Below are 222,170 nucleotides of genomic sequence, written 5' to 3'. Positions count from 1 at the left end.
CGTGGCGAGGGCCAGCGCGTCCACCAGTGATTCCGGGCCGCCGGTGCGCGGGTCGGGCATCTCGTGCAGCGCCAGCACCCGCGCCTCCCGGTCCGCCAGGCGCCGTACGGCCAGCTCCAGCAGGGCCTGCCGGGTGCGCACCACGTTCGACGTCGAGCCCTGCGGGAGCCCCGCCGCCTCGTCCACCGCCCGGTGCGTCAGGCCCCGCATCCCGCGCTCGGCGAGCAGGGTGAGCGCGGTGTCGGCCACGAGTTCGGCGCGCGAGGCGCTCGGCTGAGGTGCGGGCATGGAGGTCAACCTACCCGGACGGCCAGGTCCCGGTGGGTCTGGCACTACAGCCGTAGTATGGTCGGGCGCGCACCTCACTACAGGTGTAGTCTCGAAGTCGGAGTCCAGGAGGAGTCATGGCCCGTCAGTCACGCGCCGTCGTCGTCGGCGGCGGCATCGGAGGCCTCACCGCCGCCGCGGCCCTGCACCAATCCGGCCGCGAGGTCACCGTGCTGGAGCGGGCCCCCTCCCTGGAACCGGTCGGCGCCGCCATCTCGCTCTCCCCGAACGCCCTGAGGGCCCTGGACGTCCTCGGCATCGGCGACGAGATCCGCGACCTCGCCGCGTGGCAGGGCGACGGCGGACTGCGCACCCCCGGCGGCCGCTGGCTCACCCGGACCAGTGCCGCCGCGGCCGCCGAACGCTTCGGCGGGCCCCTCGTCCTGCTGCACCGCGCCACCCTGATCGACCGCCTGGCCGCGCTCCTCCCGCCCGGCACCGTCCGCACCGGCGCGGCCGCCGCGCTCGCCGACCCCGGCGACGCCCACCGTCCGGCCCGCGTGAGAACGGACGACGGCGAGTGGGAGTCCGGCCTGGTGGTCGCGGCGGACGGCATCCACTCCGCCGTACGCACGGCGCTGTTCCCCGGTCACCCCGGCGCCGTCTACGCCGGATTCACCACCTGGCGGATGGTCGTCCCCGTCCCCGGCACGCGGTTCGCCTCGCACGAGACGTGGGGCGCGGACCGCCTGTGGGGCACGCACCCGCTCAAGGAAGGCCGGGTCTACGCCTACGCCGCCGCCCTCACGCCCGCCGGCGGACACGCGGCCGACGACGAACACGCCGAACTCCTGCGCCGCTTCGGCCACTGGCACGACCCGATCCCCGCCGTCCTCGCCGCCACCGGCCCCGAGGACGTGCTGCGCCACGACGTCCACCACCTCGCCCGCCCGCTGCCCGCCCTCCACCGCGGCCGGGTCGCGCTCCTCGGTGACGCCGCCCACGCCATGCCGCCCACCCTGGGCCAGGGCGGCAACCAGGCCGTCGAGGACGCCGTCGTCCTCGCCCACCACGCCGGCGACCTGCCCGCCTACACCGCCGCCCGCCTGCCCCGCACCACCGCGATCGCCCGCCGGGCCGTGCGCTCGGCGCGCGTCGCCATGCCGGGCAACCGGGCCGCCGTCACCGTGCGGGATCTCGCCGTCGCCGCGCTGTCCAGGACCGCCCCCGCGCTCCTCCTGCGCGGCTTCGACGACATCGCCGACTGGCGGCCCCCGCAGCCGCCGTATGCTGCCGTGCGGGCGGGGGACACGGAACAGCGGTGAGGGAGTGCACGTGAAGGTCGGCTGCATCGGACTGGGCGACATCGCGCAGAAGGCGTACCTGCCGGTGCTCGGCACACAGCCCGGCGTCGACCTGCATCTGCAGACCCGCACGCCCGCCACCCTGGAACGCGTCGCCGACAGCCTGCACCTGCCGCAGGACCGGCGCCACACCACCCTGGACGGACTCCTCGCCCAGGACCTCGACGCCGCCTTCGTGCACGCACCCACCGCCGCCCACCCGGAGATCGTCACCCGGCTGCTGGAGGCCGGCGTGCCCACGTACGTGGACAAGCCGCTCGCCTACCGGCTCGCCGACTCCGCCCGCCTGGTGGAACTCGCCGAGGAGCGCGGGGTCACGCTGATGGTCGGCTTCAACCGGCGTCACGCGCCCGGGTACGTGCAGTGCGCCGACCACCCGCGCGAGCTGATCCTCATGCAGAAGAACCGCGCCGGGCTGCCCGAGGAACCCCGCACGATGATCCTCGACGACTTCATCCACGTCGTGGACACACTGCGGTTCCTGGTGCCCGGCCCGGTCGACGACGTCACCGTGCGCGCGCGTGTGCGGGACGGGCTGCTGCACCACGTCGTGCTCCAGCTCGCCGGGGACGGGTTCACCGCGCTCGGCGTGATGAACCGGCTCAGCGGCTCGGCCGAGGAGATCCTCGAGGTCTCCGGGCAGGACACCAAGCGCCAGGTCGTCAACCTCGCCGAGACCATCGACCACAAGGGCCAGCCGACCGTGCGCCGGCGCGGCGACTGGGTGCCGGTCGCCCGGCAGCGCGGCATCGAACAGGCCGTGCTGGCCTTCCTCGACGCCGTGCGCGCCGGGAAGGTCCTCAGTGCCCGTGACGCGCTGGAGACCCATGAACTGTGCGAGCGGGTGGTGCGCTCGGTTCTGGAGCACGCCCGCGCAGCCTGACCGCCCGCACGCCCTCCACCGCGCACAGGACCGCGAGGACCAGCAGCGCGCCGTTCGCCGGCCAGTCGCCGAAGCGGACGTACGGCGTGAGGCCGTGCGAGGTCGGCACCTCGTACACCCGCGCGGTGCTCGCGTCCGTGCCGAGCCACGAGCCGATGCGCTGCCCGGCCGGCCCGTACACGGCGGATACGCCGGTCAGCGTGGCGTGCACCATGGGCCGCCCGGTCTCGGCGGCGCGCAGCGCGGCCAGCGAGGCGTGCTGCTCGGGGGCCCAGCTCTGCTGGAAGGTCGACGTCGAGGACTGGGCGAGCAGCACGCCCGCGCCGTCCTGCGCGAGGTGCCGGCTCATGTCCGGGAACGCCGTCTCGAAGCAGACCATCGGGCCGATCCGCAGCCCGTGCCCGACGTTCATCACCACCTGCTCCGTGCCCCGCCGCCGGTCCTCGCCCGCGGCCTTGCCCACCGAGGTCGCCCAGCCGAGCAGGGAGCGCGCCGGGATGTACTCGCCGAAGGGAACCAGCCGCATCTTGTCGTAGCGGTCGCCGGTCGGGCCACCGGGGCCGATGAGCACCGAACTCTTGTAGATGCCGGGCCGGTCGGACCGGCGCGCGTCCACGTTGACCAGGACGTCGGCGCCCAGGGCACGCGAGAGGGCCGCGACCCTCCGCGCCAGGTCCGGCCGGTCCTTCAGGTCGAAGCCCACGCTGGACTCGCCCCAGACCACCAAGTCCAGGCGCTGTCCCACCAGGCGGCGGGTCAGCCGCTCCTCGAGGTCGAAGCGGCGCTGCCCGCTGTCCGCCCCGGCGACGATCCCCGGCTGCACGACGGCGATGCGGACGTGTCCGTCCACGGCGGGACGCGGCGCCCAGACCCAGGCCGCGGACGTCGCCACGGCCGTCGCGAGCAGGCCGGCCACCGCGGGTATCCGGCAGCCGCGCACCGCGACCAGCAGGGCGACCGCCACGTTGACGGCCACCACCAGGAAGCTCAGCAGCCACACCCCGCCGACCGAGGCCAGCCGCAGGGCCGGCGCCACCTGCCACTGGCTGGCGCCCAGCATGCCCCAGGGGCCGCCCAGCCCCTGCCAGGAGCGGACCAGCTCCACCGCCAGCCAGCCCGAGGGCAGCACGACGAGCGCGACCACGCCCCGGCCCGCCGAGGGCACTTCGCCCAGGAACCGCCGCACCAGCCATCCCCACGGCGCCCACAGCAGGCCGAGCAGCGCGGCGATGACGACCGTGAACACGTGCAGGCTCGGCAGCAGCCAGTGGTGCACGGCCAGCATGAAACCCAGTCCGCCGTACCAGCCGTCGTACGCGGCCCGCCGCCCGGACGGGGCGGAGCGGGCCAGCAGCAGCCACGGCACGAGCGCCACGTAGGCGAACCACCACAGGGAGGGCGCGGGGAAGGCGAGCATCGGCAGGGCGCCGGCGAGCGCGGCGAGCACCGAGCGGCGCCATGGAGAGGCGAGCCACCGACCGAACGTGTTCATAGGCCGCCCTCCTACCCGTGGATGGCTCCGGCTACCCGCGGCTCACTCCAGTCTGCGCGCCGCCGGGGATCATGCCCAGAGGGCCTTCCGGCCTCAACGCGGCGCCGGCCGGGCGGTCTCCCGGGGGAGGGAGCGCCACTTCTCGGTCACGGTCACCTCGCGCAGGCGCCAGCCCTCGTCCGTGCGGGACAGCGCGAAGGCGTAGCGGCCGCCGCACACGAAGTCGGGCGCGGCCGCCCCGTCACCGCCGTCGTCCTCGCGGGCCAGCCGCATGGGGTTGACGTAGTCGGCCCGCATCCGGGCGGTGTCGCCGGTGTCCTGCCGCAGCTCCCCGAACGTCAGCCGCCGGTTGACGATCAGATGCTGCCGCACGGGGAACAGCCGCATCGTCCCGGCCAGCCATCCCGCGACGTGCCCGGCGTCGCCCTCGATGCCGCCCGCCGAGCGGTAGTCGGCTCGCCCGTCGGGCGTGAACAGCCCCCGGTACGCCGCCCAGTCGCCGTCGTCCACCGCCACGGCGTACGCGGTGATCAGGTCGTCCAGGGCCAGCCGGTCCAGCACGGTCGCGAGCTCGGTCCGCTGTGTCATCGGCACAGTGTCGACGAGTCGGCGTGCGGAGCCAAGAGGCGTGCGCTGGGCCGGACGGGTGATGCGGGTCGCGGGGGCCCCGCTTCCCCGGCCCGACCGGCCCGCACCGGGCCTCGCCGACGAGGTGCGGGGAACCGCCGCGGGCCTAGGATGATCACACGGGTGGACGGTCGGTCGGTGGAACGGAGGTCGTCATGAAGCGTCTCGTCACCGTCGTCACCGGCGGCGGCCGGGGCATCGGCGCCGCGATCTGCCGGCGGCTCGCGCACGACGGGCACGACGTGGTCGTGGGCTACGTCAACGACACCGCGGCCGCCGAGGCGGTGGCCGACGAGGTGCTGGAAGCCGGCGCGCGCGGCGTCACCGTACGGCTGGACACGTCCGTGGAGGCCGACGTGGAGCGGCTGTTCGCCACGGCCGAGGAGCGGCTCGGACCGGTCACGGGCCTGGTGAACAACGCCGGGGTGAGCGGACCGCTGGGGCGCCTCGCCGACACGGACGCCGCCGACCTGCGGCGGGTCGTGGAGGTCAACCTCCTTGGCACGCTGCTGTGTTCGCGCCGCGCGGCCCAGCTCATGGTGCCCCGGCGCAACGGTGTGATCGTCAACGTGTCGTCCGCGGCCGCCACACTGGGCAGCCCGGGAGACTTCGTGCACTACGCCGCGACGAAGGCGGCCGTCGACACCCTCACCCTGGGGCTGGCCAAGGAACTGGGCCCGGACGGCATCCGCGTCAACGCGGTCGCTCCCGGCATGATCGACACCGACATGCACGCGGAGATGGGCGACCCGGACCGGGTGCGGCGCGCCGCCGAGACGATCCCGCTGCGCCGCCCGGGCACGGCCGAGGAGATCGCCGCAGCCGTGGCGTGGCTGATGTCGCCGGAGGCGTCGTACACGACGGGAGCGGTGCTGCGGGTGTCGGGCGGGCGCTGAGCGCCGGCTGCCCGCTCACGCGGCGGCGGTGGCGGTGGGCGGACCGGCCGCGCGGGCTCAGGCGGCTTCGATGACCTCGCCCCTGATGGCGGCGGCCCACTCGACCACCAGTAACTCGTACTCCGCGCGCTCCTGTGCGGTCAGGGAGCCGCCCGCGCGCATCCACAGGGCACGGATCCGGTCGTTCAGCTCGGAGGCGGAGCGCACGGAACCAAGGGCCACGGAATCGGGGGACATGGCCCAAGCCTAGGGGCAAGCACTGACACTGCGCTACCGGACGGCTACGGCGACGCGAACACGCCCGGCGCACGGGCGGCGCCTGCGCCGGGGACCGGCCGGAGTCCTCACGCCGCCCCGGGGACCGGCCGGAGCCCTCAGGCCGCCGCCGGTCCCGTCACCGTCCAGCCCGGCGCCTGCGGATGGGCCGTCAGGTCCTCGTGGCGGACCGGGCGGTCGCAGGCGGCGCAGGTGACGACCGGGACGAGTGCCTCGCCGCAGCTGTGCTCGATCACCATGGGGCGCTCACCCTCCCGGCGCAGATGGCGGTCGCCCCAGGCCATGAGGGTCATCAGCACCGGCTCGAGCTCGAGGCCGGCCCGCGTGGGCCGGTACTCGAAGCGCTGCGGGCGTTCGCTGTAGGCGCGCTTGGTGAGGATCCCGGCGTCGACGAGTCGCCGCAGCCGGGCGGCCAGGACGTCGCGCGGGGCGCCGGTGTTGCGCACCAGCTGGTCGAAGCGGCCGTTGCCCAGGCACACCTCCCGCAGGACGAGCAGGGAGTACTTCTCGCCGACGAGCGCGAGGGCGTCGGCGATGGAACAGGGACGCGGGTCCTTCGAGGCGGCCATGACGCCAGTCTACGAGCACTCCGCCGAGTGGGTTTGTTTTTCCAACTCACCCGGCTATGGTGGGTCCAGATTTCCTACTGACCGGTAATCGCCTGGGCGGGTCCGGTCGTCCGCCCAGCGGCCAAGGAGGCCCGCACCATGCGCGACGCAGTCATCGTCGAAGCCGTACGCACCCCGATGGGCAAGGGCAAGCCGAACGGCGCCCTGGCCCACGTGCACCCCGTCGAACTCCTCGCCCACACCCTGCGCTCGCTCGTCGAACGCTCCGGCGTCGACCCCGCGCTCGTCGACGACGTGATCGGAGGCACCGTCGACCAGGTCGGCGAGCAGGCCATGAACACCACCCGCTACGCCGTGCTGTCGGCGGGCTTCCCCGAGACGGTCCCGGCGACGACCGTGGACCGCCAGTGCGGCTCCTCGCAGCAGGCCGTGCACTTCGCGGCCCAGGGTGTGATGGCGGGGGCGTACGACGTCGTCGTCGCCTGCGGTGTGGAGTCCATGAGCCGGGTGCCGATGTGGTCCAACGTGCCCGAGGGGGCGGACCCCTTCGGGCCGGGCGTCGCCGCGCGCTTCCCCGAGGGCCTGGTCCCGCAGGGCATCAGTGCCGAACTCATCGCCGCCAAGTGGTCGCTGGGGCGCGAGCGGATGGACGCCTTCGCCGTCTCCTCGCACCACAAGGCGGCCGGGGCCTGGGCGGGCGGCCTGTTCGACGCCGAGGTCGCGCCCCTGGAGGGCGTCACCCGCGACGAGTGCGTACGGCCCGGCAGCACCACCGAGATCCTCGGTGGTCTCAAGCCCGCCTACCACGACCCGGTGTTCGCCGAGCGCTTCCCGCAGATCGAGTGGAACGTGACGGCGGGCAACGCGAGTCCGGTCAACGACGGCGCCTCCGCCGTGCTGATCACCTCCGGGGAGACCGCCGCGCGTCTCGGCCTGCGTCCGCTGGCCCGGCTGCACAGCTTCGCCGTCACCGGCTCCGACCCGCTGCTGATGCTCACCGGCGTGATCCCGGCCACCGAGAAGGTGCTGCGCAGGGCCGGTCTCGCCCTCGGTGACATCGACCTGTTCGAGGTCAACGAGGCGTTCTCCAGTGTGGTGCTGGCCTGGCAGCAGGAGACGGGCGCCGACCTCGCCAAGGTCAACGTGCACGGCGGTGCGATCGCCCTCGGGCACCCCCTCGGCGCGAGCGGCACCCGGCTGACGACCACCCTCGTGCACGCGATGCGCGAACGCGGCGCCCGCTACGGCCTCCAGACGATGTGCGAGGCGGGCGGCCTCGCCAACGCGATGATCCTGGAAGCGGTGTGACGGAAGCCGTATGACAAGAGGTCCGGCACACGAGGTCCGGCACACGAGGTCCGCCGGGGACGGACCCTGGCGGAGGGTCAACGCGGGCGCAGGTGGTGGCGTTTGCGCCAGGCCACCGCCGCGGCCGCCAGGGCCGGCACGGCGATGACGGCCATGGCGATCAGGAAGGCCGGCGAGGTCGGCGCGGAGGCGCGGGCGCCGGCGACCACGTAGGCGGCGGTGTTCGGGACGGAACCGAGCGCCGTCGCGGTCAGGAAGGCCGGCCAGCCCATCCGGGAGACCGCCGCGCAGTAGTTCGCGGCCCAGAACGGCACCCCGGGGAAGAGCCGGGTCAGCAGCATCGAACGGAACCCGTGCCGGCTCAGCTGCCCGTCCGCCGCCCTCAGCAGCCGCCCGCGCAGCAGCGGCCGCAGCGCGTCCTGGCCCAGCACCCGGCCCAGGCCGAAGGAGACCCCGGCGCCGAGCACCGTACCGGCGAGCGCGGACGCGAGCCCCAACTGCGAGCCGAACAGGGCGCCCGCGGCGAGGTTCAGCAGCGGACGCGGCACGAACGCCACCGTGCACAGGCCGTACGCCACCGCGAACACCGCGGCCGCGGCCGCGCCGCCGAGCTGGGGCGGCCAGCCCTGCGCCAGCAGTCTCTGCGGCTGGAACAGCAGCACCGACGAGCCGGCCCCGGCGAGCAGCACGAGGAGCAGGGACAGCCGGGACCAGGGGGAGAGCAGCACGCGTGAGCAGCGGGTGAGAACGCCCGCCGGCGCGGCGGACGCAGGGGACCCGGGGCGGGCGACGGCGAACTCGGCGGCTGCGGCCCGGGGAGAGGCCGTGGCGGTGCCCCCAGAGCGGGTGGTGGCATCGAGCATTCGGTGACACTAACCGACGGGTATGTGTGATCGCCGTATGGTTCGTCTCATGAGCGTCACAGGTGCGGCTGTCCCCGAAGCGCCGGCCGGCGGTCTCGCCGACACCGTGCTGGAGCGGCTCACCACCGCCTACGCCGGCGCGGCCGACCCCGAGCGGGCCGCTGCCATGCGGGCGTACATGAAGGACGTGGCCCCCTTCCTCGGGCTGACCACCCCCGTGCGCCGCGCCCTGTCCCGCACGGTCGTCGCCGGGCTGCCCCGCCCCGGCGAGGCCGACTGCACGGCCGTCGCCCTGCGCTGCTGGGAGCTGCCCGAGCGCGAGTACCACTACTTCGCCGTCGACTACCTGCGCCGGCACGTGGGCCGCTGCTCCTCCGGCCTCCTCCCCGTGACCCGCCACCTGATCTCCACCACCTCCTGGTGGGACACCGTGGACCTGCTCGCCGCGCACGTCGTCGGTCCCCTGGTCGCGGCCGATCCCGCGCTCACCGCCGAGATGGACGCCTGGATCGCCGACGACGACCCGTGGATCGCCCGCGCGGCCCTGCTGCACCAGCTCCGCTACAAGGAACGCACCGACACCGGGCGCCTGTTCGCCTACTGCGTGCGCCAGTCGGGGCACCCCGACTTCTTCGTCCGCAAGGCCATCGGCTGGTGCCTGCGCGAGTACGCCAGGACGGACCCCGACGCGGTAGGCGACTTCGTCGCGCGCGAGCGGGGACGCCTCGCGCCCCTGTCGGTGCGCGAGGCGCTGAAGAACATCGGTCCCTGACCCGCTGACCGCCCCTCACCACCCGCCCCGCCTGCCGGAAAACCGTTGGACGGCCGGTGGGGCGTCGGCGATGATCGGCGTCATGTTCCGGCACGCCTTCCTCCTCGCAGCATCCGCCGTCGCGGATGCGCCGAAGGCTGCCGTCGTGATCCTCCTGGCCGCAGTCGACGGCGCCCGAAGCTGACCCTCCCCGGATCGTCCGGCGGACCCCGCAGGGGGAGGGTCGGTGACTTCCCGGGGTCCGGCGCACACTTCACGAGGCTTCGAGGTACAGCCATGCCCAAGACGGCGTACGTACGCACCAAACCGCATCTGAACATCGGCACGATGGGCCATGTCGACCACGGCAAGACCACCCTGACCGCCGCCATCACCAAGGTCCTCGCCGAGCGCGGCACCGGCACCTTCGTGCCCTTCGACCGCATCGACCGGGCCCCCGAGGAGGCCGCGCGCGGCATCACCATCAACATCGCGCACGTCGAGTACGAGACCGACACCCGGCACTACGCGCACGTGGACATGCCGGGCCACGCCGACTACGTCAAGAACATGGTCACCGGGGCCGCGCAGCTGGACGGGGCGATCCTCGTCGTCTCCGCGCTCGACGGGATCATGCCGCAGACCGCCGAACACGTGCTGCTCGCCCGGCAGGTGGGCGTCGACCACATCGTGGTCGCGCTCAACAAGGCCGACGCGGGCGACGAGGAGCTCATCGACCTCGTCGAGCTCGAGGTCCGCGACCTGCTCACCCGCCAGGGCTACCCGGGCGACTCCGTGCCCGTCGTACGGGTCTCCGGACTGAGGGCGCTGGAGGGCGACCCGCGCTGGACGGCGTCGGTCGAGGCGCTGCTCGACGCGGTGGACACCTATGTGCCCATGCCCGAGCGGTACCTGGACGCGCCCTTCCTGCTGCCGGTGGAGAACGTGCTCACCATCACCGGGCGCGGGACCGTCGTCACGGGCGCGGTCGAGCGCGGCACCGTCCGGGTCGGCGACCGCGTGGAGGTGCTCGGCGCGGACGTGGAGACCGTGGTCACCGGCCTGGAGACCTTCGGCAAGCCCATGGAGGAGGCGCAGGCCGGGGACAACGTGGCGCTGCTGCTGCGCGGCGTCCCGCGCGACGCGGTCCGGCGCGGCCACGTCGTCGCCGCGCCGGGCAGCGTGCGGCCCCGCCGGCGCTTCACCGCGCGGGTGTACGTCCTCTCGGCGCGGGAGGGCGGTCGTACGACGCCGGTGTCCACCGGTTACCGGCCGCAGTTCTACATCCGCACCGCGGACGTCGTCGGCGACGTCGACCTCGGGCAGACGGCGGTCGCGCGGCCCGGCGACACGGTCACCATGACCGTGGAGCTGGGGCGCGAGGTGCCGCTGGAGACCGGGCTGGGCTTCGCCGTCCGCGAGGGCGGACGGACGGTCGGCGCGGGGACCGTGACCGCGGTGGAGTGAGAGCGCACGAGGCCGCCGGGACACGCGGGCGCGCGAGCCGGGCGCGCGGGCGCCGGGGGTGAAGGGACGGTGCGACCGGTCGTGGCCGGTCGCGCCGTCACGTCGGCGGGGCCGGTCGCGGCCGGTCCCGCGGTCACCCCGGCGGGGCCGGTCGTGGCCGGTCCCGCGGTCACCCCGGCGTGGGCCTGCCCGGCACAATGGACCCGTGACCGAGCCGATACCCGTGACCCGAGCCGTCGATCACGGGACCGCCAAGCTGATGCCCGACGTCGACCGCGCCCGGGCCTGGCTGCTGACGGTGGACGGAGCGCCGCAGTCGTACGTCGACCTGGACGAGCCCACCCACCTGGAGTTCGAGTACGCCCGCCGGCTCGGGCACGTGCTGGACACCGTCGCCGAACCGGGCAACCCGCTGGACGTGCTGCACCTCGGCGGCGGCGCGCTCACCCTGCCCCGCTACGTGGCCGCCACCCGGCCCGGTTCCCGGCAGCACGTCGTCGAGGCCGACCGCGGCCTGCTGGACCTGGTGGTCACGCATCTGCCGCTGCCCAAGGACGCGGGCATCGCGCTGCACACCGCCGACGCGCGCTCCTGGCTGGAAGCCGCCCCCGCCGGCTCGGCCGACGTGCTCATCGCCGACGTCTTCGGCGGCTCGCGCGTGCCCGCCCACCTCACGTCCCTCGCCTACGCCCGCGAGGCCCGGCGCGTGCTGCGACCCGGCGGCGTCTACCTCGCCAACCTCGCCGACGCCGCGCCGTTCGCCTTCCTGCGCTCCCAACTGGCGACCTTCGCCGCACTCTTCGAGGAACTCGCGCTGATCGCGGAACCGGCGGTGCTGCGGGGGCGCCGCTTCGGCAACGCGGTCCTCGTCGCCTCGCACGACCCCGTCGACACGGCCACGCTGGCACGCCTGACCGCGTCCGACGCCTTCCCCGCCCGCGTGGAACACGGGGCGGGGCTACGGCGGTTCACCGGGACCGCCGCTCCGGTGCGCGACGAGGACGCGGTGCCGTCCCCGCGGCCTCCCGAGGGGGCGTTCGGCATCGGCTGAGGCCGGCCGGTACGGTCTCAGTCGGCCGTGGGGGTGCCGTGCAGGCGGACGGTGCTGAGGATCTTCATGACAGTCGCCTCGGGGACCTCGCCCTTCACGCCCTTCGCGCCGAAGAAATTCCAGGAGACGAAGTCGCCGGCGGAGTTCTTGAAGCCGAAGCTGAGCGCCTTGCCGTCGCTCGCGCACTTGCCCTTCTGCGGCGTGTTCGTGGACCTGGCCCAGGCGATGCTGCCCTCGATGCCGGAGGCGGTCTTGTATGGCTTGGCCTTGTGGTCGTAACTCAGGCTCTTCTTGTCGGGCTGTGTGTACCCGCCGTAGATCCACCAGCCCACGGTGTTGACGGCCACCTCGTCGGTGTTCTTCGCCCCGTCGGCGCCCTTCGTGCCCACCTGGGCCAGGGACGTGTCCTCCGTCCGCCCGTCCTTGTCGTCGTCGGACGTGCACCACTTGGACTTGTACTCGGCGACTCCCGACATGATGGCCACGGGCTTGCCCGTCTTGTCGTCCTCGAAGCCGGTGGACAGTCCCGGCGACTGGACCTCCCAGTCCGCGGGCACGTCGAAGGCGACGCCGCGCTTCGGGTTCACCACGACCTTCCAGCCTGCGATGGTCGGCTTCTCCGTCTGCGTCCCGCGCGGGTCCTCGTCCGTCGCGGACGCGGAGTCGGACGGTTTCGCCGACGCGGACACGGCCGGGCTCGGCTTGCCGTCCTCGCCCGCCTTGTCGTCCTTCTTCCCCCCGAGGACCAGGAAACCGGTCACGCCGGCGGCGACCACGACCGCAGTGGCCGCGATGACCGCGATGAGCTTGGTCCGGTTGCCGCCACCGCCGCCCGGGCCCTGGGGCGCCTGCGGTGTGCCCACGGGGGGCGTGGGGGCGCCCCACTGCGGCTGCTGCTGCGCGTAGGGGCCGGGCTGCTGGTAGCCGGGCTGCTGGTACGGATTCGGCTGCTGGTACCCCGGCTGCTGGTAGGGGTTGTTCTGCGGGTTCTGCTCGCCCCCGGGCGGCTGCTGTCCTGGCCACATGGGCAGTAACCCTAGTGGCGCCGGGGACACGATTCGGTCACCGGGCCTTGTCAGGGACGTACCAGAAACGCGGGGCCGCGCCGGGGCGGTGCCGTCACATCTGGTCCGCCGCGTCTGTTCAGTATCGGCTACCCGTGAGTAACATGCCGCCATGAGCGCAGACCAGATGTCCGTCGGCGAGATGCTCGCCGCCACCGTGCCGATGGCCCGGACCCTGAACCTCGAGTTCCTCGAGACCGCCCGGGACAAGGCCGTGGTCGCCCTGCCCGACCAGGGCGAGTACCACAACCACGTGGGCGGCCCGCACGCCGGCGCGATGTTCACGCTGGGGGAGTCCGCCAGCGGCGCCATCGTGCTGGCCGCGTTCGGGGACCAGCTCTCCCGCGCCGTGCCGCTGGCCGTGCGCGCCGAGATCGCCTACCGGAAGCTCGCGATGGGCCGCGTGACCGCCACCGCCACCCTGGGCCGCCCGGCCGCGGAGGTCGTGGCCGAACTGGACGCGGGGCAGCGGCCCGAGTTCCCGGTGTCGGTCGAGATCCGCCGCGAGGACGGGGCCGTGACCGGCGAGATGACGGTCCTGTGGACCCTGCGTCCCAACGGCTGAGCGGAACCGGACCCCGGCGCGCGCGGCCCACGGCGGCCCGCGCCGGCGGTTCGGATCCGGCTCGCTCTCTTGGCGCTCGTCACGAACTCCCGTGGCCAGGACAGGAACTGCGGTCCCGGATCGGGGGACCGGGGCGGTCGCAGGCCGGCCGGACGACCGTGCGCAAGTGGTGCGCCTTGTCGCCGGTGTCGTGGCGAGGGCCGTCGAAGGCGGCCCCGTGGACCGTGCCGTCCGACGCCGGCCCGCGGGGGGCGTCGGTGAGCCGGACCTCGCCGCCGCGCCCGGGTGGGATGCGCTCCGGCACGCCGGACACCGCCGGGCCGAGGGCGTAGCACAGCACGGCATTGCAGGAGCGGGCCGGATCGCGGGTCGCGTCGAGCCGCACGGTGTCGTCCGGTGAACCCGGAGCGGCACAGGAGCGCGCTGTGGGAACGCGGTTGGAGATTGCGTGTGCCATCCGGGCGTTTTCGCACACAAGTTGACCACCCTGCGACGCGTTCTTCGCACACCGAGACCGATACCAGCGGTAACCCCCTGGGAATTCCCGGTAGTTGAAACATCGTCTATTCGAACTGCTTGTTTCCTGTCAGTCGCGTGTGCGAAAGTGAGCCTCCCTGTGGGAAAGGCGGAACCGGTCACGCTTTTCCGGCCGGCGCACGCACCCACCAGGCACGCGTTCCCGTGGACGTGCGTTCCGTATGCCGTCCTGCGGCTCGGAAGGAAATGATTCCGTGCAATCCCCCCACCCCCCGCATCCCCCGCATCCCCCACACCCCCCTCGTCCTCCCTACCCGCCCCACCCCGGACCGCCCCCGGGGGAGTCCGACCGCAGCCTCGTCGCCCGGCTGCGCGACCCCGACGGCGGCCACCACGCCGTCGCGCTGCTGCTCGCCCGGCACTGGCGGGCGACGTACGACTACGCCGTCATCTGCCTTGCCGGGCCCGGGAGTTCGGCGGCCATGGTGGCCACCGCCGCGTTCCGCCAGGTGCTGCGGCGGCTTACCGGGGGAGCGGTCGGCGGCGCCCTGCGCCCCCAACTGCTCGCCGCCGCCCGCGAAACCGTACGGCAGTGGGCCGCCGACGAGGCGGCCTGCGTGGTGCTGCCGGAACTGCGCAGGCCCGGCGGCGGCCGCGCGCTGCGCGCGGTCAGGTCCATCACCCCCGAAAAGCGGCAACTCGCCGAGCGGGCTTTCCAGGCACTTCCCGCGGCCTTCCAATGCCTGTTGTGGCACACGGAGGTGGAGGCCGAACCCATAACCATACCGGCCGGTCTGCTGGCCCTCGGCACCGAGACCGCGGAGGGCGCGCTGCGGCAGGCGCGCGAGCAATTCCGGGCGGGCTGCGTACGCGCCCACCGGGAACTCGCGCCGACCAGTGAATGCCGCTTCCACAACCGCCTGCTCGACGTTCCCATGCGGCGCGGCGGGGCACTCCTGCCGGATGTCCGACGTCATCTGCGTGAGTGCGGACACTGCCGCTCCGCGGCCGAACAGCTCGCGCATTTCGACGACGCGCTGGACGTGCTCCTCGCGGAGAGCGTGCTGGGATGGGGAGCCCGCCGCTATCTCGACTCCCGCCCGATGCGCGGCGGCACGGTGACGGCGTCCGCGCCCGGCGGCCGGCCCGGGCCGCTCGGGCGGCCGGGATCACCCGGGCTGCCCGGACCGTCCGGGGCGTCCGGACCAACCGGGCCCTCCGGGGTTTCCGGACCGTCCCGGGTGCCCGGACCGTCCCGGGCGTCCGGGGTCATCGGCTCCGTGGGTGCCGGACGTCATCGTGGCGGCTCCGCCGGCCGGGAGCCGCTCTCGCGCCGGCACCGCAAGGCCGTGGCCCTGGGCATCGGACTCACCTCGCTGGTGCTGCTCGCCACCGTGCTGGTGGCCAAGGGCTGGACGGACGACGGCGCCGTCCGCGGCCCGCGCGTCCCCTGGGGAGCGCCCACCACCGGCGCCGCGCACCCGAGCAGGGCCGGCGCGCCCGCGGGGGCCGTGCTCGGGTTGCCCTGAGAGGCCGGGACGCCGTCCGGATTGTGCCGGGGCGTCCCGTGCGGGTACCGGTAGGCTTTCACGGGGCGCCTTTCGCGGGCGCCCCGTGGAACATCAGGACGCGAAACGGGGAGGAACCGTCGGTGCACGTCCAGGAGTGGCTCGACACGGTACCCGCGGCCGCCGTCTACGCCGCGGTGGCGCTGGTCATCGGTCTGGAGAGCCTGGGCATCCCCCTGCCCGGCGAGATCGTCCTCGTCTCCGCGGCCCTGCTGTCCTCCCAGCACTCCGGAATCAACCCGGTGGTGCTCGGCGCGTGCGCCACGGTGGGCGCGGTCGTCGGCGACTCCATCGGCTACGCCATCGGCCGCAAGGGCGGACGGCCGCTGCTGGCCTGGCTCGGGAAGAAGTTCCCCAAGCACTTCGGCGAAGGGCACATCGCCACCGCCGAGCGCTCCTTCCAGAAGTGGGGCATGTGGGCCGTGTTCTTCGGCCGCTTCGTCGCCCTGCTGCGCATCTTCGCCGGCCCGCTCGCGGGCGTACTGCGGATGCCGTACTGGAAGTTCCTGATCGCCAACGTCCTCGGCGGCATCTGCTGGGCCGGCGGCACCACCGCGGTCATCTACTACGTCGGTGTCGTCGCCGAGTCCTGGCTGAAGAAGTTCTCCTGGCTGGGCCTGGTGGTGGCCGTGCTGATCGGCCTCGGCTCCATGCTGGTGCTCAAGCGCAAGGCCAAGAAGGCGAACGCCGCCCCCGAACAGGCCGAGGAGCCGGAGCCGGTGCCGGCCGGGGAGTGAGGCCGGGGAACGCCCAGGCACCGGCCGGTCCGAGGCTCACCCCGCCGACCGGCCCGAGGCACACCCGGCGCGGGCCGGCCCTGAGGCTCACCCGCCGGCCGGCCCGGGGAACGCCCCGCCGGAGTCTCAGGAGTGCGCCTCGCGGTGCGCCCCGGCCAGCGAGGCGTACATCGTCCCGTTGAGGCTGATGCCCTGCCGCTCCTCCTCCGTCAGCTCGCGCCGCACCTTGGCCGGCACGCCCGCGACCAGCGACCCCGGCGGCACCCGCATCCCCTGCGGCACCAGCGCCTGCGCGGCCACCAGCGACCCGGCGCCGATCACCGCGCCGTTCAGCACGGTCGCGCCCATGCCGATCAGGCAGTCGTCCTCGACCGTGGAGCCGTGCACCACCGCGTTGTGCCCGATCGAGACCCGCTCGCCCACACTCACCGGGAAACCCGGGTCGGCGTGCAGCGTGCAGTTGTCCTGAACGTTGCTGTCCGCGCCCACCGCGATCGACTCGACGTCGCCGCGCAGCACCGCGCCGTACCAGACGCTCGCGCCCGCGCTCAGCGCGACGTCGCCGACCACCGTGGCCGTGGGCGCCACGAACGCCCGCTCGTCCACCCGCGGCTCCCGGCCGCCGATGCCCGTGATCAGCGCCTTGCGCGTCATCCTCGTCCTGCCTTTCACTGCCCTCGACGGCGTGGGTGCTCACGGCACCGTACGTCATCCGGTGGGGCGAAGATCACAGGCGTCCCGCACCGTGGGCGCGGGCGCGGCTGAGTACCGTGAGCGGGTGCCCAAGCGCAAGAACACGTTCTCATCATGGCGGCGCCGCCTCGCCCAGCGCGCCGTCCACGCGGGCTGGGCCTGGGTGCAGCGCACTGGCTCCGTCACGGCCGAGCACCCCGGACGGCTGCGCTTCGGCGCGATGGGAACAGGTACCAGACTCGCCTTCCCGCTGGGCACGGTCTTCGGCGAGCCGTGGATCCACCTGGGCTCCCACTGCATCGTCGGCGAGCAGGTCACGCTGACCGCCGGCCTGATGCCCGACCTCGACCTCGGCCCCGAGCCGATCCTGCGCATCGGTGACGGAGTCGTCCTCGGGCGGGGCAGCCACGTGATCGCGGACACCACGGTCACCATCGGCAGCGACTGCTACTTCGGGCCGTACGTCTACGTCACCTCCACCAACCACTCCTACGACGACCCCAACGAGCCCATCGGCAGGCAGTGGCCCCGGATGGAGCCGGTGGAGATCGGCCCCGGCTGCTGGATCGGCACCGGCGCGGTGATCCTGCCGGGCGCCCGGATCGGGCGGAACGTCGTGGTCGCGGCCGGTGCGGTGGTCCGGGGCGAGGTGCCCGACCACTCGGTGGTCGCCGGCGCGCCCGCCCGCGTGGTGCGCCGCTGGACGCCGGCGGAGGGCTGGCAGCCGCCGCTGCGGACGCCGGCCCCGGTGCCGATACCGGACGGTGTCACACCGGATCAGCTGCTCGCGCTGGCGGGCCTGGACGAGGAAGCCGTGGCCCGCCTCGCCGAACTGGACGCGGCGGGCGACCCCGCCGGGCCGGGGTGCGGGGCGGAGACGGCCGGGACCCCCGCGGCCTCCGGGAAGACCGGTCAGCGGCTCGCGGAGCTTGAGCCGGGGAGCTGAGCCGGCGCGGGCGGCTCAGCGGGCCGGTACGTCGGCCGGCGCCAGGAGCGGTCCGGCCACCGGCCACCGCCCCCGTCACCCCGTGGCGAGCAGCAAGGTGCCCACCAGTGCCAGGCCGGCGCCGGCCGCCTGGATGATGCGCAGCCGTTCGCTGAGAAAGCCGCGGGCGGCCAGCGCGGTCACCACCGGGTAGAGCGATGCGAGCACCGCGGCCACCGTGACCGGACCGTGCTGGGCGGCGATGGCGTAGGTGCCGTTGGCGGCGACGTCCGCGAGGCCGACGAAGCCGAGGGCGGGCAGCGCGCCCCAGGGGAAGCCGCCCTCGGGCAGCACGGCGCCGCCCCGCCGCGCCGAGGCGTACAGGGCCGCGCCACCAGCGGCCACGTTGGTCACCCGCTGCACGAAGAGGGCGAGGAAGAGTCCCTTCACGCCGGTGGACGCCTCGGCGATCAGCACGAACACCGTGCCGAAGCCCGCCGCGGCGACCAGGGTCAGCCAGATCGTCCGCCGCTGCACCGGGGCGCCCTTCAACTGCGGTCCGCCCGCGAGCACCACCCCGCCCACGGCGACCGCGATCCCCGCCACCTGTGTCAGTCCCGGCCGCTCCCCGAGGAAGAGCCCCACGGTGACCGGGACGGCCACGCTGAGGGTGGCCAGCGGCGAGACCACGCCCATCGGGCCCATCGCCAGCGCCTTGTAGAAGGACAGCATGGCCACCGGACCGACCAGCCCCGCGGCGAACGCGAACCACAGCCGGGGCCCCGCCTCGCTCCAGCCGCCGGTGGCGACCACGATCGCGCCGAGCACCGCCGCCGCGATGGTCTGCGAGACCACGACCACGGTCAGCGCCGGATTGCGCCGTGTGAGCAGCCCGCCGCCGAAGTCGGCCAGGCCCCACAGGAGGCTGGTGGCCAGGGCGAAGAATGCTGTCACGGCGCGCCTCGCAGTACAGTTCGGTGAACGATCAGGTGCAACCCACCGTAGTTCAAGCAAATGAACGCTGTCATCCAGAATATTGGACGGAATGTGTCGGACCTCGACCTCCTGACCCAGTCACTGGCGCGCAACGTCAAGCGCTGGCGCACCGAGCGCGGCTTCACCCTCGACACGCTCGCCGGCCGTGCCGGGGTCAGTCGCGGCATGCTCATCCAGATCGAGCAGGCCCGCACGAACCCCAGTCTGGGCACCGTCGTCAAGATCGGTGACGCGCTCGGCGTCAGCATCACGACGCTGCTCGACTACGAGCAGGGACCGAAGGTCCGCATCGTGCCGGCCGAGCAGGCCGTACGGCTCTGGCACACCGACGCCGGCAGCTACAACCGGCTGCTCGCGGGCACCGAGGCGCCCGGCCCGCTGGAGATGTGGGAGTGGCGCCTGATGCCGGATGAGGGCAGCCCGTCCGACCCGCACCCGACGGGCACGGTGGAACTGGTCCACGTCACGGCGGGGGAGCTCTCGCTGACCGTCGACGGCGTCGAGTACCGCGTGCCCGAGGGCGCGAGCGCCTCCTTCGAGGCCAACACACCGCACACGTACGCCAATCACGGCGCCGTCCCGATGGAGATGGTCATGGCGGTCTCGGTGCCGCCGGTGCGCTGAGGGGCCCGTGCGCGGGGGCGACCGCCTCCTGAGACGCCCGGCCGGTGGGCGCGGTACGGCTGTTAGCGTGCGGGAATGCGCGCACCCATCGGAAACTTCGATCAGGCCACTCCCGCACCCGACTGCCTGGACGAGCTGACCGGCCCGGTCGCCGACGCCCTGCGCGACTGGCGCGGCGACGTCCCGGCCGACCAGATCGTCTACGTCGAGACCGATCCGCAGTGGGCCGACACGGCGGTCTTCGTCGAGCGCTATGGGCGCGAACTGCTCGAGCAGTCCGCGAACTGCGTGGTGGTGGCGGGCAGGCGCGGCGGCGAGACCCGCCTGGCCGCGTGTGTAGTGCTGTCCACCACCCGCGTCGACGTCAACGGTGTGGTGCGCCGCCGACTCGACGCCCGCAAGGCCTCGTTCGCGCCGATGGACGTGGCCACGGGGGAGACCGGCATGGAGTACGGCGGCATCACGCCGATCGGCCTCCCGGAGAGCTGGCCGATCCTCGTCGACCGGGCCGTCGTCGACCTGCCCTACGTCCTGGTCGGCAGTGGCCGGCGGCGCGGCAAGCTGCTCGTCCCCGGCAAGGCCTTCGCGGGGCTGCCGGGAGCCGTGGTCCTGGACGGCCTGGGGGTCTGACGGTCCGGGAGTCCGGCGGTCCGGGAGTCCGGCGGCGGCGGGAAGGGCCCGGTTCAGGCGCGGGTGTGGTGGGCCAGGGCCAGGTGCGGATCGGTCTCGCCGGGCGCGGGGGCCGGGTCGGCGTGGACCAGGGCCGCGGTGAGGCGGGGCACGGCGTGCAGGAGGGCGTGCTCGGCGTCCACGGCCACGGCGTGCGCCTGGCGTACCGTCGCCTCGCCGTCGACCACCACCGCCACCTCGGCGCGCAGCCGGTGCCCGATCCAGCGCAGCCGCAGCTCGCCCACCGCCCGCACCCCGGCCACCTCGCGCAGCGCCCGCTCGGCCCGGTCCACCAGGGCGGGGTCGACCGCGTCCATGATCCGCCGGAACACCTCGCGCGCGGCGTCGCGCAGCACCAGCACGACGGCCGCCGTGATCGCCAGCCCGACGACCGGGTCGGCCGCCTGCCAGCCGAGCGCCGACCCGGCGGCCCCCAGGAGTACGGCGAGCGAGGCGTACGCGTCCGTACGGGCGTGCAGTCCGTCGGCGACCAGGGCCGCCGAGCCGATCGCGCGGCCCACGCGGATCCGGTACCGCGCCACCCACTCGTTGCCCGCGAACCCGGCGAGCGCCGCCACCGCCACCGCGGGCAGGTGCTGCACGGGCCGCGGTTCGAGCAGCCGCTCCACGGCCGCCCACGCGGTGAACACCGCCGACGCGGCGATCGTCAGCACGATCGCCAGACCCGCGAGATCCTCGGCGCGGCCGTAGCCGTAGGTGAAGCGGCGGTTCGCGGCGCGGCGGCCCAGGACGAAGGCGATGCCGAGCGGTACGGCGGTCAGCGCGTCCGCCGCGTTGTGGACCGTGTCGCCGAGCAGCGCGACCGAGCCGGAGACCAGCACCACCAGCGCCTGGAGCAGCGCGGTCGCCCCCAGCGCGGCGAGCGACACCCACAGGGCCCGCGTTCCGCGCGCGGAGGACTCCAGCGCGGGGTCGGTCCTGTCGGCGCTGTCGTGGGAGTGCGGGGTGAGCAGGTGCGCGAGCCGGTGACGTGGGGAGGCCGGGACGTGGTCCCGCGCGGGGCCGTGGTCGTGGTGGTGGTGCGGGGCGTGGTCCCGCGCGGGGTCGTGGTGGTGGTGCGGGGTATGGTCCCGCGCGGGGTCGTGGCCGTGGTCGTGGTGCGGGTGCCGGTCGCTCACGTGGTTCCCCTTCCGCCGCCGGAGTGGACGCTCGGCATCCACGTCGCCATTATGTGCGTATGAGCGCACGCATGCACCTGTCATCTGCGCACGATGCGCACCCGCGTGATGCGGGCGAGGAGCAACTGGCGCTCGCCGCCGAACTCCTCGCCCTGCTCGGCGACCGCACCCGGCTCGCCCTGCTGCACGCGCTGACGCGGGGCGAGGCGGACGTCGGCACGCTCACCGAGACCTGTGGCGCGGCCCGTCCCGCCGTGAGCCAGCACCTGGCGCGGCTGCGGCTGGCCGGCCTGGTCGGCACCCGCAAGGAGGGCCGCCGGGTGATCTACTCCCTGCGCGACGGCCATCTGCGCCGCCTCGTCGACGAGGCGCTGAACGTGGCGGACCACCGGCTTGCCGACCGGCCGACGCACGACTGAGCACCGGCCGCCGTCCGGCGGCGGCCGGTGCCGGAAACGACGGTGTCCCGCCGGCCGCCACGGGGGTGGCGGCCGGCGGGACACCGTACGGGAAGCCGGGTCAGTGCGCGGGGGCGTCGGTGACCACGACCTCCTCGATGCTCCGCTCGATCTCCTCGGGCGCCGACGCGGTGGCCTTCGCCCAGTAGTAGATGACCACCGAGAAGGCGGCGACGACCAGCATGTCCCACCACAGTGCGATGTGGCCCTGGCCGCCGAAGCCGCCCTGCCAGGAGATCAGGCCCATGCCCAGCAGGTAGCCGGGCAGCCACTGCGCGGCCTTCCAGTCCAGCCGGGGCGCGTCCGGCAGTCCCTTGCTCTTGGCGTACAGGGCGTAGCCGCCGAGCAGCACGTAGCCGAGGACGATGGCGATGCCGAGGCGCCACAGGGTGTCCCAGCCGGCCCAGTAGATGATCAGGTTGGCGACCACGAAGGACAGCGGCGCGATCACCTTGCCGGCGGGCAGGCGGTACGGACGCTCGTGGTGCGGCAGCCGGTCGGAGAAGACGCCGTAGGCCAGCGGGGCGCCGGCGTACATCAGGACGCTCGCCGAGGTGATGAAGCCGACCAGTTCCTGCCAGCTCGGGAACGGCAGGAAGCAGACGATGCCGGTCACGAAGGAGAGGATCAGACCGAACCACGGCACGCCACGGGAGTCGATCTTCTCGAAGATCTTGGGCGCGTAGCCGTTCTTGGCCAGGCCGTAGGAGACGCGGGAGGTGGCCGTGGTGTAGATCAGGCCGGTGCCGCCGGGGGAGATGACGGCGTCGACGTAGAGCACCACGCCCAGCCAGCCGAGGCCGACCAGCGTCGCCACGCCCGCCCACGGGCCGCTGATGCCGGGGAAGTCGAGCTTGGCCCAGCCGTGCGCGAAGGAGCTCACCGGCAGGGCGCCGATGAACACCACCTGGAGCAGGACGTAGATGGTCGCGCCGATGGCGACCGAGCCCAGCGTGGCGCGCGGCAGGTCGCGCTTGGGGTCGCGGCTCTCGCCCGCCAGCTGGATCGCCTGCTCGAAGCCCAGCAGGGCGAAGATGATGCCGCTGGAGCTGATCGCGCCGAGCACGCCCTTCGCGCCGAACGGGGCGAAACCGTGCACGGTGAAGTTGTGCGGGTGGAAGTTGCCGATGGCGATGATGAAGATCGTGGCCAGCGGCACGGCGATCTTCCACCAGGTGGCCGCGCTGTTGGTGTGGGCCAGTACGCGCACACCGAGGAAGTTGACGGCCACGAATACGGCCATCAGGACCACGGCGACGACGAAACCGCTGGTCGTCAGGGTGCCGTCGGTGTGCTGGAAGCCCTTGGCGAAGTTCCAGTGCGCGGCGTAGCCGATCATGGCCTCGACCTCGATCGGGGCCACGGTCGCCGCCTGGAGCCAGGAGAACCAGCCGAACGACATGCCCGCCAGTCCGCCGAAGGCGTAGTGCGGGTACCGGGCCGTACCGCCGGCCACCGGGAACATGCCGCCGAGTTCGGCGTGCACGAGGGCCAGCAGGACGATGGCCACCGTGCCGATCAGCCACGAGATGATCGCCGCGGGGCCTGCCATCACGACGGCCTTCTCGGCGCCGTAGAGCCAGCCGGAGCCGATGATGGAACCCACCGAGGCCCACATCAGTCCGATCAGACCGACGTCGCGCCGCAGACCGGTCCGGTCCCGTGTGACGTCGGGGGCTGCATGGTCGACTTTCACCATGTCAAGGGGCCTCTCAGTTTCTGAACAAGGGGATTAACGCCCAATGGCGGCTCAGAGTAGGAATGGAGGCCCCTTGAACAGAAGCCCGATCCCGGAAATTTGACTCTTCCAGGGGGGCTACCTTTGCGTGGACTTTGCACAGGTCAAGGCGGGTCGCGGAATGTCTCTATTCAGTTGCGAAATGTTAGAAGAGCGTGACACAGGTTACACAAGCCGGGGGATTTCGATGGCGGGGCAGCGGTCCATGACCATCTCCAGGCCCGCGGCGCGGGTCCGGGCGTAGGCCGACTCGTCGACGACGCCGAGCTGGAACCAGACGCCCTTCGCGCCCTTGGCCACCGCCTCGTCGGCCACGGCGCCGGCCAGGTCGCTGTTGACGAAGACGTCCACCACGTCCACGTCGAAGGGGATGTCCGCGAGGGAGGCGTAGCCCCGCTCGCCGTGCACCGTCTCCGCCTTCGGGTGCACGGGGACGACGCGCTTGCCGAAGCGCTGGAGCACCTGCGCCACGCCGTACGCGGCGCGGCCGCGGTTGGAGGACAGCCCCACCACTGCCCAGGTGTCACCGAGCTCGGTCAGGATCTTCCGGATCGTCGCCGCGTCGCCGTACACCACTGATCTCCTCGAGTCCGGGGAACTGACGGAAGGACCCGGCCAGGGGTCCCGCACAGCGCAACAGCGGCCGGGGCACGCCGATTCCCCGCCGGGGTGCGGAGATCCCCGCGGTGAGGTGGGCCGATCCCGCCGGTGGCGTGCGCCATCCTGTCCGGAATGTGTGCGACCTACCTGCGCGCGGCTCTCCGGCCGCCTACGCTCGGGCCGTGCTGCGCATCATCGACGCCCGAACCGGCGAGACCGCCGACGCCGCCCCCGCCCGCCGCGGGCTGACCCGCGTCGAGGCGCGCGCGTCCGGTTACGACGCATCGGGCCTGCGGGTGCTCCTCGTCGCCGACCTGCTGGTACGCGCCCTGGAACTGGGCGGCACCCCCGTGTGGTCCCTGCTGACCGGCGACCGCGAACAGGCCGAACTGCGGGCGGGCGCCGAGGCCCTCGGCATCCGCCCCTTCGAGGACAGCCGAGACCTCGGCGCGGCCCTGGGTGAGGCGCAGGTCGTCCGAGTGGCGGGCATGGGCGAGGCCGCCCGCCTGGCGGACACGGAGCCGGGCGGTGGCGGTGGCAGCGGTGCCGGTGGCGGGGGAGCGGGCGCCGGTGAGGCGGCCCGGGGCGGCCCGGGCGGTGGTGCCCTGGTCGCCGTGGCCCCCGTGGAAGCGACGGTGACCTTCTCCCCCTCCCCGTCGCCTGCCGACGCGGACGACGGCGGCCCGGAGGCGCGGGCGGATGGCGGTGACGGCCCGGCCGGGCGCGTGGACGCCGGCGGCTGCGCGGCTGCGCGGGCGGATGCCGGTGACGGCCCGGTTGTGTCCGGCGGCCCCGGCCGCGTCCCTGCTGCGTCCGCCGACGCCGCCCACGGCCCGGCCGGGTCCGCCGACGCCGCCCACGCCTCTGTTGCGCCCGGCGGCACCCGCCCCGGCGCGTCCCTCGCCACCGGCGATCCCGCCGTGTGGCGGCTGGCGTTGCTGGGCCGGCGGTACGGGCAGCCTCTGCGGCTGGACGAGCGGGGGCTCGAGGAGGCCCGTCGCACCCTCGTGGGTTGGCGGCGCGCGGTCGCGGGCTGGGCCCGGCAGCCCTCCCGGCCGATCCCCGACGACGTACGCGGCCGGTTGCGCGGGGCCTGGGAGGACGATCTGGACGTCCCGGCGGTGCTCCGGGTGCTGGAGTGGGTCGCCACCCGGCCCGACCTCGCGGACGGTGCCCGCTTCGAGACGTACGCCTACGCCGACCGCCTGCTGGGCCTCGACCTGACCCGCGACATCGGACACGCGCTGTGAGAGCCGCGCGGACCGCCCGAGCGGGCCGGACGGGCCGGACCGGCCGGACGGGAGCCGTGAGGTGACCCGCCGTGCCCGGTCGGGGCCCCTGCGGCGGCTGGTGGTGCTGCGGCACGCCAAGTCCGCCTGGCCCGAGGGGGTCGCCGACCACGAGCGGCCGCTCGCGAACCGGGGACGGCGGGACGCGCCCGCGGCCGGCCGGGCGCTCGCCGAGGCGGACTGCCTGCCCGACCTCGCGCTGTGCTCCACCGCGCGCCGGGCGCGCCAGACCTGGGACCTGGCCTCCGCCCAGTGGGGCACCCCGCCGCCGGTGCGCTACGACCGGCGGCTGTACGCGGCCGACGCCGCCACTTTGCTGACGGTGGTGCGCGAAACACCGCCCGAGGTGGAGACGCTGCTGCTCCTCGGGCACAACCCGGGCCTGGAGGAGCTGGTCCTCGACCTGGCCGGCGACGGCCTGGACGACACCCTGGACCGGCTCCGGACGAAGTTCCCCACCTCCGCGATCGCCGTCCTGGCCTGGTACGGCGCCTCCTGGCGAACCCTCGCCCCCGCCGCCGCCCTCCTCACCGCCCTGACCGTCCCGAGGGGCGCCAAAGCCTCCTGATCCGCCCGCCGCCCGCCTGCGACGAGCCGCTGCGCCCGGTCCGCATAGGCTGGCCGCATGCAGGACGAGTACCGGACAGTGGCCCGCGCGGGAGTGCATGAGACCGAGGTCAACCGGTCGCGGTTCCTGTGTTCCCTCGCGCCGGCGGGCAGCGAGAGGGAGGCGCAGGAGTTCGTCGCCGCCGTGCGCAAGGAGCACGCGGACGCCACCCACAACTGCTGGGCCTATGTGATCGGCGCCGACGCCGGCGTGCAGAAGGCGAGCGACGACGGGGAACCCGGCGGCACCGCGGGCGTCCCCATGCTCCAGATGCTGCTGCGCCGCGACATGCGCTACGTCGTCGCCGTCGTCACCCGCTACTACGGCGGGGTCAAGCTCGGCGCCGGCGGGCTCATCCGCGCCTACGGCGGAGCGGTGGGCGAGGCCCTGGACGCGGTCGGCGCCCGCACGCGCCGGCGTTTCAGGCTCGCCACGGTGACCGTCGACCACCAGCGGGCCGGCAAGCTGCAGAACGACCTCAGGGCGACCGGACGCGACGTCCGGGACGTGCGTTACGCGGACGCGGTGACCCTCGAGGTCGGCCTGCCCGACGCCGACGTGGACGCGTTCCGCGCCTGGCTCGCGGACGCCACCCAGGGCACAGCCGCACTCGAACTGGGCGGCGAGGCGTACGGGGACGCGTGACGGCACCCGGGACGGAACAGGTAAAAGCGGCAAATGCCGCTTCCCGCACCCTTGATCGCGGGTGAAACGGGAGTAACCGGCCGTGATGTCGGACCCGCCCGATAGTCTGCGGGGATCATGAGGCTGCTGCACACTTCCGACTGGCATCTGGGCCGCGCGTTCCACCGCGTGAACATGCTGGACGCCCAGGCCGAGTTCATCGGCCACCTGGTGGCGACCGCGCGCGAGCGCGCCGTCGACGCGGTGGTCGTCTCGGGAGACGTGTACGACCGCGCGGTGCCCCCGCTCGCCGCCGTCGAGCTGTTCGACGACGCCCTGCACCGCCTCGCCGCCCTGGGCGTGCCCACGGTGATGATCTCCGGCAACCACGACTCCGGCCGCCGGCTCGGCGTCGGAGCCGGGCTGATCGACCGCGCGGGCATCCACCTGCGGACCGAACCGTCCGCCTGCGGTACGCCGGTGGTGCTCGCCGACGCCCACGGAGACGTGGCGTTCTACGGCCTGCCGTACCTCGAACCCGCCCTGGTGAGGGATGAGTTCGGCATCGACAAGGCCGCCCACGAGACCGTCCTCGCCGCCGCCATGGACCGCGTCCGCGCCGACCTCGCCACCCGCGCGCGGGGCACCCGCTCCGTCGTCCTCGCGCACGCCTTCGTCACCGGCGGCCAGGCCAGCGACAGCGAACGGGACATCACCGTCGGCGGTGTCGCCGCCGTGCCCGCCTCCGTCTTCGACGGCGTCGACTACGTGGCGCTCGGCCACCTCCACGGCTGCCAGACCATCACCGGGCGCGTCCGCTACTCCGGCTCCCCGCTGCCGTACTCCTTCTCCGAGGCCGAGCACCGCAAGAGCATGTGGCTCGTCGACCTGGACGCCACCGGCGCGGTCACCGCCGAGCGGGTCGACTGCCCCGTCCCGCGCGCGCTGGCCCGGATCCGGGGCACGCTCGAGGGACTGCTCGCCGATCCCGGCCTGGACCGCCACCGGGAGGCCTGGGTGGAGGCCACGCTCACCGACCCCGTCCGCCCCGCCGACCCCATGGCCCGCCTCAGCGAGCGCTTCCCGCACACCCTCAGCCTCGTCTTCGACCCCGACCGCGCCCCCGGCGGCCCGGACGTGTCCTACGCCCGCCGTCTCGCCGGCCGTGACGACCAGCGGATCGCCGAGGACTTCGTGGCGCACGTGCGCGGCGCGGGACCGGACGCGTACGAACAGGCCGTGCTGCGCGAGGCGTTCGACGCGGTCCGGGCGGACGACACGGTCCGGGAGGTGGCCCGGTGACGCGGCACGCGCGCGAGGAGACGGCGCCGCACGGCCCGGCCGCGCACCGGGCACCGTACGACCCCGGGGAGGCGCGGTGAGGCTGCACCGGCTCGACATCACCGCCTTCGGCCCCTTCGGCGGCTCGCAGCGCGTCGACTTCGACGCGCTGTCCGCCGCGGGACTCTTCCTGCTGCACGGCCCGACCGGCGCCGGCAAGACCTCCGTGCTCGACGCCGTGTGCTACGCGCTGTACGGCGCGGTGCCCGGCGCCCGTCAGGGCCAGGGGACCGCCCTGCGCAGCGACCACGCCGCCGCGGGCACCCGCACCGAGGTCACCCTCGACCTCACCGTCGCCGGACGCCGGCTGGAGATCACCCGGCAGCCCCCCTGGGAGCGCCCCAAGCGCCGCGGCACCGGCACCACCGTCGACAAGGCGCAGACCTGGCTGCGCGAGTACGACGCGGCGGCCGGTGCCTGGAAGGACCTCAGCCGCTCCCACCAGGAGGTCGGCGAGGAGATCACCCAACTGCTCGGCATGAGCCGCGAGCAGTTCTGCCAGGTCGTGCTGTTGCCGCAGGGCGACTTCGCCCGCTTCCTGCGCGCCGACGCCGAGGCCCGCGGCAGACTCCTTGGCCGCCTGTTCGACACCCGCCGCTTCGCCGAGGTCGAGAAGCGCCTCGCCGAGCGCCGGCGCACCACCGAGGCGCGGGTGCGCGAGGGCGATGCCGAGCTGCTCGCCGACGCCCACCGTATGCAGCAGGCGGCGGGCGACGCGATGGAACCGCCCGCCCTCGCGCCCGGCGAACCGGGCCTGGCCGAGGCCGTCCTGACCGCCGCCGCGGTGGCCCGCGCGACCGCACGCGAGCAACTGACCGTCGCCCAGTGCCGCCTGAACGCGGCCGAATCCGCCCACACCTCCGCCGAGCGCGCCCTGGACGACACCCGCGAACTGGCCCGGCTGCAAAGCCGGTTCACTCAGGCACGGGAACGTGCCGCCCGCCTCGCGGAGCATGCCGACGAGCACCGCGAGGCCCAGCGGCGGATGGAGCGCGGCCGCAAGGCGGAGTCCGTGGCCCCCGCGCTCGAACTGCGCGAGGCCGCCGACGCAGAGCACGCTCGCGCGGCCGCCGCCGAGGCACGCGCGCGTGCCCTGCTGCCGGACGGCCTCGCCGGTGCCGGCGCCGCCGGCCTCGCCGCGGCCGCCCGCCGGGCCGCCGAGGAGCTCGGCGCCCTGGAGTCGGCCCGCCGCGCGGAGCGCCGCCTGGCCGAACTCGTCGCCGAGCGCGCGGACGTGGACCGCGAGGAGCGCGCCGACACCGAGGCGCTCCAGGAGGCCGAGGACTGGCTCGCCGGGTGGGAGAGCGCCCGCGCGGGACTCCAGGACCGTATCGAGACCGCCCAGGAGACGGCCGGACAGGCGCAACAGCTGGCCGTGCTGCGGGAGAGCGCCGAGGCGCGGCTGACGGCCGCCCGCACCCGCGACCGGCTGGCCGGACAGACCGAGGAGGCCCGGCGCAGGGCCCTCGCCTCCGCCGAACACGCGGTCCGGGCCAAGGGCCACTGGCTCGAGCTGAAGGAACAGCGCCTGAACGGCATCGCGGCGGAACTCGCCGCGCACCTCACCGACGGCGAGCCCTGCGCCGTGTGCGGCGCCACCGAGCACCCCGCGCCCGCCCGCCGGGTCGCGGGCCACGTCGACCGCGACGCGGAGGAGCGTGCCCTGGCCGCCCACCAGGACGCCGAGGAGCGGCGCGCCGAGGACGAGCGCCGCCACGCGGACCTGCGCGCGGCCCTGGCCGCCGCCACCGCCGAGGCCGGGGACGCGCCGGTGGCGCGTCTCGCCGAGGAGGCCGCCGATCTGGAGCGCCGGCTGGCGCGTGCGCACCGGGAGGCCTCGGCGCTGCACGCGGCGCGGGAGGAGCTGCGGGGCGCGGAGGAGGAGTACGAGCGCCGGCTGGCCGACCGCCGCCGGGCTGAGGTGAGGGCCGCGGCACGCCAGACCCGCCGGGAGCACCTGGACCGCGAACAGTCCGGCCTGGAGGCGGAGTTGGCGACAGCGCGGGGCAGCGCCCGTACGGTGGGCGAGCGCGCCGCGGAACTGGAGCGGCGGGCCGCGGTGCTCACCGGCGCCGCCGACGCCGTGCGCGCCGCCGAGGAGAGCGCCGTACGGCTCAAGGACGCCGACGGCCGGCTCGCCGAGGCCGCTTTCCGCGCGGGCTTCGACACCCCGCGGGCCGCGGCCGCCGCGCTGCTCGACGACGCCGCCCACCGCGAGCTGCAACGGCGCCTAGACGCCTGGCAGTCGGAGGAGGCCGCCGTGCGCGCGGTCCTCGCCGAGGCCGGGACCACGGCCGCCGCCGAGCGCCCGGCCGCCGACCTCGCCGCCGCACAGGCCGCGGCGGACGCCGCGGAGCGGCGCCTGCGCGAGGCGGCCTCCGCGCGGGACGCCGCCGCCCGCCGCTGCGCCGAGCTCGACCGGCTCTCCGCCCGCGCGGCCAGAGGCATACGGCAACTGGCGCCCCTGCGCGAGGAGTACGACCGCGTGGCCCGCCTCGCCGCCCTCGCCGCGGGCACCTCCGCGGACAACGAGCGCAAGATGCGCCTGGAGTCCTACGTTCTCGCCGCCCGCCTGGAACAGGTGGCCGCCGCCGCGACCGTACGGCTGCTGCGCATGTCGTCCGGCCGGTACACCCTGGTCCACTCCGACGACCGCAGCGGACGCGGGCGCAGCGGGCTCGGGCTGCACGTCGTCGACGCCTGGACCGGGCGGGAGCGCGACACGGCCACCCTGTCGGGCGGCGAGACGTTCTTCGCCTCGCTCGCCCTCGCCCTCGGGCTCGCCGACGTGGTCACCGACGAGGCGGGCGGGGTGCGCCTGGACACCCTCTTCATCGACGAGGGCTTCGGCAGCCTCGACGACCAGACCCTCGACGAGGTCCTCGACGTCCTCGACTCCCTGCGCGAACGCGACCGGAGCGTAGGCATCGTCAGCCACGTCCCCGACCTGCGCCGCCGCATCCACGCCCAGCTGGAAGTCACCAAGACCAGGACGGGCTCGACGGTACGGCAGCGGGGAGTGCGCTGACCCGGCGGCGCCCTGCCCGCGCGGCTCAGCGGCCCAGGGGGCGGCGGGGCAGGGGCGAGGAGTACACCACGCTCGTCGTCACCGAGCCGAGGGCGCCGATCCGGCCGGAGACCTCCTCCAGGTGACGCATCGAGCGGGCGGCGACCTTGATGACGAAGCAGTCGTCGCCCGTCACATGGTGCGCCTCGAGGATCTCCGGCGTGGCGGCGACCAGGTCGTGGAACGGCTTGTAGTTGCCGTTGGGGTAGCGCAGGCGTACGAACGCCAGGATCGGCAGGCCGATCCGCTGCGGGTCGACCACCGCCGCGTAGCCCTCGATGACGCCCGCCTCCTCCATCCGCCGCACCCGTTCGGTGACCGCGCTCGGGGACATCGAGACGGCGCGCGCCAGCTCGGCGAAGCTGGCCCGCCCCTCGCGCTGGAGGACGTCGAGTATGCGCCAGTCGGTGGCGTCCGGGGAAAACGCGGTCATGGGCGATGAATAGCAGCAGATTCCCCGGCCCATCAAGAGGTGCGCCGTGGATCACCGCTTCAGCGCGGCGCTCCACGACCGTAGGTTCTGGGTCATGGAAAACGACAACCCCGTGCTGCGCGTCGCCCCCGCGCCCCCGGCCGAGGCCGCCGCCCACTTCCGCGCGAGCCTCGCCTTCCACGCGGACGTCTCCGACGTCGCCGCCGCGCTCGGCGCCGGTGGCGACCCCGGATTCGTGCTGCTCGACTCCCGCTCCACCGAGGCGTGGGACCAGGGGCACATCCCGGGCGCGCTCCACCTGCCCACCGCGCTGATCCGCGAGCAGGCCGAGAACCTTGTCGACAAGTCGATCCCGGTCGTCACCTACTGCTGGGGCCCCGGCTGCAACGGCGCCACCCGAGCAGCCCTCGCCCTCGCCGGACTCGGCTACCGGGTCAAGGAGATGCTCGGCGGATTCGAGTACTGGGTGCGCGAGGGCCTAGCCTACGAGACCTGGCAGGGCACCGAGACCCGCCCGGCCGATCCGCTGACGGCGCCGGCGCCCGGCGCCCCCTGCGGCTGCTGAGACGCCCCTTCGGCGGGCGGTCCGGGTGGGCCGCCCGCCCGGGGGTCAGCGCCTCACAGCTGCGACAGCTCGTCCAGCAGGTCGTCCAGGCCCAGGGAGCCCTGGGAGAGGGCGGCCATGTGCCAGGACTTCGCGTCGAAGGCGTCGCCGCGGCGCTCGCGGGCCTTCTCGCGGCCCAGGAGCCAGGCGCGTTCGCCCAGCTTGTAGCCGATCGCCTGGCCCGGCATCGACAGGTAGCGGATCAGTTCGCTGGCAACGAAGTCCCGGGGACGGCTGCTGTGCGCGCCGAAGAACTCCTGCGCCAGCTCCGGCGTCCACCGCTCACCCGGGTGGAACGGCGAGTCCGCCGGGATGTCCAGCTCCAGGTGCATGCCGATGTCGATGATGACGCGGACCGCGCGCATCATCTGGGCGTCCAGGTACCCCAGCCGCCGCTCCGGGTCGGTGAGGAAGCCCAGCTCGTCCATCAGGCGTTCCGCGTACAGGGCCCAGCCCTCCGCGTTGGCGCTGACGATGCCGACCGTCGCCTGGTAGCGCGAGAGGTTCTCCGCCACGTGCGCCCACTGGGCGAGCTGGAGGTGGTGGCCCGGGACGCCCTCGTGGTACCAGGTCGACACCAGGTCGTACACCGGGAAGCGGGTCTGGCCCATGGTGGGCAGCCAGGTGCGGCCGGGGCGCGAGAAGTCGGCGGACGGCGCCGTGTAGTACGGCGCGGCGGCGCCCCCGGGCGGCGCGATCCGGGACTCCACCTTCCGCACCCGCTCGGCGAGTTCGAAGTGCGTCCCGTCCAGCGCGTCGATCGCCTCGTCCATCAGCCCCTGGAGCCAGTCGCGCACCTCGTCCACGCCCTCGATGTGCGTGCCGTGCTCGTCGAGGTGCGCGAGCGCCACCCACGGCGTCGCCGCGCCGGGCAGCACCTTCTCGGCCTCCTGCTTCATCTCGCCGAGCAGGCGGTGGAACTCCGACCAGCCGTACGCGTACGCCTCGTCCAGGTCCAGGTCCGTACCGTTGAAGTACCGCGAGAAGCGGGCGTAGCGCTCGCGGCCCACGGTGTCCGGGGAGCCCTCGACGGTCGGCGCGTACACGTCGCGCATCCAGTCCCGCAGCTCCACCACGGCCGCGGTCGCCGCCCGGGCGGCCTCGTCCAGCTCCGCGCGCAGCGCCTCGGGCCCGGCGGAGGCGAAGTCCTCGAACCAGCCGCGGCCCCGGCCGTCGGTGTCCGACCACTCGGTGAGCTGCTCGACGAAGGTGGCCGTCGGGCGCGGGCCCCCGTACAGCTTGCGGTCCAGGCCGAGGGCCAGGGACTCGCGGTAGCCGCGCAGCGCGGCCGGCACCGCGCGCAGCCGCTCCGCGACCGCGGTCCAGTCCTCGTCGGTGTCCGTGGGCGTGAGGGTGAAGACGTCGCGCACGGAGTGCACGGGGCTGTGGATGTTGCTGACCGCGCGCAGGCCCTCGTCGGCCTCGTGCACGGCGAGCTCCGCGGTGAGCCGCTCGCGCAGCAGGCGCGCGCACCGGCGCTCGATGTCACTGTCCGCGCCGGGCCGGCGCTCGGCCTCGTCGAGCCGGGCCAGCGTGGTGCGGGCGAGTTCCGCGAGCGCCTCCTGGCCCGCGGGTGAGGTGTCGGGCAGCCTGCTCGAACTCTCCTTCACACCGAGGTAGGTACCGGTGATCGGGTCGAGGGCGATGAGTTCGTCGACGTAGGCGTCGGCGACCTGACGGGGAAGCGGGCTCTTGGTCTCAGACATGCGCACCATCCTCATACGAGGACACGGCCCGCGTCAGCCCCGTTCACGCCGCTCAGTGCCGCGCCGCGTCCGCCTTCGCCGGGTGCGTGCCCGCCGGGGCGCCCAGCGGCAGCAGCGGACCGCAGTCCCACTGCTGGAAGATCAGCCGGGTCTCGACCCGCGCGACCTCCTTGCGTGACGTGAACTCGTCCAGCACCAGCCGCTGCAGATCCGCCATGTCCGCGACCGCCACATGCACCAGGTAGTCGTCCGGCCCGGTCAGATGGAACACCGTCCGAGACTCCGGCAGCGCCCGGATCCGCTCCACGAACGGCCCCACCAGCTCCCTGCGGTGCGGCCTGACCTGCACCGACAGCAGCGCCTCCAGACCGCGGCCCAGCTTGGCGGGGTCAAGGCGCAACTGGTGGCCGAGGATCACGCCGGAGCGGCGCAGCCTCGTCACCCGGTCCAGACAGGTCGACGGCGCCACCCCGACCTGCGCGGCGAGGTCGCGGTAGGTGGTCCGGGCGTCGTTCTGCAGCAGCCGCAGCAGATGCAGATCGACCGGATCCAGTACGACGGATTCGGCCATGGCTCGAACGTAGCACGGACTTCCACCCCGGTGACCCGGCCGCTGTTCACCCTTCCGCCATGGACACGCCCTTGGACGCAGTGAGCCCGTCCGCGTACGACGACGTACGCACCGCCCCCCGAGCACTGGCCACCGAGGCCGTGCACGCCGGCCGCGACGACCTCGCCCGGCAGGGACTGCACGCCCCGCCGATCGACCTGTCCACCACCTACCCCTCCTACGACAGCCGCGCCGAGGCCGCCCGCATCGACGCCTTCGCCGCCGACGGCGCGGAACTGGAGGGCACCCCGGTCTACGCCCGGCTCGGCAACCCCACCGTCGCCCGCTTCGAGACCGCCCTGGCCCGGCTGGAGGGCACCGAGTCCGCGGTCGCGTTCGCCAGCGGCATGGCCGCGCTCAGCGCGGTCCTCCTCGCCCGCGCCGCCACCGGCCTGCGCCACGTCGTCGCCGTACGCCCCCTCTACGGCTGCAGCGACCACCTGCTGACCGCGGGACTGCTCGGCACCGAGGTGACCTGGACCGACCCGGCCGGGATCGCGGACGCGCTGCGCCCGGACACCGGACTGGTCATGGTGGAGTCCCCGGCCAACCCGACCCTCGCCGAGGTCGACCTGCGGGCCGTCGCCCACGCCTGCGGCTCCGTGCCGCTGCTCGCGGACAACACCTTCGCGACCCCGGTGCTCCAGCGCCCGGCCGAGCAGGGGGCGCGGCTGGTGCTGCACAGCGCCACCAAGTACCTGGGCGGGCACGGGGACGTGATGGCGGGCGTGGTCGCCTGCGACGAGGAGTTCGCCGGGAAGCTGCGGCAGGTGCGGTTCGCCACCGGCGGCGTGCTCCACCCGCTGGCCGGCTACCTGCTGCTGCGCGGCCTGTCCACGCTTCCGGTGCGGGTGCGGGCCGCCTCCGCCACCGCCGCGGAACTGGCCGCCCGGCTCGCGGCCGACCCGCGCGTCGCCCGCGTGCACTACCCGCGCATCGGCGGGGCGATGGTCGCCTTCGAGGTGCACGGCGACCCGCACGAGGTCATCGGCGGAGTGCGGCTGATCACCCCGGCGGTGAGCCTCGGCAGCGTCGACACGCTGATACAGCACCCTGCCTCCATCAGCCACCGCATCGTCGACGCGGACGACCGGCGCGGCGCCGGCGTCAGCGACCGGCTGCTGCGGATGTCGGTGGGCCTGGAGGACGTCGAGGACCTGTGGGCGGACCTCGACCAGGCGCTCGCGGGGCGGCCCCGGGCGGCCGAGGTGAAGGGGCTGCACGAGGCGATGATCTGACCGCCGGCCCGGGCAACAGGCCGCACACGGCCTACGGCCCGGGCAACACGCCGCACACGGACTGCGGCCCGGCCTACCGCGCCGGGCCGCAGGTCGTGCGTCCGGTTCAGTCCCGCAGGCCGGCCGCGCGGTGGTGCGCCTCCTGGCGGGCGTCGTACGGCGCACGCGCGGGCGCCGGGGCCGCGTCCAGCCGGGCCGTGATCACCAGGGTGCCCTCCTCGATCTGGTAGTCGAGCGGGAGGCCGAGGCCGCGCATCGCGGCGACCATCCCGGTGTTCGACGCCCGCGTCACCGCGTACACGCTCGCGCAGCCCGCCTCCGCGGCCATCGCGACCAGCCGTCCCAGCAGCTCCCCGCCGATGCCCCGGTGCTGCCACTCGTCCTCGACGAGCAGGGCGACCTCGGTCTCGTCGCCGTCCCACAGCAGGTGGCCGAGGCCGATGATCCGTCCCGAGGCGGACTGCGCGGCCAGCGTCCGGCCGAACCGCGGGCTGAGCAGGTGGTTCAGATAGCGGTCGGCGTCACCGACCGGCCCGTGGTAGCGCATGCTCAGCGTGCGCGCCGAGCACCGCTCGTGCATCCGCCGGGCCGCCGCGAGGTCACCGGTGTCGGCCCTGCGCACGGTGATCGCGTTGCCCTCGGGCAGGGTCAGTACGTCCTGGCCGCGCGGGATGCGCGGGCCCAGCCGGGCGTCCAGTTCCACCAGCGCGCGGGCCCGCGCGAACTCGGTGGGCGTGAACGGCAGATACGGCCGCTCCACCGTGATCACCCCGCCCTCGGGCGCCCGCAGCCGCATCACCGTGTCCTCGAGCACCCCGTCGGAGGGCACCGGCTGCGGACCGGGGCCGCCGCCGGCCGGCCGGGCGGGCAGCGAACGGATCGTGCACCGGCCCAGCAACTGCCGCAGGGCCAGAGGCAGTTCCGCCGCGTCCACCGCCGTGCGCGCGGCCAGGCCCAGCACCCGGGTCGGCACGTCCACCAGGTCGTGCGCGTCCGCCCGCTCGATCCAGGTGCCGTCCCCGCCCGCCAGCGACACCGCCCGGGTGATCGCGGACGCCTCCAGCTCGGCGGGGGCCCGCAGCAGGAACTCGTCCACCGTCCCCTCGGCCAGCGGATGCGTCTGGAGGCTCAGGATGTCGACGTGCCGGCCGGCCAGCGCCGCGCACAGCGAGGCCAGCGAGCCCGGTTCGTCGCGCACCGTCGTCCGCATCCGCCACAGCGTGCCCGTCCCGGCCGGCCGGGCGCCGGTATCGTCCGCGGGCGGTGGTGCGTGACCGTGGCGCCGTGCCCACCAGGTGTGGAACGCCGCCGTGGCCACCAGCGCCAGCGCCGAGATCACCAGCAGGGCCGGACCGTCGGGCCCGTGCCCGATCAGATTGGCCACCCCGTCCGCCACCGCGACGGCCGTGAACAGCGCGGCCAGTTCCACCGCGTCCCGGCGCCAGTGGTGCACCGGGCGTCCGTGCTTCGCACGGGTCACATCAGACATGTCTGGAGTCATGCAGCCACTGTGAAGGAAGCGTGTTGCGTGATCACGAACGGTTTGTGACCGATCGTAAAGCGTGGATCCATCCCTTTTGTTGCTTTTTCAAAGGGGGACCGTCAGTCGCGCGCTCAGTCGCGCGCCGCCTCGGCCATCAGCCGCACCCCCGCGCGGATCCGCGCGGGCGGCAGATGCGCGTACCCCAGCACCAGCCGTACGCCGCCGTCCCCGCCCGCAGTGCCGCCGCCTGCCGCGCCGCCGTCCCCGTCGGCGGTACGCGCGTGCCGGTACGCGTTCAGGGTGCGCACCGCGACTCCCGCGCCGGTCATGCGGGCGAGGAACCGCTCCTCGGGCCCGTACCGCGCGGGCAGGTGCGCGATCAGGTGCAGGCCGGCCGCGATGCCCGAGAGGCGGGCGCCGGGGAAGTGCTCCTCCAGGGCGGCGGCGAGCACGTCACGGCGTTCCCGGTAGGCACGCTGGCAGCGGCGCAACTGGCGGTCGTAGTCGCCCCGTTCGACGAAGCGGGCGAACAGCGCCTGGTCGAGGGCGGGATGGCCGAGGTCCATGGTCCGCTTGCGCTCGACCACCTCGCCGGCCAGCGAGTCCGGCACGAGCAGCCAGCCCAGCCGCAGTCCGGGGGCCAGCGACTTGCTGACGGAGCCGGCGTAGACGACGCGTTCCGGGTCGAGCCCCTGGAGAGCGCCGACCGGGGCACGGTCGTAGCGGAAGTCTCCGTCGTAGTCGTCCTCGAAGACGAAGCCGTCCACCTGCCGCGCCCAGTCGAGCAGTTCGGCGCGGCGGCGCGCGGAACAGGCCATGCCGGTGGGGAACTGGTGGGCCGGGGTCGTCACCAGGGCGCGTACGCCCGAGCGGCGCAGCGGGCCGATGGCCGGGCCCTCGTCGTCCAGGGGGAGCGGGACGGTGCCGACGCCCGCCGCGCCGTACAACTCGCCGTGCTGTGGGCTGCCGGGGTCCTCGACGCCCACGGCGCGTATCCCGCGCGCGTGCAGCACGGAGCCGAGCAGGGTACTGGCCTGGGCCACCCCGGAGACGACGACGATCCGCTCCGGGTCGGCCACCACGCCCCGGCGCCGTGCGAGCAGTGCGGCGAGCGCGGTGCGCAGCCGGGGCAGCCCGCGCGGGTCGGGGTAGCCGAGGTCGTGGTGTGCCAGGTCCGCCAGGACGGACCGGTGCGCCGCGCCCCAGGCGGCCCGCGGGAACAGCGACAGGTCGGGCGTGCCGGGCACGAAGTCCGCGCGGGAGTCGAGGGAGCGCGGGGCGAGGTCACGCGCGCGCGTGCGTGCGGCCCGGACCGCACCGCCCACCCACGTGCCCGCACCCCGGCCGGTGCGCAGATAGCCCTCCGCCGTCAACTGCTCGTAGGCCTCGGTGACCAGCCCGCGCGAGACGCCGAGGTCCGCCGCGAGGTCCCGGCTGGAGGGCAGCCGTGTGCCCGGCGCGAGCCGCCCCGAGCGGACCGCCTCACGCAGGGCCGCCTGCAGCGCGCGCCCGCGCGCGCGGGCCGGCGCCGAGGCGGCAGGCAGCAGCAGTTCCCAGGCGGCGGCGCCGGTCGTTCCGGCCGGACGGGCCGCCGGCTCGCCCCGATTGGTCCCCGATGACGTCATGAAAGTGGACCTTAAACCGGGCCGCCGCGCTCCCTAGCGTCGCCACCATGAACGCGACCACCTCGCGCGGGGCCCTGCTCGCCGCGCTCGCCTGCGTCCTCGTCGGAGGATCCTTCACCGCCAACAGCGTCCTCGGCCACTACCCGTACGCCGGCGGCCAGTTCCTGCGCTACGGCCTCGCCTGGCTGCTGCTCCTGCCGCTCGTGGCGCGGAACCCGTCGGCCCGGCGGGACGCCGCCGCCCGGCTGCGGCGGCTCACGCCCCGCCTGTGGGCCCGCGTCGCGCTGCTCGCGGCGGTCGGCATGGTCGGCTTCAACCTGGCGGTCCTGGCCGCCGAGCGCACCGCCGAGCCCGCCGTGCCGGGGGTCCTCGTGGGCTGCGCCCCCGTGGTGGTCGCGGTCCTCGTGCCCCTCGCTCAGGGCCGGCGTCCGCAGCGGACCGTCCTGTACGGGGCGCTCCTGGTGGCGGCGGGGGCCTGCGCCGTGCAGGGCTGGGGCCGCACCGACGGCGCCGGACTCGCCTTCTCCGTCTGCGCGCTGGCCGGCGAGGTCGGCTTCGCGGTCCTCGCCGTTCCCGTACTGCGCCCGCTGGGGCCGCGGCTGCTGGCGACGGTGGTGTGCGGGGCGGCGGCGCTGGAGGCGGCACTCACCGGCATGGTCCTCGACGGCGCCGGCTGGCTGCGGTGGCCCGCCGCCGGTGAGGCCGCCGCGCTGCTGTGGCAGGCGGCCGTCGTCACCGTGATCGGCTTCGTGTGCTGGTACATGGGCATGCAGCGGATCGGCGCCGAGCGCGCCACCTTGTTCTCGGGACTGATCCCGGTCGCGGCCGCCTGCACCGCCCCCCTGACCGGCACGGGTTCCTACGGCACCGCCCAGGCCCTGGGCAGCGCCCTGGTCTGCGCCGGAGTCGCCACAGGCTCCGGCACCCTCACCCGCCCCGGCCGCCGACCGACGGCTGCCCTCAACCCGGTCACCTTTGACGCACCCGCGCGGGCCGAAGGGCGGTCATCGGCCACCATCGACACACCCGCGCGGGGCGGATCGCGATCAGTGGCTGCCGTCGACGCGCCCGCGCGGGACGACGGGTGGTCGTCGGCCGCCGTCAATGCGCCCGCGCGGGGCGAGCGGCGGCCGGTGGCCACCTTCGACCTCCCCGCGCGGGGAGAAGGGGAAGGCGGCTGCCCCCCATCAACGCGCCCGCGCGGGGCAAAGGGCGGTCATGGGCCGCCATCAGCGCGCCCGCATGGGGCGGAAGGGCACGGCGGCTGCCATCGACGCATGCGAGCGGGCCATCCGGCAGTCGGCGGCTGGCGGGTCACCTACGACCACCCGCGCGGGGCGAGTGGCGGCCTGTGGTCACCCTTTGACCCACCCGTGCGGGCCATCCGTTCGTCGGCGGCTGCCGTCAGCGGGCCCGCGCGGGCCGAAGGGGGGTCGGCGGCCGCCATGAGCGCGCCCGCGCGGGGGCACGGCAATCAGTGGTTGCCGTCAGCGGGCCCGCGCGGGCCATCCGGTCGTCGGTGGCCGCAGTCGCCCAACCCGCGTGGGTCGGCGGGTGGTCAGCGGCTGCCGTCGAGGATGACGCGTGCGACGAGGGCCGGGTCGTCGTTCATCGGGACGTGCCCGCAGCCGGGCAGCCGCACGAGACGCGCGTGAGGGATGATCTGCTTGGCCCTGACCCCCTGCCTGCGCACCAGCAGCCGGTCCTGGGTGCCCCAGGCCACCGTGACGGGGATGCCGGAGACGTCGTCGGTGAACAGCACGTCGATGCCCGCGCGGAGCGTCTCCTCGAACCCGGTGGCCTGCGCGAGGGCGAGCGTCTCGGCGACCACGGCCTCGGGTGGGCGTCGGCCCGGGCGGGCGTAGATGGTGCTGGTCAGCACGGTCCGGCCGGCCGCGGAGCGCGACAGCCGCTCGACCAGCGGCAGCGGCGTGCGCCGGGCGATCGCCCGCATCGCCTGGAGCACCCCGAAGGCGTACCGCCGCTCGGCCTGCGACCAGAACCCGGCGGGGGACAGGGCCGTGACGGACCGTACGAGCTTCTCCCGGCCCAGCTCCAGGGCCAGCAGTCCGCCCAGGGAGTTGCCCGCCACGTGCGGCCGCTCGATCCCCACGGCCTCGCACAGCGCGCCGAGCGCCGCGTTCATCGTGGGCAGGTCGTGGCGAAGCCCGTCGGGCAGCGCGGGCGAGTCGCCGAAGCCCGGCAGGTCGACGGCGATCACGTCCCGCTCGGCCGCCAGCAGATGGACCACCGGGTCCCAGGCCTGGCGGTGGTGACCGATGCCGTGCAGCAGGAGCAGCGGTTCACCGCTGCCCACGCGCGCGTAGGACAGGGTCACGGTCCGCGGGCCGTGCGGGGTGGGGACCTTGAAGGAGACGGTGGCGGACATGGTGCTCCTCGTCGGGGGATCGCTGACGGACGCCGGGTAGACAGCTTGTCAGCAATTACTACCCACCGGTAGCCCCCGGTGTGACGTTCCGTCTGGACACCTCCCGGGTCCGTGGGCTGGGATGGACCGGTGACCACCGGGATGAAGACCGACCTCTTCGAGGAGCACCGACCCGTCCTCATGGGCGTCGCCTACCGCATGCTGGGGCGGGTGGCGGACGCGGAGGACGTGGTGCAGGACGCCTGGCTGCGCTGGTCGCGCGCCGACCACGACGCCGTCCGCGAGCCGCGGGCGTACCTGGTGCGCATCACCACCCGGCTGGCCATCGACAGGCTGCGCCAGATCAAGGCGCGCGGAGAGTCCTACGTCGGCCCGTGGCTGCCCGAACCCCTGGTCACCGATGTCGCCGGCACCGTCGCGGACGCGGCGGAGCAGGCCGTGCTCGCCGACTCGGTGTCCCTGGCGGTGCTCGTCGTCCTGGAGTCGCTCTCCCCGCTGGAGCGCGCCGTGTTCGTGCTCAGGGAGGCCTTCGGCTACCCGTACGCCGAGATCGCCGCCATGCTGGAGCGGGGCGAACCGGCGGTGCGCCAGCTGGCCGGACGCGCCCGCCGGCACGTCGAGGAGCGGCGGCCGCGCTACGAGGTCGACCCCGCCCAGCGGCGCGACCTGACCGAGCGGTTCCTCGCCGCCGCCGCGAACGGCGACCTGGAGGGCCTGATGGCACTGCTGGCGCCCGACGTCCGCCTGGTGGGCGACAGCGGCGGCAAGGCCAAGGCGCCGCTGCGGATCCTGAGCACCGCCGACAAGGTGGGCCGCTTCCTCGTGGGCGCGGTGCGCAAGGGCGTCGCGGACCCCTCCGTCCGCATCCTGGAACTCAACGGCGGCCCCGCCCTGCTGGTCCTCTCCGCGGGCCTGCCCGACAGCGTCTTCCAGCTCGACGTCGCCGACGGGCGCGTCCAGGCCGTCTACATCATCCGCAACCCGGACAAGCTGACGTCCCTCGCCGCGTCCTGAGCCGCGCGCTCCACGCCCCGCCGCACAACCTCCGCACACCGCCTGCCCGACCGCCTGCCTCACCGCGCGGCCCGCCTCGTGCGAACGCCTCGTGAACGCCGCGTGGCAGGCGCCTGTGGAGTGACCGGGCATTCGAGGATTGGTCTTGACCAAGGGTGGGGGCCGCCCTATGGTCGCTGATAAGTACAACAACCTTTAATAAACAAGGGCGCTAAAACGCCGCCGGACCAGGGCGATCGCGGAGGACAGGGTGGGGACCACGCAGCTGGAAACGGTGCCGGAGCCCAAGTACTGGCATCTGAAGACCGTGCTCAGTGAGGCACTGGACTCCGAGTTCTCGGTGGGCGAGATCCTGCCCAACGAGCGGGAGCTGGCCGCCCGGTTCGGCGTGGCCCGCGCCACGCTCCGCCAGGCCCTGGAGCAGCTGGAGCTGGAAGGCAGGCTCCAGCGCCGCCGCGGCGTCGGCACCACCGTCGCGCCGCCCCGCGTGGGTGTGGCCGTGGGCACCGAGCAGCATGCCTGGCCGGGCGCCGCCGGCGACGCCTGGCAGCCCGTGGACTGCGCGCTGGACGTACCGCCCGCGAGCGTCGCCGACGCCCTGGGTACGGGCCGCGACGAGCCCGTGCACACCGTGCGCCGTTCCCGCGTCAGCCACGGCCAGCCGGTCGCGGCGGAGCTGCTCTACATCCCGGCCTCGTCCGTTCCCGAACTCAGCGCGATCGACGCCCCCTCCGGACCGGCACGCGCGCGTGCCGTGCTGCGCGAACTCCAGCGACTCGAACTCGACGGCCAGGAGCGCGCCGTCGAACTGGGCTCCGCCCGCGCGGACGACGCCAAGGAGCTGGACCGGCTGCCCGGCGCCCCCGTCCTGGTCGTCACCACCCGCTTCACCGCCGGGTCGTGCATCGCCGCCCTGTCCGTCGCCACCTACCGCGCGGACACCTGCCGGCTCACCTTCGGCGACTCGGGCGGCGTGGAAATCCACCACGGACCCGAGCGCCAGGCCTCCTGAGGGCGGCCCGGCCCGGCCCGAGCGTCAGGCGTCCTGACGGCGGCCCAACGCCCCCGGCCCGGCGCGCTCAGCGCCGGGCCGTCACCGTGCCCTCCACCGCGAACAACTGCTCCTCGACGTGGTCGAGAGCCAGCCGCAGCGCACCCGTCGCCACGGCCGCCTCACCGAGCATCGAGAGGGTCACCTGCGGAGGCCGCAGGCAGTAGCGGGCCAGTTCGCGCCGCAGCGGCTCGAGGACGCCGTCCAGACCGGCCGCCCAGCCGCCGATCACCACCAGCTCCGGGTCCAGCGCCAGTGCCAGCGCCGCCACGTCGTGCACGAGCCGCTGGATGAAGCGGTCCTCCGCCGCGCGGGCACGCCGGTCGCCCTTCCGGGCCAGCGCGAAGACCTCGGCCACCGCCTGCTCGTCCAGCGGGTGCAGCGGCTGGTCCGTGGTCGACAGCAGTGTCTCGGGCGTCGCCTCCCGGCCCAGCAGGTGCAGCGCCCCGATCTCTCCGGCGGCCCCGCCGAACCCGCGGTGCAGCCGCCCGCCGATCAGCGAACCGGCGCCCGGACTCAGCCCGGCCAGCACGAAGACCACGTCGTCCGACTCGGTGGCGGCGCCCTTCCAGTGCTCGGCGACCGCGGCGGCGTTGGCGTCGTTCTCCACCAGCACAGGGCACTTGAAGGAACGGCTCAGCCGCTCGCCCAGATGCAGCCCGGTCCACCCCGGCAGCGCGGTGCCCAGCCGTACGACGCCGTCCGCCTGCACGATCCCCGGCGTACCCACGCCCACGGCCCGCAGTGAGCCGCGCGCGACACCGGCCCTGCGCAGCAGCTCGGCCACCGCGGAGCGCAGCCGCTCCAGGCGCTCGTCCGCGCCGGCCGTCTCGTCGACCTCCCTGGCCTGCGCCCCGAGCACCTTGCCGTCGAGGTCGGCCAGCAGCGCGGCGACCCGGTGCGCGCCGATCTCCAGCCCGAGCAGGTGCCCCGCCTCGGCCCGGAACCGGAACCGCCGCGCCGGGCGTCCCTGGCGGCGGGCGGCGCCCTCCTCGGCGGCCTGTTCGACGACGAGGCCGGCTTCGATGAGGTCCTCGACGACTCCCTCGACGGTCGGCCGGGACAGTCCGGTGACCCGGGTGATCTCCGTGAGCGTCGCGCAGTCCGTGGCACGCAGCGCGTGCAGCACCACCGCGGAATTGATCCTTCGCAGCAGCGAGGGATCCCCGCCGGTCAGCCGCCCCACCGTCCGTCCTCCCAGCTCGTGCGCGTGTTGGGCGGATCGTACTCGGCCCGGCCCACCACAGCGAGCGCCGGGACCGCGAGCCGGGGGCGCCGGTTCTGACGCACCGCCAATTGTCAGTGGCAGCCGGTTTACTGGAACGCATGGACATCGCCGAGTACCTCGCCGTGATCGACCGGCTGCGCGCCCGGGAGTTCCCGGCGGAGCGCGGCCGGTCGGACCTCGTGGTGGGCGGACCCCGCTATTTCCTGGCCGAGTTGGAGGCGAGCCACGGTCTGCGGCTGGACTGCGCGGAGCGGCGCGCGGGAGCCGCGGACGACTTCCACGCCCTGAAGGAGGCCCTTTCCCAGGCGCTGGACGCCCGCATGGGCGAGCGGCAGGAGCCCTGGGGCATGCTCACGCTCAGAGTCCGCCGTGCGCGCGGCGAGGCGATACCCGAGCCCTGGTCGGACCTCAGCCTGCGCACGGACGAGCTGAACCTGTGGGGGCCGGACGAGACGGGCCGCTGGCTGGCGGTCGGCGTGGCCGACCGCGACCGCGCCGACGAGATACAACTCCTCGCGGTCGTCACCGACATGGACCCGCCGTGACCCGGACCCCCCGTGACCCGGACCCCCCGTGACCCGGCCCCCCGTGACCCGGACCCCCCGTGACCCGGACCCGCCGTGACCCGGACCCGCCGTGACCCGGACCCGCCGTGACCCGGACCCCCCGTGACCCGGACCCGCCGTGACCAGTGGCGGCCCGTGTCAGCCGGCCTCCGCCGCGGCCCGCAGCCGCGCGAACTCCTCCGCCATCGTCTCGGCCGTCCAATGGGCGTTCAGCCCGCTCGGGTTGGGCAGCACCCACACCCGCGTGGCGCCGATCGTCCGCTCCTGCGGCCCGACCTGAGCCTTGCGGTCGTCGAAGGCCGCGCGGTACGCGGTCACTCCGACCACGGCCAGCCACCGGGGCCGCCAGTGCGCCACCTTCAGGGCCAGCGCCCGGCCGCCCTCCCGGTACTCCTCGGGCGTCAGCTCGTCGGCCCGGGCGGTGGGCCGCGCCACGACGTTCGTGATGCCGAGCCCGTACGACACGAGCTCGTCCTGCTCCGCCGGCCTGAGCAGCCTGGGCGTGAACCCCGACCGGTGCAGCACCGGCCAGAAGCGGTTGCCGGGGCGGGCGAAGTGGTGGCCGGTGGCGGCCGACATCAGACCGGGGTTGATGCCGCAGAACAGCACGCGCAGGCCGGCCGCGACCACGTCCGGTATCGGGCGGTCGCGGGCGGCCTCGAGTTCCGCGCGGGTGAAGCGGGTCAGAGGATCGCCCCGGGAGCGTAGGCGGCGGCCTCCGGGTGCTGCTTCACGATCTCCTCGACGCGCGCGACGACCGCGCCGACCTGGTCGGCGGCCGCGCCGGTGAAGGACAGCTTGTCCGCCATCAGCGCCTGGAGCTGCGCGCCGTCGAGGGGGAGGCGATCGTCGGCGGCGAGCTTGTCGAGCAGGTCGTTGCGCTCGGCGCCCCGCTCCCGCATCGCCAGCGCGGTGGCGACGGCGTTCTCCTTGATCGCCTCGTGGGCGACCTCGCGGCCGACCCCTGCCCGCACCGCGCCCATCAGCACCTTGGTGGTGGCGAGGAACGGAAGGTAGCGGTCCAGCTCACGGGCGATGACGGCCGGGAAGGCGCCGAACTCGTCGAGAACGGTCAGGAACGTCTCCAGCAGGCCGTCCAGCGCGAAGAACGCGTCCGGCAGCGCGACCCGGCGCACCACCGAGCAGGACACGTCGCCCTCGTTCCACTGGTCGCCCGCCAGCTCGCCGGTCATGGAGGCGTAGCCGCGCAGGATGACCATCAGGCCGTTGACGCGCTCGCAGGAGCGGGTGTTCATCTTGTGCGGCATGGCCGAGGAGCCGACCTGGCCGGGCTTGAAGCCCTCGGTGACCAGCTCGTGCCCGGCCATCAGGCGGATCGTCTTCGCCAGCGAGGAGGGAGCGGCCGCCAGCTGCACCAGCGCGGTGACGACCTCGTAGTCCAGGGAGCGCGGGTAGACCTGGCCGACCGAGGTGAACGCCTGCGAGAAGCCCAGGTGACCGGCGATGCGCCGCTCCAGCTCGGCGAGCTTCGCGGCGTCGCCGCCCAGCAGGTCCAGCATGTCCTGCGCGGTGCCGACCGGGCCCTTGATGCCGCGCAGCGGGTAGCGGCCCAGCAGCTCCTCCACCCGGCCGTGGGCGACGAGCAGTTCGTCGGCCGCGGTGGCGAAGCGCTTGCCGAGGGTGGTGGCCTGCGCGGCCACGTTGTGCGAGCGGCCGGCCATGACCAGCTCGCCGTACTCGGCGGCGAGCCTGCCCAGGCGGGCCAGTACGGCCACCGTGCGGTCGCGCACCAGCTCCAGCGAGAGCCGGATCTGCAGCTGCTCGACGTTCTCCGTCAGGTCGCGGGAGGTCATGCCCTTGTGCACGTGCTCGTGCCCGGCGAGGTCGTTGAACTCCTCGATCCGCGCCTTCACGTCGTGCCGCGTGACCTTCTCGCGCTCGGCGATGGAGGCCAGGTCGACGGTGTCGAGGACGCGCTCGTAGTCGGCGATCGCCGCGTCCGGCACCTCGATCCCGAGATCCTTCTGGGCGCGCAGCACGGCGAGCCAGAGCTGCCGCTCCAGCCTCACCTTCTGCTCGGGCGACCAGAGCGTGGCGAGTTCGGCGGAGGCGTAGCGTCCGGCGAGGACGTTCGGGATACGGGGCTTTGCGGGCGCAGCAGTCACGTGCACCGAGTTTACTGGCGATTCGTGCAGGCCAGCGCCGCGGGGTTGTTCGTCGGAACCTACGAGAGCCCGGAGAGCTCACCGGCGTCGCCGTACGGCAGCAGTTCGGGCCGCTTGGCCGGGCGGCCGTCGCCGGAGGAGCGTCCGGTCAGCCGCCTGCCTATCCACGGCAGCAGGTGCTGCCGGGCGAAGCGGGCGTCCGCGACACGGCGGCTGACCCAGTTCGGCGGCGCGGTCGCGGCCATGGGCGTACGCCACTCGGTGTCCTCGGGCTCGTACCCGAGGGCCTGCCACACCGCCTCCGCGACCCTGCGGTGGCCCTCCGCCGTCAGGTGCAGGCGGTCCACGTCCCACAGGCGGGGGTCGGCCAGCGACGGGGCGCCGTACAGGTCGACGACGGTCGCCCCGTGCCGCCCGGCCAGCTCGTCGACGTAGGCGAACAGCTGCTCCATACGCGGCCGGAAGCGCTCCAGCACGGGCCCCTGCCGGCCCGGGCTGCGCATGAGCACGAGCCGTTCGCACGACGGCGCCAGCCGTTCCACCGCCTCGGTCAGCAGGTCCCTGACCCGGCCCATGTCGCACTTGGGCCGCAGGGTGTCGTTGAGCCCGCCCACCAGCGTGACCACGTCGGCCCGCATGGCCGCCGCCACGTCGACCTGCTCGTCGACGATCTGCCCGATCAGCTTGCCGCGCACGGCCAGGTTGGCGTACCGGAAGCCGGGCTCACGGGCGGCCATCCGCGCCGCGAGGAGGTCGGCCCAGCCGCGGTAGGAGCCGTCGGGCAGCAGGTCCGACATGCCCTCGGTGAAGGAGTCGCCGACCGCGACCAGGCTGGAATATGCGGGATTCGTCTGCATGGCGAGAGCGATGGTATCCCGCCCGGCCGCTCGCATACCAAGCGGTCGGTTCTTCCCGGGCGACGGGTCAGACGGGCTGGCCGAACAGCTCTCGCAGCACGTCCTCCATGGTGACCAGGCCCGACAGCCGGCCGTCCGCGCCGAGGACGGCCGCGAGGTGGGTGCGGCTGCCGCGCATGGCGGTGAGCACGTCGTCCAGCGGTGTGCCTTCGCGGACCCGCGCGATGGGCCGCATGTCGCGCAGCCGGAACGGCTCGTTGCGCGGGGAGGCGTCCAGCGCGTCCTTCACGTGCAGGTAGCCGATGATCCGGCGGCCCTCGTCGACCACGGGGAAGCGGGAGAAGCCGGAGTCGGCCGACAGCCGCTCCAGCTGCTCCGGGGTGACCCCGAGACGTGCGTAGACGACCCGCTCCAGCGGGAGCACCACGTCGCGCACGGGCCGGCTGCCGAGCTCCAGCGCGTCGTGCAGCCGCTCCTGCGCCCTGTCGTCGATGAGCCCGGCCTCGCTGGCGTCCTTGACGATCTCGGCCAGCTCCGTGTCGGTGAAGGTCGCGGACACCTCGTTCTTGGCCTCCACCCGCAACAGCTTCAGCAGCCCGTTCGCGAACGCGTTGACCGTGAAGATCACCGGGCGCAGGGCGCGGGACAGCCCGACCAGCGGCGGGCCGAGCAGCAGCGCGCTGCGCACCGGTTCCGCCAGCGAGATGTTCTTCGGCACCATCTCGCCGAGCAGCATGTGCAGATACGTCGCCAGCGCCAGCGCGATCACGAACGACACCGCGTGCCCGGCGCTCGCCGGCATGCCGACCGCGTGGAACACCGGCTCCAGCAGGTGCGCGATCGCGGGTTCGGCGACCACGCCGAGCACCAGCGTGCACAGGGTGATGCCGAGCTGGGCGGCGGCGAGCAGCGCGGAGACGTGCTCCAGGCCCCACAGCACGCTTTTCGCACGCCGGTCGCCCGCCTCCGCGTAGGGTTCGATCTGGCTGCGGCGCACGGAGATCAGGGCGAACTCCGCGCCCACGAAGAAGCCGTTGACGACGAGGGTCGCCAGGCCGATCAGGATCTGTACCGCGGTCACCGGCCGGCCTTCCTCTCCTCGTCGGCATGCCTGCCGCGTCGTCCGTCGCGCCGATCGGCTCGGGACGGCTCGTCGTCGAGCGGCGCGTGCAGCAGCACGCGCGCGGCCCGGCGGCCGCCCGCGTCCACCACGTCCAGCCGCCAGCCGCCCACCTGGAGCACGTCACCGGCCGCGGGTATCCGGCCCAGCTCGGTGGCGACCAGGCCCGCGAGCGTCTCGTACGGACCCTCCGGGACCCGCAGTCCGACGCGCGCGAGCTGGTCGATGCGCGCGGAGCCGTCGGCCGAGTACAGGGCACGGCCCTCGGTGTCGGCCCCGGCCGGGGCGAGGTCGGGTGTCTCGTGCGGGTCGTGCTCGTCGCGCACCTCGCCGACGACCTCCTCGACGATGTCCTCCAGTGTGGCGACCCCCGCCGTGCCGCCGTACTCGTCGATCACGACGGCCATCGTGCGGCGGCCGGACAGCCGGTCCAGCAGCCGGTCGACCGTGAGCGACTCCGGCACGAGCAGCGGCTCGCGCATGATCTCGGAGACCCGGACCCGTGGACGCCGCTCGGCGGACAGGGCCAGCACGTCCTTGACGTGGGCGGTGCCGACCACCGCGTCGAGGCTGCCGCGGTAGACGGGGAACCGGGACAGGCCCGTCGCCCGGGTCGCGTTCGCCACGTCCTCGCAGGTGGCCTGCGCCTCAAGGGCGACCACCTGGACGCGCGGGGTCATCACGTTCTCCGCGGTCAGGTCGGCGAGGTTCAGCGTCCGCACGAACAGCTCGGCGGTGTCCGCCTCCAGGGCGCCCTTCTTCGCCGAGTGCCGGGCGAGCGCCGCCAGCTCCTGGGGGCCGCGGGCGGAGGCCAGCTCCTCGGCGGGCTCCACACCGAGCCGGCGCACCACGCGGTTGGCCGTGTTGTTGAGATGGGTGATGAAGGGGCGGAAGGCCGCGCTGAACCACCGCTGCGGGGTGGCGACCCGCCGGGCCACAGCGAGCGGCGAGGAGATCGCCCAGTTCTTCGGGACCAGTTCGCCGACCACCATCAGGAACACCGTGGACAGCGCCGTGCCGAGGACGAGCGCCACCGAGGTCGCGGTGGACCCGGACAGTCCGAGCGCCTGGAGGGGCCCCGCGATCAGCTTGGCGATCGAGGGCTCGGCGAGCATGCCGACCACCAGGTTGGTGACGGTGATGCCGAGCTGGGCGCCGGAGAGCTGGAACGTCAGGTTCCGTGCGGCTTTCAGGGCGCCGGCCGCGCCCCGCTCGCCGCGCTCGGCCGCCCGCTCGAGGGAGCCGCGGTCCACGGTGGTCAGCGAGAACTCGGCCGCGACGAACGCGCCGCAGGTCACGGACAGCAGGACGGCCACCAGCAGCAGGAGCACTTCGGTCATCGGGTCACCCCCATCCCATGGTTGGCCCGGACGGGGGAGTTCGCGCGATGTCGCGCACTGGGAGGCTCGCCCATGGGCGGACGCTCACAACCTTTCATGCAGAACCGAGTGATCCTTCAATGGTAAAGGATGGGCAAAGGAATTGGGAAATGCCGGCCGATCCGGTACCGGCCGGCCCCCCGGGCTCACCGCGCCAGCGGCTTCACCCAGCGCCTCCAGTGCTCCTCGGACCCGTATCCCGCGGCCCGCCAGGCGTGGTGCGCGCGCTCGTTGCGGGTCAGCACCATGGCGTCCGCCCGCCGTCCGCCCAGCCGCACGAAACGCTCCTCGGCCGCGGCGAGCAGCGCCGAGCCGATGCCCAGCCGCCGGCGGTCCGGACGCACCGCCAGCCGGTACAGATGGCACCGCCAGCCGTCGAAGCCCGCGATCACCGTGCCGACCGGCTCACCGGCCTCCTCGGCCAGCAGCAGCGCCCCCGGGTCGCGGGCGACCAGCCGCTCCACGCCCTCCCGGTCGTCACTGATGCTCGTGCCTTCGGCGGCCGTCTTCCAGAAGGCCAGTACACCGTCGACGTCTTCGCAGGTGGCAGCCCGTATCCGCAGATCGATCATGCGGCGATCCCACCAGGAAACGGCGGCCGGCGGGCGGGATTCCGGCATCCGGAACGGGCCGCGCGCCGCGGCCCGGGCGCGGCAGGCGGTCACTCGTGGGCGATGGCCGCCAGGACGTTCATCCGGGAGGCTCTCAGGGCGGGCAGCAGGGCCGCGACGATGCCGACCACCGCGGCGCCGACGACGACCGCCACGATCGTGCCCCACGGGATCGCCAGCGCCGTCATGCCCTGGAGGGCCAGGACCTGCTGCATGCTCACGCCCCAGACCAGGCCGAGCGCCAGGCCCAGGACCGCGCCGAAGACCGCGATCACCACCGACTCCAGCCGGATCATCCGCCGCAGCTGCCGCCTGGCCAGCCCGATGGCCCGCAGCAGGCCGATCTCGCGGGTGCGCTCCACCACCGACAGGGCCAGGGTGTTCACCACGCCGAGGACGGCGATGACGATCGCCAGCCCCAGCAGGGCGTAGACGAGGTACAGCAGCACCGCGATCTGATCGTGCACCAGCTTCTTGTAGTCGGCCTGGTCGCGCACCTGCACGTTCGGATACGGGGCGAGGGACCGCTCCAGGCGGGAGCGCAGCTCGCCGGCGCCCGTGCCCGGGGCCGCGTTGACGTACAGCGCGGCGTCCTCGGTGCCGGGCACGTACTTGTCGACCGTGCCGATGCCGAAGAAGAGGCCGCCCTGCACGCCGAACCCCTCGGCCGCCTCCTGGTCGGTCAGGGCGCCGACCCTCAGCGCGGCCCGGCGGCCGCCCTGGAACTCGGCGGGCACCACGGTGCCCACGCGCACCCCGTGCTTGCGCGCGAAGCCGGCGTCCATGGCGAGATGCCCGTCGGCCAGTGCCGCCGCCGTGTTCCCTGCCGCGTACTTGATGTGCGCGACCGAGTCGAGTCGCGGGTCGTATCCGGAGGCCGCCGTCTCGACGCGCTTGCCGTCCGGCAGCCGTACGGCGATCGCGGCGAGCCGCTGCCGTACGACGAGCCCCGCGCCCGGGGTGCCGCGCACCTTGCCGGTGACCTCCGCCGGGAAGGGCACGAAGTTGCGGTTCTGCACCACGAAGTCGGCGCCCAGCGTCTTGTCGATCTGCCGGTCGAAGGAACGGGTCATCGAGGCGCTGGCCACCGACATGCCGCCCACCAGGGCCAGCCCCACCATCAGGGCGGCCGCGGTGGCGCCGGTCCGGCGGGGATTGCGCAGGGCGTTGCGCTGGCTCATCCGCCCGATGGGGCCGAACAGCGCGGGGAAGGCGCCGCCCAGCACCCGGATCAGCGGGCGCACCAGCAGCGGCCCGGCCACGACGGTCGCGACCAGGGTGAGGACCACGCCGACGCCCAGCAGGGAGGCGGCCGTCGCGGTCCTGGTCGCCGCGGCGCAGCCCCCGAGCGCGGCCAGGCCCACGGCCCCGAGGGCCGCGCCCGCCACCGCGCGCACCCGCAACGGGCGCCCCGCACCGGCGACTTCCGCGTCCGCGAGGGCCGCCATCGGCGACACACCGGCGGCGCGGCGGGCCGGCAGATAGGCCGCCACGAAGGTGACCCCGACACCGACGACGTACGCCGCGACCGGTGTGCTCCAGCCGATGACCATCTCGGTGGCCGTCAGATTCATGCCGAAGGCGCTCAGCAGCCTGATCAGCCCGGCCGCCAGGCCGATGCCCGCCGCCAGGCCCAGCGTGGACCCGACCAGGCCGAGCAGGACCGCCTCGGTCAGCACCGACCGCCGCACCTGACGCCGGTCCGCGCCCAGGGCGCGCAGCAGGCCCAGCTCACGGGTGCGCTGGGCGATCAGCATGGAGAAGGTGTTGACGATGAGGAAGACGCCGACGAGGACGGCGATCCCGGCGAAGCCGAGCATCACGTACTTGATGACCTTGAGGAAGCCGCCGAGGTCGGCGGCGGCCGACTTGGCCTGCTCGCCCGCCGTCCTCAGGTCGTAGCCGCCGGTGCCGATCGCCGCGCCCACGCGGCGCTTGAGTGCGGCGTCGCTGACGCCCTTCACCGCGTCGAGGGAGATGCTCGTCGCGCGGTCCGCGGAGCCGAGCAGGCGGCTCTGCGCGGTCGGGGTGTCGAGGAAGATCCGTGCCGAGCCCGGGTTGGTGGTGGTGAAGGTCGCGATGCCGCTGACGCGCACCGGGAACGTCCCGGTCGGCGCCTGCACGGCCAGCCGGTCGCCGATCCGCACGCCCTTGTGCCGGGCCGTGTCGGCGTCCAGGACCGCCTCGCCGTCGCCGTGCGGGGCGTGGCCCGAGGTCAGCCGGACCGGGCTGCGGGCGGTGGCCTGCCAGTTGGACGCGATGGTCGGGGCCCCGGTGGTCGGTCCGACCGGCTGGTTCCTGTCGTCGACCACCGTGACGTTCTCCACGAGGACGTTCACCCGGCTCGCGGCGACGCCGTCCACCTTGGCCAGGCGGGCGGCCAGCGAGGCCGGCAGGGTCTGCACCGCGCCCGTGCGGATGGGGGACTTGAGGTCCTGCCGGGGCGCCACGGTGACATCGGCGGCGGTCGAGGCGAAGAGGCGGTCGAAGGTGCGGGCGACGGTGTCCGAGAAGATCAGGCTGCCCGCGACGAACGCCACGGACAGCACGACCGCCAGGGCGGAGAGCAGCAGACGCCCCTTGTGGGCGAGGAAGCTGCGCAGCGTCGCCCTGAGCACCGGCTCAGGCCTCCTCTACGGCGGCGCCGTCGCCGTCGGTGCCGCGCGGCCCGTCCTCCACGAACCGGTCACCGGCCGCGCCGGGACGCGAGGGCCGTGTGCTGCCGGGGATGCGGGGGGTGCGGGGAGCGCCGTCGACCCGTCGGACAGGGGCGGTTCGGCCGGAACCGGCCGGCCCCCCGGCGTGCCCCGGCCCCCCGGCGTTCCCCGGACCGCCGTCGTCGCCGCCGGCCGGGGTCTGCGCGCCCGCGAACAGGCGCATCCGCTCCAGTACGGCCTCGGCCGTCGGGTGTTCCATCTCGTCCACGATCCGGCCGTCCGCGAGGTAGAGCACCAGGTCGGAGTGGGCGGCGGCGCCCGGGTCGTGGGTGACCATGACGACCGTCTGGCCGAGGGAGTCGACGGCCTCGCGCAGGAAGCCGAGCACCTCGAGACCGGACCGCGAGTCGAGGTTTCCGGTCGGCTCGTCGGCGAAGATCAGCTCGGGCCGGGAGGCGAGCGCCCGCGCGCAGGCCACGCGTTGCTGCTGGCCGCCGGACAGCTGGGACGGCCGGTGCTTGAGCCGGTCGCGCAGCCCGAGCGTGTCGATCACCCGGTCCAGCCACTCCTCGTCGGGCTTCCTGCCGGCGATGTCCATCGGCAGGGTGATGTTCTCCAGCGCGTTGAGCGTCGGAATGAGGTTGAACGACTGGAACATGAAGCCGATCCGGTCCCGGCGCAGCCGGGTCAGCTCACGGTCCTTCAGCCCCGTGATCTCCGTGTCGCCGATCCACACCTGTCCGGCCGAGACCGTGTCGAGCCCCGCCAGGCAGTGCATCAGGGTGGACTTGCCGGAACCGGACGGGCCCATGACCGTCGTGAAGCGGCCGCGCGCGATGTCGACGTCCACCGAGTCCAGTGCGAGCACGGTGGTCTCGCCCGACCCGTACGCCTTGGTCAGCCCGCGGGCGCGGGCCGCGGTGCCCTCGGCCAGCGGCCTGCCCGGCGTCGCAGCAGCAGGTGTGGACACGACGGCCTCCTCGATGGTCCTGCGTCCCTGTACGTCCTGGCACATGACTGCCTTGTCCCCGGCCGAGCCTAGTGTGACCAGGTCCACAGCCGGTATCCCCCGTTGGGCCGAGCCGCGTCTCCACCCCCGGGCAGGCACTTCGCGGTCCGTGTAAGGGGCACCCTCCACCCGGGGGGCGGCACGCCGGGACAGCCCTTGCCCATGCTAGCGGTCACGCGCTAGCGTCGAGGCATGGCGAAGACCCAGCTGAACGTGAGAGTCGACGAGGGCACCGCCCGCGCCGCCCGCGAACGCGCCCTGGCCCGGGGCATGAGCGTCAACCGCTACATCGAGGAGCTGGTCCGCCAGGACACCGGCGAGGCGGGCCGCACCTTCGTGGAGGCCGCCGCCGACTTCATGAAGAGCTACGAGGCGGTCTTCGCCGAGGAGTTCGGCACCCACCGCGAGGGTAGCCGCGGACACCGGGGCGAAGGCCGGCGCTGATCCCTTGAACGATCTCAGGATCGACCTCGCCTGGCTGCTCATGCTCGCCGAACGGATGACGCCCGGGGACCCGCAGGTCACCGACTGGGGCGCGCTGGTCGCGGCGGTGGCACGGCACCGGGCCGAGATCTTCGACGTCCCCGTCTACGACACCCCGCACGCGCGCGCCGCCGCGCTGCTGCAACTCCTCGTCCACGTGCCCGCGCTGGAGCGTTCCAACGCCCTGTTCGCCTCCGCGGTCGCCTACGCCTACCTGGTCGCCAGCGGCCTGAAGGTGGTCACCTCGCCCGAGCAGGTCCGCGACCTGGCCCGGCTGGTCAAGAGCGGTGAGGCCTCGGTGCACGACATCGCGGAGGAACTCCGGCAGTGGAGCCTGTGAAGTCACCGGGTCAGCCACTCACCGGCTCTCCGGCTCCTCGGTCACCGGGTCATCGAGTCACCGGACTCCGGCCGCCACGCCGTACCCACTGAGCAGTACGAGCTGGGCAGGGCCGGCCCCTTCTCCGGCAGGAGCACCCGCCGGTAGGGCCCGAGCGCGAAGCCGGCCTCCCGCAGCGCGGCCACCGGATCGCGGGCCAGATGGCAGCCGCCGCTCAGCAGCGGCCACACCGTGCGGTCCAGGGCGCGCTGGGTCAGCCCCATCGCCCGGCCGCCGCCCCTGCCGTGCTCGAGGAACCGCGCCTCGCCGCCCGGCCGCAGCACCCGGCGGACCTCGCCGAGCGCCCGGGGCACATCGCGCACGCTGCACAGCACCAGGCAGAGCACCACGGCGTCGAAGGCCTCGCTCTTGACCGGCAGCGCCTCCGCGCACCCCGGCACCACGTCCACCGGGACCTCGGCGCGCAGGGCCGCCTCCACCGCCCGCTGCCGCAGCAGCCGCTCCGGCTCGATGGCGACGACCTCCGCGACCGTGCCCGGGTAGCGGGCGAAGTTCAGCCCGTTGCCCGCGCCGATCTCCAGGACCCGCCCGGAGAGCCCGGTCAGCAGCCGCTCCCGCACCCCCGCCATGCCCAGCCTGGTCTCCGCGGCCACCGCGGCGCGGGCGTAGCAGCGCGCGAACAGCGGATGGTGGACGGGGTCCGGCGCGACCTTGCCGGCGCCCTCGGACCGTATCGGCATGGCGACCTCCCGGGCGGACGGGCCTACCGGGAGTGTCCCCCGTCCGGCCTCAGCGCACGCCCGCCGGAGCGAACGGCGCCGGGCACTCGCGCACCGTGAACGCCTCCGCGTCCCACCTGCCGTTGAGGCGGGGCGCCAGCCAGTCCGGGGCCGCAGCGCGGAATCCGCCGGGCGCGAGCGACCCCGCGCCCTCCGGCAGCGCGCCGAGCAGGGGAGCGCCGGCCACCTGCGGCAGATCGGCCACATTGCAGCGGGCGGCGAGGTCGGGTTCGGCGGGCCAGCTGCCGATCACCACGCCGAGCGGGTCCAGCTCGCGGCGCCGCAGTTCCCGTACGGTCAGCTCGGTCGTGTTGAGCGTGCCGAGCCCCGCCTGGGCGACCACCAGCACCGGGGCGCGCAGCAGTTCCGCCACGTCCGCGAGTGTGCCGCCCTCCTCGTCGAACCGTACGAGCAGCCCGCCCGCGCCCTCCACCAGCACCAGGTCGTGCCCGGCGGCCAGCCCGGTGGCGGCCTCGGCCACCTGCTGCGGGCGCACCGGGGCGCGCCCGGCCCGCAGGGCCGCCGTGCCGGGCGCCAACGGTTCGGGATAGCGGGCCACTTCGGCCGTCGTCACCGGTCCGGCGAGCCGCGCGACCTCGTCGGCGTCGCCGCGCTCGTCCGGCCCGACCCCGGTCTGCGCGGCCTTGAGCACGGCCACCGACCGCCCGGCCGCGAGGGCAGCGGCGGCGACCGCGGCCGTCGTGACCGTCTTGCCGACCTCCGTGCCCGTTCCCGTGATCACCAGTACCGGCATCTCAGCCCTCCCGTGCTGCCGCGCACACCGCGCGCGCGATCCGTGCCACGTCCGCGTCGCCCGTGACGTACGGCGGCATCGTGTAGACCAGGTCCCGGAACGGGCGCAGCCAGACGCCCTCGTGCACGGCGGCCCGGGTCGCCGCCGTCATGTCCACCTCGTGGTCGAGCTGGACCACGCCGATGGCGCCCAGGACGCGCACGTCCCGCACCCCGTCGAGTCCGGCCGCCGGGGCGAGCCCGTCGCGCAGGCCCGCCTCGATCCGCTTCACCTCGGTGCGCCAGTCCTGGCCCAGCAGCAGTTCGACCGAGGCGCACGCCACCGCGGCCGCCAGCGGGTTGCCCATGAACGTGGGACCGTGCGCCAGCACCGGCACCTCGCCGCGCGAGATGCCGTCGGCCACCCGCGCGGTGCACAGCGTCGCCGCCATCGTCAGATAGCCACCGGTCAGCGCCTTGCCCACGCACATCACGTCCGGAGTCACGGACGCGTGCCCGGCGGCGAACAGCTCACCGGTGCGGCCGAAACCGGTGGCGATCTCGTCGAACACCAGCAGCACGCCGTGCGCGTCGCACGCCTCGCGCAGCGTCCGCAGATACGCGGGGGAGTGGAAGCGCATCCCGCCCGCGCCCTGCACCACCGGCTCGACGATCACGGCGGCCAGTTCGCCGGCGTGCCGTTCGATCAGGTCGTGCAGATGGGCGGCGTACGACTCCTCGTACGCGGCCGGCGGCGCATCGGCGAAGACCTGGCGGGGCAGGACGCCCGACCACAGCTCGTGCATCCCGCCCTCGGGATCGCACACGGACATCGGCTGCCAGGTGTCGCCGTGGTAGCCGCCGCGCCAGGTCAGCAGGCGCCGCTTCTCCGGGCGGCCCAGCGAACGCCAGTACTGCAGGCACATCTTGACCGCCACCTCGACCGACACCGAGCCGGAGTCGGCGAGGAACACGTGCTCCAGGCCGTCGGGTGACATGTCGACAAGGAGCTTCGCGAGGCGGACGGCGGGCTCGTGGGTGAGCCCGCCGAACATGACGTGGCTCATCCGCGAAAGCTGCTCGCGGACGGCCTCGTCGAGCACCGGGTGGCGGTAGCCGTGGATCGCGGCCCACCAGGACGACATGCCGTCCACGAGCTCGCCCGAGCCGTCCGCAAGCCTGAGCCGCACCCCGCTCGCCGATTCCACGACGAGCGGTTCCGTACGGCCCGGCATCGGGCCGTACGGGTGCCACACGTGCCGGCGGTCGAGGTCCAGCAGTTCGGGCACGGACAGGGCGGGCACCTCAGGCATTGGGCGCGAGATCCGTGCCGGCGCCCCGGCGGCGTACGGCCACGAGGTCCGTGCGGGGCTCGCCCGCCGCCTTCGTCTCCGCGACGGGAGCCGCGGCGGAACCGCACACTCCGGCGCCCTCGTGCGACCCGCACCCCGCGCTCTCCGCCGACCCGCACCCGGCGCCCTCGTGCGACCCGCACCCGGCGTCCTCGTGCGAGCCGCACACCCCGGCCCCGGTCCCGGCCGTCACGCGGTGCTCCGGAAGCGTCACCTCGCCGGCGCCCTCCACCTCGAAGCCGGCGTCCGCGATCATCTCCAGGTCGGCCTTGCCGGCCTGGCCCTCGCTGGTCAGGTAGTCGCCGAGGAAGATGGAGTTGGCCAAGTGCAGGGCCAGGGGCTGCATGGTGCGCAGGTGCACCTCGCGGCCGCCCGCGATCCGGACCTCCACGTCGGGGCAGACGAACCGCACCATCGCGAGGATCCGCAGACAGCGCTGCGGGGTCAGGTTCCACTCCTTGGCGAGCGGGGTGCCCTCGAACGGGATCAGGAAGTTCACCGGAACGGAGTCCGGATCCAGCTCGCGCAGCGAGTACACGACGTCGACGAGGTCCTCGTCGCTCTCGCCCATGCCGGCGATCAGACCGGAGCACGCGGACAGACCGGCCGCGTGCGCCTTGTTCACCGTGTCCACCCGGTCGGCGTAGGTGTGGGTGGTGGTGATGTCGCCGTAGGTCGACTCGGAGGTGTTCAGGTTGTGGTTGTAGGCGTCGGCGCCGGCCTCGCGCAGCCGCTCGGCCTGGCCGTCGGAGAGCAGGCCGAGGCAGGCGCACACCTCGACGCCCTCGTTCTGCTCCTTGATCGCCTTGATGGTGTCCGAGACCCGGTCCACGTCACGGTCCGTCGGACCGCGCCCGCTGGCCACCAGGCACACCCGCTTGGCGCCGCCCGCCAGCCCGGCCGCGGCCGCCTTCGAGGCGTCGTCGGGCTTGAGCCAGGTGTACTTGAGGATGTCGGCCTTCGAGCCGAGGCGCTGCGAGCAGTAGGAGCAGTCCTCGGGGCACAAGCCCGACTTGAGGTTGACGAGGTAGTTCAGTTTCACCCGCCGTCCGAACCAGTGGCGGCGCACCTTCCCGGCCGCGGCCACCACGTCGAGCAGGTCGTCGTCGGAGGTGGCCAGCACGGCCAGAGCTTCCTCGCGGGTCGGCAGCTCGCGCCGAAGCCCCTTGTCCACCAGCGTGTTCAGCAGGTCCATGGAAGCCGATCCTGTCCTACGGGGCCGCCCCGGGCCAAGGAGACTTTGCACAACAGAGACGCATCGACGTGTGGGTATTGCCACACCATGGGCGCCCGGTCCGCCCGCTAGTGTCTGTCCACTGCCTACAAAAGCCCCGGAGGAGCCATGGCGTTCGGCTGGATCGACGAGCAGGCGGACGCGCGCCGCCGGGCCGGACTCGTACGGACGCTGCGCCCCCGCCCGGCCGACTCGCCGCTGCTGGACCTGGCGAGCAACGACTACCTGGGACTGGCCCGCCATCCGGAGGTCACCGAGGCGGCCGCGGCCGCGGCGCGCACCTGGGGCGGCGGCTCCACCGGCTCCCGGCTGGTGACCGGGACGACCGAGCTGCACACCGAACTGGAGCGCGAGCTGGCCGAGTTCTGCGGCTTCGAGGCGGCGCTCGTCTTCTCCTCCGGTTACGCCGCGAACCTCGCCGCGGTCACCGCGCTGGCCCCGCACGGCACGCTGGTCGTGTCCGACGGGGGCAACCACGCCTCGCTGATCGACGGCTGCCGGCTGGCCCGGGGCGTCACGCAGGTCGTGCCGCACGCCGACCCGGAGGCCGTGCGCAAGGCGCTCGGGACGCACGAGGGGCCCGCGGTCCTGGTGTCCGACACCGTGTTCTCGGTGGACGGCGACGCGGCCCCGCTCGGCGAGTTCGCGGCGGTGTGCCGGGAGCGCGGCGCGGGCCTGGTCGTCGACGACGCCCACGGTCTCGGCGTCCTCGGCGACGGGGGCCGGGGGGCCGCGCTGGCTACGGGCCTCGCGGGCGCGGCGGACGTGGTCGTGACGGTCACGCTGTCCAAGTCGCTGGGCAGCCAGGGCGGGGCGGTGCTCGGTCCCGCGCGGGTCGTCGACCACCTGGTCAACGCGGCCCGTACGTTCATCTTCGACACGGGCCTCGCACCGGCGGCCGCGGGCGCGGCCCTGGCGGCGCTGCGGCTGCTGCGCCGCGAGCCGCAACGGGCGGCACGCGCGCGTGAGGTGGCGGGTGAGCTCCACGCGCGGCTGACCGCCGCGGGCCTGGAGGCGGTGCGTCCGGACGCCGCGGTGGTCTCCGTGCGGGCTCCGTCCCCGGAGGGGGCCGTGCGGTGGGCGGCCGACTGCCGGGCCGCCGGGCTCGCCGTGGGCTGCTTCCGTCCTCCTTCCGTGCCCGACGGTGTCTCACGGCTGAGGCTGACCGCCCGCGCGGACCTCTCCGGGGATCAGATCGAACGCGCTGTACGGGTCATCGGCGAGACACGGCCATGAGTCGGCGTGACACGGCCGGGCGTCGCCGGACTGAGAGGTATCAGGTCCTGGGTTCTAGAGGTGCGGCACGCGGTGCACCGCGGCCGTGAAGTCCGCCCAGCTCGCGGGGGAGAAGAGCAGCGCGGGCCCGGCCGGGTCCTTGGAGTCGCGCACGGCGAGCAGTCCGGCGCCCGGCCCCGAGGCCGGCCGGGCCGTCTCGACGCAGTTGTTGGCCCCGGTGCTGTAGCTGCTGCGCAGCCATCGCACGCCGTGCAGATCGGTAGTGGACGGTACGTTCCGAGGCAGAGCGGTCATGGTGCCTCCTTAGCGCGGTGACGCGCCGCCACTGATGTCGGCGCATCCGGCGATGAAATCCGACGAGTCCTCGGGCGAGAGGGCATGGCTCCGAAGAGTGTCGAAGGCCTCCGTATAGGCCTCCAGGTCTTCTTTCCGTTCGAGGTAGAGGCTACTCGTCAAGTGGTCGAGAACCACCACATCCAGATCAGAAGTGTTCGAAAATGAGAAGATAACGAAAGGCCCGGTGAGGCCGATGTGCGCACCCGAGCCGAACGGCAGTACCTGCAACCGCACTTGGGGCAGCCGGGCCGCCTCCGCCAGCCGCCGGAGCTGACGCGCCATCACCTCGGGGCCGCCGATCTGCCGGCGCAGCACCGCCTCGTCCAGCACCGCGCTCAGCCGCAGCGGCGGGTCGGCCCGCAGTACGTCCTGCCGGGCCAGCCGCACCTCCACCAGCGCGTCCAGCCGCTCGTCGTCGAGCCCCTCCACGGCGGCCCGGGTGACCGCGCGGGCGTACTCGGGGGTCTGCAGCAGCCCCGGCACGACCGAGGTCTCCAGGGTGCGCATCGCGCTCGCCTGCGACTCCAGGCTGATGAAGTCGCGGTAGGCGGGCGGCAGCACGCCCCGGTAGGCGTGCCACCAGTGGTCCCGGCCGCCGCCGTCCTCGGAGCCCGCCAGCACCAGCAGCAACTCGCGCAACTGGGCGTCCCGTACCGCGTAGGCGTCCAGCAGTAACCGCACATCGGCCGGTTTCACCCCGCTGGCGCCGGTCTCGATCCGGCTGACCTTCGACTGGTGCCAGCCCACCAGCCGGGCCGCCTGCCCACTGGTGAGACCGGCGGCGGCGCGCAGCGCGCGCAGTTCGGCGCCCAGCTTCCGGCGGCGGACCGCGGGGCCGTGCTGCATGGGCTACTCCTTACTCCTCCCGGGCCGCCCCAGTACGGTTTGCCCTCGCAGAGTTCACCGCTTCGAGCGACAGATATATGCATATCTTGGTGGATCGCCGCCCAGGACCGGTTCGTGATGGCAGTCTGACGACGAAGCACCAGTCCGGGACCGTACTCGAACCATCCGCTCCGTGTCGGACTCACGGTCCCGCGGGAAAGGGACGACGTCGCCATGGCAGACCATCTGGAAGCATCCGTCACTCTGCCGAGCGATCCCGCCTCGGTCTCCGCTGCCCGGGCCTACGCCCTGGGCACGCTGGCGGAGTGGGGCATGCCACCGGAGGCGGACACCTGCGACACGGTCCGGCTCATCGTCTCCGAGCTCGCCACCAACGCCGTGCAGCACACGTTCGGGCAGTCGCCCACCTTCACGGTGGACCTCGCCCTGGAGCGTGACGAACAGTTGCGCATCGGGGTCACCGACAGCCATCCGCGGTTCCCCAAACGCCTGCCGGCCGCTGTCCAGCAGGACAACGGCCGGGGCATGGTGATCATCCGGTGGCTCACCGCGGAGTGCGGCGGCCGGCTGACCGTGCGGCCCACCCGCGAGGGCGGCAAGACGGTCAGCATCGAACTTCCGTGGTGCGTCCCCGCCCACCCGGTCACGGCAGCGGGCCGGCAGGAGCCGTAGCGCGGCCGGGCGGCGGCCGTGACGGTGCGTCGGGCGCCGTCACCGTGTCCGCGCGCGGGTCAGTTGACCCGGCCGTACCAGACGCTCCTCGTCCAGATCTTCTGCAACCGCACCACGTCCCCGGTCTTCGGGGCGTGCCAGATCTTGCCGCCGCCGGCGTAGATGCCGACGTGGTAGACGTACGAGCCCGAGTGGAAGAACACCAGGTCCCCGGCCCGGCGGCTGCTCGCGGAGATGTGGTGGGTCTTGTTGTACTGCTGGGCCGCCGTGCGGGGCAGCTTCTTGCCCGCCTTCTTGAACGAGTACAGCGTCAGCCCGGAGCAGTCGAACCGGCGGGGCCCTGTCGCTCCCCACTGGTAGGGCGAGCCCTTCTTGGACGCCGCGACCTGCAGCGCCTTCGTCCCCAGGGTGGCTGCCGAGGCCTCCGAGGCCACGCCGGGAACCACGATGGAGCCACCCACGGCGGCGATGGTCAGGGCGGAGGCCGTGCCGGCCCGGGCCATCAGTGACGGGACACGATTGAGCGCAGTCATGCGCAACCCTTCGTCAGCCGCCTGTGAAGGATGACCTGTCGGATTCGGGCTGGCGAAGTTGCCCGGCCGCGTTGCCGCGGCTTCACCCCAAGGGCTGCTCGGTCCGGTCATGGCGTGACCGTTCCGGCGACCCGTCGTGCTTGGGTCCTCCACTCCTGCCGATCCACTTCCGTCGACCGGTCATCCGCGCGGCGGCAGGACTCGGCGTCCGCGCGGACCGCCCCGCCGCTGTGGCGGGGGCTTGTCGTCAGACACGGATCTTCACCCACGGATGTCCGAAAATCCCAACGCAACCGGGGATTTGTGTTGTTACTCACCACTCACCCGTTCGGGTGGACACCCGTGCGTTCGAACGGTCGTCGCTCTTGGCGGCGAGCCCCGGACCAGCACCGGAACGCCCCATTCCGCCATCCGGGCACGCGCGTTGCGCAACCCGGACGGTGCCGAAAAAGGACGCGTTCCTACGCTGAAAGGGGGTACGTCATTTGGTCCGTTTCGACTCGGCGGCCCGCGCTTCGTCGTCGCCGGGTGCGGCGCTCGCCGGAGGGTGCGTCAACTGCCCTGGCCTGGCGGGACGGTGACACGGGCGGTGCGCCGCTCCCCGTCCAGCGCGCGCAGCGCCCGCGCGAAGGTGGCCGCGTGCGACTCCGTCCCGCCGCGTTGGTGCATCAGGGTGAGCGCGTCGCGCAGTTGGCCCGCCCGAGCCGCGAGCGCCTGCGTGGCCCTCAGGCCCCGTCATCCTGGTCGACGTCGGGCTCGACGTCGGGCTCGTACCGGCGACGGGTGTCCGGATCGTGTCCGGGGAGCTCTGACCGACCGGCGGCCAAGTGGTCCGTGAGTCCATGGGCCGGCCGAAGGCCACCCGCGCCGAAGACGCGCCGGGCACGCCGGTCGCCGGAGGCCGCGACACCGTCTCCCGGGAGGCGGTGCTCCGCCGGACCGTCGCGGCGGTGGCCTGGGCCCGCGGTGCCGGGCGGACGCCGGGGTACGGGAGGCCCCGGGGGAGCAGTCGTTTCTCCGCTCAGCGGAACTCACCGTGCCGGTTATCGGATTGGCAAAGAAGGTCAACAACCCCTGTTCTCAGAGACCTCACAGCCGGAAGGATCCCCGTATCCCATTCGCAACGATGTACGGGGAGGTCCCACTTGAGGGACATGAGACCGAAGAGCCGTGTGGCGGCGTTCGGTTCGGCCGGTGCGCTGCTCACCGCGGCCCTGATAGCCGGTGCCGTCTCGGCTCCCGCCGCCAGCGCGGACAGCCGGCACGGCCAGGACCGCGAGGCCAAGGGCGCCGCGATCGCCGCGGCCCGCGCCGCGAAGGCCGGCATCCACTGGCAGGACTGCCCCGCCGACTGGGGGCTGGCCAAGCCGATCCAGTGCGGTTACGTGTCGGTGCCGCTCGACTACGCCCATCCGTACGGCAAGCAGATCAAGCTCGCCGTCGACCGGATCGGCAACACGGGCACCAAGGAGGAGCGCCAGGGCGCCCTGGTCTACAACCCGGGTGGACCGGGCGGCTCGGGCCTGCGCTTCCCGGCCCGCGTCACCTCCAAGAACCCCGTCTGGGCGAACGTGGCCAAGGCCTACGACTTCGTCGGGTTCGACCCGCGCGGTGTCGGCCACTCCGCGGCCATCTCCTGCATGGACCCGCAAGAGTTCGTCAAGGCGCCCAAGATGGACCCGGTGCCCGGCTCCGAGGCGGACAAGCTGGCCCAGCGCAAGCTGGCCCGCGAGTACGCCGAGGGCTGCCTGGACCGCACCGGCCGCGCCATGCTCCAGCAGATGACCACGCCGAACACCGCGCGCGACCTCGACGTCATCCGCGCCGCGCTCGGCGAGAAGAAGATCAACTACCTGGGCGTCTCCTACGGCACCTACCTCGGCGCCGTCTACGGCACCCTGTTCCCGGGCCACATCCGCCGGATGATCGTCGACAGCGTCGTCAACCCGGCGCGGGAGAACATCTGGTACGAGGCCAACCTGGGCCAGGACGTCGCCTTCGAGGGCCGCTGGAAGGACTGGCAGGACTGGGTCGCCAAGAACGACGCGACCTTCCACCTCGGCACCACCCGCGACGCCGTCCAGGCCAAGTGGCTCGAGCTGCGCGCCACCGCCAAGAAGAACCCGATCGGCGGCGTGGTCGGCCCGGCCGAGCTGCTCGCCTTCTTCCAGAGCGCCCCGTACTACGACTCCGCGTGGATCCCGGTGGCGACGGTGTTCAGCAAGTACTACGCCGGCGACACCCAGGCGCTCGTCGACGCGGCCGCGCCCAACATGTCGGACACCGCGGGCAACATCTCCGCGGAGAACGGCAACGCCGTCTACACGGCCGTGGAGTGCACCGACGCCAAGTGGCCCACCAGCTGGAAGAAGTGGGACGCGGACAACACGCGGCTGAACAAGAAGTACCCCTTCCTGACCTGGTCCAACGCATGGATGAACCTGCCGTGCGCCACCTGGCCGGTCAAGCAGCAGACCCCGGTGAACGTCAAGACCGGCAAGGGCCTGCCGCAGGTGCTCATCGTGCAGTCCACGCGTGACGCCGCCACCCCGTACCAGGGCGCCGTCGAACTGCACAAGCGGTTCAAGGGCTCCCGCCTGATCACCGAGAAGGACGCCGGCTCCCACGGCGTCACCGGCCTGGTCAACCCGTGCATCAACGACCGGGTGAACGCCTACCTGCTCACCGGCAAGGTGGACAAGGCGGACGTGACCTGCGGTCCGCACGCGACCCCGAAGCCGTAACACCGGGACGCGACGCACGAGGGGCGGCCGGGGTTCGACCCCGGCCGCCCCTTCGCCGTACCGCCCCTTCGCCGTACCACGCCCTTCGCCGGTGGCGCGCAGGTCATCCCAGCGGCGCCCGCGGGAACTTGCGCTCCCTCTCGCCCTTGGCCGCCGCCTCCTCCGCCTTGGCCACGGCCGCGTACTGGTCGACGTACTCCTGCTCGGACAGCGACAGGATGGCGTACATGATCTCGTCGGTGACGGCGCGCAGCACCGCCTTCTCGTTCTCCATGCCCGCGTAGCGCGAGAAGTCCAGGGGCTTGCCGAAGCGGATGACCACCGGGTGGACGCGCGGCACCACCTTGCCCGGCGGCTGCGCCTCGAACGTGCCGATCATGGCGCAGGGAATCACCGGCACCTGCGCCCTCAGCGCCATCACCGCGACGCCCACCTTGCCCTTGTAGAGGCGGCCGTCGTGCGAACGGGTGCCCTCCGGGTAGATCCCGAGCAGCTCTCCCTCGCGCAGCACCCCGAGCCCCTCGCGGATCGCGGCCTGGCCGGCCTCCTTGCCGGAGCGGTCGACCGGGATCTGCCCCGCGCTGCGGAAGAAGGCAGCGGTGAGGCGGCCCTTGACGCCCGGACCGGTGAAGTACTCCGCCTTGGCGAGGAAGGTGATGCGCCGTTTGAGCATGGCCGGCATCAGGAAGTGGTCCGAGAACGACAGGTGGTTGCCCGCGACGATGGCCGCACCGGACGCCGGTACGTTCTCGAGCCCCTCGATCCGCGGGCGGAAGACCAGCCGCAGCAGTGGTCCCAGCAGGACGTATTTGAGCAGGTAGTAGAACAAGGGGTCGCTCCTCACTCGTGCGGATCTGCTCAACCGCCGCGTTCTCGCAGGTCAACGTGTCTGTCGAATGGGGTGTCAGTGTAAGTGCAGGCACAGTGACGCGGAACCGGTCGCGGCACGGTCAGCCTGGTACTACTGAGCGGTAGGTATCAACCCGATCGCTGAGAGTGACGTGATCACAGGGGTCAGTGGCGCACGTGTGGCCCCTGGAACCGCCGTCGCCGGCGCGGCACGTCGTACGGTGGGGGAATGGCCCCTCCGCTTCCGGGTCCCCTCGCGCACCTGGCACCGCTGCTCAGCCACTACGGCTACTGGGCCGTGGGGGGCGTGGTCTTCGTGGAGGACTTCGGCATCCCGGCCCCCGGCGAGACGATCCTGATCGCCGCGGGCGTGTACGCCGGTGCCGGCGAGCTCAACGTGATCGTCGTGGGCGCGATCGCGTTCGCGGCCGCCGTCGCCGGGGACAACATCGGGTATCTCATCGGGCACTACGGCGGGCGCGCCTTCGTGCACCGCTGGGGGAAGTACGTCTTCCTGACTCCGGAGAGGTTCGAGAAGGCCGAGCGGTTCTTCGCCAGACACGGCGGCAAGATCGTCACGGTGGCGCGCTTCATCGAGGGCCTGCGCCAGGCCAACGGCATCATCGCCGGCACCTCCGGCATGCCCTGGCGCCGCTTCGTCGCCTTCAACGCGCTCGGCGCGGCCCTGTGGGTGGGTCTGTGGCTGACGATCGCCTACTTCGCGGGCAGCCACATCAACACCGTCTACGAAGAGATCGTCAAGTACGAGCGGTACGTCCTCATCGCGCTGGGCCTCGTCGTCGTCGGGTTCGTCGTCCGCCATGTGCTGCGGCGCCGCAAGCAGCGCGCGGACACCGGCGAGTGAGGACACGTCACCCGGTCGGCGCAAGACGGGTGGAATACCCCCAGGGGGTATGTGGTTGAGGTGTGCGGAAACCTCGTCGACAAGGGGGAACGGCATGAACCACTCGGCGCACGTCCACCACCACGGCCACGAACCGCGGCACTCCGCGGTCTCCTGGCGCATGGCCTCCCAGGCGACCCTGCACTGCCTGACCGGATGCGCCATCGGCGAGGTGCTCGGCATGGTCGTCGGCACCGCCGCGGGTCTGCACAACGCGGCCACCGTCGTCGTCTCCATCGCGCTGGCCTTCGTCTTCGGCTACGCGCTCACCATGCGCGGCGTCCTGCGGTCGGGCCTGCCGCCACGCGAGGCGCTGAAGGTCGCCCTCGCCGCCGACACCGTGTCCATCGCGGTGATGGAACTCATCGACAACACCGTCATGGTCGGGGTGCCCGGGGCGATGGACGCCGGTCTGGCCGACGCCGTGTTCTGGGTGTCGCTCGTCCTCTCCCTCGCCCTGGCCTTCCTGCTGACCACCCCGGTCAACCGGTGGATGATCGGCCGGGGCAAGGGGCACGCGGTCGTGCACGCCTACCACTGACCGCCCCCGCCGGGCCCGTTCAGGGGCGCGGACCGCGGCTCGTGGTCCCGTCCAGCGGGCCCGGCTCCGTGCGGCCGTAGTGCCGGGCGGCCCGGTGCGTGCCCCGGCGGTGTGTCGCGGCGCCGGCCAGGAGCGTCAGGCCCAGGCAGAAGATCAGCGCGAGCGCCAGCCCGGCGCTGAAGACCTCCAGGGTGTCCATCCTGGCGATGTCGTTGCCGAGCATCGACACCGTGTACTCCGGGCCCCCGGACATGTTGCCGGCGATGGCCAGGGCGGTGAAGGCGCCGGTCGCCGCGAGGAGGAGCAGTCCGATGAGCAGCATGGGAGTCATCTCCTCAAAGAGTCCCGTCACCGCGGCGGGTACCCGGCATCCCGCCGGGCAGGCACGCGTTCGGTGACGGAACACGCCGGACCCGGCATGCCGGGTGCGGCACCGCACGCGCCGGGTACCCGGCGGGCACAGCGCGGTGAACGGCACCGCAGGACCCGACGAGAGGAGGCGTCATGGCTCAGCACGTACGCGACATCATGACCAGCCACCTGGTGACGGTGGAACCGCAGACCTCGGTGACCACGGTGGCGCAGAAGATGCGCGACGAGGACATCGGAGTGGTCCTGGTGACCGAGGGCGAGGAGTTGCGCGGCCTGGTCAGCGACCGCGACCTGGTGGTGCGGGCGCTGGCGGAGGGCGGCGACCCGGAGCAGCGGACCGTCGCCTCCGCGTGCAGCGGCGACCTGCTCACCGTGACCCCCGACGAGGACCTGGACCAGGCGGTGCGGCTGATGCGCGAGCACTCCGTGCGCCGGGTGCCGGTCGTCGACCAGGGGCACGCCGTGGGCATCGTCTCGCTCGGCGACCTCGCCATCGAGCGCGACCCGGGCTCGGCCCTGGGCGACATCAGCGCCGCCAAGCCCAACCAGTAGACGGCAGGCCGGGGGCGCCGGCGACAGCCGCCGGCGCCCCCGGGTGTCCGACGGGCGTCAGCCCGCCAGCGCCTTCTCCAGGGAGCCGAGGGCCGAGCGCAGCTCGTCCTCGGTGATCGTCAGCGGCGGCGCCAGCCGGATCGTGGAGCCGTGGGTGTCCTTGGCCAGGACGCCCTCCCGCATCAGCCGCTCGCTGATCTCGCGGCCGGTGCCGATGGCCGGGTCCACGTCCACGCCGGCCCACAGACCACGGGCGCGGAAGCCCACCACGCCCTTGCCGACGAGCTCCGTGAGCCCCTCGCCCAGGACCGCGCCCAGCTCCTCGGCCCGGCGCTGGAACTCGCCGGTCTCCAGCAGTTCGACCACCGCCGTGCCGACCGCGGCGGCCAGCGGGTTGCCGCCGAACGTCGACCCGTGCTCGCCCGGCCGCAGCACGCCGAGCACGTCCCGGCTGCCGACGACCGCCGACACCGGCACGATGCCGCCGCCCAGCGCCTTGCCCAGCAGCAGTACGTCCGGCACCACGCCCTCGTGCTCGACGGCGAGGGTGCGGCCGGTGCGGCCGAGACCGGACTGGATCTCGTCGGCCACGAACAGGCAGCCGGCCCGGCGGGTCAGCTCGCGCACCCCGGCCAGGTAGCCGTCGTCCGGGATGATCACGCCGGCCTCGCCCTGGATCGGCTCGATCAGCACGGCCGCCGTGGTCTCGTCGACCGCCGCCTCCAGCGCCGCCAGGTCGTTGTACGGCACGACCTTGAAGCCCGGGGTGAAGGGCCCGAAGCCCGACCGCGCCGTCTCGTCGGTGGAGAAGCTGACGATCGTCGTCGTACGGCCGTGGAAGTTGTCCGCCGCGACCACGATCGTGGCCCGGTCGGCCGGGACGCCCTTGACCTCGTACGCCCACTTGCGGGCCACCTTGATGCCGCTCTCCACCGCCTCGGCGCCGGTGTTCATCGGCAGCACCATGTCCTGCCCGGTCAGCGCCGCCAGCCGCTCGGCGAAGCCGGCCAGCTTGTCGTTGTGGAAGGCGCGCGAGGTGAGGGTGAGCCGGTCGAGCTGGCGGTGGGCGGCCTCGATCAGCGCGGGGTGGCGGTGGCCGAAGTTGAGGGCCGAGTAGCCGGCCAGCATGTCGAGGTAGCGGCGGCCCTCGACGTCCTCCACCCAGGTGCCCTCGGCGCCGGAGACGACCACGGGCAGCGGGTGGTAGTTGTGGGCGAGGACCGGCTCCTCGGCCTCGATCAGCTCGGCGGAGGTGCGGGTGCGGGCGGGTGCGGTCATCAGCGGATCTCCTGGGTGCAGCACTTGATACCGCCGCCGGCCTTGTGGAACTCCGACAGGTCGACGGGGACGGGGACGTAACCGTGGCGGGTGAGCTCTTCCGCGAGGGCCGTGGCCCCGGGCGAGATGAACACGTGGTGGCCGTCGGACACGGAGTTGAGGCCGAAGGTCATCGCGTCCTCCCGGGTGGCGATCACCGCGTCCGGGTAGAGCCGGGCCAGCACCTCGCGGCTGCCGGGGGAGAACGCCTCCGGGTAGTAGGCGATGTTGTGGTCGTCCAGGACGAACAGCGCCGTGTCCAGGTGGTAGAAGTACGGGTCCACCAGGGTCAGGCCGATGACCGGGACGCCGAAGAACTCCTGCGCCTCGCGGTGTGCCTCGCGCGTGGTGCGGAAGCCGGTCCCGGCGAGCACCCAGCGCCCGGCCGGCACGAAGTCGCCCTCGCCCTCGGAGACCGACTCCGGGCGGTAGACGTCGTAGCCCGCCGACTTGAACCAGGTGTCGTAGGGGTGGGACTCGGGCCGGCGTTCCGGCGAGTGGAAGAGGGAGCCGAAGACGCGGCCGTCGACGACGACCGCGGCGTTCGCCGCGAACACCATGTCCGGCAGGCCGGGCACGGGCTCCACGGTCTCGACGGTGTGGCCGTGGGCGCGGTAGGCGCTGATCAGCGTCTGCCACTGCGTCTGGGCCAGGGACACGTCGACGTGCTGGTCGGGTCGCATCCAGGGGTTGATCGCGTACTGCACGGCGAAGTGTCTGGGTTCGCAGACGAGATACCGCCGCCGGCGCGGCACACGGGATTCGGGCACGAAGGGGTTCCTCCGCTTCCTGCGGTGTCGACTGTGGGTTGACACAAAGGTAGGAAGGAGGGGATACGGGCGACAAGAAAGAAAAGCTGCGCGTTCAAGCAGCAATGCTGCGTGTTCCCGTCGCTCAGCGCACGTCCGCTGCGTCCTGCGGCGCGGCATGGCTGGCGGCGGCCTCCGGGCTGTCCGGCAGCAGGTGGGAGAGCACCATGACGCTGATCGTCTTGCGGATGAACGGCTCCGTGCGGATCCGCTCCAGCACCTCCTCGAAGTGCTCCACGTCCCGCGCCCGCACGTGCAGCAGCGCGTCCGCGCCGCCGGTCACCGTCATCGCCGCCGTGATCTCCGGATGGTTGCGCACCACCTCCGCCAGCCGCCGCGGCGGCGCCGCGCCCTCGCAGTACACCTCCACATAGGCCTCCGTGCGCCAGCCCAGCGCGGACGGCCGCACCGTGGCCGTGAACCCGGTGATCACCCCCGTCTCGCGCAGCCGGTCCACCCGGCGCTTGACGGCGGTCGCGGACAGGCCGATGGCCGCGCCGATCTCGGCGAAACTGGTGCGGGCGTTCGCCGTCAAGGCGGTGAGGATCTTCCGGTCGAGCTCGTCGAACGGGGCCGTCCTGCTGTTCATGCCCGCACTGTATCCAGCCCTGTCCAGCGAGAACGCCCACGTCCCGGACATGTCCAGGCGCGCCCATCGCCCCTACACTCCACGTTCATGCTGCGCGCCCTCGCCGTCGACGACGAACGCCCCTCGCTGGAGGAACTGCTCTACCTTCTCAACGCCGACCCGAGGATCGCCGGCGCGGAGGGCGCGGGCGACGCCACGGAGGCGCTGCGCCGCATCAACCGGGCGCTGCAGTCCGGGCCGCACGGACCCGACGCCATCGACGTCGTGTTCCTCGACATCCACATGCCCGGCCTCGACGGTCTCGACCTGGCCCGGCTGCTCACCGGGTTCGCCGAGCCGCCACTGATCGTGTTCGTCACCGCGCACGAGGACTTCGCCGTCCAGGCCTTCGACCTCAAGGCCGTCGACTACGTCCTCAAACCCGTGCGCACCGAACGGCTCGCCGAGGCCGTCCGCCGCGCCGCCCAGTTGCGCGACGCCGCCCCCCGCATACCCGTCAGCGAACCCGACCCGGACCACATACCCGTCGAGCTCGGCGGCGTGACCCGCTTCGTCGCGGTGGAGGACATCACCCACGTCGAGGCGCGCGGCGACTACGCCCGGCTGCACACCGCCAGGGGCAGCCACCTCGTGCGCATCCCGCTGTCCACCCTGGAGGAGCGCTGGCGCTCCCGCGGCTTCGTCCGCATCCACCGCCGCCACCTGGTCGCGCTGCGCCACATCGGCGAACTCCGCCTGGACGCCGGCACGGTGAGCGTGCTCGTGGGCGGCGAGGAACTCCAGGTCAGCCGCCGCCACGCGCGCGAGCTGCGGGAGATGCTGATGCGCCGGACCGCGGGCTGAGGGGGCGTACGTCATGCCGCAGGACCCCGCCGAGCGCCGCGTCGTCGTCACCGGACCGCCCCGCCGCACCCGCACGGCCCCGGTGCACTACCGCCCGCGCACCGAGATCGACGAGCAGACCACCCTCGGGCACACCTACGTGCGCTCCCTGATGCGCTCCCAACTGCGCGCCGCGCTCGCCGTGTTCGCCGTGCTCGTACTGCTGGTCGGCCCGCTGCCGCTGGTCTTCGCGGCGGCCCCCGAGGCCCGCCGCCTCACCTGGACGGTGCTCGGCTTCGGCCTCTACGCCCCGCTGGTCCTGCTCGCCCGCTGGTACGTGCGCCGCGCCGAGCGCAACGAACGCGACTTCGTCCGCCTCGTCGAGGACCGCTGAGGCCGGCAGCACACCCGTGAACTCCGCCTACACCGTCCCCGCCATCACCCTCGTCGTCGTGGCCACCGTCCTGGTCGGCGCGTTCGGGCTGCGCATCTCCCGCACCACCTCCGACTTCTACGTCGCCTCCCGCACCGTCGGCCCCCGCCTGAACGCGGCCGCCATCAGCGGCGAGTACCTCTCCGCCGCCTCCTTCCTGGGCATCGCGGGCCTGGTCCTGGTGCAGGGCCCCGACATGCTCTGGTACCCGGTCGGCTACACGGCCGGATATCTGGTGCTGCTGCTCTTCGTGGCCGCACCGCTGCGCCGCTCCGGCGCCTACACCCTGCCCGACTTCGCCGAGGCCCGGCTCGCCTCCCAGGGCGTGCGGCGGCTCGCCGGCGCCTTCGTCGTCGGCGTCGGCTGGCTGTACCTGCTGCCGCAGCTCCAGGGCGCCGGGCTGACGCTCGCGGTGCTGACCGGGGCGCCCGACGCGCTCGGCGGAGTCATCGTCGCGGTCGTCGTGGTGGCCACCGTCGCCGCCGGCGGCATGCGCAGCATCACCTTCGTCCAGGCATTCCAGTACTGGCTCAAGCTGACCGCCCTGCTCGTCCCGGCCCTCTTCCTCGTCCTGGCCTGGCAGGGTGACGGCGCGCCCGGCCACGCCTTCGACGAGCCGGCCGCCTTCCGCGAGCAGCGCACCGTCCGCGTCGACGGCACCCTGGACCTCACCCTGCGCGAGGTGCTCACCGTCACCGTCAGCGGCACGGTCGACGGCCGCGCCCTCCACGACCGGCGGCTGACCCTCGCCGCCGGCACCCACCACGTCGAGCGCGGCACCCGGCTGGCCTTCCCCCGGGGAGCCGCCGTCCCCACCGCCGAGCGCGGCGGCACCCGCGGCATGTCCACCTCGCTCGCCGCCGGCCGCGAGGAACGCCCCCTCTACGCCACGTACGGACTCATCCTCGCCACCTTCCTCGGCACCATGGGCCTGCCGCACGTCGTCGTCCGCTTCTACACCAGCCCGCACGGCGTCGCCGCCCGCCGCACCACGGTGGCCGTGCTCGGCCTGATCGGCGGCTTCTACCTGCTGCCTCCCCTCTACGGCGCCCTCGGCCGCCTCTACGCCCCCGAACTGACCGTCACCGGCAACGCGGACGCCGCCGTACTGCTGCTGCCCGACCGCATGATCGGCGGCCTCGGCGGGGACCTGCTCGGCGCGCTGGTCGCGGGCGGCGCCTTCGCAGCGTTCCTGTCCACCGCCTCCGGGCTGACCATGGCGGTCGCAGGAGTGCTCACCCAGGACGTGCTGCCCTCGCGCGGGGTACGGCACTTCCGGCTCGGCACCCTCCTCGCCATGGCCGTGCCGCTGGCCGCGAGCGTCCTGGTCGGCGGCCTCCCGGTGGCCGACGCGGTCGGGCTCGCCTTCGCCGTGTCCGCGTCCTCCTTCTGCCCGCTGCTCGTCCTCGGCATCTGGTGGCGGCGGCTCACCCCGCCCGGCGCGGCCGCCGGGATGCTCGCGGGCGGCGGCGGCGCGCTCGTCGCGGTGGCCGTGACCATGGCGGGACTGCCGGGCACCGGGGGACTGCACGCGCTGCTCGCCTGGCCCGCGCTGTGGTCGGTGCCGCTGGGCTTCCTCACCATGATCCTGGTGTCCCTGGCCACGCCCGGCCGGGTGCCGCCGAGGACGGCCGCGATCCTGGCCCGCTTCCACCTGCCCGAGCAACTGCGCGCGGAGGTGAAGGCGTGAGCGGCTTCCTCGCCGGGCTGTGCGTGGCCGTACTGCCGCTGCTGGCCGCCGGGTTCTGGCTCGGCCGGCGCACGGCCCGCCCGCGCAACCTCGGCGACCTCGGCACCCCCGTCGAGCACGCCACCTTCCAGACCCTGCACACCGCCTCCCTCGCCGCGCCCCCGCTGCGGGCCGGGCTCACCGAGGAGACCGCCCGCAAGTCGGCCCGCCGGCTGCGCTCCCTGCTCGGCACCGACGCCCTGTGCCTCACCGACGACCGGCGCGTCCTGGCCTGGGACGGGGTCGGCGCCCACCACCGCGACGAGATCATGGAACGCCTCGCCGGCCCCCTGGACAGCGGGCGCGGCGAGGCCTTCCGGCTCGCCTGCGAGGTGCCCGACTGCCCGGTGCGCTGGGCCGTCGTCGCCCCGCTCACCGTCGACGACCGGGTGCACGGCGCGCTGGTCGCCTGCGCGCCCCGCGAGTCCGCCGTCCTGGTCCGGGCCGCCGGCGAGGTCGCCCGCTGGGTGACGGTCCAACTGGAGCTCGCCGACCTCGACGACTCCCGCACCCGGCTCATCGAGGCCGAGATCAAGGCCCTGCGCGCCCAGATCTCCCCGCACTTCATCTTCAACTCGCTCGCGGTGATCGCCTCGTTCGTGCGCACCGACCCCGAGCGGGCCCGCGGGCTGCTGCTGGAGTTCGCCGACTTCACCCGCTACTCGTTCCGCAGGCACGGCGACTTCACCACGCTCGCCGACGAACTGCACGCCATCGAGCACTACCTGGCGCTCGTACGGGCCCGCTTCGGCGACCGCCTCGCCGTCACCCTCCAGATCGCCCCCGAGGTGCTGCCGGTCGCGCTGCCCTTCCTGTGCCTCCAGCCGCTGGTGGAGAACGCCGTCAAGCACGGCCTGGAGGGCAAGGCCGGCACCTGCCGCATCCGCATCACCGCGCAGGACGCGGGCGCCGAGGCGCTGGTCGTCATCGAGGACGACGGCGCCGGCATGGACCCCGCGCTGCTGCGCCGCATCCTCGCGGGCGAGGTCAGCCCCTCGGGCGGCATCGGTCTGTCCAACGTCGACGACCGGCTCCGCCAGGTCTACGGCGACGACCACGGCCTGGTCATCGAGACCGCGCCCGGCGCCGGCATGAAGATCACCGTGCGGCTGCCGAAGTACCAGCCGGGCGTGCACTCGGCCGGCCGGCTGCCCGGGGAGTGAGCGGACGGGCGCGCGTCAGGTGCTGCGGGTGGCGACCATGCCGAGGGTGATCAGGCCCAGCACGACCCAGCTGAACCACAGCCACCCGTTGCCGCCGAGCGCCACCGTGTAGGCCGTCACCACGACGAGGGCGCCGACGGTGAGCACCCCCATCGCCTTCGTGGAACCGTCCGTGGAACCGGGCATCGCGACACCCTCCTCATGGTCCGTCCGCCTCCATGGTGCCCCGGCGGGGCGCGGGCGGACAGATGCGGGACAGGGCTGCACGAGGGGAACCGGTCAGTTCCCGCGCGCGTTGAGCGACGCGAGGTAGGCGTTGTACGCCGCGAGCTCCTTGTCCCCGTCGCGGTCGGCGGCGCGGTCCTTGCGCTTGGCCTGCCGCTGGTCGGAGCGGTACCACTGGTACAGCAGCGCGAGCAGCACCAGCACCGAGGGCACCTCGCTGAACGCCCAGGCGATGCCGCCCGCCGCGGTCTGGTCGGAGAGGGCGTCGATGCCGAGCGAGGCGGGCGGGTTCCTGAAGGTGTCCACCATGGTCGTGGACGCCATCATCAGCGCGATGCCGAAGAAGGCGTGGAAGGGCATGCCCGCGAACAGCTCCAGCATCCGCATCAGGTAACCGGGCCGGTTCGGGCCCGGGTCCACGCCCATGATCGGCCAGAAGAAGGCCAGGCCGACCGCGAGGAAGTGCACCATCATCGCGATGTGCCCGGCCTTCGAGCCCATGAGGAAGTCGAACAGCGGAGTGAAGTACAGCGCGTACAGGCTCGCGATGAACATCGGGATGGTGAACGCGGGGTGGGTGACGATGCGGATGTAGCGGCTGTGCAGCAGCGCCAGCAGCAGCTCGCGCGGACCCTTGCGGCCCCGGGCGGCCGGGGGCAGGGCGCGCAGCGCCAGCGTGATCGGGGCGCCGAGCAGGATCAGGATCGGCGAGAGCATGCTGATGACCATGTGCTGGACCATGTGCACGCTGAACATGACCATGCCGTAGTCGTTCAGCCCGGTGCACATCACCAGCATCACCGTCAGCACACCGACGGCGTAGGCCACGGTCCGGCCCACCGGCCAGGAGTCGCCGCGGCGCCGCAGCCGCACCACGCCCCAGCCGTACAGACCGAGGCCGAGCAGGCAGGCGACGAGGAAGAAGGGGTCCGCGGACCACTCCAGGCCGCGTCCCAGCGTGAACGGCGGCAGGTCCATCGTCATGCCGTGCCCGCTGTGATCCATCCGCCGGCTCCTGGTTCGTGGGGGTTGTGCACTGTCCGACCACAGCTGTGCGTGTCCGCAGCTGTCTGTCCGCACCCAGAGTAGAACCGCCCCCGGCCGCGATCGCGACCGGGGGCGGTGTGTGCTCGTGCGCCGGCTACAGCACGCACTCCGCCTCGGCGTACCGCTCGGCCGGAACCGTCTTGAGCGTCTCCACCGCCTCGGCCAGCGGCACCATCACGATGTCCGTGCCGCGCAGCGCGGTCATGCGGCCGAACTCCCCGCGGTGCGCGGCCTCCACGGCGTGCCACCCGAACCGCGTGGCGAGCACCCTGTCGTACGCCGTCGGGGTGCCGCCGCGCTGGACGTGCCCGAGGATGACCGGCCGGGCCTCCTTGCCCAGGCGCTCCTCCAGCTCGACGGAGAGCTGCCGGGCGACGCCGGCGAACCGCTCGTGGCCGTAGACGTCCTTGCCGCCCTCGTCGAAGTCCATGGTGCCGGCGAGCGGCTTGGCGCCCTCGGCGGCCACCACGATCGCGAAGCGCTTGCCGGCCGCGAACCGCTCGCCGACCTTCTTCGCCAACTCCTCGATGTCGAAGGGGCGTTCCGGTACGACGATGGCGTGGGCGCCGGCCGCCATGCCGGACTGGAGCGCGATCCAGCCGGTGTGCCGGCCCATGACCTCCACGATCAGCACCCGCTGGTGCGACTCGGCGGTGGTCTTCAGCCGGTCCAGGGCCTCGGTGGCCACGGTCACGGCCGTGTCGAAGCCGAAGGTGACATCGGTGACCGCGATGTCGTTGTCGATGGTCTTGGGCACCCCGACGATGGGCAGGCCGCTGTCGGACAGCAGCCGGGCCGCCTTCAGCGTGCCCTCGCCGCCGATCGGGATGATCGCGTCGAGCCCCAGCTCCTCGACGTGGCCCCGCGCCCGCTCCACGCCGTCGCGCAGATGCTCGGGGCGGACCCGGGAGGAGCCGAGGATGGTGCCGCCGCGGGCCAGGATGCCGCCCACGGCGTCGAGGTCGAGCTTGAGGTAGTCGCACTCCAGGAGGCCCTTCCAGCCGTCCCGGAAGCCGATGACCTCGTCGCCGTGGTCGACGACGGCGCGGTGCACGACGGACCGGATGACGGCGTTCAGGCCGGGGCAGTCGCCGCCGGACGTGAGGACACCAATGCGCATAGCCCGGATTACCTTCTCCACGTGGGCACGGGACCGGACCGCGCTGTCCGGCTCGATCCCCGCCACCCTAGCGGCACCAGGGGGGAGGGCCGAACCATGCGTCCGCCTGCTGGACGGGGCCGCTCACCTGTGCGTACGGCCCGTCAGACGGGCTCGGTGAGCGGCGCCCGCGAGCCGGTCGCGCGGCCGGTTCCCCGGGGCCCCGGAGGCTCACAGGAGAACCGTTCCCGCGTGGAGCGGCACGTGCGCGAGTGCCGCGCGCGGGTGCTACGCGGGCTGCTCGGCCGCGGCGATGCGCTCGCTGCGCAGCGCCTCGTACCAGCGGTCGTCGACCGGCGGCAGCGCGTTCACGTCGAGGGCCAGCTTCAGCAGCAGGTCCGCGATCAGCGGGTTGCGGGCGAGGACCGGGCCGTGCATGTACGTGCCGAAGACGGTGTCGTTGTAGGCGCCCTCGGTGCCGTCGCCGGTGCCGTTGCCGTTGCCCTGGCGGACCTGGGCGAGAGGGCGGGCGGTGGGGCCGAGGTGGGTGACGCCCTGGTGGTTCTCGAACCCGGTCAGCTGGGGCAGGCCCAGGCGCGGGTCGATGTCGCCCAGCACGTCGCCGACGCAGCGCTCGCCCTCGCCGCGCACCGACACCACGTCCAGCAGGCCGAGGCCCGGCTCGCGCTGGCCGAGGTCGTTGATGAACTCGTGGCCGAGGATCTGGTAGCCCGCGCAGACCGAGAAGACGATCGCGCCGTTGCCCACGGCCCGGTCCAGACCGCCGTCGCGGCGCAGCCGCTCCGCGGCGAGCCGCTGCGGCCGGTCCTCGCCGCCGCCGATCAGGTAGATGTCGCCGGAGGTCGGGATCGGCTGGTCGCTGCGCACGTCGAGACGGGCCACGTCCAGGCCCCGCTGCCGGGCCCGCCGCTCCACGACGAGCGCGTTGCCCTGGTCGCCGTAGGTGCTCAGCAGGTCCGGGTAGATCCACACCAGGCGCAGTTGGTTGTCACTCATGAAGTGCTCGTCCTTCGTGGTCAGTTGCCGACGCGGCGGCGCAGGTCCTGGAACGCGGTGTAGTTGGCGATGACCTCGATCCGGCCCGGCGGGGCCTGCTGGACGGCCTGGTCGAGGTTGTCGCAGACCTGGAAGTGCTGGTTGGCCACCTCCAGGCGCACCGCGAGGTCCAGCTTGCGGTCGCCGATCACGAAGAGCGGGTGGCCGGTCAGGCGCGTGTAGTCCACGTCCCACAGCCAGGAGGTGTCGGTGCCGTCCGCGCCGCGCGCGTTCACCGAGAGGATCACCGGGGTGGGCGGCGGGTCGATGAGCGAGAACGTCTCCAGCCAGCCGGCCGGGTTCTTCGCCAGCAGCAGCCTGAGGTCGCGGCCCTGGAACTGGACCACGTCGTAGCGTCCGGCGACCGCCTGCACCTGGTACATGCGCTCCAGAGCCACCTGCGGCGGCACGCCGAAGACGGCGGCCACGGCGGCGGAGGAGGCGGCGTTGGCACGGTTGGCGCGGCCCGGCAGCTGGAGGTGGATCGGCCAGGCCGAGCCGTGCGGGTCCAGGACGTGCTCGCCGGACAGCGCCCAGCTCGGGGTGGGCCGGCGGAAGCCGCACTCGCCGCAGAACCAGTCGTCGCCGGGGCGCTGCATCACGCCGCCGCAGGCCGGGCAGGACCAGGCGTCGTCCTTCCACATCTGGCCGGCGGCCACCCAGACCACGTTGGGGGAGGAGGACGCCGCCCACACGACCAGCGGGTCGTCGCAGTTGGCGACGATGACGGCCTTGGAACCGGACAGGCCCTCGCGCCAGTTCTCGGCGAGCATCCGGGTCTCGGCGGCGCGGTCGAGCTGGTCGCGGGAGAGGTTGAGCAGCGCGATGCACTTGGGGTCGGTGTCCCGGGCCACGCCCGCGAGGTACTTCTCGTCGACCTCGATCACGCCGTACCGGGCGTCCGAGCCGCCCGCCAGCGCGGAGGTGATGCCCGCGGGCATGTTGGCGCCGAGGGCGTTGGAGACGACGGGGCCCGCGGCCCGCAGCGCCTCGGCGATGAGCCGGGTGGTGGTCGTCTTGCCGTTGGTCGCCGAGACCAGGACCACGTCCAGGTTCTGGGCGAGCCGGGCCAGGAGGTCGGGGTCGAGTTTGAGCGCCACCCGGCCGCCGATCACCGAACCGCTGCCGCGCCCCGCGGCACGCGATGCAGCCGCGACCGCCTTGCCCGCGGTCACGGCCAGCTTGGCCCGCGGCGTGAGCGGGTCCGAGTTGCCTGCCATCAGTTCTCGATCCTCCTTGCGTACGCGCCGCGCCTGAGCCATCCGGCAACGTGGTGTGGACCTCAGCCTATCGAGATCCGTTCGCGCTCCCGAATCCCGGCACGGTCACGAAAGACGCACGCCTCTCGCGCGTCCAGGAGGACCGTACCCTTGCCGCCATGCGACACGGCTCGATCCCGGGCGCCCGCGGGCGCGTGCGGCCCCTCACCCTGCTCGGCGACCCGGTGCTGCGGGCACCCTGCCGGGAGGTCACCGCGTTCGGCCCCGAACTGGCCGCGCTCGTCGAGGACTTGTTCGCCACGATGTACGCCGCCCGGGGCGTCGGACTGGCCGCGAACCAGGTGGGGGAGCCGCTGCGGGTGTTCGTCTACGACTGCCCGGACGACGAGGACGTACGGCACGTCGGCCACCTGGTGAACCCGCGCCTGGTCACGGCGGACGGGGTCGTGGTGCGCGGCCCCGAGGGCTGCCTGTCCCTGCCGGGCCTGGAGGCCGGCACCGAGCGCTACGACCACGCGGTCGTCGAGGGCTTCACTGCGGCGGGCGAGCCGGTCACCGTCCACGGCACCGGCTTCTTCGCCCGCTGCCTCCAGCACGAGTGCGACCACCTGGCCGGCCGCCTGTACCCCGACCACCTCACGGGCTGGCGCCACCGCAGACTGCGGCGCCAGGCCTCGAAGGCACCGTGGGCACACCGCCCGTAAGCCCGGCCACCGGCCACGGCCGGCTCGCCGCTTCGGCCCCGGGCCAGGCCACCGGCCCTCACCCCGGGTGCGGGCCCGGAGCCCGCCCGGTGCTGCTGCCGGTCGCCGGTTCGCAGCCGGCCGCCGGCCACCGACCGCAGGCCGCGGGCCCGGCCGCCGGTGCGGAACCCGGCGTCGGGTGTCAGAAGCCGGGGCCGCCCATTTTGTCGCCCGCTGCTGCCAGGCGGCCCCAGAGGAGGTCGGCGAGGCTGCGGACCAGTTCGGCGCGGGAGCAGGGGCGTTCGCCGAGCCACCAGTCGCCGGCGGCGTGCATCATGCCGACGATGCCGTGGCCCCAGACCCGGGCCAGTTGCTGGTTGCCCGGGCCGAGGTCCAGCCGTTCCTCGATGACCTGGGCCAGTTCCTCGCCCATGCGGCGCAGCAGCGGGGCGGAGTGCAGGCCGACGTCGAAGCCCTGGTCGGTGCTCTGGCCGGCCTCCGCGGGGTGCATCAGGAACCGGTACACCTGCGGCCGGGCCTCGATCGCCGCGAGGTAGGTGTCCAGCGTCGCCTCCACCCGCTCGCGCCGGTCCGCCGGGGCGTCCAGCGCGGCCCGCAGCGAGTCGAGCAGGGCGTCGGTGTGCCGCTTGGCGAGGGCCGCGTACAAGCCGCCCTTGTCGCCGAAGTGGCGGTAGAGGATCGGTTTGGTGATGCCGGCCTCGGCGGCGATGGCGTTCATGGAGGCCTGTGGGCCGTCGCGCAGCACCACCCGGTCGGCGGCCTCCAGCAGCTCGCGCCTGCGGCGGTCGGCGGACCGCTGCTGATCGGTCCGCTGCGTGGTGTCCATGAGCTCTCCCCACCCGTGCTGTTTCGGTGACGCCTGCGCAAACTAACACTGACAGCCCCTGAGACCTCGAACGGGCTGCCGAGAGATCATGAGGAGTTGACTTTTCCTACCGGTCGGTAACACAGTAGGGTTACCGCAAGTAACACGCATGTGCACCGCTGGAGGGGACATGGCCGAGTTCACCATGGAGCTCAACGACGAACAGAAGGAGGTCCGGGACTGGCTGCACGGCTTCGCCGCCGACGTCATCCGCCCCGCGGCCGCCGAATGGGACGAGCGTGAGGAGACTCCCTGGCCGGTCATCCAGGAGGCCGCCAAGGTCGGCATCTACTCCCTCGACTTCTACGCCCAGCAGTACTTCGACGCCACCGGCCTCGGCATCCCCATGGCCATGGAGGAGCTGTTCTGGGGCGACGCGGGCATCGCCCTGTCGATCGTCGGCACCGGCCTCGCCGCCGTCGGCGTCCTCGCCAACGGCACCGAGGAGCAGATCGGCACCTGGATCCCGCAGATGTACGGCGACGCGAACGACGTCAAGGTCGCCGCCTTCTGCTCCTCCGAGCCCGACGCCGGCTCCGACGTCGCCTCCCTGCGCACCCGCGCGGTCTACGACGAGGCCAAGGACGAGTGGGTGATCAACGGCACGAAGACCTGGGCCACCAACGGCGGCATAGCCAACGTGCACGTCGTCGTCGCCTCCGTCGACCCGGAGCTCGGCTCCAAGGGCCACGCCTCCTTCATCGTCCCGCCGAACACCCCGGGCCTCGCCCAGGGCCAGAAGTTCAAGAAGCACGGCATCCGCGCCTCGCACACCGCCGAGGTGATCCTCGACAACGTGCGCGTCCCCGGCTCCTGCCTGCTCGGCGGCAAGGAGAAGCTGGACGAGCGGCTCGCCCGCGCCCGCGAGCGGGCGGCCAAGGGCGGCGAGCGGGTCAAGAACGCGGCGATGGCCACCTTCGAGGCGTCCCGCCCCGCCGTCGGCGCCATGGCGGTGGGCACCGCCCGCGCCGCGTACGAGGTCGCCCTCGACTACGCGAAGACCCGCGAGCAGTTCGGCCGGCCGATCATCGACAACCAGGGCGTCGCCTTCCAGCTCGCCGACATGCGCACCCAGATCGACGCCGCCCGCCTGCTGGTGTGGCGCGCCTCCTGGATGGCGGTCAACGGCAAGCCGTTCACCGCCGCCGAGGGCTCGATGTCCAAGCTGTTCGCCAGCGAGACCGCGAAGAAGGTCACCGCCCAGGCGATCCAGATCCTGGGCGGCAACGGCTACACCCGGGAGTACCCGGTGGAGCGGATGCACCGCGACGCGGCGATCTACACCATCTTCGAGGGCACCAGCGAGATCCAGCGGCTGGTGATCTCCCGCACGATCTCCGGGATGCCGATCCGGTAGGTCCCGCACCCGACCGGGCGCCGCCAACGGCCGCTAGCGGTGCCTGAGCGGCGTCAGCTGCTCGATGTCGTAGCGCGTCCGCAGTTCCTCGATCGCCGCGTGGTCCGGCGGGCCCCCGTTCCCGAGGATCTCCAGCAGTTCCTCGAAGTACCGCTCGTGGTCCGGGGGCGGGGAGGCCTGGAAGAACATCTTGGCCGGCGTGTCCGTCGGGTTCGCGAACGCGTGCGGGCAGCCCGGCGGCACCACGATCACTGTGCCGGGGCCCGCCCGCACCACCCGGTTGCCGGAGGCCGACTCCCAGCGTTGCCAGTGGTCGGGGGTGCGGATGCGGGGCTCGAAGGCGAGCACGTCCAGCTCGCCCTCGAGCACGTAGAACAACTCCTCGCTGCGCGTGTGCACATGGGCGCCCACGTCGAAGCCCGGCGGGACCTCCACCTCGAAGGTGGAGGCCGTGCGCGAGTGCGAGCCGGTGACCTTGAACGTCACCCGCTGGGCCGGCGTCTCCACGACCCGGCCCTGTCCCGGCGGCACGAGCAGCCCCTCGCTGGTCATCGCGGGCTCACCAGGTCACGGGCAGGGCCTCGGGCCCGCGGATCAACGCGCCCTTCTTGAAGGGCACCTGACCCGGCGGCACCGCGAGCCGCAGCCCCGGTATCCGGTCGAGCAGCGCGTCCACCAGCAACTGCGACTCCATCCGGGCCAGTTGGCCGCCGGGGCAGTAGTGCGGGCCGAAGCCGAACGCCACATGGGGATTCGGGCCGCGATCGAAGTCGATCTCCTCGGGGTCGCGGAAGACCTCCGGGTCACGGTTGGCGGCCAGGTACGACACGTAGACCGCGTCGCCCGCCCGGATCCGCGTCCCGGCGATCTCCACGTCCTCCATGGCGATCCGGGACAGCCCGACCGCGTTGCGGTGCGGGATGTAGCGCAGCAGTTCGTCGACGGCCTGCGGGCGGATGCCCGGCTCGGCGCGCAGCCGCTCGGCCAGCTCCGGGCGGGTCAGCAGGATGTAGAACATCTGCCCGCTGTTGTTGGTGACCGCCTCGCCGCCGATCTGCAGCAGCACCGCGAGACCGACCGCCTCCTCCATGGTGATCTCGCCGCGCCCCACGGCCGCGCCGAGCAGTGAGGCCACGTCCTCCCCGGTGCTCCCGGACCGCGCGCCGATCAGATCGGTGAAGTAAGCGCCCATCTCCTCCTTGGCCTTCTCGCTGACCGAGGCGCCGTGCGAGGAGGACAGGATCAGCTGCGTCCAGTTGTGCATGCCGTGCCGGTCGGCGGCCGGCACACCCATCAGCTCGCAGATGACCGCGATCGGGAAGGGGCTGAGCACTGCGGCGGTGAGGTCGGCGGGCGGGCCGTCCCGGAGGAGCTCGCCGACCAGTTCGTCCAGCATCCGCCGGGCGTCCTCCCGTACCCGCCCCACCCCCCGCGCGGTGAACGCGGGGGCGACGGAGCGGCGCAGCCGGGTGTGGTCGGGCGGGTCCAGGAAACCGACCGCGCCACGGCTGGGGATGAAGTGCGGGGCCAGCCGCGTGACCGGCCGGTCCATGACCGCCTCGCGGCTGAACCGGGGGTCGTTGGTGACCGACCGCACGTCGTCCATGCGGGTCACCAGCCACGCCCAGCCCTCGCCGTTGGGCAGTTCGACGCGGGTGACGGGGCCCTCCGCCATCAGCTCGGCCAGCACCGGGTCGAATTCGGTCCCGGTCAGGTCGCCGGCCGGCCAGTGCCGCACCGGGGGCAGGGTCTCGGTGAGCGTCTCCCCGCTCATGCCCCGTCCCCGATCTGCCAGCGGCCGAGCGACATCTCCGCGGTGATGCCGGGGCCGAACCCGGCGAGCAGTCCGCGGGCCCGCTCGTCGACGCCGCCGTCGTCGAACAGCCGCCGCAGCGCGTCCAGTACGACGGCGCTGGCGATGTTGCCGTACTCGGTGAGCGTGGCCCGGCTGAAGCGGAAGGCGTGCGGTTCGACCTTCAGGAACTTGCTGAGGTCGTCCAGGATGCGGGGGCCGCCCGCGTGGATGACGTAGAAGTCCAGGTCGGAGGCGTCCCAGCCGTGCAGCCCGGCGAGGTCCTTCAGGGCGGGGGCGAGCGGCTCCATGGTGGCCGGCACCCGCTTGTCCAGCAGGAAGTGGAAACCGGTCGCCCGGACGTCGTACGCGATCCAGTCCTCGGTCTTGGGGATCAGGTACGAGCCGTTGCGCTCCAGGCGGACGCCGGTGCCGCCGGTGCCGCGGACCACGGCGGCGGCGATGCCGTCGCCGAACAGGCCGTTGGAGAGCAGGGAGCCGACGCCGAGGTCGGTGGGCTGGTAGCACAGCGAGCAGAACTCGCAGGCCACGATGAGCGCGTTGGCGTCCGGGTAGGCCGTGCAGAAGTCGTGGGCCCGGTTGATCGCCGCGCCGCCGGCCGCGCAGCCCAGCTGGGCTATGGGTATCTGGCGGGTGGTCGGGTCGAAGTCCAGCTCGTTGATCAGCCACGCCGTGAGCGAGGGCATCATGAAGCCCGTGCAGGAGACGTAGATGATGACATCGATGTCGGTCGTCAGGAGGCCGGCGTCGTCGAGCGCCCGCTGGATGACCGCGGGGACCCGCGCCTTGGCCTCCTGCTCGTAGAGCTTGTTGCGCTCCTCGAAGCCCGGGTGCTTCAGGGTCTCCTCGATGGGTTGCACGATGTGCCGGGTGCGCACACCGGTGTTCTCGATCAGCCGGAGGGCCAGCGGGAGTTGCGGGTGGTCCGCGTGGTGGGAACGCGCGAGTTCGAGCGTTTCCTCCATCGTGATGACGTGCTCTGGAACGGACACCGAGGGTCTGCACAAAGTCGCCATGCCGTGCCTGCTTTCGCCTTCCGGAAGGCCGGTAGCCCCCCGGTCAGAGGGTGGTGCACCCAGAAGGGTGGTCCAACCACGATCGCCCGGGAGGGCGACGATCTCTCGCCGGACTACTCCAATCCGGCGACGGCGAGCACGGCCCCGGGGCCCCTCACCGCCCCCGCCGCATGCCCCGCCCGTCGGCGCCGCGCTCGGCATACCCGCAGGTCGACGCCTCGCCCACGGTCCCGGCACCACCACACCCGAGGCCCGCGGAACCGACGCCCCCCGAAGCACGCCCACCCGCCCCCCGCGCGCCGCCACCCACCCGCCCACGCCCCCGGACGGCGGCCCGAGGGGGACTCGGCGGTCGGTCGGCCGGGTCCGGGGTCGCGCGGCGGCGGGCCCGTGCGGTCGCTACGGCTCGGCCGCGAGGGCGAGTGGGCCGCCGTCCGGCGGGGATGGGAAGGCGCGCGCCGCAGTGCGCGTGTGACGGGGCGGCCGAGCCGCGGGCGAGGACAGTCGCGCCCCGGGTGGGGGTGCGGGTGCGGGTGGCGGTGCGGGTGCGGGCCTGGCTGCCGGCCGGGCCCGCCACCGGGCCGCGTCGGCAAGCGGCCGTCCGGGCCGGGGACTTGCCGTGCCGCACCCGGCGCCCCAGGGCTCCCGGCGCCGGGGGCGCGGCCGCGCGCCGCCCCCGGCGGGCGTGCTCAGCCCGACGCCGCTCCGCTGCTGTGGGCGATGCAGGCGACGTCGATGCGGTCGGCGAGTTTGGCCAGTTCGATGGTCAGGGCGGCGACCGTGTCCTCGTCGAGACGCTCCTGCCCGGTCTCCACCAGGCGCAGCCACCGGCCGCCCACCGTCCGCAGCAGCTTGCTCACATCGGCCGCGGCCACCTGCAAGGTACCGCGGTCGTCGACGATCAGAGGGAGAGTCACTTCGCGGTTCACAAAGGGGATCGTAGCCGCGGAAGCGTCACGCCCCGTGCCATACCGTGGTGATGTTGCAGAACTCGCGGATTCCGTGCCCGGACAGCTCACGCCCGTACCCCGACCGCTTCACTCCGCCGAACGGCAGCGCCGGGTGCGAAGCGGTCATGCCGTTCACGTACACCCCGCCCGCCTCCAGGTCCCGTACGAACCGGTCGACCTCCTTCTCGTCCCGCGTCCACACGTTGGAACTCAGCCCGAACAGCGAGTCGTTGGCGATGAGCACGGCCTCGTCCAGGTCCGCCGCGCGGTACAGCGTGGCCACCGGCCCGAAGGCCTCCTCCCGGTGGATGCGCATCTCACGGGTGATGCCCGCCAGCACGGTCGGCGGGTAGTACCAGCCCGGCCAGTCCGGCCGCTGCCCGCCGCACAGCACCCGTGCCCCGCCGCGCACCGCGTCGTCGACCAACTCCTCCAGGTCGGCCCGGCCCCGCTCGCTGGAGAGCGGCCCGACCTGGGTGTCCTCCTGCATCGGGTCACCGACCTTCAGCGCCCGCATCCCGGCCACGAACCGCTCGGCGAAGGCGTCGTAGACGTCCGTGTGCACGATGAAGCGCTTTGCGGCGATGCAGGACTGGCCGTTGTTCTGCACCCGCGCGGTCACCGCCACCTCGGCGGCCCGGTCGAGGTCGGCCGAGGGCATCACGATGTACGGATCGCTGCCGCCCAGCTCCAGCACCGTCTTCTTGATCATCTCCCCGGCGGTGGAGGCGACGGCACGCCCGGCCGGCTCGCTGCCGGTGAGCGTGGCCGCCTTGACCCGCTCGTCGCGCAGGACGTCGTCCACCGCGCCGGAGCCGATCAGCAGCGTCTGGAAGCAGCCCTCGGTGAAGCCCGCCCGGTGGAACAGGTCCTCCAGGTACAGGGCGGTCTGCGGCACGTTGGAGGCGTGCTTGAGCAGTCCGACGTTGCCCGCCATCAGCGCGGGCGCGGCGAAGCGGATCACCTGCCACAGCGGGAAGTTCCAGGGCATCACCGCGAGCACCGGGCCGAGCGGCCGGTAGCGGACCAGGGCGCGCGAGGCGCCGGAGTCCTTCACGTCCGACTCGGCGGGCTCCTCGTCGGCGAGCAGTTCCTCGGCGTGCTCGGCGTACCAGCGCATCGCCTTCGCGCACTTGGCGGCCTCCGCCCGGGCCTGCTTGACCGGCTTGCCCATCTCCGTGGTCATGACGCGGGCGATCTCGTCCCGGTCCTCGTCGAGGAGGCCGGCGGCGCGGTCCATCAGCCGGGCCCGCTCGGCGAAGGCCGTCGTGCGGTACGTGCGGAAGGTGGCCTCGGCGAGCTGGAGCCGGCGCCCGATCTCCTCCTCGCCCATGGCCTCGTAGGTCTTGATCGTCTCGCCGGTGGCCGGGTTCACCGTGGCGATGGTGGACATGGCTGACCTCCCCTTCGCGCGGGCTGTGCTTCGACCTTCGCGCGCCGCGGTGCCCGCCGCAACGCGTGAGGCTCCTGCCTCGTCAGAGCGAGTGCTCAGCCAGCCGGTCCAGAAACGCGGCCTGGGCCTTGACGATCACCTCGCGGGCGCGGTCCAGGCCGAGCCACGCCACCCGGTCCAGCTCCGGGAACTCCCGGGTGCGCCCGGAGCGCGGCGGCCACTCCATCGAGAAGGTGCCCGGAGTGATCGCCGCCGGGTCGAGGTCGCCCTCGACCGCCCAGGCCGTGACCACCTTGCCGTTCGCCTGCCGGACCTCGCCGAGCGGCAGCGCCGTGCCGTCGGGCGGCGCCAGCCCCAGCTCCTCGCGGAACTCGCGCCGCGCCGCCTCCCAGGCGGGCTCGTCCCCCTCGTACTCGCCCTTGGGCACCGTCCACGCCCCCGCGTCGCGCCGCGCCCACAGCGGGCCGCCCATGTGCCCGAGCAGCACCTCCAGGCCGCCGTCCGCGCGCCGGAAGAGGAGCAGACCCGCACTGCGCCTGCCGCGCCGGGCCCGCTGCGGCTGGCGGTCCCGCCGGCCCCGCTCGTCCTGCTGGTCGCCCGGGCCCTGCTGGGCTCCCGGGCTCTGCTGGTCCCCCGGGGCCTGCTGGTTCCCCCGGCTCTGCTGGTCCCCTCGGCCCCGCTGGTCCCGCCCGTCCCGGCTGTCGTCCGTCACGGCCGTACCTCCGGGTGCGCGGCCAGCAGCGTCTCCACCGTGTCGGCATCCTCCGGGCGCTTGTCCTCGCGGTAGCGCACGACCCGGGCGAAGCGCAGGGTGACGCCCGCCGGGTAGCGCGTGGAGCGCTGGAGGCCGTCGTAGGCGATCTCGACGACCAGTTCGGGCCGTACGACCACGCCCCAGCCCTTCTCCTCGACGGCGAGCTCGCGCAGGCGCTCGGTCTGCCAGCCCAGCAGCGCGTCCGTCATGCCCTTGAAGGTCTTCCCGAGCATGGCGAAGCCGCCGTCCGCCGTCCGCGCGCCCAGGTGCAGGTTGGAGAGGCGGCCGGTGCGGCGGCCGTGGCCCCACTCCGCGGCCAGGACCACCAGGTCGAGGGTGTGCACGGGCTTGACCTTCAGCCAGGAGGCGCCCCGCCGGCCCGCGCTGTAGGGGGCGTCGAGCGCCTTGACGACCACGCCCTCGTGGCCGCGCGCGAGGGTCCCGGCGAGGAAGTCCTCGGCCTCGCGCACGTCCGCCGGGCCGGACACCAGGGTGCGCCTGACCCGCATCGGCTCCGGGACCAGCCGGGCCAGCTCCGCGTGCCGCCCGGCGAAGGGCAGGTCGAGCAGGTCCCGGTCGCCGACCGCGAGCGCGTCGAAGAACACGGGGGAGACCGGGACCTGCTCGGCCGCCGTCGCCACGTCCAGCCGCGAGCCCACCCGGCCCGCCGTCTCCTGGAAGGAGCGCGGGCGCCCGTCCGCGCCGAAGGAGATCACCTCGCCGTCGAGGATGAACCGTTCGCCCGGTAGTTCGAGGGCGGCCGCGGTGACCTCCGGGAGCCGGTCGGTGATGTCGTCCAGCGTGCGGGTGTGGATCCGTACCGTCCCGCCGTCCCGGTGCACCTGGACCCGGATGCCGTCCAGCTTCTCCTCGACCGCGCACGCCCCCAGCTTGTCCAGCGCCTCCGCCACGGAGGAGGCGCTGTGCGCGAGCATGGGCAGCACCGGGCGGCCCACCGTGAGCCGGAACCGCTCCAGCGCCCGCGGCCCGTCCGCGAGCAGCGCACGCGCCACCGTCTGGAGCGAGCCGGCCAGCATCACCGCCCGCCGCACGTCCGCCGCCGGCGCGCCCGTGGCCGCGGCCAGCGCCTCCACGGCGAGGGCGTCCAGCGCCCCCTGCCGTACCTCCCCGGTGAGCAGGCCCAGCAGGAACCGCTGCTCGTCCTGCGTGGCCGCGCCCATCAACTCGCCCACGATCCGCGCCCGTTCGGCCTGCGAACCAGGCCCGGACACCTTGCCGAGCTCGCTCAGCCGGGCGTCCACCTCCCGCACGGTGAGCGAGGGCTCCGGGGCCGGTGCGACCGGGCGCCCGAGCACCTTCCAGCCCACGCCGAGCCGTCCCTGCGGCAGCCTTCCGGCGAGATAGGGGATGACGACCGGCACGTCGTCCGCCTCCGCGTCCCGGAACAGCTCCGCGAGCAGGGCGGTCTTCCGGGACCGCGCCGAGGTGGCCGCGACCTCCCGCGACACCTGTGCCAGCCGGGCGAGCAGCATGCAGTCATGGTGCACCGCGGGGCGCGGCGCTACACCTGCGCGGGGCTGCGCGTGACGTCCCGCGCGGGCCCGGCGGCCGCGACGGCGGAGTCGAGGTCGGTGAACAGCAGCTCGCCGTTGATCGCCGCGCCCGCCCGGTACCCGCGGCTCGCCGCGTTGATCACCTGCTCGGCGAAGCCGCTCGCGTTCCCGGCCGCCCACAGCCCGGGGACGCTGGTCAGACCCCGCTCGTCGACGACCGGGTAGGCGCCGAACGGGGTCTGGTCCAGCTCGGCGCCCAGCTGCTCCAGCAGGCCGGTGTTCGGCACCGCGCGCGGGGCCACGAACAGCGCCTCGCGTGTGTGCACCGTGCCGTCCGCGAGGCGTACGCCGGTCAGCCGGTCCTCCTCGACGACGACCGCGGCCACCTCCCCGGGCACCACGTGGACCCCGGCCGCGGCCAGCCTGCGCAGGTCGCCCTCGGACAGCAGCTCCTCGGCCACCTCGTGCAGGAAGAGGGTGACGTCCTTGGACCACTGGGTCACCATCAGCGCCTGGTGGACGCTCATCGGCGTGGTGGCCAGCACGCCGAAGGCCTGGTCGCGCACCTCCCAGCCGTGGCAGTAGGGGCAGTGCAGCACGTCCCGGCCGAAGCGCCCGGCGAGCCCCGCGACCGGTGGGAGCTCGTCCCTCAGACCGGTGGCGACGACCAGGTGGCGGGCGTGGACCGTGCGCCCGCCCGCCAGGGTCACGTCGAACTCCCCGCGCGCGTCCCGCTCGGCCCGCACCGCCCGGTCGCGGACCAGCTCCACCCCGTACCGGGCGATCTCCTCCCGGCCGGCGGCGAGCAGTTCGGCGGGCGGCACGCCGTCGCGGGAGAGGAAGCCCTGTACGTGCGCGGCGGGCGCGTTGCGCGGCTCGCCCGCGTCGACGACCAGGGTGCGCCGCCGCGCCCGGCCGAGGACCAGGGCCGCGGACAGCCCGGCCGCGCCGCCCCCGGCGACGACCACCTCGTACGCGTCCTCGCGCCCGCTCCCGTAGGCGTCCTTGATGTCCTTCTCGGTCATGGATGACCACCTCCGGAGCCGACGGTCGCCCGTGTTCGCCGGATTGACAAACGTCTTTGCCGAACCTGCAATGTCGGCATGACGACGGACGACGTACTCGCGGGTGTGGGGCCGAGGCTGCGCAGGATCCGCAAGGAGCGCGAGGTCACCCTCGCCGCCCTCTCGGAGAAGACCGGAATCTCGGTCAGCACCCTGTCCCGGCTGGAGTCCGGCCTGCGCAAGCCCAGCCTCGAACTGCTGCTGCCCATCGCGCAGGCCCACCGGGTGCCCCTCGACGAACTGGTCGGCGCCCCGCCGGTGGACGACCCGCGGGTGCGGGCCGAGCCGATCGTGCGCGGCGGCCGCACCCACTGGCCGCTGACCCGGCAGCCGGGCGGCCTCCAGGCGTTCAAGGTGCTCGAACCGCGGCGCAGGCAGGAGCCGGACCCGCGCACCCATGAGGGGTACGAGTGGCTGTACGTGCTCTCGGGCAGGCTGCGGATCGTCCTGGGCGAGCACGACGTGGTGCTCTCGGCCGGTGAGGCGGCGGAGTTCGACACGCGGGTTCCGCACTGGTTCGGGTCGACGGGGGAGGGGCCGGTGGAGTTCCTGAGCCTGTTCGGGCCGCAGGGCGAGCGGATGCACGTACGGGCGCGGCCGTCGCGGCGCGCGAAGGGCGACTGAGGCCGGGTGTTCCCCGCCGGGTGTTCCCCTGACGGCAAGCGACCGCTTAGTATGCCGGGGACCGGTCAGACGACGGCCATCCCGTGGAGGCGGCGCATGCAGGCATGGCGAGTGCACGAGAACGGCGAGCCGAGCGAGGTGATGCGGCTGGAGGAGACCGAGCCGCCCGCGCCCGGTGACGGCCAGGTGCTGCTGAAGGTGCGGGCCGCCAACATCAACTTCCCGGACGCGCTGCTGTGCCGCGGCCAGTACCAGGTCCGGCCGCCGCTGCCGTTCACCCCCGGCGTGGAGATCTGCGGCGAGACGCCGGACGGGCGCCGGGTGATCGCCAACCCCGCGCTGCCGTACGGCGGTTTCGCCGAGTACGCCGTCGCCGACGCCGCGGCAGTGCTGCCCGCGCCGGACGCCCTGGACGACGCGGAGGCGGCCGCCCTGCACATCGGCTACCAGACCGGCTGGTTCGGCCTGCACCGCCGGGCGCACCTCCAGGCCGGCGAGACCCTGCTCGTGCACGCCGCCGCAGGAGGCGTGGGCAGCGCGGCCGTGCAGCTCGGCAAGGCGGCCGGCGCCACCGTGATCGGCGTCGTCGGCGGTGCCGGCAAGGCCGCCGTGGCCCGCGAGCTCGGCTGCGACGCCGTGATCGACCGGCACACCGAGGACGTCGTCGCCGCCGTCAAGGAGGCCACCGGCGGCCGGGGCGCCGATGTGATCTACGACCCCGTGGGCGGCCAGGCCTACGCCCAGTCGGCCAAGACGGTCGCCTTCGAGGGCCGGATCGTCGTCGTCGGCTTCGCGAGCGGCACCATCCCGAGCCCCGCCCTCAACCACGCCCTGGTGAAGAACTACTCGATCCTCGGCCTGCACTGGGGCCTGTACAACACCAAGAACCCCAAGCTCGTCCAGCACTGCCACGAACAGCTCACCGAGCTCGCCGCCCGGGGCGCGATCAGGCCGCTGGTGAGCGAGCGGGTGCCGCTGAGCGGAGCCGCCGGCGCCGTCCAGCGGGTCGCCGACGGGGTCACCACCGGCCGTGTCGCCCTGGTGCCCGCACTGGAGAACGGAGCCGCCGCATGACCGGCACTTCCCTCGACGCGGCCGGACTGCGCGGCCGCACACGCGAGTTGCTGGCCGCCCACCCGCCCGCGGACACCGATCGCCTCGCCTTCCTCCAGGCCCGCTTCGACGCCGGGCTCGCCTGGGTGCACTACCCCGAGGGGCTCGGCGGACTCGGCGCCCCGCGCTCCCTCCAGGCCGTCGTCGACGCCGAACTGGAGGCGGCGGGCGCCCCCGACAACGACCCGCGCCGCATCGGCATCGGCCTCGGCATGGCCGCCCCGACCATCCTGCGCTACGGCACCGAGGAGCAGAAGCGGCGCTTCCTCAGGCCCCTGTGGACCGGCGAGGAGGTCTGGTGCCAGCTGTTCAGCGAGCCCGGCGCCGGCTCCGACCTCGCCGCGCTGGGCACCCGCGCCGTCCGGGAGGGCGACGAGTGGGTCGTCAACGGGCAGAAGGTGTGGACCTCCAGCGCCCACCTCGCCCGCTGGGCCATCCTCATCGCCCGCACCGACCCGGACGTGCCCAAGCACGCGGGCATCACGTACTTCCTGTGCGACATGACCGACCCCGGCGTCGAGGTGCGGCCGCTGCGCCAGATCACCGGCGAGGCCGAGTTCAACGAGGTCTTCCTGACCGACGTGCGCATCCCCGACTCCCGGCGCCTGGGGGAGATCGGCGACGGCTGGCGGGTCGCGCAGACCACGCTCAACAACGAACGCGTCGCCATCGGCGGCATGCGCCTGCCGCGCGAGGGCGGAATGATCGGCCCGGTCTCGAAGACCTGGCGCGAACGGCCCGAGCTGCGCACCCACGACCTGCACCAGCGGCTGCTGAAGCTGTGGGTGGAGGCCGAGGTCTCCCGCCTCGCCGCCGAGCGCCTGCGCCAGCAGCTCGTCGCCGGACAGCCCGGCCCCGAGGGTGCCGGCATGAAGCTCGCCTTCGCCCGGCTCAACCAGGAGATCAGCGGACTGGAGGTCGAACTGCGCGGCGAGGAGGGCCTGTTGTACGACGACTGGACCATGCGCCGCCCGGAGCTGGTCGACTTCACCGGCCGCGACGCCGGCTACCGCTACCTGCGCTCCAAGGGCAACAGCATCGAGGGCGGGACCAGCGAGGTCCTGCTGAACATCGTCGCCGAACGCGTCCTCGGGCTGCCCGCCGAGCCGCGCACCGACAAGGACGTCGCCTGGAAGGACCTCGCCCGATGACGGATCTTCTCTACTCCGAGGAGGAAGAGGCGCTGCGCGCCGCGGTACGGGACCTGCTCACCGACCACTGCGACCCGGCGGACGTGATCGCGCGCGTCGAGTCCGGCGCCGCGCACGACCCCGCGCTGTGGAAGCCGCTCGCCGAGGGCATGGGCCTGGCCGGGCTGCTGATCCCCGAGGAACTGGGCGGCCAGGGCGCCACCCACCGGGAGGCGGCCGTCGTCCTGGAGGAGCTGGGCCGGGCCGTCGCCCCCGTTCCGTACCTCACCAGCGCCGTCGTCGCCACGGAGGCCCTGCTGGCCTGCGCGGACGAGGAGCTGCTCGGCCGGCTGGCCCCCGGACGCACCCGCGCCGCCCTCGCCGTCGGTCTGCACACCGCCCCGGACGCCGGCTTCCCCGCCGCACGGCTCGAGGACGGCGCCCTGCACGGCGAGCTGACCGGCATCGCGGACGCGGCCACCGCCGACGTCCTGCTGGTACCCGCCGACGACGGCGGCCTGTACGCGGTGACCGCCGACGCGGTGACCGTCACCGGGCAGGTGTCCCTCGACCTCACCCGGCCCCTGGCCACCGTACGACTGGACGGTGCCTCCGGCCGCCGCGTCGGGGACGCCGGACCCGCCGTGCACCGCGCCCTGCGCGCCGGGGCCGCACTGCTCGCCTCCGAGCAACTCGGCCTCGCCGACTGGACGTTGACGGAAACCGTGCGCTACCTCAGGGAGCGCAAGCAGTTCAACCGTCCGGTCGGAGGCTTCCAGGCGCTCAAGCACCGGCTCGCCCAGCTGTGGCTGGAGGTCGTCAACCTCCGCGCCGCCGCCCGGGCCGCCGCCGACGCGCTCGCCCGCGACGAGGACGCCGACGTGACGACCGCCGTCGCCCAGGCCTTCGCCTCGCCCGTCGCCGTCCACGCCGCCGAGGAGGCCCTGCAACTGCACGGCGGCATCGGCATGACGTGGGAGCACCCGGTCCACCTGTACCTGAAGCGGGCCAAGGCCGACTCGATCGCGTACGGCACGGCGGGCGCCCACCGCGAGACGCTGGCCGGGCTGGTCGACCTCCAGGCGCCCTGACCCGCCCGGCGAAGGCTCGTCCGCCGGGCCGAGAATCACACGTTCGGCGGACACGTCAGCCGCCCGGCCGAACCCTCCGCTACGCCACACTTACGGCCGAAAGCCGCGATGTGGGCGTGGCGGAGGAGGTTGACGATGGCCATTTCCATCTCTGTGGTGCTGCTGCTCGCGATCCTGGCGACCATCTTCGTGCGCAACGGAGCCCTGAAGTTCTCGCACGCCCTGGTCTGCGTCCTGCTCGGTTTCTTCCTGGCCGGCACGAGCATGGCGCCCACCATCCACGAGGGCCTGGCCGCCACCGCCCAGATCGTGAGCGGCCTGCGGCCCTGACCCGAGCGCATCGCGCCCCGGCCTTCGCGCATCGCGCCCCGGTCCGTGCGCACGGCGCCCAGGCCCGTGCGCATCGCACCCCGGCCCTCGCGCATCGCGCTCAGGATCCGGAGAAGACCCCGATCCCGTTCGCCACCGCACGTTCGGCGCCCCCGCTGGGGTGGTTCAGCACGCTCACCGCGCCCTCGCCGGGCTCCCGCGCCACCAGGGTGCTGGAGCCGCCGCCGTCCAGGTCGAAGCCCTCGGTCGCGCCCGCGTCCCGCAGCGCCGCCGCGAGTTCGGCGACCGTCAGACCGCTGCGGTACCCGGAGGCGCCGTCCAGGACCAGGAGCAGCAGCCGGTGACCGCCGCCCCCGATGCCCACCGCGGTGCGCACCGCCGACGCCGAGTCGTCCAGACCCGGCACCCGCACCCCGTGACGCAGCACGGGAAAGCCGCCGACCGCGAACGCGTACGCCGTTCCGGAGGCCGCGGTCAGCCGGTGCTCGACGCGCACCGCCTGGCCCTTCAGCAGCTTGCGCAGCTCCCGCGCCCCGGCCTCGCGGCCGAGCAGCACCGTGGTGCCGGCCGGAATGGCGCCGGCGCCGGGTCTGCCGGAGGTCGCGACGACCCGGCCGCCCCGGACCGTCACCTCGTAGGTGTCGGTGGCGCACGGCGCGCCGCGGCTGGTGTCCGTGCCGCAGGTGGCCCGCACCCGGGAGGCGCCGCCCCAGTCGGAGGTGTACGCCCCGATCGAACCCACCGGCAGCGCGTACTGGTTGAGCCCGCGCAGCTTCAGCGTGCCCCCGGGCGTGGTCACCGAACCGGCCAGGCTCAGGCGGTCCAGGCGGGCCGTGCCGTCGGCGCCCACGCCGATCACGTCCCCGGTGGTCGCGCCGGACGGCAGGGCGGGACCGAAGCGCTGCCCGCGAGGCACCGCGGCCTTGAGCGCCCGGCCGCCCGCGATCTCCGGGCCCACCGCCGAACCGGTCGCCTCGACGCCCGGGTGCTGGGCCTCGTCGATGTTGAAGAAGTCGCCGTTGACCCCTGCCACCGCGCCCCGCTCGTCGGCGAGTTGGGACACCGTGGCGCGGGCCGCCACCGCGCCCGGGTGCAACAGGTCCACCCGGACGTGCGTGTCGCTCAGGTCGACGGTGACCAGATGCGCGTGCGCGGTCCCGTGGGCGCCGTCCAGGTCGTAGTCGCGGTACTCGACGCCCGGCGCGAGCCGCTCGGCGCGCTGCGCGCCGGCCGCCGGGGCCGCCCCGGTCAGAGCGGTGCCGGCCAGCGCGCCGCAGGCCAGGAGAACCGTAAGTGCCGTCCTGAGCCGGACGGCGCGAGGTGTCGTAGTGCTCACCGTGCCCCCTGATGTCTCGTCAACTGTGCTGGGACTCAGGGGAAGTGGACCAGAGCAGGGGGTTCCGCGCGGTGTTCAGGCGCCGACGACGCGGGAACGGATGAGAAAACGCACTCCTTCGGGTGCTTCCAGGGAGAAGCCGCTGCCACGTCCGGGCACCACGTCGACGATCAGCCGGGTGTGGTTCCACACCGCGTACTGGCTGCGGGACATCCAGAACGGCACCGGGCGTTCCAGCCCCGCCACGTCCAACTCGGCGAGCAGCACGTCCGAACCCCCGGTGCGGAACTCGCCCTCGGGGTAGCACATCGGCGCGCTGCCGTCGCAGCAGCCGCCGGACTGGTGGAACATCAGCGGCCCGTGGACCGCGCCCAGCCGCCGCAGCAGCTCGGCCGCCGCCGCGGTGAGCTCGACCCGCGGGATCTCCTCGTACATCGTCGCCGCCCTTCGCCGCCGCGCCGCAAGAAGCGGGGCCAGCCAAGCACGGCGGAGGTTGCGAGGAGGTTGCGGTGCCGCGGGCGGGGGCGGCCGCCCGGGGTCAGCCGACGGCGGCCGTAAGGTGACGGAGCGTCAGGAGGCTTCGGGCAGCGCCTGTTCCGTCCAGACCGTCTTGCCCTCGGGCGTGTACCGGGTGCCCCACGTCTGGGCGAGCTGCGCGGCGATGAACAGGCCGCGGCCGCCCTCGTCGGCGACCCGTGCGTGCCGCAGGTGCGGGGCGGCCGGCCCCGCGTCCCGCACCTCGCAGGTCAGGCTGCGGTCGAGGATGACGCGGAGCTCGATGGGCGCGGCGCCGTAGCGGACGGCGTTGGTGACCAGCTCGCTGACGATCACCTGGGTGCTGTACACCGTCTCCTCGTCCACCCCCCACTCCCTGAGCTGGTCGCGGGTCCGGCGCCGGGCCTCGGCCACCGAGGCGGGTTCCGCGTCCAGCGCCCAGCAGGCCAGCCCCTCCGGGGAGAAGGGGCGGGTGCGCGCGACGATCACCGCGGCGTCGCCCGCGCCCGGACCGTCCGGCAGCGCGTACACGATCGCGTCGCACAGGTCCTGCAGCGGTCGGTCGGCGAAGTCGGGCGCGCTGCGCAGCGGCCGGGAGTTCTCCGCGAGGTACGAGGTCAGCTCCGGGTCGCTGGTGAAGACCAGCACGCTGCCCACCGGCACGCCGAACTCGACCGTGGCGAAGGGCGCGTCCCCCGCCGCGCCGAGCGACGGCCCGGCGGGGGCGTCGGGGACGGTGACGGTGCGGTCCGGGTGGACCACCACGGCCGCCAGCCGCCCGGCCGAGGCCATGACGCAGGTGCCGGTCAGCGGGTCGTGGACGGCGTAGGCGCAGTCGACGGTGAGCGCCTCCCGGCGCAGCGGATCGCCCAGCGGCAGGTTCGACCGCTCGTGGGCCAGCTCCGCCGCCGTGTCGTGCAGCCGCGCGAGCAACTCGTCGGGCGCGAGGTCGAAGGCGGACAGGGACCGTACGACCGTGCGCAGCTGGCCCATCGTGGCCGCGGCGTTCAGGCCCCGCCCGGAGACGTTGCCGACCACCAGCGCGGTCCGGGCGCTGGACAGCGCCACCGTGTCGTACCAGGCGCCCGGATCGTCGCCGGTCACCGACAGGTACGCCGTCTCCAGCGAGGCGTGGGTCTCCGGCCGGCGGGGCAGCAGCTGACGCTGGACGATCGCGGCGATGGAGTGCTCGCGGATGTAGCGCCGGGCGTTGTCGACGCACACGGCCGCGTGGGCGGCCAGCTCCACCGCGAGCTGCCGGTCGCCCCGGTCGAACGGCGGCGAGTCCTCCGTGCGGTACATGCTGATCAGACCCAGTGCCGAGTCGCGCAGCGCCAGCGGCACCACGAGCAGCGTGTGGGCGCGTGCGGAGTGCATCGCCGCCGTGCGCGCTGGATCGGCGTGCATCCAGTCCTGCCCCGGTTCCAGCGGGACGACGCGGGGCCGCAGGTCGGTCAGCGCCTGGGTGAAGGGCGTACGACCCGGCACCTGGCGCACCTCTCCCACCGCATGAGCCAGGGGCGCGTGCGCCGGTCCGCCGCGGAAGGCGGTGCGCATCAACGGCGTCCCCGGCGGCAGCGGAGCCAACGGGGGTTCGTCGCCCCGGATCACCGCGTCCACCACCTCCACGATCGCGATGTCGGCGAACTCGGGGACCACCGCGCCGACGAACTCCTCCCCGGTCACAGCCGGGTCCAGGGTCCGCCCCATCTGCCGCCGCACCGCGTCCAGCACCTCGGCGCGCACCCGGGCCAGCTGGCGCTCCGTGACGTCGATCGCGGTCACCGCGAGGCCCAGCACCTCGTGGCTGGGGCTCTCCAGACGCAGGGCGGTGATCTCGAAGTGGCGGTCCTGCGACGGGTCCTTCATGAGGCGCACCCGGACGACCCGCTCCCACAGGGGGCGGCCCGTCCGCACCACCTCCCGCAGCAGCGCCTCCACCTCCGTATCCGCGACGACGGGGTACACGTCGCGCATCGGGCGCCCGATCATCTCGTCCGCGCGCACGCCGTCCAGGGCGGCCGTGGCGGTGTTCAGCCGCACCACCCGCAAATCGGTGTCCAGCAGATGCAGCCCGATCGGTGAACTGGTGAACAGCGCCTCCAGCATGGACGCCCACGTCTCGTCCACCTGCCGGCCGGGATCGCCGTGCGCCACATCGACCTCCTCGCAGCCCCGCCGTCGCGCCGCTGCGGCGCACGGCCTGCCGGCGCCCGCGCACCCGGGGGCGCGTTTACCAGCGTGCGCCGCCCCCGGGCGCACCGCACGCGCAGGGCGCACGGCACGCGCTGGACGCACCGCATGCGCAGGGGGCACGCGCACGACGTACCGCGTGCGCGGGGCGCACGGCGTGCGCGAGGCCGTCGGCGGGCGCGGTGTGGTCGGCGGGCGCGGTGCGGTGCGGTCGGCGGGCGCGGTGCGGTGCGGTGTGGTCGGTGGGCGCGGTGCGGTTCGCGCGGGCGGAGTACCCCGGGCGGGTTCCGTACGGCCTCGCCCGTGGACCACCGGTCCCCTTCCGCGACGCGCGTGCTCACCCGAAGACTGAGATCCTGGCGGGGGAGCGCTGCCCATGACGTGACGGACAGTGGTGGTGAGCGCAGTGTCCGAACCAAGTGCTGTGTCCGGCCCCGGTAGCGCCGGACCGGGTAAGGCCCGGGACGTCGACCCGCTCGGCGACCCGTTCCTGCGGACCCGCCTCGCGGTACCGGCGCGGCCGACCACCTTCCTGCGCCGGGACCGCCTCGCCGGCCACCTCGACCAGGCGCTCGGCACACCGCTGACGATGGTCAACGGCGGCGCCGGCGCCGGCAAGACCGTGCTCGTCGCGGACTGGGCGGACCGGCTGGAGCGGCCGGTGGCCTGGCTCACCGCGGACGCGTCCGACCAGGCGCCCGGGGTCTTCTGGGCGTATCTGCTCCAGGCCCTGCGCGCCTGCGGAGTGCGGGAGGCGGAGCAGGCCGGTCACCCGGCCGACCCCGTGTCGGTGGACCACACCCTGCTGGCCCGGCTCGCCGCCGCGCTCAACGCACGGGAGGAACCCGTGATCGTCGTCGTGGACGACTACGACCGTGTGAGCGCGCCGGAGATCACCGAGCAGCTCGGATTCGTCCTCCAGCACGCCGGACCCGGCATGTGCCTGATCCTCGTCACCCGCACCGAACCCCTGCTGCCCCTGCACCGCTACCGCGCCGAGGGCACGCTCACCGAGATCCGCGAGGCGGAGCTGGCCTTCACCTGCGAGGAGGCCGCGACGCTGCTCGAACTGCACGGCCTGCGGCTGGCCCGGGACGCCGCCCGCGCCCTGGTGGAGCGCACCCGGGGCTGGGCGGCGGGCCTCAGGCTCAGCGCCCTGGCGGCGCAGCAGAGCAGCGACCCCGAGAACTACCTCAAGGAGTTCGAGGCCGGGCAGAGCACCATCGCGGACTTCCTGCTCGCCGAGGTGCTCAAGCGGCAGCCGGCCGCGACGCAGGACCTGCTGCTGCGCGTCAGCGTCCTCGACCGGTTCTGCCCCGACCTCGCCAACGCCCTCGCGGGTCGTCAGGACGCCGGGCCGATCCTGGCCGGGCTGCACCGGGCCAACGCGTTCGTCGAACACCTCGGTCACTCCTGGTACCGCCTGCATCCCCTCTTCTCGGAGATCCTCGCGGCCCATCTGCGGGTGCGCCTGCCCGGCCTGGAGGCCGAACTGCACCGCAGGGCCGCCGCCTGGCTGCGCTCCTGCGGACCGCTGCCCGAGACCCTGGCCCACGGCGCCGCCGCGGGCGACTGGGAGTTCACCGCCCGCGCCCTCGTCGACGACCTCGCCATCGGGCAGTTCTTCACGGGCCCGCGCACCGGGGTCCGTACGCAACCGCGCTCCGCCGACCTCGGCGAGCTGTTCTCCCGCATGGCGCCCGACGCCGGGGGCCCCGAGGCCCGCCTCGTCCGCGCCGCGCGCGCCCTGACCGACCACGACGTGGACCGCGCCCGCACCCAGCTGCGGCACGCCCGCCAGGAACTGGACGCGGACCGGCCCCGCAGGGTCGCTGCCCGGCTCAGCTGCGCGTTGCTCGAAGTCCTCGCGGCCGGGCTGACCGGCGCGCCCGGCCGCGCCGAGCACGCGGCCCAGACGGTGTGGGAGCTCCAGCAGGAGATCCCGCCCGAACTCCTGGACCGCCATCCCGAACTCGCCGCCCTGCTCCAGACCCACCTGGGTTCGGCCAGGCTCTGGGCGGGCCGCTTCGACGACGCCCGGGCCGCCCTGCGCACCGCCGCGGCCGGCTCCGGCGGCGCCTCGACGGCGGTGCCCCGCGAGGAGTCCCTGAGCCGCCTGGCGCTCATGGACTACCTCGACGGCTGGCCCGGCCGCGCCGAGCGCGGGGCCCTGGCCGCCCTCACCGACGCCGAACGGTTCAGCCTGTCCGAACCGGCCGGCCCGGCCCTCGGCCACCTGGTCCTCGCCGCGGTTGCCGTCGACCGCGACGAACTGGACGAGGCCCAGACCCTGCTGGACCGGGCCACGGCCGCGCAGCCCGAACCGCCGGACCCGGTCGCCGCGGCCGGGCTCGTCATCGCCCGCGCCCGCCTCCAGCTGGCCCGCGGCCAGGTCAAGGCGGCCCTGCGCACCGCCGAGTCGGCCGTCCCCGCCGCCGTCGCCTCGCCGTGGGCGGAGGGCCACACGGCGCTCGTCGTCTCCGCCGCCCACCTGGCCGAGGGCGCCCCCGAGACGGCCGCCAAGGTGCTGCGGGACGCGGCCGAACAGGGCGGCGCGTGCGCGGTCGGAGCCGCCAGGGCACAGCTCGCCGCCGGGAACGCCGAAGCGGCGCTCGACCTGCTCGCGGACCTGCCCGCCGCGGAGTCCAGCGGTCCCGCGGTGACGGTCCGGGCCGCCCTCGTGCGGGCCCAGGCCGCCGCCCGGGCCGGGGACGAGGCCACCGCGCGCCGGCTCGCCGCCCAGGCGCTCGCCGACGCCCGCCGCGAACGGCTGCGGCGCCCCGTCCTCGAGGCCGGCCCCTGGCTTCGCCGGCTCCTCGGCGCGGACCCTCTCGCCGGACCGTACGGGCACCGGAACGCCGCGCCCCGCGCACCGGGCGCCGCGCGGACGCCGGGCGGGGAGCAGCCGGCCCCTCTGGTCGTCGAGGAGCTGAGCGGCCGCGAGCAGGACGTGCTCCAGCGGCTCGCGCTCATGCTGTCCACCGAGGAGATCGCCGCCGACCTCTTCGTGTCGGTGAACACGGTCAAGACGCACCTCAAGAGCGTCTACCGCAAACTCGGCGTCAACCGCCGGGGCGAGGCGGTCCGCCGCGCCCGCGACCTCGGCCTCCTGTGAACCGGCCGCCCGGGAGAACACCGTGTTCAGGACCGCAGACGCCGAGGCGCGGGCCCGCACCGCCGAACGACGCGCCCACACCGACTACACCGGCGGTGTGTACGGATCGATGCTCTCCGCTTCCGTGGTCGTCGGCGCCGGGGCGGCCGGCTCCTTCCCGCGCGTGCAGATGGTGCTGCTGCTCCTGCTCACCGGGATCGTCTTCTGGCTCGGGCACGTGCACGCCCAGCTGTTCGGGGCCCGGCTGGCCCAGCGGCGCCTGGACCGCCAGGTGGTGTGGCACGTGTGCCGCGACGAGTGGCCGATCGTCAAGGCGGCCGTACCGCCCGCCGTCGCCGTCGCGGTCAGCCCGCTCCTGGGCCTGGACGCACAGGGCGCGGCATGGCTCGCGCTCGCCGTGGCGGTGGCCGGACAGGTGGGCTGGTCGGCGGCCGCGGCCCGGCGGGCGGGCGCGTCCCGGCCGCTGATGGCGGCCACGGCCGGCGTCAACCTGGTCATCGGGCTGATGATCTTGGTCCTCAAGATCGTCCTGACGCACTGACGCACTGACTGCGGACGCACTGGCCGCGGATGCGGATGCGGATGCGGACGCCGGGGCCGGCCGTGATGCGATCCGCGGGCGAGCCGTCGCGCGTATCACCTGCGCCGGGTGAGGCCCCGGACCCCGTTGGGGGCGGAGGCTCACACAGGGGGCGTGGCACGCCCGTCCCCGGCCACAGCGGGAGAGCAGTTGATGCGCTACGAGATCCGCGTCGACGGGCACATGTCGGAGACGCTGGCCAAGGCCTTCCCCGAACTGGACCACGTGGTGATGTCCGGCCAGACGGTCCTGTTCGGTCCCGTGGTGGACGACGCGCACCTGTACGGGCTGCTGGCCCGCTGCCAGTCACTGGGGCTGCGGGTACTGGAAATGCGACGCGTCCCGGAGTGACCCCCGGCTGTTCTCCCGCGCTACCGCTCCACGGGTCCGTCGCGGCGCTGCTGCCTCAGTCCGGTCTGGATGGCGGTGGTCAGCACGCGCGCGGCCACGCCGACGAGCAGCAGCCCGCCCGCCATCTGCAGCATGGCCAGCACCCGCCCCGCCTGGGACCGCGCGGTGATGTCGCCGTACCCGACCGTGGTGAACGTGGTCAGCGTGAAGTACAGCGCGTCCGTCCTGGTCAGATGCTCGGTGAAGGACGTGGGGTCGGCACGGGCGAGGAGGTAGTACGCGCTGGCGAAGAGCAGCAGGAACACCGGCAGCGTGCTCGCCAGGGCCTCGACCGCCTTCAGACGGGGGTACGGCGACTTCGTGACCACCGCCACCTCCCAGGCGAACACCACCGCGACGGCGAGCAGCCCGCCCACGAGCACCGCCGTGGCGCCCAGCGTGCTGTGCGAGTCCATGGGGAGCAGGTAGTAGGCGATGACCAGCCCGACCGTGAGGAGCAGGGAGCGAACCAGCACCATGGCGGCGGACCAGCGATGCGCGCGCAGACCGCCGCCCTCGCGTGGGGGAGCTGCCGGATCGCTCATCTCGTGCCCCTTCCGTTCCGTTCCGTTCCCATCGGCCGGGACTCACGGTTTCCCGTCGGCCGGGACGTCACGGTAACGGGGCGCGGCTGCGGCACCCGGGCATCGTGGCGGTGGCGGGGACGGATCACCCGTCATGGGTGACCCGGCGGCCACCGTGGCGCGGGAGTCTGGCCCACGGGTCCTCGCACGCCGTCCCGCCGGCGGTCCGGCGATGACCCGGCAACCGATCCCGCGAGGAGGAGCCATGACCGTATCGCGTGGTTCGGCGGCGCGTACCGGACCGGAGCACCACACCGACGGGACGGCACCCGCGTCCGCCGGGAGCCCCGTGGACACCCTGGCCGCACTCGGCAGTTCCTGGACCTGGATCCTCGCCTCGGCGCTGGCGACGCTGATCCCCGGCGTCATCGTGCTGGTCTGGCCGGACGAGAGCCTGCACGTCCTGGCGGTCATCATCGGGCTGTACCTGCTGGTGGCGGGCGGTTTCCGGTTCGTCGACGCGTTCTCCAGGGAAGGGCACGGCGAGCGGCTCGCACGGCTGCTCGTCGCGGTGCTGTTCGTCCTCGCCGGAGTGCTGTGCCTGAGGCACCCGATGCAGACCATCGCCGCGCTGTCGCTGATCGTCGGTGCCGTCTGGCTGCTGTCCGGCATGCTCACCGCCTACACGGCCCTGGCCGCCGAGGACATCGCCCACCGCGGTTTCGCCCTGGGCATGGCGGCGCTCGCCGTGGTCGCGGGCATCGTGGTGCTCGCCCTGCCCACCCAGTCGGCCGTCGTCCTCACCCGGCTGCTCGGACTGTGGCTGGTGCTCCTCGGAGTGGTCGAGCTGGGGGTCGCCTTCGCCTGGCGGTCGGCGCTGCGCAGGGCACGCGCGGCACAGATGTCCGGACCCACCAGCACGGTCTGAGCGGTGCGTACGGCTGTCTCACCCGCCTCGGGTGAGGCGTGCGTCCCTTGCCGTGCGCACGCTGAAGAGCGGCAGAGACCGGAACGGACGGAAGAGACCGGAACGGACGGAGGAGAGAAATGAGCGCGCAGATGAACCTCGCCTACGACTACCCGCTGCTGAGCGCCTTCTGGACCATGCTGTGGTTCTTCCTGTGGATCATGTGGTTCGTCCTGCTCTTCCGCGTCGTGGTCGACATCTTCCGCGACGACGACATGGGCGGCTGGGCCAAGGCGGGCTGGCTGGTGTTCTGCATCGTGCTGCCCTTCCTCGGCGTCTTCGTCTACGTCATCGCGCGCGGCAAGAGCATGGGCCAGCGGGAGATCGCCCAGGCGCAGAAGCAGCAGGAGGCGTTCAACTCCTACATCCGGGAGACCGCGGGCGGCGGCACGTCGCACGTGGACGAGCTCGCCCGGCTGTCCGAGCTGCGCACGCGCGGCGACATCTCCGACGAGGAGTTCGCCCGCGCCAAGCAGATGATCCTCTCCGACGGCGTCCCCGCCGGCCGCGCGACCTCCGTCACCTCCACCCCCGAGACACCCGACACCTCCGTCAGCTCCACTCCCGGGCGCCGCTGAGCACGCCGGGCGAGACGAAACGAGGCAGAAGATGGCATCGACCCACACCGCCCGTTCGCACACGGCGAAGCAGGCCTGGGCCACCGGCCTGACGGCCTTCGCGGCCGTCATGCTGATGATCGCCGGAGTGCTCGACATCTTCCGGGGCATCATGGGCATCGCCCAGGACGACGTCTTCGTCAGCACCCGCAACTACGTCTTCCAGTTCGACCTCACCGGCTGGGGATGGATTCACCTCATCCTCGGGGTACTCGCGGTGATCATCAGCCTGGGACTGTTCCAGGGGGCGATGTGGGCACGGGTGGCCGGGGTGACGATCGCCGGTCTGATCATCCTCGCCAACTTCCTGTCCCTGCCGTACTACCCGGTGTGGTCGGTCGTCATGATCGCGTTCTCGGGCTTCATCATCTGGGCCCTGTGCGTGATGCGTCCGGAGGAGATGCCCACCGGTTCCCAGGGCGCGCCGCGCGGGCCGTGAGGTCCGCCGGCGGTGGTGGGACCGGTCCGCGGCGAGTCCTCTCGCCGCGGACCGGTTTTCAGTGCGCGCCGGTGCCGCCGGTGCCCCCGGGAGTGCTGGCGGCGCCGGCGGCGGGTGGCGGTGCGGAGGGTTCGCCGGGGTCGAGGAACTCCCGGATCGCGAAAGCCACCAGGGTGATGACCGCCGTCCAGACCACGACCGCCGTGGTCGGATAGCTCCAGGTGAACAGTACGACCGCCGCGATGATCACGATGGCCGCCCCGATCCAGTGCTTGAAGCGGTGGACGAACCGCCCGACCGCGCCGAGGCGCAGTCCCGCCGAGGCCGACACGTCGCGCAGCGCGCCGATGCTCCTGCGGCAGCCGGTGCGGGTGAGCACGGCGACCCGCGACGGGCCGGCGAGGAAGGCGCCGATGGCGGTGAACAGGGCGACCGCGGCGAGGGCCCGGATGCCTGCCCGCAGGAACCTCACCAGCGCGTCGTACACGGAACCCGCCGCGGCCTGGGACGCCGACGGAGGCAGGTGGTTGAGATAGACGTCCCGGGCGACGGTGAGGCCGATCCCGAGGATCAGCATGGCCACGAACACGGCCAGCGCGACCCCGATCAGGGCGTGCCTGCGGTTGAACGCCACGTACACCCCGGCGGCCGCGACCAGCAGCGCGATGAGCGGCAGCCAGCCGCCGAGGATCTGCAGGACCCGTACGAGGGTTTTGACCTTGCCGATGTCCTTGGACGCGAACACCACGAACTGGGTGTGCACGGCCGGGATTCTCGCGGCGGGTGCGAAGCCCGCGTCGACCAGCCGGGTCTTCACATCGGCGACGATCGGCCCGAGGTCGATGACGACCTGGTTGTTCACCAGCTTGACCGTGCTGTCGGCCTGTCCCGTCAGGGCCTTGACCATCGCCGTGTGCGTCCGGCGGTTGGCGTTCACCCAGACCGTCTGGAAGGCACTGCTGGAGACCGCGCGTTCGACGACGTTGCCCACGAGCTGCTTGAGCCCGTTCTCGATCGGACCGCTCAGATTGCCCAGCAGCTGTGCGGCCCGCGGCGGGACACCCTTCTGCGAGGCCGCGTCCCTCAGCTGCTTGACCAGCGCGTTCACGTCGATCTGCGCCAGCACCGCGTCGGTGACCCGGTTGGTGACCGCCTTCTGCACATCGGGATCGCTCGCCAGCGGCCCCACGGTGGCCACGTACCTGTCCGTGTCCTGAACGATGCTGTTGGCCCACACCGCGACCACGGACAGCAGCGACAGCGCCGCGGCCAGAAGGATCAGCAGGGCCGCGCCGATCGAACGGAACGGGTGGTGTCTCGGTCTCCCGGGCAGCCGGGCGCTCTCCAGGACGTTCACCCGCTGCCGCAGCTGCTCCAGCTCGTCGCGCGCCGCGGGCGGAAGCTGCTCGTCACCGCTGTCGCTCATGGTGACCAGCAGATCCGTACAGCGCGTGGCCCGCTACCCGGCCGGGCCGGGCGGGTGAACGGCGCCCGCGGGAGCGCGAGGGCCGGGGCCCCTCAGCGCGCGGCGCGACCCACGACCGCCCCCAGATGAATCACCACGCCGACCGCCACCAGCCAGGACAGGATGACCATGACGACGCCGATGGGGCCGTACTTCTGCTCGTTCGCCACGATCGTCGCGGAGAAGTAGTGGGCGGAGAAAATCGCGAGGCCGGTCCAGCACACACTGGTGGCGAGCGCGGCAGGGAGGAGTGCGCGCCATCGCACCGCGCCGGTGAGCAGCACGTACATGCTCGCCCACCAGAAGAGGACCGCCCACACGAAGCCGACCAGCACGGGCAGGAGCAGGCCGCCGAGCGCCCTGCCGGACGCGGCCTGCGCGGCGGCGTAGGCGAGCAGCCCGGCGAGCCAGACGAGCCGTGCCGCGGTGTTGCGCCACCAGTCTCCCGGGACGTCGAAGAGCATCTGGTACCAGCTTTGGAGGGTCCCGGCGACGGCGACGGCGCCGAGCACGAGCAGGACGGCGCTCGTCACCGTGAGGGTGGTCGAGCTCGTCGTGGGCGCGAACAGGGACGCCACGGCCTCGGCCGCCTGCTGGTTCAGCCCCAGCCAGCCGGCGAGGGCGACGGCCGCGCTGCGCCCCGCCGCGGCCGTGACGATGATCAGGAACGGGAAGAAGCACAGGAACGCGAGCGCGGCCTGCTGGAAGGAGTGCCCGAAGAAGTCGACCGCCCAGATCCGCCCCCAGAGGCGGCCGGCACCGCTGTCCTGGAAACGGCGGGCCGACGTCCGCCATCGCAGGCTCGCACGCTCGTACGGGCGGGGCGCTTTCCCGCCGTCGTTCATGGAGCGCCCTCCCGGGGCTCCTTTCCAGCGGCCGCTCTCCCCGCGGGCGCCTTTCCGGCGGCCGCTTTTCCGGCGGGCAGGCCGCCCGTGGCCAGAAGGCTCACCAGGGTGATGCCCCCGGTCGCCAGGACGGCCGCCTTCAGTCCGTCGAGCTGGGCCGTGGCGTAGGACTCGGTGACGGCGTCCACCTCGGACGGGGGCAGCCCAGCCTGCTCGGCCGCCGAGCGAACGTGGCCCGTGCTGACGAAGCTGACCCCGGCCTCCAGAGCGATGCTCGTCTGCCGGCGGGCCTCGTCGGACAGGAGCGGGTTGTCCTCGACGTACGTGGTGAAGGCGTGGGCCAGCGCGCCGATCAGGAGGGACCCGATGAGGGCCGTGCCCAGCGCCGAGCCCAGGTTCTGGGCCGTGAACTGAAGCCCGCCGACCTCACTGCGCTCCTCCTCGCCGACACTGGACTGCACGACGTTGCCGAGCTGCGAGGCGAGCAGTCCCATGCCGAGGCCGAGGAGCGCCATGGCCCCGAAGAACTGGGCGTCGTCGATGACGGGGTCGATGGTGGCCAGCAGCCACGCGATCGCCGCCAGCAGCGTCAGCAGGGCCACGCGCACCACCCTGCGGGCTCCGGCCCTGCGTCCGAGCCGGGCGGCACCGAGCGAGGCCACGAGCATGGTGACGGAGACCGGCACCAGCCGCAGCCCCGTCTGGAAGGCGTCGAAGCCCTGCACCACCTGCAGATAGAGCGGAATGGTGAAGAACAGGCCCAGCAGGATGAGGTTCTGGCTCAGCAGGGTGGACAGCCCCGAACGCAGCGCCGGCCCGCCGAGCAGGGACAGGTGCACCAGGGGGTCGTCACCGCGGGCCTCCCGGTGTCTCTCCCAGGTGCGGAAGAGGCGGAGGACGACCGCCCCGGCCGCGACCACGAACAGTGTCGGGGCGAAGCCCAGGACCGTGAACGGGGGGTTGCGCGGCCGCACCCACCCCCACGAACTGCTCTGCAGCACACCGAGCACGCCGAGGCCGAGCCCGACCGCCGAGAGCACGGCGCCGACCACGTCCAGGCCGGGGCGCCGCCCGCTCGGGGCGCTCTCCACGACCGCCCGGCGGAAGCAGAGCACGGCCAGCACGACCACGACCTCGGCGGCGAACACCAGACGCCAGGTGAGATACGTCGTCACCCAGCCGCCCAGGAGCGGGCCCACGGCGATGCCGGCGCCGGCCAGGCCCCCGATGACGCCGTAGGCGACGGAGCGCTCCCTGTCGCGGTAGGACTCGGCGACGAGGGCCGCCATGGAGGGCAGCACCATGGCGGCGCCGAGCCCTTCGATGATGGACCAGCCCAGCGTGAGAACCCACAAAGTGGGCGCGACGGCGGTCAGGGCGGACCCGGTGCCGTAGACCGCCATCCCGAGCAGGAACACACGGCGACGCCCCAGGACGTCCCCGATCCGGCCACCGATGATCATGAAGGCGGCCATGACCAGGGCGTACAGCGTGATGACGGCCTGGATGGCGGTGACGTCGGTGTCGAAGTCCTCCACCAGCCGGCTGATGGAGACGTTCATGACGGAGGTGTCCAGCACCATCAGGAACTGCGCCGTCCCGAGGACGATCAGAGCTCGCCAATGTCTCACACGCCCATGGCACCCCGCATCGCCCGCCGGCACCTCACCTGCCACGGGGGAGCCGGGGTGCGGTGCCGCGGGCGAACGGGGTCCCTAGAAGAAGCCGAGGGGTCCCTAGAAGAAGCCGAGCTTCTTCGGCGAGTACGACACCAGGAGGTTCTTCGTCTGCTGGTAGTGGTCCAGCATCATCTTGTGGGTCTCGCGGCCGATGCCGGACTGCTTGTACCCGCCGAAAGCGCTGTGCGCGGGATACGCGTGGTAGCAGTTCGTCCAGACGCGGCCCGCCTGGATGGCGCGGCCGGCGCGGTAGGCGGTGTTCATGTCGCGGGTCCACACGCCCGCGCCCAGGCCGTACAGCGTGTCGTTGGCGATCTTCACCGCGTCGTCGAAGTCGTCGAAGGACGTCACCGAGACCACCGGCCCGAAGATCTCCTCCTGGAAGATCCGCATCCGGTTGTCGCCCTCGAACACGGTGGGCTGCACGTAGTAGCCGCCCTTCAACTCCCCGTCATACTCGATGCGTTCGCCGCCGGTCAGGACCCGGGCGCCCTCCTGCCGGCCGATGTCGATGTAGGAGAGGATCTTCTCCAGCTGGTCGTTGGAGGCCTGGGCGCCGATCATCGTGTCGGTGTCGAGGGGGTGGCCCGGCTTGATGAGTCCGGTGCGCTCGACCGCCGCGCCGACGAACTCGGCGTAGTGGCCGCGCTGGACCAGGGCCCGGGACGGGCAGGTGCACACCTCGCCCTGGTTGAGCGCGAACATCGTGAAGCCCTCGAGCGCCTTGTCGAGGAATTCGTCCTCGGCCGCGGAGACGTCGTCGAAGAAGATGTTCGGCGACTTGCCGCCCAGCTCCAGGGTGACGGGCTTGATGTTCTCGGCGGCGTACTGCATGATCAGCCGCCCGGTCGTGGTCTCACCGGTGAACGCCACCTTCGCCACGCGCGGACTGGACGCCAGCGGCTTGCCCGCCTCCACGCCGAAGCCGTTCACGATGTTGAGCACCCCGGGCGGCAGCAGGTCGGCGACCAGGCTCATCCAGTAGTGGATGGAGGCCGGCGTCTGCTCGGCGGGCTTGAGCACCACCGCGTTGCCCGCCGCCAGCGCGGGCGCGAGCTTCCAGGCGGCCATGAGGATCGGGAAGTTCCACGGGATGATCTGCGCGACCACACCCAGCGGTTCGTGGAAGTGGTACGCCACCGTCCCCTCGTCGATCTCGCCGAGCGAACCCTCCTGGGAGCGGATCGCCCCCGCGAAGTAGCGGAAGTGGTCGACGGCCAGCGGGATGTCGGCGGCCAGGGTCTCGCGCACCGGCTTGCCGTTCTCCCAGCTCTCCGCCACCGCCAGCGGCTCCAGGTGCGCCTCCATGCGGTCGGCGATCTTCAGCAGGATGTCGGAGCGCTCGGACGCCGACGTCCGGGCCCACGCCGGCGCGGCGGCGTGCGCCGCGTCCAGCGCGCGCTCGACGTCCTCGGCCGTCCCGCGCGCGACCTCGGTGAACGACTGCCCGTTCACCGGCGACGGGTTCTCGAAGTACTGCCCCCGGGCCGGCGGCACGTACTCGCCGCCGATGAAGTGGTCGTAGCGCGCCTGGTAGGAGACGATCGCGCCCTCCGTGCCCGGCGCCGCGTAACGGGTCATCCTTTTCTGCCTCCCTCAGCAGCGCTGCCCGCCGTTGGGCAGCTCTCGCCGCGAGGCTAGGCAGCGCCACGTTGCAAGGAGGTTGCGCGCTCCGGGCCGCCCGGGCGGCCGCCCGGGCCGTTGCCCGTCCGGGTGTGCGGGCCGCTGGGCCACCGGGGCGCGCGGGCCGCCGGCCGGCTGGACGCGCGGGCCGCTGGGCTCTGGGCCGCCTGGGCGTGCGGGCCGCCCGGGTGGCTATCGGGGGTGCGGGCCGGCCGGGGCCGAGAGTTCGGCCTCGAGCGCGGCGAGCCGGGAGCGCACGGCCGCGGCCGGGCGTACGGCCGCCAGGGCGCGCCAGACCTCGAGGTCGTCCTCACCCCACGGCGCGTGCGCCCAGTCGGCCAGCAGGTCCGGGTCGCGGCGGGCGATCAGCGCGCCGCGCAGCCCGTCCGCCAGGCGCTCCCGCAGGCGCACCACCGCCGGAGCCTGCGAGGCGGGCAGCAACGGACCGCCGTACGCCGCCACGGCCGCCGCCACCGCTCCCGCCCGCAGTCGCCGCTCCACCACGGCCACGTCCGACACCACCGGACGGCTGAGCCGGTACGGCCGCGACGCGAGCAGCCCCGGCCCCAGCACCCGGCGCAGCCGCGCCAGTTCGGCGCGCAGCGTGACGGGCGTGACCGACTCGTCCTCGTACAGCGCGCACAGCAGCTCATCACCGGTCACGCCCTCGGGACGGCGCGCCAGCAGCACCATGATCTCGCTGTGCCTGCGGCTGAGGCGGATGGAGCCGCCGTCCAGCAGCAACCGGGCCTCGTCGCGGCCGAGCACCGTCAGCTCGGCCGCGCCGGCGGCGTCCGCCCGCGGACCCAGCAGCGCCAGCTGGGCCTCGGCCGCACGCGCCACCGCCTGCACGAATCCGAGGCTGTGCGGGTGCGCGAGGCCGTCCCCGCCGGTGATGTCCACGGCGCCGAGCACCCGCCCGGAGCGCGGGTCGTGCACGGGGGCAGCCGCGCACGTCCACGGCTGGACCTGCCGGATGAAGTGCTCGGCGGCGAACACCTGGACCGGACGGCCGACGGCCACCGCCGTGCCCGGCGCGTTCGTCCCCACCGCGGACTCCGCCCAGCTGGCGCCCGGCACGAAGTTCATCCGGTCCGCCTTCCGGCGCGTGGCCCGGTGGCCCTCCACCCACAGCAGTCGGCCGTGCGCGTCGCACACCGCGAGCAGGTGCTCCCCGTCGGCGGCGAAGGTGCCCATCAGCTCCCGGAACAGCGGCATCACCGGCGCCAGCGGGTGCTCCGCCCGGTAGGCGCCGAGGTCGCCGTCCGCGAGTTCCACGCTCGCGCTGCCGTCGGGCCCGACGCCGGCCCGCGCCGAACGCCGCCACGAGTCCGCCACCACCGGACGCACCGGCCCCGGCACCGTGCCCACCGCGGTGAACGTCTCGTGCGCCCGGCGCAGCGCCCGCAGACGCTCGGCAGCGTCGGCCCCCGGCTCCAGGGCCACCCACGGATCGGTCAACTCGGCCTCCCGGACGGCGATGCGGCTGGGGGACATCGTCACTCCCGGTGCGCGCCCCGACAACCACTTCGACGACGCTCACCCGAACGACGGCCCGCCCGGCGCCCGCCCGCAGCCCGCCCGCGCCGCGCGGCGCCCGCCGTCAGGCGAAGTTGACCAGTTTGATGTAGCGGACCCAGTCCCAGTTCGGCCCGGGATCGGTGTGGTCGGTGCCGGGCACTTCGGCGTGCCCGATGATGTGCGCGCGGTCCTTCGGGATGCCGTATTTGTCGCAGATCGCCGCGGTGAGCTTCGCCGACCGCTCGTACAGGGCGTCGGTGAAGTACGCCGGCTTGTCCACCCACCCTTCGTGCTCGATGCCGATGCTGTGCGTGTTGTAGTCCCAGTTGCCCGCGTGCCAGGCGACGTCCGCCTCGCGCACGCACTGCGCGACATGGCCGTCGGCGGAGCGGACCACGTAGTGCGCGGAGACCTTCTTCTGGGGGTTCTGGAAGATGGCCAGCGTGTTGGCGTAGGTCTCCTGCGTGACGTGGATGATCACCCGGTCGAGGGAGTAGCTCGTGGGCCGGCTGGACGTCGTGCAGTTGGAGCTGCTCGCCGGCTGCCACTCGGCGGGCGGGTAGTCGGTGGACAGTGGCCGCGCCCCGGCACGCGTGGCGGGGAGTAACGCGTAGGGGACGGCGGCGAGGGCGGCGCCCTTCAGGATCCGTCGTCTGCTGGGCTGGGATCTGGACCGGTCCATGGATGAGAGCCCTTCTGTGGGGGAGGTTCTCGGTCGTCGGCCGGCGCACGCGCTCAGCGCCGCAGCGCAGCCGCGGTCTCGCGCATCCGTGCGTGCATTCCGCGGTGAGTCTCGCGCACCGGCAGCCACTCCTTGCGGAGCTTGGCCACGCAGGTGTAGTTGGTGTCGCACACGTTGGCCAGCGGCGACTCGACGGCCTGAGTGGCGAACTGATACGCGTCCAGCTCGCCGAAGCCGTAGTCGCGCACCAGCCACCGCACCAGGTCCAGCTGGGATATCCGGAACGCGTCCTCCAGCGGGCGCGCCGAGCCGGTGGAGATGATGTGGGTGTCCGACTCGATGCGCGGCCAGGGCGTGGCGATCCCCTTGAGGAGCTCGACGACCACCACCGTGTGCATCGCGCACTCGACGGCGACCCCGCACGTCTCGCCCTCGCCCTGCCGGGCGTGTCCGTCGCCGAGGCTGAGGAGGGCCCCGTCCACGTTGACGCCGAGGTAGCAGGTGACCCCTGCGCGCATCTCGGGCGTGTCCATGTTCCCGCCGTGGGCGTCGGGAACCAGCGCCGAGCGCACCTCCAGGCCGGCCGGGGCCACGCCCACGGTGCCGTGCATGGGATCCATCGGCAACTCCGCCTCGAAGCCGCCGTCCCGGGCCTGGAACAGGACGGTGCGCCGGGCCCGGTCGAGCTGCCAGATCCACACGGTCTCCGGCAGCGGCGGCTGGAGGGTGGCCGTGGTGTGCGTGGAGGTGAGAGCGCCGAACAGCGGCACCGTCGTGGACGCGGCCCAGTCGCGGGCGGGTTCGACGGACACGAAGTGCACGACGAGGGTGTCCCCGGGCTCGGCGCCCTCCACGTGGAAGGGACCGGTCTGCGGATTGAGGAAGGGGAACTCGCACACCTCGGAGACGAGGTCCTTCTCGGACCGCACCCGGCCGCCGAAACAGTCCTCCGTGTACAGGTCGAGGACGGTGCCTGGAGCGATCCGTGCCACGGGGGATACCCCGCCGAACGTCCAGGCGTACTCGCCCGGTTGGGGCCGCACGGTCAGGATGCGGGGGTCGCTCATCGCTGCACAGCTCCGATCTGCGGCGGGACACGGCGCGGTGACGGACGTTCACCGGCGGATGCTCAGCGAGGCGGACACGCGGTGCGCCTCGCGTGAATCACGGTACGGCGAGCGCCGGTCGGGCAGAAGAGCGCGGACCGGCACGGTGGACGAAGCGCGACTTGTGGATAACTCCGCCACCCGAGCGGGTGAATTGGGCGGTGGGCAAGGCGAGTTGCGAGTGCTCGGCACAAGGCCCGCGTCGCGCACCGGGGCCCCCGGGGGTCGTGTGTGTGGAAGCATCACCGGTGTCGTGCGCAAGGGCGGCATCACCGGGGTCGTCTGCAAGGACGGCACCGCCGGGGTCGTGTGCGGCGGCGCACCGCCGGGGGCATGCCGAACCGCGGTCTGCCGGCCTCAGCCGCGTTCGGCCACCGCCGCCGGATCGTCGAGGACCGCGCGCACCACCGCGTGCGCGGCGCCCAGCAGCGGGCCCTCGGGACCCAGCCGCGAGACGGACACCGGACAGGCCGGCCCGGCCGTGCGCCGCGCCAGCTCCGCCCGGAGCGACGGCAGCAGCCAGGGCGCGAGCGCGGCCAGCGCGCCGCCCAGCACCACGGCCTCGGGGTCCAGCAGGTTGACCGCTCCGGTCAAGGCGACGCCCAGCGCCGTACCGGCGTCGTGCAGAGCACGCCGTACCTTCTCGTCACCCTCGGCGGCGCGCGCGGCGAGCAGTCCGACGCGGTCCTCGCCCGGCTCCAGGCCGGCCGCCCTCAGTACCGCTTCCTCGCCCGCGTACTGCTCCAGGCATCCGCGCCCGCCGCACGGGCACCGGGGCCCCTCCGGTTCGACCGGCACGTGTCCCAGCTCGCCCGCGAAGCCCCGCGTCCCGCGCAGCAGCCGCCCGTCGACCACCACCGCGGCACCGATGCCGATCTCCGCCGACACGTGCAGGAAGTCGCGCGGAGTGTCATCGCCGAGCCAGAGTTCGGCCAGCGCGCCGAGGTTGGCCTCGTTGTCGACGGTCAACGGGAGACCGGCGGGCAGCAGGGCGCCGAGATCGGTGTCGTGCCAGTCGAGGTTGGGCGCCCGCACTACCGTACGGCCGTCCCGGGCGATCAGGCCGGGCACGGCGACGGCCAGCCCCGCCGGCCACAGGCCCAGCTGCTCGGCCTTGGCGACGACCTGGCGTATCAGCCCGGTCAGCTCCTCGGCCACCGGCTCGGGGGGGCGGCCCCGGTTCGTGCCGTGCCGTACGGCCCGGGCCCTCACCTCGCCCCGCAGGTCGACCACGCAGGCCGCCAGGTGGTCGACGCCCACCTCCGCGCCGACACCGGCCGGCCCGCGCCCGCTGACGGCGAGCGCGGAGCCCGGGCGGCCCACCCGGCCAGGCCGCTCGGGGCCCAGTTCCTCCACCAGCCCGCTGCGGATGAGCTCGTCGACCAGGGTCGACACCGCGGCGCGGGTCAGCCCGATGCGCGAGGCGACCTGCGCGCGCGACAGCGGGCCCTCGGCGCCGACCGTGTGCAGGACCCGGGCGAGGTTGCGGCGGCGCATGCCCTGCTGGGTGTCGGGCAGCGCGCGCCCGGGTCCGGCCGGGCGGGCCTCGTGCAGCGGTGCGGTCATGCCTGGGTCGTCCTCGGTGGGTGTCCGCGGGGCGGGCCGGTGCGCCCACCGCCGTGTGGTGTCGGTCCGGCGGCTGCCGGTCCCTGGTGCGCGTCCGGTGCCTGCTCGGTCCCTAACGCCGGTCCGGTGCCTGCCGGCCTGTGGTGCCGGTCCCTTGCCGCCGGCCCGTGGCTGTCAGCGGCCCCCCGTCCCCCTCTCCAGCAGCGGGGCCGCGTCGGAGAGTACCCCGGAGATCCTGCTCAGCGTCTCCTCGTCCCGCTCCACGGCCTCCAGCACCGGACCGTCGGCTGTCCGCCAGCGGCGGGCGACCGCGGCCGGGTCCTCGCCGGTGAGCAGCCCGGCGGCCTGGGCGGCGGCGCCGAGGGCGACCAGTTCCCTGGCCTGGGGAATCTGCACCGGCCGTCCGGACAGCCGGCGTACCGTCTGCTGCCAGGCCGTGCCCCGGGCGCCGCCGCCGATCAGCAGCAGCGGTGCGGTGCGGTCGGCGTCCTGGTCGAGGACCAGGTCGAGCGCGCCGAGCAGGGAGTGGACGGCGCCGTCGTAGGCGGCCTGGAGCAGTTGTCCGGCGGTGGTGTCGTGGCGCAGACCGTACAGCAGTCCCGAGGCGGCGGGCAGGTTCGGAGTGCGTTCCCCGTCCAGGTAGGGGAGGAGGGTGACGTCCGTGCCCGGCTCGACGGCCTCCCGGTCCAGGCCCAGGAGGGCGGCGACGCGGTCGACCGCGAGCGTGCAGTTCAGGGTGCAGGCCAGGGGCAGCCAGTCGCCGCCGGCGTCGGCGAAGCCCGCCACCGTGCCGGACGGGTCCGCGGGGCGCTGCCTTGCCACCGCGTAGACCGTGCCCGAGGTGCCGAGGCTCAGAACCGGCGTCCCGGGGCGCAGACCGAGGCCCAGGGCGGCGGCGGCGTTGTCACCGGTGCCTGGTGCGACCAGGGTGCCCTTGGAGAACGGCAGTTCATGGCTGTCGCGCACAGTTCCCGCGACCTCTCCCGGGCGCACCACCCGCGGCAGCAGCGCGGGATCGAGTCCCACATGGGCGAGGATCTCCTCGTCGTACGCCTCCCTCGCCGACGCCCACCAGCCCGTGCCGGACGCGTCGCCGCGGTCGGTCGTGCCCAGGCCGGTCAGCAGCCCCGTGAGGTAGTCGTGCGGCAGACGCACCGCCGCCGTGGACCGCACCGCCTCCGGCTCGTGCTCGGCCAGCCACGCCCACTTCGTCACCGTGAAGGAGGCGCCCGGCACGCTGCCCGTGCGCTCCGCCCACGTCTTGGGGCCGCCCAGCTCCTCCACCAGCCGACGGGCCTGAGGAGCCGAGCGCACGTCGTTCCACAGCAGGGCCGGCCGTACGGGCTCGCCGTGCCCGTCCAGGGTGACCAGGCCGTGCTGCTGGCCGGCGATCGACACGGCGGCGGCCTCGTGCGCCGCGTCACCGCACTGGTGGAGCGCCGAGCACAGGGCGTCCCACCACTGACGCGGGTCGCTCTCGCGGCCCGCGCCGGACGAGACGGTGTGCGGCGCCTGGCCGCTCGCCACGACCTGCCCCGTGGCCGCGTCCACGACGAGCACCTTGGTGGACTGCGTGGACGAGTCCACACCGACGACGAGCGGTCCCTCGGCTGCTGACATCGGCTCTCCCTTTTGTTCGCGGCTCACAGGATCAAGGCTCTGACCTGGCGTTCTCACGCCTGCCCGGGCGCGGCGGCCGGGGGCTCGCCCCGACCGGGGCCCTCTTGTCCCTTCCCAGGGACGCATCGGCATACTAATTTGTAAATCGCCATGACGAAATAGTCGCAAGCGAGCCAAGCGAGCAAGGAGCCGCGGCATGAGCTACCAGCCCACCCCCGAGGACAGGTTCACCTTCGGCCTGTGGACCGTCGGCTGGCAGGGACGGGACCCGTTCGGCGACGCCACGCGCCGCGCCCTCGACCCGGTCGAGACGGTGCAGCGCCTGGCCGAACTCGGTGCCCACGGAGTCACCTTCCACGACGACGACCTGATTCCGTTCGGGTCCTCCGACACCGAGCGCGAGTCGCACATCAAGCGCTTCCGGCAGGCGCTCGACGCGACCGGCATGACCGTGCCGATGGCCACCACCAACCTCTTCGCGCACCCCGTCTTCAAGGACGGCGCGTTCACCGCCAACGACCGCGACGTGCGCCGCTACGCCCTGCGCAAGACCATCCGCAACATCGACCTGGCGGCGGAGCTCGGCGCCAGGACGTACGTGGCCTGGGGCGGCCGCGAGGGAGCCGAGTCCGGCGCCGCCAAGGACGTGCGCGCCGCCCTCGACCGCATGAAGGAGGCCTTCGACCTCCTCGGCGAGTACGTCACCACCCAGGGCTACGACATCCGCTTCGCGATCGAGCCCAAGCCCAACGAGCCGCGCGGCGACATCCTGCTGCCCACCGTCGGTCACGCGCTCGCGTTCATCGAGCGCCTGGAGCGCCCCGAGCTCTACGGCGTCAACCCCGAGGTCGGCCACGAGCAGATGGCCGGGCTGAACTTCCCGCACGGCATCGCCCAGGCGCTGTGGGCGGGCAAGCTGTTCCACATCGACCTCAACGGCCAGTCGGGCATCAAGTACGACCAGGACCTGCGCTTCGGCGCCGGCGACCTGCGCGCCGCCTTCTGGCTGGTCGACCTGCTGGAGAGCGCCGGCTACGAGGGGCCGCGCCACTTCGACTTCAAGCCGCCGCGGACCGAGGACCTGGACGGCGTGTGGGCCTCGGCGGCGGGCTGCATGCGCAACTACCTCATCCTCAAGGAGCGTTCGGCCGCGTTCCGGGCCGACCCGGAGGTGCGGGAGGCCCTGCGCGCGTCCCGACTCGACCAGCTCGCACAGCCCACCGCGGCGGACGGCCTTCAGGCGCTGCTGGCGGACCGGGCGGCCTTCGAGGACTTCGACGTCGAGGCCGCCGCCGCGCGCGGCATGGCGTTCGAGCACCTGGACCAGCTCGCCATGGACCACCTGCTCGGCGCACGCGGCTGACAGCCGGGTCCCGTTGAACGTGGTGCACGCGCGCGCGTGCACCGCGATCAACGGGACCGTCACCACGGTGCCGGGTGCAGCCAGCCCCCCTCGCCCGCGCGGGATGTCCCCCCTGGATGCCCGGGGGCTGGCGCCATGGTCCCGGGCAGCCTGCGCTCCGTACGTTTCCTCAGGTCAGAACATCGCCGAGGAAGCCGGAGACCGAGCCATGCCCCAGCCTGCCGCAGCCGTCGTGGACAGTTCCGAGGACCGAGCCGGCGGGACACACGCGGGCAGTGAGTTCGCACCGCTGCTGCGCGAGGTCAGGCACCGGGGGCTGCTCGAGTACCGGCGCGCCTGGTACGCGCGCACCATCGCCGCGAACGCGCTCGCCCTGGCCGCCGCCGTCACGGGACTGTTCCTGATCGGCGACTCCTGGTGGGCGCTGCTCCTCGCCCCGCCCCTCGCCGTGCTCTGCGCCCGCACGGCCTTCATAGGTCACGACGCCGGCCACGCGCAGATCACGGGCAGCAGGGCGGCCGGCCGCGTCATCGGCCTGATCCACGGCAATCTGCTGCTGGGCCTGAGCTACTCCTGGTGGAACACCAAGCACAACCGCCATCACGCCAATCCGAACCACATCGACAAGGACCCCGACGTCGCGGCGGACGTCCTGGTCTTCACCGCCGGGCAGGCGGGCACGCGCACGGGCCTGCGCCGCCGTATCACGCGCCACCAGGCCTGGTTCTTCTTCCCGCTCACCCTCCTGGAAGGCGTCGCCCTCAAGGTCCACAGCTTCCGGGACCTGCGCCGGCAGCCGCCCCGGGTGCGGGCGTTGGAGGGCGCGCTGCTCCTCACCCACCTCGTGGGCTGCGCCGCGCTGCTCCTCACCTGCCTGTCGCCGGGCAGGGCGCTGGCGTTCGCGGCCCTGCACCAGGCTCTCTTCGGACTGCATCTGGGCCTGGCCTTCGCGCCCAACCACAAGGGCATGGAGATGCCCGACCCGCACGGCGAGCGCTGGGGGCACCTGCGGCGCCAGGTGCTCACCTCCCGCAACATCCGTGGCGGGGTCCTGACGGACTGGTTCCTGGGCGGCCTCAACTACCAGATCGAACACCACCTGTTCCCCAGCATGCCGCGCCCCCACCTGCGCCGGGCCCAGCTGCTGGTGCGGGCCCACTGCCGGAAGCTGGGTATCCCTTATGCGGAGACCGGCCTCGTGGACTCCTACCGTCAGGCACTGCGCCACCTGCACGACGTCGGGGAACCGCTGCGGACGCGGTAGCGCCCGCCCCGGCAGGAAGCCCCAGGGCCGAGCCCGGCCCTGGAGCCGAGCCCGGCCCTGGAGCCCGCCCCACCAGTAGGGGCGGGTCTCAGGGTCGTATCAGGGTCGTCGTCCGGAACCGCCGGGAGGGCGGGGCCGTTTTCACGACAGAGAGCGGCACTGGCCGCGGAGGAGGCGACAGATGTCGAAGAACGCGAAGATCGCCGCAGGGGGTGTGGCGGTCGGACTCATCCTGCTGATCTGGCTGCCCTGGTGGGCCGCCCTGCTGATAGTCCTCGGAGTCCCGGCCGCCGCGTACCTCGCGCTGGATCCCTCCCAGCGCCGCCGGCTGCGCCGCGTCACCCGCAAGGAGCTGGGCCGCTGAGACCGACCGGGCCGCTGAGGCGCTAACGGCCCGGCGTGGCCGCGTCAAGGGCGCAGGAGTCGACCACATCGCCGCTCGCGGGCCTGCCGACGGTCCGGTCCGCGGGCGGACGCACACCGCGCTCCACCCATGAGACCAGCGCGTCGAAGGCGGACCGGTAGCAGGGCAGGATCGGGCGCAGCCGGTCCGGATACGTGTCGTACAGGCCGTCGACGTGGGTGCCGCCCTGGATCGTGTAGTACCGGTGCAGCGCCCCGCGTCCGCTCGCGTCCACCATGCGCGCGTACACGTCGGAGTCCGCGGCCTTGGGCAGCAGCGCGTCGAGGTCGCCGTGCAGCGTGATCAGCGGCTTGCCGATCCGCCCGGTCAGCCCCACGCGGGCCACCGCGCTGTGCACGGAGGCGGGCCGGGAGGCGTAGTCGTACGTCGCGTCGGAGGGGCACGGCGCGAGGATCTGCTCGGCGGTGGTCCCGGCGGACGGCCCCGGGCAGGCCTCGTCGTAACCCGGGTCGAACTCGGCGCGGTAGATCTTCTGCGTCACACCCCAGTAGGCGTGCTCGTGGTACGGCCACAGGAACTCGGAGCCCCGCGCGAAGCCCACGGCGTACATGTCCGCGTCGCCGGCCGAGCCCAGGGTCCGGGCGACCGCCGTGGGAAGGGAGGTGAGCAGACTGGGACCGTCCGCCGTCCACAGCGCACCCTCCCAGTCCACACCGCCGTCGTACAGCTCCGGGTGGTGCTCCAGCTGCCAGCGGGTGAGGTAGCCGCCGTTGGAGATGCCCGTCATGTAGGTGCGGCGCGGGGCCTGTCCGTAGCGCTGGGCGACCGCGCGCTTGGCGGCGCGCGTGAGCTGGGTGGTCCGCGCGTTCCACTCGGCGACGGCGTCGCCGGGCCGGGTGCCGTCGCGGTAGAAGTCGGCTCCGCTGTTGCCCTTGTCGGTGGCCGCGTAGGCGTAGCCCTGTGCCAGTACCCGGTCGGAGATCGCCTTGTCGGTGGCGTACTGCTTGCGGGTGCCCGGCGCGCCCGTCACCACCAGACCGCCGTTCCAGTGGTCGGGCAGCCGGATCACGAACTGCGCGTCGTGGTTCCAGCCGTGCGTCGTGTTGAAGTGGGAGGAGTCCGGGAAGTAGCCGTCGATCTGCACTCCCGGGACCCCGGAGGGGGTGCGGGTGCCCAGTGCGGTCAGTCCCGCCTGGTCGGCCGTGTCCGTGTACGGGGTGCCGGCCAGCCCGGCGGTGGTCAGATCGGGGAGACAGGCCGCCTGCTGGAAGGACGCGCCCGGCACCCGCACGCGCTCCTGGCGCGCACAGTGCCCGTCATGGCCCTGTCCGCTTCCACCCCCTTCCGCGGCACCGGCGGGAGCCGGGCACAAGAAGGCCGCCGTCACCAGGGCGGCGGCGACGAACGGGACACCTCGGGGCAGACGCATGACGGCCTCCAGAGCACGCGGGACAACGGTGGGACAGCACACGGGACGAGCCCGGGGCTGCCCCATCGTGGGGTCCCGACTCCGCGTCATCCATGGGTCAGCGCCACATGGAGACGTGGCTCGGCATGGAGGGGGAAGACATGCGGTGTGGAGGTGAAGCGGTCACGGCCCGACGGTCAGCTGGGGCGCACCGCCAGTTTGTCGAGTGCCTCCAGCAGGCCGGGCAGCTCCGGGCCCCGGCCGACCGGCAGGACCTCACCGGGTTCCTCGTCGAGGAGGACGAAGGCGATGTCGTCGGTGCGGGCCACCATGGACCAGCCGGGCCCGTCCGCGCGCAGGGTCCGCGCCTCGCCCGGGGCGAACGCCGACCGCACCCGGCCGAGCGGCGGCGGCGAGTCCACGTACGCCCGTGCCTCCGCGAGGACGCGCCGGATCCCGGTGTGCCCTGGCGACGCGGCCCCGCTGTCCTTGCCGTCCGAGCGGCCGGCGCCATCCGTGCGATCCCCAGAGCCGGTCGCGCCGTCCCCGCTGCCCTTGGCGGACGGTGCCCCGTCCGATCCATCCGACGCGGCCGATCCATCCGATGAGACCGGTCCGTCCGCCCCGGCCGGCCGGTTCACCGGGGCGAAGGCGGAGTCGTCGATCCTCTCCCGCCACAGGGCCCACCGCAGTGCGATCTCGTCCGCGCCCAGCCTGCGCTGAGCCGGTCCCCAGGTGCTGGTGTCGGGCGGCGTCAGCACCGGCCCGTCCCCGGCGTCCGGCTCCGGATCGTGCGGCGCGGGCACTCCGGGTGCCGCGACGGCGACCGCGAGGGGCCAGCCCGGCAGAGCGGCTACGACCGTGCGCTCGTCGGGAGACAGGTCGTACTCCATGCCGCAGTCCCACGACGCGATGGCCACGGCGACCAGCGACACGTCGTCGATGACGACCGTCCACCGCGCGCCGTCACCGTCCTGCCCCAGCACCAGGCCGTATCCGTCGGCGAGCGGCGCCAGGCCGAGCGCCGCGCAGGCCTCCGGATAGTCGTCGCCCAGCACACTCGGGAACTGCGCCGGCGTCAGCAGTACCGCCGTCAGCACAAAGAGCGCATCGTTCTCGGCGGCGACGGCGTCCTCGTCCGTCCCGGCCATTCCAGCCTCCCCATCGGTTCGTCCATCGGCGCGCACCCTAGTGCGAGTGCGGCGCCGTTGTCACGACTCCCCAGGCCACGCGGACCTGCAGGTTTCCACCTGGAGAGGGGCGAAACGACCTCTTGGTGGCACGCTTCACGCCGCGGGCAGTCCCAGCAGGGACCGGGCCACGGTCCGCGGCGACTGGTCGCGCTCACGCGCCAGGGCGATCACGGCACGGCACGCCAGTTCGTTCACGCCGAACGAGAGGGCCTCCGGCGAGACCCAGGTCGCGGCCTCGTCGATCCCTTCCTGGTCGTCCTCCGCGCAGGCCGACACATAGGCGGCGGCCGCCTCGAACAGGTTGGAGGACCGGCCGTCGCGGCCGCCGCCGTCCGCGGCTTTGTGCGAGGAGCCGGCGAATCTGGTGAAGGACGTGCGGAGCCTGCCGAACATACGGGCACCTTCCCCTGCCTGGTTCCGACGCGGAGCGTTCATGTGCTGCCACTCAACGTAGAGTTGGAGCTCGGACGACAGAAGAGGGGCGGCGTGGCGAAGCGATTCCAACGGCTCGAGCAGATCCGCCGGATGGACCCGGTGGCGGACGCCTCGGAGATCTACCGGCTCTGCGCCGCCTACGAGTTCCCCTGGGACATGACCCGCTCCCTGGAACTGGCCCTCTACCGTACGTACGCCGTCCCCAGCATCGGCCGCCTGCTCGCGGAGACCGCCGAACTCACCGAGCGCACCCAGAAGCGCTACGACGACACCTCGCTGCTCCTCGACGCCGTCGTCGAGCACGGCTTCGCCAGCGAGCAGGGCCGCGAGGCCATCCGCCGCATCAACCGCATGCACCGCAGCTACGACATCAGCAACGACGACATGCGGTACGTGCTGTGCACCTTCGTCGTCATGCCCAAGCGGTGGATCGACGCCTACGGCTGGCGCCGGCTCTCCCGTCACGAGGTCGTCGCGTCCACCGTCCACTACCGCACGCTCGGCCGGCACATGGGCATCAAGGACATCCCGGAGTCCTACGAGGAGTTCGAGGCCCACCTCGACGCCTATGAGGAGGCTCACTTCGGCTGGGACGAGCGGTCACGCGCGGTGTCCGACGCCACGCTCGCCCTGATGGCGTCCTGGTACCCGCGTGCCCTCGCGCCCCTGCTGCGCACGTCGACCCTCGCGCTGCTCGACGAACCGCTGCTGCGGGCCTTCCGTTACGAGCCCCCGAGTGCGCTCACCCGTGCGTTCGTGCGCCGGGCCGTGCGGGCCCGGGGCCGCGCCGTACGGCTCATGCCGCCGCGCCGGTCGCCGCACTTCGCGCGGCAGAACTGGGAGATCAAGAACTACCCGGACGGCTACCGGATCGCCGACCTGGGCACCTGGCCGGTGCCCGGTCTGCGGGGCTGCCCCGTGCGGCACACCGGCGGCCCGGCGAGCGAATCCGCCCGGTGAACCGCCGGCCGGGCCCCGCCGGCCGAGGCCCGGGCAGGGCGCGTCAGTCCGCGCGTACGGCCAGTGCCAGGAAGCGGGCGTCCTCGTCGGCGTAGGACGTCATGCGCCAGCCCGAACCGGCCAGCAGCGGCCGCAGGTTGTCCTCCGCGCGGAGGTCGTCGGGCGTGATCCGGCGTCCCTGGCGCGCGGCGAGTGCCGCCCGGCCGATGGGGTGGAAGAGGGCGAGGAGGCCGCCGGGACGTACCACCCGGCGCAACTCCCGCAGGTTTCCGGCAGGGTCGGGGAGGTGCGCGATGAGACCTGCGGCGAACACGGCGTCGAGCGCCCTGGACCTCAGCGGCAGCGTGCCCACGTCGGCGAGCAGCAGCCGTCCGTCCCGGTCCCGTCCGGCCCGTACGGCGGCCTCCAGCATGGCCGGAGTGAGATCGGCTCCCACGACGAGCCCGGACGGCCCCACGGCCGCACGCAGCGGTGTCAGAGCCCGGCCCGTGCCGCACCCCGCGTCGAGCACACGGTCGCCCTCGCGCAGCCCCAGTGCGGCCACCCCGGCCGCGTAGGCGGGGCCGTCGTCGGGGAACCTGCTGTCCCAGTCGGCGGCACGGGCGCCGAAGAACTCCCGGACGTGCGTGTGGTCATCGCTCATGTCCCGCATACTCCCTCACCGCGTGGGATGACGCCGCTGTGCGCACGTTCGAAAGTGAGCCGATCCTTCAGGCGTCCGGGTGCGTCATAACCCGGCATCTTTCGAAACGCGCCCCCTGTGTGCATCCGTGCCCCTCTAGCGTGCCGGGCTCATGGGACACCTGGACCACGCCACCTTCGGCTGGCTGACCCCGGTGCTGTCGTACGTGATGGCCTGCACCGGATCCGCCCTGGGACTGCGCTGCACCGTGCGCGCACTCGCCGCCACCGGGCGCTCGCGCCGCAACTGGCTCATCACCGCCGCCTCCGCGATCGGCACCGGCATCTGGACGATGCACTTCGTGGCCATGCTGGGCTTCGGCGTGAGCGGCACCGACATCCGCTACGACGTGCCGCTGACCATCCTGAGCCTGTTCGTCGCCGTAGCCGTCGTGTGCGCGGGAGTCTTCGCCGTCGGCTACGGCCGCGACCGCAGGCGCGCGCTGGCCGCCGGAGGGCTCACCACGGGCCTGGGCGTGGCGAGCATGCACTACCTGGGCATGGCGGCGGTACGCCTGCACGGCGACGTGCGCTACGACCCGGCGCTCGTCGCCCTGTCCGTCGCGATCGCGGTCCTCGCGGCCACCGCGGCCCTGTGGGCCGGGCTGAACATCCAGTCGCCGCTGGCGGTCACGGTCGCCTCTCTGGTCATGGGCGCCGCCGTCAGCAGCATGCACTACACCGGAATGTTCGCGGTCAGCGTGCGCGTCACGCCGTCCGACGCGGTCCTGCCCGGGGCCACGGCGATGCAGTTCATCTTCCCCCTCGCCGTCGGCCTCGGGTCCTACCTCTTCCTGACCTCGGCGTTCGTGGCGCTCTCACCCACCGCGCGGGAGAGCGAGGCGTCCGCGTCGGCCGCACGGCCGGCCGGCGGCACGGTCCGCTGACAGGACGGCGGGCGACCGCCCGGACGGCACAGAGCAGGACCACTCCCGAGCGAGGAGCCATGCGAACATCACGCAGGACGCCCACAGGAGCCAGAACTCCCGCCCCCCGGCCCGCCCCGCCCGCGCCTCCCGGTCCGGTCCGCGGACGCCGGGCGCACGCGGGACCGCCGGCCGACGAGGACCACGACGGCGTCTTTGACGGCACACGGGAACGCGCTCCCGCGCGGGCGCCGCGAATCCGGCTGCGGCCGCGCACCGTCCGCGCCAAGATCGTGTCCCTGCTGATGGTTCCCGTCGTGTCCCTGCTCGCCCTGTGGGCGTACGCGACGGTCGGCACCGCTCAGGACGTCTCCCGGCTGCGGCAGGTGCAGCGTGTGGACACGCAAGTGCGGACACCGGTCGCCCTGGTCGTCGCCGCTCTCCAGGACGAACGGTCGGCCGCGGTGCGCTATGCCACCGATCCCACAGCAGAGGGCGCCGCCGACGTGAGGAGCCTCGCCGGCCGCACGGACCAGGCGGTGGCCAAGCTCCGCCTCGGCCCCCACGACACCGTCGCCGCATCCGGAGAACTCCCCGCCGGGACCGCACGGCGCCTGGAGACCTTCGTCACCGGCGTGGAGAACCTCCGGACCCTGCGCACCGGTGTACTCGCCCGGCGCGTGGGCTGGGACGAGGCGTACGGCCAGTACACGCGCACCATCTCCACCGGCTTCCAGGCCGTCGGGGCGCTCACCGGCGTCCAGGACGCCGGCCTCGGGTCCGACGCGCGCGTGCTGCTCGAATTCGCCCGCGCGGGAGAGGCCCTCGCCCAGGAGCACGCGGTGCTCGCGAGCGCCCGCCCGGCCGCGGGCCTGGACGGGGAACGGCTCAGGGTGTTCACGGAAGCCGTCGGCACGCGCAGGACCCTCACCGACGCGGCCGGAGCCGACCTGAGCCTCTCCGATCGCGCGGCCTGGCGGCGTCTGGCGGCGAGCGGCGACTACAGCGCCCTCGGTGCCGTGGAGGACAGGCTGCTCGCCGCGGGCCCGGGACGGCGGGCGGCCGACGCGGACACGCGGGCGGACTGGGAGCGGGCACACGCGCGCGTGCAGGACGGCATGCGGGCCATCGAGGCGGACGCGGGCCGGGAGGTCGCCGACCGCGCCGACCCGTTCACCCGCGGCCTGCTCACCCCGGCGGGCGCGGCGGTCCTCCTCGGCCTCGCCGCGGTCGCCGCCTCCCTCGTCATCTCGGTCCGCATCGGACGCGGCCTCGTCGTCGAGCTCGTGGCCCTGCGCAACAGCGCCCTGGAGATCGCCCGCCGCAAACTGCCCGACGCGATGCGCAGGCTGCGCGCCGGCGAGGAGATCGACATCGACGCCGAGCAGCCGCCCGGGCCGCCCGCGGAGGACGAGACCGGAGAGGTCGCCGAGGCCCTCGGCACGGTGCACCGCGCCGCGCTGCGGGCCGCGGTGGAACGCGCCGAGCTCGCCGACGGGATCTCCGGCGTCTTCGTCAACCTCGCCCGCCGCAGCCAGATCCTCGTCCACCGCCAGCTCACCCTGCTGGACAGCATGGAACGGCGCTCCGAGAACCCCGACGAGCTGAGCGACCTCTTCCGGCTCGACCACCTCACCACCCGTATGCGCCGGCACGCGGAGAGCCTGATCATCCTCTCGGGCGCCGCACCCGGCCGGGCCTGGCGCATGCCCGTCCCGCTCACCGACGTCGTCCGCGCGGCCGTCTCCGAGGTCGAGGACTACGCGCGCGTGGAGGTACGCCGGCTGCCCGAGGCCGCCGTCACCGGGACCGCCGTCGCCGACCTCACCCACCTCCTCGCCGAGATCGTGGAGAACGCCGCCCAGTTCTCGCCGCCCCACACGCGCGTGCGCGTCACCGGGGAGCCGGTCGGCAACGGCTACGCCGTCGAGGTGGAGGACCGCGGCCTCGGCATGGGCAAGGACGCACTGGCCGAGGCCAACCGCCGCATCGCCCAGTCCGAGGCGCTCGACCTCTTCGACAGCGACCGGCTCGGCCTCTTCGTGGTCAGCAGGCTCGCCGCGCGCCACGACATCAAGGTGCACCTGCGGCCCTCGCCCTACGGCGGCACCACCGCGGTCGTCCTGCTGCCCACCGCCCTGCTGCACGGCGGCGCCGCGGAACGCACCCCACGCGGGTCGGTGGAAGGCGAGCCGCGACGGGAACGCGAACCCGCGCGTGCGCCCGTCACCGGCGAACGGCACGAATCCGTCCAGGCACCGCCCGTCCGGCCCGCCGTGACCGCCTCGGCGCCCACCCCGCGGCAGGCCACGGGCGGCCCGCCGCCCCCGGCGGTCACCGACCTGCGCCGGCACCGGCTCCCGGAGGACCCCGCGCGGTCCGACGGACTCCCACGGCGCGTACGGCAGGCGAACCTCGCCCCCCAGCTGCGCGCCCAGCACACCGACCGGCAGGACGACACCGGCAGCCCCCGGCAGGACGACGGCCGCACGCCCGAACTCGTACGCGACCGCATGGCCGCGTACCGCGAGGGATGGGCCCGCGGCGGGGGCAGGCTGCCCGGACGCGGCGCCTTCCCCGGGGACGACGCAGACAGCGACGAAAGGGACCCCGCATGATCCAGGACCCGAGCTCCAGGGGCGCCGCCCGGCGTTCCGGCGAACTCGACTGGCTGCTGGACGACTTGGTGATGCGCGTACGCGAGGTGCGGCACGCGGTGGTGCTCTCCAACGACGGGCTGGCGGTGGGGTCGTCCAGCGACCTCGAGCGCGCGGACGCCGAGCACCTCGCCGCCGTGGCCTCCGGCTTCCACAGCCTGGCCAAGGGCGCCGGCCGGCACTTCGGCACCGGAGGCGTACGCCAGACGATGGTGGAGATGGACGACGGCTTCCTCTTCGTGGCGGCCGCAGGGGAGGGATCCTGCCTCGCCGTCCTGACCGCCGTCACGGCGGACATCGGCCTGGTCGCGTACGAGATGGCGCGGCTGGTCAAACGTGTCGGCGAGCACCTTCACACCCCGCCGCGCGCCGACGCGCGGCCACCCGCCGCGGGATGAGACGAACGGCGGCCCGCGCGGATGACCGAGCACATGAAGGGCGCCCCGCACCAGCCGGGCAGCCAGTGGTACGACGGCGAGGCCGGACCGCTCGTCCGCCCCTACGCCATGACGGGCGGACGCACCCGGCCGGGACCGACCGGTGTGCCGCTCGACCTGATCGCCCTGGTGACCCTCGATCCGGCCGCGTCCGGCATGGACGACGACCCGTCACTCGGGCCCGAGCACCGGGCCCTGACGGATCTGTGCCGAGCCGAGACGCAGTCCGTGGCCGAACTCGCCGCGGGCACCGGCCTGCCCGTCGGAGTCGTCAGGGTCCTCATCGGCGACCTCCTGGAACGCGGCCGTGTCACCGTCAGCCGCCCCATCCCGCCCGCGCGCCTTCCCGACGAGCGGATCCTGCGGGAGGTGATCGAAGGACTGCGGGCGCTGTAGCCGCCGCACGGCGGCCGGCGCCCCGGCCCCGGCGGCGAACGCACGCGTCCCCGATGCGCACCCGTCCGGGCACAGAAAGGGCGCGAGTCGGTCGTAAGCAAGATATTGCGGTCGAACTCCTCGCACACGCGCCGAAGTTGTCATGATGCTGACGCACCGGTGCGCGGCACGCCCCACCCACGTCGGCCTTCGCCACCCTCCCCGAGAGAAGTGATCATGGTCTCCGAGCACCCCGACGCCCAGGACGCCGAGCCGGCCCTGGCGCTGAAGATACTGGTCGCCGGCGGATTCGGCGTCGGCAAGACCACCCTGGTCGGCGCGGTCAGCGAGATCAGGCCGCTGCGCACCGAGGAACTGCTCAGCGAGGCCGGTCAGCTGGTGGACGACACGGACGGAGTGGACCAGAAGGTCACCACCACCGTCGCCATGGACTTCGGACGCATCACGATCCGCTCCGGGCTCTCCCTCTACCTGTTCGGCACCCCGGGCCAGGACCGCTTCTGGTTCCTGTGGGACGAACTGGCCCAGGGGGCGCTGGGCGCCGTCGTCCTCGCGGACACCCGGCGCCTGGAGGACTGCTTCCCGGCGGTCGACTACTTCGAGCACCGGCACATCCCGTTCGTGGTCGCGGTCAACTGCTTCACCGGCGCCCGCGCCCACGCCGCCCGGGACGTCTCCCGCGCGCTCGACCTCGACCACGGCACACCCGTCGTCCTGTGCGACGCCCGGGACCGCGACTCGGGCAAGGAGGTGCTCATCCGGCTCGTCGAGTACGCCGGGCGGATGCACACCGCCCGGCTGCTCGACTCCGTCGGCTGAGGGACCACGCCGGGGACGGCCCGGTCCCCGCCCCGCGGGGTCCTCAGTCGGCGAGGTCCTTCACCGCGACCACCTTGTCGACCGCGACGCGCACCAGCAGTTCGCCCGGTACACCGTTGCGGGCGGCGAACTCCTCGGCGCGCTCCTCTCCCATGTAACGTGCGCCGATCCGCGCGGCCCAGTGCCGGACCTCGTCCAGGTCCTCCGACAGCCGGGCGCGGCCCTGCACCACCACGAAGGTGAACGGCGGCCGGTCGTCGTCGACGCACAGCGCGACCCGGCCGTCGCGGGCCAGATTGCGCCCCTTCACGGTCTCCTTGCCGGTGTTGAAGACCACCTCGTCCCCGTCGAGCAGGAACCAGACCGGCGCCACATGCGGGCTCCCGTCGGCGCGTACCGTCGACAGCTTGGCCGTGCGCGTTCCATCGGAGACGAACGCCCGCCATTCCTCATCGGTCATCTTCTGTGCCATCCGACCATCCTGCTTGCCGGGACAGCGGCGGTGGGGAAGGCTTGCGGGAGTTCCTCCGGTCACGGGGAAGACATCACACGGGGAGAGCGCACCATGGCGCAGAACCAGACACTCGGCTGGCTGCTGGACGACCTGACCGAGCGGGTGGAACACGTCAGACACGCCCTCGTCCTGTCCAACGACGGGCTCGTCACGGGGGCGAGCACGGGCCTGCGGCGGGAGGACGCGGAACACCTCGCCGCCGTCTCCTCCGGACTGCACAGCCTCGCCAAGGGTTCCGGACGCCACTTCGGCGCGGGCGAAGTGCGCCAGACGATGGTCGAGTTCGACGACGCCGTGCTCTTCGTCACGGCCGCCGGCGCGGGCAGCTGCCTGTGCGTGCTCAGCGGCGCCGAGGCCGACATCGGCCAGATCGCCTACGAGATGACGCTGCTCGTCAACCGCGTCGGCGAGCACCTCGACGTGGACGCCCGCCGGCCCGGGGAAACGCCACCCACAGAGCTCTGACCTGCTCCTTTTCCCTGTCGTCCGGAGTTTTCCACAGGCTCGCACCGAGATCGCGGCCGACGGCTACGGTTTTTCCCAGGCGAGCGCATCCGGCGCGAGCCCCGCACTCCACGGGGGAGACGAGCATGTCCGGCGACACCATCACGCACGAGGCCGCGGCCACGGCCGCACAGCCCACCGGCAAGCACGAGACGCCCTTCACACAGAGCCGGGCGGCTCGCGAACTGGGCCTCAGGCGCAGCGAGTTCGACCTGGCCGTCCACCTCGGCCACATCCGCACCCTGCCCGACGAGGGCGGAGGCGGCCGCCGCGTGGCGCGCACGGAGATCGAGCGGCTGCGCGCCCAGAAGGGCTTCCCGGAAGCCCTGCGGGAGCGCGTGACGGCCGTGGGCACGGCGGGCGCGACGAAGGTCATGGAGGTGACGGCAGCCCGGTTCACCCGTCTCGCCCGCCTGGGCCTGGTCGTGCCGGTGCACTTCTATCTCAACCGCTACCGCGCCGTGGTCTGGCTCTATCTGACCGACGAGCTGAAGGACTTCGCCTCCGACGCGAAGAACACCGATCTGCTGAACCGGTCCCTGCCGGGAAACCTGCGGGAGCAACTGGAGGCGGGTGTGGACCTGCGTCCGCGCAACTGGCGCGGACGGCACCTGGGATTCCTGCTGCGCCGGGCCGAGGACCCCTGGGAGCGGGCGGCGGCCGTGGCCTCGCTCCTCGACCCGTTCCAGGTGTCGGACATCGTCGGGGACCCCTATGAACGAGCGCATCTGAACCGGTTCCGGCAACTGCCTCCCGCGCACGGCGCACCGGCTTCGCCCGCCGCCCGTCTCGCGGAGCGGATCACCACCGCGCAGGACGCCGACGAGATCGAATGGCTCCGGGCGGACCTGGCACGAGCGGTGGACGAGGCCCGGAATCACTGCCCCGCACCCCGCCCGGCTCCTCGTCCCGCACGGCCGGAGCATCCGGCCGGGGCAGAGCGGCCGCGGGGCCTGCTCGGCAGGTTCTTCGGCAGAAGCACCTGATCCGCCGAGCGAGCCGACTCCCGCCTACACGGCGCGGAACAGCCCCTCCTGGACGACCGACACGAGCATGCGCCCCTCCAGGTCGTAGATGCGCCCGCGGGCCAGGCCCCGGCCGCCCGTCGCGATCGGGGACTCCTGGTCATACAGGAACCACTCGTCCGCGCGGAACGGCCGGTGGAACCACATGGCGTGGTCCAGCGACGCCATGTCGAAGCCCCGCGCGCCCCACAGCGGTTCGACGGGAAGGCGCACCGCGTCGAGCAGGGTCATGTCGCTGGCGTAGGTCAGTGCGCAGGTGTGCACGAGCGGATCGTCGCCGAGCGGTCCGACCGCGCGCATCCACACGGCGCTGCGCGGCTCGGCGTCCTCGACCGCCTCGGCGGTCCAGCGCAGCCGGTCCACGTAGCGGATGTCGAAGGGCTGACGGCGCGCCATGCGCTCCAGCTGCTCGGGCAGCGTTCCCAGATGTTCCCGTATCTCGTCGGTGACCGTCGGCAGCGAGTCCGGCGGCGGGACCTTGCGCGCCGGCGGCAACTGGTGCTCGAAACTCCCCTGTTCAGGCTTGTGGAAGGAGGCGGTCAGGTTGAAGATCGTGCGGCCCTGCTGCACCGCGGTGACCCGGCGGGTCGTGAAGGACCGCCCGTCCCGCACCCGTTCGACCTGGTACACGATCGGCACCCCTGGCCGGCCGGGACGCAGGAAGTACGCGTGCAGCGAGTGCACGGGGCGCTCGCCGTCGGTGGTGCGTCCGGCGGCGACGAGGGCCTGGCCCGCCACCTGGCCGCCGAAGACCCGCTGCAAGGACTCCTGCGGGCTGCGGCCGCGGAAGATGTTGACCTCGATCTGCTCCAGGTCGAGCAGGTCGACGAGTCTCTCGGCCGGGTTCGTCATGAGGGGGACTCTCCAGTGCTCGCGGGTGACCGTCGCCTGCTCACAGCTGGCCGACGTCGGTCACGCGGACGATGGCGCGGCCCTCGGCGTCGGAGGCGGCGAGGTCGACCTCCGCGCTGATGCCCCAGTCGTGGTCGCCGTTCGGATCGTCGAAGATCTGCCGCACCCGCCACAGGCCGTGCTCCGGCTCCTCCTTGATCACCAGCAGCTTGGGCCCGCGGGCGTCCGGACCGGTGCCGAGGTCCTCGTACTCCTCCCAGTACTTGTCCATCGCCTCGCCCCAGGCTTCGGCGTCCCACCCGGACTCGGCGTCCATCTCGCCCAGCTCGTCGACCTGGTCGAGGGCCGCGAGCTCCACACGGCGGAACATGGCGTTGCGAACCAGGACGCGGAAGGCGCGCGCGTTGGAGGTCACCGGCTTGACCTGGTCGGCCTTCTCCTGGGCCTCCTCGGCGGTCATCTCCTCCGGGTTGGCCAGCTGCTCCCACTCGTCCAGCAGGCTGGAGTCGACCTGGCGCACCATCTCGCCGAGCCAGGCGATCAGGTCCTGAAGGTCCTCCGACTTCAGGTCGTCGGGGACGGTGTGCTCCAGGGCCTTGTAGGCGCTCGCGAGGTAGCGCAGCACGATGCCCTCGGTGCGGGCCAGCTCGTAGTAGGACACCAACTCGGTGAACGAAAGAGCCCGTTCGTACATGTCGCGGATCACGGACTTCGGGGACAGCGGATGGTCGCCCACCCAGGGGTGGCTCTTGCGGTAGGTGTTGTACGCGTGGAAGAGCAGCTCCTCCAGCGGCTTGGGGTAGGTGATGTCCTGGAGGCGCTCCATGCGCTCCTCGTACTCGACACCGTCGGCCTTCATCGCGGCCACGGCCTCACCGCGCGCCTTGTTCTGCTGGGCGACGAGGATCTGCCGGGGGTCGTCCAGGGTGGACTCCACGACGGACACCATGTCCAGCGCGTAGGAGGGCGACTCGGGGTCGAGCAGTTCGAAGGCGGCCAGTGCGAACGTGGACAGCGGCTGGTTGAGCGCGAAGTCCTGCTGCAGGTCGACGGTGAGACGAACGATGCGCCCCTCGGCGTCCGGCTGGTCGAGCTTCTCCACGATGCCGCCGTCGAGCAGCGAGCGGTAGATGGCGATCGCCCGCCGGATGTGCCGCAGCTGCTGCTTGCGCGGCTCGTGGTTGTCCTCCAGCAGGTGCCGCATCGCCTCGAAGGCGTTGCCGGGGCGCGCGATCACCGACAGGAGCATCGTGTGCGTCACCCGGAAGCGCGAGGTCAGCGGCTCCGGCTCGGAGGCGATGAGCTTGTCGAAGGTGTTGTCCGTCCAGGCGACGAAGCCCTCGGGCGCCTTCTTGCGGACGACCTTGCGGCGCTTCTTCGGGTCGTCGCCGGCCTTGGCGAGCGCCTTCTCGTTCTCGATGACGTGCTCGGGGGCCTGGGCGACGACGAAGCCCTCCGTGTCGAAGCCCGCGCGGCCGGCCCGGCCGGCGATCTGGTGGAACTCACGGGCGCGCAGGGTCCGCACCCGGCTCCCGTCGTACTTGGTCAGCGCCGTGAACAGCACGGTGCGGATCGGGACGTTGACGCCGACGCCGAGCGTGTCCGTCCCGCAGATCACCTTCAGCAGACCAGCCTGCGCGAGCTTCTCCACCAGGCGCCGGTACTTGGGCAGCATGCCGGCGTGGTGCACGCCGATACCGTGCCGCACGTAGCGGGAGAGGTTGCGGCCGAACTTCGTGGTGAAGCGGAAGTTGCCGATCAGCTCGGCGATCTGCTCCTTCTCTTCGCGCGAGCACATGTTGATGCTCATCAGCGCCTGCGCCCGCTCCACGGCCTGCGCCTGCGTGAAGTGCACGATGTAGACCGGCGCCTGCCGGGTCTGAAGCAGCTCGGTGAGCGTCTCGGTCAGCGGAGTGCGCCGGTACTCGTAGGAGAGCGGCACCGGGCGGGTCGCCGAGCGGACCACCGCGGTGGGGCGTCCGGTGCGGCGGGTGAGGTCCTTCTCGAAGAAGGAGACGTCGCCGAGCGTCGCCGACATCAGCACGAACTGCGCCTGGGGCAGTTCCAGCAGCGGGATCTGCCAGGCCCAGCCGCGGTCGGGTTCGGCGTAGAAGTGGAACTCGTCCATGACGACCTGGCCGACGTCGGCGTGCCTGCCGTCGCGCAGCGCGATCGACGCCAGCACCTCGGCGGTGCAGCAGATGACGGGCGCGTCGGCGTTGACGGAGGCGTCACCGGTGAGCATGCCGACGTTCTCGGTGCCGAACAGCTTGCACAGCTCGAAGAACTTCTCCGAGACCAGCGCCTTGATCGGAGCCGTGTAGAAGGTGACCTCGTCCCGGGCCAGGGCGGCGAAGTGCGCACCCGCGGCGATCATGCTCTTGCCGGAGCCGGTGGGCGTCGAGACGATCACGTTCGCCCCGGAGACCACCTCGATCAGCGCCTCCTCCTGGTGGGGGTAGAGCGTGAGACCGCGCTCCTGCGCCCACGACTCGAAGGCTTCGTAGAGGGCGTCGGGGTCGGCGGTCGGCGGGAGCTGATCGATGAGGGTCACGCCCCCATCTTGCCTGGCGCGATGTCCGAGGCGGGAATCGGCTGCCGGACCGAAGATCACGACCGCTACGCTGTGTCGCCGACGGAGGATCGGCGCACCGGGCCAACTGGGCAGCGGCACGCGAGGAATGGGGCGGGGAACGGCCATGATGGGACCAGCACACTCACTGTCGGGAGCCGCGGCCTGGCTCGGCGTCGGAGCAGCGGCCGCCGCGGCCGGGCACCCGATGCCCTGGCCGGTGCTGCTGTGCGGTGCCCTGATCTGCGCGGGCGCCGCGCTCGCCCCGGACCTGGACCACAAGGCCGCCACCATCTCGCGCGCCTTCGGACCGATCTCGCACGCGCTCTGCGAGATCGTGGACAAGCTCTCCTACGCCGTCTACAAGGCGACGCGCAAGCAGGGCGACCCGCGCCGTTCCGGCGGACACCGCACACTGACGCACACCTGGCTGTGGGCGGTGCTGATCGGCGCCGGTTCCTCCGTGGTGGCCCTCGCCGGGGGCCGGTGGGCGGTGCTGGCGATCCTCTTCGTGCACATGGTGCTGGCGATCGAGGGACTGCTGTGGCGGGCGGCACGCGGCTCCAGCAGCGACGTGCTGGTCTGGCTGCTGGCCGCGACCAGCGCCTGGATCCTGGCCGGCGTCCTCGACCAGCCGGGCAACGGCTCCCACTGGCTGTTCACGGAGCCGGGACAGCAGTACCTGTGGCTGGGGCTGCCGATCGTGCTGGGCGCCCTGATGCACGACATCGGGGACGCCCTGACCGTCTCGGGCTGCCCGATCCTGTGGCCGATACCGGTGGGACGCAGGCGCTGGTACCCGGTGGGTCCGCCGAAGTTCATGCGGTTCCGCGCGGGCAGCTGGGTGGAGCTCAAGGTGCTGATGCCGGTGTTCATGCTGCTCGGCGGGGTGGGCTGCGCGGCCGCGCTGAACTTCATCTGAGGCCCCCGCGCGCACCCGCCCGCGCCGGGGCTGCCGCTGGCAGGGAGGGGTCAGGCGGCTCCGCCGCCCTCCGGCTCCTGTCCCGGGCCGCCGTAGCGCCGCTCGAACCGGGCGATGCGGCCCTCGGTGTCCACCGTGCGCGCCTTGCCGGTGTAGAAGGGATGGCTCTCCGAGGAGATCTCCACGTCCACGACCGGGTAGGTCTGGCCGTCGTCCCACTCGATGCGCTGGTCGCTGGTCGCGGTGGACCGGGTCAGGAAGGCGTATCCGGCGGCCCGGTCGCGGAAGACGACGGGGTGGTAGTCGGGGTGCTTGTCCTGCTGCATGGGTGCTCCTCGTGCGGCGGGGGAGAAGGCCGTGGCGCGGGGACGGCGGGTCCAGCGGGGCCGGGCGTACCGGGGTCAGCCGTACAGCGTGTCCTCGTCCACGACGTGCATGGCGGCCTCTTCTGCCGAGGCGGCGGCGCCGTCGATGCCCACGTCACTGGCGATCAGCGCGCTCTCCTCGTCCTCGTGCGCACCCTCGTCGGGCGCGACGAGCCGGCCGGAGCGGGCACCGCCGACCTCGTTGTCCAGGAGTTCCCCGTCCGTGCCCTCGCAGTCGCCGATTCCGTCGCCGTCGGGAGTGGCCTGGTCGGGCGTCTCCTCCGCGAGGCGCTGGTCCAGCGTCTCGCCGTGCCGGCGCTCCGCGGCGGTCACGCCGGTGTGCTCCACGGCCCACGGGCGCTCCGGAGGGGACCAGCCACGGTCCAGGGGGTCCTCGACTCCGTCGTACTCCAGCGTGTCCTCCGAGTCGAGCACCCCCGTGTCCTCCTTGATCTCGGAGTCCTCGTCGGGCTGGTAGACGTCGTCTCCCCATCCGTCGGCGCTGTCCACGGGTACCTCCAGGTGGTGGGGACGGGCCCGTTCTCGCCGCGGCCGGCGGGCGGCCGCCGGTGCGCGGGGCACGGCTGTCACCCGGCACGAACCGGACGGTTGCCGGGCGTTCCCCGAGCCGCTGCCTGTTTCCAGCCTTCCACTCCGGTTCGCCACCGCGCAACGGCACGGCACCGGCCCCGGGCCGGCGGTCCGCCCACCGCCGGCCCGCCGTCCGCGACCGCACCGCAATCCCCGCCGCCGCGGTCCTCCGCGGCGTGCCGTCCCGTGACCGGCATCCGTCCTCGGGGCGCCGCACGGTCACCCGTGCCAGGACCGCCACAGCGCCGCGTACGCGCCGTCCGCCCGGACCAGCTCGTCATGACTGCCCAGCTCACTGATGCGGCCGTCCTCGACCACGGCGATGACGTCCGCGTCGTGCGCGGTGTGCAGCCGGTGAGCGATGGCCACGACCGTGCGGCCTTCCAGGACGCGGGCCAGGGACCGCTCGAGGTGCCGGGCCGCGCGCGGGTCGAGCAGCGAGGTCGCCTCGTCCAGGACGAGCGTGTGCGGGTCGGCCAGGACCAGCCGGGCCAGGGCGATCTGCTGGGCCTGCGCCGGGGTGAGCGCGAGCCCGCCGGACCCGACCTCGGTGTCCAGCCCGTCGTCCAGGGCGCGGGCCCAGCCGTCGGCGTCCACCGCCCCGAGCGCCGCCCACAGCCGCGCGTCCACGGCGTCCGGGGCGCCTGCGGCACTCGTGGCACCCTGCCCGTCGGCGCAGGTCCGGTTTCGCGGGAGGGCCAGCAGGAGGTTGTCGCGCAGGGAGCCCACGAAGACGTGGTGCTCCTGGTTGACCAGGGCGACATGGGAGCGGACGCGTTCGGCGGGCATCCGGGACAGCTCCGCTCCGCCGAGGGTGACGCGGCCGTCGCGGGGCGAGTAGATCCCGGCGAGCAGCCGGCCCAGCGTGGACTTGCCGGCGCCGGAAGGGCCGACCAGGGCCAGGCGCGTGCCGGGGGCGACCCGCAGGGACACCTCGCGCAGCACGTCGACGCCCTCCCGGTAGCCGAAGTGCACGCGGTCGGCGTCGACGTCACGTCCGGCCGGAGCCAGCGAGGCGTCCCCGGAGTCCGGCGCGATGTCGCGGACGCCGACCAGCCGGGCCAGGGACACCTGGGCCACCTGCAGCTCGTCGTACCAGCGCAGGATCAGCCCGACCGGGTCGACGAGCATCTGGGCGATGAGCGCGCCCGTGGTCAGCTGGCCGACCCCGATCCAGCCCCGCAGGACGAACACCCCGCCGACCATGAGCACGGAGGCGAGCACGGTCACATGGGTGACGTTGATGACCGGGAAGAGCACCGAACGCAGCCACAGGGTGTAGCGCTCCCAAGCCGTCCACTGCCTGATCCGGCGTTCCGACAGGGCGATGCGCCGGTCGCCGAGGCGGTGGGCCTCCACGGTGCGCCCCGCGTCGACGGTCTCGGCGAGCGCGGCCGCGACCGCGGCGTAACCTGCGGCCTCGGATCGGTAGGCCGAGGGGGCCCGCCGGAAGTACCAGCGGCAGCCGGCCACCAGTACAGGCACCGCGAGCAGGACCGCCGCGGCCAGCGACGGCGCCGTGACGACCAGCCCGCCCAGCAGCAGCGCCGCCCACACCACGCCGATGGCGAGCTGGGGCACGGCCTCGCGCATGGCGTTGCCGAGCCGGTCGATGTCGGTGGTGATGCGGGAGAGCAGGTCGCCGGTGCCGGCGCGTTCCAGGACGCCCGGGGGCAGCCCCACCGACCGGACGAGGAAGTCCTCCCGCAGGTCGGCCAGCATCCTCTCGCCGAGCATCGCGCCCCGCAGCCGCACCTGGCGGACGAAGACGGCCTGCACGAACAGCGCGAGCACGAACAGGGCGGCGGTGCGCGCCAGATGGACCTCGCGCGCGTGCTGCGACACCCGCTCCACGAGGTCGCCCAGCAGCCACGGGCCCGCCATGGAGGCGAGCACGGCCGTGGTGTTGACGGTCACGAGCAGCACGAAGGCACGCCGGTGCCTGCGCAGCAGCTCGACGACGTAGGAGCGCACGGTCGCGGGGGCGCCGACGGGCAGCGTGTTCGCCGTCGTCGGAGCCGCCGGGTCGTACGCCGGTGGCGCCACGCCGATCATGCGGTCTCCTCGATTTCCCGGATCGCGTCGATTTCCCCGAAGGCGCTCCTCAGAGCCGCCTCGTCGTCCGTCTCCCGGGTCACCACCGAGCGGTACCGGGGCTCGCTCCGCACCAGGTCGTGGTGCGTGCCGACCGCCTCGACCCTGCCCTCGTGGATCAGGACCACCCGGTCGGCGCGGTCCAGGAGCAGTGGTGAGGAGGTGAACACCACCGTGGTGCGGCCGGCCCGCAGGTTCCGCAGGCCTTCCCCGATCCGGGCCTCGGTGTGCGAGTCGACGGCCGAGGTCGGCTCGTCCAGGACCAGCACCTGCGGGTCGGTGATCAGCGACCGGGCCAGGGCCAGCCGCTGGCGCTGGCCGCCGGACAGGGACCGGCCGCGCTCGGTGATCCGTACGTCCATAGGGTCCCCGGCCGTCGGGGAGGCCTGCGCGAGCGCGTCCAGGACGTCACCGCAATGCGCGGCGGCCAGCGCCTCGCGCGCGCTGACGCCGCCCGAGGCGGGCACGTCGAGCAGAGCGCGCAGTGAACCCGACAGCAGCACCGGGTCCTTGTCCTGGACGAGGACGGCCGTGCGGGCGGAGTCCAGCGGCAGTTCGTCGAGCGGTACGCCGCCCAGCAGCACCGGTGTGCCCGGTTCGGCGGGGTGGCCGCCGAGCCGTTCCGCAAGACGGCCGGCGGCGTCCGGGTCGCCGCACACCACGGCCGTCAGCAGTCCGGCCGGCGCGCGCAACCCGGTCGCCGGGTCGTGCAGCTCGCCCGACGGGATCCCGGCCGGCCGGGACCCCCCGGTGTCCGTGGTGCGTTCCAGCGACAGCACCCGGGCGGCCCGCATGGCCGACGGGCGGGAGAAGGAGTACGCCATGGCGATCTCCTCGAAGTGCCGCAGCGGATAGGTGAGGACCATGACGGAGCTGTAGACGGTGACGAGCTGGCCCACGGTGATGCGTCCCTCGCGGGCCAGGTGCACTCCGTACCAGACGACCGCGATCAGCAACAGGCCCGGCAGCAGCACCTGCACGGCGGAGATGAGGGACCACATGCGGGCGCTGCGGACGGCCGCGTGCCGCACCTCCTGGGAGGCCCGCCGGTAGCGTTCCAGGAAGAGTTCCTCGCCCCCGATGCCGCGCAGCACGCGCAGACCGGCGACGGTGTCGGAGGCCAGTTCGGTGGCGCGGCCCGCCTTCTCCCGCTGCACGTCGGCGCGGCGGGTCGCGCGGGGCAGCAGCGGCAGCACCGCCAGTGCCAGCGCGGGCAGTCCGGCGGCGACGACGACGCCGAGAGCCGGCTGGTAGAGCAGGAGGGCGACGCAGACCAGCACCACGGTGCAGGCCGCCGCGGTGAAGCGGGACACCGCCTCCACGAACCAGCCGATCTTCTCGACGTCACCGGTGGACACGGCGACGACCTCACCGGCGGCGACCCGGCGGGTGAGGGCCGAGCCCAGGTGGGCGGCCTTGCGGGCGAGGAGTTGCTGGACGCGGGCGGCCGCGGTGATCCAGTTGGTGACCGCGGCGCGGTGCAGGAAGGTGTCGCCGAGCGCGTTGCCCGCACAGGCCAGGGCGAGCAGTCCGCCCGCGGAGGCCAGGCGGGTGCCCGAGCCCTCGACGACCGCCTGCACGGCGAGTCCCACGCAGAACGGCAGCGCGGCGACCGACGCGAAGTGCAGCAGTCCCCAGGCCAGCGCCCGCAGCTGACCGCCGAGCTGGTTGCGCCCCAGCCACCACAGGAATCGTGGACCCGAGCGCGCGTCCGGCACGCCCGGGTCGGGATACGGAAGGTCGTGAATCTGCATGACGTCCCAGTGGCTCGTGGCAGGGGGCGGGAGAGGGCCGCCGGGGGCGGCGACAAGCCGTGACAGGGTCGCCTCGCAGCGTGGTCGAAGGCAAGCGGTTTTCCCGTGCGGGGCAACGGGGTTGGCCGCATCCCGCTGCCCGCTCACCGGCGTCCGTGTCTGACACACGCTCCAAAGAGAGGCGGATGAGGCTATTTGGACCAGTCTCGAGTAGATCGTCCCGATCGGGCTGGCCACCATGGAGGGCATGCGAAGTGGCGGTGGTAGGCGTGCGACGGCCGCGGTGGCGGCCTGCGGTTTCCTAGTGACGGTGCTGGCCGCGTGCAGCGGTCAGCGGACGGAGGTGCACCACGGTGATGTGCCCAGACCCGGTGGTCCGTCGGGGACCGCCCGGCCGAACCCCTCGGCGGCACCGGCCCGTGTCCCCGGAGTCGGCGAGCGGCTGTGGAAGAAGGTCCCGGCGGGAACGCGCCAGGTCGTCACGGTCTACGGCGACGGCAAGGACTCCCCGGACTCCACGCTCGTGCTGTACGAGAAGCACGGCAGCACCTGGCGGCTGACGGACAGCTGGCCGGCGCACAACGGCAAGCGGGGCTGGAGCGCCGACCACCAGGAGGGCGACGAGCGCAGCCCGGTCGGGGTGTTCACCCTCTCCGACGCGGGCGGGCTGCTCGACGACCCCGGCGCGCTGCTGCCGTACACCCAGGACGAGGACGCGTTCGCCTCGCCCTACTACTGGGACGAGGCGCACTGGCACGACTTCGACTACGTCATCGCCATCGACTACAACCGCCTGCGGGGGACGCGCCCGGACGACCCGACCCGTCCGATGGGGCAGGAGAAGGGCGGCGGGATCTGGCTCCATCTCGACCACGGCGACGGCACGTTGGGCTGTGTGAGCGTGCCCGGGTCCGCGATGGAGTACCTGCTGCGCACGCTCGACCCGAAGAAGAAGCCTGTGGTGCTGATGGGGGACAAGGCCGCCCTGCTGGCGTAGCCGGCCCCCGCTCGAGCGGTCGTGCCGGGGCGCTCGGGCCGGCGGCCGGCCACTCGTTCAGCAGCGGTGCCCCTGGGCGGGCACCCCGCCCACGAGCGTGTCCAGCAGTTCGCCGAGCACCTCGCGCTGCCGGTCCGTCAGCGGCGCGAGGATCTCCACCGCGGCGGCCCGGCGCGCGCCGCGCAGTTCGCGCAGGGCGGCGCGGCCTTCGCCGGTGAGCTCGACGCGGATCACCCGCCGGTTGGCCGGGTCGGGCACGCGGCGCACCCTGCCGCTCGCCTCGAGCCCGTCCACGAGTGTGGTCACCGCGCGGGGCACCACCTCCAGTGACTGGGCGAGGTCCGCCATGCGGGGCGGCTCGTCGAAGTGCGCCAGGGTGCGCAGCAGCCGCGACTGGGCAGGTGTGACGCCCTCGACGCGCTCCTGGAGGTGGTGCTTCTGGATGCGGTGCACCCGGCGGGTGAGCCGCAGCAACTGCTCGGCGAGGAGGCCGTCGGGATCGGGGGTGGTCATGCGGGAACAATATCAGGACAACGTTCATTGTGAGTATAGGTAACAATGAGCTATGATCCGTGAGTCGTCGCCGGCCGCACCGTCGCGCCGGCCCCCGCACACCCCGTAGGAGCCCATGCATCCCGACCACCAGCCCTCCTGGACCCCGCCCGCCGACACCCGGGAACAGCCCCGGCAGGTGCGGCGCATCCTGAAGCTCTTCCGCCCCTACAGGGGCCGTCTCGCGGTCGTCGGCCTGCTGGTCGGCGCCGCCTCCCTGGTCTCCGTGGCCACGCCGTTCCTGCTCAAGGAGATCCTCGACGTCGCGATCCCGCAGGGCCGCACGGGACTGCTGAGCCTGCTCGCCGCCGGGATGATCCTCAGCGCGGTCCTCACCAGCGTCTTCGGCGTCCTGCAGACCCTGATCTCCACGACCGTGGGCCAGCGCGTCATGCACGACCTGCGCACGGCCGTCTACGGACGCCTGCAGCGCATGTCGCTCGCCTTCTTCACCCGCACGCGCACCGGCGAGGTGCAGTCCCGCATCGCCAACGACATCGGCGGCATGCAGGCCACCGTCACCTCCACCGCCACCTCGCTGGTCTCCAACCTCACCAGTGTGGTCGCCACGATCGTGGCGATGGTCGCCCTCGACTGGCGCCTGACCGTCGTCTCGCTCGTGCTGCTCCCGGTGTTCGTGTGGATCAGCCGCCGGGTCGGCAACGAGCGCAGGAAGATCACCACCCAGCGGCAGAAGCAGATGGCCGCGATGGCGGCCACGGTCACCGAGTCGCTCTCGGTCAGCGGCATCCTGCTCGGCCGCACGATGGGCCGCTCCGACTCGCTCACGCGGTCCTTCGCCGAGGAGTCCGAGGGCCTGGTCGACCTGGAGGTGCGGTCCAACATGGCCGGGCGCTGGCGGATGGCCGTCATCACCATCGTCATGGCCGCCATGCCGGCCGTCATCTACTGGACCGCGGGGATCGCGCTCCAGCTCGGCGGCCCCAAGGTCTCCATCGGCACGGTCGTCGCCTTCGTCTCCTTGCAGCAGGGCCTGTTCCGGCCGAGCGTGAGCCTGCTGTCCACCGGCGTCCAGATCCAGACCTCGCTCGCCCTCTTCCAGCGCATCTTCGAGTACCTCGACCTGCCGATCGACATCACCGAGCGCGAACGGCCCGTCCACCTCGACCGGGTCAAGGGCGAGGTCCGCTTCGAGGACGTCTCCTTCCACTACGACGGCAAGGGTGGCGCGATCCTCGACGGCATCGACGTCACCGTGCCCGCCGGCGGCAGTCTCGCGATCGTCGGCCCGACCGGCGCCGGCAAGTCCACGCTCGGCTACCTGGTGCCCCGGCTCTACGACGTGACCGGCGGCCGCGTCACCCTCGACGGGGTGGACGTGCGCGACCTCGACTTCGACACCCTCGCCCGGGCGGTCGGCGTGGTCTCCCAGGAGACGTACCTCTTCCACGCCTCCGTCGCCGAGAACCTCCGCTTCGCCAAGCCGGACGCCACCGACGAGGAGCTGGTCGCGGCGGCCCGGGCGGCCCAGATACACGACCACATCGCCGCCCTGCCCGACGGCTACGACACGGTGGTCGGCGAGCGTGGTCACCGGTTCTCCGGCGGTGAGAAGCAGCGCCTGGCCATCGCACGCACCATCCTGCGCGACCCGCCGGTCCTCGTCCTGGACGAGGCCACCAGCGCGCTGGACACGCGGACGGAGGCGGCGGTGCAGCAGGCCATCGACGCGCTGTCCGCCGACCGGACCACCCTCACCATCGCGCACCGGCTGTCCACTGTCCGGGGCGCCGACCAGATCGTGGTCCTCGACTCCGGGCGGGTCGCCGAGCGCGGCACGCACGAGGAGCTGCTGGAACTCGGCGGACGCTACGCGGCACTTGTGCGCCGGGACGCGCAACTCGAGCCGACAAGCTGACGATATGCCAGGTTTGTGACGATATGCGGGTTACCGTGCCCCTCATGCAGACGAACCTCCCGTCACGAGGCTCACGAGGCTCACGAGGTTCCTGGGGTTCACGGAGCCCGGGGAACTCGGTCCGGCTGACGCGCCGGGGCCGGCTGGCCCTCGTCGTGTCCGGGGCCGTGCTGGTCGGCACCGCCGTGGCGGTGCCGCTGCTGACCTTCACCGACAACGGGCCGCCCACCGGCCCCCGCACCCTCGTGATCCCCGAGGGCTGGCGGGCCGGCCAGGTGTACGACGCCATCGACAAGGCCCTCGCCCTGCCCGCCGGAAGTACCAAACAGGCCGTGGCCAAGGCGGACCTGAAACTGCCCAGCGCCGCCGAGGGCAACCCGGAGGGCTACCTCTTCCCGGCCACGTATCCCGTCCGCGCGGGCGCGACCCCGCAGTCGCTGCTGGCCCTGATGGTCGACACCGCCGAAAAGAAGTTCGAGGGCGCCCCGATCGCCGCGGGCGCCCAGCGCAACTCGATGAACCTCTACCAAGCGGTCACCGTCGCGAGCATCGTCCAGGCCGAGGCCGCCTCCAAGGCCGACATGGCGAAGGTGGCCCGGGTCGTCTTCAACCGGCTCGAACGCGGCATGCCGCTGCAGATGGACTCCACCCTCAACTACGCCCTCAACCGCTCCACCGCCCGCACCACCGCCGCCGACACGCGCGTGGAGAGCCCGTACAACTCCTACCAGCGCATGGGCCTGCCGCCGACGCCCATCGACAACCCCGGCGAGGACGCGATGCACGCCGCGATCAACCCCGCACCGGGTGACTGGCTCTACTTCGTGACCGTCAAACCGGGCGACACCCGCTTCACCGCGGACTACGCCCAGCACCAGCGCAACGTCGCCGAGTTCAACGCCTGGCAGCGCACCCACAGCGCCCAGCCGCCCAAGTGAGCGACCGCCCTCACGCGGCGGCCGGTCTCACGCCGGCGGCCGTCCCCGTGCGGCGACCGGCCTCACGCGACGGCGGCCGTCCTCACGCGGCGGCCCAGGAGAGCGAGGGCTCGCGCAGCAGGCGCCGGACGTCCCGGACGGCCGCGCGCCCGGCGCGGTTGGCGCCGATCGTGCTCGCCGAGGGGCCGTAACCGACCAGGTGCACGCGCGGGTCGGCGACCGCCCGGGTCCCCTCGACGCGGATGCCGCCGCCCGGCTCACGCAGCCGCAGCGGCGCGAGATGGCCGAGCGCGGCCCGGAAGCCGGTGGCCCACAGGATGACGTCGGCGTCGACGCGCCGTCCGTCCCGCCAGGCCACGCCCTCCGGGGTGATCCGGTCGAACATGGGCAGGCGGTCCAGCGTCCCGTCGCGCAGGCCCTGCCGGATCGCCTCGTTCAGCGGCAGACCGGTGACCGAGACGACACTGCGCGGCGGAAGGCCCTGCCGCACCCGTTCCTCGACCAGCGCCACCGCCGCACGGCCCGCGTCCTCGTCGAACGGGCCCTCGCGGAAGACCGGCGGCCGCCGCGTCACCCACGTGGTGGCGGCCGCGTACGGCGCGATCTCCAGCAGGTGCTGGGTGCCGGACGCGCCGCCGCCCACCACGACCACCCGAAGCCCGGCGAACTCCTCGGGCCCCTTGTACCCCGCGGTGTGCAACTGCCGTCCGCGGAAGGTCTCCCGGCCCGGGTAGCGCGGCCAGAACGGCCGGTCCCAGGTGCCGGTGGCGTTGATCAGTGCCCGCATGGACCACACGCCGGCGTCGCTCTCCACGAGCATCCGGCGACCCGTGCCCTCGCCGTCCTCCTCGGCGTCCCGCACCGCCCGCACCCGCACCGGCCGCCGCACCCGCAGACCGAAGGTCCGCTCGTAGTCGGCGAAGTACTCGCCCACCACCTCCGAGGAGGGCCGCGCCGGATCGGCGCCGGTGAGCTCCATCCCGGGCAGCGAGTGCATCCCGTGCACCTTGCCGTACGTCAGCGACGGCCAGCGGAACTGCCAGGCGCCGCCGGGGGCGGGGGAGCGGTCGAGCACCACGAAGTCGCGCTCCGGCTCGAACCCGGAGCGCCGCAGGTGGTAGGCGGCCGACAGTCCGGCCTGGCCCGCGCCGATGACGACCACGTCGACCTCGTGTGTGCTGTCCACGCCCGTGCCAACCGTGCCAGGGGCCCGGAACTTCCCCGCCGTCCGGGAGGATGGGGTGCATGTCACATGCCTTCACCACCCGAGTGCTGAACGTGGCCTCCGGCTCCCACGAGACGGTCGTCGACCTCACCCGCGACTGCGAGACGTTCCTGCGCGAGACCGCGGACGGCCGCGACGGCCTGCTGAACGTCTTCGTGCCGCACGCCACCGCGGGCATCGCGATCATCGAGACCGGCGCCGGGAGCGACGACGACCTCCTCGCGGCGCTGCACACGCTGCTGCCCGCCGACGACCGCTGGCAGCACCGCCACGGCAGCCCCGGCCACGGCCGTGACCACGTGCTGCCCGCCATCGTCCCGCCGCACGCGACCATCCCGGTCCTCGGCGGCCGCCTGGAACTGGGCACCTGGCAGTCGGTGTGCCTGGTGGACACCAACAAGGACAATCCCAACCGCCAGGTGCGGCTCAGCTTCCTGGGCTGACGGTCAGGTTCCCTGCGCGGCGGCGCCGGGGGACGGACGGGACCGGCTCGGCTTCCGCTCGCGGCGGCTGCGGGTGGACGCAGTGCCAGCGGTGGCCGCCGGGACCGTCCGTCACCGCCGGGAACACGGCGGCGCAGGCGTCGTCCGCCTTCCAGCAGCGCGTGCGGAACGGGCAGCCGGAGGGCGGGTTGGTGGCCGAGGGGACCGGGCCGTGCAGGACGATCCGCTCGGGGCGCTCCAGCAGGCTCGGCGTGGCCGAGAGCAGGGCCCGCGTGTACGGGTGCCGGGAGTCGCCGCAGACCTGGGCGGTCGCGCCCTCCTCGACGACCCGGCCGAGGTAGAGCACCGCGACGCGGTCCGCCAGGTACCGCACCGTCTGCACGTCGTGCGAGATGAACACCATGGCCAGGCCGAGGCGGGCGCGCAGGTCCACGAGCAGGTTGAGGATCTGGGCGCGCACCGACACGTCCAGGGCGCTGGTGGGTTCGTCGGCGACGATCAGCTCCGGCTCCAGTGCCAGGGCGCGGGCGATGGCCACCCGCTGGCGCTGGCCCCCGGACAGCTGGCCCGGCAGCGCGTCCAGGGTGTGGCCGGGCAGGCCGACCAGGTCGAGCAGTTCCGCGACCCGGCGCTCGCGCGCGGCCCGCGTGCCCCGCTCGTGCACGTCCAGCGGGTCGCGCAGGATCCGGCGCACCGGCAGCCGGGGGTTGAGCGCGGTGGAGGGGTCCTGGAAGACGACGCCGACGGCCGACCCGAATCCGGTACGGCGTTGCGCGGGAGTCATCTTCCACAAATCCTTGCCGCGGAAGTACACCTGACCCTCCGTCGGGCGCTGCAGCCCGGTGACCACGCGGGCCAGCGTGGACTTTCCGCACCCCGACTCGCCGACCAGGCCGAGGATCTCGCCGCGCCGGACCTCGAGCGAGGCGTCGGTCAGGGCGTGCACCGCGTCCCGGCGCAGGATGCCGCCACCGCGGGCCCGGTGCCGTACGTGGACGCGGTCGAGGCGGACGAGTGGCTCCATGGCGGTGTCCTCCGGGGCGGTGGTCGCGGACGGCCCTGCGGGCTTCGGGTGCCGACCCGCTGGCTTCGTCGGGCGGCCGGGTGCGGCCGGGTGCCGTCCGGTGCTCATCGGGTGCTCTCCAGCGGCTCGGCCGGCCGGGGCGCGGGCGCCGGGTGGTGACAGGCGAACAGGTGGTCCCGCGCGTCGTCGCGCCCGGCCGGGGCCGGAGCGCTGGTGGCGCACACCGCCGTGGCGGCGGCGCAGCGGGAGGCGAACCGGCAGCCGGGGCCGAACGCCCTCGGGGCCGGTACGACACCGCGGATCTGGTGCAGCCGCCGCGCCCCGGACTCCAGCGAGACGACCGAACCGAGCAGTCCGCGGCTGTAGTGGTGCGCCGGGTCGGTCAGCAGGGAGCGGGTGGCGCCGGCCTCGGCGACCTGACCGGCGTACATCACCGCCACCCGGTGGGCGAGGTCGCCGACCAGGGCCAGGTCGTGGGAGACGAGCACCATCGCGAAGCCGAGCTCGTCGCGCAGCTCGGCCAGCAGTTCGACGACCTGCGCCTGGACGGTGACGTCGAGCGCGGTGGTCGGCTCGTCGGCGATGAGCAGCCGCGGGCTGCGCGAGAGCGCCATGGCGATCAGTACGCGCTGGCGCTGGCCGCCGGAGAGCTCGTGCGGGTAGCTGCGCAGGGTGCGCTCGGGGGACAGGCCGACCAGTTCGAGCAGTTCGGCGGGGGTGCGGGTGCCGCCGCGCGAGGTGAGCCACTTGAGCTGGGTGCCGATGAGGACGGAGGGGTTCAGGGACGACATCGCGTCCTGGTAGACCATCGCGATCTCCGGGCCCATGAGCGCCCGCCGCTCCTTCGGGGACAGCTTCAGCAGGTCGCGGCCCCGGTAGAGGATCTCGCCCTCGGCCTCGGCGTTGCGGGCCAGCAGGCCCATGATCGCGAGGCTGGTCACGGACTTGCCGCAGCCGGACTCGCCGACCAGCCCGAGGGTCTCGCCCTCGCGGACGGCGAAGGAGATGCCGTCGACGACGCGGGTGTCGCCGTAGCGGACGGGGAAGCGGATCGTCAGGTCCCGCACGGCGAGCAGCTCGGGTGCGTCCTCGGCCAGCGGCGGCACCGCGGGTGCCGCGAGGGAGACGCGGGCGGCCAGCTCGGCGAGGGCCGCGTCGACTTCGGCGCCGCTGTCACTCGTCGTCGCCTCGGCACCCGTTTGGGTCCTGCCGGCGGCGGCCGTGGTGTTCTCGTCGCGGTCCGTGCCGCCGGTGCGGCCTCTGTCCGGGGCCGCGGCGGCGTCCGTCATGCCCTCGGACAGGACGTTCAGGGCGAGCACGGTGACCAGCAGGCACAGGCCGGGGAAGAGGGTGGCCCACCAGCCTCCGGACAGCAGGATCTGCCGGCCGTAGGCGAGGACGCTGCCCCAGCTGGGGTCGGGGTCCTGCACGCCGGCGCCGATGAAGGACAGGCTGGCCTCGAAGATGATGGAGTCGGCGACCATGACGGTGGCGAACACCAGCACGGGCGCCGCGCAGTTGACGGCGACGTGCCGGGCGACGATGTGGCCGCGCCGGGCGCCGATGACCTGTTCGGCGGCGACGTAGTCCTCGCCGTACTGCTCCAGCACGTTGGCCCGCACCACCCTCGCCAGCGAGGGCGAGTACACGAACGCGATGGTGAAGATGATGACCGGGACGCTGGGCCCGAACACGGCGACGAGCACGGCGGCCAGGGCGATCGGCGGGAACGACATCACGACGTCCAGCGTGCGCATCACCGCCTCGTCGGCGAACTTGCGCGAGGTGGCCGCGAGGGCGCCCAGGAGCGAGCCGACGACCAGGGCCAGGGCGGTCGCGCCGAGCCCGATGGTGAGGGAGTAGCGCGCGCCGTGCACGACACGGGCCAGCACGTCACGGCCGGCCCGGTCGGTGCCGAACCAGTGGCCGGCGCCCGGCGCCTGGGCGGGCGTGCCGGTGGCGAGCGGGTCCTGGGTGAGCAGCGGGGCGAGGAGCGCGCCGAGGACGACCACGAGGAGGACCACGAGCGCGACCCGGGAGGCCACGGGCAGACGGCGCAGGCGGGTGCCGGGCCGGAGCCGCTCGGCGAGGGAGTGCGGGGCGAACATCACACCGTCCTGATGCGCGGGTTGACGAGCAGATAGAGCAGGTCGACGACGACGTTGACCACGAGGAAGGAGACCGCGATGGTGAGCACGGTGCCCTGGACGAGCGCGACGTCGCCCCCGGTGACGCCTTCGAGGATCAGCTTGCCCATGCCGGGCAGGTCGAAGATCGCCTCGATGACCACGGCGCCGCTGAGCAGGTAGCCGACCTTGACGCCGAGCACCGTCAGCGGGGTGACCAGGGCGTTGCGCAGCGCCGACCGGATGATCAGGAAGGGCGGCAGGCCGCTGCCCCGGGCGGTGCGCACGTAGTCGCGGTCGAGTTCGGTGACCATCGCGGTGCGGATCAGCCGGGCCAGCGAGGAGGCGACGGGCAGCGCGAGGGCGACCGCGGGGAGCGTCAGGCTCTTGAGCCAGCCGCTGGGGGAATCGGACGGATTGACGTAGCCGCCGGTCGGGAACAGGGGCGTGTTCAGGGCGAACTGCTGGATGAGCAGTACGCCGAGCCAGAACGAGGGCAGGGCGATGCCCGCCATCGACAGCACCCGGAAGACCTGGTCGGGCCAGCGGTCGCGATGGACGGCGCCGGTGACACCGAAGACCAGGGCGAGCACGATGGCCAGCACCAGGCCGAGCAGGGTGAGCTGGAGGGTGAGGGGGAACGCGGTGGCGATCCGGTCGGCCACGGGCTGGCTGGGCGACACGGTGACCCCGAGGTCCCCGCGCAGCAGGTCGCCGATGAAGGAGAAGTACCGCACCGGCAACGGGTCGTCGAGGCCGTGCGCCTCGGCGAACGCGGCCCGTGCCGCGGGGCTCGCGCTGTCCCCGAGCGCGTTGTACGCGGGGTCGGCCGGCGAGAACTGCAGGACCACGAAGACCAGCAGGGTGATGCCGAGGACCATCACCGGCATCATCGCGACGCGGCGCAGCGCGAGCCGGAGAAAAGCAACCATCGTGAGGTTCCTAGGGATTGGGCGGGGCCACCGCCGCGCACCGCGCCGCTGTGGCGTACCGGAGCAGTGGTGCGGTGGCGGCGGCCCCACGGCCGGTACGGGTCAGGCGCGGCCGACGTCGATGAAGGAGAGCCCGGTGGTGGGCAGCGGCCTGAACCCGGTCAGCGCGCCCTCGCGCCAGGCGGTGGGCAGCTTGCGGTGCAGCACCGGGTACAGCGCGGCCTCCTCGGCGACCAGGTCGGTGACCTTGCCCCACAGCTCCTTGCGCCGGGCCGCGTCGCCCTCCGCGGCGGCCTTGTCCAGCAGTGACTTGGTCTGCTTGTACGCGGCGGAACCGGTCCAGCCGTAGCGCTTCTCGGGCCAGAATCCGTAGTAGAACCAGCGCAGCAGCAGGTCGGCGTCGTTGCCGAAGACGGAGGGGTCGCCGGGTGCGGCCAGGACGTCGAAGCCGCCCTTGTCGATCTTGGCGTACTGGGCGGCGGACTGCTGGATGTCGAGCCGGGCGTCGATGCCGGCCGCCGCCCAGCTCTCCTTGATCAGCGGCGCGATGTCCTTGACCCAGCCGTTGTCGGTGAGCAGCAGCGTGAAGGAGAGCTTGCCCACCCCGGCGTCGGCGAGCAGCTTCCTGGCCTTGGCGGGGTCGTGTCCGTAGACCGTGGCGGCCTTGTGGTAGTCGGGGTGGGTGGCCGGCAGATAGCCGGTGGCGGGCGCGGCGTTGCCCAGCAGCGCGGTGGAGATGATCTTCTCGGTGTCGAGCGCGTAGTGCAGCGCCTGGCGCACCCGCTTGTCCGCGAAGCGCTTGTCGGCGCAGTTGAACATGAGGAAGAGCAGCCCGAAGGACTGGACGGACTCGACCTTGTCCTTGCCGGTGAAGCCCTTGACGTCGATGTAGGGGACGTCCTCGATGGCCTGCACGCGGCCGGACTGGAGGGCGCTGACGCGCGCGGACGGGTCGGAGATCAGGTGCCAGACCATCTTCTTGGCCTTGGCCGGGTGCGGGCCGTTGTACTTGTCGTAGGCCTGCATGACGATCTTGTCCTCGCGCACCGCCTGCACGAAGCGGTAGGGGCCCGAGCCGACCGGCTTGGTGTCGAAGGCCTTGGGGTCGGCGCCGGCGATCTTCCTGGGCACGATGCGCACCACGGAGACGCGCGAGGGGAACAGGGCGAAGGGGTACTTCAGCCGGAACTCGACCGTCGACGCGCCGACCGCGGTGACCTTGTCGATGAACGGCACGAACTGCGCCATCAGCGAGGCGTTCTTCGGGTCGAGGACGCGTTCGAAGCTGAACACCACGTCGTCCGCGGTGACCGGTGAGCCGTCGTGGAAGGTGGCGCCCTTGCGCAGGGTGGCCCGGTAGGTGGTCGCGTTGATCTTCTTGGGCATCTCCGTGGCCAGCGTCGGCCGGGCCACGAGGGTGACCGGGTCGAGGTCCACCAGGCCCTCGAAGATGTGCATGTTGGCCGCGTACGGGGTCGCGCCCGAGGTGATCATCGGGTCGAAGCCGGTGGAGAGCGGGTAGGACAGGCCGGCCTCGATGACGCCGGCGCCGCTGCCGGAGCCGCCGGCGCCGTCCCCGCCGGAGGCCGGACCGCCGCAGGCCGTCAAGCCCGTGGTGACGGCGGTCGCGACACCGATGGCGCTGGCGAGTCTCAGGAAGGTGCGGCGGTCGACGCCGGCTGCACTGCGCGCGGACAAGGAGTCCTCCAAGCGGGAGACGGGACTGGTCGAGCGGGGGAGGCGGAGGTGGTCGGCACCTCGTCGACCGTGCATCAGACGTCTGATGTCTGATGCTTGATAGCGTGGGAACGTAGCCCGGCAATGGAGAGGGGTCAAGAGGTGGCGGTGGGTCAAGAGGCGGCGGGAGCGGTCCGGCGTGCGGCACGGGAGCCCGGATCGGTGCGGCAGCCGCTGCGCCAGGAGGTCGTGGACGGGATCAAGGCCTACATCCTGCGCAACAAGCTGCGCCCGGGTGACCCGCTGCCGAGCGAGCCCGCCCTGTGCGAGGCGCTCGGCGCGAGCCGCTCCAGCGTCCGCGAGGCGATCAGGATCCTCACCGCCCTCGACATCGTCGAGGTGCGGCACGGTCACGGCACCTATGTGGGACGGCTGAGCCTGTCCGCCCTGGTGGAGAGCCTGACCTTCCGGGGCCTGCTCAGCCCGGACGACGACTTCCAGGTGATGACCGACCTCGTCGAGGTGCGCGAGTTGTTCGAACGGAGCATGGCCGCGCGGCTCGTGGCGTCCCTCGACGGCAAGCGGATCGACCGCCTGGCGGAACTCGTCGAGGAGATGCGCAGGGCGGGCGGCGGGGAGGGGAAGGGCTTCGTCGAGGCCGACCGCGAGTTCCACACCCTCCTCGTCGCACCGCTCGGCAACGACCTCATCGGGCAGCTGTCCGCGGCCTTCTGGGACGTCTACGTCATCGTCGCGCCGCACCTCGACGTCTTCACGCACGAGCACGAGGCCGCCACCATCGCCAACCACCAGCGCATCGTCGCCGCGCTGCGGGACCGGGACGCCGGCGACTTCGCGGCGGCCCTGACCGACCACTACGCGCCGGTGCGCCGCCGGGTCGCCGAGGCGCGGGCCCAGCGTGCCGAGGCGCTTGACGGCCGTCGCCGCGATCTCTAGGGTCCCTGGACAACGGACGTCAGACGTCTGACTCCCTGATTTGTCGGGTCGACCTCACTCGCGTCCACCGACCCCCTCCCGTATCCCCGCGCTGCGCCGCGCGCACGCCACACCGACCGGGGCCCCTTCATGCCACAGACGGACCTCACCCTCGCCGAGTGCCTCGCACTGCGGCCCCAACTCGCCGAGCCCACCGGCCTCGACGCCTTCTGGGCCCGGACCCTGCGGGAGGCCCGGGCGCACGCGGGAGCACCCCGCTTCACGCCCGTGGACACCGGTCTGACCCGGGTGACGACCTACGACGTGACCGTGCCGGGCTTCGCCGGCGAACCCGTCCGGGGCTGGCTGCACCTGCCCACCGGGGTGAGCGGGCCGCTCGGCTGCGTGGTGGAGTTCCTCGGCTACGGGCGCGGCCGCGGGCTGCCCAACGAGCAGGTGCTCTGGGCGAACGCGGGCTACGCGCACTTCATCATGGACACGCGCGGCCAGGGCTGGTCCGCCGCCCCCGGGGACACCCCCGACACCGCCGCCCTGTCCGGCACCGTGCCCGGCTTCCTCACGCGAGGCGTCGAAAGCCCCCAAGAGCACTACTACCGGCGGGTGTTCACCGACGCCGTGCGCTTCGTCGAGGCCGCGCGCGAGCACCCGGCCGTCGACCCGGACCGGATCGTCGTCACCGGCCACAGCCAGGGCGGCGGCATCGCGCTGGCGGTGGCCGCGCTGACCCCGGGCCTCGCCGGAGTGATGCCCGACGCCCCGTTCCTGTGCGACATCCGGCGCGGGGCGACGATCGCGGGCGCACCGCCGTACACCGAGCTCGCGGAGTACCTGAGCCTGCACCGCGACCGTGCCGAGCAGGTCTTCGCCACGCTCGCCCACGTCGACGCCGCGGTGCTGGCCTCGCGCGCCACCGCGCCGGCCCTCTTCTCCATCGCCATGATGGACGACGTCTGCCCGCCCTCCACCTGCTTCGCCGCCTACCACCGCTACGGCGGCCCCAAGGACCTGCGCGTCTACGAGTTCAACGGCCACGAGAGCGGCGGCGCCCACCACCGGCGCGAACAGCTCACCTGGGTACGCGAGTTGCTCGCCGGACCCCACCCCGACGCGCGCACCACGCCCTCCGCTTTCCGGCTCGCCTGACCCCCTCCCGAGAAGAGGCCCGTTCATGCAGCGAAGAGTCACCCTGGCCACCGTCGCCGCGGCCCTCGCCGTCGTCGCCGCCACCACGACCGGCGCCCACGGCGCCACCGCCGGCACCCTCACCTCCCAGGACATCGCCACCGCGGGCACCGGCTCCCCGTACTACCGCATCCCCGCCCTGACCCGCACCACCAAGGGCACCCTGCTCGCCGCGTACGACGCCCGCCCCACCCTCGGCGACCTGCCCGGCAACATCGGGATCGTCCTGCGCCGCAGCACCGACGGCGGGGCGACCTGGCAGGCGCAGCAGGTCGTGCGCAAGGACCCGGCGCCCAACGGCTACGGCGACCCCAGCCTCCTCGTCGACCGCGAGAGCGGACGCGTCTTCCTCTTCTACGCCGCCTCCGTCAACCAGGGCTTCCTCGGCTCGGCGACCGGCAACGACGAGAGCGACCCGGACGTCCTCCAGGCCGACTACAGCTACTCCGACGACGACGGCGTCACCTGGCGGCACGAGCGGATCACCGCCCAGATCAAGAACCCCGCCTGGGGCGGCATGTTCGCGGCCTCGGGCGAGGGCATCCAGCTGCGCCACGGCCCCTACAAGGGCCGCCTGATCCAGCAGTACGCCCTCCGTCAGAACGGCGCCAACTACGCGGTCAGCGCCTACAGCGACGACCACGGCGCCACGTGGCGGACGGGCACCCCGGTCGGACCCGGCGCCGACGAGAACAAGACCGTCGAGCTGTCCGACGGCCGGATCATGCTCAACAGCCGCTCCGCGCCCTACCGCAAGGTCGCCTACTCCAGCGACGGCGGCGTCACCTACACGCCCCTGCAGCAGGACACCGAACTGCCCGACCCCGGCAACAACGGCTCCATCGCCCGCTTCGCGCCCGACGTGGCCGCCTCCCACCCGCGCGCCTCCTGGCTGATGTTCAGCAACACCGCCACCACCAGCGGCCGCAGCAACCTCACCGTCCGGCTCTCGTGCGACAACGGGCAGAACTGGCCGGTGCGCAGGACCGTGGAGTCCGGCTCGGCCGCCTACTCCACGCTCACGCCGCTCAGCGACGGCACGGGTGGCGACCCGCGGGTCGGGCTGCTGTGGGAGCGGGACGGCTACCGGCACATCACCTACTCCTCCTTCGACCTCAAGTGGCTCGGCGGCGTCTGCGCGCCCGTCACCGTCACCCCGCCGGCCGCCCTGACGGCGGGAAGCACCACCGACGTCACCGTCCGCGTCGTCAGCCAGAACGACGTGCGGCTCCCCGCGGGCACGGTCTCACTGAAGCTGCCCGGGGGCTGGAGCGCCCCGGCCGTCACCGTGCCCGCCCTCGACCCCGGCCAGGGCGCGAACGTCAAGGTCCCCGTCACCGTCCCGGCCGGCGCGACCGCGGGCGCCGTGGCGACGACGGCGACGTACGAGGTGCGCGGCACCCAACACTCGTACGGCGAGGCGACGCTCACCGTCACGACGCCCTGACCGGCACGGGACGCCCGCCCACCGTGCCGTGACCCGAACGCCGGCCGCCCGCCCACCCCACAGCGGGCGGCCGGTTCCCCTCGCGCCCGCCCGCACCACCATCCGCACAGCCCAGGAGACAGCATGTCCTCGCCCCAGCCCCTGCGCGGCGTCGTGCCGCCCGTCTGCACCCCGCTCGACCCGGCGGGCGAGGTCGACACCGCCTCGCTCACCCGGCATGTCGAGCACCTCCTCGGCGGGGGAGTGCACGGGCTGTTCGCCCTGGGCTCCAGCAGCGAGGTCGCCTTCCTCACCGACCGGCAGCGGGCCGTGGCCCTGGAGACGGTGGTCGACGCGGTCGCCGGGCGCGTCCCCGTGCTGGCCGGCGTCATCGACATGACCACGCCCCGGGTGCTCGTCCACGCGGACAACGCCCGCAAGGCGGGCGCCGACGCCCTGGTGGCGACCGCGCCCTTCTACGCCCGCACCCACCCCCGCGAGATCACGCGTCACTTCCGCATCCTCCGCGAGCGGGCCGAACTCCCCCTGTACGCCTACGACCTGCCCGTCTCGGTGCACAGCAAGCTCTCCACCGGCCTGGTGCGCGAGCTCGCCGAGGACGGCACGCTCGCCGGCCTGAAGGACAGCAGCGGCGACGAGGGCTCCCTGCGCCGGCTCCTGCTCGAACTCGGCGGACGCGACGGCCGCGCCGACGGCCCCGCGCCCGCCTTCAGCGTGCTCACCGGGTCCGAACTGACCGTGGACGCCGCCCTGCTGGCCGGCGCCGACGGCGTGGTACCCGGCCTGGGCAACGTCGACCCGGGCGGATACGTACGCCTCTACGACGCCGTACGCGCCGGCGACCTGGACGCCGCCGTGGCCGAACAGGCGCGGCTCACCGAGCTGTTCGGCATGGTCGACGCGGGCCCGGAAGGCGAGATGGGCCGCAACTCCTCGGCCATGGGCGCGTTCAAGCACGCGCTGCGCCTGCTCGGGATCTTCGCGCACGGCACCACCGCGGCTCCTCAGATCCAGCTGGACGGCGCGGCGATCGCCCTCGTGGAGCGGCGGCTGCGCGCCGCCGGACTCCTCCCGGCCGGGTAGCGCCCACCGAAGTCCGCGACGGCCGGCGGTCTCAGTCGCCCGTCCACGTGAGGGTCAGGGCGCGCCCCTGCGCGCGCCCGGCCCGGGCGGCCGGCGCGCGGGTGGCCGGATCCAGGGGGTTGTCGCCCACGGCGGCCCGCGACGCCTCGTCCGGCTCGACCACCGCGACCTCGGCGCCCCGCGCCCGCAGTTCACGGACCGACTGCTCCAGCGGGCTGTCGCTCGGGAAGGGCTCCGCCGCGCCCATGGGCACGATCACCAGCACGCGCGAAGCCCCCTCGGCGTAGTCGGCGTTGGCCATGGAGCGCACGCCGCCGTCGATGTAGCGGCGTCCCCCGACGGTCACCGGCGGCCACACGCCCGGGACCGCGCAGCTCGCCGCGACGGCGTCGACCAGGCCGACCCCGCTGGTGTGGTCGAACACCCGGGGCTCGCCGCTCTCCGCGTCCACCGCCACGATGCGCAGCGTCCGCGCGGGCCAGTCGTGGACCGGCAGCCGCGACTCGATCACCGCGCGCCGCTCGCCCTCGGGCACGGTCTTAGCCCCGAGCGCGAACTTCCCCATCGCACGCCGCAGTTGGGGAACGGTGGCCCCGCTGCCCATGACGAGGCCGAGCTCCGCGGCGAACGCCTCCAGGTCCATCTCGGCCATGATCTCGTGGGCCTGCAGCGCGGGCTCGACCTGCCGGGCGTACAGCTCCTCCAGGCCGAGACCGCTGCCCAGCTGGGCGGCCACGGCGGAGCCGGCGGAGGTGCCGACGATCACGTCGGCGCCGGTCACGTCCCGTCCCGCGTCCGCGAGTCCCGCCAGCAGTCCGGTGATCCACGCGATGCCCCCGACACCGCCGCCGCCGAGCACCAGCGCCTCAGTCATTCCGGCTCCTCCGTGCCCGCCGCCCTGTGATCTGCCCCGGTACCGTCGTCCGCCCGCCGGCCGGGCGCGTTGGCGCGCAGACCGTCCATGACCAGGTCCAGCAGCCGGGCCGCCTGGGCCTGCCAGTCGCCGTGGGGGTCGAGCTGCCAGAGGCCGGCGATGGCGAGGACGAAGTCCTCCGCGGTCACACCGGGGCGGATGGTGCCGGCCTCCTCGTTGGCGCGGAGCAGGAGGTCGGCCGCCGAGGTCAGAGGCGTGTGACCGGGCTTGGCGGGGCTGCCCGGGGAGCCGGTGGCCTGGCGGATGGCGTCCGCCAGGCCCGCCTTGGTCATGGCGAACCGGGCCAGGTGGTCCATCCACTCGCGCAGCGCCCGCTCGGGCTCCCTCGACCGCAGCAGCTCGGCCGCGCTGTCGGCGACCTGCCGCATTTCGTGGCGGTAGATCTCCAGGACGAGCGACTCGCGGTTGGGGAAGTTGCGGTAGAAGGTGCCCTGACCGACGCCGGCCTTCTTGGCGATGACGCTCAGCGGGGTGGCCGCGCAGCGGGTGAGCTCGGTCAGCGCCACCTCGAGGATGCGTTCGCGATTGCGCTGGGCGTCCGAGCGCAGCGGCGTCCGGGCATCCTTCTCGTACCGCACTCGTCCTCCTCGCGGGGGCCCGGAGGCCCGGCCCGGTCTTGCTAAGCGGACAGCTGTCCGGTAGATTTCTGAACAACGGACACCTGTCCGTTTTGCCTCCACCATAGTGGTGGGCAGCGCTTTTCCGCCATGTGCGGCACTTCCCTCGCTGCCACCGAGCTTCCGTCTTCGACCTCTCTCGTCCCGTCCTTCCCGGTTCGTCCCGCTGTCAGGCCGTCCGCTCGACGTTTTCGGATACGCGAAAGAAGCTGATCATGGACCCATCGACGTCCAGCGCCATCACCTTGAACATCAACGGCGAGAAGCACACGCTGTCCGTCGACCACCGCACCACCCTGCTCGACGCCCTGCGCGAACGGCTGGAAATGACCGGTACCAAGAAGGGCTGCGACCAGGGGCAGTGCGGCGCGTGCACGGTGCTGGTCGACGGCCGCCGGGCCGTGTCCTGTCTCCAGTTCGCGGTCGCCGCGGAGGACCGTCAGATCACCACCATCGAGGGCATGGCCGAGGGCGACGAACTGCACCCCGTCCAGCAGGCCTTCCTCGACCTCGACGGATACCAGTGCGGCTACTGCACGCCCGGGCAGATCTGTTCGGCCGTCGCGGTGATCGAGGAGCACGCGGCCGGCTGGCCGAGCGCCGTCACCGACGACGTACGGCCCGAGGCGGGACCGCCACCCCTCACCCCGGAGGAGATCCGGGAGCGCATGAGCGGCAACCTGTGCCGCTGCGGCGCCTACACGTCGATCGTCCAGGCGGTCGCCCGGGCCGCCCGGAGCGGCCGGGCCGCCGGCCCCCCCGCGACGGCCTCCGCCGCGGGGGACACGCAGGAAGAGAAGGACAAGGAGGCTGCCGCATGAGGGAGTTCGGCTACCACAAGGCCCACGACGTCCCCGGCGCCGTAGCACTGCTCGGCGCCGATCCGGACGCCCGTTTCCTCGGCGGCGGCACCAACCTCGTCGACCTGATGAAGTCCGGCGTGGAACGGCCCGCCCGCCTCGTCGACGTACGCGAACTGCCCCTGGACGCCATCGAGTCCACCGGCGACGGCGGTCTGCGCATCGGCGCCACCGTCACCAACAGCGACCTCGCCGCCCACCCCGAAGTCCGGCGCGCCTACCCGGCGTTGACACAGGCGGTGCTGGCGGGCGCCTCCGGGCAGCTGCGCAACATGGCCACGGTCGGCGGCAATCTGCTCCAGCGCACCCGCTGCGGCTACTTTACCGACGTGACCAAGGCGTGCAACAAGCGCGCACCCGGTAGCGGTTGCCCCGCCATCGAGGGCGAGCACCACAACCACGCCATCCTCGGCGCCTCCGGGCACTGCGTGGCCGTGCACCCCTCGGACATGGGGGTCGCGCTGACCGCCTTCGACGCCGTCGTGTCTTACCAGACCGCCGAGGGGACCGGCGAGTTGCCGCTCGCGGACTTCTACCTGCCCGTGGGCGACACCCCGCACCGGGAGACCGCCCTGCCGGCCGGGGCGCTGATCACCCACCTGACCCTGCCGCCCGCCCCCGTCGCCGCCCGCTCCCGCTACCGCAAGGTCCGCGAGCGCGCCTCGTACGCCTTCGCGATCGGCTCGGTCGCCGCCGCGCTCGACGTCAGGGACGGCGTCGTGCGCGAGGCACGCCTGGCCCTCGGCGCGGTCGCCTCCCGGCCGTGGCGGGCCCGGGCGGCCGAGACGGCCCTGACCGGAGCCCCCGCCGACGCCGCGTCCTTCGCCGCCGCGGCCGACGCCGAACTGGCGGCCGCGAAGCCGCTGCCCGACAACGCCTACAAGGTGACCCTGATGCGCAATCTCATCGTGGCCGTGTGCACCGAACTCGCCGAGGAGGCCGCCCGATGACCACCGCAGCCCCCCGCTCCACGGCGGCGGCCACGCCCCCGGCCGGCGCCGTCGGCACCGCGCACACCCGCGTGGAGGGCGTGGAGAAGGTGACCGGAGCCGCCCGCTACGCCGGCGAGATCCCCTTCGCCGGCCTCGCCCACGGCTGGCTGGCCGTGTCCACCGTGGCCCGCGGCCGCATCCGCTCCATCGACACCGACGCGGTGCTCGCCATGCCGGGCGTGCTCGCCGTCCTGCACCACGGCAACGCCCCGCGCCTCGAAACCGACTACATCGGGATGCTCGGCACGCGACCGGACCCCACCTGCACCGTCTTCCAGCACGACCGCGTGCCCAGCATGGGCTGGCCGGTCGCCCTGGTCGTCGCCGAGACCCCCGAACAGGCCAGGGAGGCCGCCGAGTCGCTCGTCGTGGACTACGAACAGCAGCCCCACGACATCGACTTCCACTCCGGGCGGCCCGACGCCGTCGGCCTCGACGGCCACATGCCCGCGGTGACCGGGAAGGGCGACCTGGAAGCCGAACTCGCCGCGTCCGCCGCCGTAGTGGACGCCGAGTACACCACCCCCGAAGAGCACCACAGCATGATGGAGCCGCACGCCGTGACGGCCCTCTGGGACGGCGGACGGCTCGAGGTCTTCGACTCCAACCAGGGCGCCACCTGGGTGGTCGGCGAACTCGCGAAGATGTTCTCACTGGAGCCGAGTGCCGTGCGGGTGCGCTCCGAACACGTCGGCGGCGGCTTCGGCAGCAAGGGCGTGCGCGCCCACCAGGTGGCCGCCGTGATGGCCGCGACCGTCCTGCGACGCCCCGTGCGGGTCGTCATGACGCGCCGTCAGATGTTCTCGCTGGCCGGCTACCGCAGCCCCACCGCCCAGCGCGTCCGGCTCGGCGCGGACGCCGACGGACGGCTGCGCGCGCTGGAGCACCGCTCCCTCAGCCTCACCTCCACCGTGCACGACTTCGTCGAGCCGAGCGCCGGCCACTCCCGCGTGATGTACGACGCCGACGCGCACCACACCGCCAACCAGGTCGTACGCCTGGACCTGCCGACCCCGACCTTCATGCGCGCGCCGGGCGAGGCACCGGGCTCGTTCGCCATGGAGTGCGCGCTCGACGAACTCGCCGTGAAGTGCGGGCTCGACCCGATCGAGCTGCGGCTGCGCAACGAACCCGAGCGCGGCCCCGTCTCCGGGCTGCCGTTCAGCAGCCGCAACCTCGCCGCCTGCTTCCGCGAGGGCGCCCGCCGGTTCGGCTGGGCCGGCCGCGACCCGCGCCCCGGGGTGCGCCGCGACGGCCGCTGGCTGCTCGGCACCGGCACGGCGGCCGCCTCGTTCGGCGCGGGGGCCGGGCCGTCCACCGCGGTGCTGACCGCCGAGGCGGACGGCACGTTCACCGTGCGGATCGCCGCCGCGGACATCGGCACCGGGGCCCGCACCGCGCTCACCCTGATCGCCGCCGACGCGCTGGGCGTGACGACGGACCGGGTCCGGGTGCGCATCGGGGACAGCGACTTCGGGCCGGCGATGATCGCCGGCGGCTCCATGGGCACCCGCTCCTGGGCCTGGGCGGTCAACACCGCCGCCGCCGAACTGCGCGAACGTCTCGCGCTGGGCGCCGACATCCCGCCCGAGGGCATCACCGTACGGTCCGACACCACCGCGGCCGTCGGAGCCCTCGCGCGCAAGGAACGGCACTCCTACGGCGCGCAGTTCGCCGAGGTCGCCGTCGACCTCACCACCGGCGAGGTGCGGGTGCGGCGGATGCTCGGCATCTTCGCGGCCGGCCGCATCGTCAACCCGCTCACCGCGCGCAACCAGCTCGTCGGCGGCATGGTGTGGGGCATCTCCATGGCCCTGCACGAGGAGGCGGTCCGCGACCGCGCCACGGGCGGCCACTACGGCGCCGACCTCGCGGGCTACCACGTCGCCACCAACGCCGACGTGCAGGACATCGAGGCCGACTGGATCGAGGACCACGATCCGGACGACCCGGTCGGCATCAAGGGCGTCGGCGAGATCGGCATCGTCGGAGCCGCGGCCGCGGTCGCCAACGCCGTCTGGCACGCCACCGGCGCACGCCACCGCGACCTGCCCATCCGCCCCGACCGCGTGCTGAGGGCGGCGGCGGAGAAGGCGCCGCATGCTTGACATCGCGGCGGAACTGCACGGCTGGATCGAGGAGGGACGGGACTTCGCCGTCGCCACCGTCGTCTGGGTCGGCGGCAGCGCCCCGCGCGGTCCCGGCGCCGCCCTCGCGGTCGACGCCGGGGGCACGGCGATCGGCTCGGTCTCCGGCGGCTGCGTGGAAGGGGCGGTGTACGACCTGTGCGCCCAGGCCCTCCAGGACGGCCGGACCGTAGTCGAGCGCTTCGGGTACAGCGACGAGGACGCCTTCGCCGTCGGCCTGACCTGTGGCGGGGTCATCGAGGTCATGGTCACCCCGGTCACCGCGGCGGCCCCTGTCAGGGCGGTGCTCAAGGAGGCCCTGTCGGCGGCGGTCCGGCACGAGCCGGCGGCCCTGGCCCGGGTGGTCCGGGGACCGGCCGGCCTGCTGGGCGCGGCGCTGCTCGTACGGCCGGACGGCAGCGGCGGCAACTCATACGACGGAGGGGGAAGGCCGTACGACGGCGGCGACAGGCAGGATGACGGCGGGGTCCGACCGTACGACGGCGGCGACAGGCCGTATGACGGCGGCGGCCGGCCCTACGACGGTGGTTTCGGTGCGCACCCGGAGCTGGACCGCACGGCCGCGGCCGAGGCCAGGGCGATGCTGGACGCGGGCCGCACCGGCACGCTGGAGCTGTCCGAGGACGGCTCGCACTGCCCCGACGGCCTCACGCTCCTCGTGGAGGCCAACGTGCCGCCGCCCAGGATGATCGTCTTCGGGGCCGTCGACTTCGCCGCCGCGCTCGTGCGGGTGGGCAAGTTCCTCGGCTACCACGTGACGGTGTGCGACGCCCGTCCCGTCTTCGCCACCCGGACGCGCTTCCCCGACGCGGACGAGGTCGTGGTCGACTGGCCGCACCGCTATCTGCGCGGCACCGCGACCGACGCGCGCACCGTGCTGTGCGTGCTGACCCACGACGCCAAGTTCGACGTGCCCCTGCTGGAGGCGGCGCTGCGGATGCCGGCCGCGTTCGTCGGGGCGATGGGCTCGCGCCGCACCCACGAGGACCGTGAGCGGCGGCTGCGCGAGGCCGGGCTGGGCGAGCGGGAGCTGTCCAGGCTCAGGTCGCCGATCGGCCTGGACCTGGGCGCCCGTACCCCTGAGGAGACCGCTCTGTCGATCGCGGCGGAGATCGTCGCGACCCGGCACGGCGGAACCGGCGTCCCGCTGACCGGCTCGGACGCCCCCATCCACCGGGACGGCCGGGCCCGGCGGAGCACCCGGGCGGCCTGAACGGCCCGGGACGCTGCACGCGTGAAGGGGAGGGCGCCGGCCCGCCAGGGTGGGTCAGCGGCGCGGGTCGTCGTCGCGCGCGGCGCGTTCGGCGTCCCGCTGCTTCAGCCGCGCCGCCTCCTTGCGGACCTCGGCCTGAGTGGCACGCTCCTTCTCCAGCCACTCGGGCCGGTCCTGCTTGAGCGCCTCGATCTGCTCGGTGGTGAGCGGCTCGGTGACTCCGCCCCGGGCGAGACCGGCGATGGACACGCCCAGCTTGGCCGCGACCACCGGGCGCGGGTGCGGGCCCTCGCGCCGCAGTTCCCGCAGCCACTCGGGCGGGTCGGCCTGGAGTGCGTCGAGCTCCGCGCGCGAGACCACGCCCTCCTGGAACTCCGCGGGCGTGGCGGGCAGGTACACACCCAGCTTCTTCGCCGCGGTCGCGGGCTTCATCGTCTGGGCGGTCTGGTGCGACTTCATGGTGTCCAGACTATCGACCGCCGGCACCCGCTCCGACCACGCCGGGTAACCTGGCCCGCGTGACAGGCTCGGAACCCTCCCCCTCCTTCCGGCTCGCGTACGTCCCCGGGGTGACGCCCGCCAAGTGGGGGCGGATCTGGAACGAGCGCCTGCCCGACGTCCCCCTCACCCTCCTCCAGCTGCCCGCCGCCGAGGCGCACGGTGCGCTGCGCGAGGGCGCGGCGGACGCGGGGATCGTCCGCCTCCCGGTGGACCGTACGTTCTTCAGCGCGATCCCCCTCTACACCGAGACCACGGTGGTGGTCGTGCCCAAGGACCACGTGATCACGGCGGCCGACGAGGTGTCCGTCGAGGACCTGGCCGACGAGGTGGTCTTCCATCCCCTCGACGACGTCCTCGGCTGGGACACCCCGCCCGGCGAGCCGGCCTTCGAACGGCCCGCCACCACGGAGGACGCGGTCGAACTCGTCGCGGCCGGCGTGGGCCTGCTGGTCGTCCCCCAGTCGCTGGCCCGCCTGTACCACCGCCGGGACCTCACCTACCGGCCCGTCACCGACGCACCCCAGTCCGCTGTCGCGCTGGCCTGGCCGGAGGCGGCGCACACCGATCTGGTCGAGGACTTCATCGGGATCGTGCGCGGCCGGACGGTCAACAGCACCCGCGGCCGGCCCCAGCCGCAGGCCCAGGCCCAGCCCGAGGCCCGGAAGAAGGGCCGCACCACGGACCGCGGAAGCGGAGGCGGCGGGGGCGGGGGCGGGCGCACGGGAGCCGGCCGCGCGGCCGGTCGCGGGGGCCGTCAGCAGCAGGGCCGCTCCGGCAGCGGGTCGGGCGGCGCTTCGGGCGCCGGCGCCAGGCGCGGCAAGCCGCGCCGACGGTCGTAAGGGATCCTCGCGGCGGTCCGGCGGTCCGGCGGTCCGGCGGTGGCCGGGGTGGCGGTCGCGGCGGGTGGTGCGGGGGGCCGCCGGCCCGTCACTTTCCCGCCGTACGCCCGATCGACTCCACCAGCGGCAGCAGCCGGTGCGGGACCCGCTCGCGCAGCGCCACCTCGGTGCGGGTGCGGACCACGCCGGGCATGCTGATCAGCTTCTGGATCACGTCCTCCAGGTGCGCGTTGTCGCGCGCGACCACGCGGGTGAGCAGATCGCCGCCGCCGGTGATCGAGAAGGCCTCGACGATCTCCGGTACGGCGGCGAGCGCGTCCCCGACGTCGTCCAGATGCCCCTGGGTGACCTCGATGTGCACGAACGCCAGGACCGGGTGGCCGAGCGCGGCGGGGGAGAGGGCGGGGGCGGTGCCGGTGATCACGCCGTCCCGCTCCAGGCGGTCCAGACGCGCCTGGAGCGTGCCGCGGGCGACGCCCAGGATGCGGGCGTACTCACGGATGCTGGTGCGCGGCTGCTCCAGCAGCAGTCGCAGGATGCGGGTGTCGAGTTGGTCCACGGCCATGGCCCGAACAGTACCAATGGCTCACGGCCCATGGCTGGGCCAATGGCCCACCGCGAAGGGATCCGCTTGAGCCGACGGCACTCGTGATGCTCTCATGTACCCGTCGATGGCGCTGCGGACCTCCGTGGCGCCTTTTTCATGCCGGGATCGGCGACGCGGGCGTCGAAGGGGGCGGTACTCAGTGCTGAAGAGGGTGTTCGTGGCTCCGGACCCGGGGCGGGCGCGGCTGCGCTTCGCCGCGCGGGCCGTACTCGGCATCGGCCTGGCGGTCGCCGTCTGCGGGGCGGCCGGGCACTCCCTCGTGGGCGCCGTCACCGGCGGGCTCGCCGCGCTGCTCGCCCTCTTCACGGTCACCGACCCGACGGTGCGCGGGCAGGCGGTCACCACCGCGCTGCTCCCGGTGGCGGGACTGCCGGTGCTGGCCGCCGCGGCGGAGCTGCACGCCCACCCCGTGCTCCGCGACTTCACCTTCCTCGCCGTGGTCGGCGCGGGCGTGTACGCGCGGCGCTGGGGGCCGCGCGGTCACAGTCTCGGCGTGTTCGCGTTCATGACCTTCTTCGTGGCGCAGTTCCTGCACGCCACGGCCGGGCAGCTGCCCGAACTGTCCGCCGCCGTCGTGCTGTCGGTGCTCAGTGCGGCCGCGGTGCGCTTCGGTCTGTGGTGCTACGAGCGCCGTCTGCCCCCGGCGGCCGTGCCCAGCGCGCCCGGCGGCAGCGGGCTGGCCCGGGTGACCACCCGGCAGGCCGTCCAGGCGACTGCGGGCGCCGGCTTCGCCCTCGTCGCCGGCCAGCTGGTGTCGGGGCAGCGCTGGTACTGGGCCGTCGGGGCCACCTGGTGGATCTTCGTGAACACCGCCTCGCGCGGCGAGACCCTGGTCCGAGGGTTCCGCCGGGTCCTCGGCACCGTCATAGGCATCGGCCTCGGCGTGCTGGTCGTCGCCCCGCTGCACGGCGCCGCGCTGCCCACTCTCGCACTCGTGGCCGCGAGCGTGTTCGGGATCTTCTACACGGCCGCCGTGTCCTACACCTGGATGATGCTCTGGGTCACCGTGCTGGCCGAGTCGCTCTACGGGCTCCTTGGCGTGCTCACCCCGGGCCTGCTCGCGCTCAGGCTCGGGGAGACGGCGGTCGGCGCGCTCGGCGCCTGGCTCGCCGTGCTGTTCGTGCTGCCCGTCACCACCCACGCCGTCACCGACGCCTGGATCCAGCGCGCCCTGCGCTGCGTGCACGCCTGCACCGCCGAGGCCTCCGCCCGGCTCGCCGGCGTCCCGGACGCCGACCCGGCACCCGGGGTGGCGGAACTCGAGCAGATACTGGGGCGGGTACGGCTCTCCGTCGCCCCGCTGGTGCACCCGCTCAACCCGCTGTCCGGCCGCAAGCGCCGCGCCCGCCGCGTGCTCGCCCTGCTCGACGACTGCGCCCGCGAGATCCACGGCCTGGTCGCCGTCGCCGCAGACCCGGAGGCCTCCCACGACGCCCGCCTTGCCGCCGCGTGCGCCCGCGTCGAGACGGCGGTGACGGCCCTCCTCGCCCAGGAGCGCTCCGGCGACGCCGAGAAGTCGGCAGCCACCGAGCCAACGGCGCTCGCGGCTGCCGCCGCCTCACGGCTTGGTGTCGCGGGCGCTGGTGCGGGCCGGCTCCCTGCCGGGGCCAGCCCCTCCGCTGCGGCCCGGCCCTCCACGGCGGGCGCCACCCGGCCTCCTGCCTCCGGTGCCGCCGCGGCCCGGCACCCTGTCACCGATGCCACCTCCCGGCCCTCCACCGCTGGCGCTGACGCCACCCCGCGCCCTGTCGGCGGTGGCGCCGAGACCTGGCACGCTGCCGCCGGTGCCGCCGGTGCCGCCGGTGCCGCCGCCCCGCACCCCGCCACCGGTGTCGCCGAAACCCGGCATCCTGCCGCCGGTGCCGCCGCCCCGCACCCCGCCACCGGTGTCGCCGAAACCCGGCATCCTGCCGCCGGTGCCGCCGCCTCGCACCCCGCCACCGGTGCCGCCGCCCCGCACCCCGCCACCGGTGTCGCCGCCTCGCACCCCGCCACCGGTGCCGCCGCCTCGCACCCCGTCGCCGGTGTCGCCGAAACCCGGCATCCTGCCGCCGGTGCCGCCGCCTCGCACCCCGTCGCCGGTGTCGCCGCACGTCGCCCCCTCGCCGGTGCCGCGCTCGCTCACCTGCACGGGCTGGAGCGGGCCCTGGCCGAACTGGCCGCGCCGTTGCGGGCGCCGTCCGGTTCGCCGTTGGTCGGCGCGTGAGGCGCCGCGTGAGCCGCCGTGCCATGCTTGGTCTAGACCGCAGCTGATCGACTGCTACCGTCAGCCCGACGGGTCGACCGAGAGGGGACAGCGGTGGTGGACGGCGGGAGACGGGAGCGGCGGGCCTTCATCGGGTCGTTCACCGCGGCGGGCGGCCCCGGTGTCGTCACCGCCGCGGTCGCGGAGCCCGACGGCTCCCTCACCCTGCTCAGCGCCGCCGACGACGTGCGGGACCCCTCCTACCTGGCCCTCTCGCCGGACGGCGGGACGCTCTACGCGGTCAGCGAGACCACGGAGGGCGCGGTGGCCGCATACCGGGTGAAGGACGGAGCCCTCGAACTCGCCGGCCCGCCCGTCCGCGTCGGCGGCGGCCCCACCCACCTCAGCCTGCTGGACGGCCACGTCCTGACCGCCAACTACGGCTCCGGCAGCGTCAGCGCGGTCCCGATCCGCGCCGACGGACGCCTCGCCCACGCGCCCTCGGGCATCCTGTGGCACACCGGCTCCGGCCCCCACGAGAAACGCCAGCGCGAACCGCACGCCCACCAGGTGCAGCCCGACCCGGCGGGCCGCTGGGCCGTCAGCGTCGACCTGGGCACGGACTCGGTACGGGTGTGCGGCCTGGAGGGCGGAGCGCTCGCCCTGCACCGGGAGATCGCGCTGCGCCCCGGCTCCGGCCCCCGCCACCTGGCCTTCCACCCGGCCGGCCGGCACGCCTACGTCGTCAACGAGCTCACGCCCACCGTCACCGTCTGCCACTGGGACGGCGAGGCCGGCTCACTCAGACCGCTGGCCGAGACGCCGGTGCTGCCCGCCGCCCCGGCCGGGGACGCCTACCCCTCGGGCATCGCCGTGGCCCCCGACGGACGCTTCGTATGGGTCGCGACCCGCGGCGAGAACGTGCTGTCCGCGTTCGCCGTCGAGGCGGACGGGGAACGGCTGCGGCCGCTGGGCACCGTCCCGTGCGGCGGCGACTGGCCGCGCGCGCTGACCCTGTCCGGCGGTTTCCTGTACGTCGCCAACGAGCGCTCGGGGGACGTGACCTGGTTCGCCGTGGACCCGAGCACGGGCCTGCCCGAACGGGTCGGCGCGGTCGGCGTGCCGGCGGCGTCCTGCGTGGTCCTGGGCTGAGCGTCCGCCGTCCGCGCCGAAACCTTCCGGTATGCCGAAGGACCCGCCCCGTCTGCTGACGGGAGCGGGCCCTTCGTGCGTACGAGAACCGGTCAGAGGACCGGCGTGCCCTGAGCCTGCTGCGGGGCGATGCCCAGCGAGGTCGTGTACTTGGCCAGCGCCAGCTTGCCGATCGCCGGGTAGGCGCCGAGCGCCCCCGCGGCGGCGCAGCCCGCCTCCTTGGCCGCGGACTCGACCAGCTCGGCCTCGATCTCCGGGCCGATCAGGTACGGCGCCAGCGCCAGCTGCTGCGAACCGGACGAACGCAGCTGCTCGGCGACCGACGAGATCGAACCCTCCTGGTCGAGGGCCGCCGCCATCACCGGCACGGCGAGGCGGGCGGCGAGCAGCATGCCGGTGATCCCGGCCGCCTGCACCGCCTCCTCACCGCCGACCGACGCGAGGATGATGCCGTCCGCGGCGGTAGCCACGGTGAACAGACGGGCCCGGTCGGCGCGGGCCAGACCCGCCTCCGACAGGCGCACGTGCAGCGCCTCGGCGAGCAGCGGGTGCGGGCCGAGGACGTCGGTCAGCTCGGCGGCGACCCGGCTGTCCATGACGGCCTGGCGCACACGGCGCAGCAGCGCGCTGTCCGGACCGGCCAGCAGCGGCACGACGACCGCGACGGGGCCGTCCGGCTCCTTGACCTCCGTACCCGCGGCGAGCGCCTGCTCGTAGCGGGCGGTCCGCTCGTCGGCCGCGCGCGAGAGCACGGTCTGCAGCGCCGGGAACTCCCCGTCGCCCCCGTCGAGGTACCCGATCCGGGCGTCGAGGCCGGGCAGCTCGGAGCGGGCGATGCTCACGACCTCCTCGGCGAGACTGCGCGTGGCGGCGGTGGGCGTGCCCGGCACCGCGAGGACGAGCGCGGGCGCGCCCTCGGGAGCCGCCAGCGGTTCGGGTCGGCGGTGCCGTCCGGGCTGGCGGGGGCGCGGCATTCGTACTGGCAGGCCGGACGCGGGCCCAGTGGGGGAGCTCATGGCGCCGCATGTTACTGGCTTCGGGGGTTCCCCTGTTCGGGGAGGGTGCAGGTGAGCGGTATCCGTCCTGTTTTGTCTGATGGGTTACGTGCCGATTCGAACTGATCGAGGTGTGCAATCGGACCTGAAGTGACAACTCACCCCGCGCATGCGCGGACTTGTCCCCCCGTCGCCCGAAACATCGGGACGCGGGGGCATCAATCCCCTTGTGGCGACGGGACGAAAAGCATCCGTTCGTCGGCCGGCAGAGCCAGGACACCCCGGGACAGATCGGTCGCGATCCGCACCGCGCCGTGCAGGGGATCGCCCTCGGCCGTCACCCGCCGCGCGTGCGGCAGGCGTTCGCCCAGCTCCTTCTCCAGCGGGACGAGCAGGGACGCGCCGAGTTTGAACAGGCCACCGGTGAGGGCGATCCGAGGCTCGCCGGAGGGCGGGCACACCGCGGCCGCGGCCTCGGCCATGTGCCGGGCCGCCGCGCGCAGCACCCCGGCGGCCACCGCGTCCCCGGCCGCGCAGGCCGCCACGCGGGGCGCGAAGGAGGCCAGTACGGCCGCGCGGTCGGAGCGCGGGTAGAGCCGGCCGGGCAGGCCCGGCATCGGCCCGAACATCTCCTCGGCGCAGGCCAGCAGCGCCGCCGAACCGCCGTCCCGCCCGTCGTGCGCGCGCAGCGCGGCCTCCAGGCCCGCCCGCCCGATCCAGGCGCCGCTGCCGCAGTCGCCCAGCAGATGACCCCAGCCGTCGGCACGGCGCCAGCCCGCCAGATCGGTGCCGATGGCGATCGCACCGGTCCCGGCGGCGATCACCGCGCCGGGCCGGGGCCCCAGGGCGCCGGTGTAGGCGCTGACCGCGTCGGCGACGAGCGCGACCGTGCGTACGCCCAGGTCCCGCGCCAGGGCGCCGGGCAGCTCGGCGCGCAGGCCGTCGCCCAGGGTCGCGAACCCGGCGGCGCCGACCACGGCCGTCTCCAGCCGTCCCACCCCGGCCTCCGCGGCCAGCGCCCGCGCCAGGGGCACCAGTTGCTCCATGAGGTGACCCGGTTCGATGCCCCGCGCACCGGTGCGCACCGGTTCGTCGGCGGAGCCCCGCGCCAGCGCCCCGCGCCCGGGCACGCCGACGACCACGCGCATCCCGGAACCGCCCGAGTCCACCGCGAGGAAACCGGACGCCTCCGCCCCCGCGGACCCCGTCACGGCAGACGCCAGTCCACCGGCTTCCCTCCCTGCCGGATCAGCAGGTCGTTGGCGCGGCTGAACGGACGGGAGCCGAAGAAACCGCGGTCGGCCGACATGGGGGAGGGGTGCGCGGACTCCACCGACGGCAGGTCGCCGAGCAGCGGGCGCAGATTGCGCGCGTCACGCCCCCACAGGATCGACACCAGCGGCTTGCCGCGCGCCGCCAGGGCTCGTATGGCCTGCTCGGTGACCTCCTCCCAGCCCTTGCCGCGGTGGGCGCCCGGCTTGCGCGGGGCCGTGGTGAGCGCCCTGTTGAGCAGCAGGACGCCCTGCTCCGTCCAGGGCGTCAGGTCGCCGCTCGACGGCTGGGGCAGCCCCAGGTCGGCGTGCAGCTCCCGGTAGATGTTGATGAGGCTTCCGGGCAGCGGACGGACCTCGGGCGCGACCGAGAAGGACAGTCCCACCGCGTGGCCCGGGGTCGGGTACGGGTCCTGGCCGACGATCAGGACGCGTACGTCGTCGAAGGGCTGCTGGAAGGCGCGCAGGACGTTCGGACCGGCCGGCAGGTAGGTGCGTCCCGCCGCGATCTCCGCGCGCAGGAAGTCGCCCATGCGCGCGATCCGGTCGGCGACGGGTTCGAGGGCCTTCGCCCAGCCCGGTTCGACGATTTCATGCAGGGGTCGTGGTGCCACGGGCGTCACCCTACTGCCGTGCACGGCAGGGCGATCACGCGGTGGCCGAAGGCCGTCGGGGGACGACCGGACCGCGGGCGGGGGTGAACGGGTCCTTTCTGCTTCCGAGTTGGGGTGGAACTCAACCGATCACCGCCGCGCGCACGCACAGGACGTCCGGCAGGTGCGAGGCGAGCTGCTGCCAGCTGTCGCCGTCGTCCGCCGACGCGTACACCTCGCCGTTGCGGTTGCCGAAGTACACGCCGGCCGGGTCGGCGTCGTCGGTGCACAGGGCGTCGCGCAGCACCGTGCCGTAGTGGTCCTCCTGCGGCAGGCCGGCCGTCAGGGGCTCCCAGCTCTCGCCGGCGTCCGTGGTGCGGAAGACACGGCACCGGTGGCCGGCGGGTACGCGGTCGGCGTCGGCAGTGATCGGGAACACGTACGCCGTGTCCCCGCGGTGCGGATGCGCGGCCGCGGCGAAGCCGAACGTCGACGGCAGCCCCTCGCCGATGTCCGTCCAGTGCGTGCCCTTGTCGTCGCTGCGGTAGACCCCCCAGTGGTTCTGCAGGTACAGCCGGTCGGGGTTGACCGAGTCCTGGGCGACCTTGTGCACGCACTGGCCGAACTCCGGGTTGGGATCCGGCAGGAACACCGCCGACACCCCCGAGTTGGAGGGCGTCCAGCTCGCGCCGCCGTCCGACGTGCGGAACACCCCGGCGGTGGAGACGGCGACCGTGACCGCGCCGGGGTCGCGCCGGTCCGTCACCACCGTGTGCAGGCCCTCACCGCCGCCGCCCGGCACCCACTTGGAGCGGGTGGGGTGCTCCCACAGCGGGCGGACCAGTTCGAAGCTCTCGCCGCGGTCCTCCGAGCGGTACAGCGCGGCCGGCTCCGTGCCCGCGTAGACCACGTCCGGTTCGGCGGCCGCCGGGTGCAGTTGCCAGACCCGCTCCAGCGAGGCGCCCGTGTCCTTGGGGAACTTCACGGCAGGCTGGGCGGGCTCCGTCCAGGTGCGGCCGAGGTCGTCGGAGTGGAACACCGACGGCCCCCAGTGCGAGCTGTCGCCGCCGGCCAGCAGGCGTGTGGTGCCGCCGCGGGTGTCGACGGCGACCGAGTACACGGCCTGTGCGTTGAAGTAGGGACTGTCGTCGAACTCCCAGGAGCCGCCCCGCCTGCGCCCGATGAACAGGCCCTTTCGGGTGCCCACGGCGAGCAGTACCTCGGTCATGCCGATCACCTCCGCGACGATGCGTCCGGACACCTTTGTCCTGGACACCGGCCAGTCTGCACCCCACCACTGACAGTCACCCCCGCGACGGCGTCCGCCCAGGTCAGAACGGCGCCGTCGGGCTGCCGCCCGGCCCCTGCGCGGCACCGCGCGGAACCCGCCGGTCACCCATGGGACCGCCCGGGCGGGGAACTCGTCGTGAGCACGGGGGAGCCGCGCCCCGTATGGGATGGCGGTCAGGCATGTCCGAGTGCGCGTGAGGAGGAAGCCCTCGATGGCGTTCCGTGGTCCGAAGGTGTGGCTGTGGCGGTGGCGCCGCAATCCGCTCAAACGCCGCGCCGACACGGTGGAGGCCTGGGCGCTGCTCGGCGCCTGGGTCGTCACCGTCCTCGCCGGGGTCCTCGCCGGGTGGACCGCGAGCCGCGGCGTGGAGCACGGGCTGGCGCGCGAACGCCTCGACTGGCGGCCCGCGGTGGCACTGGTGATCCGGCAGGCGCCGGGCTCCTCAGGGTCGGCCGCGGCCGGCACGGCGAACGGCGGCGGGCGGCCGGTGGGCGACGGCAGTGGCGTGGGCACCGGCGGCGAGGTCGACGATCCGAACGCCGTGGACGCCATGAACACCGCGAGCGACGGCGGCGGCCCGAGGGTGTGGACGGAGGTCCGCTGGACCGGCCAGGACGGCACCCCGCACACCGGTCAGGCCCGGGTGAGGCCCGGGAGCGCGGTCGGCACCCCGGTCACCGTCTGGACCGACTCCGGCGGCCGGCTGGTGACCCGGCCCGCGACCGCGGCCCAGGCCCACACCCGGGCCGTCATGATCGGGGCCCTGGTGGGTGTGAGCGCCGCCGCCGTCCCCTTCGTGGCCGGCCGCGTCGTACGCGGCCGTCTGGAGCGGCGGCGCCTGGACCAGTGGGACACCGAGTGGACCGACTTCGGCCCCACCTGGAGCCGCAAGACCTGGTGAGCCCCACGGAAGGAGCGCCCGCCGCCCGGCGCGGAACGCCCGTATCGCACGCCCCTGACGCGCCCTCCCGGGCCGGACGGCCGGCCGCGCTCACACCGACGTCGGCAGCGCCCGCTCCAGGATCGCGTCGAAGCCGGTCGCGTCCGGGAGGGTGCCGAAGGAGTGGCCCCAGTCGGCCGTCAGGCGGGTCGCGCAGAAGGCGTCGGCGACGGCGGGCGGGGCGTGGCGGACCAGGAGGGAGGCCTGGAGGGTGAGGGCCATCCGCTCGACCAGGCGCCGGGCGCCCACCGGGGACGCCTGGCCCAGGTCCTTCCTGAGGCCGGCGACGGCGGCGTCCAGCCGGGCGTCCGCGCCCCGGGCCAGGGCGAGCTCGGCGAACAGGGCGTCCGCGGTGCCGGGTTCGCGGCCGAGCGCCCGCAGCACGTCCAGGGCGTTGACGTTGCCCGATCCCTCCCAGATCGACAGCAGCGGGGCCTCGCGGTAGTGCCGGGGCATCCCGGAGTCCTCCACGTAGCCGTTGCCGCCCAGGCACTCCAGGGCCTCCGCGGTGAACGCGGGACCCCGCTTGGTGACCCAGTACTTGCCCACGGCGGTGGCGATCCGGCGGAACGCCGCCTCGCCCGCGCCGTCCGCCTCCCCGCGCACCGCCCGGTCGGCCGCGCCGGCCAGCCGCAGGGTCAGCGTGGTGGCCGCCTCCGACTCCAGCGCGAGGTCCGCGAGCACGTTGCGCATGAGCGGCTGGTCGAGCAGCCGGGCGCCGAAGGCGCTGCGGTGCCGCGCGTGGTGGCCTGCCTCCACGAGCGTCTTGCGCATCAGCGCCGCCGACATCATCACGCAGTCCAGGCGGGTGCAGTTGACCATCTCGATGATGGTCCGCACGCCCCGCCCCTCGGGCCCGACGAGCCACGCCACCGTGCCGTCGAACTCCGGCTCGGAGGAGGCGTTGGACCGGTTGCCCAGCTTGTCCTTCAACCGCTGGATCCGGAAGGTGTTGCGGGTGCCGTCGGGCAGCACGCGCGGCACCAGGAAGCAGGACAGACCGCCGGGCGCCTGCGCGAGGACCAGGAACACGTCGCACATCGGCGCCGACGTGAACCACTTGTGCCCGCGCAGCGTGTAGACGCCCGGCTCGGCGGTCGGCGTCGCCGCCGTCGTGTTGGTCCGCACGTCCGAGCCGCCCTGCTTCTCGGTCATCCCCATGCCCGCGAGCAGCCCCGGCTTCTCGGCCGGAACCCGCAGGCCGGGCTCGTAGACGCGGCTGGTCAGCAGGGGTTCGTAGACGGCGGCTAGCTCGGGCTGGGCGCGCAGGGCGGGCACCGCGGCGTACGTCATGGAGGTCGGGCAGCCGTGCCCGGCGTCGGTGTGGCCCCACACCAGCCCGCCCGCGGTCCGGGCGACGTGCGCGCCGGACCGCTCGTCGGCCCAGGGGGCACCGGCGAGGCCCTCGGCGACCGCGGACCGCATCAGGTGGTGCCAGGCGGGGTGGAACTCCACCTCGTCGATCCGGTTGCCGTACCGGTCGTGGGTGCGCAGTTCCGGCTCGTGCCGGTTGGCCAGCTCGGCCCAGTCCTGCACCTGCGCGCTGCCGGCCAGCGTCCCGAGCCGGCGCAGGTCCGCCTCGGCCCATCCGGCGCCCTCCCGGCGCAGGCCCTCCAACAGGGCCGCGTCGTCGGACGCGTCGTAGGGGGTCAGGGGCGGGGCCTGGTTGGTGACGTCGTGGGTGGTGGCGGCGGCTACGGCGGCGGCGTGCTGCCGGTCGTGCTCGAGTGTGGAGGCCATACGGCCAGTGTTGCACTTCTCGTGCGGTCGTAGCAATGATGCAATATGGCGGAGTCCGTACAGTACGTGACCATGAACACCTCCCAGGAGCCCGCCGGGGCCGCCCTGCGACCGCTGTCCGCGCGGTCGGTGGTCCTCAGCCTGCTGCTGGGCACGCATCCGCCCGAGCTGCCGGTGAAGGACCTGGTGCGGGCGGTCGAGCCCTTCGGGGTCGGCGGATCCACCCTGCGGGCTGCGCTGAGCCGGATGGTGACGGCGGGCGACCTGTGGCGTTCGGACACCGTCTACGGCCTCAGCGAGCGGCTGCTGGAGCGCCAGCGGCGCCAGGACGCCGCCGTGCACCCCGAGACCCGGCGCTGGCACGGCGACTGGGAGATGGTCGCGGTCACGGCGACCGGCCGCGGCCCCGCCGAGCGGGCCGAACTGCGCGCCCGGCTGACCGCCCTGCGCCTGGCCGAACTGCGCGAGGGCGTCTGGCTGCGCCCCGCCAACCTCGCCCGCCCCTGGCCCGAAGGCCTCGACCGGGTGAGCCGCCGCTTCACCGCGCGGCCCGAGGAGCCCGCCGCCGAACTCGCCGCGAGCCTGTGGCCGCTCGGCGCCTGGGCGGAGACCGCGCGTGAACTGCTCGTCCTGGTGACGCGCGCGGACCGGCCCGCCGACCGCTTCACCGCCCTCGCGGCCGTCGTACGGCACCTGCTGGCCGACCCCGTGCTCCCCGCCGGGCTCCTGCCCGCCGGCTGGCCCGCCCCGGCCCTGCGCGCCGCGTACACCGCCTACCAGCGCGAGCTGACCGAGGAGATGCTCGGCCGTGCGGGCCGGTGAGAGCACCGCGGCGGCCGCGCCCGGAGCCCTGGGCGGCACCGCGGCCGCGTCGCCGCCACTCGTCGCGAAGGCGTCACTCGTGGGTGACGCGATGTGGGGCCGTCGCTCGTAGGCGATCCCCGACGGCCGCGTGCTCGCGGTACGTCCAGTACGTCCCGTGGTGCGCCTGCCTGCTCCTGCCTGCCCTGCATGACATCCGGCCACTGGAGCGCGCGGCAAGGGCTCTCCGTCCGGGCCTCCCGCGGCGGCGTCCGGTGGCGAGGGCGCGGTCCGTGGCGTTCCCTGAGTACGACGGGGATGACCTGCGCACTCGCGGGCACCCGTGGGGCACCAAAGGCGATCTCACCCCAGGCGAGGAGAGTCATGACTGAGCGGAAGTCGTCGTCGGTCCTTGCGGCGCCCCTGCACGGCGCGGCCCATGTGCTGCGCCGGGTGCCGGGCGCCGGGACGGTGGGCAGGGCCGCCCAGGGAACACTGAACAAGGTCGGCGCGGTGTCGCCCCGGGGGCGGCGGCTGGCCGTCTACACCGGGGCCGGGGTGCTCGGTGTCGCCGGCGTGGTGGAGTGGCCCGTCGCGCTCACCGGCGCGGCCGTGGCCTGGCTCACCCAGCCCCGGCCCGCGGGCACCACGGACGGCCCGGACTCGGACCTCGCACGGGATGGCGCGGTCCAGGGCTCGTCAGGGTCCGCCGTCACCGGAGCGGTGACCGCGGACGGTGAGCCGGCCGGGGCCGCCGCGTCCCGGACCGCGCCGGCCAAGCGCGCGTCCACGGCGGCGACCAGGACGACGGCGCGCAAGACGACGGCCAAGGCCGCGACCAGGACGGCGAGCAGGACCACCGCCAAGACCGCGAGCAAGACCGTCGGCAAGACCGCGGGCAAGTCCGCGGCGAAGACGGCGGGCAGGGCCACCGGCCGGTCCGCCGGCAAGGCGTCCGGCGCGGGCGGCGCGCGGGACATCGCGTCCGCGGCCCTCAAGTCCGCCAAGACCGCCCCGGAGACCCCGTCAGCCTCCGGCCGGAGCGGGCGGGGCAAACCGTCCGGCACGCAGGCGTCAGCCGGGCCCCTCGGCCCCACGGCGCGGCCCGACCGCACCACCCTCTGAGGGCGCGTCATGGTGCTAGGTCTGCTGACGGCGCCGGCGTCCGCCGCCCCCCGGCTGCTCGCCCGCGTGGCCGCCCCCGCGGTCGGGGCGGCCGCCGGAGCGATGGCCACAACCGCGCGCGCCGGCGTGCGCGGCGCTGACGCCGCGGTACGCGTGGCCCGGGTCGCCCGCAACGCGCTGCCCGGCGCCGGCGACCACTGGCGCTCCGGGACACGGGCGCACCTCAGGGTGCGCGCGGCGGAACCCGAAAAGGTGCGCCGCGCCGGCGGTATCGAACACCTGGCGCGGCGCCTGGCCGCCCGGCTGGCCGAACGGCCCGACGTCCTCTTCGCCTACTGGGACCAGGGCCTCGCGCGCCTGGTCGTCACCGTCACCGAGGACGAGGTCGCCGACGAGGTCATGGACCACGCGGCCGACCTCGCCGCCCGGCATGGGCTCGCCCTCGCCGCCGGAGACCCCGAGGAGACCACGCACCCGGCCGACCCCGCGGGCGTACGGGCCGCCGCCGCCACCCTCGCGGCCGACGTGGCCGGCATCGCCGCCGGACTCACCGCCTCCGCCCTGCGCCTGCCGCCGTCGCCCCGCCTGGTCACCGCCACCGTGACGCTGCTGCGGGAGAACCCGCGCTTCCGCGCCTGGCTGCGCGCCCGCCTCGGCGCCCCCCGCATGGACCTCCTGCTGGCCTGCGCCAACGCCGCCGCGCACGGCGCGGGACAGAGCCCCACCTCGCTGGTGCTCGACGGGGCGCTGCGCGCCTGCCAGCTGGCCGAGACGGTCGCCCGCTCGGCCGCCTTCGACTCGGTCCACGACGAACTGTGCGCACCGCACCGCCTCAGCGTCCCCCCGGACGGCTCCCCGCGCCCGCCGCTGCACGTGTCCCCGGCCCAGGAGTACGCCAACCACGCCTCCGCCGGCAGCCTCATCGGCGCGGCCGCGACCCTGCTGGTCAAGCAGGACATCGCCGAGGCCGCCGAGGCGGTCCTGGCCGGCTCGCCCAAGGCCGCGCGCTACGGCCCCGCCGTCTTCCACGCCGTACTCAGTGCGACGCTCTCCCGCACGGGCGTGCTGGTGCGCGACCCGGAGCGGCTGCGGCAGCTGGAGATGGCCGGCACCGTCGTCCTGCACCCGAGCGCCCTGCGCACCGCGGACGGCGAGGCCGACCCGTGGGCCGAACCCGTCCTGGACGCGGCACGCCGGGCCGGCCTGAAGGTCGTGGTGGTGGACCATCCGTCGCTGGAGGACTTCACCGGGCTCGCCGACCAGGTCGTGGACGCCCGGCGGCCGCTGGACGACGTCGTGCACGGGCTGCGCGGCGACGAGGAGGAGGGCGAGGGCGGCGCGGTCCTCACGATCGCCCGGATGCGGTCGGCCGAAGAGCGCGACGTGCTGGCGGGACTGCGCGCCAGCGACATCGCCGTCGCCCTCGCCGACGGCGACGGAGCCGTCGTCTGGGGCGCCGACATCCTCTCCCTGCACGGCCTGCCCGACGTGTGGCGGCTGCTCACCGCCATCCCGGCGGCCCGCTCCGTGGGCCGCCGCTCCCAGACGCTCGCCCGCTCCGGCGCCGCGCTCTCCGGGCTCCTCGTGGCCGTCGGCGAGTCCAAGGGCGGCCGCGGGCGCCGCGCCGTACTGCCCGGACTGCGGCACGCGCCGGTGGACGCCGGCGCCGCCACCGCCTTGCTGTCCGGGGTACGCGCCGCCCTCGGGGTGGCCGCCGCGCGCGCCCCTCACCCGCGCCCGCGCGTGCACTGGCACGAACTGGAGTGGGACGAGGCCCGCGAGCGCCTGGAACAGGAACCGGTGGCCGTGCCCACCCCGCTCCAGCAGGCCGCCACCCGCGTCCGCAAGACCGCCCGCAGCGTCACCGGGCACCCCGCGCTCGCCCCGGCCCGCTGGACCTGGCAACTCGGCCAGGCCGTGCGCGGCGAACTGCACGACCCCCTCACCCCCGTGCTGGCCGTCGGATCGGCGGCCTCGGCGATCCTCGGCTCCGTCATGGACGCCCTGCTGGTCGTCGGCGCCCTGGACCTGAACGCCCTCGTCGGCGGCGTCCAGCGGCTGCGGGCCGAACGGGCGCTGTCCGGGCTGCTCGCCGAGCAGAAGCGGAAGGCGCGCGTGGCGCCCCCGCCCGGCGAGGCGCCCGCGGGCGGCACCCGCACCGTCGATGCCGGGAAGCTGCGGCCCGGCGACGTGATCGAGCTCAAGGGCGACGACGTGGTGCCCGCCGACGCCCGGCTGCTGTGGGAGGAAGGCCTGGAGGTCGACGAGTCGGCGCTGACGGGGGAGTCGCTGCCGGTGCAGAAGCAGACCGACCCGACCCCGCACGCCGCCGTCGCCGACCGGCTGTGCATGGTCTTCGAGGGCACGACCGTGGTGGCCGGGCAGGCCCGGGCCGTCGTCGTGGACACCGGCGAACGCACCGAGGCCGCCCGCGCCGTGCACCTGGCCGCGCGCACGCCCCCGGCCGCCGGTGTGCAGGCCAGGCTCCAGGAACTCACCCGCAAGGCACTGCCGTTGACGCTCGCGGGCGGGGCCGCGGTGACCGGTCTGTCGCTGCTGCGCGGCACCCCCATCCGCGAGGCGGTCAGCGGCGGCGTCGCGGTCGCCGTGGCCGCCGTGCCCGAGGGCCTGCCCCTGGTCGCCACGGTCGCGCAGCTCGCGGCGGCCCGGCGGCTCAGCCGCGGCGGAGTGCTCGTACGGACCCCGCGCACGCTGGAGGCGCTGGGACGGATGGACACCATCTGCTTCGACAAGACCGGCACCCTCACCGAGAACAAGCTGCGCGTCGTGCGCGCCTCCGACACCGAGGGGGACGTGCACGCCGTCCGCGACGAGGCTTCCACCGGCACGCTGCGCACCGCCGCCCGGGCCTGCCCCCGCCTCAACGGGGGCACCGACCGGCCGGTGCACGCCACCGACGAGGCCGTCCTCGACGCGGCCCCGCCCGACGCCGGCTGGACGCAGTTGGAGGGCCTCGGATTCGAGGCCGCCCGCGGGTACGCCGCCGCCGTGGGCCGCGCCGACGACGGACCGCGCGTCCTCGTGGTCAAGGGCGCCCCGGAGACCGTCCTGCCCGCTTGCACCGGCCTGCCCGACCACGCCATCGCCACCTCGCACGACCTGGCCGGCGCCGGCCTCAGGGTCCTGGCGGTCGCCGAACGGCGGCTGGGTGAAGGGGAGGACGAGACCGGCGCCCTCGAACAAGGGCTGGCGGACCTGGAGTTCGTCGGGCTGCTGGCGCTGTCCGACGTGCCGCGCGAGACGTCCACGGCCCTGGTGAGCGGCCTCTACCAGGAGGGCGTACGGCCCGTCATGCTCACCGGCGACCACCCGCAGACCGCCCGCGCCATCGCCACCGAGCTGGGCTGGCCCGATGACACCCAGGTGGTCACCGGCGACGAACTGGCCGCCGCCGACCGGTCGGCCCGGGCCCGGATGCTGCGCGACGCCGGGGTCGTCGCCCGGGTCGCGCCCGAGCAGAAGCTCCAGGTCGTCGAGGCGCTGCGGGACGCGGGCCGGGTGGTCGGCATGGTCGGCGACGGCGCCAACGACGCGGCGGCGATCCGCGCCGCCGACATCGGCGTCGGGATCAACGCCCGTGGCTCGGCCGCCGCGCGCAACGCCGCCGACATCGTCCTCACCGACGACGACCTCACCGTCCTCATCGACGCGGTCGGCGAGGGCCGCGCCCTGTGGCACAGCGTCGCCGACGCCATCGCCATCCTCATCGGCGGCAACGCGGGCGAGGTCGGCTTCGGCATCCTCGGCACGCTGCTGTCGGGGCGTGCGCCGCTGTCCACCCGCCAGATGCTGATGGTGAACCTCTTCACCGACCTCTTCCCGGCCATGGCGGTGGCGGTGACGCCCAAGGAGGACGCCGAGCAGGCGCGGGCCGGCTCGCCCGAGGACGCGGCCGGCGGCGTCCTGGGGGAGCCGCTGATCCGGCAGATCCGCCACCGCGCCATGACCACCTGCCTGGGCGCGGTCACGGCCTGGCTGATCGGCCGCTTCACCCCCGGCACCACCCGCCGCTCCGGCACCATGGCCCTGTGCGGGGTCGTCGGCACCCAGCTCGCCCAGACCCTGCTCGACCGCCGCGACAGCCCCCTGGTCCGGGTGACCTCCCTCGGCTCGGCCGTCGCCCTGGTCGCCCTGGTACAGATCCCGGGCGTGAGCCGCCTCTTCGGCTGCACCCCCCTGGGCCCGCTCGCCTGGGCGGGAGTGATCGCCGCGATCGCCCTGGCCCTGGCAGGCCAGCGAGCCCTGCCTCGTCTGGAGGAGACGATCCTGCGCCTGCTGCCGGAGGCGGCGCGGGGGTGAGGGGCGCGAACACGGGGTGAGGGGCGCGTGTACGGGTGGGCCGCGTCGGCCTGGGCCGACCGGTCCGCCGCGGGGTGTGGTGGGGAAGGGCGCGGGGTCGGAGTGGTGCAAGGCCGGTGTTGTCGGTCGGGAGCGGGCCGGGACGGCGGGGCGGCGCCGAGCCGTGCCACGGCCCGTGCTACGGCCTTGGCGGGAGCCGGGACTCGCGGTCCAGCCGGACACTGCTGAGCCGGCGCCGGTCTGAACCGGCCGGCCTGCGGCGGCCCGCGGCGGGAGCGCGCCGGCCGGCGCTGCCGTCCGGGGAGACGCGCGGGGCCGTGTGCACGGTCGGGAGTGTGCCGGGCCGACGCGGGCCTCGGGGACGCGCGGGGCCGTGTGCATGGCCGGGCGTGTGCCGGGTCGGTGGGCCGGGGGAGCGCGCGGGGCCGGTGCGGTCGGCCGGGCGTGTGCCGGGGGCGGGCGACGTGGTCGTGGGGCGTGCCACCGTTCCGGTCGGGGCCGGGAGCAGGGTCCGGGTCGGCCCTGTTCAGGGTGCGGGGGACGCTGTGGCTGCTGCCGTGCGGAGGGACTGCCAGTCCGGGAGTTTCACCACCGTGCGGCCGAGGGAGGCGCCGAGTTCCGCTTCCGCCCGTTCGATGGCCAGCCAACCCGCCCAGCCGACCGGTTCCACACCTTCGGCGCGCAGCACCGCCACGGGGTCCTCGGGCACCGGCCTGTCCGCCAGCACGGGCGCGTCCGCGAGCAGCGACGTCACCGTCTCCTTCGCGCACGGCCGGTTGGTGCCGATGACGCCCGTGGGGCCCCGCTTGATCCAGCCGGCCACGTACTCGCCCCGCGCGACGGAACCCTCGCGCAGCACCCGCCCCTGCTGGTGCGGCACGGTGCCGGTGGCGGCGTCGAACGGCAGCCCCTCCAACGGGACTCCGCGGTAGCCCACCGACCGCAGCACCAGCTGCGCCCCGACGTCCTCGTACCGCCCGGTGCCGGTCACCCCGCCGCGCCCGTCCGGCACCGTACGCTCGAACCGCACCGCGCCCACCCTGCCGTCCACGGCGAGCAGTTCGACGGGCCGCAGGAAGAACCGCAGCCGGATCCGCCGCGCGTGACCCTCCGGCGGGGCCGCTGCCCAGCCGCGCAGCACCTCGACGTTGCGGCGCTGGGCCGCGGGCAGCGCCGAGGGCTCGGCGTACGCCGGGTCCAGCTCCAGCTCCCGCGGGTCCACGAGGACACCGGCGTCCGGCAGGGCGCCCAGCTCCCGCAGCTCCTTGGTGGTGAAGCGGGCCTGCGAGGGGCCGCGCCGACCCACCATGTGGATCTCGCGCACCCGGCTCGCGGCCAGCGCGGCCAGCGCCGCCTCGGGCATGTCGGTGGGGTTCAGCTCCGCCGCGCCCCGGGCGAGCATCCGCGTGACGTCCACGGCGACATTGCCGACGCCGATCACGACGGCGCTGCGCACATCCCGTACGTACCCGTCGTCCACGGCGTCGGGATGCGCGCTGTACCAGGAGACGAACTCGGTCGCCGACCAGCTCCCCGGCAGCTGCTCGCCCGGGATGCCCAGGTGGCGGTCGGTCGCCGCGCCCACGCAGTAGACCACCGCGTGGTACAGCTCCAGCAGCCGGGTCGCGGGCAGCCCGCGCGGGCCGCCGATCTGCACCCCGCCGAGGAACCGGACGCGCTCGTGCTCCAGGACGGCGCGCAGATTGTTCTGGAGCGACTTGATCTTCTCGTGGTCCGGCGCCACGCCGTACCGCACGAGCCCGTACGGGCACGGCAGCCGGTCGAGTACGTCGACGTGGACGCTCGGGTCCTGCTGGACGAGGCCCTGAGCGGTGTAGCACCCGCTCGGCCCCGAGCCGATGACGGCGACACGCAGCACGGCGGAACCCCTTACCCCGGCGGACGGAGGAGATCGCTGATGTCACCAGCATGACACCGACGACCCCACCGGGGGAGAGCTCCCGCCCCACCCTCGTGGCGTGTCGCCGATGCACCCCGCCCGCGAGCCCGCCCCGGCGCTGCGGGACGCCGGCTAGCCCCGCACTTCGCAGGTCATTGATTCGGATGATCTGGTTGTCTTGGTGGTGTCCGGGACTGGTGGTGGGGCGTTGGTCCGGGTGTGTCGATGACTTCCCGGTCCCCGCGGCCACGGTCCCAGCGCCAGCGCTTCGAGTGCGCGGTGACGTCCGTGGTGGAGAAGCGTCTGGGCGCTCTGCCTGTCGCTGCCGAGTTTCTGCGCCGGCTGGACGTAGCGGGGATCGTCGACGAGATCTGCCCAGGTGGTGCGAGTGCGCACCTGACGCATGGGCAGGTGATCGAGGCGATGGTGGCGAACCGGCTGACCTCGCCCGCGCCGCTGGTGCGGGTCGGTGACTGGGCGCGCACTTGGGCGGTGGAGGAGGTCTTCGGGATTGAGGCGGGTCTGCTCAACGACGACCGTCTTGCCCGGCCTCTGGACGCGATCGCCCCGCACCTGGAGAAGGTTGCGGGTACGGTCGGCGCGCGGGCGATCGCCGAGTTCGGTATCGACACCGCGCGGCTGCACTGGGACATGACCAGCATGTCCGTCCATGGCGCCTACCCCGAGCAGGACCAGGACGAGCAGTACCCGCTCATCGGCTACGGGCGTCCCAAGGACCGGCGATTCGAGCTGAAGCAGGTCCAGGCCGGGCTCGCGGTGTCGGCCGACGGTGGTGTCCCCGTCCATGCCCGTGTCTTCGGTGGCGGTGCGGCCGAGGCCAGTCAAGTCGTCGGGGCGATGCGGGATCTGTCCCAGCTGGCGGGTGAGCAGAAGTTCTTGATGGTCGCGGACTCCAAGCTGGTGTCCTACCGGAACGTCGCCGCGCTGCTTCAGGCGGGGGCGGAGTTCATCGCGCCGGTCCCGGCCGCGCAGGTCAAGGACGAGGTCTACGCCGCGCTCGATCTCGCCCGGGCCCAGGTCGTGGACTGGGTGCCCGACCGGGACGCCGGCAAGCCGGCCGACCAGCGGGAGGTCTACCAGGTGCTGGAGGACGTCCATACCCTGGCCGGGCCGCGCAAGCGCGACCCGGTACTGAGGGTGCGGCGGATCCTGGTGCATTCCACGGCCCATGCCAAGGGCCAGCAGGCGGCCCGGGCCAACCGGCTGGCCAAGGCGAGCGCGGAGCTGGACAAGCTCGTCGCTGCGGCGGGTGGGCGGCATTACAAGACACGCGAGAAGATCGCGGCCCGGGTCGGGGTGATCGCCGCCAGACGCCGCGTGGTCTCCTGCCTGCGCTGGCACATCACCGAGTACGAGGCCAACGGCCCCCGCCTGCACTGGCACTTCGGCCAGGAGGCGCTGGAGGCTGAGGCCGCGGTCGACGGCTGGTACGCGCTGCTGGCCGGCATCCCCCGCACCAAGGCCGGCCCCGCGCAGGTCCTGATCCACTACAAAGGCCAGGGCACGGTCGAATGGCGCTACCACGACTTCAAAAGGCCCACTCGCGGTCACCCCGGTCTTCGTCCAGCACAACCACCGCGTCGCAGCCCTGATCCAGGTGATCTGCCTGGCCCTGCTCGTGTTTCTGCCTGATCGAGCGCCAGGTCAGACGGGCTCTCGGCCCCCAGCAGACCATGGCCGGCCTCTACCCGGACAACCGCCGGGCCCGCCCCACCGGCCGGATGATCCTCTACCACCTCGGCGAACTCACCTTGCGCATCGGCACCATCACCGACCCGCCGATGGTGCAGATCACCCGGGGCGTCCAGCTCCACGTCCTTGAACTCCTCGGCATCGACGTCACCCGAACTCACCGGCCACGGACCTGAATAGCACCGGGCCAGATGCCCCTGCTTCGTCACACGGCCGAACCGTCCCCTCCGGTCCCGAGCTCGCCTAATGTGCCCGCATGACCTCAACAGAGACGTCCTCGCTGGTGCTGCACGGCAGACGCCGTGCCTCCGCCCGGCTGCGGGACGGGGCGGTGCTGCTGAAGACGGACGGCGTGCGGCGCCGGATACCGGTGACGGCGATAGAACGAGTCGACGTTCACGGCGCCAAAGACCGGCAGCTGACCGTCGTACTGACGGGCGACGAGCCCGTGGCCTACCACCTCAGGTGCCGCAGTGCCTCTGCCGTGCACGAGTTCGCGCAGGCCGTCCGCCGTGCACTGCCCATACGGGACGCCGATGAGCCGCGGCCGAACGGGGCGGAGCTGGTGACCGAGAAGCCGCTGGAACGGGCGGCACCGAACCGGGTCCGCCTGCTCTGGTGGGGCCTCGGAGGCGGGTATGTGCTGGTGCTCGCCCTGCTGCTGGTGAAGGGGCTACTGATAACCGGCGCCACCGGGGTGGTCCCGGGGGTCTTCTGGGCGGTGGCCCCCCTCCTGATCGCCGGCGGGGCGGAAGGCGTGCGGGCCGGGTGGCAGGTGTTCCGGGAGCCCTGGGCGCTGCGGACCCGGGGGATCACCGTCGAGGGAGAGCTACAGGGGACCCACTGGCACGAGGGCGGCAAGCAGTACTACTACGCCTACGTCGACAGTCACGGCGTACGGCGTGAGTGCAAGAGCTCGGACGGAGGTGCCGAGCGGGCCGAGATCACGTACGACCCCGTGAACCCCGATACCGCCATGGTCGGTCGCCGGACGACAGGATGGCTCGTGTTCGGTGCGGTACTCATCCTGCTGACGGGCTCTGTGCTGCTGGCCGGTCTCGCGTTCGCGGTGGTGGGAGTGGTGGCGCTGGCCATCTGATCCACTGCCAGGAGCCCGCAGGAAATGCCCGCCGGACTCTCTGCTGGGGGTAACGGCCAGATCATCCGAATCAGCGACCTGCGAAGTTCGGGGTTAGCTCGCCGAGGGGCCGGTCGCCGGGCGGCCGGTCGCGAAGAAGCGGGAGAGGTCCTTCTCGCAGGGCGTGCCGGGCGTGCCCGGTACCGGCGGCGCCCCCATCTCCCAGTCGAGCCGGTAGCGCTTGAACAGTTCCGCGCGCAGCACCGGGACCGGCATCGGCGCACCGGGAACCAGCGCCGCGTAGACCGCGCCCATCAGCAGGGCGCGCAGCATCGGGTAGTCGGTGTCGACGTCCGCCGAACCCTGCCGGGCCACCGTGTCCCGCAGCAGCTGGGACAGCCGCTGCTGCTCCGGGCACTGCACGAACCCCTCGGCCTGGAGCATGCCCGCCATGTGCTGGCGCATCAGGACCGGCCGGTCCCGGGCGAGCCCGAGGATCGCGTCGATGGCCCGGGCCATCCGCTCCCGGCCGTCCTCGGTGCGTGGCTCGCGCTCCAGTCCCTCCTCCAGCGTGCGGTGCATCAGCCGGTGCACCGCGGACTGCACCAGCTGCCGCTTGCCGGGGAAGTAGTACGAGACCAGACCGCGCGCCGAGCCCGCGCGGTCGGCGATGGCGCCGAGGGTCGTCGCCTCGTACCCGTGCTCGCCCACCAGCTCGACCGCCGCCTGCAGCAGCCGCTCCCGGGAACGCCGCCGCAACTCTTCATTGACCGAGGCGCTGCGAGGGGACATGCTGGAACTCCTGCGTTGACTGGCTGCCAGCCAACTATACTCAACGCGAGCGCGCCGGACCCCTTCGCGGGTCCGGTCGGGCTGCCGTCCGCCTCGGGCGACGCGGGGGATCGCCCGAGGCGGACTCGCCTCCCACGATCGGTGTCCAGAGGCCGCTCCTCCGCTCCCGCCGCGCGCGGCACACCGGTCGCACGGCGCGTGCCGCCTCTCTAAAGTGAGCACTGGCACCGAGCCGAGGAGGCGGCGGGCATGGCGGACCGGGAACAGGAGCAGCGGATCCTGGACAGGATCACGCAGATGGTCGAGGACGAGCGCGCCCTGCGCGCCGCCCTGGCCTCCGGGAAGATCGACGACGCGACGGAGCAGCGGCGGCTCGGCGAGCTGGAACGCGAACTCGACCGGTGCTGGGATCTGTTGCGCCAGCGGCGCGCCAAAGCGGAGTTCGGCGAGGACCCGAACGACGCCCGAGTCCGTCCGTCCTCCCAGGTGGAGGGATACCTGGAGTGACCCGCCCGCGCGGGTCCGCCCGCGCCGCGGTCGCCCTGGGCGGTCCAGGGCCAGGGCCCTGCGGGCTCAGTCCTTGCGGGCTCGGTCCTTCCGGGGCACCCGGTCGAGGACCGGCCGCAGCGCGTCCGGGCGCTCCGCCACCGGCAGGTGGTCCACGAAGTGCACCCCGCATCCCAGGGCCGCCGCACCACCGTCCGCGTGACGGTTGTCGCCGACCATCACCACGTCCTCCGGCTCGGCGCCCAGGGCCGCGCAGGCGGTCGCGAACAGCCGCGGATCAGGCTTCTGGACACCGTGCTCGTACGACAGGACGTAGGCGTCCACATAGGGGTCGAGCCCGTGGGCGCGGAACACGGGGCGCAGGTCCCAGCCGATGTTGCTGACCACGCCCACGCCGATCCCGCGCCCGCGCAGCGTGCTCAGCACCTCCGCGGCGTCCGGGTACGGCGCCCAGGCGGCCGGCGTCATGTGCCGGTCGTACAGCGCGTCGTGCAACGCCGGGTCGGGGAGCGTCACCTGACGGGACAGCGCGGTGTAGGCGGCGCGGTGCAGTTCGGCGCTGCTGTCCCGGACCGCCCACAAATCGGCGAGTTCGTCCGGCAGTTGTGAGGGGTTCGCCCCGCCCGGCAGCGCGCCCGCCTCCTCCAGTGCCCGCGCCGCTCGGCCCAACTCCCCGTCCCCGAGCGTCAGACCGGCCTCCTCCAGCACGGCACGCAGCCACGACTCGGTGGGTTCGACGCGGAAGAGGGTCCCGGAGAAGTCGAAGAGAACGGCAGTCATGACCGCGATCCTAAGAGGGGAGCCCGGGGGCTGTCCGGCGGCTCACGCCGCGGACGCGGGGTCCTCACCTGGGACGGTCGGTGCCGTGACTTTCCCGCGACCCGATGCGCCGGACAGACCCTAGGCCGGTGGTCCGTCCGCGCGGGCGGGTTCCGGCCGCGCGTCCGCCGGTCGTACGCCCACACCGCGGCCGCCACCACCGTCGCGCCCAGCAGCCAGCCGCCGAGCACGTCGGACGCCCAGTGCACGCCCAGCCAGACACGGGTCAGTCCGACGCCCACGACGGAGACGGTGGCCGTCGCCACGGCGAGGCGCCACCCGGTCCGCGCGACGCGGCGGTGGATCAGCCACAGGAGCAGACCACAGACGACCGTCGCCGTCATGGCGTGCCCCGAGGGGAAGGCCGCGTAGCCGGCGGAGTCCACCGGGTCCGGCCAGACGGGGCGCGGTCTGCCCACCGCGGCCTTCAGCGCCTGCTGGAGCACCGCGGCCAGCACACAGGTGCCGGCCACCCACAGGGCCGGCCGCCGGCCCGCGCGGCGCCGGGCGAGCCACAGCACGGCCGCCGCGCACAGCAGGCGCATCGTCTCCGGGTCCCACACCCAGTCGGTCAGCACCCGGAAGACGTGCGTGAGCCCGCGCTCCCCGACCGCCCAGCGGTGGGTGGTACGGGCGATGGCGGCGTCGGCGTTCACCAGCGGCCGCCAGCGGACCGCGACCAGGAGCAGCAGCAGCGCCGAGCACAGGGCGAGCACCGGCGCGGCGCGAGAGGCGAGGGGAGGGGCGTGTTCCGGCGGACGGGTCCGGGGCTCGGCGTGCGCGGGGTGCATGATGCGATCCTCGCCCGGGCGCGGCCAGGGAAACCCCTCGCCGGAAACCTCTCGCCGCCCGACCGGCCGGAAACCTCTCGCCGCGCGACCGGCCGGCTACCGGAGCGCGCCCAGTCCCGGAACCAGCGTCACCAGCACCGGGATCACCGGCACCAGCGAGGCCAGCGCCGTCAGGCGCAGGCGGCGGGCGGCGGTGAGCCGGTCCGGGGGAGTGAGCAGCCGGTGCACCCGGCTCGGGACGTCGGCCCGCGGGGCCGGGCAGGGGCCGAACACCCCGCGGTCCTCGTTGAGTTCGACCAGCGCCAGCGCGGTGGTCAGCCGGCCGAAGCGGCGCGAGGCCACGTCGTCGGCGGCGAGTTCGACCAGGCGGTGCATCTCGTCGCGGAACGCGGCGAACACCGGTACCTGCGGGAAGCCGTCCGCCAGCGCGGCCGAGCAGTGCAGCAGCCAGTCGTGGCGGGCCCGCGCGTGGCCCTGCTCGTGCGCGAGTACGGCGTCCAGTTGCCGCCCCGTCAGACGGCGCAGCGCGGCCGTCGTGACCACGAGCCGGGGCGGGGTCCCGGGCAGCCACCAGGCGTCGGGCCGCTCGCCCTCCAGCACCACGAGCCGGTCGGCGCCGGGCTCCTCGCCGGGCAACACCGGGACGCGGACCAGGAGTTCGGCACGCCGCCGCCGACGCCGGGCCTGGGTTCGCACGATCTCGCGGACCAGCATCGCGGCGCTCCAGACGCCGCCGCAGGCCAGGGCCACGGCGGTGGTGGGCGCCCAGAGCCCGGCCGTGCCCAGCGCGTAGGCCTCCACGACCGAACGCGGAGCCGGGGCGAACACGTGCCCGCGCACGGCCTGCCAGGCCGCCGCCGCGCTGAGGGTCATCGACAGCGCGCAGCACAGCAGCACCGCGGCGACCACGCACTGCCACGCCCACAGCGCGAGCACGGGTTCACGGTCGGTCCAGTCGGCGCGGGCCAGCAGCCGTGGACCCAGCACGGCGGTCAGGACGCCGATCACCAGCAGGACCGCGGGCACCATCATGCGACCACCCTATGAGCGGCCCCGCGCTCACGGGTACGAACCGGGCCGCCAAAGTGACGCAGACCACGAACCGGCGCCCCACGGCGGACGTCGAGCGCGCGCGAGCGCGCCGGCCCTCACAGCCCCAGCAGCATCGCCACCATCGCCATCCCCATCGACAGGCGGCACGCCCGAGCCAGCTCCGGCCGGTCGCCCCACCCCGGGGAGCCGCCCGGCGCGCTCCCGCCCGCCGGGCCGGTGCCCGCGGGCACCGGCCCGGCCGGGACCAGACGGGTGCCCGTCAGCAGCACGTAGGCGACGAAATACAGCAGCAGCGCGCCGGTGACCAGCGGCACCCCGGACGCGCCGTGCGCGTGGTGGTGCGCGGCGGGCGAGGCGGCCATCACCACGGCCATGTAGACCATGGCCGTGGCGCCTATGAGGTGGTGCAGATGGTGCGCGCTCGCGCGCGACGACCACAGGGCACGCGGCGACCACAGGGCAGACGGCGACCACAGGGCGCGCGACGACCACAGGGCGCGCAGCGCCGCCGCGCCGAACACCACCGCGTAAGCGGGCCACGCCCACGCGGGCGGGGTGAACGCGGCCGCGGGCACGGCCATGGCGGCCATACCGAAGCCCATCAGCGCCTCGCCGCCCGCGGCGCGCCGCTGCTCCTCGACGCTGCTGCGCATCCGCAGCAGACAGTAGGCCCCGGTCGCCGCGCACAGCGCGACCAGCAGCCAGCCGGGCGAAGCCGGTCCGTGCACCCCCCACCTCCGCGCTCCACGACTCCCGGGCCGCGGTGCGGCGGCCGGGCCGGTCGGTGAAGGGATGCCCGGGGCACGCGCTCCGCACGCGAGCGCGAGGAAGCACACGGGAGCGTGCGGCGGAGCGCGGCGCGACACCGTGCGCCCGCCTGACCCGCCAGGGGCGCGAGATGCTTTACTGGTAAAACACCTGTTAAGCTTGTAGTCATGAGCAGTGCCACCCCCACTCGAACCCCCACCGCGACGACCCGCCTCGCCCGGCGTCTTCCCCTCGTCGGCGTACTGCGGCTGGGCCGTCCCTCGGACATCTGGTTCAAGCCCGCCCTCAGCGTCGTGGCCTCGGTCGCCCCGCCCAACCTGCTGCTGCTCTCCCTCGGCCGCCTCGACCTCGCCGTCTACACGATGGCCGGCTCGCTGTGCGCCCTGTACGCCCACAACCGGCCCTACGCCGCCCGGGCCCGCGCCCTGGCCTGGGTCGTGCTCGGCATGCTCTCCGGCCTCGCCCTGTCCCTGCTCACCGCCACGCTCACCCGGAACGCCGTCGTCCTGGTCACCGTCGGCGCGCTGATGGCCGCCGCGCAGAAGGCGCTGTGCGACGCCACCCGCATCGGACCGCCCGGCAACGTCGTCCTCACCTTCATCAGCTCCGCCTCGCTGTTCGTCCCGCAGACCCTCGGCCAGATCCCCGCCCACATGGGACTGGCCGCCGCCGCTGCCGCCTGGGCCTGGCTGGTCGGCATGGCACCGGGCCTGCTGCGCCCGCACGGCCCCGAGCGCCGCGCCACCGCCCAGGCGCTGAACGCGGCCGCCGCCTACGCGGCCACCCGCGGCACCGGCGACGGACACGCCCGGGCCCGCGCCGCCGCCGCGGCCGCCGTCCAGGCGGCCTGGCAGGCGTTGCTGTCCACAGGCGCCCGCTCCGAGCCCCGGCGCGCCCTGGAGCGGCTGCTCGTCCGCGCCGAGGTCGCCCTGGCCGCCCCCGCCGACACCGACCCCGGACGGCTGCGGGCCTGGGCCCGCGACCTGTGCGGCAGCGGCCCGATCCCGCACGCCGGCCGGACCGGGGCGGCCACCGAGGAACTCCTCGGCGTGGACGCCGAGCTCACCGCCGGGCACCGCCCCTGGTGGCGCCGGCTCGGCCCGCTCGCGCCGATCGCCCTGCGTACCGCGCTGGGCTGCGCGCTCGCCGGATACGCCTCCCTCGCCCTCGGCGTCGGCCGCCCCTACTGGGCCCTGGTCACCGCCGCCTCCCTCTACCAGGTCAACCTCACCCTCACCTGGCGGCGGGGCGTCCAGCGCGTCGTGGGCAACCTGATCGGCGTCCTCGCCTTCGCCGCCGTGGCCCCACTCGCGCACGCGAACGGCCTGGCCCTCGTGCTGTGCTGCGTCGCCCTGAACTTCGGCGCCGAGGCCCTCATCGGGCGCAACTACTGGCTCGGCACCATCTGCGTGACCCCCATGGCCCTGCTCATCACCGAGTTCACCGGAGCGCACCCGACGGGCGAGCTGATCACCGAGCGCGCCCTGGACACCGTCGTGGGCGCCCTGGTCGGCTTCGTCGCCGCCGTCGCCGTCACCAACCGCCGCGCCGGGGACCGTATCGAGCACGCGCTGGCCGCCGTCGACCGCTGCCGTGAGCGCGCCGCCCGCCTGCTCGCCGAGGAGCGGCCCGCGACCGCCGCCCTGGAGTCCGCCCGCCGCGACCTGGCGGCCGCCCTGGTCGAGCTGCGGGCCACCGCCGAGGCCGCCTCGGGCGAGTGGTGGCAGCGCGCCCTGCCCCAGGAGAGGGTCGTGCTCACCGAGCGGACCGCACACCGTACGCTCGCCGCGACGGTACGCCGCCAGGGCCCGCACACCCCGGCGGACACGGGCAGCACAGCGGACACGGGCAGCACGACGGAGGACGTACGGCCATGACGGCGAGGAACGGGCGACCGGGCGGGCCGGCACCGACGGCGACCGGCCCGGCGACGGAGCCGGAACGCCTCCGGGCCCCCGCGGACCCGAAGAACCCGGCCCGTCCCGGCGGCCCGCGGGTCCCCGCCCGCGACGACACCGTCGCCGCCGTGGTCCGGCAGTGGCGGGACGTCCACCCCGGGCTCGACACCGCGCCGATGGAGATCATCGGCCGTATCAACCGCTGCGCCGCCCTGCTCCAGCAGGCCGAGGACGCCCCGCTGCGCCGCGCCGGGCTCACCCGGGCCGAGTTCGACCTGCTCGGGGCCCTGCGCCGGACCGGACACGAGCTCACCCCGAGCGAGCTGGCCCGGGAGACCTTCTCCTCCGGAGCGGCCGTCACCAAGCGGCTCAAGCAGCTGACCGAGCGCGGCCTGGTGGAACGCCGCGGCGACACCCGCGACCGGCGGGTCGCCCACGTCCGCCTCACCGACGCCGGGCGCGACCTCGTGGACGGCATCCTGCCCGCACAGCTCGCCCACGAACGCGAGGTCCTCTCCGCCCTCGACGACGGCGACCGCGGCGACCTCGCGGCCCTCCTCGGCGGACTCCTCGACCGCCTGGAGGGCCGGCCGCGCACACCGCGCGCGTGAGTGAGCGCCTTCAGCCCTCCTGGCCGGCCTGGTAGACGCCGAAGGCCGCGCCCTGGGGGTCGCGCAGGACCGCGATGCGGGGGCCGTCCGGCACGGAGGTGGGCTCCTGCAGCGCCTTGGCGCCGGCCCGCAGCGCGACCTCGGCGGTGGCGTCCACGTCCTCGACCGCGAAGTACGGCAGCCAGTGCGGCGGCACGTCGGCCGGGAAGCGGCCGTGCATCGACGTCATGCCGCCGAAGTCCTCGCCGTGCAGGCCCCACTGCGTGTACCACTCGGAGGCGTTCACGCTCCAGCCGAACACCGACGTGTAGAAGTCCCGGGCGCGTTTGATGTCACGGGTCGCCAGCTCCACCCACCCCAGCGAGCCGGGCCGGTTGAACACGTCCGCGCCGCAGAAGTCACCGGCCTGCCACAGGTGGAACGCGGCGCCCGAGGGATCCAGCGCCACCGTCAGGCGGCCCTCGTCGAAGACGTCGATCGGCCCGCGGATCACCGTGCCCCCGGCCTGCGCGACCTTGTTCGCCGCCGCGTCCGCGTCGCCGACGGCGAACGTCACGCTCCAGGCCACCGGCTGCGAGGGCCGGTACAGCGGCCCGAGCCCGGCCACGGCCGCGTCGCCCAGATGGACCACCGTGTACCCGCGCAGCTCCTCACGGGGGTCCGTCTCGCACCGCCAGCCGAAGACCTCCCCGTAGAACCGCTTGGCCGCCTGGAGATCGCTGGTTCCGAGCTCCGCCCAGCAGGGGCCGCCGACCACCGGTTTGTCGAACTCCATGGCATTCCTCCGGGATGGCTCGTCCCCACCACCAGCACGCTAGCCCCGGGCGACGACGGCGGCCAGCCGGAGGCAGGCGGCTGTGACAGGGCGGCCGCGCGCGGCCCTGCCCGGCCGGTCCGCGAGGCCGTCCCGCCCGGCTAGACGCCCGGCCGGTAGCGCAGCGGATGGTCCGCCGGCACCTCCACGAGCACCAGGGGGACGCCGTCGGGATCGGCGATCCACATCTCGATCAGCCCCCACGGTTCGCGCACCGGCGGCCGCACGATCTCCACGCCCTTGGCTCGCAGCTCCTCGTGGGCGCCGGCCACGTCCGCCACCTGGAGCCACAGCCGCACCGGCGCGGCCCGCGCGTCCGCGCCGGCCTCCGCACGCCCGGAGAGCTCGAGGAACCCGCCGCCGAGGAAGTACACGGTGCCGCGTTCGGGCCCGGTGCCGAACTCGCGGTAGACGGCGAGGCCCAGCTGCTCGCCGTAGAAGACTCGGGAACGTTCGGGGTCCGTGGGCCGGAGCAGTGTCCGGCCGCTGAGTACGTGCACCATGCGTCCGGACCCTAGGGCCTGGCCGGCCGGTCATGGCGCAGACACGGGGGCCGGCCGGATGCCGTGATCGCCCTGTGCCCTGTGCCCCGATCCGCCGGACGGACCCTGGTGGCAGGATGGCGTCCGGCCCCCTGCCGCGCCCGAGAACGAGAGGCATGATCCATGGAGTCCGCCGCGACCGCCCCTTCCGCCAGGACCACCCCGACCTTCCGTGACGCCACCGACGCCGACGTCGACACGCTCGTCGCGCTGATCGAGTCGGCCTACCGCGGGGATTCCAGCCGGGCCGGGTGGACCACGGAGGCGGACATCCTCCAGGGGCAGCGCACCGACCCGGAGGGCGTACTGGAGGTCGTCGAGTCGCCCGACAGCCGGCTGCTGACCGTGGAGCAGGACGGGCGCGTGGTCGCCTGCTGCCAGCTCGAGCACCGCGGCGCGTACGCCTACTTCGGCATGTTCGCGGTGAGCCCCGCGCTCCAGGGCGCCGGGCTCGGCAAGGCCGTCATCGCCGAGGCCGAGCGCCTGGCCCGTGAGACCTGGGGCGCCACCGAGATGCACATGACCGTGATCAGCGTGCGCGAGGACCTGATCGCCTGGTACGAGCGCCGCGGCTACCGCCGTACGGGAAGGACGACCCCCTTCCCGTACGGCGACGAGCGCTTCGGCATTCCGCAGCGCGACGACCTCGAGTTCGAGCTGCTGGTCAAGGAACTCGCGTGACGCGCACGGACGCCCGCTACGCCGTGAAGCGTCCCGTGCGCTTGATCTCCGGGTAGTCGGTCGTCGCGCCGTCCAGCTCCAGGGCGCGCGCCAGCCTGAGGTGGTCCAGGGTGTTGACCACCCAGCCGATGATCCGCAGGTCCGCCTCGCGCGCGTGCTCGACGATCTCCAGCGTCAGCCGGCGGATGTCGAGCACCAGCGTGGCCGCGCCCACGGCGGTGGCGCGCTCGACGACCTCGGTGCCGTAGTGCTCGGCGACCAGCGCGGTGCGCACGCCGGGGACCAGGCGGGCGATCTCGGCGATCGCCTCGTCGTGGAAGGACAGCACCTCCACCCGGGAGACCAGGTCACGCCGCAGCATGACCTCGGCCAGGGCGCGCGCCGCCGCGGCGTCCTTGATCTCGGCCTGGACCGGGATGCGCACGGCGTCGACGACCTCTTCGAAGACGGGGATCCGCTCGCCGTGCCCGGCGTCGAGGGCGCGCAGTTCGGCGAGGGTCTTGTCGGCGATCGGGCCGCTGCCGTCGGTCGTGCGGTCCACGTCGGCGTCGTGCATGACGACGAGCGCGCCGTCCTTGCTCAGGTGCAGATCGAGTTCGATGACGTCGAGGCCGGCCTGCTGGGCGGCGACGAAGGAACGGAGGGTGTTCTCGGGCTCGACACCCATGACTCCGCGGTGACCGATGGTAAGGAAGTTCAAGGTTCAACTCGCTTCCGTCGACGGCGGCTCGGCGCGGCGCGGAGCGACCGGACGTCGTCGTCCGCGCGGCAGTGCCCGGAGCCTAACCGTCCGGGCGCGTGATGAACCCGTGTCTGCGCGGGGCAGTGGGGTGACGGCCGGGACGCGGCGGGGGCGGATCCGCCGGGGCGGTCACTCCGGCGTGGGCGAGTCCCGCGCGCGTTGACCTCCGCCCGCCGCGCCCGGCGCACGGCTGGAACTCGCCGTCGCCCCCCGAGGGTTGGCTCACCCGACCGGCCTAGCGGAAGTAGCCGCCGTCCGGGTGTCCGGCAGGAAAATGGGCGGCAAAGAAGGGTCCGCACAGAATAATTTACGGAGGGCGCCCTTGCTGACGGAAACCCCGTATGTATACGGTCTGCTTACGCGAGCTTCTCCCGTGGAGGATGGGACATGACGGAAATTCTTGTGCAGGTGGGTGCGGAGGGACAGGTTCCTCCGGCGAGCAGGGTGGTGGAGCACCCGGCATGGCCCGTGCTCAAGGATGCCGTGGAGCGGATCCGGCCATGGCAGTCCAAGGACGGGTCGATCGACTTCGAGGCCGAGGGCGCCCCCGCCCGCGCGGACGCCGAGGAGGCGGTGCGCCGGGTGATCGGCGCGGTCGAGGAGCTGTCCCCGCTGCTGCCGCATGACGCCGCCTACCACGAGGCGCTGGTCAAGGACCTGAACCGCTGGGCCGACGGCGGCTTCGAGGTGCCGGACTTCCTTGACTCGCTGCTGGCCTTCCAGCCGGCCGCGCTCCGCGCCGACGGCCTGCAGCACCTGGTCGTCTTCCCGATGTACACGCAGAACGGCAACCCGGACCGCAACCTCGAGGCGGTCGTCCTGCGCATGGTCTGGCCCGAGTGGCTGGCCGAGCTGGAGCGCACCCGCTACGACAACCCGCTGTTCTGCGGCATCACCTTCGAGGACTTCACGGCCGGTTACGACACCAACTCCGCCGTCCTCTTCCCGGAGACGATCGCCGTCCGCGAGGCGCCGGAACGATTCTCCTGGGGCGGCATCTTCTGCGACCGCGAGGCCGCCCGCTTCCGCCGCGTCACCGCCGCCGCCGTCGACCTCCTCGGCCTCCAGCTGCCCGAGGACATCGCCGCCATGGTCCACGACCAGAAGCGCTGCGAGGAGGCCTTCGTGCTGTGGGACATGGTCCACGACCGCACCCACAGCCACGGCGACCTGCCGTTCGACCCGTTCATGATCAAGCAGCGCCAGCCGTTCTGGATGTACGGCCTGGAGGAGCTGCGCTGCGACCTCACCGCCTTCAAGGAGGCCGTCAAGCTCCAGGCGGACGGCGTCGCCCAGGCGCGTGACGTGCAGTACGCGGTGCTCTTCGACCGCATGTTCCGCTTCCCGGTCACCGGCGAGCGCGTGCGCAACTACGACGGCCTCGGCGGCCAGCTGCTCTTCGCCTACCTGCACAAGCACGACGTCGTGCGCTGGACCGACAACAGGCTCTCCATCGACTGGGAGCGCGCCCCGCAGGTCACCAACCAGCTGTGCGCCGAGATCGAGAAGCTGTACCGCGACGGCATCGACCGCCCCAAGCTCGTCCACTGGTTCGCCGGCTACGAGCTGGTCTCCACCTACCTCGCCCCGCACCCCGGCTCCAAGTGGGCCAAGGGCCCCGACGCCCTGGACCTGACCCAGCCGCCGCGCAAGCTCGTCGATGACGTGCTTCCGGACGAGTTTCCGCTCAGCATGTTCTACGAGGCACTGTCCAAGAAGCTCAGGAATGTGATCGCCTCCACCAAGGGCATCACGGCGGACAGCGCCGAGCGGATCGCCGCGTGAGCGACCGCGTCCAGAACACTGCTGCTACGGAGGCGAAGAAAATGGGGAACGGGGCTCTCAGCGGTGCGGTGATCGCGGTGGCCGGCGCGGGCGGACCCGCCGGCCGGGCGGCGCTGCTGCGCCTCGCCGAGGCGGGCGCGACCGTCATCGGCGCCGACAACGACCCGCAGCGGCTCTCGGAGGCCGTGGACGCGGCCCGCTACGCCTCCGGCGGCGCCACCGTCACCGGGGACACCGTCGACCTGCTCGACCTGAAGTCCACCCGGGACTGGGCCGCCCACATCGAGAAGGACTTCGGCCACGTCGACGGCCTGGTCCACCTCGTGGGCGGCTGGCGCGGCAGCGAGACCTTCACCAAGACCAGCCTCGACGACTGGGACTTCCTCGAGCTGCTGCTCGTCAAGACCGTGCAGCACACCTCGCTCGCCTTCCACGAGGCGCTCCAGCGCAGCGACCGCGGCCGGTACGTGCTGATCAGCGCGTCCGGCGCCACCCGGCCCACCGCGGGCAACGCCGCCTACTCCGCCGCCAAGGCCGCGGCCGAGGCCTGGACCCTGGCCATGGCCGACTACTTCCGCAAGGCCGGAAAGGCGGAGGGCGCCGAGGGCGCGACGTCGGCGGCTGCGATCCTGGTGGTGAAGGCGTTGGTGCACGACGCGATGCGCGCCGAGCGCCCCAACGCGAAGTTCGCGGGCTTCACGGACGTCAAGGACCTGGCCGAGGCCATCGAAGGCGTCTGGAGCATGCCCGCCGCGGAAGTGAACGGAAACCGTCTGTGGCTGACCGAGAAGCCGTGAACCCTCCCCGGACCGACGCACGCCGCCACCACGATCCGGAGACACGCGGTTTCGCCAGTGACAACTACGCCGGGGTCCACCCGGAGGTGCTCGCCGCCCTGGCCCTGGCCAACGGCGGGCACCAGGTCGCGTACGGCGAGGACGACTACACCGGCAACCTCCAGCGGATCGTGCGCAGCCACTTCGGCGCCACCGCCGAGGCGTTCCCGGTGTTCAACGGCACCGGCGCCAACGTCGTCGCGCTCCAGGCGGTCACCGACCGCTGGGGCGCGGTGATCTGCGCCGAGAGCGCGCACATCAACGTCGACGAAGGCGGCGCGCCCGAGCGCATGGGCGGCCTGAAGCTGCTCACCGTGCCCACGCCCGACGGCAAGCTCACCCCCGAGCTCATCGACCGGCAGGCGTACGGCTGGGACGACGAGCACCGCGCGATGCCGCAGGTCGTCTCGATCACCCAGAGCACGGAGCTCGGCACGCTCTACACCCCCGAGGAGATCCGCGCGATCTGCGAGCACGCCCACGCGCACGGCATGAGGGTGCACCTGGACGGCTCCCGCATCGCCAACGCGGCCGCCTCGCTGGACGTGCCCATGCGGACGTTCACCAACGCGGTCGGCGTCGACATCCTCTCGCTGGGCGGGACGAAGAACGGCGCGATGTTCGGCGAGGCGGTCGTCGTCATCAACCAGGACGCCGTGCGCAGGATGAAGCACATCCGCAAGATGAGCATGCAGCTCGCCTCCAAGATGCGCTTCGTCTCGGTGCAGTTGGAGGCCCTGCTCGCCAGGGACCTGTGGCTGCGCAACGCCCGGCACGCCAACGCGATGGCGCAGCGGCTGGCCGAGGGCGTGCGGGCGGTGCACGGGGTGGAGATCCTCTACCCGGTACAGGCCAACGGCGTCTTCGCCAAGCTCCCGCACGACGTGAGCGAGCGCCTGCAGAAGCGGTTCCGCTTCTACTTCTGGGACGAGGCCGAGGGGGTCGTCCGCTGGATGTGCTCCTTCGACACCACGGAGGACGACGTGGACGCCTTCGTGGCGGCGCTCAAGGATGAGATGGCCCGCTGACGGCCGACGGGTCGCCGGTGCGATCTGCATAGTTATGCGATCACTCGAAAAGTCATTGACTGGCGAGTGATCGCATTCCTATGCTCTGCGGACATGGAGCTGATCCAGAACACCCCTGATCTGTCCGCCTATTTGGCCGCCGACGAAGCCATTGACCACGAGCACCCGGTGGTCCGCGAAACAGCCGCGCGCCTGACCGAGGGGGTGGCGGACTCGTATGCCTATGCGCGGGCCGCCTACGAGTTCGTACGCGACACCATCCCGCACTCCCACGACGCCGGCGATCCGCGCGTCACCTGGCGCGCCTCGGACGTCCTGAGCGGCCGCACCGGGATCTGCCATGCCAAGGCGCACGCGCTGGCCGCCCTGCTGCGCGCCGAGGACATCCCCACGGCGCTGTGCTATCAGCGGCTCGCCCACGACGACGGCGCCGGCCACGTGGTGCACGGGCTCGTCGCGGTGCGGTTCAAGGGTGCCTGGCACCGGCAGGACCCGCGCGGCAACAAGCCCGGCGTGGACGCCCGCTTCTCCCTCGCGGGCGAGCGCCTGGCCTTCACGCCCGACCCGGCCGCGGGCGAGTACGACCACCCGGTGCTGTACGAGGCCCCGCTCCCGGCCGTGCTCGACGCACTCAAGGCCGCCCCCGACCGGGCGCGGCTGTGGAAGACGCTCCCCGGCGACCTGTGACCCGGGACGGCCGGCCCCCAACTCACGGCCGGCGGAGGTGTTCCAGGTCAGTGAGCCGTGCGCAGCTGCTCCGGGGTCGGGGCCGTGCCGCCGAGGTGGGCCGGCATCCACCAGGTGTCCTCCGGGCCCCTGGGACGCACCGGGTAGGCCCGCTGGGCGGCCTCGAGCAGCTCCTGGACGCGCTCGCGCAGCCGGCGGGTGATGGCGCCCGCGTACTGCTCGCGGGGGGCCTCCAGCGGCTCGCCGACGCGGATCGTGATGGGGGTGTGGCTGCGCTTGAAGTTGCGCGGGTGGCCCTTGGTCCACAGCCGCTGCGTGCCCCAGACCGCCATCGGCACCAGCGGCACGCCCGCCTCCTGGGCCAGCCGGGCCGCCCCGGACTTGAAGCTCTTGAGCGTGAACGACTGCGAGATCGTGGCCTCCGGGAAGACGCCGATCACCTCGCCCGACCGCAGCGAGTCCAGCGCGTGCGCGTAAGCCGCCTCGCCCTGGGCGCGGTCCACCGGAATGTGCTTCATGCCGCGCATCAGCGGGCCGGAGATCCGGTTCCGGAACACCGACTCCTTCGCCATGAAGCGCACCAGCCGCTTCTGCGGCAGTGCGGCAAGGCCGTTGAAGATGAAGTCCAGGTAGCTGATGTGGTTGCTCACCAGCACGGCGCCGCCCGAGCGCGGGATGTTCTCCGAGCCGCGACAGTCGATCCGGAGGTCCCACACCTTGAACATCGTGCGGGCGAGACCGATGACGGGACGGTAGACGAGCTCGGCCATGAGCGGGGCGGACCCTTCTGTCTGCCAGGGACGGGGGACTCCCGGCGGAAGTTACGCTGCCGTAGGTTTACGGCACGTGGCAGATCGTGCCCCAAGAACGGCCGGGGAGCCAGCCCGCGTGCCCGCGCGGGGCGAGATCCTCGTCACGTCGGCCCAGTGCGCCGCCCCGGAGGCCACACCCTACGCACCGTCACCGGCCGCGCCGACAGATACATCTCGCAGCCGGGCAGTATCCGGACCCCGCGCCCAGGAAGGCGGCCGCAGGCGCCGCGCCGGTCGCCGCGGGACGCAGCCGGGCAGGCCCGAGCGGGTGGCCGACGGGCCATGGCCCGCGAAGTCAAGGCCCCGACTGTGCGAACCGCGGCGGCCGCGGCGCCCCGGGCGCGGCTGGCGGCCCGCTCCGCGGCCGGACGACCGTCCGGAGCGGCGACGCCGTACGGCGACCGCCCTCCACCCGCCGCACCCGGCAGGAACGCCGGCGCCCGCCAGGCCCGCAGCCGGGCGCGGCCGGTGAACGGCACCACCGCCGGCATCGCCGCCCCGAAGCGGGGCTCTCGCGCGTCGATGTCCATGCATCAAGCGTTCCGCGACGGGGACCCAATCCGGAGGGCGGGAATCCTCGCGGCCTCGTGAACGCTGAAGGCTGAAGGCTGAAGGAGGACGATGGCCGCACTGGCGGGGTGCGGGGCCGTGCTCGCGGCGGCGAGCGCCTTCACAGTGCCGCATCGGCGGCGGAACGGGAGAGTACGCGTGCGCGGGCGTGACGAGGGCAGACGGCTCGGGGCCGCAGAACTGGGCGGCGGCTTGGGGGAGCGCGCCACGCTGGTGCAGTTCTCCAGCGCCTTCTGCGCGCCCTGCCGCGCAACGCGGCGCATCCTCGGGGAGGTCGCGGGCGTCGTGCCAGGGGTGGCCCACATCGAGATCGACGCCGAGGCCCGGCTGGAGCTGGTGCGCGAGCTCGGCATCCTCAAGACGCCGACGGTGCTCGTGCTGGACGCGCGGGGCCGCGTCGTGCGGCGGGCCGCCGGCCTGCCGCGCAAGGCGGACGTCATCGCGGCCCTGGGGGAGGCGGTCTGACGCCCCCTCCGGTGGCCCTCGCACCGGCCCCTCGGTCAGCCCTCGCGCCTGCCGTCGCGGCGCCGCCCCGAGTGACGGTGAGGCATCTCCCAGATCCCGGGACGTACTTGACTGCGCGCGCCACCTGTCGTCAGCCTGACTGCATGCATTGGGAACTCCTTCTCTTCGGGCGGGCGGACGTCGACCTCGCCCGCCACGCGAGCGCGCGCTGTCCGGGCTGGTGAAAGGCCCCGGATCCCGCTCGCCCCACCAGCAGAAGGACAACTCCATGACGGCCACGCCCGGCCTCACCGCGTTCCAGCTCGCCTCGCCCGACCTCCTGCGCTCCGTCTTCCGCCGGCACGCCTCGGGTGTGGCGGTGATCACCGCCAACGGTGAGACGGGACCGGTCGGCTTCACCGCGACCTCCCTCACCTCCGTCTCCGCCGACCCGCCGCTGGTCTCGTTCGGCATCGGCACCGGCGCGTCGAGCTGGCCGGCGATCTCCCGGACCGACCACGTCGGCGTCCACATACTCGGCGAGCACCAGCAGGAGCTGGCCGCCACCTTCGCCCGCAGCGGCGCCGACCGCTTCGGCGCCCCCACCGCCTGGCGCGAGGGCCCCGAGGGCGTGCCGCTCCTGGACGACGTGCTCGCGTGGCTGGTCTGCCGCGTCGTGGGGCGTGTTCCGGCCGGCGATCACCGCATCGTCCTCGCGGAGGTCGTCCTCGGCGACCCGGCCGGCGCGGGGCGGCCCCTGCTCTACCACCAGGGCCGCTTCAACGGCCTGCGCGACTGACCCCGCGGCCGCGCCCTCCTGCGCAGACGTCGAATTCCGGTTACGCTGCGTTGCGAAGGTCACAGTTCAAAGCGCTTGCTTAGCGGGAATGAACTGGGTGTACTGACGAGTAATATTCCGCTCGGAGCGCGGGGTCGCCCCGACCGGGATCGGCCGCTTCAGGCGCCTATGCTGCCTGGAAGAAGGCAGCCCAGAAATGACGATGCAGTAGGAGAGCCGGCGTGAGCTTGAGGATCGTTGTCACTGTGAAGTACGTGCCCGACGCCACTGGCGACCGGCACTTCGCCGATGACCTGACCGTCGACCGTGACGACGTGGACGGTCTGCTCTCCGAACTGGACGAGTACGCGGTCGAGCAGGCGCTGCAGATCGCCGAGGACGCGGACGACGCCGAGGTCACCGTCCTGACGGTGGGCCCCGAGGACGCCAAGGACGCGCTGCGCAAGGCCCTGTCGATGGGCGCCGACAAGGCGATCCACGTCGAGGACGACGACCTGCACGGCACCGACGCCATTGGCACCTCCCTGGTGCTGGCCAAGGCCATCGAGAAGGCCGGCTTCGACCTGGTCGTCTCCGGCATGGCCTCCACCGACGGCACCATGGGCGTCGTCCCCGCGCTGCTGGCCGAGCGCCTGGGCGTGCCGCAGGTCACCCTGCTCTCCGAGGTGTCGGTCGAGGACGGCACCGTCAAGGGCCGCCGTGACGGCGACGCCGCCTCCGAGCAGCTCGAGGCCTCGCTGCCGGCCGTGGTGTCGGTGACCGACCAGTCGGGTGAGGCGCGTTACCCGTCCTTCAAGGGCATCATGGCGGCCAAGAAGAAGCCGGTGGAGTCCTGGGACCTGTCCGACCTGGACATCGACGCGGACGAGGTCGGCCTGGACAACGCCTGGACGGCGGTCGACGCCGCGACCGAGCGCCCGGCCCGCACCGCGGGCACGATCGTCAAGGACGAGGGCGAGGGCGGCAAGCAGCTCGCTGAGTTCCTCGCGAGCCAGAAGTTCATCTAAGGGCTCGCGCCCGCTGACCGCCCCTCCACTTCCGTTTCCGCAGGAGAGCAATCCCATGGCTGAAGTTCTCGTCTACGTCGACCACGTGGACGGTGCCGTCCGCAAGCCCACCCTGGAGCTGCTGACCCTGGCCCGCCGCATCGGCGAGCCCGTCGCCGTCGCCCTGGGCAACGGCGCCGCCGACACCGCCGCCGCCCTCGCCGAGCACGGCGCGGTCAAGGTCCTCACCCACGACGCCTCCGAGTACGCCGAGTACCTGGTGGTGCCGAAGGTGGACGCGCTGCAGGCCGCCGTCGAGGCCGTGTCCCCGGCCGCCGTCCTGGTGCCGTCCTCCGCCGAGGGCAAGGAGATCGCCGCCCGCCTGGCGCTGCGCATCGGCTCCGGCATCATCACCGACGCCGTCGACCTGGAGGCCGGCGAGGAGGGCCCGGTGGCCACCCAGTCGGTGTTCGCCGCCTCCTTCACCACCAAGTCCCGTGTCTCCAAGGGCACTCCGGTCATCACGGTCAAGCCCAACAGCGCCGCCGTCGAGGCCGCCCCGGCCGCCGGCGCCGTCGAGGCGCTGTCCGTGTCCTTCTCCGAGAAGGCGACCGGCACGAAGATCACCGGCCGTACCGCCCGTGAGTCGACGGGCCGCCCCGAGCTGACCGAGGCCGCGATCGTGGTCTCCGGCGGCCGTGGCGTGAACGGCGCGGAGAACTTCTCGATCATCGAGGCCCTCGCCGACTCCCTCGGCGCGGCCGTGGGCGCCTCGCGCGCCGCGGTGGACGCCGGCTGGTACCCGCACACCAACCAGGTCGGCCAGACCGGCAAGTCCGTCTCGCCGCAGCTCTACATCGCCAACGGCATCTCCGGCGCCATCCAGCACCGGGCCGGCATGCAGACCTCGAAGACCATCGTCGCGGTCAACAAGGACCCCGAGGCCCCGATCTTCGACCTGGTCGACTACGGCGTGGTCGGCGACCTCTTCGACGTCGTCCCGCAGCTCACCGAGGAGATCAAGACCCGCAAGGGCTGAGTTCTCCCCCTCCCGGCTGTACGAGGCCCCCGTGACCCTTGGTCACGGGGGCCTCGGCTTGTCGCCGCCGCCCGCGGGGCCCAGGCTGCGAACAGGTGTTGACCGGCGGGAAGGGCCGTGGATAACTTCGACCCCGTCGACTTCAACAATTTGTTGATGGTGTCGATTCCGCAGTGGTTCCGCATCGCGGAAACGGAAGACGGAAGGGCGTGGGGGCATGACCCAGGGCCGGAGCCAGGGCCACGACGGGCAGGAGCGGGTGGCGACCAGCCTCGAGGGCGCGGTCGGCGAGGAGATCGGCGCCTGGCTCGCGCCGGTCGACGCCGAACTCGAGCGCCGCTACCCGGGCGACCCGGGCACCCGTCAGCCCGTCCACACGGTCTACGTCCCCGGCGACGTCTTCGCCGCCGGCACGGTCCGCTCCTGGGGCGAGCAGGCCCTCGCCGCACTGGACGAACACGCGCCGGACGCGGAGTCGTTCGCCGCGGTGCTCGGTCTGAGCGAGGAACTCGGCGTGCCCGTCCACGACCGTGTGCGCGCCAAACTCGAGCGCGAGCCCGTCGAGGACCTGCGGATCGACTTCGAGGACGGCTACGGCGGGCGCCCCGACGCCGAGGAGGACCGGGACGCGGCCCGCGCCGCCCGGCTCGTCGCCGAGGTCCGCGCGGAGGGCACGGGGGCGCCCTGGACGGGCATCCGCGTGAAGTGCATGGAGGCGGCGGTCCGGGACCGCGGCATCCGCACCCTGGACGTCTTCCTCACCGGCCTGATGGAGTCCGGCGGCCTCCCCGCCGGGCTGGTCCTCACACTGCCGAAGGTGACGTACGCCGAGCAGGTCACCGCGATGGTGCGGCTGCTGGAGGCCTTCGAGAAGGCCCACGGGCTGGAGGAGGGCCGGCTCGGCTTCGAGATCCAGATCGAGACCAGCCAGGCGATCCTCGCCGCCGACGGCACCGCCACGGTGGCCCGCATGATCCAGGCCGCCGAGGGCCGCGCCACGGGCCTGCACTACGGCACCTTCGACTACAGCGCCTGCCTCGGCGTCTCCGCCGCGTACCAGGCGAGCGACCACCCCGCCGCGGACCACGCCAAGGCGGTCATGCAGGTCGCGGCGGCGGGCACGGGCGTGCGGGTGTCCGACGGCTCCACCAATGTGCTGCCGGTCGGCCCGGCCGAGAAGGTCCACGAGGCGTGGCGCCTGCACTACGGGCTCACCCGCCGGGCCCTGGCGCGCGCCTACTACCAGGGCTGGGACATGCACCCCGCGCACCTCCCCACCCGCTACGCGGCCGTGTTCGCCTTCTACCGCGAGGGCTTCCGGCAGGCCGCCACCCGCCTCGCCCGCTACGCGACCCGCGGCGCCGGCGACGTCCTGGACGAGCCCGCCACGGCCAAGGCCCTCAGCGCCTACCTCCTGCGAGGCATGGACTGCGGCGCCCTGACCCTCGACGAGGTCACCACCGCCACCGGCCTGACCCCCTCGGCCCTCCGCTCCTTCGCGGCCCCCCGCCGCGCCGGCCTCACCACAGCGCCCCACTGACGGCCCTTCAGCCGGCCGGGGGAAGTTCGCCCGAGCCCCGGGTCACCAGCCGCGTGGGGAGCTCGATGCGCTCGGGGGTGATCAGGGTGCCGTCCAGTTGGCGGAAGAGGCGTTCGGCGGCGGTGCGGCCGAGGGCTGCCGCGTCCTGGGCCACGACCGTCACCCCGGGCCGCAGCAGGTCGGCGAGTTCGATGTCGTCGAAGCCCACCAGGGCCACCGGCCGCTCCTGCTCGGCCAGTACACGGATCACGGTCACCGTCACCCGGTTGTTGCCGGTGAAGATCGCCGTCACCGGCTCCGGGCCGGACAGCATCGCCTCCGCCGCCCGCCGCACCCGCTCCGGATCGGTGACCCCGAGCGACATCCACGCGTCCTCGACCGGTATCCCCGCGTCCTCCATCGCCGCCCGGTACCCGCGCAGCCGCTCCGCGGCCGTGTGGATGCGGGGCATGTCACCGATGAACCCGATCCGCCGGTGCCCGTGCGCGATCAGGTGCGCCACACCGTCCCGGGCGCCCCCGAAGTTGTCCGACAGGACCACGTCCGCGTCGATCCGCCCGGCCGGCCGGTCGACGAACACCGTCGCGACGCCCGCCTTGATCTCCGGCTCGAGATAACGGTGGTCGTCCCCGGCGGGGATGACCACCAGCCCGTCCACCCGCCGCGCGCACAGCGCCAGAGCCAGTTCCTGCTCCCGGTCGGGGTCCTCCGCGCTGGAGCCGTTGATGAGCAGCGCCCCGTGCGCACGCGCGACCTCCTCCACCGCGCGGCTGAGCGGGCCGTAGAACGGGTCGGCGAGGTCCTCGAGGACCAGCCCGATGCTCGCGGTACGGCCCTTGCGCAGCACCCGCGCGCTGTCGTTGCGGCGGAAGCCCAGTGCCTCGATGGCCTCCTGGACGCGCCGCTCGGTGTCCGGGGTGACCCCGGGCTCCCCGTTCACGACGCGGGACACGGTCTTGAGGCCCACCCCCGCCCGGGCCGCCACGTCCTTCATGGTCGGACGGTTGCCGTAACGGGTCCCGGAGAGGCGGTCGGAGCGGTCTGCGGGGCGGTCGGCTCGGCGGGCGGTCTCTGGCACGATGCGGCGTCCTGTCCTGTCGTCCACGGGGGGATGCGTCGGTCCATGGGTTTGTATGAGGATGTGGCGTCGAGCATAGAGCCTGGACAACGTTGTCATACGCACGAGAGACTGTCCATCGCACACTCCGGGCCTGCGCCCCCACCGCGAGACCGGGCTGCACCCACCTCTTGGTTCCTTCATGGTTGACGGGGAGATCTGACTCTGATGCACACCGACCTCGTGGCCGCGCTCGACATCGGCGGCACCAAGATCGCCGGGGCGCTGGTGGACGGCCGCGGCAGCATCCTGGTGCGGGCCCAGCGAGCGACGCCCGCGCAGGAGGACGGCGACACCGTGATGCGGGCCGTCGAGGAGGTGCTCGGCGACCTGGCCGGGTCGCCGCTGTGGGGACGTGCCACGGCCCTGGGCATCGGCAGCGCGGGCCCGGTGGACGCCTCGGCCGGCACGGTCAGCCCCGTCAACGTGCCCGGCTGGCGCGGCTACCCGCTGGTGGAGCGGGCCCGGGCGGCCGCCGGCGGGCTGCCGGCCGAGCTGATCGGGGACGGCGTGGCCATCACGGCGGCCGAGCACTGGCAGGGCGCCGCCCGCGGCCACGACAACGCGCTGTGCATGGTGGTCTCCACGGGCGTGGGCGGCGGCCTGGTCCTGGACGGGCGGCTGCACCCCGGCCCGACCGGCAACGCCGGTCACATCGGCCACATCAGCGTCGACCTGGACGGCGATCCGTGCCCCTGCGGCTCGCGCGGCTGCGTGGAGCGCATCGCCAGCGGTCCCAACATCGCGCGCCGGGCGCTGGAGAACGGCTGGCGGCCGGGCCCCGACGGCGACGCCTCCGCCGCCGCCGTGGCCGCCGCCGCGCGCGCCGGGGACGCGGTGGCCGTGGCCTCCTTCGAACGTGCCGCCCGCGCGCTGGCCGCCGGGATCGCCGCGACGGCGACCCTGGTCGAGATCGACATCGCGGTGATCGGCGGCGGCGTCGGCAAGGCCGGGGACGTACTCCTGGAGCCGCTGCGCAAGGCCCTCGGCGACTACGCCACCCTGTCCTTCGTGCGGCGTCTGGCGGTCGCCCCGGCCCAGATGGGCACGGACGCCGGCCTGGTGGGGGCGGCGGCCGCCGCGCTCGCGGGCCGTGCCGCCCCCACCACGGCCGCCGGAGTCTGACGGCGTCGAAGTCGGCCGCGGCTCAGCAGGTGAGCCGTGCGTCCGCCCAGTCCGCGTGGTCGGAGTCGATGCCGTCGCCGCCGTCGGTGACGACCAGCCGGACCACCTGCGCGCCGGTGACGTCCGCCGTGAGGTGCTGGGCGGCCATGGCGTTGGTCAGGACGCCGGTCGAGGCGACCCGGGTGCCGTCCGCCCAGACCTCGAAGGCGACGGTGCCCTTGCCGCCCTTCTCGTCGTCCACGCCGACGTCCGCGGTGACCTCGGTGCACGCCCCGCCGGTGTAGTACTCGACCGCGCTGTCCGCGTGCACGCCGAGGCCCTTGGCGTACACCACACCGCCCAGGGTGATCGGATGGCCGTCGCCCGCGGCGCTCTCCCCGTTGCTGGTGTCGCGCTCGACGGGTCCGTAACCGTTGACCGCCGACAGCCAGGGGAGATCGCCGAGGTAGGAGGTCCCGGCGGGCGGCGGCACCACCACCGACGCGGTGAGCGGCACCGTGCTGTCGGCGCGGAGTCCGGCCGGTGAGCGGTAACTCGCCTTCAGCGTCAGGTCGTACGACCCGATGGGCGTGCCCGCCGGGGCCGTGACCGCCCACCGGGTGCGCAGCGTCCCGCCGGCCGGGAGGGCGGCCGTGCCGGAGGCCGACAGGGCGCGTACCGTCCAGCCCTCGGGGCCGCTCAGCGACACGGTCAGACGGGTGGCGGGCGTGCGGCCGAGGTCGGTGACCGAGGTGGTGAGCGTCGCGGGCGTTCCATCGGTCACGAACGGGGCGCTGTCCAGGCCGGTCTCGACGGCGGGCGGGTGCGCGGCCCAGCCGCTTCCGGCCGAGACCCGTACGAGCACGGTGCCGTGGGCCGGGACGGTCGCCGCGATGGTGCCGGCGGTGTGCAGGCTGCGGTGCTGCCACAGGTCGCGCAGGGTGTAGGCGGGCGCGGCGGGCAGCCCCACGGCCCGGGCGGTGGTGCCGATGCGCTGCGCGGTGGCGGTCTCGTTGAGCAGGGCGACCGCGCGGCTGCCGTCCTTCATCTCCTTGGCGACCACCCAGCGGCCGCCCTCGGAGGAGACCACCGTGCCCTGCCTGCCCAGCGGGTCCTGGTCGACGGCGATCACCTCCTTGTTGCCCAGCACGTCGAAGGTCGCCTGGGACGCCTTGCGCAGGTCGGAGCCGATGAGGAGCGGGGCCGCCATGACGGACCACATCGAGAAGTGGGTGCGGTACTCGGTGGCGGTCATGCCGCCGTTGCCGACCTCCAGCATGTCGGGGTCGTTCCAGTGGCCGGGGCCGGCGTAGGGGGCGAGGGTCAGGTTCTTCTTCAGGATCGACAGCATCGAGCCCCAGTTGTCGCTGATGTCGCCCGTCGTGCGCCACAGATGACCGACGTCGGCGGCCCATTCCCAGGGTTTGTTCTCACCCCATTCGCAGATGCTGTAGACGATGGGGCGGCCGGTGGCCTTCAGCGCGTCGCGCATGGTGGTGTAGCGCGATCTCGCGTCCACGCCCTGGTTGTTGCAGTTGTCGTACTTGAGGTAGTCGACACCCCAGTCCGCGAACTGCCGGGCGTCGCTGTACTCGTGGCCCAGCGCGCCCGGGAACCCGGCGCTGTTGCAGGTCTTGGTGCCCGCGCTGGTGTAGATGCCGAGCTTGAGCCCCTTGGAGTGGACGTAGTCCGCGACCGCCTTGATCCCGTGGGGGAAGCGGGCCGGGTCGGGGACGAGCTTGCCGTCGGCGTCGCGCTGGGGCAGGGCCCAGCAGTCGTCGAGGTTGACGTACTGGTAGCCGGCGGCCTTCAGGCCCTTGTCGACGAAGAGGTCGGCGATGCCCTTGACCATCGACTCGTCGAACTCGGCCCGGCAGTGCGTGGAGTTCCAGTTGTTGAAGCCCATGGGCGGTGTGAGGGCGAGGCCGTCGGCCAGGGCGGGGGCCTCGGGAGCCCGGGGAGACTCGCCGTGGGCCTCGACGGGCGCCTTCGCGGGAGCGGCGACGGCGGGGGCGGTCAGGGTGAGGGGCGCGATGCCCGCCGTACAGAGCAGGGCCGCCGTGACCGTGCCGAGGAGCCGTCTGCGGCGGGCGGCGGGGGCGGTACGGGTGGGGGTGGCAGTGGTGGGTGCGGCGTTCATGAGTGCGGTGCGCGTGTGCGGGTGACGCATCGTCGACGTTCCTCCGGACTCGCGTGGGATGGGGTGGGGCCCGCGGTCACTTCATGCCCGCGTCAACCTGTGCGTGTTTACGGTAGGACGTGTCCGACTCTGTTGGAAAGCGTGCCGACGCGTCGGATTCCGGTCCGAGCGCGGCTCGCCGGGACCGTGACCAACGGCGTCCGTCCGCGTTGACCGGTCATGAAGAAGCGCAGCATGCTCGCCCTCGCCTCCCTCGCCACCGGGTTCGTGGTGGCCGCCGTCACCCCGTCGCACGCCGCCGACCACGACGCGCTCGGGGATCTGCACGTGAAGGACACCGTGGGCAGCGTCGACCACCTCGCCGGCCAGGACGGCCTCGCCGTGGACGACGACGCCCTGGGGCAGGGCGACTGAGCCCGTCCCCCGGTCGGGGCGGCTGAGACCGTCCCGCCGCGCGCGGCGCCGGTGCCCTTGCCGCAGGGGCCCCGGCGCCGTGGCGTGCCCACCGCCAGATTGCGGGTCTCCTTGCGTGCGGCGCCCTCAACTGGGGCTGGTTTCCGTGGCAGGGTGGAGCGGGCAAGCCACAGGGGGCCAACAGAAGAGGGGGAAACGTGATCGTCTGGATCAACGGCGCGTTCGGTGCGGGAAAGACGACCACCGCACGGGAACTGATCGAACTGATCCCGAACAGCACGCTCTTCGACCCCGAAGTCATCGGTGGAGCACTCCCGCACCTGCTGCCGCCCAAGCATCTGGCCGAGGTCGGCGACTACCAGGACCTGCCCATCTGGCGCCGGCTGGTGATCGACACGGCGGCCGCGATGCTCGCCGAGCTGGGCGGCACCCTCGTGGTTCCCATGACCCTGCTGCGCCAGGAGTACCGCGACGAGATCTTCGGCGGGCTCGCCGCGCGCCGCATCGGCGTACGGCACATACTCCTGGCCCCGGCCGAAACGATCCTGCGCGAGCGGATAGCCGGCCGGGAGGTCCCGCCCGACCTCCCGGCCGGCGAGATGCGGGTGCGCCAGTGGTCCTACGACCACATCGAGCCCTACCGCGCGGCCCTCGCGGCCTGGCTGACCGCCGACGCCCACCTCGTCGACAACAGCGCGCTCACGCCCTACGCCACGGCCGTCCGGATCGCCGAGGCGGTGGGGAGCGGGACCGCGTCCGTGTGCGACATCGTGCAGACCCCCGAGCCGACGTCGGAGACGGTCGCCTCCGGTGTCCTGCTCTTCGATGAGCACGACCGCGTGCTGCTCGTCGACCCCACCTACAAGGCCGGCTGGGAGTTCCCGGGCGGTGTCGTCGAGCCCGGCGAGGCTCCCGCGCGGGCGGGCATGCGCGAGGTCGCCGAGGAGACCGGGATACGCCTGGCCGACGTGCCCCGGCTGCTCGTCGTCGACTGGGAGCCGCCCGCGCCCCCCGGATACGGCGGTCTGCGCCTGCTCTTCGACGGCGGCCGGCTCGACTCGGCCGCCGCCGGCCGGCTGCTGCTGCCGGGGCCCGAGCTGCGCGACTGCCGCTTCGTCACCGAGCGCGAGGCCGCCGACCTCCTCCCGCCCGTGCGTTACGAACGCCTGCGCTGGGCCCTGCGCGCCCGCGAACGCGGCGCCGCCCTGTACCTGGAAGCGGGCGTGCCGATCGGCTGACCGACCGCGACCGGCGGCTCGCTTCGGACTCCGGCCCGGTGACCCGGTAGCCGACCCTCGGGCGCGCCTCCGACGGGGCTGCTCCCGCGGGACTGTTCCGACGGGATTGCTCCGACGGGGCCGTTCCCACGGGACTGCTCCCACGGGCGTCGCCGCCGGCCAGAGCCCGGACACCCCGGCGCACGTCCGCGGCGCGGCCACCGCCACAACCACGTTCCCGGCGCCAGGCCCAGTCGCCATCCATGGGTCGGGCCGGTCGTCGGCGGTGGGCCGCGCCGCGGGATCGGTGGCCGTCTGAGGTTGGGGGGCCGGTCGTCGGGCGGCGGGTTTCCCGGCGCGGGGTCTGTCGCCGGCCCTGGGGCGCTGGGCCGGGCCGGCCGCCGGTGCCGGCCCGCGCCGTCGCCGTGACCGTGGCCGTCGTGCAGGCCGCCCTTGGAGGCACCGGGTGCCCGCTCCCCGCCCCGGCGCGCGCCTCGGAGCGGCTGCTCGTCCGCGCCGAGGGCGCCCCCGGCGCGGACCTCCGCATCCCGTGGCTCGTGCGGCCCCGCCCCCCCCGAGAGCGGTAAAGGCCTTCTCAGCCCGCGTAGTTGAGGAGGAAGAGGGCCTCCGTGACCGACAGGCGCTCCAGCTCGTCGGGGGAGACGCTCTCGTTCACGGCGTGGATCTGGGCCTCGGGCTCGCTCAGGCCGATGAGGAGGATCTCGGCCTCGGGGTACAGCGCGGCGAGGGTGTTGCACAGCGGGATGGAGCCGCCCTGGCCCGCGTACTGCATCCGCTCGCCCGGGTAGGCGACGGCCATCGCGTCGGCCATGGCGCGGTAGGCGGGGCTGGTGGTGTCGGCGCGGAAGGCCTGGCCCTGGCCGATCTGCTCGGTGCGTACCCGGGCGCCCCACGGGGTGTGGGCCTCCAGGTGGGCCTGGAGCAGCTTGGTCGCCTCGGCGGCGTCGACGCCCGGCGGCACGCGCAGGCTGATCAGGGCGCGGGCGCTCGCCTGCACCGAGGGGGTGGCTCCGACGACCGGCGGGCAGTCGATGCCGAGGACGGTGACGGCGGGCCGTGCCCAGATGCGGTCGGCGACCGTGCCGGAGCCGATCAGCTCCACGCCGTCGAGCACCTTGGCGTCCTTGCGGAACTGCTCCTCGTCGTACTGGAGCCCCTCCCACGCGGTCCCGCCGGGCAGGCCGTCGACGGTCGTGGAGCCGTCCTCGGCGCGCAGCGAGTCCAGGGCGCGGATCAGCGCCGCGAGCGCGTCGGGCGCGGCGCCGCCGAACTGGCCGGAGTGCAGGTTGCCCTGGAGGGTGTCGACCTGGGCGCGGACCAGGGTCATGCCGCGCAGGGTGGTGGTGACCGTGGGCAGGCCGACGCGGAAGTTGCCGGCGTCGCCGATCACGACGGTGTCGGCGCGCAGCAGTTCGGGGTGCTCCTCGGCGTAGCGCTCCAGGCCGCCCGTGCCCTGCTCCTCCGAGCCCTCGGCGATCACCTTGACGTGCACCGGTATGCCGCCGTTGGCCTTGAGGGCGCGCAGCGCGAGCAGGTGCATGATGACGCCGCCCTTGCAGTCCGCGGCCCCGCGCCCGTACCAGCGGCCGTCGCGCTCGGTCAGCTCGAACGGCGGCGTGTCCCAGCCGGCCTCGTCCAGCGGCGGCTGCACGTCGTAGTGGGCGTACAGCAGGACGGTGCGCGCCCCCTCGGGGCCGGGCAGGTAGCCGTACACCGACTGGGTGCCGTCCGGGGTGTCGAGCAGCGCCACATCGGTGAAGCCCTCGGCGCGCAGCGCGTCGGCGACCCAGTTCGCGGCGCCCTCGCTCTCGCTCCGCGGGTACTGGCCGAAGTCCGCCACCGACTTGAAGGCCACCAGCTCGGCGAGTTCGGCCCGGGCCCTGGGCATCAGGGAGGCGACGGTCTCGGCGACCGGATGCGACGACATGGGCACGCTCCTCGTAGGTGCGACTCGGTGCCGGCGGGTACCTCGGGTGGTACTTCCGGGCACCTGGGTGTTCCGGATGATCGGGTCAGCGTAGGCGCGTCCTGGTGTGTGGTGCGCATACGCTGCCGATCCTCCCACAGCGGTCACCGGCCCAGGCCGCCGTAGGATGCGGGAGACAGCAGCAGCGAGCGGCTTGATCGGGAGCGGTAGACCATCGTGAGCAGCGAGAACTCTTCGGCGGACGACGTGCGGCAGGTGTGGGACGTCGTCGTGGTGGGCGCGGGACCCGCGGGGGCCTCGGCCGCCTACGCGGCGGCGGTCGCGGGGCGGCGCGTGCTGCTGCTGGAGAAGGCGGAGCTGCCCCGGTACAAGACGTGCGGCGGCGGCATCATCGGCCCCTCGCGCGACGCGCTGCCGCCCGGCTTCGAGCTGCCGCTGAAGGACCGCGTGCACGCGGTGACGTTCTCCAACAACGGCCGTTTCACCCGCACCCGCCGTTCCAAGAGGATGCTGTTCGGCCTGATCAACCGGCCCGAGTTCGACCAGCAGCTGGTCGAGCACGCGCAGAAGGCGGGCGCCGAGCTGCGCACCGGCGTGGCCGTCTCCCGGGTCGAGCAGCACGGCTCGGCGGTGCCGGACCGGCGCACGGTCGCCGTGGTCCTCCAGGGCGGCGAGACGGTGCTGGCGCGCGCGGTGGTCGGCGCGGACGGCAGCGCCGGCCGGATAGGGGCGCACGTCGGGGTCAAGGTGGACCAGGTCGACCTCGGTCTGGAGGCGGAGATCCCGGTGCCCGAGACGGTCGCGGAGGACTGGCGGGGGCGGGTCCTCATCGACTGGGGCCCGATGCCGGGCAGTTACGGCTGGGTGTTCCCCAAGGGGGACACCCTGACGGTCGGCGTGATCTCGGCCCGCGGCGAAGGCGCCGCCACCAAGCGGTACTTGGAGGACTTCGTCGCCCGGCTCGGCCTCGCCGGCTTCGAGCCGAGCATCTCCTCCGGCCATCTGACCCGCTGCCGCGCCGACGACTCGCCGCTCTCGCGCGGGCGGGTGCTGGTGTGCGGGGACGCGGCCGGGCTGCTGGAGCCGTGGACGCGCGAGGGCATCTCCTTCGCGCTCAGGTCCGGGCGGCTCGCGGGGGAGTGGGCGGTGCGGATCGCCGAGGCGCACGACGCGGTGGACACCCGGCGCCAGGCCCTGAACTACGCGTTCGCGGTCAAGGCCGGCCTCGGCGTCGAGATGGCCGTCGGCAAGCGGATGCTGACCGTGTTCGAGCGCCGCCCCGGACTCTTCCACGCCGCCCTGACCGGCTTCCGCCCGGCCTGGCGTGCGTTCCGGGACATCACGCAGGGCTCCACCTCGCTGGGCGAGCTGGTCCGTACCCATCCCATGGCCCAGCGCGCCCTGGCCGCCATGGACCGGCGGCCCGTCCCCGCCGCCCCGGCCGCCGCCGAGGACGCGGTCAGTCCCTGACCGTGATCCGGAAGACGGGGTGGTCGCCGGCGCACGCGGCGATCTCCTCGTCGGAGGACTTGGCCGTCACGCCCTGGAAGTACCCGTTGACCTCCCAGCCCCACTTCTCCAGGTAGGTCCGCAGCACGGGGAGCTTCTCCGCGTCGGGCAGCTCCACCGCGGTGAAGGCGCGGACCTTGCGGCCGACCCGCAGCTCGCCGCCGCCCGCGGCACGCATGTTGCGCACCCACTGGGAGTGGCCGCGGGCCGAGACGAGGAACTGCTCGCCGCCGTACGTGTGCGGGTTGACGGGGACGCGCTGCGGCTTGCCGCTCTTGCGGCCCGGCACGGTCAGCTCCGCGGAACCCGCGAGGCTGATCCCGCGGCGGGCCAGCCAGCCGATGACGCCGTTGAGACGGACGGTCATCCGGCTGCCCTTGAGGTAGTACGGCGACGGAGAGGGCGACGAGGAAGACGAAGCCGGCATGGTGACCCCCACTGGTTGGGAGAGCAGTGCTCTCGGTTGAGAACAGTGTGCGCCGGATCGGTGCTCCATGGCAAGAGCAGCGCTCACATTTGTGTGCGGCGCTCCGGAATCGTGGAACACTCTTCGCATGAACATCCCACAGGGAGCCCGCGCCCGGGCCAGGACGGAGATCACCGCCGCGATCAAGGACGAGGCCCGCCGGCAGCTCGCGGCCGACGGCGCCGCGAAACTCTCGCTGCGCGCCGTGGCCCGCAACCTCGGCATGGTCTCCTCCGCGCTGTACCGGTACTTCCCCAGCCGCGACGACCTGCTGACCGCCCTCATCATCGACGCCTACGACTCCCTGGGCGCCGCCGCGGAGACGGCGCACGAGGCGGTCGCCGACGAGAGCCCGGCGGTGCGCTGGACCGCCGTGTGCGAGGCGGTGCGCGGGTGGGCGCTGGGGCACCCGCACGAGTACGCCCTGATCTACGGCTCGCCCGTGCCCGGTTACGTCGCGCCGCAGACCACCGTCCCCGCCGCGGCCCGGGTCGGTCTGCTCCTCATCGGCGTCGTCCGCGACGCCCACGAGCGCGGCGCCCTGAACCCGCCCCCGCTCCCCGGCGAGCTGCGGGCGGAGGCCGAGCGGATGACGGCCGACTTCGCCCCCGGCCTGCCCCTGGAGGCGGCGGCCCCGCTGGTCGCCGCCTGGGCGCAGCTGTACGGCCTGGTCGGCTTCGAGCTGTTCGGCCAGTTCCACCGGGTCGTGGAGGCCCGCGAACCCTTCTTCAGGGACGCGGTGACCCGACTGGGGCAGTCGATCGGCCTCCGGGCGTGACCGGCCTCCGGGTGTGACTGCCCTCCGGGCGTGACCGGCTGCCGGGTCTGATCGGCCTCCCGGTGTGACCGGCTACCGGGTCTTATCGGCCTCCGAGTCTGATCGGCCTCCGGGTCTGATTGGCTTCGGCCGTGACCGGCCTCCGAGCCTGACCGGCCTCCGGCCTGGACGGCTGCCTGATCTGACCGGGTGCCGAACCTGACCCGGCCTTCACGCGTGCCCCGGCCGCCGGTCCGGCCCGCCCGGTGTACTTCCCCGGGAGTACGGGTGATCACCTCGTGCGGCCGACGCGCCGTGCGGCGGGGGCCGTCTAGCGTGGCCGGTATGGGAGAGCAGCGCATACGCCCGGGTGGACCGCCGGGGTGGGGCCGGCCCGGGCCGCCGTGGCGGGGGCGCGGCGAGGAACGGCCGGGTGGCCGGTGGCCGTGGGTGTCGACCGTCGTCCTCACCGCCTTCGTGCTCATCGGCTCCTCCTTCGCGGCCCGCAACCAGCACGGCCACCGCGAGCCGCTGGACGCCTACGCCGTGCTGCTGCTCCTGGTGACCTCCGGGCTGCTGCTGTGGCGCAAGCGGTACCCGGTGTTCGTGGTCTTCGGCACCGCGGCGTCCACCCTGGCCTACCTCGCCGCGGGATACCCGTACGGACCCGTCTTCCTCGCCGTCGTGGTCGCCTGCTTCAGCGCGGTCGTGGCGGGGCACCGCCGGGCCGCCTGGGCGGCCGTGGGACTGCTGTGGGCCGGGCACGCGCTCATCACCCTCTGGCTCTACCGCCTGCTGCCCCCGCCCGGCGACACCGCCTCCTCCTGGGAGCAGCAACTCGTCATCGCCACCTGGGTGGTGGCGGTCCTCGCCGTCTCGGAGCTGGCCCGCAACCGCCGCGAGCAGTGGGCGAGGGAGCGCGCCGAACGTGCCGCGGCGGCCCGGCGGCGCGCCGACGAGGAACGGCTGCGGATCGCCCGCGAACTGCACGACGTCCTCGCCCACAGCATCTCCGTCATCAACGTCCAGGCCGGGGTCGGGCTCGCGCTCCTGGACACCGACCCCGAGCAGGCGCGCACCGCGCTCACCACCATCAAGGCCGCCAGCAAGGAGGCGCTCGGCGAGGTCCGCCAGGTGCTCGACACCCTGCGCACCCCCGGCGCCGCCCCGCGCGCCCCGGCGCCCGGCCTCGGCCGGCTGCCCGAACTGGTGGAGCAGGCGGCGGGCGCCGGGCTCACGGTCGAGGTCGAGGGCGAGGCGCCCCCGCTGCCGCCGGGCGCCGACCTCGCCGCCTTCCGCATCGTGCAGGAGGCGCTCACCAATGTCGTACGGCACTCGGGCTCCCGGCGCGCCCGGGTGCGCATCGCGCACGAGGGGGGCGCGCTGCGGCTGTGCGTGGACGACGACGGGCCGGCGACCGGCGCGGACGCGGGCGGCAGCGGCAAC

The 222,170-nt window shown here is 73.7% G+C and carries 207 protein-coding genes, 6 pseudogenes and 1 riboswitch (2 of these 214 only partly in view); of the genes and pseudogenes, 104 read left to right on the top strand and 109 right to left on the bottom strand.

All coding sequences use genetic code 11. The features are described from left to right. Positions 1-288: the beginning of a TetR/AcrR family transcriptional regulator gene (locus IE217_RS07700; protein WP_190176962.1), read on the bottom strand. The gene continues 321 nt to the left of window position 1, outside the view; only the first 288 of its 609 coding nucleotides appear in the window; its start codon is at positions 286-288; the stop codon falls past the left edge of the window. 116 nt (positions 289-404) lie between these two features. Here IE217_RS07700 and IE217_RS07695 point away from each other — a divergent pair, with 116 nt between their 5' ends. Both IE217_RS07695 and IE217_RS07690 read left to right on the top strand, forming a co-directional pair. Further along, a complete protein-coding gene (locus IE217_RS07695; RefSeq protein ID WP_190176961.1) occupies positions 405-1,592 on the top strand; it encodes an FAD-dependent monooxygenase in 1,188 nt (395 codons plus the stop codon). A gap of 10 nt (positions 1,593-1,602) precedes the next feature. Then, entirely contained in the window at positions 1,603-2,514 is a 912-nt protein-coding gene (locus IE217_RS07690) for a Gfo/Idh/MocA family protein (RefSeq protein WP_190176960.1), read from the top strand. Here IE217_RS07690 and lnt read toward each other — a convergent pair. Continuing rightward, entirely contained in the window at positions 2,432-4,006 is a 1,575-nt protein-coding gene (gene lnt, locus IE217_RS07685; RefSeq protein WP_190176959.1) for an apolipoprotein N-acyltransferase, read from the bottom strand. The two genes, IE217_RS07690 and lnt, sit on opposite strands and share 83 nt — an antisense overlap. A 93-nt stretch (positions 4,007-4,099) precedes the next feature. Continuing rightward, complete coding sequence (locus tag IE217_RS07680; protein WP_190176958.1) at positions 4,100-4,594, bottom strand: nuclear transport factor 2 family protein; 495 nt, start codon at positions 4,592-4,594, stop codon at positions 4,100-4,102. Positions 4,595-4,788: 194 nt separating this feature from the next. Between IE217_RS07680 and IE217_RS07675 the strand changes: the two genes are divergently transcribed. Then, complete coding sequence (locus IE217_RS07675) at positions 4,789-5,529, top strand: SDR family NAD(P)-dependent oxidoreductase (RefSeq protein ID WP_190176957.1); 741 nt, start codon at positions 4,789-4,791, stop codon at positions 5,527-5,529. Between the two features lie 57 nt (positions 5,530-5,586). Here the strand turns inward: IE217_RS07675 and IE217_RS07670 are convergent, their stop codons facing one another. Further along, positions 5,587-5,766: a hypothetical protein gene (locus IE217_RS07670; RefSeq protein WP_190176956.1), complete on the bottom strand. Its 180-nt coding sequence runs from the start codon at positions 5,764-5,766 to the stop codon at positions 5,587-5,589. Between the two features lie 137 nt (positions 5,767-5,903). Continuing rightward, complete coding sequence (locus tag IE217_RS07665) at positions 5,904-6,374, bottom strand: winged helix-turn-helix transcriptional regulator (protein WP_190176955.1); 471 nt, start codon at positions 6,372-6,374, stop codon at positions 5,904-5,906. A gap of 138 nt (positions 6,375-6,512) precedes the next feature. On the opposite strand from IE217_RS07665, the gene IE217_RS07660 reads away from it, so the two are divergent. Continuing rightward, the gene (locus IE217_RS07660) at positions 6,513-7,682 is read left to right on the top strand and encodes a thiolase family protein (protein ID WP_190176954.1); all 1,170 of its coding nucleotides are present in this window, start codon (positions 6,513-6,515) and stop codon (positions 7,680-7,682) included. A gap of 77 nt (positions 7,683-7,759) precedes the next feature. On the opposite strand, the gene IE217_RS07655 is transcribed toward IE217_RS07660, so the two are convergent. Further along, positions 7,760-8,545, bottom strand: coding sequence for a TVP38/TMEM64 family protein (locus IE217_RS07655; RefSeq protein ID WP_190176953.1), 786 nt, complete (start codon positions 8,543-8,545; stop codon positions 7,760-7,762). A 49-nt stretch (positions 8,546-8,594) separates the two neighbouring features. On the opposite strand from IE217_RS07655, the gene IE217_RS07650 reads away from it, so the two are divergent. From IE217_RS07650 to IE217_RS07640, 3 genes are all read left to right on the top strand, one after another. After that, entirely contained in the window at positions 8,595-9,317 is a 723-nt protein-coding gene (locus IE217_RS07650; protein WP_190176952.1) for a DNA alkylation repair protein, read from the top strand. 276 nt (positions 9,318-9,593) lie between these two features. Then, positions 9,594-10,763, top strand: a complete 1,170-nt coding sequence (gene tuf / locus IE217_RS07645) for an elongation factor Tu (protein WP_190176951.1) — start codon at positions 9,594-9,596, stop codon at positions 10,761-10,763. A 205-nt stretch (positions 10,764-10,968) separates the two neighbouring features. Continuing rightward, positions 10,969-11,814, top strand: a complete 846-nt coding sequence (locus IE217_RS07640; RefSeq protein ID WP_190176950.1) for a spermidine synthase — start codon at positions 10,969-10,971, stop codon at positions 11,812-11,814. A gap of 17 nt (positions 11,815-11,831) precedes the next feature. Here IE217_RS07640 and IE217_RS07635 read toward each other — a convergent pair whose 3' ends face one another. After that, positions 11,832-12,839 (bottom strand): DUF8017 domain-containing protein, encoded by a 1,008-nt coding sequence (locus IE217_RS07635; protein ID WP_190176949.1) that lies wholly within the window; start codon positions 12,837-12,839, stop codon positions 11,832-11,834. 166 nt (positions 12,840-13,005) lie between these two features. Between IE217_RS07635 and IE217_RS07630 the strand changes: the two genes are divergently transcribed. Continuing rightward, a complete protein-coding gene (locus IE217_RS07630) occupies positions 13,006-13,443 on the top strand; it encodes a DUF4442 domain-containing protein (RefSeq protein WP_190177033.1) in 438 nt (145 codons plus the stop codon). A gap of 79 nt (positions 13,444-13,522) precedes the next feature. Here the strand turns inward: IE217_RS07630 and IE217_RS07625 are convergent, their stop codons facing one another. Further along, positions 13,523-13,900, bottom strand: coding sequence for a glycosyltransferase family protein (locus tag IE217_RS07625; protein WP_190176948.1), 378 nt, complete (start codon positions 13,898-13,900; stop codon positions 13,523-13,525). 241 nt (positions 13,901-14,141) lie between these two features. Between IE217_RS07625 and IE217_RS35320 the strand changes: the two are divergent. Further along, positions 14,142-15,083: pseudogene (locus IE217_RS35320) on the top strand (hypothetical protein); the annotation flags it as partial. 488 nt (positions 15,084-15,571) lie between these two features. Continuing rightward, positions 15,572-16,225 carry a DedA family protein gene (locus IE217_RS07615; RefSeq protein ID WP_190176947.1) on the top strand — a complete coding sequence of 218 codons (654 nt, stop codon included), beginning with the start codon at positions 15,572-15,574 and terminating at the stop codon, positions 16,223-16,225. A 126-nt stretch (positions 16,226-16,351) separates the two neighbouring features. Here the strand turns inward: IE217_RS07615 and IE217_RS07610 are convergent, their stop codons facing one another. Continuing rightward, on the bottom strand, positions 16,352-16,879 hold the full coding sequence (locus IE217_RS07610) for a gamma carbonic anhydrase family protein (RefSeq protein WP_190176946.1): 528 nt from the start codon (positions 16,877-16,879) through the stop codon (positions 16,352-16,354). A 124-nt stretch (positions 16,880-17,003) separates the two neighbouring features. Between IE217_RS07610 and IE217_RS07605 the strand changes: the two genes are divergently transcribed. After that, positions 17,004-17,864 carry an acyltransferase gene (locus IE217_RS07605; RefSeq protein ID WP_190176945.1) on the top strand — a complete coding sequence of 287 codons (861 nt, stop codon included), beginning with the start codon at positions 17,004-17,006 and terminating at the stop codon, positions 17,862-17,864. A 75-nt stretch (positions 17,865-17,939) separates the two neighbouring features. Here the strand turns inward: IE217_RS07605 and IE217_RS07600 are convergent, their stop codons facing one another. Beyond that, a complete protein-coding gene (locus IE217_RS07600) occupies positions 17,940-18,797 on the bottom strand; it encodes a DMT family transporter (protein WP_190176944.1) in 858 nt (285 codons plus the stop codon). A gap of 93 nt (positions 18,798-18,890) precedes the next feature. On the opposite strand from IE217_RS07600, the gene IE217_RS07595 reads away from it, so the two are divergent. Beyond that, positions 18,891-19,463: a helix-turn-helix domain-containing protein gene (locus tag IE217_RS07595; protein ID WP_190177032.1), complete on the top strand. Its 573-nt coding sequence runs from the start codon at positions 18,891-18,893 to the stop codon at positions 19,461-19,463. Positions 19,464-19,538: 75 nt separating this feature from the next. Further along, positions 19,539-20,093, top strand: coding sequence for a YbaK/EbsC family protein (locus IE217_RS07590; protein ID WP_190176943.1), 555 nt, complete (start codon positions 19,539-19,541; stop codon positions 20,091-20,093). Between the two features lie 53 nt (positions 20,094-20,146). On the opposite strand, the gene IE217_RS07585 is transcribed toward IE217_RS07590, so the two are convergent. Continuing rightward, positions 20,147-21,271, bottom strand: a complete 1,125-nt coding sequence (locus tag IE217_RS07585; protein ID WP_190176942.1) for a cation diffusion facilitator family transporter — start codon at positions 21,269-21,271, stop codon at positions 20,147-20,149. A gap of 59 nt (positions 21,272-21,330) precedes the next feature. Here IE217_RS07585 and IE217_RS07580 point away from each other — a divergent pair, with 59 nt between their 5' ends. Further along, a complete protein-coding gene (locus IE217_RS07580) occupies positions 21,331-21,690 on the top strand; it encodes an ArsR/SmtB family transcription factor (RefSeq protein WP_190176941.1) in 360 nt (119 codons plus the stop codon). A gap of 100 nt (positions 21,691-21,790) precedes the next feature. Here IE217_RS07580 and IE217_RS07575 read toward each other — a convergent pair whose 3' ends face one another. Further along, on the bottom strand, positions 21,791-23,428 hold the full coding sequence (locus IE217_RS07575) for an APC family permease (protein ID WP_190176940.1): 1,638 nt from the start codon (positions 23,426-23,428) through the stop codon (positions 21,791-21,793). Between the two features lie 204 nt (positions 23,429-23,632). After that, positions 23,633-24,040, bottom strand: coding sequence for a CoA-binding protein (locus IE217_RS07570; RefSeq protein WP_190176939.1), 408 nt, complete (start codon positions 24,038-24,040; stop codon positions 23,633-23,635). 209 nt (positions 24,041-24,249) lie between these two features. Here IE217_RS07570 and IE217_RS07565 point away from each other — a divergent pair. The 6 genes and pseudogenes from IE217_RS07565 to IE217_RS07540 form a co-directional block, all read left to right on the top strand. After that, a pseudogene (locus IE217_RS07565) lies at positions 24,250-24,570 on the top strand (hypothetical protein); the annotation flags it as partial. After that, complete coding sequence (locus IE217_RS35315) at positions 24,556-25,317, top strand: hypothetical protein (RefSeq protein ID WP_373297968.1); 762 nt, start codon at positions 24,556-24,558, stop codon at positions 25,315-25,317. The pseudogene IE217_RS07565 and the gene IE217_RS35315, both read left to right, overlap by 15 nt. Positions 25,318-25,378: 61 nt before the next feature. Beyond that, the gene (locus IE217_RS07555) at positions 25,379-25,924 is read left to right on the top strand and encodes a SixA phosphatase family protein (protein WP_190176938.1); all 546 of its coding nucleotides are present in this window, start codon (positions 25,379-25,381) and stop codon (positions 25,922-25,924) included. A 57-nt stretch (positions 25,925-25,981) separates the two neighbouring features. Next, positions 25,982-26,608 carry a YigZ family protein gene (locus IE217_RS07550; protein ID WP_190176937.1) on the top strand — a complete coding sequence of 209 codons (627 nt, stop codon included), beginning with the start codon at positions 25,982-25,984 and terminating at the stop codon, positions 26,606-26,608. Between the two features lie 117 nt (positions 26,609-26,725). Continuing rightward, complete coding sequence (locus IE217_RS07545; protein WP_190176936.1) at positions 26,726-27,889, top strand: exonuclease SbcCD subunit D; 1,164 nt, start codon at positions 26,726-26,728, stop codon at positions 27,887-27,889. Positions 27,890-27,965: 76 nt separating this feature from the next. Further along, positions 27,966-30,956, top strand: a complete 2,991-nt coding sequence (locus tag IE217_RS07540) for an AAA family ATPase (protein WP_190176935.1) — start codon at positions 27,966-27,968, stop codon at positions 30,954-30,956. Between the two features lie 25 nt (positions 30,957-30,981). On the opposite strand, the gene IE217_RS07535 is transcribed toward IE217_RS07540, so the two are convergent. Next, positions 30,982-31,428: an Lrp/AsnC family transcriptional regulator gene (locus IE217_RS07535; RefSeq protein ID WP_190176934.1), complete on the bottom strand. Its 447-nt coding sequence runs from the start codon at positions 31,426-31,428 to the stop codon at positions 30,982-30,984. Positions 31,429-31,522: 94 nt separating this feature from the next. Here IE217_RS07535 and IE217_RS07530 point away from each other — a divergent pair, with 94 nt between their 5' ends. Then, complete coding sequence (locus tag IE217_RS07530; RefSeq protein WP_190176933.1) at positions 31,523-31,993, top strand: rhodanese-like domain-containing protein; 471 nt, start codon at positions 31,523-31,525, stop codon at positions 31,991-31,993. 53 nt (positions 31,994-32,046) lie between these two features. Here IE217_RS07530 and IE217_RS07525 read toward each other — a convergent pair whose 3' ends face one another. After that, positions 32,047-33,738, bottom strand: a complete 1,692-nt coding sequence (locus IE217_RS07525) for a DUF885 domain-containing protein (protein ID WP_190176932.1) — start codon at positions 33,736-33,738, stop codon at positions 32,047-32,049. Between the two features lie 52 nt (positions 33,739-33,790). Then, a complete protein-coding gene (locus IE217_RS07520) occupies positions 33,791-34,309 on the bottom strand; it encodes an Lrp/AsnC family transcriptional regulator (RefSeq protein WP_190176931.1) in 519 nt (172 codons plus the stop codon). A 59-nt stretch (positions 34,310-34,368) separates the two neighbouring features. Here IE217_RS07520 and IE217_RS07515 point away from each other — a divergent pair, with 59 nt between their 5' ends. Then, complete coding sequence (locus IE217_RS07515; RefSeq protein WP_190176930.1) at positions 34,369-35,586, top strand: trans-sulfuration enzyme family protein; 1,218 nt, start codon at positions 34,369-34,371, stop codon at positions 35,584-35,586. 106 nt (positions 35,587-35,692) lie between these two features. Here IE217_RS07515 and IE217_RS07510 read toward each other — a convergent pair whose 3' ends face one another. Together IE217_RS07510 and pdxR are read right to left on the bottom strand one after the other, a co-directional pair. Next, on the bottom strand, positions 35,693-37,075 hold the full coding sequence (locus tag IE217_RS07510; protein ID WP_190176929.1) for a GNAT family N-acetyltransferase: 1,383 nt from the start codon (positions 37,073-37,075) through the stop codon (positions 35,693-35,695). 125 nt (positions 37,076-37,200) lie between these two features. Next, a complete protein-coding gene (pdxR, locus tag IE217_RS07505) occupies positions 37,201-38,694 on the bottom strand; it encodes a MocR-like pyridoxine biosynthesis transcription factor PdxR (RefSeq protein WP_190176928.1) in 1,494 nt (497 codons plus the stop codon). A gap of 47 nt (positions 38,695-38,741) precedes the next feature. On the opposite strand from pdxR, the pseudogene IE217_RS35505 reads away from it, so the two are divergent. Continuing rightward, a pseudogene (locus tag IE217_RS35505) lies at positions 38,742-39,113 on the top strand (EamA family transporter); the annotation flags it as partial. Between the two features lie 1,139 nt (positions 39,114-40,252). Here the strand turns inward: IE217_RS35505 and IE217_RS07495 are convergent. Continuing rightward, positions 40,253-41,083: an alpha/beta fold hydrolase gene (locus tag IE217_RS07495; protein WP_190176927.1), complete on the bottom strand. Its 831-nt coding sequence runs from the start codon at positions 41,081-41,083 to the stop codon at positions 40,253-40,255. Between the two features lie 129 nt (positions 41,084-41,212). Between IE217_RS07495 and IE217_RS07490 the strand changes: the two genes are divergently transcribed. Next, the gene (locus IE217_RS07490; RefSeq protein ID WP_190176926.1) at positions 41,213-42,097 is read left to right on the top strand and encodes an RNA polymerase sigma-70 factor; all 885 of its coding nucleotides are present in this window, start codon (positions 41,213-41,215) and stop codon (positions 42,095-42,097) included. 250 nt (positions 42,098-42,347) lie between these two features. Then, on the top strand, positions 42,348-43,109 hold the full coding sequence (locus tag IE217_RS07485) for a GntR family transcriptional regulator (RefSeq protein WP_190176925.1): 762 nt from the start codon (positions 42,348-42,350) through the stop codon (positions 43,107-43,109). Positions 43,110-43,176: 67 nt separating this feature from the next. Here the strand turns inward: IE217_RS07485 and IE217_RS07480 are convergent, their stop codons facing one another. Further along, entirely contained in the window at positions 43,177-44,334 is a 1,158-nt protein-coding gene (locus IE217_RS07480) for an ROK family transcriptional regulator (RefSeq protein ID WP_190176924.1), read from the bottom strand. 140 nt (positions 44,335-44,474) lie between these two features. On the opposite strand from IE217_RS07480, the gene IE217_RS07475 reads away from it, so the two are divergent. After that, positions 44,475-44,921 (top strand): hypothetical protein, encoded by a 447-nt coding sequence (locus IE217_RS07475; RefSeq protein WP_190176923.1) that lies wholly within the window; start codon positions 44,475-44,477, stop codon positions 44,919-44,921. 159 nt (positions 44,922-45,080) lie between these two features. Here the strand turns inward: IE217_RS07475 and mug are convergent, their stop codons facing one another. From mug to IE217_RS07435, 8 genes are all read right to left on the bottom strand, one after another. After that, complete coding sequence (gene mug / locus IE217_RS07470) at positions 45,081-45,581, bottom strand: G/U mismatch-specific DNA glycosylase (RefSeq protein ID WP_229865098.1); 501 nt, start codon at positions 45,579-45,581, stop codon at positions 45,081-45,083. Positions 45,582-45,625: 44 nt separating this feature from the next. Continuing rightward, a complete protein-coding gene (gene purB, locus IE217_RS07465; protein ID WP_190176922.1) occupies positions 45,626-47,068 on the bottom strand; it encodes an adenylosuccinate lyase in 1,443 nt (480 codons plus the stop codon). Between the two features lie 59 nt (positions 47,069-47,127). Next, the gene (locus IE217_RS07460; RefSeq protein ID WP_190176921.1) at positions 47,128-47,925 is read right to left on the bottom strand and encodes an SGNH/GDSL hydrolase family protein; all 798 of its coding nucleotides are present in this window, start codon (positions 47,923-47,925) and stop codon (positions 47,128-47,130) included. A 67-nt stretch (positions 47,926-47,992) separates the two neighbouring features. Continuing rightward, entirely contained in the window at positions 47,993-49,006 is a 1,014-nt protein-coding gene (locus tag IE217_RS07455) for a hemolysin family protein (RefSeq protein ID WP_190176920.1), read from the bottom strand. After that, positions 49,003-50,385, bottom strand: a complete 1,383-nt coding sequence (locus IE217_RS07450; protein ID WP_190176919.1) for a hemolysin family protein — start codon at positions 50,383-50,385, stop codon at positions 49,003-49,005. Before IE217_RS07450 ends, IE217_RS07455 begins: the two co-directional genes overlap by 4 nt. Before the next feature lie 185 nt (positions 50,386-50,570). Continuing rightward, positions 50,571-50,996 (bottom strand): GNAT family N-acetyltransferase, encoded by a 426-nt coding sequence (locus tag IE217_RS07445; RefSeq protein WP_190176918.1) that lies wholly within the window; start codon positions 50,994-50,996, stop codon positions 50,571-50,573. A gap of 89 nt (positions 50,997-51,085) precedes the next feature. Then, a complete protein-coding gene (locus IE217_RS07440; protein ID WP_190176917.1) occupies positions 51,086-53,653 on the bottom strand; it encodes an ABC transporter permease in 2,568 nt (855 codons plus the stop codon). A 4-nt stretch (positions 53,654-53,657) separates the two neighbouring features. Then, the gene (locus IE217_RS07435; RefSeq protein ID WP_229865097.1) at positions 53,658-54,662 is read right to left on the bottom strand and encodes an ABC transporter ATP-binding protein; all 1,005 of its coding nucleotides are present in this window, start codon (positions 54,660-54,662) and stop codon (positions 53,658-53,660) included. A 231-nt stretch (positions 54,663-54,893) separates the two neighbouring features. Between IE217_RS07435 and IE217_RS07430 the strand changes: the two genes are divergently transcribed. Continuing rightward, positions 54,894-55,145 (top strand): antitoxin, encoded by a 252-nt coding sequence (locus IE217_RS07430; protein ID WP_190176916.1) that lies wholly within the window; start codon positions 54,894-54,896, stop codon positions 55,143-55,145. A gap of 4 nt (positions 55,146-55,149) precedes the next feature. After that, positions 55,150-55,524, top strand: a complete 375-nt coding sequence (locus IE217_RS07425) for a fic family toxin-antitoxin system, toxin component (protein WP_190176915.1) — start codon at positions 55,150-55,152, stop codon at positions 55,522-55,524. Positions 55,525-55,565: 41 nt separating this feature from the next. On the opposite strand, the gene IE217_RS07420 is transcribed toward IE217_RS07425, so the two are convergent. The 4 genes from IE217_RS07420 to bioB are packed head-to-tail and all read right to left on the bottom strand — an operon-like array spanning position 55,566 to position 59,582. After that, positions 55,566-56,264 (bottom strand): class I SAM-dependent methyltransferase, encoded by a 699-nt coding sequence (locus IE217_RS07420; protein ID WP_190176914.1) that lies wholly within the window; start codon positions 56,262-56,264, stop codon positions 55,566-55,568. Positions 56,265-56,313: 49 nt separating this feature from the next. Next, positions 56,314-57,057 carry a dethiobiotin synthase gene (gene bioD, locus IE217_RS07415; protein WP_190176913.1) on the bottom strand — a complete coding sequence of 248 codons (744 nt, stop codon included), beginning with the start codon at positions 57,055-57,057 and terminating at the stop codon, positions 56,314-56,316. A gap of 1 nt (position 57,058) precedes the next feature. Then, positions 57,059-58,348 (bottom strand): adenosylmethionine--8-amino-7-oxononanoate transaminase, encoded by a 1,290-nt coding sequence (locus tag IE217_RS07410; RefSeq protein WP_190176912.1) that lies wholly within the window; start codon positions 58,346-58,348, stop codon positions 57,059-57,061. Continuing rightward, positions 58,341-59,582, bottom strand: a complete 1,242-nt coding sequence (bioB, locus tag IE217_RS07405) for a biotin synthase BioB (protein ID WP_190176911.1) — start codon at positions 59,580-59,582, stop codon at positions 58,341-58,343. Before bioB ends, IE217_RS07410 begins: the two co-directional genes overlap by 8 nt. Before the next feature lie 147 nt (positions 59,583-59,729). Between bioB and IE217_RS07400 the strand changes: the two genes are divergently transcribed. Continuing rightward, on the top strand, positions 59,730-60,857 hold the full coding sequence (locus IE217_RS07400) for an 8-amino-7-oxononanoate synthase (protein ID WP_190176910.1): 1,128 nt from the start codon (positions 59,730-59,732) through the stop codon (positions 60,855-60,857). Between the two features lie 54 nt (positions 60,858-60,911). Here the strand turns inward: IE217_RS07400 and IE217_RS07395 are convergent, their stop codons facing one another. Together IE217_RS07395 and IE217_RS07390 are read right to left on the bottom strand one after the other, a co-directional pair. Beyond that, positions 60,912-61,151 carry a DUF397 domain-containing protein gene (locus IE217_RS07395; RefSeq protein WP_190176909.1) on the bottom strand — a complete coding sequence of 80 codons (240 nt, stop codon included), beginning with the start codon at positions 61,149-61,151 and terminating at the stop codon, positions 60,912-60,914. Between the two features lie 9 nt (positions 61,152-61,160). Further along, positions 61,161-62,039, bottom strand: coding sequence for a helix-turn-helix domain-containing protein (locus tag IE217_RS07390; RefSeq protein ID WP_190176908.1), 879 nt, complete (start codon positions 62,037-62,039; stop codon positions 61,161-61,163). 213 nt (positions 62,040-62,252) lie between these two features. Between IE217_RS07390 and IE217_RS07385 the strand changes: the two genes are divergently transcribed. Further along, on the top strand, positions 62,253-62,711 hold the full coding sequence (locus IE217_RS07385) for an ATP-binding protein (protein ID WP_190176907.1): 459 nt from the start codon (positions 62,253-62,255) through the stop codon (positions 62,709-62,711). A gap of 59 nt (positions 62,712-62,770) precedes the next feature. Here IE217_RS07385 and IE217_RS07380 read toward each other — a convergent pair whose 3' ends face one another. Both IE217_RS07380 and IE217_RS07375 read right to left on the bottom strand, forming a co-directional pair. Beyond that, a complete protein-coding gene (locus IE217_RS07380; protein ID WP_190176906.1) occupies positions 62,771-63,244 on the bottom strand; it encodes a C40 family peptidase in 474 nt (157 codons plus the stop codon). Positions 63,245-63,247: 3 nt separating this feature from the next. Beyond that, a riboswitch (cyclic di-AMP (ydaO/yuaA leader) is annotated at positions 63,248-63,429 on the bottom strand. 367 nt (positions 63,430-63,796) lie between these two features. Continuing rightward, positions 63,797-63,979, bottom strand: a pseudogene (locus tag IE217_RS07375) (hypothetical protein); the annotation flags it as partial. Between the two features lie 410 nt (positions 63,980-64,389). Between IE217_RS07375 and IE217_RS07370 the strand changes: the two are divergent. Beyond that, positions 64,390-65,988 (top strand): alpha/beta hydrolase, encoded by a 1,599-nt coding sequence (locus IE217_RS07370; RefSeq protein ID WP_190176905.1) that lies wholly within the window; start codon positions 64,390-64,392, stop codon positions 65,986-65,988. A 103-nt stretch (positions 65,989-66,091) separates the two neighbouring features. Here IE217_RS07370 and IE217_RS07365 read toward each other — a convergent pair whose 3' ends face one another. Then, complete coding sequence (locus IE217_RS07365; protein WP_190176904.1) at positions 66,092-66,817, bottom strand: lysophospholipid acyltransferase family protein; 726 nt, start codon at positions 66,815-66,817, stop codon at positions 66,092-66,094. Between the two features lie 249 nt (positions 66,818-67,066). Between IE217_RS07365 and IE217_RS07360 the strand changes: the two genes are divergently transcribed. Both IE217_RS07360 and IE217_RS07355 read left to right on the top strand, forming a co-directional pair. After that, the gene (locus IE217_RS07360; protein WP_190176903.1) at positions 67,067-67,702 is read left to right on the top strand and encodes a DedA family protein; all 636 of its coding nucleotides are present in this window, start codon (positions 67,067-67,069) and stop codon (positions 67,700-67,702) included. A gap of 94 nt (positions 67,703-67,796) precedes the next feature. Beyond that, complete coding sequence (locus IE217_RS07355) at positions 67,797-68,282, top strand: DUF4396 domain-containing protein (protein WP_190176902.1); 486 nt, start codon at positions 67,797-67,799, stop codon at positions 68,280-68,282. A 19-nt stretch (positions 68,283-68,301) separates the two neighbouring features. Here IE217_RS07355 and IE217_RS07350 read toward each other — a convergent pair whose 3' ends face one another. Continuing rightward, on the bottom strand, positions 68,302-68,604 hold the full coding sequence (locus tag IE217_RS07350) for a hypothetical protein (protein ID WP_190176901.1): 303 nt from the start codon (positions 68,602-68,604) through the stop codon (positions 68,302-68,304). Positions 68,605-68,786: 182 nt separating this feature from the next. On the opposite strand from IE217_RS07350, the gene IE217_RS07345 reads away from it, so the two are divergent. Continuing rightward, positions 68,787-69,206 carry a CBS domain-containing protein gene (locus IE217_RS07345; protein ID WP_190176900.1) on the top strand — a complete coding sequence of 140 codons (420 nt, stop codon included), beginning with the start codon at positions 68,787-68,789 and terminating at the stop codon, positions 69,204-69,206. A gap of 57 nt (positions 69,207-69,263) precedes the next feature. Here the strand turns inward: IE217_RS07345 and rocD are convergent, their stop codons facing one another. From rocD to IE217_RS07330, 3 genes are all read right to left on the bottom strand, one after another. Further along, positions 69,264-70,484: an ornithine--oxo-acid transaminase gene (rocD, locus tag IE217_RS07340; RefSeq protein WP_190176899.1), complete on the bottom strand. Its 1,221-nt coding sequence runs from the start codon at positions 70,482-70,484 to the stop codon at positions 69,264-69,266. Further along, a complete protein-coding gene (gene ddaH, locus IE217_RS07335) occupies positions 70,484-71,293 on the bottom strand; it encodes a dimethylargininase (RefSeq protein WP_190176898.1) in 810 nt (269 codons plus the stop codon). Before ddaH ends, rocD begins: the two co-directional genes overlap by 1 nt. A 124-nt stretch (positions 71,294-71,417) precedes the next feature. Further along, positions 71,418-71,921, bottom strand: a complete 504-nt coding sequence (locus IE217_RS07330; protein WP_190176897.1) for an Lrp/AsnC family transcriptional regulator — start codon at positions 71,919-71,921, stop codon at positions 71,418-71,420. A gap of 87 nt (positions 71,922-72,008) precedes the next feature. Between IE217_RS07330 and IE217_RS07325 the strand changes: the two genes are divergently transcribed. The 4 genes from IE217_RS07325 to IE217_RS07310 are packed head-to-tail and all read left to right on the top strand — an operon-like array spanning position 72,009 to position 76,068. Then, on the top strand, positions 72,009-72,764 hold the full coding sequence (locus tag IE217_RS07325; protein ID WP_190176896.1) for a LytR/AlgR family response regulator transcription factor: 756 nt from the start codon (positions 72,009-72,011) through the stop codon (positions 72,762-72,764). A gap of 13 nt (positions 72,765-72,777) precedes the next feature. Beyond that, a complete protein-coding gene (locus IE217_RS07320; protein WP_190176895.1) occupies positions 72,778-73,137 on the top strand; it encodes a hypothetical protein in 360 nt (119 codons plus the stop codon). A gap of 16 nt (positions 73,138-73,153) precedes the next feature. Further along, entirely contained in the window at positions 73,154-74,866 is a 1,713-nt protein-coding gene (locus IE217_RS07315) for a sodium/solute symporter (protein ID WP_190176894.1), read from the top strand. After that, positions 74,863-76,068 carry a sensor histidine kinase gene (locus IE217_RS07310; protein ID WP_190176893.1) on the top strand — a complete coding sequence of 402 codons (1,206 nt, stop codon included), beginning with the start codon at positions 74,863-74,865 and terminating at the stop codon, positions 76,066-76,068. The genes IE217_RS07315 and IE217_RS07310 overlap by 4 nt, the downstream gene beginning before the upstream one ends. A gap of 15 nt (positions 76,069-76,083) precedes the next feature. On the opposite strand, the gene IE217_RS07305 is transcribed toward IE217_RS07310, so the two are convergent. The 5 genes from IE217_RS07305 to IE217_RS07285 form a co-directional block, all read right to left on the bottom strand. Continuing rightward, positions 76,084-76,254 carry a hypothetical protein gene (locus tag IE217_RS07305; protein WP_190176892.1) on the bottom strand — a complete coding sequence of 57 codons (171 nt, stop codon included), beginning with the start codon at positions 76,252-76,254 and terminating at the stop codon, positions 76,084-76,086. A 93-nt stretch (positions 76,255-76,347) separates the two neighbouring features. Further along, positions 76,348-77,298, bottom strand: a complete 951-nt coding sequence (locus IE217_RS07300; protein WP_190176891.1) for a cytochrome c oxidase assembly protein — start codon at positions 77,296-77,298, stop codon at positions 76,348-76,350. 136 nt (positions 77,299-77,434) lie between these two features. Next, positions 77,435-78,460 carry a 6-phosphofructokinase gene (locus tag IE217_RS07295; RefSeq protein WP_190176890.1) on the bottom strand — a complete coding sequence of 342 codons (1,026 nt, stop codon included), beginning with the start codon at positions 78,458-78,460 and terminating at the stop codon, positions 77,435-77,437. A 267-nt stretch (positions 78,461-78,727) separates the two neighbouring features. Next, positions 78,728-79,456, bottom strand: coding sequence for a type 1 glutamine amidotransferase (locus IE217_RS07290; RefSeq protein ID WP_190176889.1), 729 nt, complete (start codon positions 79,454-79,456; stop codon positions 78,728-78,730). Positions 79,457-79,476: 20 nt separating this feature from the next. Continuing rightward, a complete protein-coding gene (locus IE217_RS07285) occupies positions 79,477-80,715 on the bottom strand; it encodes a MurT ligase domain-containing protein (protein WP_190176888.1) in 1,239 nt (412 codons plus the stop codon). 158 nt (positions 80,716-80,873) lie between these two features. On the opposite strand from IE217_RS07285, the gene def reads away from it, so the two are divergent. After that, positions 80,874-81,419, top strand: coding sequence for a peptide deformylase (gene def, locus IE217_RS07280; RefSeq protein ID WP_190176887.1), 546 nt, complete (start codon positions 80,874-80,876; stop codon positions 81,417-81,419). Between the two features lie 181 nt (positions 81,420-81,600). On the opposite strand, the gene IE217_RS07275 is transcribed toward def, so the two are convergent. Continuing rightward, a complete protein-coding gene (locus IE217_RS07275) occupies positions 81,601-82,245 on the bottom strand; it encodes a TetR/AcrR family transcriptional regulator (RefSeq protein WP_190176886.1) in 645 nt (214 codons plus the stop codon). Between the two features lie 169 nt (positions 82,246-82,414). Here IE217_RS07275 and IE217_RS07270 point away from each other — a divergent pair, with 169 nt between their 5' ends. Next, complete coding sequence (locus IE217_RS07270; protein WP_190176885.1) at positions 82,415-83,641, top strand: acyl-CoA dehydrogenase family protein; 1,227 nt, start codon at positions 82,415-82,417, stop codon at positions 83,639-83,641. A gap of 33 nt (positions 83,642-83,674) precedes the next feature. Here the strand turns inward: IE217_RS07270 and IE217_RS07265 are convergent, their stop codons facing one another. From IE217_RS07265 to IE217_RS07230, 8 genes and pseudogenes are all read right to left on the bottom strand, one after another. Further along, positions 83,675-84,193 carry a cupin domain-containing protein gene (locus IE217_RS07265; protein WP_190176884.1) on the bottom strand — a complete coding sequence of 173 codons (519 nt, stop codon included), beginning with the start codon at positions 84,191-84,193 and terminating at the stop codon, positions 83,675-83,677. Between the two features lie 7 nt (positions 84,194-84,200). Then, entirely contained in the window at positions 84,201-85,415 is a 1,215-nt protein-coding gene (locus IE217_RS07260) for a cytochrome P450 (protein ID WP_190176883.1), read from the bottom strand. Beyond that, positions 85,412-86,470, bottom strand: a complete 1,059-nt coding sequence (locus IE217_RS07255; protein WP_190176882.1) for a type III polyketide synthase — start codon at positions 86,468-86,470, stop codon at positions 85,412-85,414. Before IE217_RS07255 ends, IE217_RS07260 begins: the two co-directional genes overlap by 4 nt. A gap of 689 nt (positions 86,471-87,159) precedes the next feature. Then, positions 87,160-87,399 carry a DUF6213 family protein gene (locus IE217_RS07250; RefSeq protein WP_189704045.1) on the bottom strand — a complete coding sequence of 80 codons (240 nt, stop codon included), beginning with the start codon at positions 87,397-87,399 and terminating at the stop codon, positions 87,160-87,162. Between the two features lie 25 nt (positions 87,400-87,424). Further along, entirely contained in the window at positions 87,425-88,813 is a 1,389-nt protein-coding gene (locus IE217_RS07245) for an NADP-dependent succinic semialdehyde dehydrogenase (protein WP_190176881.1), read from the bottom strand. A gap of 82 nt (positions 88,814-88,895) precedes the next feature. Next, a pseudogene (locus tag IE217_RS07240) lies at positions 88,896-89,357 on the bottom strand (NUDIX hydrolase); the annotation flags it as partial. A gap of 164 nt (positions 89,358-89,521) precedes the next feature. Next, a complete protein-coding gene (locus IE217_RS07235) occupies positions 89,522-91,060 on the bottom strand; it encodes an ATP-dependent DNA ligase (RefSeq protein WP_190176880.1) in 1,539 nt (512 codons plus the stop codon). A gap of 29 nt (positions 91,061-91,089) precedes the next feature. Further along, entirely contained in the window at positions 91,090-92,106 is a 1,017-nt protein-coding gene (locus tag IE217_RS07230; RefSeq protein WP_190176879.1) for an NAD(P)/FAD-dependent oxidoreductase, read from the bottom strand. Positions 92,107-92,184: 78 nt separating this feature from the next. On the opposite strand from IE217_RS07230, the gene IE217_RS07225 reads away from it, so the two are divergent. The 5 genes from IE217_RS07225 (at position 92,185) to IE217_RS07205 (ending at position 96,433) form a co-directional block, all read left to right on the top strand. Next, on the top strand, positions 92,185-92,769 hold the full coding sequence (locus IE217_RS07225) for a helix-turn-helix domain-containing protein (protein WP_190176878.1): 585 nt from the start codon (positions 92,185-92,187) through the stop codon (positions 92,767-92,769). Positions 92,770-92,865: 96 nt separating this feature from the next. Further along, positions 92,866-93,843 carry an NADPH:quinone oxidoreductase family protein gene (locus tag IE217_RS07220; protein ID WP_190176877.1) on the top strand — a complete coding sequence of 326 codons (978 nt, stop codon included), beginning with the start codon at positions 92,866-92,868 and terminating at the stop codon, positions 93,841-93,843. Next, a complete protein-coding gene (locus IE217_RS07215; protein ID WP_190176876.1) occupies positions 93,840-95,033 on the top strand; it encodes an acyl-CoA dehydrogenase family protein in 1,194 nt (397 codons plus the stop codon). The genes IE217_RS07220 and IE217_RS07215 overlap by 4 nt, the downstream gene beginning before the upstream one ends. After that, a complete protein-coding gene (locus IE217_RS07210) occupies positions 95,030-96,103 on the top strand; it encodes an acyl-CoA dehydrogenase family protein (RefSeq protein ID WP_190176875.1) in 1,074 nt (357 codons plus the stop codon). Before IE217_RS07215 ends, IE217_RS07210 begins: the two co-directional genes overlap by 4 nt. A gap of 135 nt (positions 96,104-96,238) precedes the next feature. Further along, positions 96,239-96,433: a hypothetical protein gene (locus IE217_RS07205; protein WP_190176874.1), complete on the top strand. Its 195-nt coding sequence runs from the start codon at positions 96,239-96,241 to the stop codon at positions 96,431-96,433. Between the two features lie 100 nt (positions 96,434-96,533). On the opposite strand, the gene IE217_RS07200 is transcribed toward IE217_RS07205, so the two are convergent. The 3 genes from IE217_RS07200 to IE217_RS07190 form a co-directional block, all read right to left on the bottom strand. Further along, complete coding sequence (locus IE217_RS07200; protein ID WP_190176873.1) at positions 96,534-97,769, bottom strand: phosphodiester glycosidase family protein; 1,236 nt, start codon at positions 97,767-97,769, stop codon at positions 96,534-96,536. A 75-nt stretch (positions 97,770-97,844) separates the two neighbouring features. Beyond that, a complete protein-coding gene (locus IE217_RS07195) occupies positions 97,845-98,204 on the bottom strand; it encodes a DUF779 domain-containing protein (RefSeq protein WP_190176872.1) in 360 nt (119 codons plus the stop codon). A gap of 135 nt (positions 98,205-98,339) precedes the next feature. Then, complete coding sequence (locus IE217_RS07190; RefSeq protein WP_190176871.1) at positions 98,340-100,421, bottom strand: SpoIIE family protein phosphatase; 2,082 nt, start codon at positions 100,419-100,421, stop codon at positions 98,340-98,342. 460 nt (positions 100,422-100,881) lie between these two features. On the opposite strand from IE217_RS07190, the gene IE217_RS07185 reads away from it, so the two are divergent. The 3 genes from IE217_RS07185 to IE217_RS07175 all read left to right on the top strand — a co-directional run bounded on the left by IE217_RS07185 (position 100,882) and on the right by IE217_RS07175 (position 104,503). Continuing rightward, positions 100,882-103,572: a winged helix-turn-helix domain-containing protein gene (locus IE217_RS07185; RefSeq protein ID WP_229865081.1), complete on the top strand. Its 2,691-nt coding sequence runs from the start codon at positions 100,882-100,884 to the stop codon at positions 103,570-103,572. Positions 103,573-103,594: 22 nt separating this feature from the next. Beyond that, complete coding sequence (locus tag IE217_RS07180) at positions 103,595-104,113, top strand: hypothetical protein (protein ID WP_190176869.1); 519 nt, start codon at positions 103,595-103,597, stop codon at positions 104,111-104,113. A gap of 192 nt (positions 104,114-104,305) precedes the next feature. Continuing rightward, positions 104,306-104,503 (top strand): DUF8691 family protein, encoded by a 198-nt coding sequence (locus tag IE217_RS07175; RefSeq protein WP_189704187.1) that lies wholly within the window; start codon positions 104,306-104,308, stop codon positions 104,501-104,503. Positions 104,504-104,523: 20 nt separating this feature from the next. Here IE217_RS07175 and IE217_RS07170 read toward each other — a convergent pair whose 3' ends face one another. Then, positions 104,524-105,087 carry a potassium channel family protein gene (locus IE217_RS07170; protein WP_190176868.1) on the bottom strand — a complete coding sequence of 188 codons (564 nt, stop codon included), beginning with the start codon at positions 105,085-105,087 and terminating at the stop codon, positions 104,524-104,526. Between the two features lie 244 nt (positions 105,088-105,331). On the opposite strand from IE217_RS07170, the gene IE217_RS07165 reads away from it, so the two are divergent. The 3 genes from IE217_RS07165 to IE217_RS07155 all read left to right on the top strand — a co-directional run bounded on the left by IE217_RS07165 (position 105,332) and on the right by IE217_RS07155 (position 107,089). Continuing rightward, on the top strand, positions 105,332-105,994 hold the full coding sequence (locus IE217_RS07165) for an HdeD family acid-resistance protein (protein WP_190176867.1): 663 nt from the start codon (positions 105,332-105,334) through the stop codon (positions 105,992-105,994). 119 nt (positions 105,995-106,113) lie between these two features. Next, positions 106,114-106,611 carry an SHOCT domain-containing protein gene (locus IE217_RS07160; protein ID WP_190176866.1) on the top strand — a complete coding sequence of 166 codons (498 nt, stop codon included), beginning with the start codon at positions 106,114-106,116 and terminating at the stop codon, positions 106,609-106,611. A gap of 31 nt (positions 106,612-106,642) precedes the next feature. Continuing rightward, positions 106,643-107,089 carry a DUF7144 family membrane protein gene (locus IE217_RS07155; protein WP_190176865.1) on the top strand — a complete coding sequence of 149 codons (447 nt, stop codon included), beginning with the start codon at positions 106,643-106,645 and terminating at the stop codon, positions 107,087-107,089. A 58-nt stretch (positions 107,090-107,147) separates the two neighbouring features. On the opposite strand, the gene IE217_RS07150 is transcribed toward IE217_RS07155, so the two are convergent. The 9 genes from IE217_RS07150 to xylB form a co-directional block, all read right to left on the bottom strand. Beyond that, positions 107,148-108,515, bottom strand: coding sequence for a hypothetical protein (locus IE217_RS07150; protein ID WP_229865080.1), 1,368 nt, complete (start codon positions 108,513-108,515; stop codon positions 107,148-107,150). Between the two features lie 92 nt (positions 108,516-108,607). Continuing rightward, the gene (locus tag IE217_RS07145; protein ID WP_190176864.1) at positions 108,608-109,399 is read right to left on the bottom strand and encodes a YhjD/YihY/BrkB family envelope integrity protein; all 792 of its coding nucleotides are present in this window, start codon (positions 109,397-109,399) and stop codon (positions 108,608-108,610) included. Then, the gene (locus IE217_RS07140) at positions 109,396-111,030 is read right to left on the bottom strand and encodes an MFS transporter (RefSeq protein ID WP_190176863.1); all 1,635 of its coding nucleotides are present in this window, start codon (positions 111,028-111,030) and stop codon (positions 109,396-109,398) included. Before IE217_RS07140 ends, IE217_RS07145 begins: the two co-directional genes overlap by 4 nt. A gap of 105 nt (positions 111,031-111,135) precedes the next feature. Further along, complete coding sequence (gene exaC, locus IE217_RS07135) at positions 111,136-112,659, bottom strand: acetaldehyde dehydrogenase ExaC (RefSeq protein WP_190176862.1); 1,524 nt, start codon at positions 112,657-112,659, stop codon at positions 111,136-111,138. A gap of 234 nt (positions 112,660-112,893) precedes the next feature. Continuing rightward, on the bottom strand, positions 112,894-114,162 hold the full coding sequence (locus tag IE217_RS07130) for a GAF domain-containing protein (RefSeq protein ID WP_190177029.1): 1,269 nt from the start codon (positions 114,160-114,162) through the stop codon (positions 112,894-112,896). A 142-nt stretch (positions 114,163-114,304) separates the two neighbouring features. After that, positions 114,305-114,904 (bottom strand): N-acetylmuramoyl-L-alanine amidase, encoded by a 600-nt coding sequence (locus IE217_RS07125; RefSeq protein WP_190176861.1) that lies wholly within the window; start codon positions 114,902-114,904, stop codon positions 114,305-114,307. A 53-nt stretch (positions 114,905-114,957) separates the two neighbouring features. After that, on the bottom strand, positions 114,958-115,971 hold the full coding sequence (locus IE217_RS07120; RefSeq protein WP_190176860.1) for an acetamidase/formamidase family protein: 1,014 nt from the start codon (positions 115,969-115,971) through the stop codon (positions 114,958-114,960). Between the two features lie 396 nt (positions 115,972-116,367). Then, positions 116,368-117,576, bottom strand: coding sequence for an ROK family transcriptional regulator (locus IE217_RS07115; protein WP_190176859.1), 1,209 nt, complete (start codon positions 117,574-117,576; stop codon positions 116,368-116,370). Between the two features lie 174 nt (positions 117,577-117,750). Next, positions 117,751-119,196 carry a xylulokinase gene (gene xylB, locus IE217_RS07110; RefSeq protein WP_190176858.1) on the bottom strand — a complete coding sequence of 482 codons (1,446 nt, stop codon included), beginning with the start codon at positions 119,194-119,196 and terminating at the stop codon, positions 117,751-117,753. Positions 119,197-119,392: 196 nt separating this feature from the next. Here xylB and xylA point away from each other — a divergent pair, with 196 nt between their 5' ends. The 3 genes from xylA (at position 119,393) to IE217_RS07095 (ending at position 122,187) form a co-directional block, all read left to right on the top strand. Next, positions 119,393-120,559 carry a xylose isomerase gene (gene xylA / locus IE217_RS07105; RefSeq protein ID WP_190176857.1) on the top strand — a complete coding sequence of 389 codons (1,167 nt, stop codon included), beginning with the start codon at positions 119,393-119,395 and terminating at the stop codon, positions 120,557-120,559. 208 nt (positions 120,560-120,767) lie between these two features. Then, positions 120,768-121,823, top strand: a complete 1,056-nt coding sequence (locus tag IE217_RS07100; protein ID WP_190176856.1) for an acyl-CoA desaturase — start codon at positions 120,768-120,770, stop codon at positions 121,821-121,823. A 181-nt stretch (positions 121,824-122,004) separates the two neighbouring features. Further along, complete coding sequence (locus IE217_RS07095; RefSeq protein WP_112467663.1) at positions 122,005-122,187, top strand: tail-anchor membrane protein; 183 nt, start codon at positions 122,005-122,007, stop codon at positions 122,185-122,187. Between the two features lie 22 nt (positions 122,188-122,209). Here IE217_RS07095 and IE217_RS07090 read toward each other — a convergent pair whose 3' ends face one another. The 3 genes from IE217_RS07090 to IE217_RS07080 form a co-directional block, all read right to left on the bottom strand. Next, positions 122,210-123,616, bottom strand: coding sequence for a tannase/feruloyl esterase family alpha/beta hydrolase (locus IE217_RS07090; RefSeq protein WP_190176855.1), 1,407 nt, complete (start codon positions 123,614-123,616; stop codon positions 122,210-122,212). A 176-nt stretch (positions 123,617-123,792) separates the two neighbouring features. Beyond that, positions 123,793-124,746: a hypothetical protein gene (locus IE217_RS07085; protein WP_190176854.1), complete on the bottom strand. Its 954-nt coding sequence runs from the start codon at positions 124,744-124,746 to the stop codon at positions 123,793-123,795. 135 nt (positions 124,747-124,881) lie between these two features. After that, positions 124,882-125,181, bottom strand: a complete 300-nt coding sequence (locus tag IE217_RS07080; RefSeq protein WP_190176853.1) for a hypothetical protein — start codon at positions 125,179-125,181, stop codon at positions 124,882-124,884. A 132-nt stretch (positions 125,182-125,313) separates the two neighbouring features. On the opposite strand from IE217_RS07080, the gene IE217_RS07075 reads away from it, so the two are divergent. Further along, positions 125,314-126,183 (top strand): oxygenase MpaB family protein, encoded by an 870-nt coding sequence (locus IE217_RS07075; protein ID WP_190177028.1) that lies wholly within the window; start codon positions 125,314-125,316, stop codon positions 126,181-126,183. Positions 126,184-126,226: 43 nt separating this feature from the next. Here IE217_RS07075 and IE217_RS07070 read toward each other — a convergent pair whose 3' ends face one another. After that, the gene (locus IE217_RS07070) at positions 126,227-126,826 is read right to left on the bottom strand and encodes a class I SAM-dependent methyltransferase (protein WP_190176852.1); all 600 of its coding nucleotides are present in this window, start codon (positions 126,824-126,826) and stop codon (positions 126,227-126,229) included. A gap of 151 nt (positions 126,827-126,977) precedes the next feature. On the opposite strand from IE217_RS07070, the gene IE217_RS07065 reads away from it, so the two are divergent. The 5 genes from IE217_RS07065 (at position 126,978) to IE217_RS07045 (ending at position 132,039) form a co-directional block, all read left to right on the top strand. Continuing rightward, positions 126,978-127,751, top strand: a complete 774-nt coding sequence (locus IE217_RS07065) for an MHYT domain-containing protein (protein ID WP_190176851.1) — start codon at positions 126,978-126,980, stop codon at positions 127,749-127,751. Between the two features lie 59 nt (positions 127,752-127,810). Next, entirely contained in the window at positions 127,811-130,348 is a 2,538-nt protein-coding gene (locus IE217_RS07060; protein WP_190176850.1) for a sensor histidine kinase, read from the top strand. Next, a complete protein-coding gene (locus IE217_RS07055; protein WP_190176849.1) occupies positions 130,345-130,785 on the top strand; it encodes a roadblock/LC7 domain-containing protein in 441 nt (146 codons plus the stop codon). Before IE217_RS07060 ends, IE217_RS07055 begins: the two co-directional genes overlap by 4 nt. A 21-nt stretch (positions 130,786-130,806) precedes the next feature. Next, positions 130,807-131,220, top strand: a complete 414-nt coding sequence (locus IE217_RS07050; RefSeq protein WP_190176848.1) for a DUF742 domain-containing protein — start codon at positions 130,807-130,809, stop codon at positions 131,218-131,220. 216 nt (positions 131,221-131,436) lie between these two features. Continuing rightward, positions 131,437-132,039 (top strand): GTP-binding protein, encoded by a 603-nt coding sequence (locus IE217_RS07045; RefSeq protein WP_190176847.1) that lies wholly within the window; start codon positions 131,437-131,439, stop codon positions 132,037-132,039. Between the two features lie 43 nt (positions 132,040-132,082). On the opposite strand, the gene IE217_RS07040 is transcribed toward IE217_RS07045, so the two are convergent. Continuing rightward, positions 132,083-132,511, bottom strand: coding sequence for a PPOX class F420-dependent oxidoreductase (locus tag IE217_RS07040; RefSeq protein ID WP_190176846.1), 429 nt, complete (start codon positions 132,509-132,511; stop codon positions 132,083-132,085). Between the two features lie 93 nt (positions 132,512-132,604). Between IE217_RS07040 and IE217_RS07035 the strand changes: the two genes are divergently transcribed. Together IE217_RS07035 and IE217_RS07030 are read left to right on the top strand one after the other, a co-directional pair. Next, the gene (locus tag IE217_RS07035) at positions 132,605-133,018 is read left to right on the top strand and encodes a roadblock/LC7 domain-containing protein (RefSeq protein ID WP_190176845.1); all 414 of its coding nucleotides are present in this window, start codon (positions 132,605-132,607) and stop codon (positions 133,016-133,018) included. 125 nt (positions 133,019-133,143) lie between these two features. Beyond that, positions 133,144-134,043: a DUF6397 family protein gene (locus IE217_RS07030; protein WP_229865079.1), complete on the top strand. Its 900-nt coding sequence runs from the start codon at positions 133,144-133,146 to the stop codon at positions 134,041-134,043. 24 nt (positions 134,044-134,067) lie between these two features. On the opposite strand, the gene IE217_RS07025 is transcribed toward IE217_RS07030, so the two are convergent. Together IE217_RS07025 and IE217_RS07020 are read right to left on the bottom strand one after the other, a co-directional pair. After that, entirely contained in the window at positions 134,068-134,934 is an 867-nt protein-coding gene (locus IE217_RS07025; protein WP_190176844.1) for an acyl-CoA thioesterase, read from the bottom strand. Positions 134,935-134,974: 40 nt separating this feature from the next. Further along, complete coding sequence (locus tag IE217_RS07020) at positions 134,975-137,488, bottom strand: DEAD/DEAH box helicase (protein ID WP_190176843.1); 2,514 nt, start codon at positions 137,486-137,488, stop codon at positions 134,975-134,977. Positions 137,489-137,633: 145 nt separating this feature from the next. Between IE217_RS07020 and IE217_RS07015 the strand changes: the two genes are divergently transcribed. Next, positions 137,634-138,428 (top strand): metal-dependent hydrolase, encoded by a 795-nt coding sequence (locus IE217_RS07015; RefSeq protein ID WP_190176842.1) that lies wholly within the window; start codon positions 137,634-137,636, stop codon positions 138,426-138,428. Positions 138,429-138,478: 50 nt separating this feature from the next. Here IE217_RS07015 and IE217_RS07010 read toward each other — a convergent pair whose 3' ends face one another. The 4 genes from IE217_RS07010 to IE217_RS06995 form a co-directional block, all read right to left on the bottom strand. Then, complete coding sequence (locus IE217_RS07010) at positions 138,479-138,754, bottom strand: type B 50S ribosomal protein L31 (protein WP_190176841.1); 276 nt, start codon at positions 138,752-138,754, stop codon at positions 138,479-138,481. Between the two features lie 75 nt (positions 138,755-138,829). Continuing rightward, positions 138,830-139,303: a DUF5709 domain-containing protein gene (locus IE217_RS07005; protein ID WP_190176840.1), complete on the bottom strand. Its 474-nt coding sequence runs from the start codon at positions 139,301-139,303 to the stop codon at positions 138,830-138,832. A gap of 300 nt (positions 139,304-139,603) precedes the next feature. Continuing rightward, positions 139,604-141,439 carry an ABC transporter ATP-binding protein gene (locus IE217_RS07000; RefSeq protein WP_190176839.1) on the bottom strand — a complete coding sequence of 612 codons (1,836 nt, stop codon included), beginning with the start codon at positions 141,437-141,439 and terminating at the stop codon, positions 139,604-139,606. After that, a complete protein-coding gene (locus IE217_RS06995; protein ID WP_190176838.1) occupies positions 141,436-143,232 on the bottom strand; it encodes an ABC transporter transmembrane domain-containing protein in 1,797 nt (598 codons plus the stop codon). Before IE217_RS06995 ends, IE217_RS07000 begins: the two co-directional genes overlap by 4 nt. A 247-nt stretch (positions 143,233-143,479) precedes the next feature. On the opposite strand from IE217_RS06995, the gene IE217_RS06990 reads away from it, so the two are divergent. Further along, a complete protein-coding gene (locus IE217_RS06990) occupies positions 143,480-144,229 on the top strand; it encodes a L,D-transpeptidase family protein (protein ID WP_190176837.1) in 750 nt (249 codons plus the stop codon). Positions 144,230-144,286: 57 nt separating this feature from the next. On the opposite strand, the gene IE217_RS06985 is transcribed toward IE217_RS06990, so the two are convergent. After that, positions 144,287-144,742 (bottom strand): MarR family winged helix-turn-helix transcriptional regulator, encoded by a 456-nt coding sequence (locus tag IE217_RS06985; RefSeq protein WP_190176836.1) that lies wholly within the window; start codon positions 144,740-144,742, stop codon positions 144,287-144,289. Positions 144,743-144,857: 115 nt separating this feature from the next. On the opposite strand from IE217_RS06985, the gene IE217_RS06980 reads away from it, so the two are divergent. Together IE217_RS06980 and mltG are read left to right on the top strand one after the other, a co-directional pair. Next, the gene (locus IE217_RS06980) at positions 144,858-146,660 is read left to right on the top strand and encodes an ABC transporter ATP-binding protein (protein ID WP_190176835.1); all 1,803 of its coding nucleotides are present in this window, start codon (positions 144,858-144,860) and stop codon (positions 146,658-146,660) included. A 44-nt stretch (positions 146,661-146,704) separates the two neighbouring features. Next, complete coding sequence (gene mltG / locus IE217_RS06975) at positions 146,705-147,598, top strand: endolytic transglycosylase MltG (RefSeq protein ID WP_190176834.1); 894 nt, start codon at positions 146,705-146,707, stop codon at positions 147,596-147,598. Positions 147,599-147,680: 82 nt separating this feature from the next. On the opposite strand, the gene IE217_RS06970 is transcribed toward mltG, so the two are convergent. After that, the gene (locus IE217_RS06970) at positions 147,681-148,784 is read right to left on the bottom strand and encodes an FAD-dependent oxidoreductase (protein WP_190176833.1); all 1,104 of its coding nucleotides are present in this window, start codon (positions 148,782-148,784) and stop codon (positions 147,681-147,683) included. A 59-nt stretch (positions 148,785-148,843) separates the two neighbouring features. Between IE217_RS06970 and IE217_RS06965 the strand changes: the two genes are divergently transcribed. Then, a complete protein-coding gene (locus IE217_RS06965; RefSeq protein ID WP_190176832.1) occupies positions 148,844-149,266 on the top strand; it encodes a secondary thiamine-phosphate synthase enzyme YjbQ in 423 nt (140 codons plus the stop codon). On the opposite strand, the gene IE217_RS06960 is transcribed toward IE217_RS06965, so the two are convergent. From IE217_RS06960 to IE217_RS06945, 4 genes are all read right to left on the bottom strand, one after another. After that, entirely contained in the window at positions 149,250-150,290 is a 1,041-nt protein-coding gene (locus IE217_RS06960) for an oligopeptide/dipeptide ABC transporter ATP-binding protein (RefSeq protein WP_190176831.1), read from the bottom strand. The genes IE217_RS06965 and IE217_RS06960 overlap by 17 nt on opposite strands. 104 nt (positions 150,291-150,394) lie before the next feature. After that, the gene (locus IE217_RS06955) at positions 150,395-152,398 is read right to left on the bottom strand and encodes a dipeptide/oligopeptide/nickel ABC transporter permease/ATP-binding protein (protein ID WP_190176830.1); all 2,004 of its coding nucleotides are present in this window, start codon (positions 152,396-152,398) and stop codon (positions 150,395-150,397) included. Next, positions 152,398-153,348 carry an ABC transporter permease gene (locus IE217_RS06950; protein ID WP_190176829.1) on the bottom strand — a complete coding sequence of 317 codons (951 nt, stop codon included), beginning with the start codon at positions 153,346-153,348 and terminating at the stop codon, positions 152,398-152,400. The genes IE217_RS06955 and IE217_RS06950 overlap by 1 nt, the downstream gene beginning before the upstream one ends. A gap of 102 nt (positions 153,349-153,450) precedes the next feature. Next, complete coding sequence (locus IE217_RS06945; RefSeq protein WP_229865078.1) at positions 153,451-155,046, bottom strand: ABC transporter substrate-binding protein; 1,596 nt, start codon at positions 155,044-155,046, stop codon at positions 153,451-153,453. A gap of 141 nt (positions 155,047-155,187) precedes the next feature. Here IE217_RS06945 and IE217_RS06940 point away from each other — a divergent pair, with 141 nt between their 5' ends. From IE217_RS06940 to IE217_RS06925, 4 genes are all read left to right on the top strand, one after another. Next, the gene (locus tag IE217_RS06940; RefSeq protein WP_229865077.1) at positions 155,188-155,982 is read left to right on the top strand and encodes a FadR/GntR family transcriptional regulator; all 795 of its coding nucleotides are present in this window, start codon (positions 155,188-155,190) and stop codon (positions 155,980-155,982) included. Between the two features lie 129 nt (positions 155,983-156,111). Then, entirely contained in the window at positions 156,112-157,125 is a 1,014-nt protein-coding gene (locus IE217_RS06935; protein ID WP_190176826.1) for an acetylxylan esterase, read from the top strand. A 25-nt stretch (positions 157,126-157,150) separates the two neighbouring features. Then, positions 157,151-158,611: an exo-alpha-sialidase gene (locus tag IE217_RS06930; protein WP_190176825.1), complete on the top strand. Its 1,461-nt coding sequence runs from the start codon at positions 157,151-157,153 to the stop codon at positions 158,609-158,611. 123 nt (positions 158,612-158,734) lie between these two features. Next, the gene (locus IE217_RS06925; protein WP_190176824.1) at positions 158,735-159,694 is read left to right on the top strand and encodes a dihydrodipicolinate synthase family protein; all 960 of its coding nucleotides are present in this window, start codon (positions 158,735-158,737) and stop codon (positions 159,692-159,694) included. Positions 159,695-159,725: 31 nt separating this feature from the next. Here the strand turns inward: IE217_RS06925 and IE217_RS06920 are convergent, their stop codons facing one another. Continuing rightward, positions 159,726-160,568 (bottom strand): patatin-like phospholipase family protein, encoded by an 843-nt coding sequence (locus IE217_RS06920; protein WP_190176823.1) that lies wholly within the window; start codon positions 160,566-160,568, stop codon positions 159,726-159,728. Further along, positions 160,565-161,206 carry a TetR/AcrR family transcriptional regulator gene (locus IE217_RS06915; protein WP_190176822.1) on the bottom strand — a complete coding sequence of 214 codons (642 nt, stop codon included), beginning with the start codon at positions 161,204-161,206 and terminating at the stop codon, positions 160,565-160,567. Before IE217_RS06915 ends, IE217_RS06920 begins: the two co-directional genes overlap by 4 nt. A 254-nt stretch (positions 161,207-161,460) precedes the next feature. Between IE217_RS06915 and IE217_RS06910 the strand changes: the two genes are divergently transcribed. From IE217_RS06910 to IE217_RS06895, 4 genes are read left to right on the top strand one after another with little or no spacing between them, the layout of a single operon-like run. Then, the gene (locus IE217_RS06910) at positions 161,461-162,066 is read left to right on the top strand and encodes a 2Fe-2S iron-sulfur cluster-binding protein (protein WP_190176821.1); all 606 of its coding nucleotides are present in this window, start codon (positions 161,461-161,463) and stop codon (positions 162,064-162,066) included. Then, the gene (locus IE217_RS06905; protein ID WP_190176820.1) at positions 162,063-163,055 is read left to right on the top strand and encodes an FAD binding domain-containing protein; all 993 of its coding nucleotides are present in this window, start codon (positions 162,063-162,065) and stop codon (positions 163,053-163,055) included. Before IE217_RS06910 ends, IE217_RS06905 begins: the two co-directional genes overlap by 4 nt. Then, positions 163,052-165,205, top strand: coding sequence for a xanthine dehydrogenase family protein molybdopterin-binding subunit (locus tag IE217_RS06900; protein ID WP_190176819.1), 2,154 nt, complete (start codon positions 163,052-163,054; stop codon positions 165,203-165,205). The genes IE217_RS06905 and IE217_RS06900 overlap by 4 nt, the downstream gene beginning before the upstream one ends. After that, positions 165,198-166,457, top strand: coding sequence for an XdhC family protein (locus tag IE217_RS06895; RefSeq protein WP_190176818.1), 1,260 nt, complete (start codon positions 165,198-165,200; stop codon positions 166,455-166,457). Before IE217_RS06900 ends, IE217_RS06895 begins: the two co-directional genes overlap by 8 nt. A 54-nt stretch (positions 166,458-166,511) precedes the next feature. Here the strand turns inward: IE217_RS06895 and IE217_RS06890 are convergent, their stop codons facing one another. Further along, complete coding sequence (locus tag IE217_RS06890; protein ID WP_190176817.1) at positions 166,512-166,916, bottom strand: DUF5997 family protein; 405 nt, start codon at positions 166,914-166,916, stop codon at positions 166,512-166,514. Between the two features lie 59 nt (positions 166,917-166,975). Here IE217_RS06890 and IE217_RS06885 point away from each other — a divergent pair, with 59 nt between their 5' ends. Beyond that, complete coding sequence (locus tag IE217_RS06885; protein ID WP_190176816.1) at positions 166,976-167,797, top strand: LysR family substrate-binding domain-containing protein; 822 nt, start codon at positions 166,976-166,978, stop codon at positions 167,795-167,797. Positions 167,798-167,885: 88 nt separating this feature from the next. On the opposite strand, the gene IE217_RS06880 is transcribed toward IE217_RS06885, so the two are convergent. Continuing rightward, the gene (locus IE217_RS06880; protein WP_190176815.1) at positions 167,886-168,362 is read right to left on the bottom strand and encodes an Lrp/AsnC family transcriptional regulator; all 477 of its coding nucleotides are present in this window, start codon (positions 168,360-168,362) and stop codon (positions 167,886-167,888) included. A gap of 181 nt (positions 168,363-168,543) precedes the next feature. Here IE217_RS06880 and IE217_RS06875 point away from each other — a divergent pair, with 181 nt between their 5' ends. Both IE217_RS06875 and IE217_RS06870 read left to right on the top strand, forming a co-directional pair. After that, complete coding sequence (locus IE217_RS06875) at positions 168,544-170,610, top strand: FUSC family protein (protein WP_229865076.1); 2,067 nt, start codon at positions 168,544-168,546, stop codon at positions 170,608-170,610. 93 nt (positions 170,611-170,703) lie between these two features. After that, positions 170,704-171,741, top strand: coding sequence for a lactonase family protein (locus IE217_RS06870; RefSeq protein ID WP_190176814.1), 1,038 nt, complete (start codon positions 170,704-170,706; stop codon positions 171,739-171,741). A 92-nt stretch (positions 171,742-171,833) separates the two neighbouring features. Here the strand turns inward: IE217_RS06870 and IE217_RS06865 are convergent, their stop codons facing one another. The 4 genes from IE217_RS06865 to IE217_RS06850 all read right to left on the bottom strand — a co-directional run bounded on the left by IE217_RS06865 (position 171,834) and on the right by IE217_RS06850 (position 175,828). Next, entirely contained in the window at positions 171,834-172,757 is a 924-nt protein-coding gene (locus IE217_RS06865) for a sirohydrochlorin chelatase (protein ID WP_190176813.1), read from the bottom strand. 197 nt (positions 172,758-172,954) lie between these two features. Beyond that, positions 172,955-173,947: an N-acetylglucosamine kinase gene (locus IE217_RS06860; RefSeq protein ID WP_190176812.1), complete on the bottom strand. Its 993-nt coding sequence runs from the start codon at positions 173,945-173,947 to the stop codon at positions 172,955-172,957. Next, on the bottom strand, positions 173,944-174,621 hold the full coding sequence (locus IE217_RS06855) for a uracil-DNA glycosylase (RefSeq protein WP_190176811.1): 678 nt from the start codon (positions 174,619-174,621) through the stop codon (positions 173,944-173,946). Before IE217_RS06855 ends, IE217_RS06860 begins: the two co-directional genes overlap by 4 nt. A 121-nt stretch (positions 174,622-174,742) precedes the next feature. Beyond that, positions 174,743-175,828: a WD40/YVTN/BNR-like repeat-containing protein gene (locus IE217_RS06850; RefSeq protein ID WP_190177026.1), complete on the bottom strand. Its 1,086-nt coding sequence runs from the start codon at positions 175,826-175,828 to the stop codon at positions 174,743-174,745. A 274-nt stretch (positions 175,829-176,102) separates the two neighbouring features. Here IE217_RS06850 and IE217_RS06845 point away from each other — a divergent pair, with 274 nt between their 5' ends. Further along, positions 176,103-176,792 (top strand): Rv1733c family protein, encoded by a 690-nt coding sequence (locus IE217_RS06845; RefSeq protein ID WP_190176810.1) that lies wholly within the window; start codon positions 176,103-176,105, stop codon positions 176,790-176,792. Positions 176,793-176,882: 90 nt separating this feature from the next. On the opposite strand, the gene IE217_RS06840 is transcribed toward IE217_RS06845, so the two are convergent. Next, positions 176,883-178,571: an acyl-CoA dehydrogenase family protein gene (locus tag IE217_RS06840; RefSeq protein WP_190176809.1), complete on the bottom strand. Its 1,689-nt coding sequence runs from the start codon at positions 178,569-178,571 to the stop codon at positions 176,883-176,885. Between the two features lie 72 nt (positions 178,572-178,643). Here IE217_RS06840 and IE217_RS06835 point away from each other — a divergent pair, with 72 nt between their 5' ends. The 3 genes from IE217_RS06835 to IE217_RS06825 all read left to right on the top strand — a co-directional run bounded on the left by IE217_RS06835 (position 178,644) and on the right by IE217_RS06825 (position 184,817). Further along, the gene (locus IE217_RS06835) at positions 178,644-179,393 is read left to right on the top strand and encodes a PaaX family transcriptional regulator C-terminal domain-containing protein (protein WP_190177025.1); all 750 of its coding nucleotides are present in this window, start codon (positions 178,644-178,646) and stop codon (positions 179,391-179,393) included. 363 nt (positions 179,394-179,756) lie between these two features. After that, the gene (locus IE217_RS35310; protein ID WP_373297965.1) at positions 179,757-180,497 is read left to right on the top strand and encodes a hypothetical protein; all 741 of its coding nucleotides are present in this window, start codon (positions 179,757-179,759) and stop codon (positions 180,495-180,497) included. A 9-nt stretch (positions 180,498-180,506) separates the two neighbouring features. Beyond that, positions 180,507-184,817, top strand: coding sequence for a cation-translocating P-type ATPase (locus tag IE217_RS06825; protein ID WP_190176808.1), 4,311 nt, complete (start codon positions 180,507-180,509; stop codon positions 184,815-184,817). Positions 184,818-185,343: 526 nt separating this feature from the next. Here IE217_RS06825 and IE217_RS06820 read toward each other — a convergent pair. Beyond that, positions 185,344-186,696 (bottom strand): FAD-dependent oxidoreductase, encoded by a 1,353-nt coding sequence (locus IE217_RS06820; RefSeq protein ID WP_190176807.1) that lies wholly within the window; start codon positions 186,694-186,696, stop codon positions 185,344-185,346. A gap of 246 nt (positions 186,697-186,942) precedes the next feature. On the opposite strand from IE217_RS06820, the gene IE217_RS06815 reads away from it, so the two are divergent. From IE217_RS06815 to IE217_RS06810, 3 genes are all read left to right on the top strand, one after another. Further along, on the top strand, positions 186,943-188,370 hold the full coding sequence (locus IE217_RS06815; RefSeq protein WP_229865074.1) for an IS1634 family transposase: 1,428 nt from the start codon (positions 186,943-186,945) through the stop codon (positions 188,368-188,370). Positions 188,371-188,411: 41 nt separating this feature from the next. Next, positions 188,412-188,606, top strand: a complete 195-nt coding sequence (locus IE217_RS34515; RefSeq protein WP_229865073.1) for a hypothetical protein — start codon at positions 188,412-188,414, stop codon at positions 188,604-188,606. A gap of 80 nt (positions 188,607-188,686) precedes the next feature. Then, complete coding sequence (locus IE217_RS06810) at positions 188,687-189,529, top strand: hypothetical protein (RefSeq protein WP_190176806.1); 843 nt, start codon at positions 188,687-188,689, stop codon at positions 189,527-189,529. A 93-nt stretch (positions 189,530-189,622) separates the two neighbouring features. Here the strand turns inward: IE217_RS06810 and IE217_RS06805 are convergent, their stop codons facing one another. Next, a complete protein-coding gene (locus IE217_RS06805) occupies positions 189,623-190,300 on the bottom strand; it encodes a TetR/AcrR family transcriptional regulator (RefSeq protein WP_190176805.1) in 678 nt (225 codons plus the stop codon). A gap of 249 nt (positions 190,301-190,549) precedes the next feature. Between IE217_RS06805 and IE217_RS06800 the strand changes: the two genes are divergently transcribed. Further along, on the top strand, positions 190,550-190,807 hold the full coding sequence (locus IE217_RS06800; protein WP_190176804.1) for a DUF2630 family protein: 258 nt from the start codon (positions 190,550-190,552) through the stop codon (positions 190,805-190,807). Positions 190,808-190,873: 66 nt separating this feature from the next. Here the strand turns inward: IE217_RS06800 and IE217_RS06795 are convergent, their stop codons facing one another. From IE217_RS06795 to IE217_RS06780, 4 genes are all read right to left on the bottom strand, one after another. Then, a complete protein-coding gene (locus IE217_RS06795; RefSeq protein ID WP_190176803.1) occupies positions 190,874-191,587 on the bottom strand; it encodes an HAD family hydrolase in 714 nt (237 codons plus the stop codon). Then, positions 191,584-192,417, bottom strand: a complete 834-nt coding sequence (locus IE217_RS06790) for a phosphatase PAP2 family protein (protein WP_190176802.1) — start codon at positions 192,415-192,417, stop codon at positions 191,584-191,586. The genes IE217_RS06795 and IE217_RS06790 overlap by 4 nt, the downstream gene beginning before the upstream one ends. 96 nt (positions 192,418-192,513) lie before the next feature. Then, positions 192,514-193,449: a M56 family metallopeptidase gene (locus IE217_RS06785; RefSeq protein ID WP_190176801.1), complete on the bottom strand. Its 936-nt coding sequence runs from the start codon at positions 193,447-193,449 to the stop codon at positions 192,514-192,516. 116 nt (positions 193,450-193,565) lie between these two features. Further along, a complete protein-coding gene (locus IE217_RS06780) occupies positions 193,566-194,198 on the bottom strand; it encodes a DUF5134 domain-containing protein (protein ID WP_190176800.1) in 633 nt (210 codons plus the stop codon). Between the two features lie 207 nt (positions 194,199-194,405). Here IE217_RS06780 and IE217_RS06775 point away from each other — a divergent pair, with 207 nt between their 5' ends. Beyond that, positions 194,406-196,115 (top strand): FUSC family protein, encoded by a 1,710-nt coding sequence (locus IE217_RS06775; protein WP_190176799.1) that lies wholly within the window; start codon positions 194,406-194,408, stop codon positions 196,113-196,115. Beyond that, on the top strand, positions 196,112-196,747 hold the full coding sequence (locus IE217_RS06770) for a MarR family winged helix-turn-helix transcriptional regulator (RefSeq protein WP_190176798.1): 636 nt from the start codon (positions 196,112-196,114) through the stop codon (positions 196,745-196,747). The genes IE217_RS06775 and IE217_RS06770 overlap by 4 nt, the downstream gene beginning before the upstream one ends. A gap of 10 nt (positions 196,748-196,757) precedes the next feature. Here the strand turns inward: IE217_RS06770 and IE217_RS06765 are convergent, their stop codons facing one another. Both IE217_RS06765 and IE217_RS06760 read right to left on the bottom strand, forming a co-directional pair. After that, a complete protein-coding gene (locus IE217_RS06765) occupies positions 196,758-197,522 on the bottom strand; it encodes a VOC family protein (RefSeq protein WP_190176797.1) in 765 nt (254 codons plus the stop codon). A 140-nt stretch (positions 197,523-197,662) separates the two neighbouring features. Continuing rightward, positions 197,663-198,064 carry a VOC family protein gene (locus IE217_RS06760; protein ID WP_190176796.1) on the bottom strand — a complete coding sequence of 134 codons (402 nt, stop codon included), beginning with the start codon at positions 198,062-198,064 and terminating at the stop codon, positions 197,663-197,665. 162 nt (positions 198,065-198,226) lie between these two features. On the opposite strand from IE217_RS06760, the gene IE217_RS06755 reads away from it, so the two are divergent. Beyond that, complete coding sequence (locus tag IE217_RS06755; RefSeq protein ID WP_190176795.1) at positions 198,227-198,784, top strand: GNAT family N-acetyltransferase; 558 nt, start codon at positions 198,227-198,229, stop codon at positions 198,782-198,784. A gap of 16 nt (positions 198,785-198,800) precedes the next feature. Here IE217_RS06755 and IE217_RS06750 read toward each other — a convergent pair whose 3' ends face one another. Next, on the bottom strand, positions 198,801-199,484 hold the full coding sequence (locus IE217_RS06750) for a glycerophosphodiester phosphodiesterase (protein WP_190176794.1): 684 nt from the start codon (positions 199,482-199,484) through the stop codon (positions 198,801-198,803). Positions 199,485-199,913: 429 nt separating this feature from the next. On the opposite strand from IE217_RS06750, the gene IE217_RS06745 reads away from it, so the two are divergent. The 4 genes from IE217_RS06745 (at position 199,914) to IE217_RS06730 (ending at position 203,862) form a co-directional block, all read left to right on the top strand. Further along, the gene (locus IE217_RS06745; RefSeq protein ID WP_190176793.1) at positions 199,914-201,311 is read left to right on the top strand and encodes a DUF6421 family protein; all 1,398 of its coding nucleotides are present in this window, start codon (positions 199,914-199,916) and stop codon (positions 201,309-201,311) included. 41 nt (positions 201,312-201,352) lie between these two features. Then, positions 201,353-202,108: an SDR family NAD(P)-dependent oxidoreductase gene (locus tag IE217_RS06740; protein ID WP_190176792.1), complete on the top strand. Its 756-nt coding sequence runs from the start codon at positions 201,353-201,355 to the stop codon at positions 202,106-202,108. Beyond that, positions 202,105-203,175 carry a threonine aldolase family protein gene (locus tag IE217_RS06735; protein WP_190176791.1) on the top strand — a complete coding sequence of 357 codons (1,071 nt, stop codon included), beginning with the start codon at positions 202,105-202,107 and terminating at the stop codon, positions 203,173-203,175. The genes IE217_RS06740 and IE217_RS06735 overlap by 4 nt, the downstream gene beginning before the upstream one ends. Before the next feature lie 93 nt (positions 203,176-203,268). Then, positions 203,269-203,862 carry a transglutaminase domain-containing protein gene (locus IE217_RS06730; protein WP_190176790.1) on the top strand — a complete coding sequence of 198 codons (594 nt, stop codon included), beginning with the start codon at positions 203,269-203,271 and terminating at the stop codon, positions 203,860-203,862. Positions 203,863-203,909: 47 nt separating this feature from the next. On the opposite strand, the gene IE217_RS06725 is transcribed toward IE217_RS06730, so the two are convergent. Further along, positions 203,910-204,632, bottom strand: a complete 723-nt coding sequence (locus IE217_RS06725; protein WP_190176789.1) for a lysophospholipid acyltransferase family protein — start codon at positions 204,630-204,632, stop codon at positions 203,910-203,912. A 143-nt stretch (positions 204,633-204,775) separates the two neighbouring features. Beyond that, positions 204,776-205,204 (bottom strand): annotated as a pseudogene (locus IE217_RS34510) (DUF4395 family protein). A gap of 91 nt (positions 205,205-205,295) precedes the next feature. On the opposite strand from IE217_RS34510, the gene IE217_RS06720 reads away from it, so the two are divergent. The 5 genes from IE217_RS06720 (at position 205,296) to IE217_RS06700 (ending at position 210,052) form a co-directional block, all read left to right on the top strand. Continuing rightward, on the top strand, positions 205,296-205,709 hold the full coding sequence (locus IE217_RS06720; protein WP_190176788.1) for a thioredoxin family protein: 414 nt from the start codon (positions 205,296-205,298) through the stop codon (positions 205,707-205,709). 268 nt (positions 205,710-205,977) lie between these two features. Continuing rightward, positions 205,978-206,487 carry a flavin reductase family protein gene (locus IE217_RS06715; protein WP_190176787.1) on the top strand — a complete coding sequence of 170 codons (510 nt, stop codon included), beginning with the start codon at positions 205,978-205,980 and terminating at the stop codon, positions 206,485-206,487. 221 nt (positions 206,488-206,708) lie between these two features. After that, positions 206,709-207,494 (top strand): electron transfer flavoprotein subunit beta/FixA family protein, encoded by a 786-nt coding sequence (locus IE217_RS06710; protein ID WP_190176786.1) that lies wholly within the window; start codon positions 206,709-206,711, stop codon positions 207,492-207,494. A gap of 55 nt (positions 207,495-207,549) precedes the next feature. Further along, entirely contained in the window at positions 207,550-208,512 is a 963-nt protein-coding gene (locus tag IE217_RS06705; RefSeq protein WP_190176785.1) for an electron transfer flavoprotein subunit alpha/FixB family protein, read from the top strand. Between the two features lie 217 nt (positions 208,513-208,729). Further along, a complete protein-coding gene (locus IE217_RS06700) occupies positions 208,730-210,052 on the top strand; it encodes a DUF6986 family protein (protein ID WP_190176784.1) in 1,323 nt (440 codons plus the stop codon). Positions 210,053-210,059: 7 nt separating this feature from the next. On the opposite strand, the gene IE217_RS06695 is transcribed toward IE217_RS06700, so the two are convergent. Continuing rightward, entirely contained in the window at positions 210,060-211,130 is a 1,071-nt protein-coding gene (locus IE217_RS06695) for a LacI family DNA-binding transcriptional regulator (protein WP_190176783.1), read from the bottom strand. A 207-nt stretch (positions 211,131-211,337) separates the two neighbouring features. On the opposite strand from IE217_RS06695, the gene IE217_RS06690 reads away from it, so the two are divergent. Continuing rightward, positions 211,338-212,294 carry an ROK family protein gene (locus tag IE217_RS06690; protein WP_190176782.1) on the top strand — a complete coding sequence of 319 codons (957 nt, stop codon included), beginning with the start codon at positions 211,338-211,340 and terminating at the stop codon, positions 212,292-212,294. 22 nt (positions 212,295-212,316) lie between these two features. On the opposite strand, the gene IE217_RS06685 is transcribed toward IE217_RS06690, so the two are convergent. Next, positions 212,317-214,443: an NPCBM/NEW2 domain-containing protein gene (locus IE217_RS06685; RefSeq protein WP_373297964.1), complete on the bottom strand. Its 2,127-nt coding sequence runs from the start codon at positions 214,441-214,443 to the stop codon at positions 212,317-212,319. Positions 214,444-214,632: 189 nt separating this feature from the next. Between IE217_RS06685 and IE217_RS06680 the strand changes: the two genes are divergently transcribed. Both IE217_RS06680 and IE217_RS06675 read left to right on the top strand, forming a co-directional pair. Further along, positions 214,633-214,827 (top strand): hypothetical protein, encoded by a 195-nt coding sequence (locus IE217_RS06680; protein WP_190176781.1) that lies wholly within the window; start codon positions 214,633-214,635, stop codon positions 214,825-214,827. Between the two features lie 197 nt (positions 214,828-215,024). Then, positions 215,025-216,065 carry an NUDIX hydrolase gene (locus IE217_RS06675; protein ID WP_190176780.1) on the top strand — a complete coding sequence of 347 codons (1,041 nt, stop codon included), beginning with the start codon at positions 215,025-215,027 and terminating at the stop codon, positions 216,063-216,065. Positions 216,066-216,639: 574 nt separating this feature from the next. On the opposite strand, the gene IE217_RS06670 is transcribed toward IE217_RS06675, so the two are convergent. Further along, positions 216,640-217,992: a dipeptidase gene (locus IE217_RS06670; RefSeq protein ID WP_190176779.1), complete on the bottom strand. Its 1,353-nt coding sequence runs from the start codon at positions 217,990-217,992 to the stop codon at positions 216,640-216,642. Positions 217,993-218,208: 216 nt separating this feature from the next. Here IE217_RS06670 and IE217_RS06665 point away from each other — a divergent pair, with 216 nt between their 5' ends. Further along, positions 218,209-219,462 (top strand): geranylgeranyl reductase family protein, encoded by a 1,254-nt coding sequence (locus IE217_RS06665; RefSeq protein ID WP_190176778.1) that lies wholly within the window; start codon positions 218,209-218,211, stop codon positions 219,460-219,462. Here IE217_RS06665 and IE217_RS06660 read toward each other — a convergent pair. Further along, positions 219,452-219,868, bottom strand: coding sequence for a nitroreductase family deazaflavin-dependent oxidoreductase (locus tag IE217_RS06660; protein ID WP_308432691.1), 417 nt, complete (start codon positions 219,866-219,868; stop codon positions 219,452-219,454). The two genes, IE217_RS06665 and IE217_RS06660, sit on opposite strands and share 11 nt — an antisense overlap. Before the next feature lie 187 nt (positions 219,869-220,055). On the opposite strand from IE217_RS06660, the gene IE217_RS06655 reads away from it, so the two are divergent. Together IE217_RS06655 and IE217_RS06650 are read left to right on the top strand one after the other, a co-directional pair. After that, positions 220,056-220,745 carry a TetR/AcrR family transcriptional regulator gene (locus IE217_RS06655; protein ID WP_190176776.1) on the top strand — a complete coding sequence of 230 codons (690 nt, stop codon included), beginning with the start codon at positions 220,056-220,058 and terminating at the stop codon, positions 220,743-220,745. 324 nt (positions 220,746-221,069) lie between these two features. Further along, positions 221,070-222,170, top strand: the 5' portion of a protein-coding gene (locus IE217_RS06650; protein ID WP_190176775.1) for a sensor histidine kinase. The gene runs 126 nt beyond the window's last position; 1,101 of the gene's 1,227 nt are visible here — the first part of the coding sequence; it begins with the start codon at positions 221,070-221,072; its stop codon lies beyond the right edge, outside the window.

Source organism: Streptomyces naganishii JCM 4654 (genome assembly GCF_014650575.1).
In the GTDB taxonomy this organism is placed as follows: domain Bacteria; phylum Actinomycetota; class Actinomycetes; order Streptomycetales; family Streptomycetaceae; genus Streptomyces; species Streptomyces naganishii.
The sequence above is the reverse complement of the archived record's forward strand: the minus strand, read 5'-3'. Positions and strand labels throughout refer to the sequence as shown.

Excerpts from the sequence above, each read along its gene's own strand:
- IE217_RS07695 (WP_190176961.1), top strand. The coding sequence starts at position 405 with ATGGCCCGTCAGTCACGCGCCGTCGTCGTCGGCGGCGGCATCGGAGGC.
- lnt (WP_190176959.1), bottom strand. The coding sequence starts at position 4,006 with ATGAACACGTTCGGTCGGTGGCTCGCCTCTCCATGGCGCCGCTCGGTG.
- IE217_RS07680 (WP_190176958.1), bottom strand. The coding sequence starts at position 4,594 with ATGACACAGCGGACCGAGCTCGCGACCGTGCTGGACCGGCTGGCCCTG.
- IE217_RS07675 (WP_190176957.1), top strand. The coding sequence starts at position 4,789 with ATGAAGCGTCTCGTCACCGTCGTCACCGGCGGCGGCCGGGGCATCGGC.
- IE217_RS07670 (WP_190176956.1), bottom strand. The coding sequence starts at position 5,766 with ATGTCCCCCGATTCCGTGGCCCTTGGTTCCGTGCGCTCCGCCTCCGAG.
- IE217_RS07665 (WP_190176955.1), bottom strand. The coding sequence starts at position 6,374 with ATGGCCGCCTCGAAGGACCCGCGTCCCTGTTCCATCGCCGACGCCCTC.
- IE217_RS07660 (WP_190176954.1), top strand. The coding sequence starts at position 6,513 with ATGCGCGACGCAGTCATCGTCGAAGCCGTACGCACCCCGATGGGCAAG.
- IE217_RS07655 (WP_190176953.1), bottom strand. The coding sequence starts at position 8,545 with ATGCTCGATGCCACCACCCGCTCTGGGGGCACCGCCACGGCCTCTCCC.
- IE217_RS07650 (WP_190176952.1), top strand. The coding sequence starts at position 8,595 with ATGAGCGTCACAGGTGCGGCTGTCCCCGAAGCGCCGGCCGGCGGTCTC.
- tuf (WP_190176951.1), top strand. The coding sequence starts at position 9,594 with ATGCCCAAGACGGCGTACGTACGCACCAAACCGCATCTGAACATCGGC.
- IE217_RS07635 (WP_190176949.1), bottom strand. The coding sequence starts at position 12,839 with ATGTGGCCAGGACAGCAGCCGCCCGGGGGCGAGCAGAACCCGCAGAAC.
- IE217_RS07630 (WP_190177033.1), top strand. The coding sequence starts at position 13,006 with ATGTCCGTCGGCGAGATGCTCGCCGCCACCGTGCCGATGGCCCGGACC.
- IE217_RS07625 (WP_190176948.1), bottom strand. The coding sequence starts at position 13,900 with ATGGCACACGCAATCTCCAACCGCGTTCCCACAGCGCGCTCCTGTGCC.
- IE217_RS07610 (WP_190176946.1), bottom strand. The coding sequence starts at position 16,879 with ATGACGCGCAAGGCGCTGATCACGGGCATCGGCGGCCGGGAGCCGCGG.
- IE217_RS07590 (WP_190176943.1), top strand. The coding sequence starts at position 19,539 with ATGCGCGCACCCATCGGAAACTTCGATCAGGCCACTCCCGCACCCGAC.
- IE217_RS07580 (WP_190176941.1), top strand. The coding sequence starts at position 21,331 with ATGAGCGCACGCATGCACCTGTCATCTGCGCACGATGCGCACCCGCGT.
- IE217_RS07575 (WP_190176940.1), bottom strand. The coding sequence starts at position 23,428 with ATGGTGAAAGTCGACCATGCAGCCCCCGACGTCACACGGGACCGGACC.
- IE217_RS35315 (WP_373297968.1), top strand. The coding sequence starts at position 24,556 with ATGGGCGAGGCCGCCCGCCTGGCGGACACGGAGCCGGGCGGTGGCGGT.
- IE217_RS07550 (WP_190176937.1), top strand. The coding sequence starts at position 25,982 with ATGCAGGACGAGTACCGGACAGTGGCCCGCGCGGGAGTGCATGAGACC.
- IE217_RS07545 (WP_190176936.1), top strand. The coding sequence starts at position 26,726 with ATGAGGCTGCTGCACACTTCCGACTGGCATCTGGGCCGCGCGTTCCAC.
- IE217_RS07535 (WP_190176934.1), bottom strand. The coding sequence starts at position 31,428 with ATGACCGCGTTTTCCCCGGACGCCACCGACTGGCGCATACTCGACGTC.
- IE217_RS07530 (WP_190176933.1), top strand. The coding sequence starts at position 31,523 with ATGGAAAACGACAACCCCGTGCTGCGCGTCGCCCCCGCGCCCCCGGCC.
- IE217_RS07525 (WP_190176932.1), bottom strand. The coding sequence starts at position 33,738 with ATGTCTGAGACCAAGAGCCCGCTTCCCCGTCAGGTCGCCGACGCCTAC.
- IE217_RS07520 (WP_190176931.1), bottom strand. The coding sequence starts at position 34,309 with ATGGCCGAATCCGTCGTACTGGATCCGGTCGATCTGCATCTGCTGCGG.
- IE217_RS07515 (WP_190176930.1), top strand. The coding sequence starts at position 34,369 with ATGGACACGCCCTTGGACGCAGTGAGCCCGTCCGCGTACGACGACGTA.
- IE217_RS07510 (WP_190176929.1), bottom strand. The coding sequence starts at position 37,075 with ATGTCTGATGTGACCCGTGCGAAGCACGGACGCCCGGTGCACCACTGG.
- pdxR (WP_190176928.1), bottom strand. The coding sequence starts at position 38,694 with ATGACGTCATCGGGGACCAATCGGGGCGAGCCGGCGGCCCGTCCGGCC.
- IE217_RS07495 (WP_190176927.1), bottom strand. The coding sequence starts at position 41,083 with ATGTCCGCCACCGTCTCCTTCAAGGTCCCCACCCCGCACGGCCCGCGG.
- IE217_RS07475 (WP_190176923.1), top strand. The coding sequence starts at position 44,475 with ATGGACATCGCCGAGTACCTCGCCGTGATCGACCGGCTGCGCGCCCGG.
- IE217_RS07460 (WP_190176921.1), bottom strand. The coding sequence starts at position 47,925 with ATGCAGACGAATCCCGCATATTCCAGCCTGGTCGCGGTCGGCGACTCC.
- IE217_RS07450 (WP_190176919.1), bottom strand. The coding sequence starts at position 50,385 with ATGACCGAAGTGCTCCTGCTGCTGGTGGCCGTCCTGCTGTCCGTGACC.
- IE217_RS07445 (WP_190176918.1), bottom strand. The coding sequence starts at position 50,996 with ATGATCGATCTGCGGATACGGGCTGCCACCTGCGAAGACGTCGACGGT.
- IE217_RS07430 (WP_190176916.1), top strand. The coding sequence starts at position 54,894 with ATGGCGAAGACCCAGCTGAACGTGAGAGTCGACGAGGGCACCGCCCGC.
- IE217_RS07420 (WP_190176914.1), bottom strand. The coding sequence starts at position 56,264 with ATGCCGATACGGTCCGAGGGCGCCGGCAAGGTCGCGCCGGACCCCGTC.
- bioD (WP_190176913.1), bottom strand. The coding sequence starts at position 57,057 with ATGCCGGTACTGGTGATCACGGGAACGGGCACGGAGGTCGGCAAGACG.
- IE217_RS07410 (WP_190176912.1), bottom strand. The coding sequence starts at position 58,348 with ATGCCTGAGGTGCCCGCCCTGTCCGTGCCCGAACTGCTGGACCTCGAC.
- bioB (WP_190176911.1), bottom strand. The coding sequence starts at position 59,582 with ATGGACCTGCTGAACACGCTGGTGGACAAGGGGCTTCGGCGCGAGCTG.
- IE217_RS07400 (WP_190176910.1), top strand. The coding sequence starts at position 59,730 with ATGGCGTTCGGCTGGATCGACGAGCAGGCGGACGCGCGCCGCCGGGCC.
- IE217_RS07395 (WP_190176909.1), bottom strand. The coding sequence starts at position 61,151 with ATGACCGCTCTGCCTCGGAACGTACCGTCCACTACCGATCTGCACGGC.
- IE217_RS07390 (WP_190176908.1), bottom strand. The coding sequence starts at position 62,039 with ATGCAGCACGGCCCCGCGGTCCGCCGCCGGAAGCTGGGCGCCGAACTG.
- IE217_RS07385 (WP_190176907.1), top strand. The coding sequence starts at position 62,253 with ATGGCAGACCATCTGGAAGCATCCGTCACTCTGCCGAGCGATCCCGCC.
- IE217_RS07380 (WP_190176906.1), bottom strand. The coding sequence starts at position 63,244 with ATGACTGCGCTCAATCGTGTCCCGTCACTGATGGCCCGGGCCGGCACG.
- IE217_RS07360 (WP_190176903.1), top strand. The coding sequence starts at position 67,067 with ATGGCCCCTCCGCTTCCGGGTCCCCTCGCGCACCTGGCACCGCTGCTC.
- IE217_RS07355 (WP_190176902.1), top strand. The coding sequence starts at position 67,797 with ATGAACCACTCGGCGCACGTCCACCACCACGGCCACGAACCGCGGCAC.
- IE217_RS07350 (WP_190176901.1), bottom strand. The coding sequence starts at position 68,604 with ATGCTGCTCATCGGACTGCTCCTCCTCGCGGCGACCGGCGCCTTCACC.
- IE217_RS07345 (WP_190176900.1), top strand. The coding sequence starts at position 68,787 with ATGGCTCAGCACGTACGCGACATCATGACCAGCCACCTGGTGACGGTG.
- rocD (WP_190176899.1), bottom strand. The coding sequence starts at position 70,484 with ATGACCGCACCCGCCCGCACCCGCACCTCCGCCGAGCTGATCGAGGCC.
- IE217_RS07330 (WP_190176897.1), bottom strand. The coding sequence starts at position 71,921 with ATGAACAGCAGGACGGCCCCGTTCGACGAGCTCGACCGGAAGATCCTC.
- IE217_RS07325 (WP_190176896.1), top strand. The coding sequence starts at position 72,009 with ATGCTGCGCGCCCTCGCCGTCGACGACGAACGCCCCTCGCTGGAGGAA.
- IE217_RS07320 (WP_190176895.1), top strand. The coding sequence starts at position 72,778 with ATGCCGCAGGACCCCGCCGAGCGCCGCGTCGTCGTCACCGGACCGCCC.
- IE217_RS07305 (WP_190176892.1), bottom strand. The coding sequence starts at position 76,254 with ATGCCCGGTTCCACGGACGGTTCCACGAAGGCGATGGGGGTGCTCACC.
- IE217_RS07300 (WP_190176891.1), bottom strand. The coding sequence starts at position 77,298 with ATGGATCACAGCGGGCACGGCATGACGATGGACCTGCCGCCGTTCACG.
- IE217_RS07295 (WP_190176890.1), bottom strand. The coding sequence starts at position 78,460 with ATGCGCATTGGTGTCCTCACGTCCGGCGGCGACTGCCCCGGCCTGAAC.
- IE217_RS07290 (WP_190176889.1), bottom strand. The coding sequence starts at position 79,456 with ATGAGTGACAACCAACTGCGCCTGGTGTGGATCTACCCGGACCTGCTG.
- IE217_RS07285 (WP_190176888.1), bottom strand. The coding sequence starts at position 80,715 with ATGGCAGGCAACTCGGACCCGCTCACGCCGCGGGCCAAGCTGGCCGTG.
- def (WP_190176887.1), top strand. The coding sequence starts at position 80,874 with ATGCGACACGGCTCGATCCCGGGCGCCCGCGGGCGCGTGCGGCCCCTC.
- IE217_RS07275 (WP_190176886.1), bottom strand. The coding sequence starts at position 82,245 with ATGGACACCACGCAGCGGACCGATCAGCAGCGGTCCGCCGACCGCCGC.
- IE217_RS07270 (WP_190176885.1), top strand. The coding sequence starts at position 82,415 with ATGGCCGAGTTCACCATGGAGCTCAACGACGAACAGAAGGAGGTCCGG.
- IE217_RS07265 (WP_190176884.1), bottom strand. The coding sequence starts at position 84,193 with ATGACCAGCGAGGGGCTGCTCGTGCCGCCGGGACAGGGCCGGGTCGTG.
- IE217_RS07260 (WP_190176883.1), bottom strand. The coding sequence starts at position 85,415 with ATGAGCGGGGAGACGCTCACCGAGACCCTGCCCCCGGTGCGGCACTGG.
- IE217_RS07255 (WP_190176882.1), bottom strand. The coding sequence starts at position 86,470 with ATGGCGACTTTGTGCAGACCCTCGGTGTCCGTTCCAGAGCACGTCATC.
- IE217_RS07245 (WP_190176881.1), bottom strand. The coding sequence starts at position 88,813 with ATGTCCACCATCGCCACGGTGAACCCGGCCACCGGCGAGACGATCAAG.
- IE217_RS07235 (WP_190176880.1), bottom strand. The coding sequence starts at position 91,060 with ATGCTGCTCGCCCGGCTGGCACAGGTGTCGCGGGAGGTCGCGGCCACC.
- IE217_RS07230 (WP_190176879.1), bottom strand. The coding sequence starts at position 92,106 with ATGACCGAGAAGGACATCAAGGACGCCTACGGGAGCGGGCGCGAGGAC.
- IE217_RS07225 (WP_190176878.1), top strand. The coding sequence starts at position 92,185 with ATGACGACGGACGACGTACTCGCGGGTGTGGGGCCGAGGCTGCGCAGG.
- IE217_RS07220 (WP_190176877.1), top strand. The coding sequence starts at position 92,866 with ATGCAGGCATGGCGAGTGCACGAGAACGGCGAGCCGAGCGAGGTGATG.
- IE217_RS07215 (WP_190176876.1), top strand. The coding sequence starts at position 93,840 with ATGACCGGCACTTCCCTCGACGCGGCCGGACTGCGCGGCCGCACACGC.
- IE217_RS07210 (WP_190176875.1), top strand. The coding sequence starts at position 95,030 with ATGACGGATCTTCTCTACTCCGAGGAGGAAGAGGCGCTGCGCGCCGCG.
- IE217_RS07205 (WP_190176874.1), top strand. The coding sequence starts at position 96,239 with ATGGCCATTTCCATCTCTGTGGTGCTGCTGCTCGCGATCCTGGCGACC.
- IE217_RS07195 (WP_190176872.1), bottom strand. The coding sequence starts at position 98,204 with ATGTACGAGGAGATCCCGCGGGTCGAGCTCACCGCGGCGGCGGCCGAG.
- IE217_RS07175 (WP_189704187.1), top strand. The coding sequence starts at position 104,306 with ATGCGCTACGAGATCCGCGTCGACGGGCACATGTCGGAGACGCTGGCC.
- IE217_RS07170 (WP_190176868.1), bottom strand. The coding sequence starts at position 105,087 with ATGAGCGATCCGGCAGCTCCCCCACGCGAGGGCGGCGGTCTGCGCGCG.
- IE217_RS07165 (WP_190176867.1), top strand. The coding sequence starts at position 105,332 with ATGACCGTATCGCGTGGTTCGGCGGCGCGTACCGGACCGGAGCACCAC.
- IE217_RS07160 (WP_190176866.1), top strand. The coding sequence starts at position 106,114 with ATGAGCGCGCAGATGAACCTCGCCTACGACTACCCGCTGCTGAGCGCC.
- IE217_RS07155 (WP_190176865.1), top strand. The coding sequence starts at position 106,643 with ATGGCATCGACCCACACCGCCCGTTCGCACACGGCGAAGCAGGCCTGG.
- IE217_RS07150 (WP_229865080.1), bottom strand. The coding sequence starts at position 108,515 with ATGAGCGACAGCGGTGACGAGCAGCTTCCGCCCGCGGCGCGCGACGAG.
- IE217_RS07145 (WP_190176864.1), bottom strand. The coding sequence starts at position 109,399 with ATGAACGACGGCGGGAAAGCGCCCCGCCCGTACGAGCGTGCGAGCCTG.
- exaC (WP_190176862.1), bottom strand. The coding sequence starts at position 112,659 with ATGACCCGTTACGCGGCGCCGGGCACGGAGGGCGCGATCGTCTCCTAC.
- IE217_RS07125 (WP_190176861.1), bottom strand. The coding sequence starts at position 114,904 with ATGGACCGGTCCAGATCCCAGCCCAGCAGACGACGGATCCTGAAGGGC.
- IE217_RS07120 (WP_190176860.1), bottom strand. The coding sequence starts at position 115,971 with ATGAGCGACCCCCGCATCCTGACCGTGCGGCCCCAACCGGGCGAGTAC.
- IE217_RS07115 (WP_190176859.1), bottom strand. The coding sequence starts at position 117,576 with ATGACCGCACCGCTGCACGAGGCCCGCCCGGCCGGACCCGGGCGCGCG.
- xylB (WP_190176858.1), bottom strand. The coding sequence starts at position 119,196 with ATGTCAGCAGCCGAGGGACCGCTCGTCGTCGGTGTGGACTCGTCCACG.
- xylA (WP_190176857.1), top strand. The coding sequence starts at position 119,393 with ATGAGCTACCAGCCCACCCCCGAGGACAGGTTCACCTTCGGCCTGTGG.
- IE217_RS07100 (WP_190176856.1), top strand. The coding sequence starts at position 120,768 with ATGCCCCAGCCTGCCGCAGCCGTCGTGGACAGTTCCGAGGACCGAGCC.
- IE217_RS07095 (WP_112467663.1), top strand. The coding sequence starts at position 122,005 with ATGTCGAAGAACGCGAAGATCGCCGCAGGGGGTGTGGCGGTCGGACTC.
- IE217_RS07090 (WP_190176855.1), bottom strand. The coding sequence starts at position 123,616 with ATGCGTCTGCCCCGAGGTGTCCCGTTCGTCGCCGCCGCCCTGGTGACG.
- IE217_RS07085 (WP_190176854.1), bottom strand. The coding sequence starts at position 124,746 with ATGGCCGGGACGGACGAGGACGCCGTCGCCGCCGAGAACGATGCGCTC.
- IE217_RS07080 (WP_190176853.1), bottom strand. The coding sequence starts at position 125,181 with ATGTTCGGCAGGCTCCGCACGTCCTTCACCAGATTCGCCGGCTCCTCG.
- IE217_RS07075 (WP_190177028.1), top strand. The coding sequence starts at position 125,314 with ATGGACCCGGTGGCGGACGCCTCGGAGATCTACCGGCTCTGCGCCGCC.
- IE217_RS07070 (WP_190176852.1), bottom strand. The coding sequence starts at position 126,826 with ATGAGCGATGACCACACGCACGTCCGGGAGTTCTTCGGCGCCCGTGCC.
- IE217_RS07065 (WP_190176851.1), top strand. The coding sequence starts at position 126,978 with ATGGGACACCTGGACCACGCCACCTTCGGCTGGCTGACCCCGGTGCTG.
- IE217_RS07060 (WP_190176850.1), top strand. The coding sequence starts at position 127,811 with ATGCGAACATCACGCAGGACGCCCACAGGAGCCAGAACTCCCGCCCCC.
- IE217_RS07055 (WP_190176849.1), top strand. The coding sequence starts at position 130,345 with ATGATCCAGGACCCGAGCTCCAGGGGCGCCGCCCGGCGTTCCGGCGAA.
- IE217_RS07050 (WP_190176848.1), top strand. The coding sequence starts at position 130,807 with ATGACCGAGCACATGAAGGGCGCCCCGCACCAGCCGGGCAGCCAGTGG.
- IE217_RS07045 (WP_190176847.1), top strand. The coding sequence starts at position 131,437 with ATGGTCTCCGAGCACCCCGACGCCCAGGACGCCGAGCCGGCCCTGGCG.
- IE217_RS07040 (WP_190176846.1), bottom strand. The coding sequence starts at position 132,511 with ATGGCACAGAAGATGACCGATGAGGAATGGCGGGCGTTCGTCTCCGAT.
- IE217_RS07035 (WP_190176845.1), top strand. The coding sequence starts at position 132,605 with ATGGCGCAGAACCAGACACTCGGCTGGCTGCTGGACGACCTGACCGAG.
- IE217_RS07030 (WP_229865079.1), top strand. The coding sequence starts at position 133,144 with ATGTCCGGCGACACCATCACGCACGAGGCCGCGGCCACGGCCGCACAG.
- IE217_RS07025 (WP_190176844.1), bottom strand. The coding sequence starts at position 134,934 with ATGACGAACCCGGCCGAGAGACTCGTCGACCTGCTCGACCTGGAGCAG.
- IE217_RS07015 (WP_190176842.1), top strand. The coding sequence starts at position 137,634 with ATGATGGGACCAGCACACTCACTGTCGGGAGCCGCGGCCTGGCTCGGC.
- IE217_RS07010 (WP_190176841.1), bottom strand. The coding sequence starts at position 138,754 with ATGCAGCAGGACAAGCACCCCGACTACCACCCCGTCGTCTTCCGCGAC.
- IE217_RS07000 (WP_190176839.1), bottom strand. The coding sequence starts at position 141,439 with ATGATCGGCGTGGCGCCACCGGCGTACGACCCGGCGGCTCCGACGACG.
- IE217_RS06995 (WP_190176838.1), bottom strand. The coding sequence starts at position 143,232 with ATGCAGATTCACGACCTTCCGTATCCCGACCCGGGCGTGCCGGACGCG.
- IE217_RS06990 (WP_190176837.1), top strand. The coding sequence starts at position 143,480 with ATGCGAAGTGGCGGTGGTAGGCGTGCGACGGCCGCGGTGGCGGCCTGC.
- IE217_RS06985 (WP_190176836.1), bottom strand. The coding sequence starts at position 144,742 with ATGACCACCCCCGATCCCGACGGCCTCCTCGCCGAGCAGTTGCTGCGG.
- IE217_RS06980 (WP_190176835.1), top strand. The coding sequence starts at position 144,858 with ATGCATCCCGACCACCAGCCCTCCTGGACCCCGCCCGCCGACACCCGG.
- mltG (WP_190176834.1), top strand. The coding sequence starts at position 146,705 with ATGCAGACGAACCTCCCGTCACGAGGCTCACGAGGCTCACGAGGTTCC.
- IE217_RS06965 (WP_190176832.1), top strand. The coding sequence starts at position 148,844 with ATGTCACATGCCTTCACCACCCGAGTGCTGAACGTGGCCTCCGGCTCC.
- IE217_RS06960 (WP_190176831.1), bottom strand. The coding sequence starts at position 150,290 with ATGGAGCCACTCGTCCGCCTCGACCGCGTCCACGTACGGCACCGGGCC.
- IE217_RS06955 (WP_190176830.1), bottom strand. The coding sequence starts at position 152,398 with ATGTTCGCCCCGCACTCCCTCGCCGAGCGGCTCCGGCCCGGCACCCGC.
- IE217_RS06950 (WP_190176829.1), bottom strand. The coding sequence starts at position 153,348 with ATGGTTGCTTTTCTCCGGCTCGCGCTGCGCCGCGTCGCGATGATGCCG.
- IE217_RS06935 (WP_190176826.1), top strand. The coding sequence starts at position 156,112 with ATGCCACAGACGGACCTCACCCTCGCCGAGTGCCTCGCACTGCGGCCC.
- IE217_RS06930 (WP_190176825.1), top strand. The coding sequence starts at position 157,151 with ATGCAGCGAAGAGTCACCCTGGCCACCGTCGCCGCGGCCCTCGCCGTC.
- IE217_RS06925 (WP_190176824.1), top strand. The coding sequence starts at position 158,735 with ATGTCCTCGCCCCAGCCCCTGCGCGGCGTCGTGCCGCCCGTCTGCACC.
- IE217_RS06920 (WP_190176823.1), bottom strand. The coding sequence starts at position 160,568 with ATGACTGAGGCGCTGGTGCTCGGCGGCGGCGGTGTCGGGGGCATCGCG.
- IE217_RS06910 (WP_190176821.1), top strand. The coding sequence starts at position 161,461 with ATGGACCCATCGACGTCCAGCGCCATCACCTTGAACATCAACGGCGAG.
- IE217_RS06905 (WP_190176820.1), top strand. The coding sequence starts at position 162,063 with ATGAGGGAGTTCGGCTACCACAAGGCCCACGACGTCCCCGGCGCCGTA.
- IE217_RS06900 (WP_190176819.1), top strand. The coding sequence starts at position 163,052 with ATGACCACCGCAGCCCCCCGCTCCACGGCGGCGGCCACGCCCCCGGCC.
- IE217_RS06895 (WP_190176818.1), top strand. The coding sequence starts at position 165,198 with ATGCTTGACATCGCGGCGGAACTGCACGGCTGGATCGAGGAGGGACGG.
- IE217_RS06890 (WP_190176817.1), bottom strand. The coding sequence starts at position 166,916 with ATGAAGTCGCACCAGACCGCCCAGACGATGAAGCCCGCGACCGCGGCG.
- IE217_RS06880 (WP_190176815.1), bottom strand. The coding sequence starts at position 168,362 with ATGGCCGTGGACCAACTCGACACCCGCATCCTGCGACTGCTGCTGGAG.
- IE217_RS06865 (WP_190176813.1), bottom strand. The coding sequence starts at position 172,757 with ATGAGCTCCCCCACTGGGCCCGCGTCCGGCCTGCCAGTACGAATGCCG.
- IE217_RS06850 (WP_190177026.1), bottom strand. The coding sequence starts at position 175,828 with ATGACCGAGGTACTGCTCGCCGTGGGCACCCGAAAGGGCCTGTTCATC.
- IE217_RS06845 (WP_190176810.1), top strand. The coding sequence starts at position 176,103 with ATGGCGTTCCGTGGTCCGAAGGTGTGGCTGTGGCGGTGGCGCCGCAAT.
- IE217_RS06840 (WP_190176809.1), bottom strand. The coding sequence starts at position 178,571 with ATGGCCTCCACACTCGAGCACGACCGGCAGCACGCCGCCGCCGTAGCC.
- IE217_RS06835 (WP_190177025.1), top strand. The coding sequence starts at position 178,644 with ATGAACACCTCCCAGGAGCCCGCCGGGGCCGCCCTGCGACCGCTGTCC.
- IE217_RS35310 (WP_373297965.1), top strand. The coding sequence starts at position 179,757 with ATGACTGAGCGGAAGTCGTCGTCGGTCCTTGCGGCGCCCCTGCACGGC.
- IE217_RS06825 (WP_190176808.1), top strand. The coding sequence starts at position 180,507 with ATGGTGCTAGGTCTGCTGACGGCGCCGGCGTCCGCCGCCCCCCGGCTG.
- IE217_RS06815 (WP_229865074.1), top strand. The coding sequence starts at position 186,943 with ATGACTTCCCGGTCCCCGCGGCCACGGTCCCAGCGCCAGCGCTTCGAG.
- IE217_RS34515 (WP_229865073.1), top strand. The coding sequence starts at position 188,412 with ATGGCCGGCCTCTACCCGGACAACCGCCGGGCCCGCCCCACCGGCCGG.
- IE217_RS06810 (WP_190176806.1), top strand. The coding sequence starts at position 188,687 with ATGACCTCAACAGAGACGTCCTCGCTGGTGCTGCACGGCAGACGCCGT.
- IE217_RS06805 (WP_190176805.1), bottom strand. The coding sequence starts at position 190,300 with ATGTCCCCTCGCAGCGCCTCGGTCAATGAAGAGTTGCGGCGGCGTTCC.
- IE217_RS06800 (WP_190176804.1), top strand. The coding sequence starts at position 190,550 with ATGGCGGACCGGGAACAGGAGCAGCGGATCCTGGACAGGATCACGCAG.
- IE217_RS06795 (WP_190176803.1), bottom strand. The coding sequence starts at position 191,587 with ATGACTGCCGTTCTCTTCGACTTCTCCGGGACCCTCTTCCGCGTCGAA.
- IE217_RS06790 (WP_190176802.1), bottom strand. The coding sequence starts at position 192,417 with ATGCACCCCGCGCACGCCGAGCCCCGGACCCGTCCGCCGGAACACGCC.
- IE217_RS06785 (WP_190176801.1), bottom strand. The coding sequence starts at position 193,449 with ATGATGGTGCCCGCGGTCCTGCTGGTGATCGGCGTCCTGACCGCCGTG.
- IE217_RS06775 (WP_190176799.1), top strand. The coding sequence starts at position 194,406 with ATGAGCAGTGCCACCCCCACTCGAACCCCCACCGCGACGACCCGCCTC.
- IE217_RS06770 (WP_190176798.1), top strand. The coding sequence starts at position 196,112 with ATGACGGCGAGGAACGGGCGACCGGGCGGGCCGGCACCGACGGCGACC.
- IE217_RS06765 (WP_190176797.1), bottom strand. The coding sequence starts at position 197,522 with ATGGAGTTCGACAAACCGGTGGTCGGCGGCCCCTGCTGGGCGGAGCTC.
- IE217_RS06760 (WP_190176796.1), bottom strand. The coding sequence starts at position 198,064 with ATGGTGCACGTACTCAGCGGCCGGACACTGCTCCGGCCCACGGACCCC.
- IE217_RS06755 (WP_190176795.1), top strand. The coding sequence starts at position 198,227 with ATGGAGTCCGCCGCGACCGCCCCTTCCGCCAGGACCACCCCGACCTTC.
- IE217_RS06745 (WP_190176793.1), top strand. The coding sequence starts at position 199,914 with ATGACGGAAATTCTTGTGCAGGTGGGTGCGGAGGGACAGGTTCCTCCG.
- IE217_RS06740 (WP_190176792.1), top strand. The coding sequence starts at position 201,353 with ATGGGGAACGGGGCTCTCAGCGGTGCGGTGATCGCGGTGGCCGGCGCG.
- IE217_RS06730 (WP_190176790.1), top strand. The coding sequence starts at position 203,269 with ATGGAGCTGATCCAGAACACCCCTGATCTGTCCGCCTATTTGGCCGCC.
- IE217_RS06725 (WP_190176789.1), bottom strand. The coding sequence starts at position 204,632 with ATGGCCGAGCTCGTCTACCGTCCCGTCATCGGTCTCGCCCGCACGATG.
- IE217_RS06720 (WP_190176788.1), top strand. The coding sequence starts at position 205,296 with ATGGCCGCACTGGCGGGGTGCGGGGCCGTGCTCGCGGCGGCGAGCGCC.
- IE217_RS06715 (WP_190176787.1), top strand. The coding sequence starts at position 205,978 with ATGACGGCCACGCCCGGCCTCACCGCGTTCCAGCTCGCCTCGCCCGAC.
- IE217_RS06705 (WP_190176785.1), top strand. The coding sequence starts at position 207,550 with ATGGCTGAAGTTCTCGTCTACGTCGACCACGTGGACGGTGCCGTCCGC.
- IE217_RS06700 (WP_190176784.1), top strand. The coding sequence starts at position 208,730 with ATGACCCAGGGCCGGAGCCAGGGCCACGACGGGCAGGAGCGGGTGGCG.
- IE217_RS06690 (WP_190176782.1), top strand. The coding sequence starts at position 211,338 with ATGCACACCGACCTCGTGGCCGCGCTCGACATCGGCGGCACCAAGATC.
- IE217_RS06685 (WP_373297964.1), bottom strand. The coding sequence starts at position 214,443 with ATGCGTCACCCGCACACGCGCACCGCACTCATGAACGCCGCACCCACC.
- IE217_RS06680 (WP_190176781.1), top strand. The coding sequence starts at position 214,633 with ATGAAGAAGCGCAGCATGCTCGCCCTCGCCTCCCTCGCCACCGGGTTC.
- IE217_RS06670 (WP_190176779.1), bottom strand. The coding sequence starts at position 217,992 with ATGTCGTCGCATCCGGTCGCCGAGACCGTCGCCTCCCTGATGCCCAGG.
- IE217_RS06660 (WP_308432691.1), bottom strand. The coding sequence starts at position 219,868 with ATGACCGTCCGTCTCAACGGCGTCATCGGCTGGCTGGCCCGCCGCGGG.
- IE217_RS06655 (WP_190176776.1), top strand. The coding sequence starts at position 220,056 with ATGAACATCCCACAGGGAGCCCGCGCCCGGGCCAGGACGGAGATCACC.